We start from the raw sequence: 221,016 nt of genomic DNA, 5'->3' as shown, positions 1-221,016 counted from the left end.
GACCAGTGGCGCGTCTAGCACGACCTTGCTGTCGGCGTCGAGGTCGTACTCGTCGACTAACTCGGTCGCCAGTGAGAGCAGGTCCCCGTGGCTGTAGGTGCCCTCCTCGTCCCGGAGAGCAGGGTCGCCAGCCTCGACTCGTTCGGGTGGCTCGATTGGATTCTCACTCCACATCTCCTGCTCGAAGTGGACAACATCTGCTTCCTCGGGCGGGCCGCCGTAGGCTATCTGTGTACACTGTGGCGTGAGGTCGTAGCGCTCTGTCCAGCCCGCCGGGAGAACGAGAGCCCGAGAGTCGACGGGTTCGGACGCTTCCAGTTCGACCGTTGCACCGACCAGTGTCGCGCCGATGGCCGCGTACACCGAGTCTGCGGCGTCAGCGCGTCGGCTGTCGTCGTCGGGGCCTGCTTCCTTCGGCCCGGAGAGCACCGTCACGGCAGCACCGGGGTGGACGCCGTAGTGGCCGAGTAGGTTGCCCGATTTCCAGACGTTCGGGACGAAATCGTCGTAGGTGTAGGGAGCTGTTCGCGTGGGCGTTTCGATGACAGTGCCGTCAACACCGCGACAGGCAGCGACGAGGTCCTTGAGCGACTCCATTAGAAGGAGTTACGGAGCCTATCAAAAAAGCCCTGCTCTACCTCGATATCCTCGCCGCCGGCCTCTGCAAATGCCTCCAGCGCCTCGCGTTGCTCCTCGTTGAGCGAGTCCGGGGTGACAACCTGCACCTTCACCAACAGGTCGCCGCTGCCACGGCGCTGTGGCCGCGGCATTCCTTTCCCATTGAGTCGGAAGGTTTCGCCGCTCTGGGTCCCTTCTGGCACTTCGAACTCGACGGTGCCGTCGAAGGTTTCCAGTTCGACTGTATCGCCGAAGACGGCCTGCGGGAACGAGATGGCCTTGCGAGTCTGCAGATTTGCGCCCTCGCGGTCGAAGTCAGGGTGGTCCTCGATTTTGATTTCGACGAGCAAGTCACCGTTTCGGCCACTCTCGCCGGGCGCGCCCTCGCCGCGCATTCGGAGTGTCTGGCCAGTTTTGATTCCTGCCGGAATCTCGACCTGTAGCGTCGTCTGGTTGCGGACGATACCGTCGCCCCGGCAGGTCGAACACCGCTCGTCGTAGATTGTGCCCTGGCCTTCGCAGCGCTGGCAGGCGGTCCGCTGTTGCATCCGCCCGAATGCGGTCTCTTGGACACGAGTCTGCTCGCCACTGCCGTTACAGTCCGGGCAGGTCCGAGAGTCGGTCCCCGGCGGGTGGCCGCGGCCATCACACTCTCCGCAGGCTTCTGGCCGTGTGACGGTCAGTTCCTTCTCGGTACCGTGATAGGCCGCTTCGAGGTCGATTGTCAGTTGCGTTTTGAGGTCTTGCCCGCGGCGGTTGCCGCCACCACCACCGGATCCGCCGAAAAACTGGTCGAAGATGTCCTGCATATTGCCGAATGGGCCACCCCCGCCAGCGGCGCCGCCGAAGGGGTCACCGCCGCGGCCGCCCCGACCACCGTCGTCGGTCGCGCCGCGTTTCTCGGCCTCGACGAACTGCTCGTGGCCCATCTGGTCGTACATCTGGCGTTTCTCGTCGTCAGTCAACACCTCCTTTGCCTTCTTTGCCTTCTTGAACTTCTCCTCTGCGTCGGGGTCGTCACTCACGTCCGGGTGATACTCTCGGACGGCCTCGCGGTACGCGCTCTCGATCTCGTCGTCTGAGGCGTCTCGTGAAACGCCAAGGATATCATAGAAATCTTCCGTCATCAGTTATCCGCGTCTATGATACTGCGACACTAAAGATGACCGGGTCTGGAGACGGACTGCTGGTCGCAGTACTTCCTCGAGTGGTCAGTCTGTACTCGTAGCATATCTCTCCTTTGCCCCTGTTCGGGATGGTCTGAGCCGCGTTAACCCGACGCTTTTTGACCGCTGCGCGTCTCTGTTCAGACATGTCTGGAGAACTCGACGGAACGGATGAGATTGTCTACGAGCCGTCCGCGACGTTTCTGGAATCGAGCAACGTCGCGCAGTTCATGGCTGAACACGATATCGACGACTACGAGGAACTACACCGCCGGTCGACGACTGACATCGAGGGGGTTGAGGCGTCAGGACTGGACTGGTTCTGGGACGAAATTGTCGACACGCTCGGGCTGGAGTTCGACGACCCGTACGACGCCGTCAGAGACGACAGCGGGGCGCGGAGCCCCCTGGATGACGCGAGCGGCGACGCCGCGAGCCGCGGGGGACCACAGTTCACCGACTGGTACGTCGGGGGGAAACTGAATATTGCGCACAACGTCGTCGACCGCCACGCAGCCCCCGAGTCGGAGACTCGTAACAAGGTCGCGACAATCTGGGAGGGCGAAGACGGCGACGTACGGGAGGTGACCTACCACGAACTCCACCGACAGGCCAATCAGGTAGCCAACACGCTCGAAGCCAGGGGCGTCGGCACCGGAGACACCGTGGGCCTGTATATGCCGATGGTCCCCGAAGTCGTCTCGCTGCTCTATGGCTGTTTCAAAGTCGGCGCGATTGCCGTCCCAATCTTCTCCGGATTCGGCGTCGACGCCACAGCCACGCGAATTGCTGACGCGGAGTGTTCTGTTCTGTTTACCGGCGACGGGTTCTACCGCCGCGGCGACGAAATCACACTCAAGGAGCAGGCCGACAAGGCCATCGCGGAGGCAGGCCACGTCGAGGACGTGGTCGTGTTCGACCGTCTCGGCGTCGATATCCCGATGACGGATGGCCGCGACGAGTGGTGGGCCGACACCGTCGGCGAGGCAGACGACAGCTACGAGACGAAATCGCTGGACTCCGATCAGGAGTCGATGTTGCTGTACTCTTCGGGGACAACTGGCAAGCCGAAAGGCATCGTTCACACCCACGCTGGCGGCCTCGTCCAGCCAGCAAAGGAGCTGTACTTCTCGTTCGACCACCAGCCCTCGGACCGATTCTTCTGGGTCTCGGACATCGGCTGGATGATGGGGCCGTGGACGCTCATCGGCAACCACGTCTTTGGCGGAACTATCTTCATGTACGAGGGCGCGCCTGATTACCCCGGGCCAGACAGATACTGGGAGATGATCGACCGCCACGGGCTGAGCGTCTTCGGTATCTCACCGACAGCCATCCGAGCCCTGCGCAAACACGGCGACGAGCATCTGGACGGGCACGACCTCTCGACACTTCGTCTGCTGGGGTCGACCGGCGAACCGTGGGACCCCGAGTCCTGGCAGTGGTTCTACGAGAACGTTGGGAACGGCGACACTCCGATTATGAACATCTCCGGCGGCACCGAAATCTTCGGCTGTTTCCTCCAGCCGTCCCCGACGCACTCCCTGAAGCCAGGCACGCTGGGCGGGCCTGCCCTCGGAATGGATGTCGACATTGTCGACGCGACTGGCAAATCCGTCGCCGACGAGCACAAGCAGGGGTACCTCGTCTGTCGCTCCTCTGCACCCTCGATGACGAAGTCGCTGTGGAGCGGCGACGAGCGCTATCTGGAGGAGTACTGGAGTCGCTTCGATGACCTCTGGGACCACGGCGACTGGGCACAGAAAGACGAGGACGGTCTCTGGTTCCTGCACGGCCGCTCGGACGATGTGCTCAACGTCGCCGGCCGGAAGGTTGGCCCCGCAGAGGTCGAGAGCGCACTCATCGACCACGAATCGGTCAACGCGGCCGCAGTTATCGGTGCCGACGACGACACGACTGGCACTGCTGTCGTTGCGTACGTCATCCTCGAAGACGGCTACGACGAGTCTGATGACCTGCGCGCGGAACTGACCAGTCACGTCGGCGCGGAACTGGGGAAACCGTTCCGCCCGTCGGAACTGTTCTTCGTCGACGAGTTCCCCAAGACCCAGAGCGGCAAAATCGTCCGGCGGCTGATTCAGGCAGTCCACGAGGGAGAGGAACTCGGTGACCTCTCCAGCATCGAGAATCCCGACGCGCTCGACGAAATCGAGACAGCGCGCTAGAGCACGCGCTTGCCGAGCGCACTCGCGATGAGTTCACAGGCCAGTTCTGCGGTGCGGTTCGACTCGTCGAGAATGGGGTTCACTTCGACAAGTTCGAGCGAGCACAGCGGTGTCTCCGACCGTGCAACTATCTCCATCGCCGCGTGTGCCTCACGGTAAGACACGCCGCCTCGGATGGGCGTCCCGACACCGGGGGCTTCGCTGGGGTCGAGCATATCCATATCCAGACTGACCGCGAGTTGGTCGGGGCCGTCGGTAATGTATTCAAGCGCCTCCTCGACGACCACCGAGATTCCACGGCGGTCGATATCACTCATCGTATAGGTGTTGATTGGGCTCGACTGCAGCCGCTCGCGCTCGCCTGGGTCGACACTGCGCAAGCCGACCATGGCGATATGTTCTGGCGCGACGTTCGGGGCGTGAGCCCACTCCATATCGCCAAAGACGCCATTGCCGAGAATCGCTGCTATCGGCATTCCGTGAACGTTCCCGCTCGGCGTCGTCGCCGGTGTGTTGATATCAGAGTGGGCGTCGAGCCACAACAGCCCGGTTGGTTCGTCGGCAACACCGTTGACCGTCCCGATTGCGATGGAATGGTCACCGCCAAGCACCAAGGGCAGACTCTCATCAGACCGGGCCGCCTCGACTCGTGTTGCCAGCTCCGAACAGACCGTGCCCGTCGCGTCGAGATACTTCGCGTCCCCGTCGACATCGGACTCAGAACGGCTGTTTTCCGGACGAGGGACGGGCAGGTCACCGCCGTCGACGCAGTCGATTCCCAGCGCCGCAAGTTGGTCTCCGAGTCCGCCGTACCGAATCGCAGACGGCCCCATGTCGACGCCACGGCGGTCGGCCCCCAGGTCCATCGGCACACCGAGCAGTTCGACTGGCCGGTTCATGTCTGCCGAGAGAGTACGTGCTCGTAAAAAGGCTCGGCTGGGCCAGAACAAGCCAGCAAACTATCATTATTGTTACCGTCGGGTTTAAGATGGCAAGTACCGAAACTCGGATTATGTCATCAATCGAACTAACTCCCAGTCAGAAAACAATTCTCCAGGAGTTGATCAATCTCCACAAAGAATCCGACAGCGCGGTCAAAGGGGAGGACATCGCCGACGAATTAACCGCAATCCCGGAACCATCCGCAACCAGATGCAGAGCCTGAAGGCCCTGCAGTTGGTCGAAGGCGTACCGGGGCCGAAAGGTGGCTACAAGCCAACAGGGACGGCATACGACGCCCTCCAGATTCAGGATATGGACCAGGCTGCAGATGTTCCCCTGTATCACAACGGCGAACTCATGACCGGGTCGAATGTCGAACAGATTGACCTGACAAGCGTCCATCACCCCGAGGAGTGTCGCGCGAAGATCAACATGCGCGGGTCGCTGTCCTCGTTCAACGAGGGCGATAAGGTCACTGTCGGGCCGACACCGTTGTCGAAACTCCAGATTATCGGGACGCTCGAAGGAAAAGACGACACTGACAACGCACTTATCCTCACGATTGACGATATGCAGGCACCTGTCGAAGAACCAGAACACTGAGTTCGACCCCTGCTACCGAATCTCGACGATACGGGCACTCTGAGACCCTATCAATCGTGTTTCGTCGTCTCTCTATTGACGGCTCTCTGTTCATGTGAATTACTCACAATGGAGTGTAAATTGCAAACCTTTGTATCGGCGGATTCCTGACGGGAGGATATGACAGAGCAGGTCGTCGTTCTCGGTTCCGGCTATGCCGGTGCCGGAGCAGTTCAAAGTCTCGAATCGTCGATCGCCGGCGACGCAGAGATCACGTGGGTATCGGACGTTGATTATCATCTCATTCTCCACGAGACACACCGCTGTATCAGCAACCCGAGCGTTCAGGAGAAAGTCGCCATCCCTATCGACGAGATCAAATCACCGTCGACGGAGTTCATTCAGGCGACTGTCGAGGGCGTTGATACCGACGAGCGAACTGTCGACCTCGAAGACGGTGACACGCTCGACTATGACTATCTACTGGTCGGACTCGGAACGCGCACCGCATTCTTCGGTATCGAAGGCCTCGAAGAGTATGCGCACACGCTCAAGAGTCTCGACGACGCGCTGGGTATCCACGAAGATGTTGTCGACGCGGCCGACGAAGCAACCCAGACCGACCCGGCACAGATTGTCATCGGTGGTGCAGGCCTGTCCGGTATTCAGACCGCAGGTGAGATTGCTCGACTCCGTGACGAGCGGTCTGCGCCACTCGAAATCCATCTTGTCGAAGGCCTTGACCAGATCTTTCCCGGAAACGATGATAGCATCCAGTCCGCACTGCGTGACCTGCTCGAAGAGCGCAACGTGAACATCCTCACTGGTGACTTCATCGGCGAAGTTGACGAAGATACGGTCTACATCGGCGAAGAGACAGAACTCGATTACGACGTGCTGGTCTGGACGGGCGGCATCACCGGCCGCAACGCCGTCCGCGAGGCCAACGTCGACAAAGACGAGCGCAACTACCGGCTCGAAGCCGGTCAGACGTTCCAGACGACCAACGACCGCGTCTTTGCGATAGGCGACGCGGCGCTCATCGACCAGCCAGGCGAGGACCCGGCCCCGCCGACGGCACAGGCCGCCTGGCAGGCCGCCGAAGTCGCTGGCGAGAACATCGCCCGCGAGATGCGCGGCCAGCCGCTGAAAAACTGGAAATACAAAAACAAAGGCACAGTCGTCTCCGTCGGCGAGGACGCTGTTGCACACGATGTCTTCATCGTTCCGTTTGTGGATACCTTCGGCGGCTTCCCCGCCCGGACGCTGAAGAAGATGATCGCGGCGAACTGGATCAACGACATCACGGGCGTTGGCCGCGCGGCGAACGCCTGGGCAGACATGTAACTCTGGGAGTCACTCCAAGCCGAGTTTCGCGTGCCACTCCGACGCGTCTGATTCTGCAACCTGTTCGTCCATCTCCGCGAGAAGACTGACTGCCCTGCTCGCTGTCTTGGCCGCGCGCTGCTCACCTGTGACCTCGAACTCGCCAGTCGTTCGGTCGGCGTAGACCGTACAGACAGCGCCTGCACGGAGCCCGTAGATATTTGCGAGCGTGAGGATGGCACTCGCTTCCATCTCGAAGTTGAGGACGTTTGCTCGCTTGAGTTCCTCGATCAGCTCTTCACTGCCGCGACCCCGGTAGCCACGGAACCCTTCGCGACTCTGTCCAGCGTAGAAACTGTCCGTGGACGCGGTGAGTCCGACGTGATAGTCGTACCCCAGTTCTTCGGCGGCCGCCGCGAGCGCAGCGACAACCGCGTGGTCCGCAACTGCCGGGTAGTCCTTGCGGATGTACTCGTCGCTGGTGCCCTCCTGTCGGACCGCGCCGGAGGTGATGACCAGGTCGCCAACGTCTGTTTCTGGTTGGATTGCGCCACAGGAGCCAACCCGAATCAGCGTGTCAGCTCCAACACGCGCAAGTTCCTCGACGGCGATGGCCGCTCCCGGTGAGCCGATTCCTGTCGACGTGACCGATATCGGTGCGCCGTCAGTCGTTCCGGTTGCGGTGCGGTACTCGCGGTGGTCGGCAACGACTTCGCCGTTGTCCCAGCAGTCGACGATAGTTTCGATTCGGCCCGGGTCGCCCGGCAGGAGGACGCTGTCGGCAACGTCTTCGTCTGTCACTTCGAGGTGGTACTGTTCGTCTTCTTTCGGGTCCTCTGACCCGGCGCTGTCGGTCATTGCTGTCCCTCCTTTGCGGCGTCGAGATGTGCTTTCGTAATCGTTTCCGGGAGCAACTCTCCCAGTGTGTATCGCTCCGTCCCGTCGGCACTCCCACAGAGGATGACGAAGTCTTCGCCACAGAACTCGGCGAGTGTCTGGCGACACATCCCACAGGGTGTGACGCCATCCGCAGCGGCCGAGACAACGGCGAGTCGCTCGAACGCTCGGACGCCGTCGCTGACAGCCGACCCGAGTGCTGCCTCCTCGGCGTGGAGGCTATTGGAATAGTTCGCGTTCTCGACATTACAGCCAGTATAGACAGTTCCGTCGGCGGCTTGCAGTGCGGCACCGACAGGGTACGAGGAGTACGGGACGTAGGCCTGCTCGTGGGCCGTCTCGGCCGCCGCAAGTAACTCTGCTTCGCTTGGTGGCATATCTGTGCTGTTGGCCACCCGCCTCAAATAGCCACCGTCGTTTCGGGGTCTGAAACGCGACTGGCATCTTATCAGCCAGCCAATCGAACTGTGGAATATGGTTCACGATACTGACCGCGGCTGTCCGAAATGTGGTCACGATGAAACTGATGTCGGCGAGATCTCGACGACCGGTGGCGGACTCTCCAAGATGTTCGACATTCAGACGAACTCGTTCAAAGTAGTCTCCTGCCGCAACTGTGGCTACTCCGAACTGTACCGGGACACGACCAGCGGGACCAGCGACATCGTCGACGTCTTCCTCGGCTGATGGCGCTGCTTGTCACTAATCTCACGTTCCTGCTGGTCGTGGTACTCGCCATCGTCGCTCCGCTGGTGCTGTACGTCCTCGTCCGGAACGAAGGCCAAGAGGAGACGATGAGCCGGGAAGAGGCCGAACGCGCCGCGCGCCGAGATACCGACGACCGACGCTGACGGTCAGAAGACGATGTACAGCTGCAGGTAGACGAGAAACCCAAGCGCAAAGGAGATGAGCCATAGTCCGGCAGCGATTCGCCCGGCCGTGGGGTGACGAGTTTCTGGCAGTCGTGCGACGGGTACCGTACTTGCCAGCAACAGCGCGTAGTAGACGAAGGGGATGCAGAGCATCGCGAGCAGGATGTGCACGGCCAGCATCGGGAGATAGACGTACTGGTAGAGCAGGTCGGGGCCGGGGTACGTTGTCGGCCCTTCCAGCGAGATGCGGTAGAGATACAGCAGCAAGAAGACCGCAAAAATTCCCGTACTTGCGAGCATCGCTCGGCGGTGCGTCTGAATGTTGCGCCGACGAATGGCGACGACACCGTAACTAATCGTTCCGATAGCCGTGAGACTCAACAGTGCGTTGATGTGTGGAATTGCCTCGAGAGCCCCCTCGGCGCGGGGAAGCAGCCCCTCCGGAACGACACCGAAGACAGCGCCAAACACCAGCGCAAGCGAGACAATTGTGAGTACGCCGGTCAGCGCCGGCACGTGCTCGCGGACCTGCTGTTGCATATCTCCCCCTTCGCCTCGGGCGGCCTATACGTTGCCTTTCTCGGTCACTCCGCTTGTGTGTGCCCGAGGATGTGGGCCACTGTCGGCAGAATAAGCTCCTCCATCCCGAAGGCGGCTCCTGTCTTGCTCCCCGGCAAACAAAAGATAGCGACGCCATCGGTCGAGCCGGCGAAGGCCCGAGAGAGCAGCGCACGCGGTCCGATGTCCTCGTAGGAAAGATAACGGAACAGTTCGCCGAATCCGGGAATTGTCTGGTCGAACAGCGGCCGCACTGCCTCGACTGTCACGTCTTCGGGCGAGAGTCCAGTGCCGCCAGTCAATACGATTGCGTCGACAGCAGGACGCTCGACGAGTGCTTCGACGGTCGCCGCGATGGCTTCGGTTTCGTCGCCGACGAGTTCACGGACGGCAACTTCGTGGCCGTCGGCTTCGACCAACTCCTGCAGTCGGTCGCCGCCGGGGTCGTTCTCCAGCGTTCTGCTTGTCGAGACAGTGACGACGGCAAAGGAGACTGTCTCGAGTTCGAGATGGCTGTGCTGATGACTCTCCTCACTATGGTCGTGGTCGTGGCCGCCACTATCGTCGTGGCCGTGGTCATGTCCATGGTCGTGGCCGTCGTGGCCGCCACCATCGTCGTGGTCGTGACTATGTCCGTGGTCACCGCTCTCGTTGTGGTCGCTCATACCTCAGCGTTGGCGGCACCGAACAAAAAGCTCGTCCCGTCGACTCAGTCGGTGGGCGGCGATTCGACGAGTTCGAGATACTCCTCGTTGGGTACCCACTCGCCGTCTTCGCGGACCATGTACTCGCCGTAGTACGGAACGCGATTCGAGACGGTCTCGCGGAAGGACTCTCGAATTTCGGCTTTTGACATCTCCCCCATCGGTCGGTGGTCGTCGTGGCGGTTCAGACACCCCTTGAACTTGCCGTCGTGTGTAACACGGACGCGATGGCAGTTCGCACAGAACTCGGCGTTCTCGACCGGGTCGACAATTTCGACCATTCCTTCGCCGGCGGTTTCCGGTAGTTCGCTGAGGTCGGGATCTTCGCTGTCGATGTCGACAGTCACCGGTTCGTCGTCGGCAGTGGTCCCTTGCTCGATGAAGTACCGGGCGCGGCCGTGCATCTCCCGGCGTTCGATTCGGTGGGCCTGGTCGGCCAGCCAGTCGTGCACGCGACCGATGTCGATTGCCCACTCCGGGTGGCCGGAGATTTCGGGCATGTACTCGATTAGCTGCAGGCGCAGACCGTCGTTTCTGGCGACGTGGTCGACCATCTGAGGGACGTATCCGGCCGTTGGCTCGAAGACGACCATATTCAGCTTCACCGGCGCGAGGCCGGCGTCGAGTGCTGCTTCCACCCCCTCGATGACGCGGTCGTACGCGCCACTTTTGGTCAACTCCGCAAAATCATCGGGGTCGAGCGCGTCCTGTGAGACGTTCACCCGGTCTAACCCCGCCTCCACTAACTCCGGTGCGCGTCCCGGGAGGAAGGTGCCGTTGGTCGTCATCGACACCTCCATCTCCTCGGGCGTGCGTCGGATGATCTCTTCGAGGTCATCTCGAAGCATCGGTTCCCCACCCGTGAACTTGACTGCGTCAACACCAAACTCCGCGACGACTTCGAGGATGCGCACCACTTCGTCTGCGGTCATCTCGTCATCCTGCGGGTCCATTGGACCGCGCGTGTCCCCCAAGCCCTCGTTGTGACAGTAGACGCAATCGAAATTACAGCGGTCGGTGAGTGAGATGCGGATCCCCGTCACCTCCCGGCCGTGGTCATCTTCGAGGGGCATACTGTTAATCTGCACCGCGGAGCATATAGATGTGTGGGGCGGTGCCACGGGGACAGAACAACTGATCACCGTCGGCTGCCTGTCACCCGACTACCGCTTTCCGAGCGCCCGCTCGAACGTGCGCTGTGCTCGTTCGTACCCCTCGTTTCTGTCGACAATCGGGTCAGCATACCCTGCCGTGAACTCGTCGCGCTCTCTTTTCGACAGTGTCGGCCAGTCGATGATTTTCTCCGTCGGAACGTCTGCGAGTTCGGGCACGTACTCTCGGATGTAGGTCGCGCCGTCGTCGTACTTGCTGGCCTGCGAGATTGGGTCAAAGATGCGGACGTCGACGCTGTCTGTCCCGGTCGAGGCGATCCACTGCCAACTGCCGTAGTTGTTGGCCGGGTCGTGGTCGAGCAACTGTTTCTGGAAGTACCGTGCGCCAACACGCCAGTCAATCAGCAGGTGTTTGGTCAGGAAAGAGGCAACGACCTGTCGCGGGCGGTTGTGGATGTATCCTTCCTCGTTCAACTGGCGCATTCCTGCGTCGACGAAGGGATACCCCGTCTCGCCGCGCTTCCATGCCTCTACGTCCTCGTTGTCATTTCGCCACTCGATTGGGTTCGGAATCTCCTTGTAATTCTCAGTCAGCAGCCTCGGGTTGTAGTTGAGCAGGTGGTAGTTCTGTTCGCGCCAAGAGAGTTCGTAGCGGAACTTGTCGATGTTCTTGCGTGCCCGACCCGTCGCCGCGTCGTAGCGCTCGCCGGCGTCGGCCCACACCTCTCGAATGCCGATCATCCCAGCCGCGAGATACGGTGAGAGCCGAGAGACGGCACCGACTGGCTGTTCGACCGCCCGACGCATGTCGTCGCGGGTGTCGTTGTAACTCTCGATTCCGGCGGTCAGAAACTGGTCGTAGCGTTCGCGGGCGGACTCGTACCCTGCCGCTGGTAACTCGATGTCGGCCTCGATACTGGGCGGGCCGGTGTCGTCGCTGAACGAAACGAGCGTCTCCTCATCCGGGCGCTCGAAGGGCGTCAGTTTGTGTTCACCTTGCCAGTCGTTGTAGAACTGGCTGTGATTTGGGTAGGAGCGGTCGAGTCGGTCCGGGTCGACGAGCAATAAGTCCTGTACTGACTTCGTGGGGAGGGCCTCGTCGACAGCACGCTCGCGGTTTCGTCGCGCTGGGCGATACCCGCGGTTGTAGTAGACGCGCTCGGCGTCGTAGTCCTCAGAAATCTCGCTGAGAACGTCCGCAGGCTCACCACCGCGGACGAGCAGGTCCGAGCCGAGTCGTCGGTATCGCCGCTTCAGTTCTCGCACTCCCTCCATGAAGAAGGCCCGTTGGCGCTTGCCAATCTGTGCGAGCATGTCCGTATCGACAATGTAGACCGGTAGTGTCGGGCCGTTGTTGGTGGCCAGTGTCAGTCCACGGTTGTCCGGAATTCGAAAGTCGCGTCTGTGCCAGAAGAGGTTCATACAGTAATTTGGCTTACGGGAATTTGAGGCTGGTGGTCCCCACAAAATCGGCTGGCAGTGCGGCTCACCAGGTTGTCAGCGCGGCCCTGCCGTGGTCGACCGTAAGCACGGCAAGGAAGGCTACGACGCCGGTGAGCGCGAATGTTCCCCCGACGTAGAACACAGACGCCATACTCACCTCGACCATCAGCCAGCCTGCAATCAGCGGCGCGGCGACTGACCCTGGCCGCCAGACCAGTTCGCGGATGCCGAAACTCGACGCGACGCCGCCTTCGGAGGTCCCTTCGTCGGCAAACAGCGCCATACTCGCCGGTTCGCGAAACGAGTCGGCGACGCCGAGCAACCCTGAGAACGCAACCAGCGGGAGATACGCTGCTGGCAACTCGCCGAGAATCGGCACCGTGACGCCGGCACCAACCGCCGAGCCAACTGTGGGGGACAGCGGCACCGCCAGCGCGACGAGGCCGTAGGCTCCGCCGCCGGCGAAGACGAACAGCGACCGCCCGTACCGGTCGGAGAGCTGGCCGGTGAACAGTTGTCCGAGCATGTTCGTTGCTTTCTCTGCTGTGACGGTCACTGCGACTGCCGTCGCACCGACTGCCAACCCGCCCGACGCGAGGGCTGTCCCTGCGTAGATTGGAATCCACGTCCGGACCATCGTCACCGCGAAGGCGTACTGCGCTCGGAAGGTCGAAATCGTCACAATCTTTCTGTTGAGCGCGAGGTCGGTGAACGGGAATCCCTTCCGGCGAGTGTCGTCGTCGTCGAGCACGACCAGCACAATCAGCCACGCGAGGACGAACAGTGCGGCGACGAGCATAAACACCAGCCCAAACCCGACAGCGTCGTAGATTGCACCGGCAGAGAGCGACCCCAGAATCGAGGCCGCAAAGGAGGCGGCATTCGCCTTTCCAATCTTGTCTGCTCGCGTCCCCGTAGCGGCAACCTGCCCAACGAGTGAGAGCGACATCAGCCCGCTACCGGTGACAACGACGCCCTGCAGCGCGCGGATTGCAACGAAGGACAGCGACGAGTCCACCAGCGGAAACAGCGCGTAGATGACTACCCCCATTCCGAGGACAACGAGGAGGACGAGTCGCTTGTCGAAGCGGTCACCGGCCCACGCCAGCGGGACAACTGTTGCTGTCTGGGCGAGCGTGAACCCAGTCGTGTACATACCGATGATGAATCCCGCACTGATGGTCAGCCCGAACACTGTTGCCCCCTGAGGGTCGAGCGTGTTGATGTAGGTTGGCAACAGCGTGATGAGCGTGATGAACCCGAACCCTTCGGCAAAGCGGGTGAGATACAGCGCCCAGAACTGTGACCGCTCGTCGGCGTTGCTCACACCGGTAGGGGGCTGAGGCGCACAAAATGGGTTACGATTCTCTCCGTCTAGAGGAAGTCGTCGACGCCAATGCCACCGCTGGATTCGTCGTCCTCGTGCTGTTGTGGGCCGTACAGCAACGCCGGGTTCCGGGTCTGGAGCCACACCTCGCCGTCGCCGCGGAACGTCGTCACGAGTCCTTCACCGCCGAGCAGACTCGATTTGATACTGCCGTCTTTCTCCCGGGAGAGGTCCATCCCTGCCGTCCACGCGACGAGATGGTTCTCGTCCACCGTGAGAGGGTTGTCTGGTGTCACGTCTCGCCGGACCATCGAGCCAAAGGAGGAGAGAAATACCAATCCTTGGCCAGAAAGTCCCAGTACTGTGAGTTCGCCCGACGAGAACAGATTCGAGCGGTTGTTCCACTCGGTCGAGCGCTCGACCAGTGGCTCCCAGGCCATCAGCGAGCCGGATTGGGCGCGGAGTTCGCCGCGGTCGCTCATGTTTATTGCCACCACGTCACCGGGATGCTCCGGGACCAGTGACACTCGTTCGTCATCAGCAGTTGCGTAGTAGGTGTTATCGATGAGCGAGCGCTCGTCGCTGACCATGCGCCCGACTGCTCCGGTAATTCCGCCACCACCGATGTCGGACTCGTTGTCGATGCCGCCGGTCCGGTCCATCATCACACCGGGTTTCGTCTCGATCTGCTCGCCGTCTGCCAGTGTGATTTCGAGCATCGCATAGCTCGGGTCTTTCCGGATTTGGTATTCCATGAGCGATAATTCGCTCGTAATGTAATTTAAATGTTGATATTCACGTTGACTGTAACTTATTTTGGTATCTGATACCCCGGCACGCCACAGATAATCTGCTGCTGTTAGCGCCAACAATTTCGAGTCAGTGGTCGTTTGGGTTCTCTGATATTGTGAACGGGCCTCGGCCGTGCGTCTGCACTCTCACTTCCAACATTGGATTCTGGGTTTCTTTGGAAGCAAAAAGTTCAGCTCTATTGTAATGTCGAGAGAAAAAGGGTAACTCCATTGAACCTCCTACTCGTAGGCGAAGGTACTGATGTCTGTCTTCGCGTCTGGTCGCTGCTCGCGGCGAGGTGCCAGCCGATGAACGCGAACGACCGTGCGATTGCCGGATTCACCATGGCTGGCCACGGGATGGTCCACACCTACGAACTCGCAATCCCGATTTTGATGACTGTCTGGCTGGTCGAGTTTTCGACAACAACCGCGACGCTCGGCACCGTCGTCGCCGTGGGTTACGGACTGTTTGGTATCGGTGCACTGCCGGGCGGTCTGCTCGTCGACCGCTTCGGCTCTCGACGACTCATCGTTGCCTGCCTCGTCGGAATGGGGTCGTCGTTTCTGCTGTTGGCAATTGCTCCAAACATCATCGGAATTACGCTCGCATTGGCGCTGTGGGGGCTCTCAGCGAGCGTCTACCATCCTGCCGGGCTCTCGCTCATCAGCAAAGCCGTCGAACAGCGCGGCACGGGCTTTGCCTACCACGGAATGGCCGGCAACACGGGGATTGCGACCGGGCCGTTTCTGACTGCAATTTTGCTGATTGCCGTCGACTGGCGGACTGCCGCTGTGATTCTCGCCATTCCTGCCCTTCTGGTAGCAGTCGCGGGGCTAACTGTCGACTTCGACGAGACAGCAGCCGTTGCGGCGACGGACGGCGGCGACGCGCCAACAGCAGAGATTGACTCGGCCAAAGAGTTTCTGGACGCCTCTCGCGGGCTGTTTACCGTTGGATTTGCCACGGTGTTCGTCCTCGTGTTGTTCAATGGACTGTACTACCGCGGGATGTTGACGTTCCTTCCCGAGATGCTTGGTAACTTTCTCGACCCGCTGGTTGACAGTGCGCCCTCGGAGGGGGTTGGACCGGTTCCCGACGGCCGACTTGCCCGCGAGTTTGACCTCGCGCAGTATCTCTACGCTGGATTGCTCACGGTTGGCATCGCCGGCCAGTTTGTCGGTGGAAAGCTGACCGACCGCGTCGAGGTGGACCGTTGGCTGGCAATCACTCTGGCGCTGCTCGCCGGTATCGCCGTCCTGTTCATCCCGGCGACGGAGACGCTGCCAACGCTTTTGCTCGTGAGCGCTGCGCTGGGATTCGTGCTCTTTGGGATTCAGCCGCTCAGTCAGGCAACTATCGCAAAGTACTCCCCACCCGAACACCGGGGACTCTCCTTCGGGTACACGTATCTCGCGATTTTCGGCATCGGTGCTCTGGGGGCCTCTATCGTCGGGGCAGCACTCACGTACGGCTCTTCAACCACTGTCTTCGTCCTGCTCGCTGGATTCGAGGTAGTTGCCCTCGTGCTTGCACTCTCGCTTCTGTCTCGAAACTAACGCAGCGCTCAGCGGACATCTGCTTGCTCTGGGCTTTCATCAAGCGGAGTTCCCTTCGTGTATGCGCCGTGGAAGACCAGCATATCGACGCCAATTGCTGCAAGCGAGAGACCGCCCAGCGTAAGCACCGCCAACAGCACTGTCTCTCCCCCAAGGAACCCCAGCGGTAGCGAGAGGCCCAGACAGAGATTGCCCAGCCCGCTCCACTGATACCACGCTAAGGGCCCGTTTGGCAGTCGCTCGATTCCTGAGACGAGATCAAATATCCCGGCCAGTCCCAGCGCGGCCAGTTGTATCGCAATCAGTGGTCTGGAGAGAATCCCGCTGCCGAGCGTTGTGACTGACCCCGCGACGATGACCAGCAAGAATCCCCCAACAATTGCGCTGAGTTTCCGCTGTCTTCGGTATCTTGCTGCTGTCTGCCCAGACTCCGAACTAGACGGTTCGCCTGGGGTCGACCTGTCAGCCATACACTATTCTCTGTGGCTACCGGATAAACCGGTGACGATGCGTTTCTGAGCGCGTAACGCTCTTCACCGAAAAGAGGTAGTGGGTCACAACGCAGCAGGGGTGATTTTCCCGGCGACGTACACCAGCGTCGCGACGAGCAAGAGCAGACTTGCGGGGAGCAACCAGACGCCGGCAGTGAGGACGATTCCACTGACCTGAATCCCAACGACCAGCAACCAGACTGGCGCACAGCAGCTTCCCGCGAGCAATCCTGGCACAGAAGCTTAGAGGCCCGTGCTCGCGCTCAGCCCACACGATTTCAGTTGGGTCACTGCGAGATACGACAGCGAGAGGTTCTGCCCGAGCAGCGACGCAATCAGGCTTCCAAGCAACGTATTCCGTGGCGACAGCTCCCAGACAACTTGGAGTTCGGCGAGTGTGCGCCCAAGCACTTTCTCGCTGTAGCCGCGGATGGACGAGCGAGGCACCTGCGACTCCTACACCGCGGTAAGTAGCATCAGCGCTACTAATCCCGCGACGATTGTTGCAAGAATGCTCTCCGTGTACCACGCGACTGCGGCCGCGACGAGTGCGGCGGGAATTTGCATGTTGCCACTCAGCACGATTGCTCCCCCCGGCGCAACCACTGCCGGGACGACCAGCGCCGACAGCACCGCAGCGGGCACCATCTCTAATGCGAGTTTTACTCTCTCCGGAACCTCACCGAACCGCTCGAAGAGGAACAGAAACGACGCCCGCAGAGCGTAGGTTCCCAGACCGGCGAGTAGCACTGCCGCCCAGATGATCGGGTCGGGGGAGGTCACTCACCCACCTCCTCGGGAGTCCCACCCGTGTACGATTCTTCTGTCTTGAGAGCGATTACTGTGCCAGCCCCGACACCCAGTAGCGCACCGACAAGTAGCCCAAGATTGTAGGGTATCCCAACGCCGATGGTCGCGACGCCGCCGCCGACGAGGGCTGCTGCCGCGTGCGCTCGGGTCTGCAACGCCGGCACCAACAGCGCCAGAAACGTCAGTGGGACTGCAAACCGAAGTGGGAGCCACCCCGGGACGCTCGCTCCCACGATGACACCGATAACTGTACAGAACTGCCAAACAATCCACAGCGGCGCAGCGGTGCCAAGGTAATACCACCGCTTGGAGGCGACACCCTCCATGCCCTCTGCATACCGGGTCACCGACAGTGCAAACGCCTGGTCGGTCATGATGTAGGCCATCAGCCCACGCCAGCGACGGCTCTCTCGTGTAAAATGCGGTGCCAGCGAGGCTGAGTACATCACTAACCGCGAGTTGATGATGAGTGCTGTCCCAACGACGACCAACAGCGTCGCGTCCTGCCCGAATAGCTCGATCATCGCGAGCTGTGACGCGCCGGCAAACACCACAACTGAGAGTGCAACCGCCTGCAGCAACGAGAGTCCTGCCCCCACGGCCGCCGCACCGGCAACCAGTCCGAACGGAATCACGCCGAGCATCACTGGCGTTGTTGCCGTTACGCCGGCCATGAAGTCTTCACGACGACTCATTAGTGTCCGTTCGCAGGCTGCCGGGACACTACTTGCGATCCGAGACCACCTTTTTCCCGGTCGGGTTCTCGCCGTGGGCGCGAACCACTCCTCGAAAAACGTGGTCCTGTTGAGCAAAGCGAAACAGTGCTCGAAAGACGAGCACCGCGAGTCTTTCGGTGGTGAAAAAGGCTGCTCGGTCGCTTTCGAGGTCTCACTCCGTTCGACCTCGTACCGCTCCCTCGCAGTGAACCGCGCTCGCTACGCTCGCGCGGATGCTACTCCTTCACGGCTTCTTCGACAATCTCGATTTCCTCTTCCGTCAGTCCGTACAGTTCGTAGACAATCTCGTCTATCAGGTCGTCGGTCCGTTCGATCTTCTCGTCGAGTTCTGCGGCGCGTTCGACGGCCTCGTTGTAGCGGTCGAGGTCCTCGGCAACGTCGTTGGGGTCGGGCAGCGTGATCGCCTCCAATCGGTCAATCAGCGAGTTCGTTTTCGTGGCTGTCTCGCGGAACCCGGCGAAGCCATCTGCTTTGTCGACGGCGACCGGAACGAACGCCTCGATCAGGTCGGCCTCCGTCTCGGTGAGGTCCGTGAATCGCATCGCCGGCAGTGGTCCGGTTTCGGTGTAGCCCCACCGATCTGTCTCGTAGGCGTCCTCGTCGTCGGGCTTGTAACGGGCGGTAGCGTGGATGGTGACGGTGCTCTCGTCTTCGCGTTCGCAAGTGACTGTCCCGACGCGGATGTTGTCGTAGTCCTCTTTGGTTGCCACTACAACAGATTCGCTGACAGACTTCGGAGGCTCATAAGTACCGAGGTTAGCGAGATCTGGGCCATCCGTGTATGGTGTGAGGTAATCGAGGAGTTCGAGATTGATTGATCCCCGTTTTTTTACTAGATCCTCTATCTGCTCAGCCTTTTCAGTCAAATCAGGAGATGTAAATCCTTCAGGCAAAGGAAATTCCTTCGCGTCTTGGATCAGGATTTTCTGGAATGTATCCTTGTGTTCGTCAAGATGGTTCTTCCGATGATAGAAGGTGAGAAGCCTCGAATTCAGGACTGCGACGAGGTTTCTCGCTTTTTGTGGGTCATCATCTTTGGGAAGGAAGACAAAACCAACTTGTGTATGAAAAATAGTATCTTCAGTGTACGCCGCATTGATACCACGAGACCCGTCAGTCGAAACAATCTGTCTTACGACACAACGCGGCTGTTCGAAGAATCGACGCTCTCGTTCTGCACCCAGCCAATCGCCGTATTTAATCCATTCGCCACCTTCCCAGAAGAGACGGTAGCGCTGTATTCCAGTTCCTGACGTAATCTTGTAATAGTCCTCACCTTCCTGTTCAGTAGCGTGGAATACACGGTTCTCTATCTGTTCCTCAGTATGCCCCTCATGTTTATCGTACGGTGTAATCCCTAAACAGGTCTCAAATAAATCGTCAATATGGTGTTCCGCTTCACTCACCCGATCAAGGACTTTTCGCTCCTTTTTTGAGGTGAACAGATCGAAAATAAGAGACTCGTCTTTCCAATACTCTGTGTCGATTGCCTTTATCTCAGCATTCGAGTCTGGGATTCTGCTGATCGGGTCGTCAGGATCGTAAAGCACCGCACGAAGCGAGCGGTTCTGTTCCATCCCCGAATTGACCTTAGTAGCAGTAAGTATGGCTGTCTCCATGGTTACACCCTCAAAAACATCGTCTGGCAGACGAACAATAGAATCAAACCAGTATTTACTGAAAAGATGCCGTCTTAGTTTCTCGTAGGAACTCTGAGTTAAATATGAGTTGGGAGTTACAAAACCAAAGGCACCCTCATCTCGGATTAGATCTGCCGTCCGTTCACAGAACGCTGAGTAGATATTCACCCTATTAAAACTCGTCTCGAAAAGGTCAAACAAGAATTCGGGATTTTCTAGTCCTTTGACATCTACCCAAGGCGGATTCCCTACGACGGCATCGAAACCAGAGAGTTCCTGAGATGTTCCATCCGTTTCGTAGTACACCTCGGGGAATGATAGTTTCCAATGAAAGAAATCCTGATTCTTAGCCATTCTCTGCGCTGTCGCAAACCAGTCCGTATCTGCAACAATTGACCACTCTTCAGGGTATTCTAGTGCTTTCGCCATCCGTTCGTAAGCACCACCCGGAACATCCACTCCAAACCGCTCCGCAGTATGAACGTTCGCCATCGCCAGGAGTCGCTGCCGAAGTTCGTCCTGCTCAATTTCCGCATACTTCCGTTTCATCTCGTGGACATCCTCCACAGTCTCGTTCTCGATGGCGAGAAACTCCGAATAAATGTCCATCAGGCGCTCTATCGTCCCCTCCCGAGTCGCGCCGAACTCCGCCAGCGACGCCTGCTCGTCGTCGTCTTCGCTCGCGTCCGATTCCAGTTCCTCGATATCCTCGATATCCGACCCGACGAGCGAGTTACCCTGCTTGAAGTGGTGATCCAGGAACGCGAGCGGGCGGTCCGCCGCCAGCGTCTCCAGCCACATCGACAGCTTCGCCAGTTCGACGGCCATTCCGTTCAGGTCGACGCCGTAGATGCACTCCTTGGCGATCTCCCGGCGGACGTGCTGCTCGTCGAAGGCCACGCCGAACTCCGTCTCCGCCTCGCGGACCTCGTTCATCACCTGCTCGGAGAGGTAGCCCGTTGCTTTCGTCAGGAAGTGGCCGCTCCCCATCGCGGGGTCGAGAATCCGCAGGTCCGTCACACGCCGGAAGAAGGGGCCAATGTACTCCTGCGTTCCCGGCTCGAATCCTTGGTCGATCAGGTCCTCGCGGATCTCCTCGACCAGCGGGCCGACAGTCTCCTCTACGATGTAGGTCACAACGTAGTCCGGCGTGTAGTACGCACCTGTGGCTTTGCGCTCGCCCTCGTCGTTGACAACGTACAGCCCACCCGCCGGGACACTCTCGACAGCGTCGGCGACACTCACCTCCGTCGCGGGCTTCCAGACCTGTCCGCCGTCCTCCGCGACTGCGGCGTACTGCTCCGGAGCGATGCGGAACTGGTGTTCGAGTAATCCCTCGTAGACACTGCCGAGGTGTCGCGTATCGAGGTCGGCGTAGTCCGCCAGCACGTACCGCCCCTCGTCGTTACGCGTCGTGGACAGTCGATAGATAACCTCCGCGAGATAGCGATTGCTGACTTCCTGCTCGGCGAGAAAATCGTGCTCCTCGTGGTCGAATAGACCGCCGTTGTAGGGCGGGATCCCGAGCGACTCCTCGCCTTCGTCAATCAGGCGGAACAGGTCTTCCAGTCGGCTCCACATCGTCGTCGAGAACTCGCTGTACTCCTCCTCGAAACCTTCGTCAACCTCGCCGATGGTCTCGTGGATCTCAAGCCTGAGCTCGTCGAGGCTGAAATTCTCCTCGTACTCGTCGACTGCCGCCGGACTCTCGGGATGGATCAGTTCACGAGATTCGGCGTAGAGGATGAACATCAGTCGATACAGGAGGACCAGCGACTGTTCTTTCAGTTCGTTCAGTGACCCCTCGTCGTCCGGTTCGATGCCGAGATCGTTCGTCTCGACGAAGCCACGGCCAAGCACCCGCAACGCCGTGAACACGTTATCCTGCAGATCCTCACCGAGTTCCTGCGAGGCGGTTTCGCTTTCCGACCACACTTCGTCGAGGAACGTCGTTCCGCCAGTCTCCCGGAATGCTTCGGGACGGAAAAACACGTAAAAGTATTTGAACTTCTCCAGATCACCGTCTCTGAGAAGTTCTGGCAGGTCGATTTCATAGTAGGTTTGTGTTTCGTAATCGTTCGTTCCGTATAGTCGCCATTTCCGACCGTTAGTTAGAATGCCCCACTGGATATGCTCTGGCGTGTTTTCAAGGTAGTGTTTGATCTGGTGGGAGGCGTTGCGGTACGGTCGCTGTTCACTAAATCGGACAGTAAAATCTGCATCCCACTGTTTCGCCTCGACAATTCCGATGCCACGCTCGAACAGATCTGTCGTATCTTTGCTATCGAAGTAGACCTTGGCGGCTTCCCGGCGTCGCTCCGGGCTCTCGAACAGTAGTTCGTCAACAAATCCATTCCCATCGGGGAGAGTGGTCTCTACCTGACTTCCGAACCCGAGAACATCGAGTACCTCATCGATCCAGTTGTCAATGAGCGGGTCTTCGTCATAACCGCCGACGAGATCTCCTTCGAGTTCGTATAGCGATTGCAGTTTGTCCAGCGCCTCGCGGGCAGCGTCGTCACATTCCCATTCCTCGCGCTCCTGGACGCGTTCGTCCAAATAGTGCCCAGAGAAGAGAGCCGAATTAACGTAGGCCCGTTCGTAGAGGGTAGATTGACTCATTGAAGATACTTTCACACGTGTGCGGAACTCACAAATATATGACGGAGGGTCCGTTATGATTGTCGCACACAATTGACGGTTTATTGTTACAAATATCCGCCGAGCGCTGCGCGAACGGCGAAGCCGTGAGCGCGAAGCGAGGCGGTTCACTCGACGCGAGCAGTGCGAGGGCGAACGGAGTGAGCCCTCGAAAGCGAGCGTCGAGGGAGTTTTTCCGCATGTTTTTACGAGGAGAGGTTCCCGCAGTGAGCGCGAGGTCGAACGAAGTGAGGCCTCGTTAGGCGAGCGGCGGAGCCGCGATCCAACGGCTTGCGAGGAAACCCGACGACGTAAAAAGTGCGACACACCAACTACCCGGATGAGTCGATAGTCAGGGGTACCGTCGTTTCTTTCGTCTCTCCGTAGGCATTCTTGGCAATAATTGTGAGTTCGTACTCACCGCCAACGTATCGATCTGGCGGTCTGATGGTAATCGAACCCTGCGGGGACAGCTGTCTGACGTCCCAGCCGAGTTCGTACTCCCCTGCTGTCGAGACGCGGTCAGTTACAATCTGGTCCGACACACCACTTTCGACGGTCCAATCTGTCCAGAGTTGTCGAATCGTAATCTGGTCCGTGTACTCTGCTGCAATGGACACCTCGGCTTGGTCGTTTACTCGGATGGTGTCTCCGGTTGCAGTTACTGATACGTCGTCACACTTCGCTCTCGTGAAATCCCACCGGCTTTCGTCGTCTCGGACGATAACTGTCCCTCGCATCCCCTGGTCGTGGTGGTTGTAACACGCGTAGCGGTAGACTCCGATCTGGTCCAGTGTCTTCGATTCCGAGTACTCCGCTGTCTTGAGGTCAGGGACGGTGCTAGGGTCATCTCGAACCCGTTCTTGCCGGAGGATATAGTGCTCGTCGGTGCCGACCCACTCCCAGGTGACTGTCGTTCCCGGATCAACGACCACCGCGGGTGGGTCGAGTTCGCGCTCGTCAGTTCCCGCGCCGACATCGATTGTTACTGAATCCTGTCCCTGTTTGTCGACCAGCGTGCCGTCGTAGCCATTTGCTGTCCCGACCCAGTGGTCGAGAGTGGGCGACCCACGTTCGATTCGGTTCCCACAGAATGACTGTTCGTCGAACGAGACTGGGCCGACATCACGAGCTTCGTCGTTTCGCATCCTGAACGGCCCCGCCGCGAAATCGTGGATGTAGTTGCCGTAGATGTCGTTGTTCTGACTCCAGTCCCCGCCGTCGATATCATCAGATGGTGCCCAGGCCCCGAAACTAAGCGGGACTGGCGAGTCACCAATGTCGTTCCACCGAACGGTGCAGTCGTTCCCCTTCAGGTCGATAGCTGCGTTGACGACTGCCTCCGTGTTGTGGCCTGCGTTGCGGGTGGTACAGTATTCGATTGTGATATTCGAACTCCCGAGTTTGACATCAACGAGCTCGTTGTGTCGGTACCCCGCGCTGTTGTCGATGTGGTGAACTCGAATGTTCTGACTCCGGTCGAGTGTCTCGTATTTGTAGTAGGATTCCCCCCGGTGGGTTTCGGGACTCCCGACGTAGACGAGTTCCCGGACGTGTCCGATCTCGTAGTTGTCGACGCGAGGGTCGTACCGCATCCCGGCAGGGCCGATTACCTCGAAGTCGCCAATAGAGGAATCGCGCAAGCGGACACACTTGACCATTGCTTTCGCGCAGTTGCCGATCTGCGATGGTTCGAGGACAACATCGTAGAGGTATTTTGGCCCTTCCCCAGTCTCTGCGTCGTACCGACCCACGGGCGTAATGAACACACACCGACTGACCCAGGCCCCGTAATCCTCGTACTTGCGGTCGGGTTCGAGCAAGCCGTCGATTGTCATCCCGCGCACGTGGATGTGGCTATGTCTAATCCTGAGCACGTCGTTTGACCCTGCTGGCGGGCGGATAACTGCGTCCTCCGGTCCAGTAATCGTGATTGGCGCGCCAGACTCTCCGGCCCGCGTTGTCCACACTTCCTCACGGTATTCCCCAGACGCAAGTTCGATACTGTCTCCCGGGTAGGCCTCGTCAACCGCAGTCTGGATGCTCGCCAACGGGTCGCCCTCACTCCCTGAGTTGCTATCGTCTCCCTCCGGGGCGACGTGCAGAGTGGTCGCATTGCGGTGTGTAATCGTTTGTCTAGGAAAAATTTTCGCCTTAATTATCAACTGCGATTCAAAAGTGATGTTTGAATGATAATATTGCGTGAGACGACCGGATTTGGACCGGATTTGGACCGGATTTGAACCGGCAGACCTCTACAGGATAGCATCCTAAGCGCGGTTCAGGCGAGGGCGGCTAGGAAGCCGGCTTTCGCTCGTTCCTTCTCTCGACAGGTCGCAATTTGGGCTCAAAATTTAGAAAAATACCTGTGGCACAGCGTTAGCCGCTGACCTCCTCTTTTCACCATACTATTTGTGTGTAGGTTTCACAGTTGTTCTCTAATGGACGGAGAAGATATCAACGAGTACGTCCAGCGGTGTCAGCAGCTCATCGAATCGTCACCGCAGATGGACGAGGAAAACACGAAGGTCAAACTCATTCAGCCCTTCCTCGAACTACTCGGATGGGATCTCTACTCTACGGAGGTTGCGCTCGAATATACAATCCCGATGGCATCAGGTAGCACCCACGTCGATTACGCTCTGCTCGTTGGGGACTCTCCCGTGATATTCGTCGAAGCGAAGCCAGTTCGGTCGACACTCACTGAGACCGAGGTCCAGCAGTTGCGGAGTTACATGCGGCAGGAACTCGATGTTGACTGGGGAATTCTGACAAATGGTGAGGCGTTTGAGGTATTAACGAAGAACCACGACCGAAACGGTGGTGAGGAAGTTTCGGTTGTTCAATTTGACCTCGATGACCTCGCTGAGAATCCAGAGGTACTGGAACTGCTCACCAAGGAGTCGATACGCTCGGGGAAGTCGGACGAGGTGGCTGAGCAAGTCGCACAGACAAACCGAGCAATTCGGCATCTACAGCAAAACGAGGACAGCGTCACTGAGTCCGTGACCGAGGCGGTCGAGAACGAGGTAGGGGACCTCACCATAGATCTCGAAGAGCAGTCTCGGGAGTTCGTGCAGAATCTTGTCTCTGTACTCCGTGAGCAGCGGCATTTTGTCAGTGAGGAGCCGCCCGAAGATTCCGGAGAGGAAGACAAGTCAGAACCAGACCAGACTCCCGACAAAATGGAACCACTGAAAAACGAGGTCACGGGTAAAATTTCCCGGAATGAAATTGAGGGTGACCCAGACGCTCGCGTGGCTGTATTCCCCACGAAGGAGTCTGGACTGCCATTCCTCAAGGAGAATGAGGCATGGGGGTTCGTTCGGGTCGGTAGCGACTTCGAGTATGTGGCAATGTACGTCACTGGTGATGTTCAAGAGGTGAAATACTTCGCAAAGGTGAGTGAAGTGGTGGAACCTGATGAAGCGGAATTAATGCGAGAGTCAACTGACTACAAAGACCGAGCTAAGATTGCAGATGGAAAGAAGGTCATCATGTTCGAGCCAGGGTCCCTCTATGAACTCGACGATCCAGTCCCGTACAAGTCGAAATACCCACAAGGACTGAGATACACAACTCTTGGGAAGTTACTAAATGCAAAGACAACCGATGATATGCTCTGAATTGGCCGAGGGAGTCTTCTCCGCCGAGCGTAGCGAGGCGGTTCGCTCGACGCGAACGATGCGAGGGCGAACGGAGTGAGCCCTCGAAAGCGAACGGTGACCATCGGGAACCGTGAGCAGTGAGCGTCGAGAGGTTTTTCCCCAAGTTTTTGCAAGGAGCGGTTCGCTCGAAGAGCGAACCCGACGCAGTAAAAAGTGGTAGTGCGCGGGACCGGATTTGAACCGGATGAAGACGGTTGTGCTCGCTCACTGTGTTCGCTGCGCGCACTGCGACTTCTAGGGTTCAAATCCGCTCGGTGCGATTTTCACTGCTCACTGTTCGGTCGCGTCGCTCCCTCACGTGTTCGCAGGAAAATGCGCGGGACCGGATTTGAACCGGCGGACCCCTACGGGACAGCGTCCTAAGCGCTGCACCTTTGGCCTGGCTCGGTTACCCGCGCGCACTACCTTCTTCCGACCCGTTCCAAATGAACGTGTCGCTTGCCGCCGCTAGCATTTATACAGCTAACCCACCTACCTCACAGCGTGTACCGCGCCAGCGACGAACTCGACAACGCCGAATGGCTGGACACCCTCGAAACCGCAGCCGACCGACTGGAGCTTGGCTCTGACGCTCGCTCACACGCCCGCGATGTCTTTCTCTCGACTGTTCCCGAATCAGAGCGCTCCAAACAGGCCCGTGTGGCCTCCTCGCTGTACGTCGGCGCACTCATCGCTGGCGACCAACGCTCACAGACCGCCGTGGCCGACGCCGTCGGGGTGTCACGACTGGCTGTCCAGCAACACTGGAAAGATCAGCTAGAGGCGACGGGACTCGAGCCGCCGGGCTGGTAGCTACTCCAGGTCAGCACTCACTCGTCCGTCTCGGTCGGGCGTCAAATTGCCGTGTTCGTCGATTTCGCCGTCGACGATGCGCGTCGAAGAGATGATCTCACCGTCTTCGGCGTAGACGTGATCAACGACTTCGAGTTCGAGCGGCTGGTACCCTCGTTCGCGGCGAATCTCGTTGATCCGTTTCCCACCAGTTTTTGTTTCCGGTGAGACGACGAGCACGTCGAACTGTGCTTCTGTTGCAATCCCGGTCGGCTCGGTGAGCTTTCGGATGCTGTACTCGCGGTCGTACTCGGCTGCGAACCGTTCGAGTTCCGCAGCGAGTTCCGCTCGTCGACGCTCGAAGGACTGAATCGGGCGGTCTGCGTGGCGGGTTCGGGGGGCGAGGTCGTCGCTGGTGAGGCCAACAGTCACGCCTCCCAGCTCGAACGCACGGTGAAACAGCGCGCGGTGGCCGTCGTGCACCGGATCAAATGTTCCACCGAGTGCAACGCTCATATCTTCTGTCTGGGTAGCTCGGGGTTTAGTGGCTTCGGATTCGGCTCTACTCGTCGTCTTCGTCCGTGACAGTAATAGTGACTGGCTCGTCAGTCTTCTCGTCGCCGTTGAGATACTTGTCGAGGTTGAACACCGCGTTCATATGCCCCTGCACGTCGTCGATAACGCCGCCGATGAGTTCGCTCGGAGCCATTGCAGAGTACTCATAGGGGTTGTTCCCGGCCCCGTCGCTCTCTCGTTTGCCGCGCTCGACAGTGCCGTCGTCGTTCAGGGCCGCGAGCGCTTCTCGAACCGTGCTCGGGTAGAGTCCCGTTCCGTCGGCAATTTCTTCACTCGTGCTGTCGGGGTGCTGTCGGAGGTAGATATAGATACGAGCGCGTGTCTCGGTTTCGAGAATCCAAGAGAGCAAGTCGACGACACCTTCGTCGAACTGCTCGATTGCTCGGTCGGCTTCAGCTTCGAACTTCTCGCGTACATCACCCGAGGACTCTCCCTCAGTGGCAGGTTCAGCGCTAGAATCGTCATCTGGTGTCTCGTCAGCAGCCATCGTTCGTGGGGAGGAAGGCGACTCCCTGATAAAAATGCTTGGCTCAATTTCCCTTTCAGAGACCTGTCGTTCAGTCGAAATCAGTGAGCGAACGCTGCGTCTCCTCTTCTGTCTCGTCAGTCCCAAAAGCCGACAGTGTCGGTTGGTCGTTCGCACTGAAGGAGAGATTTGAGACGCGAACACCGACCTTCCTGATACGCTCACCCGCGAACTCCTCGAACAACTCTGCCGCAACCTCACGAAGGAGTTGCTCGTCTGCGACCGGGCCGGACAGCGACTGTGCCCGTGTTCGGACGTCGAACGGCGGCAAAACGGCCTTGATTCCGATTGTCTGGTAGAGGACATCGCGGCGCGCAGTCCGCTCGGCTACCGCTGTCGCGAGTTGGTCGACGCGGTCGTATTGTGTCTCCGCGTCCGCAGTGGGTTCGTGGAACGCAGATTCCCGAGAGAAACTCTTCGGTCGGCCTGTCGGCTGGACTTCGCGTTCGTCCTCGCCGCGGGCGTACCGGCGCACACGACGGCCGCGCTCGCCGAACTCTGAGTCCAGTTTCGCGGGGTCAGCCCCAGCGAGGTCGCCGGCGGTTTCGATGCCGAGTTCACTCATTTGGTCGGCTGTTACCGGGCCAACGCCGTGAACGTCCTCGACCGGTAGGCCGGCCAGAAAGGACTGCACGTCCCCTGGTTCGACGACGACCAACCCGTCAGGTTTGTCGTGGTCGCTGGCCACCTTTGCCGCGCTCATTGTCGGCGCGATGCCGAGACTTGCCGTCACACCGACCTCCGACTCGATTCGGTCCTTCAACTGGCGGCCGAACTGCCCGGCATCGTCCCAGTCAATGCGGTCGGTGATGTCGAGATAGGCTTCGTCGATGCTCACGTTCCGGACTGTCGTCGCCTCTTCGTCCAGAATCATCTGGGCGTCCTCGGCGATTGACTCGTAGTACTCCATATCCACTGGCCGGTAGAAGCCTGCTGCGTCAACGTCGCCCCCGTTGCGGGCCACGTCGATCTTTCGCGGAAGTAATTCAAGTGCTTCGGAAATGGCCTGTGCGCTTTCGACGCCGTAGTCGCGCGCCTCGTAACTCGCCGTCGCGACTGCGCCGTTGGTCGTGCCTGGTTCGTAGCCCATTCCGACAACGAGCGGTTCACCCTGCAGTGCCGGTTCGCGCAATCGCTCGCAAGCAGCGTAGAAACAGTCCATATCAGCGTGGCAGATAATTTGCTCGGGGGCAGAGACGCCGGGTAGTCGGCCACGCTCCATACCCCGAGTTACGTGGCTACGGAGTTAAAGTTCCACGAATGTGAAAATACCGTGACACTGCCGGCCGGTCAGTGCCACGGCCCGCTGTTTTACCTGCGGTGCCAATGGCCGTGCCGCTCAGCGGTCGTTCCCGCCGGAAGCCCTACTCACCAGGGCTTCAGTTGTGTGTTAACAGTTGTCAGTCTTAAACCTTTTCACGATTCCCCTCAGATAGTAATCCGGCACAAGGTGGCCCGAACATGATGGGTGACGACGGCGATGTTGACTCGAGTGAGGCCACAACCGACAGGTATGGACACGCACAGTATCGCGGGCGCTGGGGCCGTTTGGTGGGAGCATGACGATCGAGGAGACCGACGTAGACTGCCCAGACTGCGGGACGAACCTCCAAGTCATCTACGTGACTGAGCTCAAACAGTCAATCTCGGGCTGGGCCTGCCCGAACTGCGGCTACGTCGCCTCGAACCGTGACGGCTCCGAAGACTCTGTCGACGTCAGCGAGAAAGAGTATCTCATCCGCGTCGAGAAACCGCTCACGGCGAGTGATACGCGGACGCCGTCGACATCCGTAACAGAGGAGTTCCGTGCGCGGGCATCGGGCAGTTCCTCAGACGAACTCTGGCTGCTAATCGACCCAGACAGCGACGAAGTCGTAGACGCAGTCGTTGGCGACGACGTCCCAGATCGCGGATAATCACGTTTTATACCCCGCCTCTCAAAGAGATACAACGTCTGTGCCAGAGGATTATTACGAGCGTCTCGGCGTCTCACGAGACGCCTCGGATTCGACAATCAAATCGGCCTTCCGCGAGCGGATCAAGGAGACACATCCGGATGTCAGCGACGATGAGGCCGCGTCTGACCAGACGAAACGCCTCATCGAGGCCAAGGATGTGCTTACAGACGAGGAGGAACGAGCGAAGTACGACCGCGTTGGCCACGAGGCCTATGTCAGCCACTCTGGCACTACCACAACTACCGACGAACGCGACGACGCCACGCAGTCTCAGGACAACACGACGACTACAGACGCCAGCGCTACGTCGGAGAACAACTCCGCCAGCGGAACAGGAGGCACCAGCCACCAGTCCGAGAACACGGATAGCAGACGAACCAGCCAGCAGAGAGAGTCGACAGGGGCCAGCGGCCAGGCGGGTCACTCGGCGACCTGGTACGACACGTCACGCCAACAGCGCTCCGGGACAGCCACCGACCGCCACCAGGTGTGGGATACTGACCAGTCCTACGCCGTCGGCGACTCACCGGGGATGTTCTCGCTGCGCGAACTGGTCACCTCACAGCGGGCGATTGTCCTCCTCGGGACGACGTTCGTTATCTACCCCGTCCTCCTGTTCGGGGCGCTGTTTCGGTCGTTTCCGACGGCCGCCAACCTCATCGTTGCGATGTGTATCATCCTCGTCGTTGCTTTCCTCCAGAGCGTCCCGCAGGTTGGAATGGTCGTCTTCGGCGTCTGGCTCGTACTGCTGCCCGTGATTCTGTTCGGGGTGATTGGTGTCCCGGTCCTCAGTATCACCGGCGTCCTCTCGATGGCTGCCGTCGCGTTCCCGTTTGGACTGTCCGTCCTCACGTGGATTGCTATCGGACCGAGTCGCCGTCAGTTTTAGAACTGCGCGCAAATCTCGTCGTGGAGTTGGTCTCGTACTGTATGACTCTGTTCGCTGTCGAACTCGACCGACAGCAATTGTGTGCCGTCGCGGCCAACTGAGTCCTCGAACGCCTCGCAAAATCCCGCTCTGTCTTCTATGCGCTCGAACGAAAAGTCGTACAACTCGCCTGTCGGCTCGAAATCGAGTCCGTGTGGTGTCTTGAACTGCTCGGTGAACGGAGGCTCGAACTGCTCGATTGGGAGTTTGTGGAAAATCCCGCCGCCGTCGTTGTCGACTAACACGATTGTCGCGTCGACACCGCAACGTCGGAGTGCGAGCAGTCCGTTCATATCATGGTAGTACGCCAGGTCTCCGAGCACGAGCACGAGCGGTTCCTCGGCCACACTTCCGGCACCGAGTGCCGACGAGACAATCCCATCGATACCGCTAACCCCCCTGTTGCCCAGCACCGAAATCTCGCCAGTCCGGGGCGCGCCGAATCTGTCGAGGTCACGGACTGGCATGCTGTTCGAGACAAAGCAGGTCGAGGGGTCCGGCAACCGCTCGGCGACGGCGTGCAACACACCTCCCTCGAAAAACTGTGACTCGCAGGCTGCCGTGACACGCTCCCAGTACTGCTTCTCTGTCTGCTCGAAGCGCTCACAGTAACTGGACTCAGCTGGCTGTTCGACCCTCGTAGCGAGGTTCTCGGCGAACGCAGTTGGGTCCGCTGCAATCAGCTCTGTCGCGGTGAACTCTGCCTCGCGAACCTGTCCAGCGGGGTCGACAAGCACCTGCGTCTCGGCGTGGTCTCGGAGATACTTCCGCAGAACTTTCGACGTGGGCGACGCACCGAACCGCAACACGACCTCCGGGCCAGGCCAGTCAACGCCATCGAGATACGAGTCGTAGCCGCCACAGACCGGGGTCTCCGCGACGTGGTCGCCGAAGCGGTGGCCCGACAGTGGGTCGGCCACCACCGGAAACCCAGTTGCCGACGCGAGGTCGGCCAGCGCTGACCGCTCCGGCGTCGGTGCGTTCGCTGGTCCACAGACGATTAGCCCCCGGTCAGCAGCCTCGACGCTTCCTCTCAAGCGCGCCATTGCTGGCTCCGGCGGTTCGAGTTGTCCCCGGCTCTGGCGGAGGAACGGTCCGTCGCGTCCCCCTGCTCCGAGTGGTGCACGCCCCTCGATGTCGGCTGGAACATCACCCTCGACCTCGACTGGTTCGAGCGGTTTGCTGAACGGCACGTCGAGGTGAACCGGTCCGGGCGGCAAGCCTGTCGCTTCACCAACTGCGCGGGCTGCGATGACGCGTAACGAGCGAAGCTTTCTGGCTTCGGGTTCTGGCTCGGGCAGCGTCCGGTAGTACCGAACAGCGTCACCGAACAGTTTCACCTGGTCGGTCGTCTGGTTCGCGCCGCTGTCGTGTAGCTCCGGTGGGCGGTCGGCAGTCAGTGCAATCAGCGGAACCCGGCTTTCACTGGCCTCCATCACCGCAGGGTGGTAGTTTGCTGCCGCGGTGCCGGAAGTACAGAGTAGCGCCGTCGGCTCACCACGCCGCCGGCTTCGACCCAGCGCGAAAAACGCACTCGACCGCTCGTCGAGGTGTGAGTAGACGGTCAATTCAGGATGGCTGTCGGCGGCGACAGTCAGCGGCGTCGAGCGACTCCCCGGCGAGACGCAGGCAGCACCCACGCCCTGCTCGACCAGTTCTTCGATCAGGATCTCGGCCCACAGCGTGTTGCGGTTGGGCGCAGTCATACGAGTTCGTCGAGAATCGGGCGGTACTTGAGCTGGAGTTCGTCCCACTCTTCGTCCGGGTCGCTGTCGGCGACGATGCCCGCGCCAGCAAACAGGGTGGCCTTGCGCTCCCGGGCGAGTGCAGACCGGATCGCCACCGAGAACGTGCCGTTGCCGTCGGCGTCAAACCAGCCAATCGGCGCGGCGTACCACCCCCGGTCGAACACCTCAGTCTCGCGAATTGTCTCCAGTGCTTGCTCTGGGGGGAGACCGCCAACGGCAGGCGTCGGGTGCAGCGCCTCGACCAGTTCGAGCACGTGGTACTCATCGTCCAGCGTTCCCTGAATCGGCGTCTGGAGGTGCTGGACGTTTGCGAGCTTTCGAATTTGTCGCGCGCCGGCCGTAATATCGCTGGTGAATGGCTCGAGTTGGTCGTGAATTGTTTCGACGACAATCTCGTGTTCGTGTGTGTTCTTGTCACTTTCTTGGAGTTGGCTGGCCAGCCACTCGTCTTCCTCTGTCGTCTCGCCGCGACCAATCGAGCCAGCCAGCGCTTCCGTTTTGAACGTTGGTCCCTCGACTGACACCAGTCGTTCGGGCGTTGCGCCGAAGAAACTCCCAGCCCCGACAGGCTCGAACAGGAACTGGAAACAGTCCGGGTACGACTCGGCAAGCCGACCCAGTACGTCTGCGGGGTCGACGGGTCCAGCGAGCGTCGCGGTCAGTGCTTGCGCGAGTACGACTTTGCTGAGCTGGCCGTCCCGAATCCGTGCGGTTGCTTCTTCAATTTCCTGTTGCCAGTCCTCTCGCGGAGGCTCGTAGCTGCGTTCCGTGATTCCGGGCGGGCTCGACGGCTCGACCGTCGGCAAGTCAACTAGTGTCTCTTGGTACTGTCTGAGGCGTGCCTCGGCACGCTGTGTGCTGTCCGGTCCTGTAGCAGCCGTCGTCAGCCAGGTTTCGTCGGCGGTCTCGAGGACTTGGACCGCTGGCAGGACAAATTCCGCGCCGGGATAGCCAGCCCACGGGTTGTCGTCGCCGGGGTCAGTGTGTGTGTCAGTGAATGCGAACCCGCCGTATAGCCGTGGACGTGCAGGTTCGGCGTCTGCGGAGACGTTCGCCAGTAGCGCTGTGGCTTCACGTTGTACGGTGCTGAACCGCTCGGAGCCGTCGGCGGTAATCGTCGCCGCCGCCCCGCCAGCGACGATTCGTTCCGAGCCGTCTGCCCACACGAGCCGCGGGCACTCCAGAGCCGAGACAAGGTCACGGGGTGAAGCTGCGTCGACTCGACAGCTCCGAACTGCGACCGGTCGTCCCGTCTGCGCCGCGTGCTCGTCGCCCGTTGATTCCATCTACTATTCCTAGTGGCTCCCGAGTCTTGAGGCTGACTATTCATTCAACCTGACCGTCACACCAAACGCTAGCCGAAAGGCACTCCCCAACAACGACCACGACAGACGCTACCGTGAATACAGAAAAATTATTCGCATCCTAAAAGGTTGAGTTTGTAAAGCGGTGAAGATTCCCCGCCAGACTTAAATACCCCTCAGTCGAAAGGCTCCACGTTGCGATGCCCAAGGTAGAGATCACTATTCCCGAACATACCGAGATGCAGATCGCCCAGCTCGTGGAACAGGGCGAATTTCTCAACCGCGAGGAGGCGATCGAGGATCTGTTGTCAACGGGACTCAAAGCGTACAAGACGAGCGGCCCGATTGACGACGAGGAGGAACAGCCCGGCGGGTACGAAGACGATGGGATGATGGGTCACGACGACGAGTACGTCTTCTGACTCCGTCTTTCTCCGTGCCTCGCTCGAATAACCACTAGCCAATACTTTCCCACCCTCTATGCTCCCAAACACACTTATGAGAGCCTGAGCGTAGTAAGGGTATGCACAAAGACGAACTGCTCGAACTGCACGAACAGATGGTTCTCATCATGAACTATTTCAAAAATCTCGAGCACGTCGACGACTCCCTCTTTCAGGCCTACGACGAAATCGACGTGACTCCGGATGACGTGCATATGTCCAAAAGTGAGCACAAACACGCAGTGTTCGTCCTCGGCAACGCCCTTGCGAACGCGATGAGCGAAGACGAGTTCTCGGACGCCGGCCGCGTCGGCAAGCGAATGAAAGAACTCGCCGAAGACGCCGAGAGCAAACTGTAACGCTGTCCTCGCTTCGCCGGACATAAATACATCTGCCGCGATATTTCAGTTGAAATGTCATCCTTAGGGCGCAATCGCGGCATGGATGGCCCACCAATCAAAGAGGGGGCTATCTTCGGCTTTGCATCGTTTGTCGTCGGGTACATCGTCACGCTCGTTGTCGTTGCGCTCGGTGAGTCCGACGACATCTCTGAGAATCTTGTCGAAGCCGCTGGATGGCTTTATTACAACGCTCAGTTCGCAAATCTCGAAGTCACAGCAACGGCCGGCGGCGGAAGTCGTACCTCCTCATTCAACTACTTGACCGACAGCACACTGTTTAGCGAGTCTGTCAACGCGGTCAGCGTTCCGGCAGTGGTCTATCACCTGATTCCAATCCTCGTGTTGGTCGGTACTGGCATAGCGGTGGCAAACTACGCGGGTGCACGAGAGTTGAGCGACGGTGCAATCGCTGGAGCCACGCTCGCTGTTGGCACTGTTCTGCCGGCGCTGCTCGGCACGGTCATCTTCTCGGTCGAGAACTCTGGCTTTGGGTTCACCGTGACCCAGAGCCCTGCGCTCGTCCCGGGTGTGTTGCTTGTCGGCCTGCTCTACCCGGCTGTGTTCGGCGCGATTGGCGGCATCATCAGTACCGAACTGTAACTACTCGCCCTCGAATTCCGGCGTCTGCTTGTTGACGAACGCCTGCACACCTGTGGCGAAATCCTCGCTCTCGAAACAGGACCGCAGCCCGTCGGTTTCGGCTTCGATTGCCTCGTCGAACGTCCGGTCTGCACCGTTCTGGAGCAGTCGTTTCGAGTGTTTCAGCGCGACTGTCGGTCCCGTCGCGATACTCTCGATGAGTTCCTGGCTTTGCTCCTCGAACTCTTCGGTCGGGAAGACTCGACTGACTAGTCCGAGTTCCTCGGCGCGGTCAGCGTCGACCAGTTCGCCGGTATACACGAGGTCCATCGCCTTCTTTTGGCCGACGACCCGGGGAAGCATGTAGGACGTACCCGAATCGATAGAGAGCCCAATTCGTCGGAAGCCAAAGCTCATCTCGGCGCGCTCGCTCGCCAGAACCATATCACAGGCTAGCGCAAGCGTCGCTCCGGCACCGAACGCGGAGCCGTCGACTTTTGCCACTGTCGGCACCGAGCATTCGTAGACGTTCTGGACCGACCGCTCGACTGGCAGCGCCGAGTCCTCGATCAACTCTTCCATCCCTCGGTCGGTGGAGAGATTCTCGACCATCGATTTGATGTCGCCGCCCGCACAGAAGTTTCCGTCTGCACCCTGGAGGACGAGACAACGAGCGTCACTGTCTTCGACACGTTCGACTGCTTCGCTGATCTCTGTTGCGACGCCAAGTGTGAGTGCGTTACGCAACTCCGGATTCTGAATCGTAATCGTTGCCGTGTCGCCGACGACTTCGTAGTCAATGTGCTCCATACCTCACACTCGTAAACCACCCGGATAAACGGTACGATGGCAACGCTCGCAGAACCCGGCACCAACTTCAAAGGGGTCACTCCCCTACGAGTACGTATGAGCGTTACTGGGCTCTGTCAGATTTGTACGGACGCCGAGGCTGACGAGAGCTGTCGACTGTGTGGGAAGTTGGTCTGTGAACGGCACTACGAAGAGTCCGTTGCGCAGTGTGTCGAGTGTACGGCTGAACATGGACAGGGGGACGGAAAGACCAGCCAGGAAAACCTGCCTGACGGCGTCGACACCTACCGCTTCTAGCGGTGTTGGTTGAGGGCGTTTCTGAGTTGCTTCGCTGACTGGCCAGCCGCAGCAAAGTAATCGCTGCCGTCGGCGTGGTCCTCACCAGCGAAAATAATTCCTCGTGAGGAGTTTACCAACCCGACACCGTCGACCAGTCCGTGTTCGACCGCAGCAGCCTCGTCGCCGCCCTGTGCGCCCACGCCGGGGACGAGAAATGGGAGGTCTGGAACCTGCTCGCGGATCTCCTCGAGTTCTTCCGGGGCCGTTGCGCCGACGACGAGTCCAACATTGTCGTTGGTGTTCCAGGCGTCAGCAAGCGTGGCGACGCGCTCGTAGACTGTCTCGCCGCTGTCGAGTGTGAGGTCTTGCAGGTCTGCACCACCCGGGTTCGAGGTTCGACAGAGGACGAACACTCCGCAGTCCTCACGATTCAGAAACGGCTGGACGGAGTCGCCGCCGAGATACGGATTGATTGTGATCGCGTCCACGTCATCGAGTACAGACGCGTACTGTCTGGCCGTGTTCCCGATATCGCCACGCTTTGCGTCGAGCAACACCGGGACGTCCTTTCCGTGTGCGTACGCTACCGTCTCGCGGAGTGCGCGCCAGCCGTCGCTGTCCTCGTAAAACGCCGCGTTTGGTTTGTAACAGGCGGCGTACTCGTGAGTCGCGTCGATAATTCGCCGGTTGAACGCCCACCGTGGGAGGTCGGCGTCCGCGACACTGTCGGGCAGTCTCGCTGGGTCGGGGTCCAGTCCGACCGAGACGACACTGTCGATGTCAGAGATCCGCTCGCCCAATCGCTCGAAGAAGGACATACACCGGTCACCGTCCCCCGGCGAAATGAACCTTACCAATCCTGTCTGACTGCCGCCCGGATGACGTCGACAGCACGCTTGACCTCGGCACCGTTGGTTACAGTCAGGACCTGCGGGTCGTCCGTCTGCAACTCCGCAGGGAGTTCTGTCTCTTCGAGGGTTGACTCGAACTCGACGTGGATGTACTCGGGATACAACAGGACAGCAGCAAATACTGACTCGTCGACAGTAATTCGATAGGCGAGCGTCCCGCTGTCGGCTGGCATCGCGTCGCTGTCGGCGTCGGTGACCGCGACGCGGTGGAGTGGTCTGGCTTCGAGACCGGTGAGTTCCGAGGCCAGTAGCTGTGCGATCCGTTTGCCGTCGGTGACAGTGTCTTCGACCATATTAGAGTTCGTTGCGGGCGCGTTCAGTCAGTTCGGGCAGTTCGAGTCCTCGGCGGCGACCGTACAGAATCGCCGCGGCTTCGATGGTGATTGCCAGTTCAGACTGGAGTTTATTGATTTCTGCGACGGCCGTCTGTTTCTCGACGCCGCTGTCGACGACCGCTTGCAGAACTCGCTCGAAGGTCGTCCGCTGGGTGAGAATTTCCTCTGTGGGCTCGAATCCGTCTGGAATCTCGACCTCTCCGGGGTCGAATTCGACGGCGACCTCGTCGTTGCTGCGTTCGAGTAGTCCCTCGCTCGCGCCGACCGTAACGACACGTTTGGCCTGGTCCGGCGAGAACCAGTCCCGGTCCAGTGAGAGTGCGACGACGAACTCGCTTTCAGTCATGCGAGTAACGCCGCGCTGGCGAAACGGGACGGCGACGGCTCGTCGGAGGCTCATCGTCACAACGACTGACCCCTGCGGGGGTAAATCTATCGGGAGGCGCCGATTCGTTCCGAGAGCTTCAAGTGTCGCCTCCGTCAGTAATGAAGTATGTCAAACCAAAGCCGTTCTCTCCGCAAACGAACAGGCGGGCGACGACGCCCGAAACGTGACCGCCGGAAGCACGAACTCGGAAACCAGCCAACCGAAACAACGGTCGGCGACCAGAAACTCAAAGCCGTCGACGCCCGCGGGACGCAGACGAAGATTCGAGCCATCGCGAGCGACACCGCGACGGTCGCAACCGACGACGGGACCGTCGCCGCGGAGATTCTCGACGTTGTCGAGAACCCAGCAGACCCGAACTACGCGCGACGAAACATCATCACCCGTGGTGCGGTCATCGAGACCAGCGAGGGCAACGCGCGTGTGACCTCCCGCCCAGGGCAGGACGGACAGGTCAACGCAGTTTCGCTCGACTAGGGACGCGGCGCTGACTTCTGCAGTGCGCTCTCGGCAATGTTCGTCCCGTAGTCGGCGGTCCGTGACAGCGAGTCGATAACCAGCCCGAGAATCTGGGCGACCTGCGGGTCGTACTCGTGAATTTCTTGGTCGACGTTGCGGACCATCTCGTCGACAGTGCCGATGTGCTGGCGCGCTTCACTCGCGAGTTCGACAGCTCCCTCGGAGTCTCCGGCCAGCAGTGCGTCCATCGCGGTGTCGGGAACCGTCGCGGCCTCCTCGTGGAGTCGTCGTAGCGGTTCGACCGCCGAGTCAGGAATCTCACCGAGTTCGAGCGCGAGTTCGGCAATCTTCGTCGCGTGGTCAGCAATTCGTTCGAGTTGGCGCGCACTGGACTGGTAGTCGAAACAGGTCTCGCGTGCGAAGCCGATTTCGTTCGCTGCTGTCGGGTTTCTGAGGACGGTCCGGAACACTCGCGAGACCATATACCAGAGTCGGTCAACGTCGTCGTCACGCTCCATCACGTCGTGGGCGAGCTGGTCGTCGTCAGTGATCAGCGCCTCGACAGCGTCTTCGAGCATCGTCAGCGCGACCAACCGCATTCGCGTCACCGCGTTCTCGATAGAGAGCTCAGAGGAATCCAGCAGGTCCTGCAGCACCATGTTGTCCGGCATTTCTTCGATCACTTCCAGCCCGACGAGACCCTGCGTCGCGTCGCGGATAGTCCGGCGCTGCTCGGCAGTCATCTGGTCCGTTTCGAGGCTGATCACGTCGAACCCGCTGACGTACATCGTCATTACGGCCCGGGTGAGTTCGTTCTCGTCTGTGAGGTCTGAGATGTCGAGTGTTCCTCTGGTTCGCTCTTCGTCGGTCTGTGGCGTCAACAACAACAGATCCTCTTCGGAGTGGAACTCGACATTCGACCCCGAACTCACGTCGTTGGCTGTTGCCCAGTCTTTCGGTAATGATACTGTGTACGTCGACCCGCCTGTCACCTGAACTTTCCGCGTCTCCATATATATTTCTACAACCTAGACTATATTAATTCCGTGGTCTATATATCAGTCAGCTTCAAAAAGGGAGTTGCTTCAGTCTGCGGAGGCGGGCGTTTCGCTACCTTCGCCGGTGTCGGCGCTGATTTCGGCGCCGTTGGCCTCGACAGCCTCGACGAGTAGTTCGGCCACGTCGACGATTTCGATATCGTCCTCGTAGTCGCCAGTCTTGCGGCCGTCCTCGTACATCGTCATGCACATTGGGCAGGCGACGACGAACTTCTCGACGGCGTCGCCGGCCTCGGTGTCTTCGAGGGCTTCTCGAATGCGCTCTTCACTTGGTTTCTCGTCCTGTTCGTTGTCCAGCCAGAGGCCACCACCACCGCCACCGCAGCAGTACGAATCAGCGCGGTTGCGTGGCATCTCGTGGAGTTCGGCACCTGTCGCGCGGATGAGTTCGCGCGGTGCCTCGTACTCGTCGTTGAACCGGCCGAGGTGACATGGGTCGTGGTAGGTGACCGTGTAATCGAGTTCGGTCCCGTCGAGGTCCAGTGCGCCGTTCTCGACGAGTTCCTCGACAGCCTGCGTCCAGTGCAGGACGTCGATGTCGCCATCTTCGTTCCACTGTTCTTCGTACTCGAAGGGCATCATCGGGTCGTCGGCGAACTCCTCGAAGTCGACCTCTGGGTACTCGTTTTTGAACGTGTTGTAGGAGTGTGGGTCCGTGCAGATCAGCTTCTCGAACTCGCAGTCCTCCCACGTCTCGACGTGGTGGCCCGCGAGTTCGATGAAGAGGAACTCCTCGCCGATTCGGCGGATGTCGTTCCCGTCGTATTTCTCGTCGTCGAAGAGAATCCCGAAGCTCACGCCACTCTCCTTGAGCAGTTTGGCAAGCGAGCGAGCAACTTTCTTGTTCCGTTCGTCGTAACTCGGGAAGTCCCCGACGTACCATAGGTATTCGACTTCCTCTTCGCGGGCGTCGGTGACATCGAAGTCGAGTTCTTCGGTCCAGTTGCCGCGGTTGCGCTGGTTGTTGCCGAACGTGTTGCCGTTCTGCATCACGTCCTGGAAGACGTCCTGAATGTTGGTGTCGACGTCGCCTTGGTCGACGAGCTGGCGGTTCATCTTCGTGAAGCTCTTGAGGTGCTCGATTTCGACCGGACAGGCGTCCATGCAGGCCATACAGGCCATACAGGACTCCATCGTCTCCGCGTTGATCACCGATTCCCCACCGTCAGCGATGATATCCACCTCTTCGCCGCCGTCAGCGAGGTTCTCGCGGTACTCTTTCAGATCGAGAATGACGTTCTTCGGGTCGAGCGGTCGCCCCGAGCCGCCCGCAGGACAGACCGACGAACAGCGGCCACACTTCGTACAGGCGTCCTGGTCGAGTCGGTCCTTCCAGGAGAAGTCGTCCATCGATTCGGCGTTGGTCGCGTCCAGATCAGACGGGATGTTCGGGAGTCGCTTGCCAGCCTTCTCGTCGCGTGCGACGACGTTTGCGAACGAGGAGAACATGTGCATCCCCTTCGCGTAGGGCACCCAGGCGATGAAAAACAGCGAGAGCAGCGCGTGACTCCACCAGAGTCCCCAGTGGAGTTGTGCCGCGACGGTCTCGGTCTGGCCCTCCGAGACGCCGACTAGGCTGAATATACCGTCGAAACTGAGCGCAATGGCCCAGCCGACGAAGCTCACGATCTCGAAGGAGGGGTAGTCGTTGACGAGAATCCGAATCCCTTCGAGCAGGAATCCACCGATGCCGAGCGCGAACAGAATCCAGACGAAGAGATGGTCTTCGAGCGAGGAGTGGCGGCTGAACAGCCGGTCGTTTCGAATCCAGTAGCGGCGGTACAGCGCCATTCCAATGCCGACCACGAACAACAGTCCCATCGCGTCGACTGCGAACTGGTAGGAGACGTAAAACGTCCCTTTCCAGAAGGAGGCGCCGAGCGCTTTCTTGAAGAAGTACAGGTCAAGCGCGAGGATAGATGTCGCGATAAACAGTGTTAGAAAGCCCCAGATGATGAACGAGTGCATAACACCGGCGTAGATGTCACGGTCGAACTGCTTTTTATTCGAGAAGGCGATGCTCGTCGCCTCGCGAATTCGACCAGAGAGGTCATCTAACCTGTCGAACTCGTCGTCAGGACCGTCAGTATATCCCTGCAATCGACGGTAGAGGCCAAAGGCGAGCACTCCAACTGCGATTGCTGCCAGGAAATAGAAGAGGTATACTTCCACACTTGTGCTGAGTGGCTCGTAAACCTCTCTCGTAGGGGCTCCGGTTTCCAATGGCAATCTCATACCTTGTGGATTGTGTACGTAGATAAAAATCCTTGCGTTGTTCGGTAGCCGTCAGCCCAATAAGACCAGCAGTAGCTACTGTATCCAGTACGTTTTCGCGTTGGTGAACTCCTTGATGCCGTGGTGGGATAGCTCTGCACCGTACCCGGAGTCTTTGACGCCACCGAACGGCAGTCGGGGGTCAGATTTCGACATCTCGTTGACGAAGGCCGCCCCGGAATCGATCTGTTCTGCAACAGTTTTCCCGCGCTCGCGGTCCTCAGTCCACACTGACGCGCTCAGTCCGTAGTCAGTGTCGTTGGCGAGGGCAACTGCTTCGGACGCATCCTCAATCTCGACCACTGTCGCGACCGGTCCGAACAGTTCCTCAGACCGGGCTGGACAGGATTCAGGAACGTCGGTTAGCACTGTCGGTGGGTAGTAAAAGCCCTCGCTGTCGAGTGGTTGGCCGCCACAAACGAGTGTCGCACCGGCCTCGACACTGGCCTGGACCTGCTCGTGGAGACCCTGTTGCAGGTCTTCCCGAGCCTGTGGCCCGACGTCGGTCTCTGGGTCAGTCGGGTCACCGACGGTCAGTCCCGACAGTTGCTCGACAAACCGGTCGAGAAACTCGTCGTAGACGTCTGTGTGAACGAACAGCCGCTTCGCTGCGATGCAGGATTGCCCACTGTTCTGGGTTCGAGCGGTGACAGCCGTCTCGACTGCAGCGTCGAGGTTGGCGTCGTCGAGTACGACAAATGGGTCGCTGCCGCCGAGTTCGAGCACTGTCTTTTTGATGTGGTGGCCGGCTGTCTCGGCGACTGCCCGCCCCGCACGAGTGCTGCCAGTCAGTGTCACAGCACGGATTCGGTCGTCGGCGATGATGTCCTCGACACGCTCAGCCTCCACTTGCAGTGAGTGGAAAGTGCCCGCTGGGTAGCCAGCCTCGATAAAGAGTTCTTCGAGGGCGTCGGCACAGCCAAACACCGTCGGCGAGTGTTTCAACACCGCAGTGTTGCCGGCGGTCAGCGTAGGAACAGCAAACCGAAGGACCTGCCAGAAGGGGTAGTTCCAGGGCATGACGGCGAGCACTGGCCCGAGTGGCTCGTAAGCGACGTAGGTCTCGGCGTCTGGTTCTGTTCCGATCCGTTCATTCTGGAGGTACTCGGCCGCGCGCTCGGCGTAATGGTCACACAGCCAGGCGCACTTTTCGACCTCTCCGACACCCTGGTCGACAGGCTTGCCCATCTCCTCGGCCATCAGATTCGCGTACTTGTCCGTACGCGCACGCAGAATCTCACCAAGCTCTGCTGCCAGTTCCTGCCTGGCTTCGATTGGTTGGTCCTGCCAGGACTCGAAGGTCGCAGTAGCGTCCGCAAGAGCGTCCTCAACCTCTGTGCTGTCGTCTGGTTCGTAGGTAGCGATACGCGAGCCGGTTGCTGGGTCTGTCGTTTCAAATGTCATTCTGCGAACTTTCTCCGTGGTGTTCGTAGGTCACGCCTGCACCTCCGTCAGCGCGTCGTAGAGGGCGTCTTCAACCCCTGACGAGGCGTTGAATGCGCCGAGTGCCATTCCGTTTGCAATTCCTTTTGCCTGCGACATAATATCTGGCACCACGTCGAAGTGCTTCCGGTGAACATCCCGCCGGTCCGTCCGTAGCCACTCTGGACCGCATCGACGAGCATAACTGGGTTTTTCAGGGCGGGGTACCTCCCTACCGATGGTGGCGATGACGAGACGTTACCCCCGCTCAGCCCCTTGTGATGAGAGCTTTTCCCGAGCCACCAACTCTCACAACTAAAACGGCGCGTCAGCAGACTCTTCAGCGTCCATTTCGTCGCCTTCGGTTGCTCCCTCCCAGCCCGTGATCCCACAGCTCAGGCTCTCGACTGTTCCATTGAATCCCTCGAAGGAGGTAATCAGGCGAGCAGCCTTGACACTCGCCTGTCCGTGGGGGCAAACTGTTACAACGTGGTCAGCGTCTCGGAGTGTCTCTACTCGTTGTGGTAACTCTGCGAGTGGAATATTAACGCTGCTGGGGATGTGTGAGCGCTCGAACTGTCGTGCGTTCCGGATGTCGACAATCAGCGGCTTCTCGTCGCTGTCGAGTGCAGTCTGCAGCTCTGGGCCAGAGATTTCGCCGTCCATGACCCTCTATCGGGCAGTCCAAAATATACGCCTGACGATTGTTGAAACCCACTCAGAGCAGACCGTCGGCCTGTGCGAGCAGGATGCCCTCGATGGTCGCGTCGTTTGCTGGGGCCTCCCGTGCTCGGGCCAGCGCCTCGTCGATTGGAACCGTTGTCGTCGAGAGAAACTCGTTCGAGTCGTGGTTGACTTCGACCGGTTCCAGTCCTTCGGCGAAGACGATGCCACGACGGTGTCTGAGCACACCTGTTGCACACCAGAAATCCTCGACCAGCGAGATACCCGAGGGGTCGAAGCCAGTCTCCTCCCGCAGTTCGCGTGCCCCTGCAGTCGTGAACGACTCGCCGTCCTCGACGATACCGGCGGGTAGTTCGAGACAGTGCTCGCCAATTGCTGGCCGATACTGTTCGACCATGACCAGTTCGTCGCCACTCTTGGCGACGATGACAACGGCCGGGTCCAGCGCGGCCCAGTAGTACTGCTTGGTCGTGCCGTCTGGCTGTTCGACGAGGTCGTAGCCCCCGTCGTACCAGCCCGTCTCGTACTCGGTGTTCGATTCGATAACGGGCCAGTCGTGGTCTTCGTACGGTCCAGTCATTGTTTCACTATCTCCCGGTAAAGCTGTCCGAACGCCTGTCGTCGCAGGGTCTGGACGGCCGCCTCGGGTTCGTTCTGAAAGGTCGCAGCGACAGCGCCGTCGGCGGCCGGTGCGCCGTGCCACGCAACGTTCTCGACGTTGTCACTCCCGACTTTGGTCACGTCGTAGCCTGTCTCCTCACGCCACTGCTCGAACTCCTCGCGTGTGCCGACGCTGACTGCCAATTGTGACGCAAAGAGAGCGTCCTGTGCGGTTTCGAAAACATCGTCGGTCACACGTTCGTCGTACTCGTCGCCGTCAAACGCCATCGCCTTCGTGACTGCCCGAACTACCTCAGACGCTGTCGATTCGAGCGCGGCGTACTCGGCCTGAGCGTCTGCGGCCGTCTCGGGTCTGAGTGTTCCCTCGGTGTCCATACGCTGGTTTCGACCGGCCGCCACTATTCGGTTTCGGGTTCGTCAGTCTCGTCGTTCCCCTCCTCGCCCCCCGCGTTCTGGTGACGCTGTTGGGTCAGCTCCATTGCCTCTTCCAGTACGTCTGCCGTCTCCTCGTCCTCGTCCGGCATATCGGTCTCGAACGGAATCGAATCCGCGCCGCTACGCTGGTGGTCGTGGTCCTGACTGTGCTCGTGGTCGGTCGTCGTATCCTCGAACACCTGCGGATAGTCGGCTTCAGTTGCGTCTTCAATTAGCTCCGCGGCAAGTTCTTCCTCGCTCAGTTCCTGCCAGCCGGGAACAGACTCCTCAAGGAACTCTTCGTGGTCGCCTCCACGGGTCAAGGCGGTGATTGCGAGATGATTGGCGAGATGTACCCCGTCGGCCTGTGGGTCCGAGCAGACCGGACAGCTATATCCCATACAACTGGATTCGGTCCCACGCGTGAAAGGTTGTGTGACTTCAGGGACCGACCGCAACCGGTGCTTCCTCCAGCGCGTCAGCCAACGCGTCTCGCTTGAGGAAGACGAACCCGACCGCAACGAGTCCAAATCCGACGAACGTGAGCAGGCTAATCGTCTCTTCGAGGACGAACACGCCGACCAGCGTCGCGACAATCGGGACCAGATAGGTCACCAGTGAGACTTCAAATGCACCGTGAATCTCGATGATGGAGAAGTAGATGTAGAAGGCGATGGCAGTCGAGAAGACGCCGAGATAGAGGACGGCAGCGATGGCAGTTGGCACAACCGCCTGTGCGCCGGGGAGCTCTCCGATGCCTAGACTGGCGACGTGGAGGACAACGGCACCCAGCAACATCGACCAGCCAGTCAGCGGGACGCGGTCGATATCCGGCTGTGCTCGCTGCACAATCACGCCACCGAGTGCGACGCTGACTACCTGTCCAACGATGAGAAGTCGTCCGAGTGTTTCGTCACCAAGCAGATTCGACGGGTCGGGCTGAACAACCAGCGAGATACCAACGAACCCGATAGCGACGCCAACGGCACCCGGCACTGAGAGTCGCTCACCGAGCAACAGCAGCGCCCAGAGCGCGGTGGCAATCGGAACCAGCGCCTGCAGGATGGCAGCGACACCGCTTGGGACTGTCTGCTGGCCGATGAACAGGAAGCCGTTGCCGGCGACGAGAAAGAGTCCACCGCCGACGATTGCGATGTAGTTGTTACGACCGGTCGGTCGCCAGCTATCGGTCTGCAGGACAGCGTACCCCAACAACAGCACTGCCGCGACGTCGTACCGCAACGCCGCGAACAGCAGCGGCGGGATGTGTTCGAGCCCAACGGTGATGACCGGGAACGACAGCCCCCAGAAGAGGGCAAGCGTAAAGAACAGTGCTGGGTCCCGGACTCGTGACACACTCCTGTATCTGGCCGTTTAGCTGAAGTTCCTGACGGTTCACCCCTGTCACCGGAACTCGACGCTGAGACAAGTCACCGGGTCGGGGTCGCAAAACACGTACCGCCGGGGCTGTCTCTCGACGGCAAACGTGACGAGTTCGATAACGACTCGGCGACCATCGGACAGCGTCCCCCGGCAGACTGGGCCACGACTCGTCACGCTGAGATACGGTGGCGCTGGGAGTGGCGCTCCCTGCACCGTCTCGCCTACTGCCTCGGCGGCGGTGGTGAGCATCGCGAGCAGTGGCTCCAGTAACTCGTGGCTCTGTAGCTGTTCAGTGACGACTCGACGGAGGAAGTGCGGCTCGGTGAACGGGCCGTGAGCGTTCGCGATAGCACGCGCTGCGTCAACTACCGCCTCGATTGTCTGTTGGTGGTCGGCCAACAGGGTCGCACGAGCTGAGGGCACACCCCAATACCAGTGCGACTGGTAGGAGAGTGCTTCGGACGCGACCGCGGATTCATTACGCTGGGCCGCAAGCATCGGGCTGTGAAACTCGCACTCGCACAGTTCGAGATTGAGGGTGCAAAGCCCACCAAGAATCGGGCTCGTGCTCAGGAGCTGATTCGCGAGGCTGCCGACCGCGACTGTGACCTCGTTACGCTCCCGGAGATATTCAACGTGGGCTACTTCGCGTTCGATAGTTACTCACGGAAAGCCGAACCACTCGACGGCGAGACTATCACAGAATTACAGGAGCTTGCCGCTGACCGAGAAATCGCCATCTGCGCGGGCTCGTTCGTCGAGGACCTCGCGGCCTCTGCAGAGCGTGGATTCGAGACACCTGACTCGGCGGGCTATGCTAACACGTCAGTCTACATCGACGATTCGGGGACACGCCGCGGAGTCTATCGAAAACGCCATCTCTTTGGCTACGAGTCTGCCGAGCAGGACCTGCTCACGGCCGGAGAGTCGGTTACAACGGTCGATGACCTCGGTTTCACCATCGGCATGACGACCTGTTACGACCTGCGGTTTCCAGAACTGTACCGAACGCTGGTCGATTCCGGTGCGACGCTGGTGCTCGTCCCGAGTGCGTGGCCGTATCCTCGCGTCGAACACTGGCAGTTGCTCCCGCGAACGCGTGCGGTCGAGAACCTGCTGTACGTTGGTGCCGTCAACGGCATTGGGGAGTTCGAGGACGCAACGCTGCTCGGCCGGTCGGCGGTGTACGACCCGTGGGGGACGCCGGTGGCGAGTGCCGGCGAACACGAGCAGCTGGTCGTCGCCGATATCGAACCATCGGAAGTCGACCGACGTCGGGCAGAGTTTCCGGCGCTCGCAGACCGGTCTTCCCGCTAACAGTCCGGAACGTGGCGGGAGATTTATGTGCATTCACTCATAACGTGCGGTTGCCGGTACAGACGCTTTTCACGTCAGGACCGGTACCAGGGCTCTCTCGGCCTCGCACCACTCTCGGCCGCCGCGGGACGGATCGTGGCTGTCCGGACAGCCGCGTTCTCTCTCCATCTCCATCCGCCACCGCCACTTTGACGGAATTCCTAAATCGTTCCCCGAGCAAGGAGTAATATGGAGTACGACTACACTGGCGACGCCGCCGCTGCACTCGTCGATTCCTACGAGACCGACGGCGACGAGTTCCCGACACGGAACTGCCCCGACTTCCCGCAACGGCGCCACCAGTGCGAGGAGGTCGACCTCCTCAAGCGCCTGTTCTTCCCGCGGTGCTGGAACGCGAAGGACCTGCTCGGCGACGAGGCCGCCGTAGAGGAGCGTCTCGACGAACTTGGCCAGCTATTCTACCGGGGGCTCTGTCCGTACGTCAACTACCCCAGCCAGATGATTACCGCGGTCATCGACGAACTCCCGGCGGTCCGCGAACGGTTGATTGAAGATATCGAAGCTGCCTACAAAGGAGATCCGGCGGCGAAAAGTTACGTCGAGGTTGTCAGAGCGTATCCCGGATTTCACGCGATTATGGTCCAGCGTGTTGCGCACGAACTCTACGAGCACGGCGGCGATGTCTACGCACGCGAACTCACCGAGGCCGCCAAGACTGAGAGCGGAATCGACATCCATCCCGGCGCAGAAATCGGCCGCCACTTCTTCATCGACCACGGAACTGGTGTCGTTATCGGCGAGACAGTGACCATCGGCGACTGGGTTCGCATCTATCAAGACGTGACGCTCGGAGCCCTGCACTTCGAGCAGGAAGAAGACGACGAGCACACACTCAAAAAGGGCTACAAACGTCATCCCGACATCGGGAGCAACGTGGTTATCGGGGCCGGCAGCAAGGTCCTCGGCGCTATCTCGATCGGCGACCACGTGAGTATCGGGGCGAACTCCTGGGTGACTGAGGATATCGACAGCCACACGAAGGTCTACGTCTCCGAACATCCCAAACAGGAACGAAAGGAAATCGAGTCGCCGCCGAACTAGGGCGTAATCACGGCGCGACCGTCGATTTCGCCGTGTTCGAGTTTTTCTGCAACTTCGTTGATTTCGTCCAGTCCGTATCGAGTTGTGTGTAGGTCCACGTAGCCGTCGTCGACAAGTGCGACCAACTCCTGTAACTCCGCGTGGCGACCAACGATGTTACCCACGAAAGAAAATTCACCGTCGACCAGCGCTTGCGCGGGTTCGTGGACGTGCCCTCCGTAGCCGATGATGTGGTGGTCGCCGCCAGCGGCGGTGATGTCCGGCGCCAGCGCAGTCGTCTCGTCGGCACCGACAAAGTCGAGCACTTGTGCCGCGCCGCGGTCGTCCGTGATGGCTGCAATCTCGGCGGGCACGTCCTCGTTCGCTGGGTCAAGGGTGTAACTGGCGCCGAGGTCACTCGCCAGATTGCGGGCCGACTCCTTGAGGTCGAGGGCGACAATCTGGGCCGCGCTCATCGCGTCGAGACACTGCAGACCAATGTGTCCGAGGCCACCAACGCCGATGACGACAGCGGTGTCGCCGGGATTGAGGTCGTCGACGGCCTTCTTCGCGGCGTGGTAGGCCGTAATTCCGGCGTCGGCGTGCGGTGCAATTTCGGCTGGGTCAGTGCCGTCTGGCAGCGGAATCACCGCGCGCTCGCTGGTTAGCAGTTGGTCAGCAAAGCCGCCGTCAGTTGTCAATCCGTTGAACGCGGCGTTCTCGCAGTACATCGTCTCCCCCTGTCTGCAGGGCCGGCAGGTGCCACAGGTCTGCACCGGGTGACAGATTACCTGGTCGCCCTCCTCGACCAGACTCAGCTCTTCCCCAGTCTCGACGACGGTTCCGGCGTTCTCGTGACCGAGTGTCATCGGCAAGGTTTGTGGAACGTAGTCGGTCCATTGGCCCTCAATGACGTGGTTGTCGGTCTGGCACCAGCCTGCTCCGTCGATGTCGATGACAACGCCGTCGCTGGCAGTGGCTTGCGGCGCATCTATCTCGTCGATTGACAGCGCGTTCGACATCTCCGTCGTGTACTCGTGTAAGCGTGCTGCGCGCATGGGCTGATGGTCGGCTGGCAGTCTCATAAAATTACGCTCCACTCATCCTGCCCGTGCGCTGCCGACCCTGAGCAGATGCGCCACGGCGACAGCAGCGGCTGGCGTGGCAGCGACCACGACGAGGACTGGCTGCCCGGCTACCGCTGCGGTACCGGCTGCTGCTGTCCCGCAGACAGTAAGGAGTCCGTAGGACAACTGTCCCCCAGCCCCGAAAACCATCGCCCAGACGAACGCACAGATGGCGACCAGAATAACTGCTCCGCTCCCGACAGCGATGACAGCCGACAGGAGTTGCGAGGCTGCGGTGACTGAGACCCACTCCATCGCGTAGCCGAGCACCCCCACGTATCCAGCCACAACCAGTGCTGGCGCGACAGTCAGTCCGAACCGGGTGCCAGTACCGAGAATAGGGCCGGGGTCGGTCGGGGTGGGCGCTGCGTGCCCGTCACTCCGGAGCACGTCGATTCGGCGGTCAATCGATGGATGAGTAGCGTAGAGCACGCGGAGTCGTGTTTCGACAGCGTTCACCGGGTCGAGTGCCCCCTGACCTGTTGGCCCAGCGTGCGTGTCCAGCGCTTTGAGTGCGCCGACCATCGGTTCCGGGTCCCCCAACAACGCTGCGGCCGTCCGGTCCGCGACGAACTCGCGGTACCGCGAGAGCGCGTTTCGCGGCAACAACACGACCAGTCCCGCCGCGCCGACACAGACCTGCCCAACGAGCCTGTTGATACGAGCGCGTCGTCCGGCCTGCTTTCGGGATTCGGTGCTCCGAGTAAGTGTTCCTACGAGTGCGATAATCACGAAGGCAACCAGATTTACGAATACTGCGACCATGGCCGCGAGTCGGCGGACGAACCACTCCACGTAAGCCGAGGCCACGGTCACCAGCGAGTCGCAGTAGTAGAGATGTGAGAGTTCGTAGCCGACGATGGCGTCGAGTTCTGCCTCGCTGAGTCGCTCGTAGAGCCCGGAGTTGAAGACGATGGCCCCGCTCCAGCGCGTGCCGATGGCGCGGGCGTTTGGCTCATCCGCGTCGACGAGGTACAGCTCCGGTGGTGCAATTCCGAGTTTCTCGCTCATTGACTCGACAGTCTCGTGCAGGCGCGGGTCGCTGTCGGGGGTGATCTGGTGGGTATTACGGCGGACGCTGGCAAGCTGGTAGCTCGTCGTCGCGAGACTGGCTGCCACCGCGGCTGCGATAGCGACGCCGAGATAGAGCGGAAGCGAGACGACGCCCACCAGTGGGTATAGCGCGACAACGACGGCAAGATAACAAGCGAGAATTGCACCCCCGGTCAGGGCCATCAGCACTGCGAGCTCCCAGTGACCGGCCGGCCGCACGCGCTCCTGAGAGCGAGCCATACTCCGTCTATGATTGCCGTGTACAAAAGTCCGACCGCCGCTCTCAGGCCTGTTCGGCCCACTCCTGGGTCGCGTCCGTGACGTCGCCACGAATCACGTCGACGAACTGCTCAGGATGTTCGACGTGGGGCAGCAGTTGGGCTTGGTCGAACACGACCAGTCCTGCGTCGACGTGTTCGGCGAGTTCCCGACCCTCCTCGAGTGGCGTTACACTCGCGTTGCGGCCCCAGATGAACGTTATCGGAATGTCGACGTTCGAGAGGTGTTCTTCGAGCGAGCCTTCGGGATTGAGGAAGCCACTGACGAACGACGCGGGTGCGAACCGGGCACCGGGCTGGTGGCTGGTGAGCCACTCGTAGTCGATGATTTCGTCGGTGATGTTCTCCGGGTCGTAGTAGCCGTGGTCGGCGTTGAAGTACCGTAGCGACGGTTTGCTGACGATGAGGTTGTATAGCCCCGTTCCGAGCACTGGCGAGCGCAGGAGTGCGCGCAGCCAGACCTTCCGACTTCCCATCGAGGTGTCAGTTGGACAGACGCAGACCAGCCGCGAGACGGAGACGTTCTGGACGGCAGCGGCCGCATACGAGTTCGTCAACGAGGAGGCAACCACGATTGGATTGTCAGTCAGGTCCTCGATGATGTCCTCCACGAACGCTTCGTACAGCGACGCCGAGTACAGAAGCGGCGGCCGGTCAGAGTGGCCGTAGCCCGGCAGGTCCGGGACGATGACGTGGTACTCCTCGGCCAGGTCGTCGACGACAGTGTGGTATTCGTGGCTCGACGCTGCTGCGTTGGTCCCGTGCAACAAGAGCAGGTCATCGTTGGTCGGGTCACCGAGTTCGGTGTAACTAATCCCGAATCCGCGCCAGCGATAGGTCCCCTGGTCGCCGTCGAGATAGGGCTCGAACTCCTCTGCACCCGACGACAGCCACCTGTTCGCCAGTGCAGTCGCACCAACAGCACTCGCCGCGCCGAGCAAAACGTTTCGGAGTTTCATACTCCGATGTTACCGCGGCGCGATTATATAAGTAGTCATCTCCGCAACCGACTCGGCTACGCCGCCGCGAGGTCCTCGACGCGCTGGGCCAGTTCGACCGTCGTCGTCGCGAGTCGCTCAAGTTCGGCCGGTTCGAGCCGGGTGAACGGTATCTCACACTCGACTTTGCTACCGGTGACCGTGAACGTCCCCACGGTGTCGACATCCATCAGCGTCGCCTGTATCTCAGGCGAGAGAAGCTGTTTGACATTATCGGCAGAGCCGCGGACGACAAACGCCTCGTCGAGGGCGTCGTTGCCGGTCTGAACTCTCTTCTCCGTCCCGCCCGACCCAACGTATTTGAGTTGCACGGTAAAGGAGGCACCGACCCCCTCGACAGGAGTTCGAATCGTCATGTGTGTCTGTGAGACGATATTGGGAATTTGCGTGTGGACCGTCACTGACCGGCCCTCTTTGATGGTTTCGAGGTCAGCAAGCGTCGTTCCCGTATTCGGTTGAAACGACGATTCTGCGACCATCCGGTTCCAGTTCCGCCGGTCCGAAAGTGCGATTAATACCAGCCCAGCAATCCAGCCGCCACTCAGGAGCAGAAACACGTCGGCACGCAGCAGTCCACCCACCACTGGCTGGAGGAGCTGTGTCGCGGCACCGACAGCCAGTGCCAGAATCGTCCAGATTGCCTGCAGAAACTGCGTCCCAGTCACCCGACGCCAGTCGTCCATCATTGAGACGGAAGACGCACTCCCTCAAAATACCCGGGGTTGTGACCGGTCACTCTTCGAGCCGTCGCTGGAGTGTCGCCAATAGATTCATCGCCTCCAGTGGCGTCATCGTCGCGATGTCTGCCGTCCTGACTGCCTCGAACGGGTCGTCGTGGTCGCTGGAAGCAGAGGCTTGGTCTCGCTCATTCTGAGGCTGTCCGCCGTCACCGCTTGTCCTCGGACTGCTCGCAGCATCGTCGGCCAGGACCTCACGAGCACGCTCAACAACAGCAGAGTCAATTCCAGCTGTCGACGCGACTTCGACGCCGTAGGACGCGTCGGCGGTCCCGCGTGTCAGGTCGTGCTCGAAGTTCACTCCGTCGTCAGTCTGGGCGGTCCGGAAGTAGCGGTTGGTCGCGTGGTCGAGGCTGGCCGCCACCGCGGTCAGGTCGTGGTGGTGGGTGGCAAAGAGCGTGAGTGCGCCGACCTCGTCGTGGAGATACTCCGTGACCGCCTGCGCGATAGCGAAGCCGTCTACGGTGCTCGTTCCCCGGCCAACCTCGTCGAGAAGTACCAGCGACCGCTCGGTGGCGTGGTCCAGAATATCCGCGAGTTCGGTCATCTCGACCATGAACGTCGACCGACCACCAGCGATGTCGTCGCTTGCGCCGACGCGAGTGAAGATTCGGTCGACGAGTTCGATTCTGGCTTGCTCCGCGGGGACGAAACTGCCAGCCTGCGCGAGCACGACTATCAGCGCGACCTGTCGCATGTACGTCGACTTGCCGCTCATATTCGGCCCCGTGATGACCGCGACACGCTCGTCACCGCCAAGTGCAGTGTCGTTAGGCACGAACGACGGCTGGGTCTGCTCGACAACCGGATGGCGGCCTGCCTCGATGTGGATGCCCTCCACGGACGAGTCGTCTGGCCCGGCAACGACAGGCTTGCTGTAGCCGTACTCGGCGGCGACAGTAGCGAACGAGACGAGCACGTCAAGTTCAGCGATAGCAGCCGCGAGGTCCTGCAGCGCGGCCGACGCCTCACTCACTTGCCCGCGGACGTCACAGAACAGTTCGTACTCCAACTCGTCAGCCCGGCTTTCAGCGCGGAGAATCTCGTCTTCACGCTCTTTGAGTTCTGGCGTGTAGTACCGCTCGGCGTTTTTCAACGTCTGGCGGCGCTCGTAATCGTCCGGGACGCGGTCCAAATTCGCGTCAGTTACCTCGATGTAGTAGCCGTGCACCGAGTTGTGCCCAACTTTCAGCGAGTCGATGCCCGTCCGCTCGCGCTCGCTGGCTTCGAGGTCGTCAATCCACGCCTTGCCAGAGCGTTCCGTCTCACGCAACTGCGCCAGTTCGTCGTCAAAGGAGGGTTTGAGGATACCACCTTCAGTGATTTCGCGGTCCGGGTCTTCCTGAATCGCCTCTTCGATCAGTGTCCGAACATCCTCGAGGGGGTCGAGTCGCTCACGAATCGAGCGCAGTGCCTCGGCGTCGGGCGACCCCAGCGTCTCCCGGAGCTCTGGAATGACTGCAAGCGTCGACTGCAGTGAGCGCAAGTCCCGGGCATTGGCCCGGCCGCGACCAATACGAGAGACCAGCCGCTCGATGTCGTAGACATCGCGCAGGTGGTCGTACAGTTGCTCGCGGGTACGAACCGAGTTACGGAGTTCCTCGACAGCGTCGTGGCGGGCCGCCATCTCGTCGGGGTCGATCAGCGGCCGGCGGAGCCACTCCTCCAGTTCGCGCCGACCCAGCGCCGAGGCTGTCTCGTCCAGCACACCTGCAAGCGTCGCCCCGCTGTGGCCGTGGACTGTCCGCCGCTCGAACAGTTCGAGACTCTCCAGGGCAACCGCGTCCAGCAGCATGTACTCTCGCGGGTCGTAGCGAGTTAGGTGGTTCAGGTAATCGAGGCGGTTCTCGGTCCCACCGCGGGCGTACTCGGCGTAGGAAAGCACCGCCCCACAGGCCGTAATCTCAGCCTCGGCAGCGAGCAATCGCTCCGGGTGACCGAAATACTCCTCGACCGTTTTGCTGGCCTTCTCGGGGTCGAAAGCCCCGCTATCGAACGAACTCACCGTGTACGCAGAAACGAGTTCGTCCGGCACGCCCGGCCCAGCGATAATCTCGGCGGGGCCGAACCGCCCCAGTTCGTCGGCAATTGTTCCGGGGTCGGGCGCGCTCGTGGCGTAGAAATCACCGGTCGAAATATCGAGTACTGCACAGCCAATCCGGTCGCCGGCGGCGACGGCCGCGAGGTAGTTATTCCGGTCGCCGTCCAGTAGTTCTGCTTCTGTGAGCGTTCCCGGCGTGACGATTCGCGTCACGGCGCGGTCGACGACACCGCTCGTCGCCTCTGGTTCTTCCACCTGGTCCGCGACGGCGATTCGGTGGCCAGTGTCGAGCAACTGGTCGATGTAGGATTCGGCGTTGTCAATTGGGATGCCTGCCATCGCGTACTCGCCGGTGGAGTCCTCGCGCTGTGTGAGCGTAATCTCACAGGTTCGAGAGACGAACTCGGCAGCCTCACAGAACGCCTCGTAAAAATCGCCAACCTGGAAGAGCACCAGCGCCTCGTCGTACTGTTCGCAGAGTTCGAGGTACTGGGCCATCATCGGCGTCAACTCCTCCCGCCGCTTGACCATCTTCGCTGGCGGGCCGGCCGCCTGCTTCATAGCTATGTGGCGGTGGTCGGGGGACTAATACCTTTCATCTCTTGGGCAGCGGTTCTCGACCGACAATGGGCGTGCCGGAGCTTCAATAGCCCCAGCGAATGCCCGCCATCGTGGCGACAATCGCAATCATCAGTACGAGTTCGACCAGGCTCAACATCCCGTACTTTTTGTTCAGCGCGGCGAGTCGCTCGTGGTCAGTGTCTGCGGCGACGATTTCGTCGAACATCTCGACTGTGAACGAGTGTAGCGGGCCAAATCCCAGCACGAGTAAGGCACCAGCGAGCACCAGTGCCGCCCACAGCGAGGGACTGGGCGACGCCAGCAGCCCCATCATCTCCGCGAGCCCGAGGCCTGACCCCACCACACCCAGAGAGACGGGTTCCATGAGCAGGCTCATCTTCGGAATAAATCCTTCAGCGAACTCGGCGTTGGCCTGTTCGGAGAGTCCTCCCATGACTGGCCCGAGGACCACCGCCCCGAGGACGCTCGTTCCAAACCAGAACGCCCCGAGAAAGAGATGGACGGTGAACATGACTCGAAAGTCACCAGTGAGATACGCAAGCACTGGTGCCACCAACGGAACGAGGATGGCCCCCACTGCAAACGGCCTGCTTGCTGCGTCTGCCATCATACTGTACCGCTCGCGTCGGCTTGCCGGACGCTCGCCGTCAACTAGTGACATCTACCATCACCAACCATGGGCGGAAAATCTGGGCTCGTACAGAAAAAAGCTGTGAGCACCGCAACACATGCCGGTAGAGTGAGAAATTATACGAGACCGAACTGCACGCGCCGACGGCTCAGAGCAGTTTCTGTTCCCAGTCGCTCGCGGCCATCGACTCACCAGTGACCCCGTCTGGGCCCTGTGCAAGCAACGCCACAGCAGCGTCGTCCATCACGTCTGGCTGGAGAATGCCCTCACGCTCGTCCTCGGGCAGTTGGTCCCAGAAGCCAGTATTGACGCGCCCGCCCGGGTCGAGGCCGTTGACGTTGATGCCGTACTCTTCGAGTTCCATCGACTGCGTCCGGAGCATACCTTCGAGCGCCCACTTCGTCCCGACGTAGGGGCCGAAATTCGGGGCCGCCCGGCGACCGAATCCCGAGGAGATATTGATAATGTTGCCCTCGCCGCCGTCGATTAGTTCGGGAACGACGTGTTTCGAGAACAGGAACACGCCCGTCACGTTGACATCCACAATCTTGCGGAAGTCCTCGGTGTCGACTTCGTGTAATGGCTGCCCCTCGCCGTACATACTCAACAGCCCAATACCAGCGTTGTTGACGAGGCCCGTAATCCCGCCGTATTCCTCGACCGTCGCCTCGACGACGGCTTCGACGTCGGCTTCGTCGGTCACGTCCGCTGGCACGACCAGCGTCTCCCCCTCCGCTTCCTCGGCGACGCGTTCGAGGTCGGCTTCCCCGCGGGCGGTCAACACGACGTTTGCGCCCTCTCGTGCGAATCGTTTTGCCATCGACTCCCCCAGCCCGGCACTCGCGCCGGTGACGATTACCGTTTCTCCGTCCAGTATTGCCATACCCCCCTTTTGCTCCCCGGTGGTTTGTATGCAGGGGGCATCTGACAATTCGGAGTGAGTATCCAGTGCGGATTCCAGCCTAACCAAATTTTATTAGTTTGGCAATTGACAGCCAAACCAGAGAATGGATTGTATCGAGGATTTTTTCTGGAAACACATGTTCGGCGACTGGGAATCAGTGACCAGACCACTCTGGATCTATGGGCATCTCTGTATCCTGCTCGCGACTGCACTCGTCGGGTTTACATTTGCACACGGCGCATACATGCTGACGCTGCTGTTACTCCCCTTCCCAGCCATCTATCTGTACAAGCGATATGAGAAAGCTCGGACGTACAAAGTACACCCGGAGACACCGATTGAACCGGGCGAACAGTACAACCCCGACGAGTAGCGGGAGACCGAACCGCGCCGTTTTTGCGAACTGACATCCTATATGGGAGTAACAGTGGCTATCACCGACAAAATCTATCTCAAAAACCACCAGCAAATCGTCTCCCAGATGGAGACATCGTTCCCGAAAGGGGCGTTCAACGGCGCGACGATGGATATTCTCTATCAGGGGTCAGGACTGGCCGAACTCGACGACGCGACCCGTGACCGGATTATGGACTTCGCCGAGGACTTTCTGGACTGCGACTGTGAGGCAAACCCTCACTGTGGCTGCCCGGAACGGAAATTCACCAAGTATCTCCTCGAACTCCGCGAACAGGGCCTTGGCCCGGACGCTATCGTCGACATCATGGGCGACGACTACATGCTGTATGCCTACCCAGGCGACGTACTCTCCTTCCTGGACCAATCCATCCGAACACTCGAAGCCGCCGAGACGCTGGCCGATGTCGACGGCCAAACTGAGGCTGGCGAGGAAATCCGTGCCGTCCGTGAAAATCTTGTCCGATAGCGCCCGTAGTTTTATTTTGTCGCCGACGGTGGTTCGGGTATGTCATCCATTACTGACGGCGACATCGAGCGACTGCGCGGCGCGTTCGACCGGCATATCGACGTTGGACTGCACCACGGCGCACAGCTAGCTGTCTACGTCGACGGCGAACTCGTTGTCGACTTTTCCGGCGGCACAAACGCCCCCGACGGCGAGCCGACAACGAGTGACCAGCGCCACGTCATCTTCTCCTGTACCAAACCATACGTTGGGGTTGCCGTTCACCAGCTCGTCGAAGAGGGACAGCTAGCCTACGACGACCGACTCGTCGACTACTGGCCGGAGTTTGCTGAGGAGGGGACACAGAAGGCAGAAATCACTGTCGAGCAGGTCCTTTCACATACGGCTGGTATCCCCTTCGGTGACCTCGACGGTCAGCCCGAGAAGTGGACAGACTGGGACGCTGTCGTCGCGGCGATGGAAGACATCGAGCCGGTGTTCCCGCCGGGCGAACAGCCCGCGTACCACACAACCAACTACGGCTGGCTGACCGGCGAACTGATCAACCGCGTCACTGGTGGCCCTGTTCGAGAAGTCGTCGCAGAGCGTGTCTTCGAACCGCTGGGACTGGACAACACGTCGATTGGGATTGGCGAAGATGGCGACCCCGACGAGGTAGCAACACTCGCTGGCTTCGAGGAGTTCGACCGATGTCGTGACCCGGGCGAAGGGCTTGGTGTCCCGGCGTCGGACTCGGCAGCGCAGTTCAACGACCCCGCACTCCAGCGCGCGGTTATCCCCGCGGCCAACGGCGTCAGCACGGCCCGTGACATGGCCCGCTTCTATGCCTGTCTCGCCAACGGCGGCACACTCGACGGCGTAGACCTGCTCAGTGAGGAGACAGTCGAATACGCCGCCGAAGTCCACGCCGAGACGGAGTCCGACGGGACGCTCAGCCGACCCGCCCGGTACGGGCTGGGTGTCTGGGTAGGTGGCCTCCCAAACGATATGTTCGGCACTGTGAGCACCGATTCGGCCTTTGGCCACGCAGGCCTCGGGAGTAATTTCGGCTGGGCAGACCCAGAGCTGAACGTTGGCTTTGCCTACGTCACCAACGGTATTCGTGAAGAATCGTACGAACAGGCAGCCAGAATGAATGCCATGGCCGACGCTGTCCGGTTAGTTGTAGAGTAAATACGTCGCCGTCAGGCGACGGAGAAATACCGAATTAGAGTCGAACGACGTTGGTCGCGCGTGGACCCTTCGGTGCGTCCTCGATTTCGAATTCGATCTCTGTACCTTCACTTAGATCCTCGCCGCCAACGTCCTCCATGTGGAAGAAAACGTCTTCGTCGGAATCGTCCGTATCAATAAATCCGTAACCGCCTGTGTCGTGGAAGAAATCCACCTTACCGTTTACCATTGCAAGTAGACAAACGTTGGATGTATTAATAAAGGTTATGAAAGGATGACTAACTTGAGTTCGGAATAGAATACGAACATCAATTGAAAGCACCGTTATAACTTTGTTTGTACAGTCGTTGTGGGCTGAAGGTTGGTAATTCAGCTATCGATGTTTCGTTGTGCTGTTGGTTGAGCAGTTTCCCCAATTCCGTGTGAACAGATACCGCGGGAGGAACTGTTAAGATGTTTTAGACCAACATACTGTTGATAATGTACTGTGTGTACATGTCGGCAGAGCATCTGGAAGAGGAGCCGGCCGAAGAACTGTACGGGAAGTTCATCGACGAGAACTACCAGTGGCGGCCCAGTGCCACCGAGGAAGCCGATACCGACCACGGTCCGGACTTTCTCAACGACGACTCGGAGGCAGACGTTGACCTGATGACCGGCGAAGGCAGCGACCGGTAACCGCCCGCAGTTTTCGATTACCGTGAGTCTTCACCGGTCTAGTGAGTACTGGTAACTGCGAGCGTCTCCTTCTGAAAAGAACCGCTCCCTTAGTCGTCAGCGTGCGTGACGGCGTCGACTCGCATCTCGATATACCGGTGTGACCACGTCTCAAAGTGAGCCCTCAGCGCGCCGATAATCCCCGTTCGCTCCATCTCTCGCGGCGATGCTGTCCTCTCAGATGGACTATCCTTGAGACTCAGTTCAGTTTGTATGTTAACAGCTACCATCATAAGACTTCGTGGCTGAAGCCGTGACACCACGTCGTGAGTCGAACCCAAAAACACAATCGGCTTCGTTGCCTTGACAGCCTCATGGAGACGTGGCGCTTTCTCGTGTCGATGGCAGTTTTGCTCGTCGTCTATGGTATCGTTGTGACAGCACTCGGTGAGCCACCAGGTCCGCTCCAGTTCGCGCTTGCGGCGGTGTTCGCCGTGATTGGGTTGTACGTTAGCGATACACTCGTCCAGTGGAGAGTCGGACAGGAGGAGTGATTACTGGAAGGTGCGGCTGACTCCACCCTCGTCAGGCCCAGTCGTGTCGCGGGTGCTGAACTGCTGTTCCAGTTGCTCGTAGCGCTCGCGGGTAGACTCGTCGACGCTCGCCACGACCTCCGTGAGCGCGTGCTCTAAGTGGTCGTTGGTGATGCGGACGTTGCCAACCGAATCGTCGACGTCCTCGGGGTCGACGCTGCCGATGAACTCTCGCGTCGCAGCCATCGAGGCTTCCCGGGTCAGTGCTTCGAGGTCCGCGCCGACGTAGCCGTCGGTTCTACGCGCCAGATTGTCGAGGTCGACATCATCTGCGAGCGGTTTGTCGCGGGTGTGGACTTCGAGGATTTTGCGGCGACCCCCTTCGTCGGGCACCGGCACGTGGATGTGGCGGTCCAGTCGACCCGGGCGCACGAGTGCGGGGTCGATGAGGTCTGGTCGGTTCGTCGTGGCAATCACGACGACATCTTCCAGTTCTTCGAGTCCGTCGAGTTCGGTCAGCAGCTGGGAGACGACGCGCTCGCCAACTCCTGAATCGCCGCTGTTCTGTCCGCGCTTGCCGGCGATGGAGTCGATTTCGTCGAAAAACACCACCGTCGGGGCGTTCGAGCGAGCCTTCTCGAAGACCTCTCGGACACCCTTCTCGGACTCGCCGACGTACTTGTTGAGCAGCTCCGGCCCCTTGATCGAGATGAAGTTACTCTGTGATTCGTTGGCGATTGCCTTGGCGAGTAGCGTCTTCCCCGTCCCCGGCGGGCCGTACATCAGGACACCCTTGGCGGCCTGCATGTCCATCTGTTCGAAGACCTCTGGGTACTCCAGGGGCCACTGGATGGCCTCACGGAGCCGTTCCTTGGTTTCTTCGAGCCCACCGACGTCCTCCCAGGTGATGTCCGGGACTTCGACGAAGACCTCTCGCAGGGCGGAGGGTTCGACACCCTTCATCGCCTGCTTGAAGTCTGTCTCGGTGACCTGGAGCTTCTCTAAGGTTTCGGCGTCGATCTCGTCCTCTTCGAGGTCGAGCTCCGGCCGAATCCGTCGGAGCGCGTTCATCGCCGCTTCCTTGCTGAGTTGGGCGATGTCTGCGCCGACGAAGCCGTGGGTACTCTCGGCGTACTGGTCGAGGTCGATACCGTCGACCAGCGGCATTCCGCGGGTGTGGACCTGCAGAATCTCCTTGCGGCCTTCCTTGTCCGGGACGCCCACTTCGATTTCGCGGTCGAAGCGGCCGCCACGGCGGAGTGCTGGGTCGATTGCGTCGACACGGTTGGTCGCACCGATGACGATGACCTGTCCGCGTTCTTCGAGACCGTCCATCAGGCTGAGCAGTTGGGCAACAACACGTCGCTCAACGTCGCCGGAGGTCTCACCACGTTTGGGCGCGATGGAGTCGATTTCGTCGATGAAGATGACTGCTGGGGAGTTCTCCGAGGCTTCCTCGAAGACCTCACGCAGCTGCTCCTCAGATTCGCCGTAGTACTTCGACATAATCTCCGGGCCGGAGATATCGGTGAAGTAGGCGTCAATCTCGTTTGCGACGGCACGGGCCATCAGCGTCTTCCCGGTGCCCGGCGGGCCGTGCAGGAGTACGCCCTTCGGCGGCTCGATGCCTAGCTGCTGGAACAGCTCCGGGTGACGCATTGGGAGTTCGATCATCTCCCGGACCTGTTCGAGTTCGTCGTCAAGGCCGCCGATGTCTTCGTAGGTAACATCTGGCGTCTCGCGCTCTCCGCTGCTCTCGTCGGTCAGCTGTTCGGCGGGCTGTTCGCTGATTTCGACTTCCGTCGAATCAGTGATGACAACAGTGCCGGATGGCTCGGTGTCTGCGATTTTCAGCGGAATCTGCTGGCCCGACATCGATGAGAGTGGACCCAGTCCGAACGAAACGGGGACCGTCTGGCCCTGCGTGACTGCTTGCCCGCTGAGATTCTGTCGGATCATCGGCCCGACGTTGCCCCGAACGCGGAGGTTCTGGGGCAGTGCGACCGTCACTGCGGTCGCTGGCTGGACATCTGCCTTCTCGACGGTGACAGTGTCGTCGATGCCAGTGCCCGTTTCTTTCCGCAGGCGACCGTCAATTCGGACGATGCCGTTGGCTTCGTCCTCCGGGTAGCCTGGCCAGACACGAGCGACTGTCCGTCCCGTCTCACCTTTGATGATGATGTAGTCGCCGTTTTCGAGTTCCATTTCGGCCATTGCCTGGCGGTCGATCGCTGCGAGCCCCCGGCCCGCGTCTTTCTGCTTGAGTGGTTTGACTGTTAGTTTCATTAGTTGAAATCCTCATTCACATTGATAGTTAGGACGCCGTTTTTCATAAACGCTTGCGCGGAGCCATCGACTTCGATGTCGTGGGTCTCACCGTCGATGACGACGATGACAGTGTCGCCGACGACATCGACAGACAGGTCCGCAGCCGAACCGAAGTCCGCAACGAGCTCGTAGTGGTCGCCGTAGTCACGGCGCACCGCCTCGATTCCTCGCTGTGCCAGCTGTTCTTGCAATCTCATACTAACTACAAGTAATCGTTCTGGGTATATAAATCTATCGCATATATGGTCGCGTTATATAAAATAAGGCTGTTTGTGGTTGAATTGCAGTTCAGCGAGAGCGTATAAAAATCTATCTCGAAGTGTCAAGCCAATCCTCTATCGTGTCTACTGGGGTCCGGCGAACCGTTCATCCGGACCACTCTTTCGAACCAGCATTATTATAACTGGCCCAAGCCAGATATAGAGGTGTGACCGCCGGGACGGACAAGCCCAAGGTGTTGATCGTTGACGACGAGGAGCGCGTCGCTACCACCTACGACCTTCGTCTCGGAACCGAATACGACACAGAAGTCGCCCTAAGCGGCGAACAGGCCATCCAGGCCGTCGACGAGGACACTGATGTCGTGTTGCTCGACCGCCGAATGCCGGGGATGACCGGCGACGATGTCCTCGAAAAGATTCGCAAGCGTGGACTAGATTGCCGTGTTGTGATGTTAACGGCCGTCGACCCGGATTTCGACATTGCGGAAATGGATATCGACGATTACGTCGTCAAACCGGTCGACAAGGATGAAATCCAGACCGTGGTTGAGCGTGCGCTGACCGTCTCCGAGTACAACGAGCAGATGCAACAGCTCAGTTCGCTGAAACTCAAGCGCAACGTCCTCGAAGTCGAACTCTCGAACAACGAACTCCACGATAGCGAGCAGTATCAGCAGCTGTCGACCCAGATCGAAGAACTCGAATCCGAACTCGAACAGATGGAAAACACGCTCGACATCGACCAGGTCGAACTCTTTCTGTAACCCCCGGTAGTAAGTAGGTCTCTGCCGTAGAGGCGCTATGGACGAGACTGACCCACACCAGCGATTTCTCACCCACGCCCGCGAGGAACACGACTTCGAGGTTGACCCGCAGCGATTTCCAGACGGCACGGAGACGGCGGGCGACGCCGCGAGGGCGCTTGGCTGTGACGAGGCACAGATTGCCAGTTCGATAGTTCTGGTTGCCGACGAACTCCTCGTCGTTATTACGTCGGGTGCGAACACTGTGGATACGCGCACCCTGGCGACGCTCCGGGGTGTCCATACGGCCCGGATGGCTGACCCAGACGAAGTCCACGAGACGCTTGGCTACGAGGTTGGTGGCGTCCCACCCTTTGGTCACGACACGACTGTCCCGGTTTATTTCGACGCGGACCTGAGGGCGTTCGATACCGTCTGGGCGGCCGCTGGCTCCCCAGAGACCGTCTTTCCAATCAGTCCAGACCAACTGATCGAGTACACGGACGCGATAGTCGCCGACCTCGCGGAGTGAGGACCGACGATTTCTGTTGATTCTACGCAACTCATGTAGCGGGCTTTTTACCCCAGTCGGCCAAACTGAGTGTCATGACGACGCTCATCTACGGCGCATACGGCTACACTGGCGAACTGGTCGCCGAGGAAGCCCTCGACCGCGGGCAAGACGTTATTCTCGCTGGCCGCAACGGAACGAAAACACGTGGGCTGGCGACGATGCTCGGTGCCAGGGCCCGCGTCTTCGACGCCGACGAAGCCAGCGAGGCCCTCGACGACGTGGATAGTCTCCTCAACTGTGCTGGCCCGTTCGTCGACACCTACGAACCGCTCGTCGATGCGTGTCTCGACACTGGCACGCACTATCTCGACATCACCGGCGAGTTCTCCGTCTTCGAGGAGTTGGCCGAGCGCGACCGCGAGGCCGAGAAGGCAGGCGTCTGTCTCCTGCCGGGGGTTGGCTTCGATGTCGTCCCGACAGATTGTCTGGCGGGTCACCTCCACGACCGACTCCCGGACGCGAACGAACTCCGACTCGGGTTCGACGCTCTGAGTGCGGTCTCCGGCGGCACAGTCGCTTCGGCTATCGAACACGCCAGTGGTGGTGGAAAAGTTCGGCGCAATGGCCGCATCGAGAGCGTGCCCGTCGCGGCGAATACGCGGACGATTGACTTCGGCCGCGGCTCACGACACGCCGTTACCGTCCCGTGGGGTGACGTATCGACGGCCTACTACACGACTGGCATCGAGAACATCGAAGTGTACACCCCGATGCCCGAGCGCGTCGGGCAAGCGCTGCGGCTGGCCGCTCCGATGACTGGCCTGCTTGGCGTTGGGCCAGTCAAGGCTGGTCTGCAGGCGCTTGCTCGCCAGACGTTCGACGGGCCAACAGCACAGCAGCGCGAGACAGACCGCGCCTATCTCTGGGGCGAAGCCAGTACCGGCGACGAGAGAGTGGTTTCGCGGCTGGAAACACCCGAGCCGTACACCCTTACCGTCGATGCCGCAACGACTGCCATCGAGCGCTTCGAGGCGAACGAGGGTCCGACAGGTTACCACACGCCAGCGGCCGCATTCGACCCCGATTTCGTTCTCGAACTGGACGCAGTCGAGGGGTTTTTTGATGACTGAACTGAACCTGTCGAACGTCCGGGTCGAAAGTACTAACCGAAGTGGGACGTACCGTTGGGTATGAGCAACGAGCCGCGGGAGTATTACACCGCTGAACGGTGGCAAAACTGGATCGGGCGGTTGCGTGAAGAAGAGATCGACCCTGAAGACGAAGATTCTGCACGCCTGCTGTTGAATCTTCAGGACGACACTGCGATTGCTGTCGCCAAGATTATCACTGACTACGACGACGACGTGCTCGACGAGGAGACGGCAATCTCTGAACTCGAAGAGATCCAGCAGGTCGTTCTCTCGGAAGTCGAGTTCGACGACGAAGAGAAGGCAATGCTGATCGACGGCGTCCAGACATCGCTGATGTGTGTGTTCCACGCTGCACAGGAGTTCGTCGTTGGCGGCCCAGCCGAGGATGGCTCCATCGAGGAGTATATCGAGGCCGCTGCCGACGCCGAACAGCAGGACGAACTCGACGCTGCCCTTGGCTACTGTGTCCAGGCCGGCACGCTGGTCATCGACGGCCAGGAACTGGATATCGGAATGGCAGACGAACTAGAATTCGGGCTGGTCGCGGAGTGGGTCAACGGCATTGACAGTCTCCAGACCGCGATGCGAGACCCCGAAGTCGTCGAAGAAGAAGAGGAGTAACTCCCAGCGGCCGACGTCGCTTTTTCTGACCGCGGGGTTTCCGCGGGACCCCCGTAAAACAAAACCCCACCGCTGTGTAGGGGCAGTATGGCCGCGATTGCGCTCGAAGGTCTGACGAAGCGGTATGGGGACGTCCGTGCCAACGATTGCCTTACGCTCGATGTACAACAGGGAGAAATATTCGGCTACCTCGGCCCGAACGGCGCGGGGAAAACAACCACGATCCGGCTGCTTTTGGGGTTCATTACGCCGACCGCGGGCCAGGCTCGCGTACTCGGGACCGACGTCACCGACCGCCGGGGGCTCGTCTCGGCGAAACACAACATCGGGTATCTCCCGGACGAGCCCGAATTCGACAGTCGAGATACTGGCCGAGAGGTACTCAATTTGCACGAGCGCGTCAAGGGCGGCCAGCGTCGGGGGGAGCTGTTAGAGCTATTCGAGCCACCGCTTGACCGAGAAATTCGGGAGTATTCTCGTGGTAACGTTCGCAAACTCGGGCTCGTGACGACGTTCATGCACGACCCGGACCTGGTCATTCTCGATGAGCCAACCAGTGGGCTCGACCCACTGCTCCAGCAGCGGTTCGGACGGTTCCTCCGGGCCGAACGGGACCGCGGCGTGACCGTCTTTTTCTCGTCGCACATCCTCAGCGAAGTCCGGCGACTCTGTGACCGTGTCGGCATCATCCGGGAGGGACAACTCGTAGAAGTCAGTCCGGTCGAAACGCTGCTGGACCGGACCGGGAAAGTCATCCGTCTCGAGAGCGCTGACCCGATTCCTGCCGACGTGTTTCGCCTCGATGGCGTCTCCGACCTGACGGTCTCGACAGATCCCGCGGACCTCGATTCACTCGACACAGTCCGGGAGTGTACGTTCACCTTCACGGGGAATATCTCCGCGCTGCTCGGGCGACTCAGCGAGTACGAACTGGTCGACCTCACAATTGAAGAAGCACCACTTGAAGACGTGTTTCTCAAGTTCTACGGAGATGATAGCGATGCTTGAGTTCGTCCAGTACGAGTCCCGGAAACGGTTACTCGGCAGTGCCGTACTGGCGGCCGGGATGAGCGTGCTGGCGGCGATGATTATCTGGGTCTATCCCTCCTTCAGGGAGAGCTTCCAAGATGACGAACTTCTCGCTGCGTATCCCGACCAGCTGATTCAGCTATTCGACATCGAAACGATGAGTTCACTCGAGGGCTTTCTTGCCTTCGAGCTGTATGCCTTTGGCTGGGTTATCCTGCTCGGGCTGTATTTTGCCTACAGCGGGGCTGACCTGGTCGCTGGCGATATCGAGCACGGTCGGCTGGATACGGTGCTCGCGATGCCAATCTCTCGGTCCCAACTGCTTGCAGAGCGGTTCACCGCGCTGCTCGTCCCAGCCGTTGTCGTCAACACGCTCGTTCCTGCCGTTGTGTTCGTCGGCGCACAGCTTGTCAGTGACTCTGTTGGGGTTGCTGATTTGGTGGCTGTTCACCTGTTCTCGATTCCGTACCTGCTAGCCTGTGCCGGAATTGGGGCCTGCTGTTCAGTGATAGCGAGTCGTGCGAGTATCGCACAGCGCGTTGCACTCGGCGTGACGTTTTTCCTGTTTTTGCTCGAATCACTCGTCGAAGGCACAGAGTACGAGTCGCTGGGCGCTATCGCGCCGATGCGGTACTACTCGCCGAACGATATTCTCCTGGAGAGTAGCTACGACCTGGCAGGAGTGGGCGTTCTCGTGGTCGGGACCACCCTCTTGTTGATTGTGAGTCAGCGTCTCTTCGTCCAGCGTGACCTGTAAGATTGACCCCGAGGGTTTTGCCCATCGCGCTCTACATCTGATACGAGTAGATAGGTCCTGTGAGTCCACGAGGACTCCCTACCGATGACCTCAGTTCACTACACATGACTGGACATTCGCACAATCAATTCACAGAACGGTCGTCGTTTCCCGACGCCCGCCAACGTCTCCGCGAGCAGGTCTCCGCACACGACCGCGTCGAGACAGTACCGCTGGGCGACGCCGTTGGCCGCGCAGTCGGGGAACGACTCACAGCACAGCGCAACGTCCCACACTACCCGCGGGCGGCGATGGACGGCTACGCGGTCCGTGCCGAGGATACCTTCGGCGCCAGCGACCGCTCGCCCCAGATTCTCCGGGCCACCGAGGGGGAGCTCAGTCCCCGAGAAGCAAGCCCGGTCCATACCGGTAGTAAACTCCCAGCGGGAGCAGACGCTGTCGTGATGATCGAAGAAGTCGAAGAGGTCGGCGACGAGGTTGAAGTGCTGGACGGCGTTGGAAAAGGAGAGAATGTCGGGCCAATCGGGGAAGATGTCGAGGCGGGCGACCACCTCTACGAACCCGGCCACCGACTGCGACCCTCTGATGTGGGCTTGCTCAAGTCTGTTGGGACCGATTCGGTCGCTGTCTTCGAGCGCCCGCAGGTGGCAGTCATTCCGACGGGCGAAGAACTCGTCCAGTCCGACCCGGAACCCGGCGAAATAATCGAAACGAACGGGCTGACTGTCTCAGAACTGGCAGCGTCGTGGGGAGCCGAGACGACCTATCACGACATCGTACCCGACGATATGGAGAAACTGAAAACAGCCATCACCACCCACACGGACCACGACCTCATCGCCACGACTGGTGGTTCCTCTGTCGGCAAGCGAGACCTCTTGCCAGCAGTCGTCTCGGAACTGGGCGAGATTCACGTCCACGGCGTCGGACTCAAGCCCGGCCACCCGTTCGCTTTCGGCACAGTCGAGGAGACGCCAGTGCTCATGCTGCCGGGCTATCCGGTTTCCTGTCTCGTCAACGCCGTCCAGTTCCTTCGGCCAGCGATCAAACGCGCCGGCAGGATGGCTGTCGAGCAGCCACCGACTGTCGAAGCCGAACTTGCGGAGAAGGTGTACAGCGAACCCGGAATCCGAACGTTCGCGCGCGTCCAAGTCGAAGAGGATGAAGCGGGTCGGACCGCGACGACAGTTCGGGCAAGTGGTGCGGGAGTCCTCTCCAGTGTCGCGCTCTCGGACGGATGGGTCGTCGTACCTGAAGAGCGCGAAGGTCTCGCCGCGGGTGAAACTGTTGCAGTCGAGTACTGGGAGTGGTCACCATGAGAAAAGAATTCCGTGACCTGGCAGAACCCGACGCTGTCGCCGACCTCATCAGTGACCTCGATATTGGCGGCGCAACTAAGGAAGTCCCGCTCACCGAGGCCCGTGGACGAGTCCTCGCCGACCGCGTCGACGCGGACCTCGACGTGCCGGGATTCGACCGCTCGAACGTCGACGGGTACGCAGTCCGTGCGGAGGATACCTTCGGTGCGAGCGAAGGCGACCCGGTCGAACTCGAACAGGTCGGCCGCGTCGACGCCGGTGAACGACCGGATGTGACTGTCGAATCCGGGACAGTCGTTGAAATAGCGACCGGCGGCGTCGTCCCGCCGGGGGCCGACGCTGTCGTGATGGTTGAGCGTACGTCTCGCGAGAACAACACCGTCACTGTTCGGACATCCGTTGCACCCGGAGACAGTATCATGGTCGCGGGCGCAGACGTGGCCGCAGGCCAGCGTACCCTGGGCCCCGACACCGAACTGACTGCTCGCGAAATTGGGCTGCTCTCAGCGCTTGGCCTCGATTCGGTCCCGGTCCGCGCACAACCCACCGTCGGCATCCTCTCGACTGGCGACGAACTCGTCGCGCCGGGGGAGAGCCTCGACAGCGACGCCGGCCAGATTTACGACGTAAACAGCCACACCATTGCCGCCAGCGTTGCGGAGGCGGGCGGCGACCCCGAGGTGTATCCAATCGTCGGCGACGATTTCGAGGCGATGAAACGCGTCCTGACTGAAGCAGCGACTGACTCTGACCTCGTGCTCACCTCTGGGTCGACCAGCGCGGGCGCGGCCGACCACATCTACCAGTTGATCGACGACCACGGTGAACTGCTGCGCCACGGCGTCGCAGTCAAGCCGGGGAAACCGATGCTCGTGGGTCGCTTCGAGGAAACGCCGTATATCGGCTTGCCGGGTTTCCCTGTCTCCGCGCTGACCATCTTCCGTCACTTCGTCGCACCCAAGATTCGCAACGCTGCGGGCAAGCCACCCCGCAAGCGCGAGCAGATTACTGCCGAGATGGCAGTGACCGAACGCTACAAGGAGGGCCGGACGCGGCTGATGCCGGTCGGACTCGTCGAGGATGGTGACGGGAATCTGCTCGTCTACCCTGTTGACAAGGGCAGCGGCGCGACGACGAGTCTCGTCGACGCCGACGGCACCGTCGAACTCGCGCCCGAAACCGAACAACTCGATACCGGAGATGAAGTCTCGGTGACGCTGTTCTCGGCGGACGTTCGCCCGCCGGGACTGCTCGGTATCGGCGAGGACGACCCGCTGCTCTCGCGTCTCCTCGACGAGATTGACACCCCGCGCTATCTCCCGCTGGGAAGCCGCGAGGGACTGCGCAGACTTCGGAATGGTATCCCGGATGTCGCCGTCGCCGCCGGTCCAACAGAACGCGAGGTCGAGGCAGTCGAACTCGGTGGCTGGTCCCGGGAGTGGGGACTGCTCGTCCCTGCCGGCAACCCCGATGACATCACCGGAATTGCTGACCTGGTCGACAGTGATCTGCGGCTGGTCAACCGTGGCCGGCAGTCTGGCCTGCGGGCCTCACTCGACGCCGCAATCGAGGAACTGGCCGAGCAGCGTGGAACAGACCAGTCAACACTGACCGACGCCATCAACGGCTACACGCTGACAGCGCAGGCGTACGAAAGCCCGCCACGGCGTGTTCTCGCGGGCAAGGCCGACGCTGGCCTCGGACTGCGCGCGACAGCCGACCGTCTCGGTATGGCGTTTGTCACGCTAGGCACTCAATCTGTCCGAGTGCTCGCCGCACCGGACCGGACCGAGAAACCGGGAGTCGCCGCACTCGAAGCACTGTTGAACGAGGACGACCACGTTGCGGATCTCGCTGGTGTGACGCTGTCGGAGTGACGGGAGTGTTTTATGCACGTTCAACCCCTTTGGATGGGTATGAACGTCGAACTGCGATTTTTCGCCAACTTCAGGGAGGCGGTGGGGCAGAAAGAACTCGACTGGGAGACAGACGAGGACGCAACGGTGGGGACCGTCCTGCACGCTGTGGAGGCAGAGTACCCCGAGGTAGACATCTTCAACGAAGCGGGTGAGATTCGCGAGTTTCTGAGCATCATGAAAAACGGCCGCGAAGTCGACTATATCGAGGGCACTGAGACACCGCTGTCGGCCGGCGACACGATTAGCGTCTTCCCGCCAGTTGCTGGCGGATAGCCGTTCAACAGCAGTAGATGAACGGGTAGATGAGTGTCACGCGGTCCTCGTTATCGAGTGTTGTGTCGAGACCGTCGATGTGTTCGTTGAAGATTCCGTTGACAAGAACTCGGGCGAACCGACGACTCTGCTCGCCCTCGGGATTTTTCGCGTAGTTTTCCCCGGGCAGTTCGCCAAACTCGGGTGCCCAGCCTTCCGTCATCGCTTCTTCTTCCGTTTCCGCGATGAGCATCTCCTTCACGTCGTGGTCCTCGAAGAAGGCCGCGAGAAACTCCCGCAGTGTCTCTCCTTCGAAGGTATATTCTAATCGACCGACTCCGATATGCGTTCGCACGTGGCCGGTACAGCGAACCGTCACTGTCGTCTCCGCGGACGGGTCCCCCTCAGCCTGTATTTCAGCTTTTGTCTGCATACCTGTAACTTGGCTGCCAGCCTCCGAGAGTGTTTACCCGAACAGGTTCGGTTGGCCCGACGCGTACAGCTTTATTGGTGGGCCAGCCCAATGGTGGGTGTGGACGAAATCGAACTGTACATACCGGAAGGGATAATCGAGTCGCTCCCGCCGGATGGCGAGGACACGAAGCAGGACATGGGCCGTGCAATTCAGGGCTGGGAGCGCGAACTCAACGCAGCGCTCACCGTCGAGGACGACGACGAGGCAGTCAGTGCTGCCCTCAACCACATCCAGCACTTCGAGACGCGCTGGGAGGAGTACGACGAGTATGTCGTCGAACTCCGCGCCTGGGGGCAGTCACCGATTTACGCGATGGCGTGGCGGGACCTCCACGCGTCGGTCGTCCAGCAAATCTACGAGCACGACGACTTGGCCGAGCGCATCGACCGCGAACGCCACGCTCGCATCTTCCAGGATGGCATCCGACCGGGTGGTGGATCCTGATGGGGCGGGGTGAGCCACATCGATGACTGTCGAGCGAAGTCGCTCGTACCGCGGCATCTCCGTCCGCGCTGCGCTTGGCTACCTCGAAAACGTCGGCGGCGAACAGGTCGACGACCAGCGTGTCGAAGGAGAAGACTGGAGCGCAACGCTGTCCTCGGAGAAAGTCGAGGTTGGTCCCTCGATACGGTTAACCGAGGTTACAGTCGAGTTCGAGGGCGAAAGCGCAGCGACGCTCGACCCGGTCATCGAGAAGTTCTCACAGAAAGCAATCCGCGCCGGTGGGTGAGGATGTCCGGGGAGCCGAGCCATCCAATCGAGAGTCAAGTGGTCCTCTTGGCCGGCGCAAAGGCGAGCGTGTCGCTCGCTCGACTCTCAGACCTACTGGCTGAAGTCCAGACAGCGCTGGCCGAGCGCACTGACGAGTACGAACAGCGCTTCGAGCAAATTGACGCCACCGGGGACGGCGTGTTCGTACTCGCGGACGATGGCTACTGGCACGAACTCGGCGACGAAATTGGCTTGACCAGACGAGAAACCGACGCCGTTGCCCGGACACACGCGGCGCAGTTCGAGCGTGACGGCCGACGGATGAACAGAAAAGAGGAATTCGAGACGACGCTCGAAATTCGGGACGTGCTGGCCGTCAGTCCCGAGGAATGAGAGAAAAATCGCTCCCGAACTGGTTACCTTCAGCATCGACCGCTGGCTTGGACTGGCGGTATTAGCTTTACTGAGTCAGCTCTCTTGCTCTCCGACCGGTTCGACCGTCTCGATAACCTTCTCTGAGAAGTCAATCTCGGAGAGGTCGCCGTTGTGCAGGCGGTCTATCCACTCCGCCTCGACGTGCCAGGTGCCGAGTTTGTTGCCGTCGAAATCCATCACGTCGGCCTCGATTCGCGCGCCAGCCCAGTCGTCGTCGTGCAGGTCACGGAAGACGTTGATGACCCGGCCGACTTCGCGGTGTGGAATCATGCCCTGGTTGTCGACGTTGACAGACTCGTAGGTGAGACTGTAGCCTTCGTCCTCTTCGGTCACCTCGTCGACGTAGACGCCGTGGCTGGTCAGACGGGACTCTACCCGGAACTCGAAGTCGTGTTCGTTGCTCATAAAAATTGAAGCCCTGAAGGCGATCAGTCGTCTGCGGGAGCCTGCGAGTCGTCACCGCTGGTGACGCCCGTACCTGGCCCGACTTCAATACCGAGTTCGTCGAGTCTGTCGTCCGGCACGACACCGTCGACCCAGCCACGAACCTCGTAGTACTCTTCTTTCATCTCGTCGAGTTCGGCGAGTTCGCCCTCGCTCCCGCCCTGTGCCGGAATAGCCTCTTCGTGGCCCTCGATGAAGCGGTTTGGCAGGGTGTCATCTTCGCCGTCGAACCCGGCGAGGTTGTTGTAGTACCGTTCGAGGGTGTAGATGCGTCGGCCTGCTTGAATCAGTTCTTCTTCGCTGACGTCGAGACCGGTCATGCCGTTGTACTGCAGGACGTACTCCTCGATGCCCTCTGCGAAAGCGTTGAACTTGCAGATGTCGAACGAATCCGAGATGGCGTGCAGGTCCTGGAAGGTGGCACAAAGCTCACCTTTGCCGACGTGTTCGGCCGGGTCGACCTGCTCCGGAATGCCCAGCAGTTCTGCCGCGGGCGTGTACCCACGGAGGTGACAGGCGCCACGGTTCGAGGTGGCGTAGCCGATTGCCATCCCCTTCATCGCTCGTGGGTCGTATGCGGCCATCGTCTGGCCCTTGACTGCCAGCGAGTTCGACTGTGCGTCGAACTCTTCTTCGAGGTGTTTTGGACCGTTTGCGAGGTGGTCAGCGAGTTCGTCCTCGCGGTGAGCGATGCGTTCGAGCATCTCGATCATCTCCTGGGAATCGCCCCAGTCGATGCCATCGCCGAGGTCGTCGAACTTGCCCTCCTCAGTCATCTCCATGGCCATTGCCATGGTGTTACCGGCGTCGATGGTGTCGACACCGAGGTTGTTACACTTATCGACCATCAGCACGGAGTCGTCGAGGTCGGTGTGTCCGGAGTTCGGGCCGAGTGCCCACGCGGATTCGTACTCGAAGGACTCCATGCGGACGTTCATCTCGTCGCCCTTGTGCATCGCCTGCACTTCGACCTCCTTCTTACAGGCGACCGGGCAGGAGTGACAGGTCGGCTCGTCGACGAGGATGTTCTCTCGGACGTACTCGCCGGAGACACCCTCGGCGTCGATGTCGCCACCTTCGGACTCACGCATCGACCGCGTCGAAGTGTACTTCCCGTTTTTGGTCGGCAGGCCGTCCATCTCCTCGGTGACGTTCATCAGAACGTTGGTCCCGTACATCGAGAGGCCACCCTCGTTCGGTGCGGTGACCTCGGACTCCTGGATGAGCTGCATCGCCTGTTTGTGACCTTCGCGGAAGGTCTCCTGGTCGGCCGGCTTCTGCATCTTCGTTGACGATTTGACGACGACTGCTTTGAGGTTCTTGTTGCCCATCACACAACCAGTTCCCCCGCGGCCGGAGGCCCGGTCGTCCTCGTTGACGATACAGGCGTACCTGACCTCGTTTTCGCCGCCCGGCCCGATAGCCATCATCGAGAGGTTCTTTCCGTACTGTCCCTCGATTTCGTCTTCGATTGTGTCGCGGGTGTCGTGGACGCCCTTGCCCCACAGGTGCGAGGCGTCTCGGAGTTCGACCTCACCGTCTTCGATGTAGGCGTAGACTGGGTCGTCAGCCTGCCCCTCGAACAGGAGTCCGTCGAAGCCAGCCCACTTGAGTCGCGCTCCGCTCCATCCCCCGTGGTGGGAGTCAGTGACCTGCCCCGCGATTGGGGACTTCGTACAGATTGCGATTCGACCGCTCATCGTGACCTGCGTCCCCGTCAGCGGACCGTTCATAAAGGCAAGGAGGTTGTCCGGCCCCAGCGGATCAACATCCGGCCCCTGGTCGAAAACGTACTTTACACCGAGTCCGCGCGCACCGATGTACTTCTTCGCGTCCTCGTCGTCGATTCCCTCGTAGGCGACCTCTCCCTCACTGAGGTCGATTCTTGCCACGTTGTCGTGGTATCCACCAAGATCAGTCATGAATCTCTATTACAAATAGTGGACCACGATCCACTTAATGATTCGGGCGATTTATCATATTTCACAGGCCAAATAGCGGTATTTTATTCTGTCGGCTGGGATAACCCATCTCAGAGATGCTCTGGGTCGCGTTTTAAATACTCTCGGAGGAGCACTGTCGCGTACGACCCACGTGGGAGCGAGAAGCTGAGTTCGAGCGGGTCTTGCTGACAGTCCAGCTCAGATCGAACAAGGATTGCTCGCCGGGTTCCTGTCGAACTCAGATCGTCCGGAAGCTCGAAATCTTCCGGCGCGAGGTCAACATCTTCGAGCACCGCTCGCTCGATATCACCCTGTTCACCGCCGGCGAGTTCGGTTTCCGTCCCAACTAACGGTGCCGTCACGAACGCTCGCCCGCGCTTGCAGTGTCGACGGACAGAATCGACTCGGTCGGCAGTCACACGCTGTTTTCGGTCTGTGTCTGGGAGTTCCAGTCCGTCTGGCCCGCCGTTGTCGACAAAGCAGACCACGTCGCCCTCGATTGGCTGGTCAAACGGCAAGCCGCGGTCCAGTCGTTCGGACAGCATCTGGTTGAACAGATACGACTGCGCTGCGTTGACGAACAACTGCGAGAGATTGTCGGGCAACTCTCCCAGCGCGGCCCTGAAATCCTCGTCGGACGCTGGCTCGTCGCCGCCGTTGGTTCGCCGGTCGAGTTCGTGAACCATCGAGCGCTCGTAGCCGAGATACGTCGGCAGTCGGTCGAGTGCTTCGGTCCAGTCGCGAGTCTCGTCGACAAATTCTCTGGCCTCCTGTGTCTCCGCTGGTTCCCGCTCGGAGGGATTACCTACGTAGGTCATAACTGCGCGCTCCCACTGGCCGCGGACCATCGCGAGTCCAATCTCGTGACTGACGGGCCGCTGACTGCCGAACCGTTGCTGGCCGAAGTAGTTGGGGACACCGGCAGTCCCGCCGCCGAACTCCCGCAACTGCTCGGTTATTTTTGGTGCAGTCTCTGGGTTGTCTGGGTTCCGGACGCGAATCTCGAAGGCGTTGCCGGCGAGGTCACCGAAGAGAATCGACCGGCCGGTTCGACCGACGACCTCGAACTCCGCACCAGAAATCTCGGGGAGTGATTCAGGCTCAACGCCGTCGACGGAGAAGAGTTGGGTTGTCACGGCGTGTTTGTCCTTCGTCCCGGCCCAGGAAACGCGGTGACGTGAAATTCCGAGTCGATTTGATAGCTCTCGTGCGAAATCGTTGGTATCCCACCGCCGGAGGGTGACTCGAATTAGCAGATGTTCGTAGGTGTCTGCCGACGCGTCGACTGGTTCGGCGTCAAAATCTTCGAGTTCGCGCACACGGAAATCATCGGGCTCGACACGGAGTTCGCCGCCGGTGCCGTCGCTATCGGTGACGTAGTGGTCGATGCCGACCGCCTGTTCGAGTGGGTGTGCGCGCCGCATTGCTCACGGGGAGGGTGGCCGGCAAGAAATGGCTGTCGACCTTACAGCAGGTCGGTGGCTGCGTCGTATTCCTGCATTTCGACGCCGTCCTCGGTCACCGTCGCAGTGACGAGTCCGTTCCCGGAGCCAGTGTCGCGCTCGGTGGCTGCCTGTACTGCGCGGGCGGTGAGCACTTCTGCTTCCTCGATGGAGAGTTCAGGGTCGTACTCACCTTCGAGCGCACCGTGTGCGAGCTGCATTCCGCTGCCGGTGACGGTGTAGTCGTCTTTCATGACACCGCCGGCCGGGTCGATGCTGTAGACGTGGCTGCCATCCTCGTCGACGCCACCCAGAATTGGGTTGATGGCGAGGAACGGCCCGCCGCGGGCGAAGTTCCCTGCAAGCGTCGCGAGTGCGTGAATCGACATCGGCTCACCGCGCCGGCTGTCGTAGAGATTCGATTCCGAGCGCAGCGTTCGGATGAACGACTGCGCGCCGCCGACCGAGCCGACGAGCGTCAGCGCGGCGGTTGGGTGAATCTGCTCCACCTTGGTCACGTTCTTGTTCGAGACGAATCGGCCGCCGAGGCTCGCTCGTCGGTCCGTTCCGATGACGACGCCGTCCGCTGTACTGACACCGACCGTGGTGGTACCAGTCTTGGCGACTGCGTCGCTGTCCTGTTCGCTTAGTTCATCGAACGATCCGAGTTCCGGTTCGTATGGGTTCTGTGGGAGTTCGTCATTCATCGTCTTCACCTCCGAGGTCAGCCTCGGCTGCATAGTCGGCCACTTCCTCGCTGGAGAGTGACCGCAGTTGTTCAGATTCCGTGTCGACTGTCGCGATGTCGACGCTGCCAGCTTCGAGTTCGTCGGTGCCGACTGCCAGCGACTCCAGCGCGAGCGTCACGCCGCCGTCGAGGTCCATCTCTGGGCTGTACTCTTCTTCGAGGTGGGCCTGGATATCTTCGCGGCCGCCCCCGATGGCGACTGCCTGCCACTCGTAGGGTGTCCCGGATGGGTCAGCCTCGAATAGTCGCGGTTCGCCGTCCTCGATACCACCGAGGAGCAGCGCCACACCGAACGGGCGTGCGCCGCCTGTCTGGGTGTACTGCTGGATGTGGTCAGTGACCTCTTTGCTCAGCGCCTCGATGCCGATTTGCTCGTCGTAGCGCAGGCGCTCGACCTGTGCGTTCCGTCGAGCGAAGTCGACGAGCTGGCGGGCGTCTGCGACGTGGCCTGCACTGGCGATGCCAACGTGTTCATCGGCTTCGTGGATTTTCTCGATGCTCTCCTCTTCGATGAGTGGGGAGCGCGTCTGTCGGTCTGCCGCGAGCACGACGCCGTCCGGCGTTCGAATGCCGACGCTCGCGCTGCCGCGCTTGACTGCTTCTCGTGCGTACTCGACCTGATAGAGCCGGCCGTCCGGCGAGAAGATCGTTATTCCCCTGTCGTAAGCTTGCTGTTGTTGATTTCCTTGCATTGGAGATTCACACTGGTTGTGTTTACCTAACGTTAGCCCCGCGCGTATATAAATCAGTGGCTTGCGGCAGTGTATGCAAGCCGTGCTGACTACACAGCAGTTCTCCGCCGAGTGACGGCGTCTCGAAGGGCAACGTATCCGCTATCTCTTTATTACCGGGTCAGAAGTAAAGCCCTTCTGGCACCGGAAAATACCACTTCTCGCCCGGAGCTGCCGGTGAGCCGGTCAGGTAATTGTTTGCTGGTTGATAGGGTAGCCCGTGTTAGACTCGCAGACGGGGTCCATCTCAGATGTCGTCGTCAGGGTCATGGACCGAAGCCATTCGTTCCGCTTCAGCGGCGTACTGCTCTCGCAGTTGCTCATCCTCGACGTCTCCGAGGTTGTTTGGTTCGACCGAGACTGCCGCGGTCGTTCCGCGCGTGTCGGTGAAGGAGGTGAGTGCGCGTTCTTTCCGGAAGTACTGTCTGCCGTCAGGCGTCGCGTAGGTCAGTATAATGAGATTCTGTTCGTCGTCGGAGTATGTCCGTTCTACGAGCCAGACACGAACTGAGGTGTTGTCGTCTGTCATATGTGGGTTACGACCGGGGAGTGACACATAGCTACCGGTTGCCGAACAGGGATAGTTTTTCATTCAGGGGGTACCCAGATCCGGCAATGTCGTCATCGCTGTCACCGTCGGACGCCCTCTCTCCTGAGGGAATTTACAGTCTCTATCTCGGTGGGCTGGCGCTCGAAGACGACCAGCGCCGACGCGACGCCTGTTATGCAATTTTGCTACTTGGCCGGCTTGGACTGCGACCGGCCGAGGTTACACACCTGCACGAGGACTGGATTGACTGGGAGCGCGGCGAGGTACAGGTCCCGGCCCGAGACCCCTGTGCCTGTCGGCACTGCTGGGCCGACGCGCGCACGCTCAAGACAGACACTGGCACTGACCGGTCCGTTTCGGAGATTGTCCTGGAGACGTGTTGGTCGCCGCCAGATGGTCCCGAGGGGGCGCGGAGTATCCCGTTCGGCTGGTCGCGCCGACTTACGGCCGCCATCCACGGCGTGCTCGGCGAGCGTCCGTATCTCGACACTGACACTGCTGGACTCGAGAACTTGCTCACGGCCGCAGCGAACAACGCCTGGGAACTCGAAACCGACGAGATTTCGGCCGAAAGCCTGCGTGCGAGCGCTGGTGAGTTTCTCGCCACGGCAGGGTTCGGACCGCGGCGACTTTCGGATCTGCTGGCAATCGACGAGACGGGTGCCGGCGGGTTTGCGAGAGTTGGCGGCGGCGAACTCCGAGAGTATCTCTACCGCGCGCTCGACCCGCAGGGTGCACCGGATATCTGTGGCGAGGATTCGCCGTATCGACTCGTCTGCGACCCGACTCCCTTCGAGCGTGAGCCGTTCGACCCGCGGGAGTACGACGCCCGCTGGCGGGGCGAGCGTGCCGAACAGACCGAGCGGCGCGGTCGAAACCCGCGGCCAATCGAGGCACCCTCGGACAGCAATTTCGACCCAGCGGAGATGGGCGTTCGTGAACCGTCGGCTGACAGCGGTTCCCAACTCGTCAGCGACTCGCTGTCGGACTGGGTGCGCCGCCGGGAGTCCCAGCGCAGCCAGTACGCCGAGACCGGCGAGTCAGCAGTCAGCGCCAGCACTGATGCCGGCACTGCAGCCTACCGTAATCAGATCACCTCGCCAGTGCAGGTCTCAATTTCGACGCGTTTCGCGGCACAGGGAATCGAAAACGGGCGACCCACCGGCGGGTCTATCGTCCTCGGCCAGCGTGAGGTTGTCCTCGTTTCCCGCGACGAAACTGGGGTCGCGGGCACACTTCGGATTCCCTTCGACGCTATTGTCGATATCGCACCGGGGTACGTCCCCGGCCCACTTGAAGGGGTCCTTGACCAGACCGTGGGCGTCGCCTATCACGACGAGCGCGACGAGCGAAAGATTGCGGTCTGTGAACTGCCCCGCGAAATTGGCTGGGACGTCCAGCAGACGCTCTTTGCGTCGCTGTTGGACGGTGTCGAAACTGTCACAGCAAATCTCTCCGAAGGAATTGACGACGTCAGTGACATTGAACCGGAGATGCGGATCCTCTCGACTACGTCGCGGACGCTCAAACTCGAGCAGCCGGACACGGACGCGCTGCCGGTTCGAGTTCGACTCTCGACAATTGTCGGGATCGAACAGAAACCGATGGAAACAGAGGTCGGCTACGAGATGGGTCTGACCATCCACTACCTCCGGGTCAACGCCAACGTCGTAACGATAGAGTTGCGACCGACCGACGAGGTCGAAAAGCAACTACTCGGGCGATACCTGACAGAATATCACGAACGACAGGTGGAGAAGGCCCGCAACGCCTCGCTATCGAACGAACAGCGCGAGGTCCTCGATGCGCTGCACGACGCTGGTGACGGCCGTGACCTCGTCGCGATTGTCGACATGAACACCGCCCGCGTCTCGAAGGTCGTTGCCTCGCTGAAAGACCTCGGTCTGGTCCGGGACAGCCGAACTGGGGTTGCCCTGACCGGGACGGGCTATCTCGTCACCAGTGGCGGCTCCCTGTTATACGACGCCTCCGGTTAGTACAGCGACAGCTCGCCCGTAATGGCGTCCACTGCCCGTTCAGTTGCTGGCCCGACCGCCACAGTTGTCGCCGTTCCTGGCTCGAGTTGCGTGTGGCCAGCGTCCCGCACGAGCGCGTGCGGCAGTCCTTCGACGTCTGCGCTCTCGTTGATCTCGAACAGTTCGCGCTCGTTGTTTGCCTGCAGGACGATTTTCTTCTGGCCGGAGCCTTTCCACTCTCGCTGTGCCCGGGCGTCGGCCTCCTCGTAGGCCTGCAGGGAGGCGTGGGCGACCTGTGCAGCGAGTTTCCCCTCGCCCATTCCGAGGTCTGCGCGTGCGACGATTGCCTGTTTCATGCCCGCCCGTCGGTCAGCCGGCTACAAAAACCCCTGCGTGTTGGCGCACATATCGGGAGCTTTTATTTCCTCGTGGTCCGCGTACTCAGTATGATACTCTCCGACGGTGATATTCTGAAGCGACTCGAAACCGGGGACCTGGTTATCGAACCACTGGACGACCCCGATATTCAGATTCAACCCGCCAGTGTCGACCTCCGTCTGGGTCGCACCTTTCTCGAATTCCAGCGCACCAACATCCCCTGCATTCACCCAAACTCAGAGCAGGAAGTCGACGATTACGTCGAGGAGACGGTCATCGACGAGGGCGACGAGTTCGTCCTTCACCCGGGCGATTTCGTTCTCGGAACGACAAAGGAGCGTGTCGAGATTCCGCCGGACCTAATTGCCCACGTCGAAGGCCGGTCATCACTGGGCCGTCTTGCGGTTGTGGTGCACGCCTCGTTGCCGTACGACGAGGAGGTGTTCCTGTGGACGCCCGAGGGCGGGTTCGGGTTCTACGAAATCGGTGATATTGTCGAAAACGAACGACCTGCGCGGGCGGTCTCGTTCGACCCACAGACACTCGAAGTCGGGACGCACAGAGTCACCGACCACATCACCAATCCAACTAAACAGATCTACCGCGTGCAGTTGCAGTCTGGCAAGCAAGTTCATGTGACCAAAGACCACAATCTCTTCACCCTCGATGAAGAGGGCGGTGTGACGCGAATTCCGAGCGAAGAGGCTGAGGGCCAACACGTCATGGTTCCGAGCCAACTGCCGGACTCACCGAGCCAGGTAACCCAGCTTGATCTGCTCGACCACCTCGACTCCGAGGAGACGACCGTCTATGCGAGTGACGGGCTCGGAGCCGTCGACTGGCAGCAGGTTCCCGACGGCTCGGAGAACTTTTACGAGGCGACCGATAGCGCGCCGCTGTCAGCGCTCTCTCGTCCCGATACGCCGGACGGAGTCGATGTTGCGTTCAAACAGAGCGATACTAAACTCCCACGAGAGCTCGAACTTACCCCCGAGTTCGGGTGGGTGCTCGGTTTCTACATCGCCGAAGGCTCGGCCCGCCGGAAGCAGATTCAGGTCGCAAATACCGAACAAGAGTATCTGGACCGGTTTGCGGAGTTCTTCGAGGAATACGATACCGGACTGTCGTGGTACGACGCCGGCCGAATTACGAGACTCACAGTCTGTTCGGCACTCTGGTCGAAGCTGTTCCGAGAACTCGCCGGGTCCGGTAGTGAGAAGACAATTCCCGAGGGCGCGTTCAACTGGCCGGAACCAGTTCTGGAAGCGTTACTCGACGGACTACTCGACGGTGACGGTTGCCGACGGGAGACGAGAGACACGCTGTACACGGCCAATCCCGACCTGGCTAACAGGGCCGCATATCTCGGCTCGCGGCTCGGACTGCTGACCTCGGTGTACAGCCGCGAGCGCGAAACCTACATTCCGATGAGCGATGTCGAGTGGTCTGGCGAGATGTGGGCCGTCGACTTCAGTAACGACGCTCACAAGCGTGGTCAGTACGTCCCGGTTCCGAGCGCACTGCTTCGCGCGTACCGCAACGAAGCCGGGCTACGGATGAAAGACGCGGCGGAACTCGTCGGGTGTTCCTCGAAATCCAGCGTCTCGAACATCGAAAACGAGGAGTATGACACGGTCAAGCGCGACACGCTGCGGCGGTTCGAGGCCGCGTACCGCGATGCCGGCGTCAACACGGATCGGTTGACTCAAATCCTCGATGGGGGAATCCACTTCGAGGAGGTGGTCGCAGTCGAAGAGACAGACCGAGTTGAGTCGACCTACGACCTAGAGGTCCAGCCCAACGGTCGGACAATCGAGAATTTTCTCGGCGGGCGCGGCGGCATCTTCCTCTCGAACACTGCCGGCCTCTGTGACCCCGGTTACAAGGGCCAGATTACGCTCGAACTCTCGAATCTCGGGGCCGCTCCGGTTGCACTCGACCCTGATATGCGTATCTCTCAGCTGACGTTTACAGAACTCAAGAATCCAGCAGAGCGACCCTACGGGAGCGAGCGCGGGTCGAAATACCAGAATCAGGAGGGGCCACAGGCCTCTCGTATCGGCGGCGACCGTGAGTTCGGTGGGGAGCAATAATGAAATTCATCGAAGAACTCGTCGTGGAGGAGTTTCTGCCCACCTTTCGGTCACTCCTGGCCGAGTCACTCCGCGAGCGGGGGTTCACGCAAAACGAGGTGGCCGACCAACTCGGCATCAGCCAGAGCGCCGTCTCGAAGTACGTCCACGGAGATGTCGCACGCAACGAGTTGATTATGGGAACCGAGCGCGTCCAGCAACTCGTCGACGAACTGGCCGATGGGCTTGCTTCCGGGGAGATGACGACCGCAGAGGCTCTCATCGAAGTCGAAGTCTGCATCCGCGAACTGGAACGCGGCGGCGTCCTCGCAGACCTGCACGCCGAATCCGTCCCCGAAATTGAGGCCTACGACGGCGCGTTTGCGATTCACGACCCAGATAGTCGGCTCCGGGCCGCCAACCGCGCCCGCGCCTCGGTCCGGCGTGGTCTCCGAATTCTGCAGAACTCACCCGAATTCGGGCGGCTGATTCCAGCCGTCGGCTCGAATCTCGCCGAGTCGTTGCCTGACGCTGAATCCATCGACGACGTGGCTGCCGTCCCGGGGCGAGTGCTCGCTATCCGTGGAAAGGTGACGGTCCCCGGTGAACCGGAGTTTGGCGTCAGCCAACACGTCGCAACCGTCCTGTTGGCCGCCCAGGCCGCCGGGAGTGACGCTCGGGCGGCCCTGAACATCAGCTACGATGAAGAGATTCTCGACCGCCTCGTTGCGGCCGGGCACACAGCCGTCGAGTTCGACGCCGAGGCCGACATCGAGGACGCAATTTCGGACGCGCTGAGCGAGGAGCCAGCAGCGACGATACTCTACCAGACCGGCGGCTACGGTATCGAGCCAATTCTCTACCTGTTCGGTCCCGACGCGCCGTCAGTTGCGACGACGCTCCGTGATATCGATGAGTGATGTCGACGCGACACAGCAGTTCTACACCCGCTGGGCAAAGGCCTACGACCGCCTTGCCACTGCACCCGGTATCCGCTCCTGGCGCGAACGACTTGTCGAGACACTCTCGCTGTCGCCCGGTGACACCGTCGTCGAAATGGGCTGTGGGACTGGTGCAAACTTCCCACACCTGCGCCGCGCAGTCGGACCGGCCGGCGAGGTGGTTGGAATTGACCTTGTGCCGGCGATGCTCGGCGGTGCCCAACAGCGGGTCGCACAGGCAGGCTGGGAGAACGTCCACGTCTGCCGTGCCGACGCGACGCAGCCTCCACTCGAAGAAGCTGACGCTGTCGTCTCGACGTTCGTCGTTGGGATGCTCCAGAACTCCAGCGCCGCCGTCGAAACGTGGCTCGATTTACTCCCGCCAGGCGGTCGACTCGCGATTATGACTGCGGGCCGCAGCAATCGCCGCGCTGCGGTGGGGCTAAATGCACTCTTTCGGCTGTTCGTTCGATTCTCGAGTCCGGGCGGAAGACTCAACCGCGAGTCGCCTGCAGACGCACTCGACGCTCGCTGGCGAGAGGCTCGCGACCGACTGGCGACTGAGACGGCTGACTTCGAACAGGAGCGGATGGGATTCGGCTTCATTCGGAGCGCCTGTGGTCGCGTGCCAGAGTGATTTTGCGATTTCGATAGGAGAACAGTACGCCAGCCGCTAATTCAGAAACGTGTTTCGCGGCGGGGTAATACAGTACAGCGGACCAGCCTCATTCGAGGACGAGCGCCCTGCCGTCGAGTTTATCTCAGGGAGTAAGTCAGTAATCGCCGAGCACGCCGAGACGCCGGGCACGACGTGTTGCTGCCTCGAAGACCAGATATCCGCCGATTAGATACCCCACAGCGACGACCACGAGCAGCCCTAAATCGAGTGGGTCAAACTGCCACAGGCGGACGCCATCAACCATTGCCCGCTGGAGCATCGCGCTGCCGTGTGCCAGCGGAAGCACCCGTGTCCACGGCAGGTCGAAGACTGGCGCGGAGATGAGCACGACGAACCCGAACTGCAGGAGGTTGAGCCAGCTGCCGATGCGCTTGTACAGCACCGTGACTCCGCCGGCCGCAAAGCCGAGTCCCAGCACCGAGGTAATCGACAGCAGGGCAATCGGAATCACAGTGAGTGGGTCGAGTCGGAGACTGCGCCCGGTCAGCACGAGCATGATTGCCAGCACCACTGCGGAGGTGAGAAACGTCCGGACGAGTTTCGCGACGCCTTTCAGCAGCGCAACTGGCGCAAAGCCAAACGGCGTCGTGATGTGCCGTTCGAGTGTCCCCCACTGGACTTCACTCCCGATGTCGTTCGAGACAGCAGAGTACGCACCCACAGAGAGTGTCCAGAGGAAGTACCCGACAATAATTCCGTCCAGGGAATCAGTCAAAGCCTGTCCGGCGAGCAGTTGGCCGCCGTAGAATAGCATCCCAAAGAAGATGACTGAGATGACGATTCCGCCGATTGCGTTGGCGGGATACCGAACGAAGATCAGATACTCGCGGTAGAGCACCGCCCGAGCGAGATGGTAGTACGTTGCCGGTCGTGGCTCACCGTCCACCGTCTCCTCGGCCGTTGGCTGTTGGTTGCTCATCGTGATTCCTCCGGAGGCTCGGCCCGTAACCCGCCTTCGTCGCCCGTGAGTTTGACGAACACATCCTCCAGTGTCGGTTCAACTGTGTCGATACTGGTGATGTGTACGCCGGCGTCTCGGAGCAGATCCATCAGGTCGTAGAGGGAATAACCGCTGGCTGTCACTTCGATTTGTTGTCCCTCCGCAGTCTGGTTGACGGCTTCAACGCCAAATTCGTCATCGAGGAGTTGGATCGTCCGTTCGTCAACGTCTGGACTCTCGATTCGCACGAGGTTACGGTCGGCCCGGCTCAGCAATCGCTCGACGGTGTCATCGGCGACAACCCGGCCCTCGGACATCACAATAACGCGGTCACAGACATCCTCGACGACGGTCATGTTGTGGCTGCTGACGAAGATTGTCAGCCCCTCCTCGCGGGCGAGTCGCTTGAGTTCTACCCGCAGTGTTCGCGAACTCTCGATATCTAGCCCAAGCGTCGGCTCGTCGAGAAAGACCAACTCCGCGCCCCCGGCGAGCACGCTTGCGAGCGAGACTTTCTGTTTCATTCCTCGTGAAAGCTTCCGGACCGGTGTATCGGCGTACTCCGCCAGGCCGAGGCGGTCGAGCAGTCGGTCGTGCTGAGCCGTGACTGAGTTGGGGTCAACGCCACTTATGGTCGCGAAGTACCGCAGATTTTCGCGGACGGTCAGTCGCCAGTAGTCGTTGCGCGCGCCTTCGAGCATTGCGTCGACGTTGGCGTAGGCCGCCCGCCGGCCGCCGGTCACGTCCGAGCCAAAGACCTGTACCGACCCCTCGTCGGGAAGCACCATCCCCAGCACTGATTTGATGAGTGTGGTCTTGCCAGCCCCGTTCGGGCCGAGCAGGCCGACGACAGAGCCGCGTTCAACGCTAAAACTTACGTCATCGACCGCGAGGACGCCATCTTTGCCGCCGAAGCGTTTGATTACGCTGTCGACGACCAGCGCGGGGTCACCCGTCGATTCAGGGTCCGTGACGACCTCTTCACGCTGGTTCGCAGGGGCGTCTGCTGTTGGTTCGGTCTCGGAAGAATCCACAGACCGATTCGCCGTCGACGGCTGTTCCATTACACAATCATAGGGCCTGGAGCCGAATAAACTGCCCGCGGCTAATCCGCGAGATAGTCGCGAATTGTCCGGCCCTGGGAGTACGTAATCGTAATCGACCCGTAGAGAACCGACGGCGTCGACAGTGGTTCGACCGGGGCGTACTTGCTGAACCCGGAGTTCTCGGGGAAGTCGAACTCGATGTCCGATACCGAGGCAGTGGCCAGTTCACAGATGAACGGAATCGGAATTTCGACCAGTTCGCTAATCTGGGCCTGCCCGCCGCTGGGGTCGGGAACCTGACGGTGGGCGTAGTAGTTGAGATGGCCCGACAGCGTGTCGATCTGTTCGTCGTCGACCGACGCTTCTGTCGTAATTACCGCTTCGTCGTCGACGGTCAGTGTCGAGACGAGTTCGTCATCCTCTCGGTCCCACGAGCAGACTCCGGGCATGCAGGGGATTCCGAGGGTCTCTCGGACGAACGATGACATGGTCGGTGAGTCGTTCCAGTAGCCCACCCAGAATCGGCCAGGGATCGTCATTTCCCCGCCGGCCTCGCTGAGTACTCGGCTGTCGTGGTCGGCAACCTCGATACAGAGATAGGTCAGTGAGTACGGGTCGAGGTGGCTCGTCTGGGTCGAATCTTCGACCCGGTACATGTTCATCTGGACGAGGTTGTTCGGGTGTGGCTCGAGCCCCGGTGGTAACATCGCTTCGAGTACCTCCGGGTCGGCCTCGTAGCCGACGACGAGTGCCTGAGCGTCTCGAACGAGCTGTGGCGCCGGAATCGACTCCCCGTGGGGCATCCCGGTGTATCGTGTCTGTGTCGGTGGTTCAGACATCATGGTCACCTGTTTGCTTCGACGCCAAAATCGTTCGGCTCGAACACTTCTGGCAGTGGCTCAGAGCGCTCTCCGCGGATATCTGCGAGCACCGGCTTCAGGTACTCGGGGAACAGCGCTGGTCGCTCGGCCATCGGGAAGTGGCCCGTTGCCTTCATTCCGTGGGCCGTTGCGCCCTCACCGATAGCGTCTGCGGCTCGGCGGGCTGCGTCGGGGTTCGTGAGGTAGTCGTACTCCCCGTTCATCAGGTACATCCGCGTCTTCGTCGCGTCGATGTTGTCGGCGTCCTCGCGGTAGTCGTGTTCGACGGAGTAGTAGTAGAGGTCACCTTTCAGCACGCCGTTGGCACCTTGTTCGTAGTTGTACAGCGTTTCACGACGCGCCCACTCAGGGCTATGTGGTGCCATGAGTCCCCACGTTGCGTACGAGTTCACGTCGTTGGCGTTGATATGCGGATGGTCCAGCCAGCCGATATAGAATCCCGGCGTGAACAGGCCGGCTTCGAGGCCGATCAGCGCCCGGAACCGGTCGGGATACCAGTCTGCGAGTTCGAGCGTTATCGTCCCGCCCATACTCGACCCAATGTAGACTGGGTCGTCCAGTTCGAGCGCGTCGGCAATCGAGACAATCGTGTCGGTAAATCGCTCTGCCGTGAGGTCGTACTGGTCGTTCCACCACGTCTCACCGGCTGGCGGAACCGACTTCCCGTGCCGCGGGAGGTCGTAGGCGATGACCCGGAAGTTGTCAGTAATCTCCTCGTCGTTGAGGACGTGCCGCCACTGCTGGTTGTTACAGCCCGCGGTGTGCTGACAGAGCAGTGGAATTCCATCCTCCGGACCGGCAGCCTCGTAGTAGATTCGGTGGTCGACACCGTCGAGGTCGACAGCCACATACCCACCCTCAGCAGCGTCTGCGGGTTCGGACGGTCGGGTCGTTCCGTCAGTCCGTGGTGTACCGCCGTTGTCGGCCGTTCGCATCAGGTCCAGCGCTCGCTGGACCGACCGGAAGTTCTGGAAGATCTTCTTGTGGTCGCCGATCAGGTCGAAATAGCCGGGTTCCTGTTTGACTGCAGTCCGGTAGAAGGAGGCGAACAGTTCGTTGTGGTGGGCAGGCGGCACCTCCTCGAGAAACTTGTCCCACGCGCTCTGTGGCCCGACAACGCCGAAGGCCCACGAATCGTCCAGTCCCGGTGTTCGGATATCGACCAGTTCGCCGTTGTGCATCTCGAGGAGATGGTGGTCCTCGCCAACGCCGATCAGGAAACTCTCATCGAAGTCGTCCCGGCCGTGCATCGTCATCTCGGTGTCATCGTTGACGACTCTCTGATACTCACTCCACCACTCCTCACTCGGAAATGTTGTGTCTGTCATATTGTATTGTCCCCCAATTGAGACACGGTACCGTACCGTATGATTGGGTCAACGGGCACTGATATAAAGCCACCGCCACGATTGCCAAATACATACTTCTAAGCCACTAATACGCCATATTTCGGGTTACGTTCTACAACAGTTGCAGCCACTTTCACTCCAGTTTTTGTCCGAAAACAGTCGCAACTGTTGCAAACCAACTGGACTGTGCTGAACGGTATTCCGAATTTATGGACCCGTATGGTAAGATTTGCTCGTGATGAGACCTGAACTGGCTTAGTTCGTCTCTTCGCGTGGCATTGCCTCGACGGCAGTAATCCGTTTCGCGTCGACATCGGTAACCTCGAATCTGTATTCTCCTTCTTCGATGGTATCACCGACTTTGGGTGCCCGGTTGAGTCTGTCGAGAATCACACCTGCGATGGTATCGAAGCCCTCCGCGTCGAGGCTGAGACCGAGCTGGTCGTTGACCATCGACAGTGGGACACCGCCGTCAATATCGTAGCCACCGTCTTCGTGGTGCTCAATCGCTGGTTCGTCGTCTGCGGCGTCGAACTCGTCACGAAGGTCCCCAACGACGGCTTCGACTGCGTCTTCGACGGTTGCGATGCCCTCCAGTGCGCCCCACTCGTCGATAACCGCGGCCATCTGCTGTTGGTCGCTGCGGAACTGCAAGAGCAGATCGTTGATTGGCATCGTCTCTGGCACGACCATAATCTCGCGGGCCATCTCACCAGCCGTGGCCTCCATTCCCGTTTCGCTGGCTTCCATCACGTCTTTCACATCGATGAAGCCGACCACCTGGTCGTCGTTTCCGGCCTCGACAACTGGATACCGGGTGTGTTTCTCTTCTCTGACGAGTCCCCGAATCGACTCGATATCCGCGTCGGCCGAAATCGACACCACGTCTGGTCGGGGAACCATCACTTCGCGAACGTTCATATCGTCGAGTTCGAAGACTGCCTCGATCATCTCGACCTCGGCCGTCTCGATCTCGCCTTCAGACCCGGACCGCGAGAGAATACGGCGAATTTCCCGCTCGTCGAGCGTCTCGTCGGTCTCAGAAGCCGGCGGGATACCCAGCATTCGCGTAAAGGCGTTCGCCGTCCCGTTGAACACGACCAGGCCCGGATAGAAGACGTAGTAAAATGCCGTCATCGGTGGCGCAACGAACAGTGAGAGACGCTCAGCTTCCGCGATGGCAATCGTCTTCGGAGCGAGTTCCCCGAAGACGACGTGCAAGAAGGTGATGACGCTGAACCCGACAGCGAAGGAAATCAAGTGAATCAGTTGCTCTGGAACGAATCCCGCGAGCGCTGGTTCGAGCAATGCCGCAACTGCGGGCTCACCGACCCAGCCGAGCCCCAGTGAGGCAATTGTGATACCCAGTTGGGTGACGGCCAGATAGTCGTCGAGGTTTGTCATCACGTACTGAAGTCTCTCTGAGCCTGCCCGACCGTCAGCGGCGAGTTGCTCGACCGAGGTCGAGCGAACGCGGACGAACGCGAACTCAGAGGCGACAAAGAAACCGTTCAGGATGACGAGAAACAGCGCGAGCAGAAGCTGTCCGGCCGACAGAGCGAGATTTACCATACTACCCTCCGTGCGCTACTTTGTGTTATTGGGGACCATCTCATACCCTCGCTTTTGCTCGTAGCCTCAAATGGTTGACCCATCACGTGCTTTCGGTGGCCGAGCGACGGAAGTACTCTGCATCAGGACAGGCTTGACTGAATCTGCCAGAAGACATATTGCCGGCCAACTGGTATATGGTTGAAATTATGCGGCACTCGACTGGATACGGCGGATCGGGGGTTGGCGACTGCACCGAACTGGAGGCATCTAATGGCTGAGGACTCGGCTCCAACTGTCAACAGGCGACGAGTGTTGCAGGGGGTCGCTGGCGGCACCGTCGGTGCGATGGCTGGCTGTTCGTTTTTCGAGCGCGACCAAGACGCCACCACTAGCGAAGTTGACCCGGAGCGGTCGGCGTCGCTGGCCGAGCAGTTCGCGCCCATATTGTACTTCGACGAAGACGAGCAGTGGTTCCCGACAGACCCTCGCCAGTGGGAGAGCGAACAGGACGGCGAGACGATTGTCTCGGGGTTTGATGCCTTCGAGGGCTACGTGAACGCGGGTGGCGCCGAGGACCCACCAGCAGCGAGCGTGTTCTACCACGCCCTCGAATACGACAACTCGCCGCTTGCGGTGGTCCAGTACTGGCTGTATTCTGCGTTCGACCAGTTCGCGACGAACTTTCACTGGCACGACTGGGAACTGCTTCAAGTGTTCGTCGACACCGATTCCGGAGAGCCACAACTGTTCGTCGCGAGCGCACACTCGCGGTCAGCACCGAACAACGAACACCTCGACCCGGACCCTGACCGCCGACCCCGGCTCCTCTCGGAACTGGGTTCACACTCCAGCGGACTCTCGGTCAACAACGACCCCACGCGGTTCCAGCGACTCCCACTGGACGACAGCGGCGCAGATATCACGAACAGCGTCATCGACGGCATCGAAGATATCGCTGCCATTCCGCTGGCGTACGGGCTCCCCCGCGACGAGGGGCTGACACTGCCCTATCTCATTCCGGAACTCGACGGCGCTCCAGTGTACGATCATTCCAAGCTTCCCTCTGTCGAGCGGTCGGACATGATTACTGGCTCACTCACAATAGACTCGTTTCGAGGGCTCCGGTCGCCGCCGTCGGACCTCCCATCACGGGAGACCGGCCTGCAGTTCGACCACGAGGGCCGCGACAACTCCGACGCCGACGTGGGATACACACTGGAGCCAACGAGCGAAGTCGAACACATCACAGATTTCACTGGCGAACAGCTGAGTTTCCCGTTTTATGTTCCCGAATTCGGCGAGGATCTCGTCTCTGGCCACATCACGACAACGGGCGTTCCCTGGAACGACCCGCGCTATGAAAATCCAGCGAACGATATCACCGAGGCCAACCACAGACAGACGCTGGCAGACCGATACGATGCTATCGGCGACCCCTCGCAAGCGAATCAGGTGCTCGCGTCAGTCACAAGTATGGTCAGTTCCGACGACGCACCGGAAGGAGACGGCTTAACTGACGTCTCATCCCCGCTGGAACTGTTTACGCTTTTCCAGAGCGAGCCCAGAGCGGTTCCAACTTTTCAGGGAATTGCCGCTGTACAGGGCGTGCCCGAAGGCGAACACACCTTCACCGTCAATGGCGCCGGTGTTGCCCCCCACAGCGAAACCGTCACCGTAACCGAGGACGACGCGCCGGACCTGGCTGGCGTCGAGGGCAGGGTTCCAGTCGTCGCCAACGAGAATGCGACGAAACTCGAAGTCGACCCCAGAGAGTCTGAGAGTCCAATCAACAACTTTGCTGTCGAAGACGATTTTGCTGGTCGAATTTACGACGCTCCGCTGGAGGGCCCCGACGCCGTCTACGTTCACGAGGGCGGCGCGTTCACCGCCGAAGTGCGAGACACAGACGACGAAGTCGGTGCTGTGCGGGTCAATCCCGACCCGTCAGAATCGCCCCGGATCGAAAAGCCTGAAACAGGCAAAGAATCACTGGCAACCTACCTCGCCGACGTTGCTGAGGAAACCCGAGTGCAGGTGGCGCAGTTCGCTGAGGAAGATAGCGATGGTGACAACAGCCCTGGAAATAGCGGCGGTGGCGGAACAGGCGGCCCAGTTCAGGGGCTGACACAGGTGCTGCAAGCTATCGAAGACGCTGCTCGACGGGCGGCAAAACGGGCCCGTGAGAATGACAGGGCCAACACCGACCAGCAACTCGACGCGGTTATCACTCGCCTCGCACGGGCTGAACAACGACTCGAAGAGGCCCGCGGTGCCCTGCCCGACGAGATAGCAAACGCCGCGGACAACCGGCTCGAACAGCTCACTCGCCGCTCCGAACAGGCGCGAAACTCGGAGAAACTGTAATCGCTGGCTGGCCTCAGGGAAACAGGCTTTCGGGTAGATATGCCGACACCGTCCAGTTCGGTGCATTCACGACCTGATTGATTTTGAGGTCGACCGCAACCGAGCAGAGCAGGTACGCCTCGGTTCGCGTCAGCCCACGATTTGCTGCGAGGTGGTCGATCATCTGTGTTACTGCGCGCTTGGCGGCCGCCTGCAGGTCCGACGCGACGCCTGTTGTTCCGTACATCGGTTCGTCTGTGCCAGTAGCGGTGAACGGTCCGGATGTCTCGAACTCTGGCTGATTGATCTCCATATCTGACCGAACCGACAACCGAGCGGTGACGAACATCGGCGCTTCGATTGCGGTAACACAGACCTCGCCATCACCCTGTGCGCCGTGACAGTCGCCGACGCTGAACAGCGCACCCGCAACTTCGACCGGGAGATACAGCGTCGAGCCAGCGGTGAGGTGTTTGATGTCGAGATTTCCGCCGACGCGCCGCGGCGGGGTACTGCTGTGTTCACCGTCTGCCGCTGGCGCGACGCCGGCGATTCCGGGGAATGGGTCCAGTGGCACCTCGATTCCGTTCACGAACTTGCCAACACCGTCGTCGAGATCCCAGATGTGTAGTCCTGGCTCCTCGAACTCTTCAGGGACCAGTCCTTTCTCGGACTCTTCGGGATAGAAGTAGGTGACGCCGAACCCTTTGTGCGCGAACTCAAGGAACTCGATTTCGAGCACGTCGCCGGGTGCAGCACCTTCGACGTGGACCGGGCCGGTGAGCGGGTGGCCGGAAAACGACATCGACTGCAGGTCGGCAACTGTCGAATCTGCGTCGAACTGTCCGTTTGCGGCGTCACGGCACTCGAACTCGACAACAGCGCCAGATTCGACCGAACAGACTGGGTCGAGGCTGTTGTCCCAGACGCCGTGATGGACGTTGTCGTCGCTGTCGTCGAGACGATAATCGACGGTGTGTGTTTCTGTCACGGCGGATAATCGGTCTCAGGGACCTAAGAACTACTGGCGTGTTCCTGCCAACTGACGCCAGCGTCGCTGGTCAGCCTTTCAATCCATCAGCGGAAGGGCAACGCCGAAGACCCAGGGTGAGAGAAATCCAATGACCAGACCAATTCCTTCCGAGTAGGTAAACAGTCGATTCTCCCAGGCTGGGAGTGTCCCAACCAGCGCGTGGCCGATAATCTCACCGGCGGCCCCCAGCGCAATCAGCGTCACACCAATCAAAAACCCCATCTTGGCCCAGTAGCCGTGGTCCAGTTGTTTTCCGTGTCCCATGGCCGAGGGCAACCTATCGAGTTACCTAATCTTTTTCATTCGCCGCCACCCTCGCGCTCAGCAGACGCCCATCCGGGGATACTGCCGACGACCACAGGACGGACAGTTCGCTTCGTAGTTTCTCTCGTGCTCGAACGGTGACCCACAGCCCTGACAGACCAGTAGCGAACTCATATTTGGTGGGTAAGGCGCGAGTCTCCTGAACGTTGTGGCGTCAGTGGATGGTGACGCTGTCCTCGTCGACAGAAATGTCGAGAAGACTCTTGACCTCGTGGTCGGAATCCTCGAGTGCGTTTTCACCGACTTTTCGGAACACGACGACGATGTCTGCGATCTCTGCGCCAATCTCGTCCAGTGCGTCGCAGATTGCCGCCATCGTTCCGCCGGTAGAGATAAGATCGTCGAGAATGAGTAGCCGGTCTCCCTCGTCGATATCGTTCAGGTACATCTCTGACTCGGAGTAGCCGGTCGACTTGTGGAGTGCGAACTCATCTTCGAGTCCGTACGGTCGCTTGCGGACAACGACGAGAGGCAGGTCTGTCTGTAGCGATACTGCTGTTGCGATATGAATGCCCATCGCTTCGGGAGCGACAATCTTGTCGACGTCGAGGTCAGCCGTCCTGATAATGCCGACGACCACCTCTCGAAGCAGTTCGGGGTCGAGCATCGGAACGCCGTTGCTGATCGGATGCACGAGATAGGAGTAGCCATCCTTGTCGATAATCGGCGCTTCATCCAGCGACGCTTTGAGCTTATCCATATCGCTCGTTATGGGACCCGCCGCAAAAGTGATTCGTCATCTGGTCCGTTCCATCATCGTGGACCAGTAATTCAAATCGTCGGTTGTCGATATATCTGTTTCATATTTGTCCGTCAGACTAACTTTTAATAACCAAACGACAAATGTCAAAACATGCCACATTCAACTCGACGTGAGTTTCTCACGGTCAGTGGTACAGTCCTGGGTGGTATCGCAGTGGGTACGACAGTTACCGCCGCGACACGAACCGACCGGTTCATTGTTTCAACCAAAGGTCGGGCGGACCTGAGTGGCCTTGATGTCGTCCACGAGATGCAGGGGGTAGACTACGCGGTGGTAGAGGGGGCCGAGAAAGATGTTCGGCGGGCAGTAAAGGACTATGCTCCAGACATCGAAATCGAGTTTGACCTTCCGGCCGCCCAACCTCAGGCCGCGGAGACACAGCCAAGCCCGACTAATGAGCCGCTGTATCCACTCCAGTGGGACAAGCAGGTACTGGATGTGCCCTCTGCTCACGAGGTTACACAGGGAGAGGGAACTCGAATTGCGGTAATCGACACTGGAATTCCAGAAAGTCACCCGGATTTCCAAGAAACATTGAATGCAGATCTGTCCCGTGACTTCACCGGCACTGGAACTCACGAGCCATTAGGATTGCAATATCACGGAACCCACGTGGGTGGCATTGCTTCGGCTGAAGATAATGAGCAAGGCATCGTCGGAGTCGCCCCAGAGTCGGAGGTAGTTGACCTCAGAGTATTTGAGAAACTCAATTCAGGCGCGTCCTTTGCCGATATCCTCGCTGCCATCGTGTACAGCGTCAACATCGGTTGTGACGTTGCGAACCTCTCGCTTGGAGCCTATCCGATTCCACGACAAGGTCAAGGAGAGTTCTACGGGAAGGTTCTCAACAGCACGATGACCTTCGCGAACAAGGAGGGGACTCTCTTGGTTATCGCCGCAGGCAACGATGGTGCTAACCTCCAGCAGGATAAGAATCTGATTAGCCTTCCGAACGAAGGTGCACAGGCTGTATCTGTTGCTTCTACGACCTCAATTGGCTATCTTTCCGGCGACGTACAGAACCCCGGATTCGCGCCCGCAAGTTACACCAACTATGGAACAAATGCGGTCACAGTTGCCGCACCGGGCGGTGACACTCCCCAAGCAGGTGGAGTTCCAGATTTAGTTTATAGTGCCATTCCGCAGACAACGGCTGACTTCTTCTTCGGAGAGGGGGAACCACCTTATGCCTACCTCGCAGGTACTTCCATGGCAGCTCCGCAGGTCGCTGGTGCTGCGGCCTTAGTGAAAAGCGCAAATCCGAATTACAACGCGAATCAGGTTGAGGCGGCTTTGAAAAAAGCAGCCGAGGTCCCCGAGGGGTACGACAAAGCCTTCTACGGCAGTGGCTTCCTTAATATTGTAGACGCGCTGTAAGCCCGCATTTAGCACCACTGTTCATAAGCGCGGGTTAGCAAATTCTTATTAACGTAGCTAATTTTCGAGTCCAGACGTTTCTTCGAGGGTCGCATACCAGGTACTCTCGGCCAAATCGTTTGTCTCCTCACTGTGGCTGTCAACCCGGCGAAACGTTCGCTCCGAACTACTCACGTACCCCGTTTCTGTGCCGATACTCACGAAGGGGTCGCCGGTAAACGACGAGTCTGCGGCCGCTTACAGGTAGTCGTTGGCTGCTCGTAATGCGAGCGGCAGTCGTCTCGGAGACGGGGACGTTCTCCGTTACCGAGCGCGAGCGGCCCTCGCCCGGTGACAGCGAGGTACTACTCGAAGTCGAGTTCACTGTCGATGCAGGCTCGGACCCATTGACGCTTCGCGTCGACGAGGATTTCTCTATTATTGACCAGTCTGTATGACAAACTGCCGCGTTGAAATCCCCGGAATCACTACTTATTTTGACTGTCGACGCAACCCCGGAGTATGGAACGGATTGCGGCCGCCGATTTTCACGAGTTGACACAGGTTGCGTCGCCACGACTCTCACCGGACGGACAACAGGTCGCCTACGTTCGGCAGCGTCCAGATGGCGACGAGGAGTACGAAGCGACGGTTCACATTGTCGACGCGAACGGGGGAGAGTCAAAGCGGTTCACGCTCGCCGAGGGGGTCGACGCTACGCCTCGCTGGAGCCCCAGTGGCGACCGTCTCGCCTTCACTTCGACGCGTGGGGCAGATGATGACCGCCCACAACTGTGGATACTACCAACTGACGGCGGTGAGGCACGACAGGCAACTGATGTCGTCGGCGGTGTCGGGTCACTTGCGTGGTCACCCGATGGCGAGCAAATTGCGTTCACACAGCAGGTTACCGACGAGGACCGTGAGGAGGACCGGGATCTCGAACTGCCCGAGGAGTACGAACCAGAAACGCCAGACCCGCGTGTTGTCGACCGCACAGTCTACCGGACAGCCGAGCAGTACACCGACGGCAAACGGAGCCAGCTGTATCTTCTCGACCCGGACGGCGACGAGATCGAGCGTGTGACGACTGCTGACCGCGACCACGTAAGTCCAGCGTGGGCGGACAGTCAGACGCTGTACTACGGCTGTGACGGCGACGTGCCAGACCCGGACGATTCGCTTTCGGCGGAAATCAGGCGGTACGACCGCAGTTCCGGAGAGAGCGAGGTTGTGCACGAAACCTCGGCCTTCCAGCCACAACTGACCGCCAGCGAGGCCGGCGTGGCGTTCAGTTACACCGACCCCGAGGAGGGAACGATGGCACAGACTGAGGTGCACCTGTTCGATGGTGAGGGGGTCCACGTCATGACAGCGGGACTGGACCGCTCGCTTGGTCTTGACCCGGCCATTTTGCTGGCTGATGAGACGCTATATCTCGGCACACCGGACGAGGGCGCAACAGCACTGTGGCAAATCGATGTCCCCGAAGCATCTGCGGCCGGTGACGAACCACGACCAGTCGAAACCGAACCAGAACAGCTCGTCCGCGACGAGTGGAGCGCCATCTCTGGGTATCACGTCCGAGAGAACCGTATTGCCTTCGTCCAGAGCAGTTGGGACCATCCCGGCGACCTCTTCGCTGCTGACCTCGACGGCGGAGAGCGCCGCCAACTCACTGAAGCGAACGCCGAGTATCTCACTGACCGCGCTGTTCAGGAGCCTGAGGAGATTCGCTATCCGGTCGGCGACGCTGGCGAACGGGCATCTGAGCACGAGTGCCAGGGGTGGCTGCTGACGCCGCCGGAGTTCGACCCTGACGAGGAGTATCCACTGGTCGTCGAGGTACACGGCGGGCCACACGCGATGTGGACCACCAGCGGGACGATGTGGCACGAGTTCCAGACGCTTGCGGCCAACGGCTACGTCGTCTTCTGGTCGAACCCTCGCGGGTCGACGGGCTACGGCGAGGAGTACATGCAGGCAATCGAGCGCGACTGGGGCGCGGTAACCACGAGTGATGTCCTCGCTGGCGTCGAGGAAGTTACTGACCGCTCCTACGTCGACGAGGACCAGCAGTTCGTCACTGGTGGAAGTTTCGGCGGCTACATGACCTCCTGGTTGGTGGGCAACACGGACCGCTTTACTGCTGCCGTCTCACAGCGCGGCGTCTACGACCTGACTGGCTTCTACGGGTCGACCGACTGGGCGTACAAACTCGTTGAAGACGAGTTCGACACCACGCCGTGGGAAGCGCCTGAATTCCTCACTGAGCACTCGCCGACGGGTCACGCCCACAAGGTTGCGACGCCGACGCTGCTGATCCACAGCGACGACGATTACCGGACGCCGGTCTGTACCGCAGAGTTATTCCACCGGATTCTCCGGAAACACGGCGTCGACACACGGCTGGTCAGGTACCCTGACGAGGGCCACGAACTCTCCCGAAGCGGTCAACCGGGTCATATCGTCGACCGTATCGAACGGATTGCCCGCTGGTTCGACGGCTACGCCGACACCGACACGCCGCCAGCAGTTGAGCGCGACCCACAGGCTGGGCTGACCGCAGACGAGAGCGAAACAGAAGAAACCGAACAATAGCTACTGCGCGTCGGCCAGTGTCGCTTTTCGTCGCATCTCTAACTGGTTGATAGTGACGTCGGCGAACCGCCGGAGTTGCTCGCGCTATTTCTCACCTGTCGGTGTGTCTGGACTGGCGGAGTTGTGAGTCTCGCGGGCCTTGGTGACATCAACGTGGTATGACTCGAGGATGTCACGGCCGAGCAGCAGTTGGTAGTTCATGTGAGAGCGGTCCTGAATGTTCGCCTCGACGGTGTGGACGCGACCGTCGACCGCGACCGCAATATCGACGATTGGTCGGGCATTCGACTGCTTGCTCGTTCCCGAACGGACAGTCACGGTGTCTTTGATTGAGCCCGTGCCGAGTTTCGACGCCAGTTCATATCACAGATGCGAACTATCATTAGTGTACCCAGTGGAAGATAGCATATGACAACTGACCAGCGAACGTTCCGACGACTCCGCCAGTTCAACGCCGTGATGGCAGTGTTGCATTTCGTGCAAGGCGCGCTGATGATCTACCTGAGTACGTCACTCCAGTGGACAATAACTGTCACGAGGCTCGACTTTCAGGCTGGCTCCCAGCGGCTCGCCCCCATTCTCGAACCGTGGACGACAATCCAGCTATCCTACCTCGTCGCCGGGTTTTTGCTCATCTCGGCACTGGCCCACCTACTCATCGCGACGGTGCTGTACGACTCGTATGTCGCGTATCTCGAGCGCGGAATGAACCCCTACCGCTGGTACGAGTACGCGGTCAGTGCCTCGTTGATGATCGTCGTCATTGCCATGCTCGCAGGCGTTTGGGACCTCGGCGCGCTCGTGGCGCTGTTCTCGTTGATCGCTATTATGAACCTGATGGGACTGATGATGGAACTGCACAACCAGACCACGGAGACGACGGACTGGACGGCCTATATCATCGGGACTTTCGCTGGCCTCATTCCCTGGGTTGTCATCGGCATCACCATCGTCAACACGGTACTCGGTAGCGAGGGCGGCGGCCCGCCGGATTTCGTGCTGGCAATCTACGTCAGCCTCTTCCTGTTTTTCAACCTGTTCGCGATCAATATGATCCTCCAGTATCGCGAGACGTGGAAGTGGGAGGAGTATCTCTTCGGGGAGACGACGTACATCGTCCTCAGCCTGGTCGCAAAATCACTGCTGGCGTGGCAGGTGTTTTTCGGCACCCTCAACGCCCCTGTCTGAGCCGACTACTGGACGGTCACTGTTCGGGTCACTGACGACGTTTTTCCAGCAGTGTTGATGATGGTGACCGTTGTATAGCTGCAGCGGCATATCGAGTGCGACCGTCGTGATGGTCAGTCGTCGCCCGTTCCGGCACTGACGTCAATACTGTCTGCTTCGATGCTCCCCATATCTGGCGGCGCGTCTCCGCCGCGAGCAGATTGGACCTTGCCCAGCGCGACGGCACAGACGTAGATGGCCACGGCGAAGAGGACGATAACCCCGCCTGCAGTGACACCGCCGTAGTAGGAGGCTGCGATGCCGAGCAACACTGCAAGTTCCGCGAGGACGACCGAGACCAGCAACGATTCGGAGAAGCTCCGTGAAATCTGGGTCGCGCCCGCCACCGGAACGACCAGCATCGCCGCGACGAGGATGACACCCATTATTTGCATCGCACCGACGACGACCATCGCCGTCAGCATCACCGTCACGCGGTTATACCAGTTGACGGAGAGGCCCGAAACCTCGGCTGCCGTCTCGTCGAAGGTGACGTACAGCAGTTGGTTGCGTGTCAGGGTTATCGTCACGACGATGACGCCGAACAACACCAGCAGAATTGCCGCGCTCTGTGGCGACACCGTCGCGAGATTGCCGAAGAGGAACTGGTTGACGCCGACGGCCAACCCGCCCGCGTTGAGGCTGATGAGTGTCGTCCCCAGTGCGAACCCAGTCGACAGGACAATCGCCATCGAGACGTCGTTGTAGGCGTCCGTGACTTCGGAGATGAGTTCGATAAACAGCGCGGCAATCATCGCCACGACGACTGCGGTGAGATACGGCGACACCCCCAGGTCGAGGACGGCGTTCAGGAACAGTCCGACTGCGACGCCGGCGAATCCAGTGTGTGCCAGCGCGTCTCCGATGAGCGCGAGCTGACGATGGACGAGGAAGGTTCCGATGAGCGGGGCCATTACGCCGATACAGAGCCCGACGAGGAGCGCCCGGTGCATGAATCGGTAGTCCGGATTCAGCATCTCTAGCCCTGTGAAGTAGTACACCCAGTCCATCAGCCAGTACCACTGCTCCAGCACCCACAGGAGAATCCCGAAAAGGAACTCGCCGATTCCCCCCAACCCGACCTGCAGTGGCAGCGCGAGCGACGGGTCCAGGGCAGCGAACCAACTCGTAGCGAGCGTGGCCGCCACGCCTGCGCTCATTCTCCCACCCCCGTGAGAAACCGCGCCTCGGTCCCGAACGCCCGGGCCAGCGCGTCACTTTCGACGAACTCCTCGGTCGGCCCGTCGAAGTACACTTCCCGGTTCAGGCAGACGACCCGGTCGGCGTGTTCGACGACTGCTCCGAGGTCGTGTTCGATGAGGATGACGGTGATACCCTCGCGGTTGAGCGCCGCAAGCAACTCGTAGAAGGCGTCGACAGACTCGGCGTCGACGCCGACGGTCGGCTCGTCCAGCACGAGTAGGTCGGCCTCGCTTGCAAGCGCCCGCGCGATGAACGCCCGCTGGCGCTGGCCACCGGAGAGTTGTGTGACGCGGCGGTCCGCGAACGCACTCATTCCGACAGTTGCGAGCGCGTCGTCGACGATGTCCCAATCCGTTGCCGAGAGACGGCCAAAGGCCGCGTTGACGGCGTCGCTGACGGTCCCAACTGGGTCCTCGCGCACGCTGTCCGCGTCTTTTTCGGCGACGAAGCGTCCGAGTCCGACGTGAGAGAAGCGGCCCATCTTCACCACTTCGCGGACGGTGATTGGCATCTCTTTGGCCGCACTCGCGTGCTGGGCGACGTAGCCGACCCGCTCGCCGTCGTCGAAGCGAGTGGCCCGCTCGCCGAACAGGCGGGCTGTTCCTCCCACTGGCTTCAACAGCCCCAGCATGAGCTTCATCAGCGTCGACTTTCCCGAGCCGTTCGGCCCGACGATGGCGACGTATTCCCCGGGGTCGACGCTCAGTGACACGTCCTCTACCACCGGCGTTGACGTGTATCCGAATGTCGCTCCTGATAGCTCGACAATCGGCTGGGTCGTGCTCTCATCCGGCGCTGTCTCGGTGGCTCCGCGTTCGGCTGTCCCGGCCGCGTTCGCGGATTTCGTACTATCTGTCGTCATACTGCCTCGAAGTTCCGCCACTCGTCGAGCCATTCCGGCGAGGGGGCGGCCTCCTCGGGTGTCTCGTTGCCGAGGACAATCTCGAACGTGGGCATGTTGATGTTGTATGCGATTTCCTCGTACCCCCAGTTCTCTGCGACCCACTCCTTGCGGACGCCAGCGTACGGTGTCACCGGGAAGTACGCATCAACGGCCGTCTCGCGGACGAGTTGCTGGGCCGGGCGCTGTGACTCGAAGACACCGTTTGCGATGTAGCGGATGTCGTTGTCGCGGATGACTTCCGCCGCCTCGCGGATATCGCCGGGCTTGACGGTCCCGCTCGCGGCGAGACTCGTCACCAGCGGTCGCATCCGAACGCCGTAGCGCACGCCGATATACTGGAAGGCGTTGTGCGCGGCCAGCTGGACGATATCGCGCTCCGAGCGGTCGAAGATGTCCTGGTAGTCGGCGTCGATCTGGTCGAGGACCTCGGATTTGTACGTCCCGGCGTTCTCACGGAAGGTGTCGGCGTGCTCCGGCAGAATATCGGCGAATCCGGCAGCGATGTTGTCGACGGAGTCTTTCGCACGCTGGGGGTCAAGCCAGAAGTGTGGGTCTTTCCCGCGTTGGGCACCGACCCCTTCCTCGTCGGGGTCCAGCGACGCGGCGAGGTCAACGAGGTCGATGCCCTTCCGGGCATTGATCAGTGCCGTATCCACGTCGTCGCCTTTGATTGTCTCTATGGCGCGGTCAGCCCAGGGCTGGAAGTCCTTCCCGACGTGGACGAACGCGTCCGCCTCGATAATTCGCCGGGTGATACTGGCGTTTGGTTCCCAGCCGTGACCGTGCAATCCCGTCGGGACGAGGTTCTCAACCGTCAGCGGTGTCCCCTCGGCAATCTGTCGTCCGAAATCAAAGAAGCTGAAAAACGAAGCAACAGCGACCGGCCCGCCACCGCTATCCTCCGCTCGTGACGGTGCGCTCGGGAGGGCCGTACAGCCAGCCAACCCGACGAAAGTTCCAACACCGCCGGCACGGAGCACGTCGCGTCGCGTCACTGCTCTGCAACCGTCCATTTTGCGGGTCATAAGTAACACCCAACACTATGAATTAGACTCATCTAATCTTTAGTTTGTCAAAGACATACTTTAGAGTTGTCCTTGTAGAAATAGTGGTGTTCGGACCCTGAACAGGCTCTGGCCACCGTGGATACTGCGGAGAAGCCGCCTCAGCACTCGACCCTCAAGACATCGAAATGCCGCGGCGTCGAAGCGCAGGTGTGATGTTGATCCGTTCGACGGGTCGGTCCGAACGGTGCCAGACGAAGGCCGCGCGAGCAAACAGGTCCATACATTCGAGCCGAATCCCCCGAGGGTTTCCGTCGGTCAAGTCGTGAATGAGGCGAATCGCGTCGGCGGTAAAGAGCGGTGGATTCTCTCCTTCGTAGGGCTCGTCTCGCATGTATGCGAACGAACGGGAGATGTATTCAGCAACGTCGACCGGCGAAAACGGCTCGATTCCTTCGTAGTACCGCAGACGTGAATCGAGCGTATCCCGAAACTTCGCGAGCCGCCGTTTCCCCTCGGGAGTTCCGGTCAGAAAGAGTCGCACTCCCAGGTCGGCAGCCGTCTGCATCGGCGAGAGCAGTTCAGCGGGGAAATCCTCGATTTCGTCGACGATTAGCAGGATGGTCACGTCGTCAGCGGCCGCAGCGCGGACGACCTCGCCGACAGCCTCGCGTGTTTCGGCGGTCGCCCATGGAATCCCGTCACGAACTTGCGAGTAGTTGGCGGGGTCAATTTCGTATCCTGCCTGTTTTGCGCCCATGATGATAGTCCCGTAGAGGGCTCGCTCTGTCGTCGCGTTCGGGTTCTCGATCATCGTCACGACGAAATCGTCACGGCTGCCCAGGTCACGGGTGGCAATCTCCCGAAGCGCCGTCTTCCCCGTCCCGTAGGGGCTGATGAGGCCGATGTGCTGGCGTTGTAACAGCCAGCTGGTCAACTGGTTGAGCATCTCGTCGTCGTGGCGGACGTACAGTTGCTCCGGCATCCCGTCGGTTCCCGATTCCTCGGTAAACGGCAGGTCTGAGACATCCTCGACGTCCCCGCCGAGTTCGCGGGCAAAGCCACACAGAAGCTTCGCCACGTCACTCATACGACTGCTGAATACCCCGTCTTCGTCTCCCGGATCAACGAGTTGGCTGGCAATGTCCAGCCGAGAGTCGTACTCGCCGGTACTCCCGTCGCTGTCCTCACTCCGGCGACTCTCTCCAGCCATTATGCTGGTCTCAGGCGCTTGTCGGTTATGTACTTTATTGACGAACGAAAATTTATGAGCCCCGCTCCGCGGCAAAAGAAGTCAGGACACCCCCACTATTGCTCATTTTGATCGGTCAGCCCCAGAAATCAAGCACGTTATCCACCGCTCTGTCGACGAAGCTTTCCTGATATCGCACCAGGAGTTGCATGGTGAGGTCCTCGTCAGCGACAGTATAGTACGTGGTCCGGCCATCCTCTACCTCGGAGACAATTCCGTTCTCGACGAGGCGTGAGACGTGCCAAGACACCGTCGCCGGTGACACACCGAGTTCCTCGGCGATCGCTCCGTTCCGGGCCGTGGACTCCTCTACTAAAAATAGCAGAATGTGGCGTGTCGTCTCGTACCGAAGTGAGGAGAGGATTGCACGCTCCTCCTCGGCAAGTTCCTCGGCGACGAACAGTCGGCGTTTGCCCTGGTGATCTTCGCTGGTAAGCACGTCGTAGTCTTCGAGGGTGGATAGGTGATGCTGGACGAGGCCCGTCTCCATGTCGAGGTCGCGCTTGAGTTGGCTGAAGTGGGCTCCCGGATTTGCCTGCACGTACTCGAAGATCTCCTTGCGTGTCTCCAACTCAAGAACATCTTCCTCGCTGTCGTGCGAGTTGCGTCTACCCATCGTGTGTGCCCTCAGTTCCGTTCATATCCGGCTCGGCGTGTTTGAAGCGTCATGATGGCTGCCGCTCGAAGCGCCACACTACCGTCGCCAACAACAGGAGTGAAATCCCGAGTGCGAACAGACTCGTGAGCAACTCGAAGTGGGGGATACCTTCTTCGAGAAAGTCGTCACCGACTTCCAACAGGAGGTCGGTTGCAAGTAAAGCAGCGAGCAGCGCGAGTATTAGGACGCGACTCACCCGGGTGCGGTAGTAGGCAACCGCGGTGATGAGAAATACCACCATCGTAATCAAGAGTGTGAGAGTCCGGATGAGTGTCTCCGGCTCGAACAGTTCAATTTCCGTCATCGGATTTCAGAGTATGTTGAATAGGGCTAAATGGTTGGTGGGTCGATAGGGCGTGTTGATTGAGCAGGGGGTGAATTGGCTCTTACTCGCCAGTTTCCTCGTCTTCAGTCTGGGTCTCCAGCACCGTCCCGTCGTTCGCGTGGACGGTAACTTCGGTTTCCGAGCCGTCCGCCGTCACGAACTCAACCTCGTAGACGGGTGTGCCATCCTCGCTTTCGAGTTCGACTTCCTCAACGTTGCCGTCAGCCTCGGCAGTTGCGATATCAATCGCTTGCTCCTCAGAGAGTGAGACGTCGCCGGGCGCAACGGACTCCTCGTCTTCTTCCATCTCATTCTCTTCGTTCTCTTCCATCTCCTCGTTCTCGTTTTCTGACTCTGTTTCGAGGACTGTGCCGTCGTTCGCGTGAACGGCGACTTCGGTTTCGGCACCATCTGCTGTCACGAGTTCGACCTCGTAGACTGGTGTGCCACCCTCGCTTTCGAGTTCGACTTCTTCAACGTCTCCGTCGGCCTCAGCGGCTGCAATACTAATTGCTTCCTCCTGAGAGAGTGAGACTTCACTTTCTGCAATCGAGTCATCGTCATCGTCGCCATCGAGTGGTGACGACCCCGAGCCCTGCGCGAGTGCAAAGCCACTGCCGGCAATGACGAACAGGGTGAGTGCGATGACGCCGATTGCTCCAAACGTCGTTCGGCGATTCAGATTCATTTATTTCGTGCCTCCACAGACAGATAGGTGCCTAGTAGTAAAGTGTCGTTTGGTATACGAGTGTAACAGTGGTACGCGCCTCTAACAGTTGAGTATGGCAGATTTTCCGCGCCGGTTACTATAATATTCCAAATAGTTAGCTCAGACACGGAGCAAGCCGCAGCCAATCCAGTTTGAGCAAGGTCACGGGTGGCGACTCGACAACGGAGGTGACGAGTGGTGGCCGATGACTGGTACGAGACGGTCTACGAGAACAATCACGAGGTGGTGAACGAGTTCATCAAGCAGAAGCAGACGACGGGTCGCAGTCCTCGAACCCTCAACTCCTACAGCCGCGTCTTGAAGCGGTACTACCACGAGCACTTTTCTGACCTGACGCCAGAGGAGACGGAGGTGCGGCACATCGAGGAGTACCTGTGTATCCTGGACGACCGAGGAGTCAGTCAGAACCCGAAACGGCGGTATCTCGAATCGCTGTCGGCGTTGTTCAGCTACGCGATGAAGCGACCACGATTCGAGAACATCACGGGCAATCCAGCCGGTGTCGTCTTGGAAGAGATACCGAAGCAGATCCGGCAACGGCCCGATTGTGCGACGTGGAAGAACGCGAAGAAGCTCGTAAAGGCGATTCCGAACCCACGGAACAAGGCAGTCGCCGTCTTGCTGGCAAAGACCGGGTGTCGGTTGGAGGAGGCGCTGGAGATCGAGATGGGTGACCTGATGCTGGACGACGGTCTTGTTCGGTTGCGTGAGCGGAAGGGCAGGAAGCAGACGGTCGTGCCGATTGACCGTGAGACGGTACAGACAATCAAGCGGTTCAAATTGATTCGTCGGGATACTGATCTGGAGTCCCTGTTCGTGAGTATCCGTGACGATCGGTTGACGAAGACGGTGATTCAGCGGGCTGTCCGAGAGGCGGCGGTTAGCGAGGGTGTCATGGAGGAGGGTGAGGATCGGTTCCACAAGAAGTTCACGCCGCACACCTTCCGAACAGTGTTCACGACCTTGATGCGGAATCAGGGGATGAAACAGCACGTTCTCCAGTACATCCGTGGGGATGTGGAGAGTGAGACGATGGATATCTACACGCGGGTCGACAGGAACAAAGCACGGGAGGAGTATCTGGACTGCATCAAGCCACTGGGCTTGTAGCTACGCGTATTCGGACGGAAATCTCAGGGCGAGAGGTGTCGGTCGTAGACGTTCCGGCGGTGACCGACGACTTCGACCATCAGATGGTCGTCTTCCCGATCCCACGTGATGATGGCGCGGTAGTCACCGGTCCGGCGTTTGTAGTAGGGGTAGCCGGTCAGTTTCTCCAGGCGGTGGGAGGTCCAGTCTTTCGCCTCGTCGAGTTTCGAGACGAGTCGTGCCCGCGCCTCCGTGTCGAGGCCTTCGAGCAGATCGAGTGCTTTTGGCGTCCACGCTACCTCAGTCATCGATGCCGAGGCGTTCTTTCACGTCTGCCTGGGACACCGTTTCGCCGTCGTCGCGGAGCGCGTCGCGGATGAACTCGGACTTGTTCGCGTATCCCCGTTGTTCCCACACCTCGTCGATCTCGGCGAGAAGTGCCTGCGGAACCCGAACGTTGATTTTCTCCATCTCGCCGTCCGCCCCGGCGTCGCTGTCGGTGCTCATATGCTGTGATACGACTGTATCACAAAAGAAAATTCCCTCTCCAGGCGTGCTGTCGCTCGGCGATGGCAGCCATCCCCTGCGTTTAACTGACTGCTCTCGTGTATATCCGCCAATGGAACGCCGTGATTTCATCAAGGGTCTTGGAGTCGCTGGAGCCTCAGGTCTCGCCGGCTGCTCCGCCATTACGGGTGGAGATGATAATGGTGAAGACGATCAGGTCGGCCACCGAATAACAGATGAAGGAGGCGGAGACTACGTGATGATGCGTGTAGACTTCGTGGACCAGGCCGGAACACTCGGGCAGGTAGACCACATGAGTAACGACGGAGAAGCCGATAACCTGGTCAACAACTACTCTGAAGAACAGTGGCAGGAGATGGACGACAACGACCTCGACGTTGCCGAAAGAATACTCGAAAACAACGATTCCAGCGTCGAACAGATCAGGCCATGGGTAGAAGACGCACTTGATAGAGAGCTGGAAGGATACCCAGACATCGAAAGCGCGGACGCCCCGCCCGGACCGAATGAACCAGACGAGAGAGCGATCATGTACGGCATCGGGATGGGAATAGGAGAAGAATCAGCTATAAGCAGTTCATTCGACTCAGCACACGTATTGAAACCTCTAGCCGAACACTTTGCAGAAGAGTATCTAGATAATGAGGTATTCGAGGCATGGACTACAGGCGCAACTGAACCAGTTACTGAAGGGAGGTTCGTTCACCTTCCTGTAACCATGGCTTATGAGAGTGAAGGCGGACTACGACGAGATTACGTTGAACCAGCAGTGCCAGATACTCCGGGACTTGGCAATGACGCTCAAGCTATAAGAAGTCCTGAAGAATCCGTCTACTCAGATCCCGATGAGATGGAGATGGTCACGGGTCACGAATACAAAAAAGCACTCGAGATGGCTCAGAACGGCAAGATTGAGCAGGAAGGAAGAGCTCACCCTACAAGAGCAATAAGCACAGCTGTTTTAGCAGATCTCTGGAGTATGGTAGATTCTGCAGAGAACGATTTGAATTTTGAATCTCCGCCACCAAACGGTTTGGTAACACACGTTTCACAGGAGTTCGGGAGATCCGTTGAGGACGCGTTCTACGATCTCGACGAGGAGAAGCTCCAGTACATGGAGAACATCGGGAGAGGGATGCAACTGTTCTACGAGGAGCACACTGGAAGAACCAACCTCGCTGTCGGAGGAACCCTTGAGGAGCCGGAGTTCTACCAGTTCCCGGATGGTATGAAGGAAACGCTCTGGAACTTCGAGTACGACAGCCTTTCAGAACTGGAGGGATAGCAACAAAATACCGGTTTATAGACGCTAGAAGTTCCGCTTCTGGATTCTCAGCTCCAATTACGGGACCATAGAGGTCGGCCTCGGCACTCGAACCCGGACGACTTACCAGTACCACAATATTATGTGCCGAAAAGCGTTATACAAAAGCCGATATTCGGTATCATTATTATCTGATATAGCGTCTATCAATATGGTGTTTTCGATGTCAGAAAGACCGATAGCCCCACGAAGAGCCTGCGATGAAGCGAAAGATCTCCCTGAAGAGACGACCAGCGTGGAAATCTACTGTGATCGACAGCACAAGGGCGAATGGATGACAGAGGCGGAGGAACGCGAATGCAGTCTCAGTGAGTATCTGTATGATCTCATTCAAGAAGGACGGTGGTATCGCCATCGCGGGAACGAACCACTTGAAATCGAGCTATAGGTGTCCTCTACACCGAGAAATCCGGTGTTGGTCACAGATGGCCGTACCCCTTCCGTTCGAGTTCTGCTTCCAGTTCCACGTGCATGGCTTCGACAGTCTGCTCATCGAAGTGTTGACCAGTTGCTGCACCGGACATCTCTGCTATTTCTGCATGCCAATCACGGGCGGCATCTGCGAGCGCAGTCAATAGTTCTTCCTCGGATGTTCCGGTCCCGTCGACTTCTTCGACCACATCCCAACCAGGCTTGAAATTTTCGAGAACGTATCCGACATCCTCGTACTGTATCATAAACCGTTCTGATACTGTGCCAAATCCGGTTTCGAGACTGAGCAAGGGAATGACGTGTTCTATCCCGTCTCTTTTTTCGAGTGCCCGGAGGTCTTTTGTTGGCACTGCCGTCTCGGGTAACTCAGTATCGAGTGGTTCGGGCAACCATTCTTGGTTTTGACCAGGTGGATCGTACTGTTCGAGACCTTCGCCCTTCTCTTTCACGACTTCAGGTTCTTTGTCGTCTAGTTCTTCACTGCTGATCTCTTTCAGAATAGCATAGAACTGCCATTCGTCGCCGTAGTCGTACAGATAACAGATCCGATCGTATTGTTCTAACCCAACCTGACGAGTCATCTCACCAATAGTTGTTTCGCCCGCATTTTCGACTCGCTCACCGAACGATATTGGATCAACACCGACTGATCCATCGAACTCCTGTGGACTTTGATACTTGATTTTGCTGTCCCAGTAGTCTTCGTCAGTGCCGAAAAACCAGAGATGTTCGTCGTCGAGAGAGAATGCCTGATTGATCGTTGACTGGAACTCTGTAACAGTTCGATCCGATCCGACGAGGATATCCCGCCATACTGCGGTGGGATCGGGTTCGAATTTGACGCGGAAACGATAAGCGGTCATACGTGATGAGTTTCACCAGGATGCCTGTGATTCTTTCTTTTCACCGGTCGAGCCAGTAGTGCCAATCTTCGATGGCCTGTTCGGTATCACTGCTTGCGTCGATTGGTTTTAGTTGATCCAATGGCACGCCGAATTCCCGATTCATCAGCTCGACAGTGACGAGCTGCTGACGGAGGGACGGTTCCCCCGGTGGCTTTCCGATCACACGAACCGTTTCGCCTTCATCCAGTGGAGAGACTCCCTTCTCTTTGATACAGCGGGCTTCGAAGGGGAAGTCAATCGTTTCTTCGAGGTAGATGTGCCATCCCATCGCCTGCTCTTCGGGCGTGTACGCATCAACGATGATTTCCATTTTGATCCGTTCCTCTCGTTCTTCGTCATGCTCTCTTGCTGTCATGGTTCCCCTCCAGTCGGTGTATGAAACGCCTGTCCTGATTTGAACTCAGTCAACTCATCGATGCGACTTTCGAGTTCCTCTATCTCCTGTCGGAGTTCTTCTGCCTCTTCGCCTTCGGTGGCTGCCAGTTGATCTTTGAGCCCTTGGAGTCGAGTTTCTTTGCGCTCTTCGTCGACGTCTGCTTTCCTTACGTACTCGCTTTCCTCGATCTCGTAGACATCCCGTTCGGAGAGTTCAGTCACGTCCAGCGCATCGTCCACCTTGTCCCGATCCACGCTCGTCACGCGTTCCGGTTCGATACCAGCCTCTTCGAGTGTGCCCAGTACTTCCTCCTCGTCTTTGAGCGAGCGATTTCGTCGGGCCGTTCGCTGGACGGAGCCGAATGGACCGCTCACCGGACGGTCGTGATGAAGTCGGTTGAGCAGTACATCTGCGACATCTTTCCGGAGGTCGTTAGCATTCCGCTGGACGTCCGAGAGGAGCGTATAGAGGTCGATCAACGTCTCTGTTTCCAACTCCGGTAGTTCGGTTACGTCGTTCCGTTCGAGCGCGTCGATAAGCAGCAGCGCATCAGAATACACCTCGAGTCCTTCGGGTTCGATTCGCTCTTCGTCGCTCTCCTCAGCTGGCGTCTCGAGGAGTTGGCTCGTTGTCGCTCCCTCTGTCTCGACGATGATACCGGAATCCTCGTCGATCTCGAAGCGAGGATGTAGGCTCAAGACTGCGGGATAGGGGTCAGCATCAGGGGGAAGTCGGTCGAGTTGGAAGCGTCCCTGGCTATCCTTAATACGCTGATGGAGCGTCTCGAACTGATCGCGCTGGAGTGGCCGGTTCTCCCCTGACTCGTCGAACTGAATGATGACGCGGTGTTCCTGAACGTCGGTAATCCGAAAGCGCTTGTGTGAGAGTGGTGTGATGAGTGTTGCACCGTCAGGGAGTTCTTCGAGTTCATCGAGGAGAGTATGCCAGCTGACGTTGAACGGCATACGATCACTTCTGTCGGGAATGGTCTAAACGTTACTCCGAAGAGAATTGCGTGGTTGGTTCTGCTCGTTCCTTCATGAACCCATATGGTGTGAGCGGAGGGTCGAGCACTCTCGCTACTCGAGTATGAGGCCCTTTCCAAACGAGACACTTTAATAAGGTCTTCCTGAGCATCTGTCACACAGAAATGGACGAAGCGGAGGTGAAAGACTACGTTGAGCATGCTCGGTCGATTATCGACGATGCTCCGCAGATGGACGAAGCAAATACGAAAGCAGCTGTCCTGCGTGACTTCTTGGATCTTCTCGGTTGGGAAATCCCGACGAATACTCAGCTTGAATACTCCGTTAAGGTCGGTACACGGTCGTACAAGGTAGACTATGCACTTCTTCTCGAGGGTGCTCCAGGTGCATTCTTCGAAGCAAAGGGCGTGGATACGGCTCTGAGCAGCGACCATCGTGAGCAGCTTGCCACCTACATGAAAAACGAGAACGTGAATTGGGGTATCCTCTCGAACGGAAATGAGTATCAGTTTCTCCGTCGAGAGGTGGTTGACACGAATGTGAGCGTGGAAGTTCTCACCGAAGCCAACCTCCGGCAGTTGCCCGAGCAGCTTACAAGCCTCAGAGCTTTCACCAAAGCCGCAATAGAAGCGGGTGATTCAGAAAAGATAGCCAACCGTATTGAGGAACTGAAAACGGCTCGGACGACCCTGGAAGAAGGCAAGGATAATCTCTCGGCTGACATCGCTTCTGTCTTGACTCAAAATGTCTCTGAGACGCTCTCGACACTGGCGGAGCCAAAGGCTAAGGAGATGATTGATGAGCTCATTCGAGAAATTGAGGAGGAGATTGATACAGACGGGAGCCCGTCACCGATTGAACCCGCGGATCAAGAGTCAATTGACCAGGATGTAGGGGGCGATTCGGAGGGTCAGGGGTATATCGTCAGGCTACAGAACGAGGGGAAAACACTCGAGACGTTTAGCAAGGATGTTCAGAGTGACGCGATGGCTGAGGCTGTAAGCTACTTGATTGAGAACTACGATCTCATCCCTGAGATCGAACCGTTACCATACATTCCCGGCAGGGAGAAGGCTATCATAAACGATGAGCCCTCCTCCCCGCACGACGAGGAGGCGATGAGGGATTATCGTGAATTGAGTGGAGGCTATTACCTCGATACGCACATGAGCGCAAAAAACAAGAAGAGCCATTTACGTCGATTGGCTGAGAAGTCCGGGCTTGAGGTAGGTTCACAGGAGATTGGTGATCTGGGTCGTCTTCGGCTTTGGTGTGAGGAGTCTGTTTCTTAAGCCTTCAGTATATTACCCGTCAAATCGTCTTCCAATTCCATCTGGTGGTACCAGTAAATCGGTGGCCTCGGCACTCATAGGGTTCGTCATTGAAGCGCGGGGAACGGGAATCCCGTCCAGCCCCGCGCTCTCGGAGTGGTGAGCTTCGTCATCGGCCAGCGGGTCGTACTCGCCGAACTCAGAAGAGCGTTCCGTCCCACTCAGAACAGCGAGGTCACGACATCGGCAAGCGAATTCACGACTGTCTCCCAGACCGAAAAGCCAGTCGTCACTGCGAGCAGCGTGTCCGCCGCGAAGAACGCGAACAGCGCGGCACCGAACATGTGTGCCTTCCGCAGGTCGAACTTGTGCGAGAACGTGTGGAAGAAGTAGGCGTTGGCCAGGCTAACTGGGATGATAACGAGCATTTCGCCGAGCCAGATACCAGGATGTGCGCCGTAGCGTGCGGCCAGCGTAATCGTAATGAGTTGGGTCTTGTCGCCGAACTCGCCAGCGGCCATCATCACGAAAATCGGCAGGAACCCACCGAGAACGTCCGGCACCTCTCGGCCAAACAGCGTCACATCGAGGTCGTGACCGGCCGCGACGCTTCCGCCGTCGGTTGTAACTGGTTCCTCGCCAGGGGCGGGCATCGACCGCCACAACAACACCGCAAAGACGGCGAACAAGACAACGGTAATCAGGTCGAGATACACTCCCGGAATCACGCTCTGCAGGGCGTTACCGAACAAAATTTCGAGTGCCGTCCACCCGGCGAAGGCCGCGCCTGCGGCGGAGACGACGAGCAGTGGGTGATACCGTGTCGACAGACTCGCGATAATAAACTGCACCTTCTCGCCCGGCAGAACTGCCAGTTGGGCCCCCGCGGCGACGACAACCACCGTCAGCAGATCAGCCATGCACGCTCACTCCGATAACGACACTCACTACGTATGTTTAGACCTATCTAATTTGTAAATCCTTCGTTGGCAAAGAATCAATTATGATGGTCCCACTGGCTCGCCTCGTCGCGATGTCGGCCGACAGGCCCTGAAAAAATTCGATACCCCTGCTGGTCAACGCGCACGCTGTGAACTCAGTGCAACCCCCGACGCGCTCACAGAGCCATCGCTGGAGCGGGGTACGGCCGCGGGTCGACACCGAGGCGCTAGACGCCGTCGATAGTTTCGCGGTATGCGCTCAGTTCGTCACGGGCGTCAGACATCGTCGCAGCGACGTCGTCGGAGACGTCAGCCTTGACCTCGTTGATCGCGGCCTGAATGCGTGCAATTCGGCCGTGGTCGGCTTCAGTCTCGCTCTCAGCGAGGTTCGCAAGCTGTTTGGCCAGCTCTGAGAGGCGCTCGCCGGCCGCTGTATTGTCTGTGGCTGCGGCTGCTGATTCGAGATGATCGCTCGCAGTTGCGAGTTCTTCTCGTGTCATACGTGACACTGCGATACGACTATGAAAATAAATTGCGGTGCGCGGGCCGGCCTGAGGAGTGTCCACAAGCGGTTGTCCCGGGTTGCAAAACCACCGGCACCCGGGGACTTAACAGCCTACCGCCGTTAATAAACGATAATGACTGACGGAGGTGACGGTGCCCGTGGTACAGAGGTCGAGGGGGCCGGAGAACCCGACAACGACTCGCTCGCCTCGTCCCGGGCTGACGGCTCGGTCGCCGAGAACGGACAACAGCCCTCCGCGGCGAGTGGCCACCAGGGTGAATCCGACTCGGCCGACGAGCGTACGACTGCGACCGATTCCATGCTGGCCGAACCAACTCGGTCACGACTGGTGAAAGCCCAGGCCCGCACCGCAAAACTCGAGCGTGGACCAATAACTGAGTATACGACAGACCGGCGCTCACTGGCCGGCGTGGTCCGCGTCCAGTGGGGTATCCGGACGACGATTTTTGCAATTATCGTGGGACTGATTCTGGCGGCTATCCTGCAGGCCTTCTCGGCACCGCCGGTGTTCGGGCTGGCGGCGATTGGGCTGTTGCTTGGGGTTGGACTCGTGTGGGTTGTTCTGGCCTATCGTGTCTGGGTCTACCAGATTCGTGACGACTCACTCTATCTCGAACGCGGTGTCATCACCCACGTCCGGACGATTGTCCCCTACGTTAGAATCCAGCACGTGGACACGAGTAGAAGCGCGCTCGAACGAGCGCTGGGGCTCTCGACACTTGTCGTCTACACCGCCGGCTCCCGCGGTGCCGACGTGTCCGTTCCCGGATTGAAACCCCAGGAGGCACGCGACCTCCAGCAACGGCTCAAAGAACTGGCAATCGAGGCTGACGGCGACGACGCGTTATGAAACTCGACTACCGCTCGGTCCCGTACCGGATACTGCAAAATGCGACCCGTATCGGCGGGTTTCTGGTCATCGGGCTGTTCACCGGGAGCAGCACAAGCGCCGCCTCGTTACTCGGATTCCTTCTGATTGGGCTCGTCCTCGTCGGCCTCTGGGAAGCCGCTGAGGTCCGCGTTTACGAGTATCGCCTCGACGCCGATACGTTCGATATCTCCTCGGGTGTGGTCTCACGCCGCGAGCGAGAGATTCCGTTCGACCGCATCCAGAACGTCGATATCGCACAGAACGTCCTCCAGCGAGCGCTCGGCATCGCGGAAGTCCGTCTGGAAACCGCAGGCGGTGGCGGCGAGTCAGAGGCCCGCCTGCAGTACGTGAGCCGTCAGGAAGCAACCCGCCTACAGGAACTCATCAGCAAGCGCAAACGTGGCGATGTCAGCGAGCGTGACCCCGGTGCTAACAACGATATCCTCTTCGAGTTGGACCGGCGCGAACTCGGTATTCTTGGGCTCACCTCGGCCAATGCTCGGCTGTTTGGACTCGTCTTCGGACTGTTCGTTATTGTCTCTCCGGTTGCTGCCGAACAAATCTCACCGCGGCTGAGCATTCTCCTGTTCTTGGGTCCTGCGGTTGCCGTTGCCGGACTGGTATTGCTGTGGCTCGCCTCCGGCGTGCAGGCAGTGCTGCGGTACTACGGCTTTCGACTGTATCGCCACGACGAGGAACTCAGGTACAAGCGCGGGCTACTCCAGCAGTACGACGGGACGATTCCACTCTCGAAAATTCAGACGCTGATGGTGCGGGAGAACCTCCTCGCCAGAGCTGTGGGCTACGGCAGCCTCTCGATTGAAACCGCTGGCTACGCGCCCGGGCAGGACGAAAACGTCGAGTCGGCCGTCCCGATTGCGAAACTCGGCCGTGTCTTCGAGCTGGCCCGAACCATCGAAGATATCGGCGAACCGGAGTTCACCCGCCCCCCGAAACGGGCCCGCCTGCGCTACGTTGCTCGGTATACCATCGTCGTCGGGTTGTTGACCGCTGTTGCCGGCGGCATCCACCTCTGGACCGACGCCGTTCCGTTCTGGTTCGCCGTTGCCGGGGTGTGGGTGCTCGTGCCCCCTGCTGCACACCTCAAGTGGAAGAATATCGGCTACTCGGTCGGCGAGAAGTACATCATCAGTCGCGTCGGATTCTGGACTCGCCGGACAACTATCGTCCCGTACTACCGCATCCAGACCGTGTCGAGTTCGCAGTCAGTCTTCCAGCGCCGTCGTGACCTTGCGACGCTGACCGTCGATACAGCGACCTCCGGCGGGTTCTGGGGTGGTGACGCAATCGTTCCCGACATCGATAGCGAGCTAACCGACCAACTGCGCGAGCAGAGCCACGACAGCTTCCAGCGCTCGATCGTCGAGCGCAAGTCACGACGCACTCGCTCCGCCAGCGCCACCAGGGACGCGGACAAAAGCGACTCCGAGCAACCAGTCGCTCCTGAGTGACCACACGTTCGAGACTGCACCGTTCGAGAAGCGTCGACCTCACTCCAGTTGGTCGACCAGTTCGTCCGCAACACCGGTGTAACCAGCCGGTGTCAGTGCTTGCAGGTCCGAGCGAACCGATTCCGGGACATCGAGGTCTGCGAACAGCTGCTTGAAATCATCGAGCGTTACGTGCTCGCCACGGGTGAGTTCCTTGACCTGCTCGTAGGCGTCGGTGTGGCCCTCCCGACGGAGGATGGTCTGAACAGCCTCGCCGATAATCTCCGGCGTGGCCTCCAGGTCCTCGCGCATGACCTGCTCGTTCGGGACAACCTTCCCCAGTCCGTTGCCGAGTTTCTCGTAGCCAATCAGACAGTGGGCAAATGCTGCGCCAATGTTGCGCTTCACCGTCGAGTCAGAGAGGTCACGCTGGAGTCGAGACGTAGTCACGTAGTCGCACAGGAAATTCAGGTCAGAGTTCGCTTTCGAGAGGTTCCCTTCGCTGTTCTCGAAGTCGATTGGGTTCACCTTGTGTGGCATGGTCGAGGAGCCAGTCTCGCCCTCGACGGCCTCCTGTCCGAGGTACCGGTCCGAGATGTACAGCCACGCATCGAGGTCCAGATCCAGCAGCACGTTGTTTGCCCCCTGTAGTGCGTCGAAGACTGCCGCAAGGTCGTCACAGGGGTTGACCTGTGTGGTGAGCGGTTCGTGTTCGAAGCCGAGTTCGGCGACGAACTCGCGACCGAAGGCGGGCCAGTCGACCTCTGGATAGGCTGCATGGTGGGCGGCGTAGGTACCGCTGGCACCTGCGAGTTTGCCCGACAGGTCTTCCCGAGCGGCTTCGAGACGGCCGATTGCTCGACCCAGCCGCGAAGCGTAGACTGCCATCTCCTTGCCGAAGGTGGTCGGCGTTGCTGGCTGGCCGTGGGTCCGTGCGAGCATCGGCACGTCACGGTACTGCTGAGCCAGTTCGACAAGTTCGTCGCGGCGCTCGTGGAGTGCTGGCAGCAATACGTTCTCGATTGCGCCGTCGACGAGCAGGCGATGAGCGAGGTTATTCACATCCTCACTCGTCAGCCCGAAGTGAATCCACTGGTCAGCGTCCATATTGCTGGGCATCCGGAGGCGAATGAAGTATTCCACGGCCTTGACATCGTGATTCGTCGCGCTGTACTCGCCGTAGCCTTCTGTTTCGAGTTGCTTGATCACTGCCGCGTCCGACCCGTCGAACGATTCGTACAGGTCGCGGAGTGACTCGCGGTTGTCCGCAGAAATCGAGAGGGGCACCGCCGATAGGTCGGCGAGTGCGATCAGATACTCCACTTCCACCTGGACGCGCCCAGCCATCAGCGCCTGTTCGCTGGCGTAGGGCGTCAGGGGTTCGGTGTACCGCGCGTATCGTCCGTCGAGCGGTGAGACTGCCGTCAGTGGCCCGCGATTCATATCTGTTGGTGGGTCCCGGCTCGGAAAAGGCCTGCCGGTCTGTCTCGCACCCGGGAGACTTAATCGCCTGGGCGGCCATCTCCCTGTATGGGTACGCTGACACTGATCGGAACCAGACTCGCGACCGAGGGCGAGGAGTTCGTCTATCAGGGCGAGGCTGACGCGTGCGAGGGCTGTCCGTATCGCGATCAGTGTCTCAACCTCGACGTTGGCCGACGGTACGAGGTTACGTCACTCCGCGAGAACGCAAACACGCTGGACTGCGCTGTCCACGATACTGGCGTCACGGCTGTCGAAGTGGAACCAGTCGGGATGAAAGCCAACGTTCCGAGTGCAAACGCCTATTCTGGGAGTATGTCTGCGCTCGGCGGAGAATGTCCGCATACTAGCTGTCCGAGCCACGAGTACTGCGTTCCGCTCGGCGGCGACCAAGACAAGGAATATCGTATCGCGTCTGTCGAGGGTGAGCCACCACACGAGTACTGCAAACTCGACCGCGACCTCACGCTCGTCGAACTCGAATCTCCCGACTAGTCCGCGTGGGGGTAACTGCCGTGTTGCTGAGAGTGGAAGCAGTCACTTGCCGTTCGAATATCGTTACTCGGCCAGCTTGTCGAACTCCTCGACAGTGCCAAGCAGCTGTGCGGTGTAGCCGAAGACAGCCTCGTAGCCATAGGGCGACATGAGTACGGGATAGAAGGGTTCGTCGGCGCTTACCTCGCGGTCGTCGGCAGCGGCGAAGGGCTCACCTGCGGCAACGAGCTCGAAGTTCGACGCGTAGACGCTGTAACTGCTCGCTTTGTCTTTCGGAATCTGGCGGTCCAGTCGGAACAGCGGCGCAGGCTCCCTCCTCGCGCGGTCGACTGGTGAGAGCGCACCGGTTGCGCCGAGAAACTCACGAACCAAGCGGCTCGCGTTCTCTGTCGCCTGTTCGGAGCCCTGATAGCCACACTCGACTTCGATTGTTGTCGGGACTGCGTCGAAGAGCCGACCGTCGGAGTGACTCCCGACATCGACGACGGCGTCAACTGAGAGACCTTTCAACACCGGTGTCACGCGGTCGTCTGGTTCGTGGATGAGTGCGAAGGTTCCGTCGTACGACTGCGTCGAGTGCATCGAGAAGGTGAGACAGTCGTCGAGTTGCTCGGTGAGTCTGGCGGCGAGTCTGGACTCGTGGGTCGGCCCGTCTGGGTCACCGGGGAAGGCCCGGTTGAGGTCCTCTTCGAGATAGCGCCTGTCCGCCTCGATTGCTTCTTCGTTGACGATGATGAACTGGACGGCGCGTTCGAACTCTGGTGGGTCCGCGAGAATCCGCTCGATTGCGTTGACACCACAGGGTTCGTCGCCGTGGATGCCACCGACCACTGCCAGTTCTGGCTCCGTTCCACCGAGACACTCGACCCGCATTCACTCGGTGCTATGGCGTGCAGGGTTATGAACCCTAAAAATTTCTGCCGAGAATCAGCCCTCGTACTCCCGAAGCGTCTCCGCCGCAACCTGTGAGAGTGCGGATTCGTTCGTCGCTTCCAGCACCACCGGCGGGGCGACACCAGCCTCCTTGGCTTCGACCCACCGGCCAACGCAGAGACACCAGCGGTCGCCCGGGTCCAGTCCGGGAAAGTCGAACTCAGGGCGTGGCGTTATCAGGTCGTTGCCCTGCGCTTTGCTGTATTCGAGAAACTCCTCGGTGACGACCGCACAGAGCTCGTGACAGCCCCGGTCCTGTGGGTGCTCGTGGCAGTAGCCATCCCGGAGGTAGCCGGTCTGGGGGTCGCTGCTGCAGGGAAGCAGTTCCGTCCCGTAGACGTTCTGTTGGTCGGAATCACTCATGGCATCCATTCAGGTCCGGAGAAACAAGTGTCCCCGGTCACATCCCGCCCTCGTCGTCCTCTTCGTAGGCCTCCTCGTACCGTTCGAGCGCCATCTCGTAGCTCTCGGTGGCCAGTTCGATGCTCTCCCGCATGTCGGGGATCGGCGTCTCAGTCGCGTCGACGCGGATGTCGTTGTACGCCGGTGTTACTGGCTCGTCTTCAGTCTTGGCGACGCGTATAGCTGCGCTCTGGACGTGCAGTTCTTCGCGTTTGTCCCCACCCTCCTCCTGTCCGGCGGCGAGACAGTCGAGCAGACGCTTTGCCAGCGGACGGCCCTCGTCACGAGTCGCTTCGTATTCCTCGGCGACAGAACTGATGACTGCTTCGCCAGTCAGCAGATTTCCGGCGACAGTGAAATTCTCACCGACGTGGTCGCCGTACCAGTCTTTACACTCGTCGCCAGAGAAAGCGAACTCGCCGTCGTGGCCGACGCCGTGGAGTTGGCGCTGCGGTTTGCCGTCGTCGGCCGACAGCAGCGCGTCGAGAGCGTCCTCGACGTGTAACCCGTCGGCCAAGTACTCGATTCCCTTCTCGCCAAGTTCGACGTTCACGAAACTCTGTGTGGCCACAGCGCCGTGTTCGTTGACGAACGGACAGAGGTTGCCGACTCCGGCCAGCCGAGTTGTGACGGCAACGCCAAACCTCGTCTGCTCCTCTCCAGATTCATCCTCGTATTCCTCACGGACACAGATGCTGAATGTCACAGCTACGCTCTGGGTCGCCAGCGCAAAAAATCCGCCTCCGCCTGTCGGCGTACTAACTCGTCTCAGGAGTCGAGCATCGCCACGCCATCCTCTACAGAAAGGTCACCACGCTCGATTGCTTCGAGTACCGGTCGCACGTCTGAAGACGAGTCGCCGTCGTCATCCTCCTCGGCCACCTCGTCGAGCGTCACCTTCTCCGAGTGGCCAGTTAGTTCGTCGAAATCGACCCCGTCGGCGAGTGCTGTTTCTTTCTTCACACGATAATTTCCGCCGTCGGTCTGGTAGAGGTCGTCAGGGTGGAAGAAATACCAGTCCTCGCGGTCGAACCTGACAGCAATGCGGGGCTTTGCGCCGAAGTTCCGCGAGAAATACACCAGTGCGTACACCTCTTCACCGGTGAGATAGATGGGGTCGCCGGCGGAGGATTTGGCTTCGATAGAGTAGAACACCTCACTGTTGCCGGCGAGTACGTCCGGGAGTTCACGCTCGGTGGCGCTTCCGCTGGCGGGCGCGCGCATCACCGCAAATCCAGCCTCGTCGAGTTTGTTGACGAGTTCGCGCTCCCGGCGGTCCCCTTTGGCGTTAGACATTGAATCGGTATCGGCGGGCGACGGTCTTAAATTCGGTCCTCGCCGTCTCCGGATTCGCCGCTCAGGCGACCACCGAGGTAGCCCACACCGGCAAGCCCCGCAATGGCCGCCGGAAGTCCGAATCCAGGGCCGCCTGCGTCTGAATTACTCTCGTTGCTGTCGGTGGTCGGCTCCTCCCCGTCGCGGACCGTCGCGTTCCCTTCTGGCGGCTCACCGTCGGCCAGTCCCGGGAAGATGTACAGTCCTTCTCGAACGTCAGGTGGGTTTTCGGTGAGAATATCCGACACGTTTGCGCTCGTCGCCACGAACGTCTCCCCAGCGCCGTGGGCCGTCCAGAAACTCGTCTCTTCCGATTTTTGCCACCACGCAATCTCCTGTGGGTCTGTCGGGTCACTCACGTTGTACACCTTTACGCCGCCGTAGTACCACGACGTGTACAGCACGTCTCCGGCGAAATCGAAGTTGTGCGCCGTGGTGAACGGCCCCCTGCGGGTCTGGTCCGGTCCCTCGGGTGCGTCGATTCGTGCCAGGTGTTGTGGGTCCGACGGCGTCGACACGTCGTAGAGGTCGATTCCGCCCGGGCCGCCGGCCCTGCTGCCATTGGTTTCGACCGCCCACGCTTCCTGGCCAACGCCGAGTAGGTCGCCAGCCTCGTTGACCATCGTGTAGTGTGCGTTCCCTGGCGGTTTCACCGACTGGACGAACGCCTCGTTGTCGGACCACGCTGTCAGGTTGTCCAGGCTGTATTCGGTGATACTGGCGAGCGCCGTCGGTGCGGTTGGGTCACGGACGTCGACAATCCACGTTCCGGCGTCCCAACAGGGGATATACGCAATTCCGTCGTGAACAGTCACGTCGTGGAGGCTCCGCGAGGGTGGTGACACGTCGGCATACCCTGAATCGTACGATTCCAGTGACCAGCGGCCAACTTCTTGTGGCTGGTCGCCAGTCACGTCGAACAGCACCAGCGGGTTCGAGGGCGCGGCACTGCCCGTCAGATAGGCGATGCCGTCGTCGAGATACACATTGTGGATGAAGTAGCCGCCTGACAGTGGCGTGTCCAGTGATTTGAATGTCAGTTGTGTCGGCGACGTCGGGTCGGCCACGTCGAAGAGTGCAAACCCGTGGGCGAGTTGGGGGTCGTAACTTCCCGGACCGGCGACCAAGAGTCGGTCTTCAGAAACCCACAGGTCCAGCACTTTCCGGAACGTCTCAGGCGTGCCAGTCTCGATATCTCGTCGCTCGGCCACGACAGTTGGTGTGGTTGGCTCGGAGATGTCGACAACGACAAATCCCGCATCCACAGCCACGTAGGCAAACTCGCCCTGCACAACCGCGTCTCTGGCCTCTGGTATCTCGACAGACCCAACGGGGCCGAAATCCGTGTCACCTTCAGACTGACTCGCGCCCGCGACGCCCAGTGTCAGGCTGGCGAGTGTCCCCGTGCTGGCACCCAGAAACGCCCGTCGATGCATACCGAGGGCGAGGGGCGTCCCAGCAAATAAATTGGCGGTCAGCGTTTCTCGGACAGCACCAACTGCCAGAGACGAAAGCCTTTATGACTGAGTTATCAATACTCTCGCATATGATAGCGTTTGGACGGTCTGAGACGAAACGGTTGCTGGCGGTGTTTGCCATTGTTCTGTTGGTTGTAACCGCTGGCTGTGCCGGCCTCGCGCCTGACGACACAGGTGACAGTACCCCTGACACGGACGGCCCCGACAACGACGATACGAACCAGACTGACTCAGACACTGACGATTCTGACGACGGAACCGACAATGAATCTACTGCAGGTGAGTCCGAGACAAATCTTGGGACGTTCGGTGACCTCGACCCGGCCGAGACAGACAAAACGGCCGAGCAGTTACTCGCCGAGAGCGCCGACCAGCTCGCTGCGGTCGACAGCTACCGACTGGACCAACAGGTCGTGAACATCCAGCGACAGAACAACCAGAGCCAGACGGTTCGACTCAACCAGACCGCACGGGTCGACCGGACACAGCGACGTGTCGCCGCGCAGGGAACGACAACTACAGAGCTTGGTTCGACCTCAGTCCAGCGGTACCTCCTGAACGGGTCGCTGTACGAATCGAGCGAACGAATTGCCCAGCAACTCGGCAGCGAGTGGGTGCAGACCAATGTCAGCAGTCAGTTCGACCAGATTTTCAGGCAGTTCGACTCTGCTCAACAGGCCGAGTCGCTGTTTAGAAACGCCTCCGCGACAATTGAAGGTCAGACCACTATCGACGGTCAGCGGGTGTATGCGGTCAACGCGACGGTCAATCTCACGACTGTGGCCAACACTCGACCGAACATTGTCGGTGCAGACGAGTTCCAACTCAACGTCTGGGTCTCGGCGGAGAGTTCGCTCCCACTTCAGTTGGCCGAAGACTCCATCCTGCGACTCTCGACCAGCCGAGTCGAACTCACCCAGGAGACAGATAGCGTCCTCCGCTTCCGGTTCGAGGATGTCGATATCTCACTGCCGTCGGAGGCAGAGGGTGCCCCTCTGACGAGTGAACTCACAGCTCAATAGGAGATGACTGCTACGACACGTCGACACGCCCTGGTGTTGATTGTGCTCGCAGTTGCTGTCGCCGTCAGCGGCTGTCAGGCTCCAGGCGCAAACACTGGTCCGACGACCCCAGAAACACCTGTAAACGACACGGAGACACCAGACGCTGGCGACGGCCCGTTCCCTCTTTCTGACCCAGTCAATATCACTGTCGACGGTGCCCCAGTCGAGCCTGACCCGGGGCTAATTCACGACCGGCTGCAGGTCCTGCTGGAGACAGACACACCTGCACCGGAGCGGATTCAGTCCTACAATAACACCACAGGATTCGCCAACTCAGCACCGGGTGGCCTCCAACTACCATCTCGGTTCTTCCGGGTTGTCGGCTTCGAGACGGGCCCCGTCGAAAATACGTTTATCGACCGTGTCGGCAACGGCTACACACTGGGACTTGGCAGCGTCGCCGTGTACGTCAGTCCGAACGCGACGCGCAACGAGGCCGAGATGCTGCTGGCTCACGAGCTCACACATTACATCCAGTTCCAGAACGAACGCCAGCAAGCGCTCGCTGCTGAGCTCGATATCCAGACCGTCGACGGCAGCTACGTACTCCGGAGTCTGCTCGAAGGACCCGCAGTGGTCGCGACCGACAACTATCTCCGGGAGTTCAGTGAGAATGGGACGCTGAACAGTCCGTACTACGACCGCGAACAAAAGCGATACCCACCGGGGCACATCGGTCGCTGGAGCAACAGTCGGTACCAGATTGGCACCGACTACGTCACGAGCCAAATTGGCTCGCTGTCGGATATTGGTGAGATTTACGAGGACCCGCCAACCCGGAGTCGGGAGTTACTGGACCCTGACGCCGGACAGCGACCAGCGCTCGCCACCGTACTCGAACACGACCGCGAGCAAATCTCCTCGAACCGGCTGGGTGCCGCGTTCACGAGATTCGGTCTCGAAAGTCACGTCGACCCGAGCCGTGCCGAGGCTGTCGCCGAGGGGTTCGGCACGGACACGCTGTACCAGTACAGCTCCGGCCAGGACACATACGGCAACTATGTGTGGGTGACGCGGTGGGAGAGTGAGGCTGACGCCGAGCGCTTCAACGCGACGATTACCGACTATTTCGACGCGCGCGGCAACCAGACGACCGAAGGCTGGCGACTCTCAGAACTCGGTCTGACGGTCGAAGTTCGGTCTGCGGGGGCTGATACTCGCGCGCTGGTTGTTGGCTCAGCGTCCTTCGTCGACGAAACCGTCATCAGCGGGAGACAGGGTGCCGTGACTATCGAATCAGACGAGGGGTAACTCACTCCTCGTCTGGGAAGATCTTTCCTGGATTGAGAATTCCATTCGGGTCGAGTGCGTCCTTGATCGAGCGCATCGCCGCAACCGTTTGTTCGCCGTGTTCGCTGATCAGGAATTTTCGTTTCCCCTGGCCGATGCCGTGCTCACCTGTCGCGGTGCCACCGACCTCGATGGCACGGTCGACGACTTCGGCGTACAGTTTCTCGCCGCGGGCTAACTGGTCTTCGTCGTCGGTGTCGACGAGCACCGTATAATGAATGTTCCCGTCGCCCGCGTGACCGAAGCAGGGTGTCATGAGGTCGTACTTCTCGCCGAGTTCTTTGATCTCTTTGACCAGCGCGCCGTATTTGCTAATCGGGACGGTGATGTCACCGGGATGGAGTGGCTGGCGGTCGGGGTCCCACGAACGAACGGCAAAGGCCAGGTCCTTCCGGGCCTGCCAGAGGTCGCCCATCCGCTCTTCGTCTGCCATCTCGAACTCGATGCAGTCGTGCGTTTCGAGGATCGACCGGCAGAAGTCGATTTCTTCGTCAATTCCGTGGTTGGCGTGGAATTCGAGAAACACCATCGGCGAGTCTGGCATGTCTGCGCCGGTGTAGGCGTTGGACATCATCGCCGACTCCTGGTCGATCAACTCGATTTTCGCCACGTCGACGCCGGACTGAATCACGTCGGTCACGGCCGCCGAGGCGCTGTCGAGGTCCGGGAACAGCGCCCGCCCGCCCTTGATCTGCTCTGGGCGACCCGCGAGTTCGAGCGTCGCCCGCGTGACGACGCCAAGCGTTCCCTCGCTGCCGATCATGAGGTCTCTGAGGTTGTACCCCGAGGAGGTTTTGACGGCTTTCGAGCCTGCTTTGATAACTGACCCATCGGCGAGGACAACTTCGAGTTCGAGCACCCAGTCGGCGACTTCGCCGTACTTGACGGTCTGCATTCCGCTGGCGGAGTTTGCGATCATTCCGCCGATAGTCGAGATATCTCCCGAGGAGGGCAGCGGCGGGAAAAAGAGGCCGTGTTCTCCCGCAGCCTCCTCGATTGCCGGCCCCATCACGCCCGGTTGCAGGTCGATCTGGAAATCTTCCGGGCGGATATCGAGTACATCGTTCATTCGCGTGAGGTCCATACTGATTCCGCCTTCAGCGGGGACAGCGTTCCCCTCCAGTCCCGTGCCTGCGGCATACGGTGTGACCGGAATCCCGCGGTCGTTGGCCGCGGAAAGGACCGTCGCGACCTCTTCTGTGGTTTTCGGATAGACAACGGCGTCTGGGAGCGTGCCGGTGGCAGTGCCCCAGTCAGTCGAGTGTTCCTCGAGTGCGTCCTCGCCGGTTGTCACCTGCCCATCCCCCAGTGAGTCGGTCAGAAACGTCGTATCCAGTGCCATGGCTCAGTGTTTGCGAGCCAGTCTAAAAAGGTACCTCCCGTTGTGTTGGTCATCTCGCCGAGTAGGAAGATTCTTCCCCCTTGGTGCACCATCAACTGATATGGACGAATACACGGTTACCGGTAGCTGGGAAGCCCGGGATGGATGGCAGAGTTTCGAGAAATCTCTCGAAGCAGAGAACGAGGACGTCGCGGCCGAACACATCTACGCGAACTTCGGGTCGAAACACGGTCTGAAGCGCACACAGGTCGAAATCGACGAGGTGGCAGCATGAGCCTCGGTGGTGGCGGTGGCGGTGGCGGCGGCCAGATGCAGCAGCTCCAACAGCAGATCGAACAGCTCGAAGAGACCAAGGAGGCCATCGAGGCCGAAATCGAGAGTCTCCAGGAGGAGAAACGAGAAATCGACGAGGCCATCGACGCCGTCGACCAGCTCGAAAGTGGCTCGACAGTGCAGGTCCCAATCGGTGGCGGTGCCTACGTCCGCGCAGAAGTGCAGGATATGGACGAAATCATCGTCGATCTCGGTGCCGACTACTCCGCCGAGCGAGACAAAGAAGGGGCAGAGAGCTCCCTCGAAGCGAAAAAGGACAAACTCGACGAGCAGATCGAAGAGTTCCGCGACGAGATTGCCGAGGTCGAATCCGAGACCCAGGAACTCGAAAGCCAGGCCGAGCAGATGCAGGCCCAGCAGATGCAGCAGCTCCAGCAACAGCAACAGCAGCAAGACGAGTAAGGCGCGATGTTCGACGGACTCAAAGACAAGCTCAAAGGCTTCACCGAAGACGTTGAAGACGACGCCGATATCGAGGACGTCGAAGCCGACCAGACAGACACTGCGGATTCTGCAGCGGCCGACACGGAGGCAGAAGCCTCGGCTGACGCCGCCGAAGACGAGGCTGTCGAGGCTGACCATGAGTCGGCAGGTGCCACTGAGACAGCGGCTGAAGCGAGCGACGCCGACACGACGCAGATGGCAGACGACAAGTTAGCCGATGAATCCGACGACAGTGGCGGCCTCGGCCTGACGGGCAAGGCGAAAGCAATTGCGACAGGCAAGACGCTCATCGAACAGGAGGAACTCCAGCCACATCTCGACGAACTGGAGGTTGCGTTGCTCGACAGCAACGTTGCACTCGATGTCGTTATCGAGATCCTCAACGGCGTCGAAGAGAATCTCACTGGTGAGGCCCGCGGCCGACTACAGAGCACCGGCAGTCTCGTCGAAGACGCGCTTCGTGAGGCGCTGTACGACGTTATCAACGTCGGCCAGTTCGACTTCGACCAACGCATCGCAGACGCCGACAAACCGTTTGTGATGGTCTTTACCGGCGTCAACGGCGTTGGCAAGACAACGTCGATTGCCAAGCTCTCGCGCTATCTCGAACAGCGGGGCTTCTCGACGGTGCTGGCAAACGGCGACACCTACCGTGCCGGCGCGAACGAGCAACTGCAGGAACACGCCGACGCACTGGGTCGAAAACTCATCACCCACGAACAGGGCTCAGACCCGGCAGCGGTCATCTACGACGCTGTCGAGTACGCCCAGGCGAATGACGTCGATGTGGTGCTGGGTGATACGGCCGGTCGACTCCACACCAGCGACGACCTGATGGACCAACTCGAGAAGATCGACCGGGTGATCGAGCCCGATATGACTGTCTTCGTCGACGAAGCGGTGGCCGGGCAGGACGCAGTCAACCGCGCCGACGAGTTCGACAAGGCAGCGACAATCGACGCCTCGATTCTGACCAAGGCCGACGCCGACCAAGACGGCGGCGCGGCAATTTCCGTGGCCCACGTCACTGGCAAGCCAATTCTCTTCCTCGGTACCGGACAGGATTACGACGACCTCGACCGCTTCGAGCCCAGGCGGATCGTCAACGAACTGCTCGGTCCCGAGTAATCGGCTGTTTTTTGCCGCCGGCCGTCGACTGGACAAATATGACAGTATTAGTCGCCTACGACGGGTCCGATCCCGCACAGGCTGCAGTCGAGTACGCTATCGAAGAACACGCCGACAAGGAGATAGTGTTACTTCGAGTCGTCGAGATTGCAAGTGGGATGACCGACGCCGGTCTCAATCTGATTCAGGAGCGCTTCCGCGAGAAACCCGAAAAACTTCGAAAAGAGGCCAGAAAAAAGGTTGCAGAGGATATTGCTGACCTCTTCGAGGATGCGGGCTTGGAGTACGAGACAGCGGTCGTCTTCGGCGAACCAGCCAACGAAATCGTGGAGTACGCTGAAACGAACGCTATCGACCAAATTGTCATTGGGAATCACGGGCGTGCTGGTGTCTCTCGAGTTTTGCTCGGGAGCGTCGGCGAAAAAGTGGTCCGGCGCGCACCGATGCCGGTGACGGTCGTTCGGTAATTACTCGGTGTCGGGAAGGACAGTCACACTCGCAACGCTGTCGTCAGCATCAACTTCCATGATGGTGACTCCCTTCGTGTTGCGGCCAACCGTCGAGATCTCCGCAACCGGACAGCGCATAATCTGGCCATCGTCGCTCATCACGACGATGTGGTCAGACTCCTCGACGGCCTTGACCGTCGCAACAGGACCGTTCCGTTCGTCCGTCTTGATATCGATGAGCCCCTTGCCGTAGCGTGACTGTGCGCGGTACTCCGTGAGCGGGGTGCGCTTGCCGTAGCCCTGTCGGGTGACCGTCAACAGCGCGCGCTCGTCGTCGTCGGTTGTGGCGACCATCCCCGCCACGCGGTCGTCGCCTTCGAGGTCGATACCCCGGACACCGCGAGCGGTGCGGCCCATCTCGCGGGCTTCAGTCTCGTCGAAGCGGATGGTCATTCCGTGCTCTGTGCCGATAACGAGGTCACCAGTTCCGTCGGTCACCTCGACATCGATCAGTTCGTCGTCCTCACCAATGTCGGCGGCGATGATTCCCGTCGAGAGGATATTGTCGAACTCCGCCCCGTGGGTTCGCTTGACGTAGCCCTGCCGGGTCACCATGGTGAGACACTCGTCGTCGTCAAACTCGTCGGTGTCGACAACAGCGGTGATTTCCTCGCCGTCGTCGAGGTCGATGATGTTGACCGCGGACTTCCCGCGGGCCGTCCGGCCCATCTCGGGAATCTCGTAGGTCTTGAGTCGGTAGACCTGTCCCTGGTTGGTGAAACAGAGCAGGTAATCGTGGGTGTTGGCCCGGAAGACCTTCGAGACGCGGTCGCCCTCCTTGGGGTCGGCGCCGATAATCCCCTTGCCACCGCGGCGCTGTGGGTCGAAGTTCTCGGCGGGCATCCGCTTGATGTAATCCTGCTCGGTGACGACAACCAGACAATCTTCTTCGGGAATCAGGTCCTCGTGAGTGACCTGCCCTTCGTCTTCGAGAATCTTGGTCCGCCGGTCGTCGTCGTACTGCTCTTTGATTTCGCTGAGTTCGTCTTTGATAACGCCGAGCAGTTTCTCCTCGGACTCAAGCACAGATTCGAGATACTCGATCTGTGCTTGCACGTCCTCGTACTCCTCCTCAATCTCGCCAGCTTCCATCGACGTGAGCGAGCCAATCTGCATTCGCAGGATGTGCTCGGCCTGCTCTGCCGAAAAGTCGAACTCAGACTGCACGTCCTCGTACTCGACACCCTCCAGTTCCTCGAGGTCGAGGTTGCCTTCGAGCGCCTGCTGTGCCTGCTCGCGGTCTTCGGATTCGGTGATGAGATTGACGATCGCTTCGGCGTTGTCGACAGCCTTCAGTCGGCCTTCGAGGATGTGTGCCCGGTCCTCTGCCTCTGCAAGGTCGTGTTCGGAACGGCGACGGACAACCTCTTTGCGGTGGTCGAGGTAGTGCCGAAGCGTCTCCTTCAGCGAGAGGACCTGTGGTTGGCCGTCAACAAGTGCGAGGTTGATGACGCCGAAGGTCGATTCGAGGTGGTGTTCGAGGAGTTGGTTCTCGACCACATCTGCGTTTGCGCCCCGCTTGAGGTCGATGACGATGCGAACACCGTCGCGGTCGGACTCGTCGCGGAGGTCCGAGACGCCCTCGATGATGCCCTCGTTCACGTCGTCAGCAATCCGCTTGACGATGCGGGCTTTGTTCTCTTGGAAGGGCAGTTCCGAGATGACAATCTGGTCTGACCCGGAGTCATTGCGCTGAATCTCGTACTCGGCGCGCATTCTGATTCGGCCGCGACCGGTCTGGTAGGCCGAGTAAATCGGGTCTCTGCCGACGATATTACCGCCCGTCGGGAAGTCCGGTCCCTTGACGTGGTCCATCAGGTCCTCGACCGTACAGTCGGGATTGTCGATCAGGTGGACTGTCGCGTCAACAATCTCGCCGAGGTTATGTGGCGGGATGTTCGTCGACATCCCCACGGCGATACCCGAAGAGCCATTGAGCAGCAGGTTCGGGACTTTCGCGGGCAGGACTTCAGGTTCGGTCAGGCGGTCGTCGTAGTTCGATTGGAAGTCGACCGTGTCCTTGTCGAGGTCTTCAAGCATCTCCTCGGCGATGGGAGCCATCCGTGCCTCTGTGTACCGCATCGCTGCGGCCGGGTCACCGTCCATCGAGCCGAAGTTGCCCTGTCCGTCGACGAGTGGATACCGCAACGAGAAGTCCTGTGCCATCCGGACGAGCGTGTCGTAGATTGCGGAGTCACCGTGTGGGTGGTAGTCACCCATCGTCTCGCCAACGATAGAGGAAGACTTGCGGTGGCTGGAGCCAGAGGTGACGCCGAGTTCGTTCATCGCGTAGAGAATCCGGCGGTGGACGGGTTTGAGACCGTCACGCACGTCCGGCAGGGCCCGACCCGCGATGACGCTCATCGCGTAGTCGATGTAGCTCTGCTCCATCTCGTCCTCGATGCGAACGTGCTCGACGTTCGCTGCCGGTGCCTCGACGCTGTCGGCGTTCTCTGGTAAGTCTGAGCTCATATATCGACCCACTCCGCTTCAGGCGCGTGTTCCTTGATGAACTCCTTTCGCGGTTCGACGGCGTCACCCATCAGCACCGAGAACATCTTGTCTGCTGCCGCGGCGTCCTCGACGGTAATCTGTTTGAGATACCGCTTCTCGGGGTTCATCGTCGTCTCCCACAACTGGTCGGGATTCATCTCGCCAAGTCCCTTGAATCGCTGGACCTGGTCGGGCGAGCCGTTACATTTCTCCTCGATAATCTCGTCGCGCTGCTGGTCGGTCATCGCGTCGTAGGTCTCCCCGCGGTAGCGAATCCGGTACAGCGGCGGTTGCGTCGCGTAGACGTGGCCGCGCTCCAGTAGTGGCTTCATGTGCCGGTAAAACAGCGTGAGCAGCAGCGTTCGAATGTGCGCGCCGTCGACGTCTGCGTCGACCATGAAGAAGATTTTCTCGTAGCGCAGTTCGTCGATGTCGAACTCGTCGCCGATACCTGTGCCGAGCGCCGTAATCAGATTCCGAATCTCGTCGTTTTCGAGAATCCGGTCGAGGCGGTGTTTCTCGACGTTGAGAATCTTCCCTTTGATGGGAAGAACGGCCTGAAACTCGGGGTTGCGACCCTGCTTGGCGCTGCCGCCTGCGGAGTCACCCTCTGTGACGAACAGCTCTGCCTCGCTCGGGTTGCGTGTCTGACAGTCTGAGAGTTTGCCGGGCAGTGCTGTCGAATCCAGTGCGCTCTTTCGGCGCGTGAGTTCTTCGGCCTTCTTGGCGGCCTTGCGGGCTTTAGCGGCCTCGACAGCCTTCGAAACGATGGTCTCTGCTGTGTCGGGATTCTCCTCGAAATAGGTTCCGAGGTGCTCGTGAACTGCTGATTCGACGATTCCTCGAACTTCGCTGTTTCCGAGTTTCGTCTTTGTCTGGCCCTCGAACTGTGGGTCTGGGTGTTTGATTGAGAGCACAGCCGTGAGTCCCTCCCGAATATCCTCGCCTTTCAGCGTGTCATCGAGGTCTTTGAGGAGACCGTTGTCCTTTGCGTAATCGTTCACGACGCGGGTCAGCGCTGTCTTGAACCCGGTCAAGTGCGTGCCACCCTCGCGAGTGTTGATGTTGTTCGCGAAGGCGTGCAGCGAGCCCTGCAGTTCGTCAGTCGCCTGCAGTGCGACTTCGACTGAGACAACGCCGTCGGCGTCTCCCTGGTCGCCGATTGGTTCGTCTTCGTCGAAGTAGATGACGTCCTGATGGAGTGCCGTCTTCGTCTCGTTCAGGAACTCGACGAACTCCTTGATGCCGCCCTCGTATTTGAACGTCTGCGTGCGGTCTTCGCGCTCGTCGATGAGTCTGATTTTGACCCCAGAGTTGAGGAAGGCGAGTTCGCGCAGGCGTGACTCGAGTGTCGAGAAGACGAAATCAGTCGTCTCGAAAATCTCGTCGTCGGGCCAGAACTGGATTTTCGTGCCAGTGTCTTCGTCGGCCTTGAGGTCCCGAACGCGTTCGAGGTCCCCCTCCGGTTCGCCGTGGTCGAATCGCTGTTCCCAGACTGCACCGTCGCGTTTGACGGTGACTTCGAGCCACTTCGAGAGTGCATTCACGACAGAGACACCGACGCCGTGGAGCCCTCCGGACACCTGGTAGGATTTGTTGTCGAACTTCCCCCCAGCGTGCAGGACGGTCATGATGACCTCGACTGCCGCTCGGCCGTGTTCCTCGTGTGTGTCGACCGGAATCCCCCGTCCGTCGTCCTCGACGGATATCGAGTTGTCCTCGTGGATGGTCACGTCGATGCTGTCACAGTGGCCTGCCAGTGCCTCGTCGATTGAGTTGTCGACAACTTCGTAGACGAGATGGTGGAGTCCACGAGTGTCTGTCGACCCGATGTACATCGCCGGGCGTTTCTGGACGGCCTGGAGCCCTTCGAGTACCTGTATCTGTCCTGCTCCGTACTCACTATCCTCAGACATGAAATCGTAGCTAACTGTAGTACCTCACTCGACTTAAAGTCCACGCACGCGCGAGCGCACGAGCGAGCCCTGAACCCCACATTTGAGGCGACTGGGGCCAGAATGAACTGGTATGCGAATGCCCGAACAGACGATTGGGTCGACGTACACAGAATCAGTCTCCTGGGAGTTGCTGAACAGGCTCGTCGACTGTGCGCCCCGGATGGCCGGCCACGAGGGCGAACAGGCCGCTATCGAGACAATGGCTGAGCAGTTCCGTGACCTCGGTCTCGAAGACGTGACTGTCGAGGAGTTCGAGGTCCCGACGTGGTACCGCGGCCGCTCGGAACTCCGAATCCCGAGCACTGGCCGTACGTACACGGGGTCACACGAGCTCATCGGTCTGCCGTTGACGCCGCCGGGAGAGGTTGCAGGGCCAGTCGTCGACGTCGGTTACGGCACACCCGAAGAGTACGACAAGAACGACGTCGAGGGTGCACTGGTTGTCGCCTCGGGTGGCACGCCAGACTCCTACGACCGCTGGCTCCACCGCCGCGAAAAGTACGAGATGGCCGCCGACCGCGGCGCTGTTGGCTTCCTCTTCCGCAGTCGGAGGGACGGCTGTCTTCCACCGACAGGCGGCATCGGCGGCGACTCGCCGCCCGGCGAGATTCCCGGTGTTGGAATCTCCCGTGAACTCGCCGACAAACTCACCCGTCGCTCGATCGACGAGGCGGAGCTGACCGTCGAGTGCGAAACCGAGCGCAGTCCCTCCGCCAACGTCTCTGCCCGACTGGGTCCAGACACCGACGACGAACTACTGCTCACGGCCCATCACGACGCCCACGACATCGCCGAGGGAGCCAACGACAATGGCTGTGGCTGTGCGCTGGTCGTGGAAGTTGCGCGCATCCTGAAGACTGTCGAAGACGACCTCGAGACCGCGGTCAGGGCCACCACCTTCGGCGCAGAGGAAATCGGACTGCTGGGCTCGACACACGCCGCCGAGCAGTTGGACCACGACGATATTAAGGCAGTGTTCAACCTCGACGGCATCGGGACGACCCGTGACCTCGCTGTCGATACTCACGGATTCGAGGCGATTGCCGAGGCCGCCGAGAGAGTCGACGAGCGTGGGTCCACGCCCATCGATGTCAACGAGAAGGTCAACACCCACAGCGACCACTGGCCGTTCGCTCGCGAGGGCGTCCCGGCGGCCATGGCCTACTCTGTCGGCGGGTCGGACCGACGAGGCTGGGGGCACACCCACGCTGACACGCTCGACAAACTCGACGCCCGTGACCTGCGGTCCATTGCGCTTCCGCTGGCCGAGATGGTCCTCGAACTCGCTGACGAGGACTGCTCGCCCGAGCACGTCTCCAGCGAGACGGTTCTGGAGCGCGCTCGCGAGGAAGGCTACGACGTGTAGGAGACGAACAGCCCGTCTTCGAGTGTCGGCACCGTCTCCGAGGAGTCGAAGGCCGCGAGCGCGTCGACTTCGTGACCGTAGCCAATTTCTCTCAGCCACTCCGCCGTCGAGGACTCTCGTAGTCGCTTTTGGAGGTGCGATTCATCTATCGACTCGCCGTGGTATCGAGCCGTAATCAACTCTGCGCCCACCGTGTCCTCTGTCACAACCTCGCCCTGTCGACCCGCAGCAACGACCAGCGAGTCACGGTTCCGCTCGCGAAGCACCTCGGCGACGGCACCGGCATTGACGGTGCTGCCGACGAGCAACCCCTCAGCATGGCCAATTCGTTCCATTGCACGCGTGCCATTGGATGTGCGAATCCCGACCGGTCGTCCTTCGATATCGGCGTCGGCGATGACCGAGGGCAGCGGCGAGAGGTCGAAGCCCTCGATTGGCCCGCCGCCGTCCTCGCCGACCAGCAGGGCGTCGTCGGTCTCACGCTTGAACTCCAGCGCGGCTTCGACACTACCGAAGGGCTTGACGTAGGACGCACCCTCCTCCAGCAGGCGAACGATACTCGTCGAAGAGATAATCACGTCGACGACGACGAACTCGCCGGTCGGTACCGGCTCTGGGATATCCTCTAATCGGTCCACTCGGTTGCAGGTCACTCCCTGTGAACTGTCTGTCATCGGCTCAGATCGGGCGTTCCCCGTCGATAATTTCCAGTGCGTGCTTGGCCAGTTGCGGGACGCCGTCTTCCATCATCGCGTAGAACGTACTGTCGCTGTTGCCCATGAGATACCGAGCGTAGAACATCTCGCCGAGTGCGGCCATCTTGTAGACGGCGAGCACGCGATAGAATTTGAGGTTCTCTACCTCGACGCCGGTTTGCTGCTCGTACCGGTCGACCAACGCTTCACGTGAGTGGTAGTCGTCGCCCGTGAGGAATGTGGGTGCCATGGTTTGCATCAGCGGCGAGCGGTCGCCCTCGACCGGGTCGAGCCAGAAAAAGAGGAACCAGCCAAGGTCGGTGAGCGGGTCGCCGAGTGTGCTCATCTCCCAGTCGAGAACACCAGCGAGTTCGGGGTCGGCGTCGGGACCGAAAATGACGTTGTCCAGTTTGTAGTCGCCGTGGACGAGCGTGTGGGCGGGTTCGTCTGGGACATTGTCGGCCAGCCAGTCGCCAATTTCTGCAATCTCGGGAACCTCGCGAGACGCAGTTGTCTCCTCGAAGGCCCACTCGAACTGGCCCTGCCAGCGTTCGACCTGTCGTTCGGTGAAACCATCTGGGTTGCCAAAGTCGCCGAGGCCAAGGGACTCGTACTCGACGGAGTGAATCGACGCGAGCGTGTCGATCATCTCTGTCCCGATTCCAGCACGCGCCTCGGGATTCTCGAAGCGGTCTGGCTCGGAGTACCGGAGCACGTCGCCGTCGAGTCGTTCCATGACGTAGAACGGTACGCCGATTATCTCGCTGTCTTCCGTCGCTGCCACCGTCTTCGGGACTGGAACGTCGGTGTCCTGCAATGCGTCGGCGACTTCGTACTCCCGAAGCACATCGTGGGCGGTGTCGGCCGTCTCGCCGATTGGCGGGCGGCGGATGACCAGTTCCGTGTCACCCCAGGTGACGAACAGCGTCTCGTTCGAGAAGCCCTGGTCGTGGCGCTGTACGTCGAAGTCCTCGGTCTCTCCGAGATGCTCGGCCAGAAACGAGCGGAGATTCTCGTGGTTGACGAGGTCTGATTCAGTTGCCATTACTCGCCGTATTCCAGTGAGCTGTAAATACTTTGCTAAGCACAGAAGGGGTTTCATGTTATTGCTGGAAAGGAAGCGGCCATTTGTTCTGGTTGCTGGAAACCTCGCTGTCGAGGTTTCAGTTTCACCCCGCTTGCGTACAATCTTTAAGCGTTGGCTGGGTAGGGAGAGGCGATGACATCATATCAGTCTCAGCTCGGCGACGATGGAGGCGTTGCCGAGGAGCTGGCCGAGAGCCAGCGTTCTATCTCCATCGCCGAGTTCTTCGAGAAGAACAAGCATATGCTCGGGTTCGATTCGGGGGCCCGGGGGCTTGTTACTGCGGTCAAGGAAGGGGTCGACAACTCGCTCGACGCCTGTGAGGAAGCCGGTATTCTGCCGGATATTTACGTCGAAATCGAGGAAAACCGCGACTACTACACGCTCGTTATCGAGGACAACGGCCCGGGAATTACCAAAGAACAGGTGCCGAAAGTCTTCGGGAAACTGCTCTACGGCTCACGATTTCACAAACGCGAGCAGTCGCTAACGCCCGACCAGGAGCTGCTGGTCCGACGTGACGGCGAGGTCGATACTGTTCCCATCGGTGTGTTGTGTGACGCCTATCTGCCCGAAGACGGCGAGGCCGGTCGCCGCGTGCCGGCGGGCATCGAGGTGCCGTCGTTCGACCGCGAGACCCACGAGATGACCTGGCAACCGGTCACCCACGCAATTCGGCACGAAACCGACGAACAGACCTACGAAATACTGACGGAGAGGGGCCGGACGGTCGAAGTCACGGGCAACCACAGCCTGTTCTCGGTCAGCGCCGACGGCGAGACGACAGAAGTAGCGGCGGGGGCTCTCGAACCCGGCGACACCGTTCTCGCGCCGCGCTCGCTCCCGACGCCCGAGGATTCGCTCTCGGAGGTGAATCTGCTCGAACACCTCCGCCCGTCTCAGTTCGAGGACCGGCGAGCCTACGTGTACGGATTCGAGTCCTCTGACCTCGAACGAATTCGTGACGGCGAGAACGTACGCAAGAAGCCTTCGCCGGAGAGCGACCGAAAGCGGACGTACTACCGGTACAACGGGGTCGATATCCTCAAAGACAGCCTCGAAACGAACTACCTAAAAGACGGGTATCTGCCGGTCGAGACCGTTCTCGAACTCGGCTGGGAGTCTCTCGCCGCGACGCGGGACTGTACGTTTCGAACGTACCAGGTCGGCGGAGAGGCGACTGAACTCCCGGTCACGGTACCAGTTTCTACGGATTTCATGCGGTTACTCGGCTACTACGTCGCCGAAGGACACGCCGGACCGCGACAGGTCGGCCTGACGTTCGGCTCACACGAGCAGGAGTTGATCGAACACACGGAACAGACGTTCGCGGCGCTGGGAACGGAGTCGACGACGGTCCAGCGCGAGCGAAACTCGACCCGGGTCAAAGCCTTCGATTCGCCGCTGGCGCTGTTTCTGGAGAGCGTCTGTGGCGACGCCGCCGAAACAAAACAAATACCCGAGTTCGTCTTCCGGGTTTCTCTGGAGCACCAGCGCGAGTTCATTACGGCACTGTACCAAGGGGACGGCTCCGACAGCCATCCGAGCAACGAACTCTCTCACACGACGGTGAGCGAGCGGCTCGCGCGCCAGCTCTCGGTACTCTGGAATATGCAGGGGGTGCTCGCCAGCACCGAACAGACTGAGTCGACTAACGGCTACGGCGACGGAACGACTACACAGTACCGGACGAAAGTTTACGGCGGTGACGTCGAAACCCTCGACGAATTCGAGCGCTCGCTGGACGCTGGCGAACAGCGATACAAGCGAGTGCCGACATCGTTGCTCGAAGAACTCGCGGTCGGAGAGGTTTCGCACGAAACCGTCCCGGATTCAATACCCGGATTGCTGATGGGGGTCGGAGTCGGCTCGTCACTCGAACACGCCGAGGTGTACCAGTCGCTCATCGAAGAGGCGCTCGACGGAAACTGCGTCGAGAAACCGCGGTACGTTCACAATCTCGAAGAGATAGGACTGTTGGACGAGAAACATCGCCCCACAGAGACGCTCAGAGACGTCTGGGAGCACATCAAGCGTCTGCAGGGTATTACGGAGACGGACGTGTGTCTCCTGCCAGTAAAAGAGGTCCGCAAGACGGAGCCGCCGGAGTACGTCTACGACATCTCTGTTCCGGGAGCGACCGGCCGCGACGAGAACTTCGTCGTCGTGAACGACGGGGCGCTGTCTGTCAAAAACAGCCGCGGACAGCAGGGAATCGGTATCTCCGCAGCAGTGCTGTACTCGCAGTTGACATCGGGCAAGCCAGCGCGAATCACCTCACGGACGGAGGGGGGTGAGCAGGCACAGTATTTCGAGTTGATTGTCGACACTGAGACAAACGAACCGGAGATTAGCGCCGAGGAGCCAACCTCGTGGGACCGTCCACACGGCACGCGTATCGAACTGGAGATGGAGGCGAACATGCGTGCTCGACAGCAACTCCACGACTACATCAAACATACTGCGGTCGTCAACCCACACGCCCGACTGGAGTTGCGCGAGCCGAAAGCAGAGTTCAAATTCGAGCGTGCGACGGACCAACTCCCGGCGGAGACGGAAGAAATTCGCCCACACCCACACGGCGTCGAACTCGGGACGCTGATCAAGATGGCCGAGTCGACCGATTCGTACTCGCTGTCAGGGTTTATGCAGGGAGAGTTTACCCGGGTCGGCCAGAAGACCGCCGATTCGGTTATCGAAGCGTTCAACGACCGACATTACGGCCGTGAGCTACGCTGGCGGCCACCAGAAGCCCACGAAGACGCCGATATCGAAGCGGCAATCACCGACGCAGTCGCCAACAAGGGAACTGAGGTCACTGCCGACTTTGCCGAGCGCGTACTCGACGCGATTCAGGACCACGAGCGACTCGCCCATCACGAACTGACCACCATCATCGAGGAGACTGCCGACGACATCCAGACCGAGCACGGCACGACCTTCGGCGCGACGGTCCGTGAGAAGGCCAGAGACGCCGCGTGGTCGGCGATAACCGACGAGCGGGAGTCAGACATCTACGCGCTCATCGACGACGTGACGACGAAGCGAAAGGACGATGCAGTGATACAGGCGATGGCCGAGCGACTCGCGGCCAAGTTCGAGACCGGTGACCGACACCGCTTCGTCGAGAACGAAGTGCGCCGTTTCGTCGACCGGGCGGCGGAGATGACCGAGGACCGCGACGACGCAACGTTCGGCGACACCGCCCGAGAGAACATCACCGAGGCACTGTGGGAGACGGCCTCGAAGGTTCCGGACGACCCGCCACAGATCACTGAGATCGCGTCCGACCGCGACGCAGCCTCTGAACTGCTGACGGCGATGCGAGAGACAGACATCATCTCGCCGCCGACAGACTGTCTGGCACCGATTACGGACGAACTGGTCGAGGCTGGCCTCCGCAAGGAGTACGACGCGGATTTCTACGCGGCTTCGACCCGAGACGCCGCAGTCCACGGCGGCGACCCATTCATCGTCGAAGCGGGAATTGCCTACGGCGGCGAACTCGAAGACGGCGGCAAGGCGGACGTGATGCGCTTTGCCAATCGTGTCCCGCTGGTCTACCAGCGCGGCGCGTGTGCGACAACTGACGTGCTGAAAGATATCGGCTGGCGGAACTACGGACTCGACCAACCCGGCGGCAGCGGTCTTCCGAACGGACCCGCAGTGATTATGGTCCACATCGCGTCGACAAACGTTCCGTTCACGAGTGAGTCCAAAGACGCCGTTGCGAACGTTCCGGAGATCGAACACGAAATCGAACTGGCAGTCCGCGAGGCGGCTCGCGAACTCAAGAGCTTCCTCAACAAGCGTCGCTCGATGCAACAGCGCCGACAAAAGCAGGACAAACTCGCGACTATCCTCCCGGAGATGGCCGAGAAACTCACCAGCGTCACGGAGAACGAGGAGCTCGAAATCGACGGCACACTCGCCCGCATCATGAACGACGTGCTCGTCGAGCGAGAGGAGTCTGACGGGGCCATGGAAGTGACTGTTGAGAACAACTCAGACACACAGGCTGAGTTGGAGATTACCGAAATCGTCAGCGCCGAACCAGAGACCAACGGCGACGCGCAGGTCATCGAGATGGACGGCGAGTGGTTCATTAAGTGGAATCCAACCGTCGACAGCGGCGACGAGCAGACCTTGCGCTACGAGGTTGCAGACAGCGCCGAGGCGAATCTCTCGGTTGACGGCATCGAAGACGAGAAACTGACTATCGACGCCTAACAATGAGCACAGAAGACACACCCAACCCACGCGAGCAACTGATGGCGCTGGCCGAACAGTTCTACGAGCAGTTCGACGAGGGCAACGTCCCCCAGATGCAGGTCCCAACCCGAACGAAGACCAACATCGAATACGACGAGGACGAAGAGGTCTGGGTCTACGGCGACCGCACCTCGACGCGGACGGCAAAGACCGTCAGCGGGGCTGAAAAACTGCTCAAAGCCTCCTACACAATCGACTTTCTGGTCAACCAGATCGAACAGGACCGCTCTTCGACGCTGCGAGAACTGTATTACCTCTCGGAGTCGTGGGACCTGGACGAAGCCCAGTTCGGCAGTCAGGACGAATCCAACTCCCTTATCGAAGACCTCGAAATCGTTTCTGGCGCGACGCGGGAAGATTTCCGCATGCGCCCGGAGGAATCCGGCGCGACGATTATGGGGCCGCTGAAGTTGCGCGAACAGACTCGCCGCGGTGAGCGAGAAATCCACTGCCAGAAAGACGTCGGTGAGGGTGGCTACCAGATTCCAAACAACCCCGACACCATCGATTTCCTCGACCACGACGCCGATTTCGTTCTGTGTGTGGAGACCGGTGGTATGCGTGACCGACTCGTCGAGAACGGCTTCGACGAGGATTACAACTCGGTTATTGTGCACCTGAAGGGCCAGCCCGCACGGGCGACTCGTCGGATTACGAAACGGCTGCACGACGAACTCGGCCTCCCGGTGGTCGTCTTCACTGACGGTGACCCCTGGAGTTACCGTATCTACGGCTCTGTTGCGTACGGCTCGATCAAAAGCGCACATCTGTCGGAGTATCTCGCGACCCCAGAGGCAGATTTCGTCGGCATCCGACCGCAGGATATCGTCGAATACGACCTGCCCACCGACCCACTCAGCGATTCTGATATCAACGCCTTAGAGTCCGAACTCGACGACCCGCGGTTCCAGACCGAGTTCTGGGAGGAGCAGATCGAACTCCAACTCGACATCGAGAAGAAATCCGAACAGCAGTCACTGGCCTCTCGTGGTCTCGACTTCGTGACCGATACGTATCTGCCAGAACGGCTCGACGAGATGGGCGTGCTCTAGTCTGCTGGAGAGTCTCGCGGTGACTCTGTTGACATGTCGATGTAATCTGTTTCTGGAAAGAGTCGCCCTGTCTCGTAGCGAATCCCAACGAGGAGAATCACGCCCGCGGTCAGCGGCAACAACGCACAGGCCGCGTAGATTGGCGTAAATCCGACGGCTTCGATGAGTGGCAGCGACACCAGTGGCCCCAGTCCGCCGCCGATGTCTCCGAGGACATTGTTCGTCCCGGAGGCTCGACCCATCTGGTCGGCGGGAGTGAGGTCTGCAAGCAGCGCGACCAGTGGGCCGCTGGTTCCGCCCTGTCCGCTGCCGATCAACACGCAAGCGAGCATCAGGGTTGGAACCGAATTCGCAATAGCGAGAATCAAAAAGCCAACTGAGGTCACGCCAATGAAAAACAACAGAATCGGGACGCGAGATTTGCGACGGTCGCTCAGATATCCACCGCCGAGCATGAACACCGCTGCGCCGAGGACGGTAATCGCCATGAACATCCCCGAACTCCCCTGTGCGTCGAACCCGAGGACGGCGAGATTGCGCCGGTTGAGAAAGAGCACGAGCGTCGAGAACAGCGCGCCGATGTAGCCAAAGAGAATTGTGAAATTCACGAGTCCAACGGTGAGCGTCGTCGGACTGCTGTCGATTTCCCACGGCTTCACCGAACTATTTGCCTCGCCCTCGACGTGGGTTTCGGGAACGAACAGATAGGCCAGCAGCGCGGCCAGGAGTGCGAACATTGTCGCCACAGAGAAGGCCACAACGTCGCCAGGGAGATTCCAAATCACCCTATCAGCAACGTCGCTGACGACGCCACCCACGACGAGTCCAGTGGGGAATCCGAAGATGGTTCCGCCGCGAATCAGTCCCATACTTGTCCCACGGGAGCCGCTCTTGCTCACGTCTGCGGCGATAGTGTAGGCCGTTGCGAACACGAGCGCGCTGCCGAGGCCCCAGAGGATTCGCGTCAGCAGAAACCACGGTTCGGGGACAGCCGAGAAGTACGCGACGATGTAGCCAGAGGTACCGACGGCCTGGATGAACAGGCCAGCGATGAAGGGTGTACGCGTCCCGACGCGGTCGACGATACTCCCGGCCGGCGCGTTTGCAACCAGCCGAGCAAACCGGTTCGCACTGAGAATCAGTCCAACGAACAATGGTGAGATGCCGAGTACGGAACCGAGATTCGGAAGGATCGGGAAGATGACGCCACCACCGAACCCGACGAAGAAGGTGCTCGCGATAACCGAGCCGATAATGACGTACTGCTCGTGAGTGATGCCACCCTCTTCTTCGCTCATTCACTACCATCCCACAAACGTGGGAGTTTCGGCCACACTGACGCCGGACCAGCCGAAAAATACGAGTGACTGCGCATATTGACTGAATGGTCAGTCAGCAGTTTACCGTTTCCGATTCGAGGTGATTGTTCGCTCTCACCGGCAGGGTATCGTGACTGGCGTATCCTGCCTGATAGTCGCTCAGAAGCCGTAACTTTCGGCCAGCACGTCCTCTGCGGTGTCGCCGACGACGTGTGTCTCGCCACCGACGACATCAATCGTCACCTGTGCCGGGGCGAACAGCCCCCGGTCGAGTTCGCTGTAATCGTGGTCGACTGACTCGGAGATGTCGGCGAACGGTTCGCCGTAGTCGCTGCGAGCAGACGAGGCAACCTCGTCGAATCGGTCGAACGGTTCGTCGACAACGAGGTGGACCTCGCCGCCGTACATCACGGCGTCGTTCGTGTAGGCCATCGCTGTGGATTCGTCACCTGCGACGGGCGCGACTGGCGCGGTCCCTGACGCTGAGAGTACGTCGAGGGGGTCGTAGCCGAGTTCAGTCAGGCGGTAGACAGCGAGTTCGGTTGCGCGGGCTGCCCCGACGACACTGCCGGTGATGCTTGCCGCGGCGTAGGTGGGCAAGAAGACACCACTTTCGGGGACGCCGGCGCGGTCAGCAACCTGCCGGGCAACAGCCTCGTCTGGAAGCTGGTCAGACTCGACGACCAATACAGCAAAGTCGAACTCCTCGGCGTATCCCACTCTGTCGAAGATGTCTTCTTCAGCGACGAGCGCGCGGGCGGGGCCACTCCCCAGTCCCTCGAAGTCGTCGGTCACGAGTTCCCACCCTCCCTTTCCGGCACAGAGCAGCGACAGCGCTGGCTGGTCGGTCGATAGCTCAACGTGTGTTCGGGGTGTCCCCGCGACTCGGCCAGTGTGGGTCTGAACAGTTGCCATCCCGGCAGTTTGAATCTCTGCAAGCAGCAACCCAGCTTCGATAGCACCCGGCGTCTGCACTCCGAAATCGAGCACCGCGGCGTCACCAGTTAGCTGGTGTACGTCGATAGTCAATTCGTCGGCAAACTCGATGGCCTCGTCGACCAACTCGGTGGCCATCCGATTGAGACTCTCCATGGAGCTAATGCGCGCCCGCCGGTAGAAAAGGATAGGGTTCTCACTGCTGGACCAGCGTGACGTGATGGCCGTCCGGGTCCTCCAGCCGATAGCCCGAGTCCACCGCTTCCACCGCAACGACGTCGTCCTGTACGCTCTCGATTATTTCGTCGGCCTGCCCCGTTGCGATACCAACGTCGACGTGGACGCCGCCGCGGGCGTCTGCGAGTCCGAGATGTGGCTCCCAGAGTTCGATATCGAACGACCCGGCGGTCATGCGCACGCGCTTGCGCTGGTCACCTTCATCGACCGTCTCGAAACCCAGCTGTTCGTACAGTTTTTGTGCGCGGTCCAGGTCCGCCACCTCGAACACCACCTCGAATATCCCGTCGACTCCGGGGCCTGCGACATCGGACTGACCGAGTTCTACACAGTTCGTCTCCGTGTCGTAGAAGTACAGCGACTTCGCGTCGCCGAATGTGTGCTCGACCAGCTCGAATCGTTCGTCGAGGCGCTCGTACCACGTGTCGTACTCGTCGTGGGGAATCGACATCGCGAAATGTGTATGCAACCCGCCACGTGGCACGGCCTCTGGCCGCCTGAGGAGCAGGTCAGTCTCTCCGGCCGCGAGCGCAACCTCGTGGTCGCCCGTCCGGCGGACGTCGAGGTCGAGAAACGCCTCGTAGAAGGACTGTGCTCGGTCCAGGTACTTGACTTCGAGTGCCAGCCAGCGGAGTTCATCGAGCATACCAGAGCGTACTACCGCACAGCAAATGACTGTTGGGACAGCGAGGTTCCCTCAGCCACGCTGGCGGTGAACCTTTAATACGCTCTGGAGAGCACCGGAATTCAGGGGGATGTCACGTTCTAACTCGTCACAGGGGGGCGAAGAGAGTATCGGGCTGCTGGACGCGGTGGTCATAGAAGTTGGACTCATCATTGGTGGGGCACTGTTCGCGCTCGTCGGTGTCGGTGTCTCTGTCGCCGGCGCTGGTGTGCTCGTCTCGTTTGGAATTGCAATCACGATTGCGACGCTTGGTCTCGTTCCGACGGCGATGCTGGGGGCTGCCTTTCCAACGACGTGTGGCCACTACCAGTACCCGAAACGGTTCGTCGGAAACTGGCTTGCGTTCGCTGCCGCGTGGGGACTGGGAGTCAGCATGTTCACAGGCGGGTTACCGCTCTATGCGCTGACGGCAGGGCAGTATCTGGACCCACTGCTTCCAGTCTCGCCAGAAATTAGTGGATTCGGCGTCCTCACGGTCTTTTTCGTACTGAATCTCTTTGGAATCCGTCCCGCTGCTCGCGCGCAACTGCTGATGTTTGTCGGGTTGCTCGTCGCCCTCGGTTCGTTCATTCTGTTCGGGATTCCCGCCGTCGAACCAGTCAACCTGACACCACTCTTCGCGGGCAACTCTCTGGGCATTCTGGCTGGGGCTGGCCTGCTCTATTTCACCTGTCTCGGTGCCAATTTCGTGATCGACCTCGGGGGCGACCTCCGCGACGCGACTGTGACGATTCCGCGGTCGTTCATGATTGCCATCCCACTCGTGTTCGTCCTCTACATCTCAGTTACAGCCGTCTCCGTCGGCACGATTGGGGTCGAGGCGATGGCCGGGCAAACGCTTGCCACACCCGCAGAACAGTTTCTCTCCCCCGCGTTTCAGACAGTGTTCGTCGTGTTTGGGGCGCTGTTTGCAATCGCGACGAGTCTGAATGCGGCGTTTATTCTGGTCCCGCGGTACGCGCAGGCACTGGCTAGCGATGGCATCTTTCCGGCGGCGTTCGCTGCCACGAACGACCGGTACGGGACTGCACACTGGGCACTGCTCGGAACCTACCTGCTCAGTGCTGGTGCTGTCTTTGCACCACTGCCGTTCGAGGACATGGGCGCGCTCCTCGGTCTGGGCGGTGCGTTCATCGTCACAATCGTGATGCTGGCTGCAATCGTTGTCATAAGGACTCAGCCGGATGATTTCAATCCAGACGTTGTTCCCGTTCCAACCCAGCTAATTCTCGTGATGGCGGTGCTTGCCGTGCCACTCAATCTCCTGTTGATCGTCTTGCTCGCTAGTCAGACGGTGACCCTGTTCGTTGGCTGGCTTCTCGCGCTGGCTGTGGGACTGCTGTACTATGCACTCCGAATGAATTATGCCGATTCACCCGGCATTGCCGTGGAGAAGGAACTATGAAAATCGACTCAACTGGTGTCGTCGGAGCGGGACTCATGGGGCGTGACATCGCTGGGCTTCTGGCAAATGCGGGATATGCGGTCACGCTCGTCGATGTCGACCAGACCGCGCTGCAGGACGCCAGCGCGTTCCACGAGTCCGAACTTGTCGCAGAACTCGAACGCTCGAATCTCGACGTTGCGGACGAGCCAGCAGCACGCATCAACTACAGCACCGAGTTGCAGAGCCTGTCTGGTGCTGACTTCGTCGTGGAGGCAGTTCCGGAGAACCTCGAACTCAAGCGTGGGCTGATGGGGGACCTCGAAGATGTACTGCGCGCTGAGGCGGTTATCGGAACGAACACGTCTTCGCTCACGCCGGGCGACATTGCCGCATCACTCGAACACCCCGAACGTGTCGTCCTGTTTCACTTTGCAAATCCTGCCCTGCATCGCGACATCGTCGAACTCTCGGGCGACCAAGCGACGGCCCGTGCACTCGACGCCGCGACTGCCGTTGCAGAAACCATCGGCCGAACGCCGATTAGACTCCAGACCGAGTACAGGGCAAATGGTCTCTCGCGTCTCTCGGCGAGTATCAAGTGTGCGGCTAGCTGGGAACTCCTCCGTGCGGAGCCTGCGGCGGTCGACAGCGGGGCGCGAAACGCCGGCTTCGACACTGGTCCCTTCGAGTTAATCGACCAGATCGGACTCGATGTCCATCTCGATACGGTCGATAATCTCAGCGTCTACGGCGAGCGATACCAGCCACCGACAGCGACCCGCGAGCGAATGGAACAGATGGTCGAAGACGGCCATCTCGGAAAGAAAACGAGTAGAGGCTTTTTCGAGTGGGATAACGGAGAGTGTCGCCGTCCAAAGCCCGACGACCCACACGACGTGACGCCAATTCTCGCCGCACTCGCCAACGAGGCACACCGGTTGGTTGCTGATGGAGTGGCCGACGCAGACACTGTCAACGAGATTCTCAAGCGTGGCGGCGATAGTGAGACTGGCCCGTTCGATATCGAGGAGATGTTTGGGGCAGCGTATCTTCGTGAGGTACTCGAGCAGCGATACGACGACACTGGCGGTGAAATCTACAATCCGATTTTCTGAGCGCATCCGGCTAATTTTCGACGATAATTGGCGGGAGCGTGAACGGGTCGACCTGGACATCGAGCAGCGTTGGCTGGTCGCTCGCAACTGCCGCTTCGAGTTCATCGACGAACCGGTCTGGCTCGTCGATTCGTGTGGCTTCACAGCCAAACCCGCGGGCAACCTGAGCGTAATCGACACCCTCGGCAAAATCAGTCGAGAGCTCGAAGGCGTCAGTGGCCTGTTGGCTGGCTTTCGAGGAGCCGAGCCCATCGTTGTTCAGTACAACGACTGTCAGTGGTAACTCCTCACGGGCTGCCGTTTCGAGGTCAGCAATATGATATCCAACACCTCCGTCGCCAGTGAGCGCAACGACAGTCTCGTCGGGCCGTGCTACTTGGACCCCCAGCGCCTGCGGGAGACAGGCGTTGATGCCGTCACTGCCACGTGCCTGAATGTATCCCAGTCCAGCCCGGTCAACTTCGTAGAAGGCAGCCGAAAAGAAGCCAGCAAAACTCGTTGCACTGACCAGCACTCCGTCTTCGGGAATTACCCGGTTCAGCTCCCCAATAATGCGCTGTGTCTTTACCGGACTGTCGTCGCTGGTCAGTGCGTCGTGATGACCTTCTCGCCAGGATTCGCGCTCGGCTGCGAGCCTCTCGATACGCTCTTTTCGTTCTGTAAAGGCTGCTGGGTCGACCTCACTGTTGAGACTGTTCAGTGTCTCCCGAATGTCAGCCTGCACCGCGACCGTCGGGTCGTAATTTTTCCCAAGCCAGGCTGGGTCGAGGTCGACGTGGACAATGTCCGTCTCGTCGGAGATCAGCGTCCAGCCGACAGTCGTGAGGTCGCTGAATCGGGTGCCAAGACCGACCACGAGGTCTGCGGCTTCGAGCGCGTCGTTTGCTGGCTCACAGAAGCCCCACCGGCCAACAGTGCCGACTGCGTACGGCTCGGTCTCGGGGACTGCTCCTTTCCCGTTTACCGACGTGACGACAGGCGTCTGTGTCTGTTCAGCGAACGCAGCCAATTCCTCGCTCGCGTCGGCACGGACCACGCCCTCGCCGGCGAGGATGACCGGTTTCGCTGCCGATTCAACCAACTCGAGAATTTCTCGAACGCGTTCGCTTTCAGGTGCCGGCCGGGTGCCTGGATAGGCCGTGTCGGTGTTCGCGAGACGGACGTCACACTCCTCGTCGAGAACGTCTCCAGGGAGGTTCACGTGTGCAGGCCCGGGCACACCGCTGGTCATCTGCCGAATTGCCGACTGGACCATCTCGACAGCGCGTGGACCGGACTCGGCGTCGTAGCTCACGTCGGTGTGTGGGTCCAATATGGCCTCGTTGTCACCGTCCTGAATAACCTCGCGCCCTCGGATTGGCCGGTCGTTCCCGCCGGTCAGCGCCAACACTGGGCTCGAAGCGCCGTCGGCCTCACAGAGGCCCGCTCCGATGTACGCCGCGCCGGGGCCGCCGACACCGTCGACGATGGCGACCTGTCTGCTGGCCCGAGCGTAGCCATCGCCCATCAGCGCAGCACTCGCCTCGCTCCGGGCTAACACGTGGCGGATAGACGAGTCTGCGAGACTCGAATAGTACGGGTCCATCTGCTCACAGGGAAACCCAAAGACTGTTTCAACACCACTCGACTCGAAGTACTCTACGATGCGCTCTGTCGTGTCTGTCATGTGAAACCGCTCATACCCCCAATACCACCGAAGTCTGTGACCGGGTCGTAGAAAAGTGTATCCCCGGATTCTCCAGAGGGTGGCCAACCAGCCGGTTATTGATTAGTCGAGATGACCTCGATAACCGCCCGGTCGTCCAGCACCGTCTCCGCGCCGACCTGTCGTTCGCTCCGACAGTCGATACCGTGCAGGAATCCCTCGCCGATGTCAGTGTGGAGGTGATAGGCGAACTCCTCAGCCGTCGCGTCGCTCGGAAGCAAAAAGCAGTCTCGGAACGGACCGTTCGTCCACTCTCCTGACGCCGTTCCGGGGAAGACAGCCTTCAGTTCCAGCACGTCGAAGACGGCGGCTTCGAGCGCTTGCTGGACGCCCGTGCCGTCGAACTCGCCGGCAAACTCCCGAATTTGTTCGAGGCCGGTCTTCTTCTCTCGCGGGAGGTCCCCGGTGATCTCGAAGTCGCTGTCACCAGGCACGTACTCCAGTACGTCCTGTTCGGCACCGTTTTTCAGCGCCTTTTCGGCGTGGGCCGAGACGGGAACGAACGTGAGGTGGTCGTAGGCTGGGTCCTCCGTAATCTCGTTCCAGTTGTCCTGTGCTTCGGGCAGGTCCATCTTGTTCGCCGCGATGACCATCGGCTTTGTTCGCTTGCGAATCTCACGGGCGAGCGTTTCCTGCGCTTCGTCGTCCCACTCCGACGGCTCGACTGTGAGCCCAATCGAGAGAATCGTCTGTTTGATCGCTGCTGGACTGATACCAAATGCCGACAGTTGCTCGCCGAGAATCTCCTCGGGGTCTGGGTCGGAGAGTTGCTTGTCCTCGTAGCGCTGGATACCCTTCTGGAGAATGTCGAGATACCACGCGTCCAGTTCGTCTTCGAGAAACTCGATATCCTCGCGTGGGTCGTGACCCTCCGTTGCCTCTCCCTCAGCGTCGGTCTGGCCGGAGAAATCCACGACGTGAATCAGTGCGTCGGTTTCGTTGAGGTCGGTCAGGAACTGGTTGCCAAGTCCACGGCCCTCGTGTGCGCCGGGGACCAGCCCCGCGATGTCGACGAGTTTGATCGGGACGAAGCGAGTACCGTCTTCGCACTTGCCGACAGAGGGCTGGCAGGTCCGGCCGAACTCCGGGGCTGCACACTCGGTGCGAACGTAGGCTTCGCCGAGACTCGGGTCGATTGTCGTGAAGGGATAGGCTCCCTCGGGCACGTCGTTCATCGTCGCCGCATTGAAAAATGTCGACTTCCCAACAGAGGGCTTGCCGACGAGGCCGATTCGGTAACTCATTGCCTGAATGAGTCGTCGGACAGATAAAAGCCGACGTATCTGGCTCCGGTGTGGGAGAGAACCGTTCTCACGCCGTTACGCGCACCCTGATCGGCTCCGACGCTCTATCTGAGTCTTTTGAGATATTCACCGGATATTCGTACGTGTTCGGGGAAACGTCAGTGGGGACGCGGATTGGCGTCTCGTACGTCACGGTCGCTCGCGGCGGTGACCAGTACCAGTTTGGAGGCATGCTGTCTTCGGCGCTAGTCGGTGTCGGCGTGAGATGGTCATCGTTGATCGCGACCCCTGGTCGGGTCGCTCGCTTGTCCTCTACTGCCACGGCGAATACATTGATTGTCATCGATTCCACGTTCCTCGCCGTGACAGTGGCCATCGTCTCCTCGCCCGGAGCTAGTTCGACCGTCGGTGCATCGACCGATGGTGGTCCATCTGCTCGGTCGGCCGTGAGTCTGCGAAGACAGCCAGCAGACGCCCCCAACGTTGCGCCGGCAACAGAGAGCAGGTGGCGCCTCCTCATACGTCACATTTCAATCTAAATTTACATACCAGTTTCGATAAAACAAATTGTCGTCGAACAGTGGTGTCAGCACGAGACTTGGAAACCAGTGGTTCACTGCCACATCCGACAGGCCACGGACGATTCGCCCAGGTAGTGCACAGACGCTTAATTGTGGCTCGTGTATAATCAAGTATGGCTACTGACAACGGAGAAGAGCCAAGTCTCGACGCCCTGACCGAATGGAGTGACGGATTCAGTTGGATTGCGTATCCAGACGAGAAGCCACATCGGGCCAGCCACGCACTCTCGACCGAGAATGGCGTCTGGGTTGTCGACCCGGTCGACGCCGACGAACTGGATAACCGACTGGCCTCGCTCGGGACAGTGACGGGCGTCGTCGTCCTCCAAGACCGCCACACGCGTGACTCGGCCGCTGTCGCCAGCCGTCACGACGTTTCGGTGTACATGCCCGAGTGGATGACGTTGGGACGGAAAAAACGCGACGGTGACGCCGAATTACTCACCGACGAGCTTCCGGGTACGAGTTACGAACTGCACAAACTCACCGACACCGACGACTGGGAAGAGGCGATTCTGTACAGCGAACCGATGGATACGCTGGTCGTCCCCGAGGCGGTCGGAACTTCTTCGGGCTTTACGCCCGACGGGCAACCACTCGGCGTCCACCCGGTTCTCGAAACGCCACCGAGTCAACTCAGCGAGTGGAGTGCCGACCGAATCCTGGTCGGCCACGGCGAGAGCATTCACGAAGAGGGAGCAGACCACCTCTCCGCAGCGTTGACCGCCGAGTAAGACGCGGCCATCTGTCCCATCAGTTCACGCGAGACGTGTTTGTCGAAACTCTGTCGAAGCAACGAGCCTGCGGCTCACCACCGAGAAAACGCAGAAAAATCGTCGATTATTCGATGTGGCCTTCGCGTCGAAGTTGGTCGGCGGCCTGGCTGTCGTATCGCCACTCGATGTCGCCTTTCTCGTCTTGCCAGTCCCAGGGTTCGACCAGCACGACATCGCCTTTTTCGATCCAGACGCGATATTTCATGCGTCCTGGGATACGTCCCATTCGTCGTTCACCGTCTTCGCACTGCAGGCTGACGTGATTGCCACCGTCGTGGCTCTCTACGACAGCAAACAGTTCATTGTCGTTGGGCATCCGGAGATTCTTGTGCCCATTGTCTTCTGTCACATCTGTGCTAGGCCCCCTGTGTATGTAAATCCCCGCGAGACTGGTGGTAGCGGGTCACATGATAAAGACAAGACGACGCTGGTGTAACTCAGTTCGGTCCCTCTGGGTCGGTATCGGTATCAATCCGCGTCGCCGGGCCGTCTTCGTATCGTGTATTCCCCTCGCCGATGCCCACCTGTAGTTGACCGCTGGTATCGTCGAACACCATGTGTGAGTGCGGGTAGGCAAACTCGACGTTCTCTTCGTCCTGCAACGTATCCCAGATGTTGGTCTGGACCTTCGAGCGGACTGTCTGGAGGCGGTACGGCTCCGTTGCCCAGTAGCGCAGTCGGAGCAACACCCCGTGGTCGCCGAACTCGCTGATGAGACAGTCCGGGCCCGCCGGGTAGCGCGCGCCGCCGACGCGGATTCGTGGCCCGCCCGAGATAACGTCGTCCACATGCCGCGCGCTCGCTTCGATTTTGTTCCGTGCCGTCTTCACATCGCTTTCGTAGGTGATCAAGACATCAAGGCCAAGTCGGACGCGCGTGTCCTCGGCGGAGTAGTTGATAACGTCCCGTGAGCGCATCTCGCCGTTTGGAACGACCAGAAATGTATTATCCAGTGTGAATACCTTGGTGTATCGAAGTGTGATATCGTCGACGAAGCCCCGTGTCCCCTGCCCTTGGTCCGGGAGTTCGATCATATCCCCGATTTCGTACGGTTGGTCGGCCAGCAGAAAGACACCGCTGATGACACTGCCGACAATCGGTGCGAGAATGACACCGACCACGGCTGAGAATACTGTCACCGACAGCGCGATATTGCCCAAATCGAGGCCGTTGATGCGCAACAGTGTCAAGAGCCCGAAGGCATAGACGCCAAGCCGAATCGCTGCAAGCGAGACGCGGGTGAGACTCGGCCGACTGACAAACTGTGCGATGCGACGGCTAAAGATGCGAACAAGTACTCGTGCACTCGCCCACGTCAGTACGACAACAAGCAGGGAGGCACCAAGCTCTACTGCAGCGTTTGGAACCTGAGCCGGGAGCCACTCAGGGCGGCTGATTGGACTGGCCCCGCTGAAAACACTCAACACCAGTCGCGGCACTGCCATGGAGGTTCAGAGACTCCCACAGAAAAAAAGGGTTATGACCCGCCTTACTCCTCAGGAAGGATGTACAGCGTGCCATTGCCACGGAATACTTCTACGGTGTCACGGTCTGTCTCTAGCTCCGGCGGGCGAGCAACCGACTTCGTCTCGTAGGTTTCTGGGTCGAGAACCTGAACCGCATGCTCATCCTCGACAGCGACCAGTGTCGTCTCCTGAGCGTCCTCACGCCAGCCCAGTCGCGTCCCTTCGGGTGCGGTTCCGTCCTCGAAGGGCGTCTGGTAGGGTTCGTGAGTCTTCAGCCGCGTGCCTCGCATCGTCTCTCGGGCGCTTTCGACCAGTACCGGCCCCTCTCCGTCACCCGGGTCGACAATTTCACCCGGGTGATACGGCGGCAGGCGAACGGCGAAGGTTACGCGGTACAGCTCGTTGCCGTCGTCGTCTTCGGTGACGAGCGTTTCGTGGTCGGTGAACTCTCCACCCAGTTCCTCCGTCACCTGGCGCGCGATTTGCTCGCCTAACCGCGTCGTCGACAGGCGAATATCCAGTCCCCCCTGGACCTCGTTGATTTCGGTCACGAACGCCTCCCGGTCCCCCTTGTCTTCGAGTTCGTCGACGAGGTTGTGTGCAATCTCTTTGGTTCGGTCTTTCTCGTCTTCGGTCGGCTCTCTGTCGACCCCGCGCAACTGGACAACGCCAGCGTAGGAGCCACCAGCAATCCTGCCACAGCGCTTGCAAGTTGCGCGGCCAATTTTGACCGGCACAGTCAGTTCCTCAGTCAGTGGTGTCTCGCGCAGGACACCCGAAAACTGGACGTGCATCTTGATTGTCGTCGGGTCGACCTGTTCAGGCGCGACTTGCCAGGAGATACTGCTCGCGTCGACGTGGATAGAGAGCGCGTCAGTTATTTCGTCAATTGCGATATCGGTGTAATCGTCGGCCCCGATGTCGACCCATCGGTTGCCGCGGTCGACAGCGCCACACTGCGCACAGACAGTAATCTCGATTCGGTCGGGTGCGTCAACGAGGTCGTACTGTTTCAGATAACAATCGTCACATAGTCGTCCGTCGGCTTGGTCCGGAAGCTCCGTCTCCCGGACGATCTCCGAACCACACCGCGGACAGAAGGCTCCGGACCGGCTCATATCACTGATAGACCGCTCGCGCTTGTAAACACCACGTTACCAGTCCAGCGTTTCGTCCGTATCGAGCACCGCACCGCCGTCGAGTGCCTCCGCCAGCGCGTCCTCGATGGAGTCGAGTCTGTCGAGCATCTCGTCACGCTGTGACTCGGCGACTGCCGCCGGGTCGGGGTGGCTCTCGCTGTCTCGAATTTCGCGCTCGCGCTCCTCGTCGAAAAACTCCCCCACGCCGAGGGCTTCGACGCGCGCTCGGTGCTCTGCGAGTTCCTCCTGTCGCTGTTCGAGGGCGGCGTGCTCGCGGGAGCTAACCGTCTCGATAGGGTCGACCCCGTCGGGCTCGTACACGTCGACCAGTTGGTTGAATTTCTTGATGTGTTTGTTACTCCGCGTGGGCATATACGCCTCTCTCGGTCCGGACTTGTTTCAACTTTTGGCCCACCCACTCGATGGGTGGATTCATTACGCTCTCTGTCGAACGCTCGGACATGGGACTGTTTCGTGCAGTGCGACAGTTACTCGGCGTCAGCGCCGAGACGGCGGCGACTCGTGACGCTGACCCAGACGACCTCTTCGAGATGAGCACGGCAACGCTGACGATGGAGGCCAACCTGGGGTTCGTTCCGGCCGGGAAAGCGGGTCTCTGTATCGCTGATGTCGAATCGACGGAGTTCCGTGACGCAGTCGAGGAGGTGCGGGAGATTCTTACTGTCGGCGAATCCGGCACCCTGGCAGAGTTTCGAGAGGACAGCTATGGCTACCAGTGGATTGTGCTCGAAGCTGAGGAATTCGAGGACCTCGTAACCGGTGTTCACTACGCCTCGAAAACGCTCATCGACAGAGAATTCGGCTCGCGCTTGCAGGCAGCCGTTTTTGCGTTCGAGGCGACTGACCGCGCTGGCCCTGAGACGGAGTCATACGTCTACTGGGTCTACTCCTTCCGGCGTGGGACGTTCTACCCCTTCGTTCCAAGTGGTGAGCAATCACGCGACCAGTCGACTGAACTGAAACTCTCGGGCGTCCTGGAAAGCGAGATGACTGTCGAGGAAAACCGAGAGTACTGGTACCCACTGTGGCCTGACAGGCCCGGCGGCCATCCCTGGGCGTGAGCACGCGCCGGCCCCAGAGTACATTATCACTGCTGATTTTGAGCGATTACGTTTATATATGGGTCTAGAATAGGATAGCGCAATGGCAGGATTGGATCGTATTCGAGGAGGTTTTAGAAAGGTGTACGACCGAATTCGCGGTCGATACGCCCTAAAAATTGGCGTTGCAATTCTGATAGTGACCGTTCTGTTGGTCGGTGTCGGCTACTTCACGTTCACGTCGGTGCAGGCTGATATCGAGGCAAACGCCGAGCAACGACTCGCAGATTCCGCCGAGCGAGAAGCCGCGGGCATCGACCTGTTCATCAAGCAACGCCGTGGCGACGCTCGCCGACTCTCTTCTGTTCAGAATCTCTCGACGTGGAGCGAAGACCGTAGACAGCGCGAACTCGATACCGAACTGATACGGCTTCCCGAAACTGTCGAGGCGATTCACTACGTGGACCTCGAAAACACAGAAGTGATTACCAGCACCGACCCAGACTGGGACGGGAAAGATTTCGAGCGCGGGGAGTACCCGTGGGCGGTTGACCCAGTCGCGCTAACGCCCAGCGACGCACTTCCCTTCCAACCCTACGAGGCTGATGGGGACAAAGAAATTGGCTTCACATCGCTCGCCCTGAGCGACCAATCGAAGGCAATCGTGGTAGTTGTCAATCTGCAGGAACGCAGTCAACTGCTCGAATCTCCAATCGAGGGTGGGAGCATCCAGGTCGTAACTCACGAAGACGGCACTGTCGTGCTTTCACAGAACCTCGGCGAGATTACCCAAAAACACTTCCTCGCCGACGATCTCGAATTCATCACCGTTGCGAACACGGAGACCCGAATCGACCGCGTTACGACCGACACTGAGCAAGACAACGAGACTGAGATGATCGTCGCCTCTGCCCCAGTCGAGGGTGCACGCTGGTCGGTCATCGCCACCGGCCCAACAGATACTATCTTTGCGACCGCCCAGAGCGTCTCCCGTGACCTGTTGTTGCTCATTGCTATTGCTGTCGTCGGATTGGTTGCTGTCGGCGCAGCGATTACCCGCGACATCAACAACTCACTCGACCGGATGACAACCTACGCGACGGAGATCGAAGACGGCAATCTGGATATCGATATCGAACGGTCCCGAACCGACGAATTTGGGGGTCTTGCAGCGGCATTTGTCCGGATTCGGGATACACTCGGCGAGCAACTCACTGAAGTCGAAGAGCAGGCGGCCGAGGCTGAATCCGCTCGTGAGGAAGCTGAACAGGCACAACTCCAGGCCCAGCAAGCCAAAGAGGAAGCCGAGGCGCTCAGCAGTCATCTCGAAACCAAAGCCCAAGAGTATCAGAAAGGGATTCGTGCGGCCGCCGACGGTGACCTCACTCGGCGACTCGATACCGACAGCGAGAGTGAAGCGATGGCCGAAATCGGAGCTTCGGTCAACGACATGCTCAGCGATATCGAAACGCTCGTTCTCCAGATTCAGTCACTTGCGACCGAGGTCGATGACAAGAGTACGGAAGTGACTGATTCGACCGGCGAAATTCGTCGCTCCAGTACGGAGGTCGCAGACAGTATCGAAGAAATTTCTGCGGGCGCAGACACCCAAAGCGAGAAACTCACCCGCGCGGCTGAAGAGATGAACAGCCTCTCTGCGACCGTCGAGGAGATTGCGTCCTCCTCTCGGGAGGTGGCTGAACGCTCGATGGAAGCCGCAGAGGAAGGCGAGCAGAGCATGGAGACCGCCACCGAAACCATCGCCAAGATGGAACAGATCGAAGACAAAGCTGTCGAGACGGCAACGGAGATGGAGGGGCTCCAGTCCGAAGTGCACCGCATTGGTGAGATCGTCGAGTTGATCGACGAAATCGCAGAGCAGACGAACATGCTTGCGCTCAACGCCTCCATCGAGGCCGCCCGCGCGGGCGAGGCGGGCGAAGGATTCGCTGTCGTTGCTGACGAAATCAAAAGTCTCGCTGAAGAGACTGCCGAGGCGACGCAGGAAGTTGAGGAGGTTGTCAGTTCAGTCGAAGGCTCGACGGAATCTGTTGCAGAGGATATGTTCGACATGCGTGACGAGATTGAGGAGGGTCGTGACGCGGTCGACGACACCGTCGGCACGCTCGAATCGATTGCTGAGAAGATCGACGCCGCCAACTCGGGGATTCAGTCGATCAACGACGCGACCGACGAGCAGGCGCAGTCGACCCAGAGCGTTGTCGAGATGGTCGAAGAGGCGAGCGAGGTCAGCGACCGCACGGCGACAGAATCGCAGAATGTCTCCGCCGCTGCTGAAGAACAGACCAGCGCCATCGAGCAGATATCCGCCAGCGCCGACTCACTCTCACAACGTGCCGAACGGCTCGGCGAACTTGCAGCACAGTTCGAGACTGACGCTGATGCCGAGACGGAGCCCGAAACAGCAGAAGCAGCCGACGACTGACTCGTCAATTTTTGCCGGGCCGTTTCTAAAAAATTGCTCTGTTCAAATCCTTAATAACTGATAGGATCGGGATGCGAGATACAGAGCGTGAGTTCAGCATAGCGCCGTGCTTTCTTTCACCACCTCGACACTGAACTAACTGCTCACTAAACTTGCATATTGACCACTGTGATTTCTTCCAATTCAGCGAGGTACTCGGATACCCATTTGAGATACATCGCGCGTATCGGTCAGCGTCCTTGTAAAAATAGTTAGATCAGTCCGATTATTACACACAAAATACTTACTATAATAGGTGGAATGAAGTTTTCATGACAGAACTCATCACCCGCCGTCGTCTCATTGCTGGGAGTGCTGGGGCATTGGTTCCACTTGCTGGTTGCTCATCAATATTAGACTCTGATGTCACTATTGTCGTAACTATTCTTAATGCTACAAACGAGCCACAAGACACGTATGTGGAATTCAATCACCCTGATGACGACGATTTTCACCGGTCGAGAGTCAAAACGGTGGCAGCAGGGATGGCATATAGAACGGAATTCTCCGTCCCACCTGGGACGTACGAAATGGAGTTAGTCATTGATGATGTTACCCCAAGACCCGAAAAGACAGTGGAATGGGAGGTTACCGAGAATGAAGATGAGTGTGAGCGAGCCAGAAACTGGGTTATATCACCTGCTGAGACAGGACTCGATCTGAAAGTTGTTAAAAGCAACTGCGAAGATTCAGGTTCATAACAGCTATACTTCATATATAGCACAAATCCAAGAACATTATTTTCTTCCGAAACTCACCAGACGACCTCATATGCCCGGGATATAGTCACTTTGTGAAATCGCCGAATCCTTGCTTGGAGCAGTCAGTGGTTTGTCTGTACTGAGCACTCGTATTACTCTCAATCAGACCATTTGCTCGTGCAAATACGCGCTCTGTATTCAGCAAGATGCTGAAAAAATAGCACTGATTAAACATTTTAACAGAGCATAAAAAACCGCTCCGTAACTGTAATCCGAACTTACCCGCCGAACTCTTCGGTCAGTGCCGGCACCACGTCGAAGAGGTCGTCCACAATACGCGACCACCTTTTTCTCGCTCGGGTCACTCGCTACGCTCGGAACCACTCGCGAAAAACGTGGTCCTGTTGAGCAAAGCGAGACAGGGCTCGAAAGACGAGCACCGCGAGTCTTTCGGTGGTGAAAAACGGTCGGCTGGACTCGAAGTTACCCGCCGAACTCTTCGGTCAGTGCCGGCACCACGTCGAAGAGGTCGTCCACGATTCCGTAGTCTGCGATATCGTAAATCGGCGCGCTTGGGTCGTTGTTGATGGCGATAATCGTGTCTGCGCCCTTCATTCCAGCAACGTGCTGGACTGCGCCGGAGATACCGATTGCGATGTAGATGTCAGGCGTGACCTTCTTGCCGGACTGGCCAACCTGTCGCTCCTGGCCGAGCCAGCCGTTGTCGACAATCGGTCGGGAGGCGGAGACGGTTGCGCCGAGTGCGTCGGCCAGATCGTGGACGAGTGGGAGGTTGTCCTCCTCCTCGATACCACGACCGATGGAGACGAGCACGTCAGCCTCGCTGATGTCGACGTCACCGGAACCGACTTCCTCGTAGCCGTTGACGGTCGTGTTGAGTGCGTCCTCGTCGATGTCGGCGTCGAAGGCTTCGACGGCGGCGTCGCCGGTGCCCTCTGCAGCGGGCCACTCACCAGGTCTGACGGAGACGAAGGCCTTCTCGGAGTCAACTTCGATGGTTCCCTCGGTCTTGCCGGAGTACAGCTCTCGGACGACTGAGAGACCGTCGCCGGTCTCGAATGCGATGGCGTCAGTAACCAGCGGCATGTCGAGTCGCTCGGCCACGGCCGGGAAGAAGTCCATTCCATTGACCGTGTTACCTGCAACGACGTACTGGGCGTCGATTTCATTGGCAATCTGTTCGACTGCCTGCGTGTAGACGCCGTGGTTGAACTCCTCACCGTGGTCGACGGTGTGGACTGCGTCGACGCCCTCGCGGTTGAGGTCCTCGCCGTATTCGTCGACATCGCCGCTGATGATGGTGGCGTGGAGGTTGCCACCGGTCGAGTCAGCGAGTTCACGGCCTGCAGTCAGTAGTTCGTAGCTCACGTCACGGAGTTCGCCGCGGCGGTGTTCCGCGACAACGAGAACGTCACTCATGCTCCCACCCCGCGCTCGCGGAGGAATTCAGCAAGTTGCCCGGCTGTGTCCTCGGCACTGCCCTCGAACAGCTCGGTGTTGCTCTCGCTTTCGGGCTCGACGAGTTCTGTGAGTTCGATTGCCGACTCTTCGAGTTCGACGCCGACGTCCTCGGGCGACATTACGTCGAGCGGCTTGCTCTGGGCCTGTCGGATTCCGCGCAGGCTGGCGTAGCGGGGCTCGTTGATCCCCGTCTGGATCGTCAGCACAGCTGGCAGGTCAACGTCGGTGAGTTCCTCGACACCACCCTCGAGTTCGCGGTGGATGGCCGCGACACCGCTGTCACGGTCAATGTCGAGCTGGTTGACGACTGCGGCCCACTCGTAGCCGATCTGTTCGGCCAGGGCAACGCCGGTCGCACCAATCGACACGTCGCCAGACTGAACGCCCGAGAGGACCAGGTCTGGGTCTTCTTCTTCGACAACGCCAGCGAGCAGTCGAGCCTTCTGGGACGGGTCGAGGACAGTCTGGCCCTCGAATGAGTCGTCCCAGACACGGATTGCGCGGTCGGCACCCTTCGCGAGTGCGGTCCGAATCGTCTCTTCGACGCGCTCGGCGCCGAAAGTTACTGTGACGACCTCGATGTCGTCGTGCTCTTCGCTGAGCTGAACGGCCTCTTCGATAGCGTAGTCGTCCCACTCGTTGAGGTCGTAGGTGAGGTACTGATCGGCGATCGATGTGCCACTAATCTCGAACTCGTCGTCCGCGTCAGCAACCTCCGTCACTGTTACGAGTATCTTCATACAGTGTACACATTTTCCCACGCGAGGTAAACATTTTCGATACGGCTGAAAACCCACAAGCAGTTTGTTTTTATCTTGGTAATAATTCTGCGCCAGCTCGCTTACACAAAACAGTGTTTTGTCGTAATTGCCGGCAGTTGCAAACACACTGTCGCGACCCGGATCTCGTCACTCCTCGGAGTTGGTCACGTCTTCGTCAGGGAACGAGATCAGATTTTCACGGCCAATCCGGAGCTTGTCGATTCTGCCTTCCTCGTCCATCGCAGACAACAGTTGTGAGACTTTGGCGTTCGACCAGTCCGTCTCCTTGACAATATCTGCCTGTTTCATCCGCCCGCCGTTCTGGGAGAGGAGTCGTTCCACGCGCTCCTCGTCGCTCAATAACTCCGTGTCGATCTGGTCATCCTCCGCGTCGTCGTCTGGTCCAGCAGTAGTAGCTCCGTCGTCGGGTCGTTCCTGTTCTGGTGTTTCGTCTGCTGCTCCGGACGTTCCTGCCGACAGCGCTCCGGCCACGTCCAACTCATCCGGGATATCGAGTGTGACTTGTTCGCTTTGACTCAGGAGCACCGCAACTGCGATACCGAGAGCTGCAATTGGGAGGATAATCCACGGAAACGCTCCAGATTGCTCGCCTGGCTGGTCGTCGTTCCCGTCGTCGGGCTGGACGGCACCGGGACCAACGAATGTCGCCTGCAGCGTTTCGTCGGTAAATCGCTCTGGCCCGGTCCATCGGAGTTCGCCGTTCTGAGTATTGACGCTGGCGTCTCGCACCCCGTAATTCTCGGGCACACGCAGCGTCAATATCTCTGACTCGTCAAGTTCTGGGAACCAGAGTGTGCCAGACTCGGTAACCAGCACAGCACGGTCAATCTGGAGTTTGTTCTCCTCGCTTCGCATGAAATTTTCCCAGGTAAATTCGACAGTAAACCTGCCTTTTCCTGACTCGATCTCAGACTCCGTGGCAGTCTCTCGTCTGGGACCAGTGAGAACCATCTCTCGGTCAGTCTGCCCGTTTACGCCCGCCAGTCCAGTCTCGAACGCTGAGTACCCGAGCGGCGGTAACTCACCGTTCTTAAAATCTTCTGCGGTCGAGCGGTAAGCCTCGACTTCTTCTGCTGTGTCGAGCGAGACAGTGGTCGTAATATTCCACCTCGCATCGCCATCAGTCTCTAAATTTGCAATAAACTGCACGTCTGGACTCTCGCCGAAGGGGTCCTGTTTGTCCGTCTGGTCGGCAGTGTCGGGTGACGGTGTGCCCCCGACAACAGGGACTAGTCCACAGACCACCACGCCGACGATGAGGAGGGCAGCCGCAGCGACACGCGACGGCGGAGACATACCCCGGATGTCGTCCCCTGTCGGGAAAACGCTTTCTATGAAACGTCATGGCCCTCGATAAACGGTCTCGGCACTGCTCGTGCCGTCTTAGTAGCTGTACGGCTCGGAACAATTCTGACATCAGAGGGGCCACTCGCTGCCTGTGGAGCCACTGGGTTTTTATACGCTAGCGGAGAACTGTCTTTTGAGATGAATACGGCTCGTCGCGCTGTGGTTGCCCTCCTTGCCGGTTGCCTGTTGCTCACAGTTGGGGCCCCCGTCGGAAGCCTCTCTCTTCAACAGACAGCGGATACCGGTCAGCTGACGATTTCGGAACGCGAAAACGGGACGAACTACCTCTCGCCGTTCGGGACTGGTACCGATGGGTACGACCGGATCGGTGCCGATGTCTCGAGTGCAGCGAGCATCGCGGCCCAGGAAATTCACAGTACGCACGACACGCGGACATACGCCCAACAGTTGGAAGCGGCCAACGCGACAGAACGGCCGGTCGTTGCAGAGGGTCAACTCGACCGTGTCGAGACTCGCTTCGAGCGCCTCGCGGAGCAACAAGAGCAACTATACGAATCCTACGCTGCTGGCGAGATCTCTGAGCGCACGCTGCTCCGAAAACTCGTCACCTTCCGCATTATCGCAAACACACAGGTCCAGAATTACGAGCGGGCCGCCAGCAACACCGATATTGGAATTCGACGGATTTCGCAGCTCGAAACGCTGTCCGCAGGACTCACACCGGAACAGCCCGTTCTCGACCGGGTGGAGCAGACACTGACAACCTCGGAGCCACGAGTCATCTACCTCGCGGCAGCGGGCGACGGACTGACGCTTGCAACTGTCGCCGAGGATGAGTACGTGCGACAGGCGACTGTCCTCGGCGAACGAGACTTCGAGGGGCAGGACCAGTTCAAACTCGACCAGAACATCAGTATCGACGACGACCAGTGGGCGACTCCACAGGGGTACAGCGAGGCCCAGAACCGTCTGGGTGAACTGTATCCCTGGTCTTATGACCTGACGGAGGTGCGCGCGGATGTTGAGCAGTTGAGCCGGACGTACAAGTTCGATGTCGCGACGCCAGAGGGTGAACTGACCACCTACTTCGACGGGGCAACACGGAACGTCTTCCACGAGAACCAGGTTGGATTGCCCTCCCAGCGGTACGTTGAGGAGACTGTCTCGAACAGCACAGGAACACTGAATATCACGCTGTCACTCACCCACGACACCGGACCACTCCGTCTCCAACTCGATAATGACGGCCGCCCTGTGGTCGACGCTGTCGTCAGAATCGATGGTGAGGTTGTCGGCCAGACCGACAACCGAGGGCAATTGTGGGTAATTCAGCCTCGCGACAGCTTCGAGCTCACGGCGACCACGCTCAGTGGCGAGACTGTCTCTATTTCGGTCCCGTAGGTTGAAGTACTGAACCGTAGCCAACCCACCCTATGGGTCGGGCTGTCAGTTCTGTGGTCGGCGTTATCCTGCTCATTTCCCTCGTTGTGGTGGGTGCGGGAACAATGAGCCTCGCGCTCGCGACGGAACCCCCCGACCCGGCCCCGGTCTCGTCGTTCGAACTTGCCGTCGACGCCGATACTGACGAACTTAGCATTACACACCGCGGTGGTGAGTCTATCGACCTGACCGAGGCGACCATCCGGATTACAATCGACGGGAAGCGCGTTACACATCAGCCGCCAGTTCCGTTCTTTGCCGCACGTGGCTTCGAGAGTGGCCCCGGCGGCCCGTTCAACTCGGCAAGCGACAACACCTGGCGGCCTGGCGAAACCGGGACGCTCGAACTCGCCTCGACGAACTCGCCAGCGCTGACGCCAGACTCGATTGTGACTGTTCGTATCATCACTGATGGCACAGAAATCGCGAGACTCAGTACTTCCGGTTAGAGGTCGTACAGGTCGCTGTACTTGTCTGTGGCGTAGTCGAGGAACGGTTGGGCCGACAGCGCCTCACCAGTGGCTCCCTCGATCAGTTCTGGCGTGGTGTACCGGCAGCCGTGCTGGTGGACTTCCGATTCCAGCCAGTCGGCTATCGGGTCGAATTCGCCGTCCTCGATGGTGGCGTCGAGGTCGTCGAACTCTTCGCGCACCGTCTCGTCGATCTGTGCGGCCAGCAGTGACCCAAGCGAATACGTCGGGAAGTAGCCGAAGTTTCCGTAGGTCCAGTGGATATCCTGCAGACAGCCGTTGGCGTCAGAATCTGGCACGACTCCGAGGTATTCTTCCATCTTCTCGTTCCAGACCTGCGGCACTTCGCTCACTTCGAGGTCCCCGCGAATCAGGTCGCGCTCGATCTCGAAGCGCAGCACAATGTGCATGTGGTAGGTGAGTTCGTCAGCCTGGACGCGAATGAGGTTGTCCTCGTACACCTCGTTTGCGGCCTCGTAGAACTCCTGGGGTGACGCCTCGACGCCGAGATGCTCCTCGACAGTTGCACCGAACTGTCGCCAGAACGGCAGCGTCCGACCGATGTGGTTCTCCCAGAACCGCGACTGTGATTCGTGGACAGTCATGTCACGACTGTCACCCAACGGAGTGCCGTACTCGTCGTCTGGCAGGCCAAGCGTGTACCGTGCGTGGCCGAACTCATGGATGGTCGACCCGAGCGCGTCCATCGGGTCATCTGGTGTGAATCGTGTCGTCACGCGCGCGTCGAACTGCGTGCCGGTAGAGAACGGGTGTGGTGCGGTGTCGAGACGGCCACGACTCCAGTTGTAACCCAACTCATCGAGTGCTTCCCGGACGAGTTCTTCCTGTGCGGACTCGTCGTATTCGCCGTCGAAGGGGTCGGCAAGTTCGACATCGCTGTTGCTAACCTGTTCGATGAGTGCCGGAAGTTCGGATTTGAGTTCGCCGAGAATCTTCTCGATGGTCTCGATATCCAGATACGGCTCGTAGTCCTCAACAAGCACCTCGTAGGGGTCTCGGTCCGGGTCGATCTCGGCGGCGTACTCCCGCCGAAGTTCGACCAGCTCTGACAGTTCGTCCTCGAATTTCGAGAAGTCTGAGTCTGCCTTTGCCTCCTCCCAGACTGGCATCGCGTTCGACGCGGTTTCAGAGAGCTGTTCGACGAGCTCCTCCGGAACCCTCGTTGCGCGCTCGTGGTCTCGTTTTACTTCGCGGACGACGGCCTGCTGTCTGTCGGAGACGGCACCGTCGAGTTCGTCGAGATACGCAGCAAGGTCATCGTCGGTGAGTAACTCGTGTTGGAGTGTCGAGAGCGCTGACGTCTGTTTCGAGCGTGCTGGTGTCCCCTCGTCAGGCATCATAACCTGCTGGTCCCAACTCAACACGCCGGCGGCGTCACTGACATGACTGTACTTTCGGACGTGGTTCAGAAACGACTCGTAGGTGTCGGAATCTGCAGTCTCTTTGCTCGCCATACTCGGGCTTTGGCCCACTGGCCCATCAACGCATCGCCGTGTGGCTGTTCAGCCTGTCGACAGGGCTAGTCGCGGTCATCACCGATAGCTTCGGCAGTTGACTGGTAAATCTCTCGGCAGCGGTCGAGCACTGCCAGCGAGACGCTTTCGGTGGCGGTGTGTGCTTCCCCGGGCTCGGCCGGCCCACAGACCACGCAACTCGTGCCGGCGTCGGCCAACCATCCAGCGTCGGTTGCGTGGGGTTTGCTCACCTGCTGTGGCTGGGCCGTCTGTGCTCGCTCGGCAGCCGCTGTAACGAGCGCTGCAAACTCGCGGTCATCACAGGCCATCGGCGGCAGATCCTGTTCGATGGTGACTGACATACCGTCGCGGTTGCGCACGTCGGACAGGTCGATACGGTCGCCGGGGATGGTCCGCTCGTCGACAGTAATCGTACACGAGTCCGGAATCACGTTCCACGCGGTGCCGCCCTCGATTTCGGTCACGGCGAGCGACCCCGACATGGAGTTACCGAACACCGACGTTTCCGGAACGGGCACCCCTTTGAGCAGTTCGACGGCCTCCGTGGCTCGGTAAATCGCGTTCGTCCCCGCGTCAGGTTCGCTAGCATGCGCACGTTTGCCTGCGGCGTCGACCGTTACCGCACGTCTGCCTTTGTGAGCAATTGCGACATCCGTCACACCTTCGTCGGAGTAGCCAGTCGAGCCCTCGCCGATGATTGCCCGTTCGGGTGCGAACCCGTCGGCAATCGCACCGCGTGCCCCTCGGCCGCCAGTTTCTTCGCCCACGAAGGAGGCAAAGACCAGTTCACAGTTTTCGAGTTCGGCGTCACGAAAGGCACACATCGCAGCCGCGACAGCACCTTTCATATCCGCACCGCCGCGGCCGTACAGCCGTCCGTCACGGACTGCAGTCTGGTACTCGCCGTTGTCAATCTGCTCGGCGGCAGGTGGGACCACATCGTGGTGGCCGACGAGCGCGAACTGTGGGCCAGACCCGCGGCGTGCGATGACGTTTCCGTGTTGGTCCCTGGTGACAGCACCAGCAGTTCGTTCCCGAAGCCAGCGCTCGATGTAGTCTCCAGCAGCAGTTTCGTCGTCGTGGCTCGGAATATCAACGAGTGTGCGAGCCAGTTCGCGGGTATCCATGCTGGTTCTCACTCACCGCGCAGTGTAAAGCTCACTGGTCGTTCTACACTGGTGTCTTGGAGATCCTTCGTCGGGGAAAACAGTGATACGTCAACACCACCAAAGTGGAGCAGATGGACGGTGAACTGTTCGGGCAGATGGTCGACGCTGTCGGCGTCGGGGTCGGGGCCTACGACGAGACTGGCCATTACAACTATGTCAACCAGGCATACGCCGATATGCTCGACACAGACCGCCAGAGCCTGCTCGACACACCAATCTGGGAGATAAACACCGCTGTCGACCCCGAGAAATTCGACGCCTACTGGAGCTCGTTTGGGGCGGGTGAAACACGGACAGCAGAAGCCATTCACACGTTTGGCGACACTGCTGTCGATGTCAGAACGGTCACGACTCGTGTTCAGACACAGGAGCGTCCGTTCAACGTTGGGACGATTCAGGATATCTCAATCCAGAAACGTCGCGAGCGCCAGCTCAATCAGCTCCATACCGTCACCGACGAACTGGTCGAAGCCACCTCTATCGACGAAATTGCTCGCGTCATCTCCCAGACTGCCGAGGAGACGCTTGGGTTCAATCGAACTGTCGTCCGTATCGCCACTGACGACGGCCAACTGGAACCGATACTGGTCTCCGACGACGCTGTCGACGACGTCGGCACCTGCTGGGCGTACGACCTCGACGAGGACACCGAAGGGGTCCGTGCTTTCACGCAGGACAAGACAGTTATCGTCGAAGATATCGAGACACTGGACGATGGCCACAGCCGAGGCAATATTGCCTCAGTCATGTATCTCCCAATCGGTTCGTATGGACTGATTAGTATAGCCAAACGAGGGCCGGCAGCATTCGGCGAGACCGATATCGACCTCGCATCGATCCTTGCCTCGAACGCTGAAACGGCGTTTCGCCGACTCGAAAACGAACGAACCCTTCGCCGCAAAAATGAGCGCCTCGAAGCCTTCGTTGATGTCATTACCCACGATATCCCGAACCATCTGACCGTTGCAAAATCGCGCGTCGACCTCGCGACAGAACACGGTGACCTCTCACATCTTGACCAGGTGACTGCGGCCCACGACCGAATCGAGTCAGTCATTTCAGACACGCATACGCTGTTCGCACACGGTGAACAGGTCGAGTCGAAAAACTGGGTTCGACTCGCAGATATCGTCAACGGCTGTTGGCGGAACTGCCGCGGGCAGCAGTCAGACGCGACGCTAGAAATCGCGAATCCGGGCTATCTCAAAGCCGATGAAAATAGCTTCAAACAACTGCTCGAAAATCTGTTCTGGAACGCGCTCGAACACGCCGGCCCTGCCCCAGCTATCAGAGTCGGACTGACTCGAAATGGATTCTACGTCGAAGACGATGGGCCAGGGATACCAGACTCCCAGCAACAGGACGTTCGCTCGCCTGGAGTGACGAATGCCGGCGGTGAAGGCCATTCTGGATTCGGGTTAGCGATTGTCGAGGAGATTGCCCGCGCTCACGGCTGGGAACTGACAATTACTGACAGTGAACTCACCGGTGATGACAGCACTCCCGGAGCACGATTCGAGTTCAGCGGCGTCACGGTCCGAACCAACAGCGCGGACGGCGACTCGTAATGACGTGTCTTTTTAAGCGAAGACGCCGTAGCCCGCACCAAGATGTTCAAGGCGATAGTGCGAGCGGAACGGCTGCAGTCGACGCTTGACTCCGTAGGCGTGCTGGTGGACGAGTGTAAGATCCACCTTGACGATGGCGGGATAGAAATTCGCGCGGTTGACCCCGCAAACGTCGGGATGGTTGACCTCTCCCTCGACGCCTCCGCATTCGAGTCGTACGAGGCCGACGGCGGACTGATCGGCGTCAACCTCGTTCGACTGCAGGATATTGCCGGGATGGCAGACAGCGGCCAACTCGTGGAACTCGAACTCGACGAGGAGACTCGAAAGCTACACATCTCGATTGATGGACTGGAATACACGCTCGCACTGATCGACCCCGAATCGATCCGCGAAGAACCGGACCTGCCGGATCTGGACCTCTCGTCAACAATCGTTATCGAGGGTCGGGATATCGACCGCGCCGTGACGGCCGCCGATATGGTCAGCGACCACATCGAACTCGGCGTTGACGAGACTGATGAGGTGTTCTACGTCGAAGCAGAAGGTGACACCGACGACGTGCACCTCGAACTGGACGGCGAAGACCTGATCGACCTCGTCGCTGGCGAGGCGTCCTCACTGTTCTCGCTGGATTACCTGCAGGACATGAACAAGGCGATTCCAAAAGACACCGAAGTGACGATGGAACTCGGCGAGGAGTTCCCTGTCAAACTGCACTTCGACATCGCCGAAGGCGAGGGCGAAGTCACCTACATGCTCGCACCGCGGATTCAGAGCAACTGACTCGCTCTGTCGCGCGTCTGTCTGACGTATTCTTTTGTATTCGCCGTCAAAATCAACACATATGACGAGCCTCGACGAGGCCTACGGCGGGGAATCGCCCGTTTCGCGACCGCGACAGGCAGTCGCTGGCGGGGTGCTGGTCGGCCTCGGCGTCCTCGCAATCGTCGCCGCGATGGCTGCTGTCTGGACCGGCACCGGAACGGCCGCGAAACAGACCGCCGGGATTGCCGCTGGCGTCGGCATCCCACTGATGTTACTCGGCATTGTCGTTGCGCTGCCAGCGAGTCGCCGGACACGCGCTGGTGTCAGTATCGGGACAGCACTGTCAGCAGGTGGTATCTGGCTCTTTCAGTACGCCTACCCGACTCGGTGGACCCAGACTGTGGACCCCCTCGCTTTCGAGACGCTGCTTCTCTACGGCCTTGGCTGTGCGATTGCTGTCTGGTTCGTGTTTACTGCAATCGCGAGCACTCGCCTGCGAAACAACCCACAAGGAACTGTCTCGCTGGAAGTCGTCATGCAGGGCGAGACGAGAACTGTCGAGGTGAGCAACCGAGAGTACCAGCAGATTGTCAGCGACGGCGGTGACCCCACCGAGTATATCGACGACCTCGAAGACTGACTCACTCAGTTATCAACGACTTTGATTTCGGTGAACGTTCTAAAGTCGCCGATGACGTACGGGTCGCCGTCGAATGGGCCAACCTCGATAATGACTTCGCCCCAGCCGTCGGCTGGCGCTTCCAGTGGCTGGTACGGCACCCACAGCTCGGGGAGAAAGCCACCGGTGTGGTGGACCAGCGAGACGCGCTCGTCGTCGCCGCTGAACGCCGACGCTTTCGGGACGACTTGGTTCATTTCCTCGTCGGTGAACTCTCGCGTCTCGCCGTTGAGTTGGAACGTGAACTCTCTGAAATCGGAGAGTGAGAGCTCTCTGAACTCGCCAAGTGAGACATCTACGCCGTCCGTACTCAGCCCACGCTCTTCGAGCGCCGTTGCCATCTCCTCGACTGTCCGGGCATTACCGCCCTCGAACTGCGTCATCGCGAGTTGTTCCGCTGCACTTTCGAGGTTCCCGTTAGCAGCCGCTTTGTAGTACGTTTCGACAACACCTGCTGCAGCGGATTGGTTTTCTCCGCCGTTGGGTCCAGAACTGTCATCCTGGCTTGTCGAACAGCCAGCCAGTGCCGTAATTCCCGTCGTTGCCAGCGCTCCGAGTACTGTCCGTCTGCGTGTCACGGGCGGTCATTCCGGGGGAACCCACAAAAGACTGGTCCTGCGGTTGCCGTCAAGTGTACACTCCTACCGGACGCGCCGTCGGCACGTCCGGCCTTTTTCGCCCACGTTTTTCAAGGAGAGGTGGTGAGCGGAGCGAACCACCCGACGCTGAAAAAGGTGGTCGGAAAAGCACTTTATCCCGCCCGTCGAATAGCCGAACATGATTGACGAGACAGCGGGCGAAATCGCGGATATGCAGACACACAGTTCGTCTGTGGTTGCGGTCAAGGCAGCGCGGGCACTCAAAGACCTGACTGAGCGTGAGTTTCCGACAGTCGACGAGTACCATCGAGCGCTGGAACGCAACAGCAACGCGTTGCGTCGAGCCAATCCCTCACACGCCTCGTTACATACCACCCAGCGACAGATTGTCGAACACGTTACTGAACTCGATTCCGACAGTGTCGAGGCGGCACAGGGGGAAACGTTGACCATTATCGACGAGGTCATCGAACGGGTCGAGACAGGCAAACGCAAGGCTGCCGAGTTGGCCGCCGACCAGTTATCAGACGGCGAAACGCTGCTCACTCACGATTACTCGACGACAGTGTTGTCGGCGCTGACCCGCGCTGTCGAGGATGGAAAAGAGTTCACGGTTTACGTAACTGAGGCCAGACCGCGGTACATTGGACGGAAGATGGCCCGTCGACTCGCGCAGTTCGAGTCGGTCGAAACGACACTTATCATCGACGGTGCCTCTGGACACGTCATGCGGGATGTCGACAGGGTCCTGCTCGGGATGACCTGCGTTGTGAACGAGACACTGTACAACCGGGTCGGGACGTATCCGATTGCAGCGACGGCTGCTGACAGCGGTGTCCCTGTCGATATTATCGGCTCCTCGGCAAAACTCGTCGAAGGCGGCTTCTCTTTCCAGAACGAACACCGCGTCGCGAGTGAGGTGATGCGCGAACCAGCCGAGGGCTTCGAGGTGGGCAATCCAGCCTACGACGCAACCCCGACGAGACTGGTGAACAACATCATTACCGACGAAGGAATCCAGAATCAACCGAGCGAGTGACGGACAGGGCCGTCCGAATCTAGGCGAGAGGGACTCTCGCCGTAGTGAGTGCGGTGTGCGTGGCTGTCGTCGTGTACGGTCGATAGCGATGCATTGGTCTGGTATCACCTGTGAGAACTGCCCAGAAAAACTATTCATGGATGAGGAGTAATCGATAACAATGAGTGGCGATGTCGAGGTTCTCCATGTCGATGATGACCCACAGTTTGTCGAGCTCACACAGACCTGTCTCGAACAGGAGGTCGATTGGTTCAGCGTAACGACGGCGACGAGCGTCGATGACGGACACGCTCTGCTTGCAGACCACGAGTTTGATTGTGTGGTCTCTGATTACGACATGCCCGCGTCGACCGGAATCGAGTTTCTGACACAGGTTCGCGAGGAGTACCCAGACTTGCCGTTCATTCTGTACACCGGCAAGGGAAGCGAGGCTGTCGCCAGCGAGGCGATCACCGCTGGCGTCACCGATTACCTGCAAAAACAGTCCGGGACGAGCCAGTATACGATTCTGGCGAACCGAATCAAAAACGCAGTTGCACAGCGCCACGCTGAGCAAGAAGTCGAACAGACACGCCAGCGACTCACCGAAGTCACCCAGAACGTTACAGACTGTATCTGGCTGTTCGACCGTGACTGGGAAGAAATTCTGTTCATTTCCGGCTACGAAAAAGTGTACGGCCGCCCCGTCGCGGAACTCAAAGACAACCCGCGGGATTTTCTCACCGTGATCAAAGAGGATGACAGGCCACTGGTCACGGAGAAGATGAGCGAACTCTCTGCTGGCCAGACGATCGATGTGGAGTACAGGATTAAAGGATCAGACGAACCGACCTGGGTATGGGTAAAAGGCTCGCCGATTACGAACGACGACGGCGAAGTGGTTCGGGTGGCTGGGTTCAGCCGCGACGTTACTGAGCGGAAGGCCCAGGAGCGCGAATTCGAGCGCCTCTCCGAGCGATATCAGGCCTACGTCGAAAATACACAGGATATTATCACAGTCCTCACTGAAGACGGTGAGATAGCGTACCAGAGCCCTGCGGTCGAGGATGTCCTCGGATACGATATCGACCAACTGCGCGGAGAGAACGTCTTCGGCTACGTTCACCCAGATGACCAGACCGAAACTGCCGAAGAGTTTCATAAACTCGTTGCTGACCCCGACACGGAGTCGACCAAAGTCGAATTTCGGTTCGAGCACAGCGATGGGTCGTGGGTGTGGCTGGAAGCGCTCGGCAACGAGCATACCGGCGGCGAGATGGACGGCTACCTCGTCAACTCTCGGGATATCACCGACCGCAAGGAGTACGAAAAACGCCTCCAGACCCAGAACGAACAGCTAGACGAGTTCGCTGGCGTCGTTAGCCACGACCTGCGGAATCCGCTGAACACGGCGGCAGCCAGACTCGAACTGGCACAGGACGAACTCGAAACGCCACATCACGAACCAATCGGCCGGGCTCTCGACCGAATGGAACGCATTATCGACGACGTACTCTGGCTCGCTCGCAGTGGTCGGGAAATCGGTGATACCGAGCCTGTCGATTTCAGGGACGCCGCCGAATCGGCCTGGGAACTCGTCAGCGACCGCGACAAGGACGAACTTACATTCACCGGGCCGGCCCCACCAGAGGGCCGCATTATCGCCGACAACGACCGACTCAACCATCTTTTCGAGAACCTCTTTGCCAACGCTGTGGAGCATGGTGGACCCGAAGTCACCGTGTACGTCGAACTCACTGACAGTGGGTTCGCCATTGCCGACGATGGCCCGGGAATTCCAGAAGAGGATCGAACGGACATTTTTGAGGCTGGCTTCTCGACAATAGCTGATGGCTCAGGATTTGGCCTGCGAATCGTCGAACAGGTCGCACAGGCCCACGACTGGGAGATCGAGGTTGTGGAGAGTGAGGCTAGCGGCGCGCGGTTCGAGGTAACCGGCGTCGAAGTGCTCGACCCGTCCAGTTAGCGTGCCATCGTCAGTGGGTCCCAGAAAGGAAGCCGTGGATGCGGAATCTGAATACCGAGCGACATCAGCCCGTGTGCGAACAGGATGTAGCCGAGGATGACGAATAGGACGCCGAGCACCCGATGCATCCGGCGGCGGTGGGTCGCGCCAACGCTGTCGATGATCGTCCCGTAGGCAAACACAGTCGGAATTGTGCCGACGCCAAGCGCGAATAGTGCGACTCCGCCTGCGATTGGTGAGCCTGTCGAGAACGCGTAGAGATAGGCTGGATAGAGGATAGGGCAGGGAAGCAACCCGTGAACTGCACCGAGGCCCACGATTCCGGGGCCGTTTGCGAGGCGGTCGACCGCTCCGGTGAGCTTCTGGGTAATGCGCTGTGTGCCGGGTAGTGACACTCCCGAAGTCACCCGGCCGTGGACGTAAATCACGCCCGTCCCGATAACGAAGGCACCGATTACGACGCCGAAGACGCCGCGAACAAGGTCTGCCGTCGCAGTGAGTTCTCCAGCACCGAGAAAGACGACGCCACCGAGCAGACCAACAATCGCGCCGATTGCGGTGTAACTCAACGTTCGACCGATATTGAACAGCGCGTGCTGGCGCACTTCGTACAGCGTGAGGTGTGCGTGTCGCTGTCCTCTGGCGGGTGCCGTCTGCTGACCGCCGTCTGTGCGCGTTGGGTCCATCTGCTGGGCATAGATAGTCACGAGCGGCCCACACATTCCGATACAGTGGGCGCCGGCCAGTAGCCCGATCAACAGAAAGAGCACCACGTCGGTCCCGAACAGGGCAACCATTAGCTCCACCCCGGGTAGTCGACGGTCATACGTCACCGTAGCAGGCCTGGACAAATATCAGCGTTGGTGCGGCCGTCGAACGTAAGCGGCGGCAGGGAAACGGGTTTGTCGGTGGACGCGCTTGTACCCAGTAATGACTGACCTCGGCGACTTCAGCAGCGACCTCAGCGATGACGACCAGAGCCGAGCAGCGGCGGAATCCAACGCCGCCGATACTGCTGACCAATCGGCTGGCGAGAGCCAATCTGACGACGAGTTCGAGACGTACGACGCCTCGCCAGCGGGAACTGACCGCGGAATTGGGGTGCTCTCTGCGTCGACAGGACTCAGGATCAGCGAAGAAGACGACGAAACCGACCTTCGTGCGTACGTGACCGCAGGGAATCGGTCCGACGTCCGTATCGGGTCGTATCTGCTGGCTCCGTATCCAGACGGCGAGCGTCTGTTCTGTCGGATCGAAGCGCTGGAATACAGCCAGGAGTACCGGGCCGACGACGCTACCGAGATTCATGCTCGCCGTGCGATGCGAAGCGAAGGCATCGACGAAGAGGATTTCAAACTGATGGCTTCACTGAAGCCGGTCGCCGTTCTCTACGAAGAGGGCGGTGAATTGAAACGCCGGATGACCGACCGCGTGCCCAAACCCGAGACGGTTATCGAACAGGCCGCGGAGAAGACTGACATCAAGACGGGGCTGAAGATGCCCGAAGACGGTGTCTTCCTCGGCCATCTCGCTGTCGGTGGCCAGAAAGTCAAGACTGCGGCCACGCCGCCGACAATCGACTATCGACTCAAAGACTCCTACGACACCGGCGACCCGCTGGTGTTCAGACACACTCTGGTCGCTGGCGGGACAGGGTCCGGGAAGACCCACGGAGCGAAAAACATCATCCGACAGTATCTCGACGAAGACCGGTCCTATCCCGTCGAGAGCGGGAGCGACCGCGAGGTTCGGCCTGCGGTCGTCCAGTTCGACCCGCAGGACGAGTACGCACAGATGCACGACGACGGCGAGTACGACGAGGTGGTGGCCCGAGAACTCGACGGTGAGGGCATCGCACACGGCGGGCACGACGATACCGTCGCGTTCATTCCAGCGGTCGGCGGCGCGACTTACTCGGCGGATCACCACCGTGCCGAGCAGGTTGAATTCACAATTCCGTTTTCGATGGTCCACGACAATCCGTGGCTGATCGCCGGCAGTGGTCTGAACGAAAACCAGTACAATGCGCTTGTGAATGTGCTTCTGGACCGATTCAGAGACCGCCACGGCGCTGACGGGACCTACGACCAGTTCATCCGGTTTCTCGACGACCCGGCGTTGCGAGAAGAACTCGACGAGAGCGGGAAAGTCCACGAAGCTACCTTCGACGCCGTTTCACGACGGGCGCGCGGGTTCGGCGATGTCTTCGACGGTGACGCGCGACCGATTACTGACATGATCCACGAGTTCGTTCGACCGGGTCGGCTGAGCGTCGTCCCGACGTACCACATCGCCAACAGCCGAGCGACCGAGACAGTCGTGCTCGCACTGTCGTCGCTGCTGGTCGACCAGAAACTGTCGAACGACCCCGAGTACGACCGCATCAAGGAGACGCCGCTCATCGTCGGGATGGACGAGGCCCACAACTTCCTGACTGACGCCGACACAGTCCAGGCACAGCGCGTCATCGGGAAGTTCACCGACGCCGCCAAGCAGGGCCGCAAGGAGCGACTCGGACTGTTTCTCATCACGCAAGACCCACAGGATATCGCCGACCCAGTATTTAAACAGATCAACACCACGATGGTGCTGAACCTCGGCGACGAAGACGCTATCAGCGCAGTCAACATCCCCGCACATCTCGAATCGAAGGTTCCGTACATGGAGAAAGGCCAGATGGTCGTCTACTCACCAGACAACTCCGAACCGGTCGAGTTGATTGGCCTGGACCACTGTGTGACCCGACATGGTCGCGACTGAGCAGGCGGAGATTCAAATACGAAGCGCGGGCCACACCACCTATGATCGCAATCGCGGGCGGGAAAGGCGGTAGTGGGAAAACGACGACTGCAGTTGGACTCGCGTGGGTGCTGGCCCGCCGTGGCAGCGACCCAATCGTTGTCGACTGTGACACTGATATGCCGGACATTCACCATCTGCTCGATGGGCTTCAGCCCGGTGGAATCGACCGCCTCGCTGCGGGACAACTACTGGAAAGGGCCTGTGCAGAATCGCCGACGGCCCCCGGCGTCCGGTGTCTCACTGCCGGTGACCGCTCGAACGTCGCAGACGCACTCATTCGGCTGACAGACTGGCACGACACTGTCATCCTCGACTGTCCGCCCGGTGCAGGGCCTGACGCCGTTCGGCCACTGCGTCACGCCCAGAGAGTGCTTCTCGTCTCGACGGACCAACCGTCGGCAGTGACGGATACAGTTCGGACCGCCCGCACCGCACGCGAACTCGGAACCCGTGTGTTCGGCGCCATTCTCCGTGAGACTCCCTCGGCGTCTGTAACGGAATGGCCAGACGAGTCACCGCTTCTGGCGCGGGTTGAGTCTGTCGAAGCGCCGCTGGAGGACCCACAGGTTCGGGCAGAGTGGTCGACGCTGGCTGCGTCAGGTCTGATGGTACCTGCAAGATAAACGGAGGCTCCGTTCGACGCTAACTACACGCCTGCACGGAGTATTGGGGAACGGTCGTTCAAAAATACTGTCTGTTTTACTAATAAACGAGTCGGAATCTTTAACGGCTGGTAACGAATAGAACACATACTGATGACCGACCGGTTGCGGACAGGAATTGATGTCCTCGACAGGAAACTCGATGGCGGGATTCCGGCAGGGAGTATGGTTGCCCTGTCAGCGTCGCCAGCGAGTCAGGCGGAGCTGTTCCTGTACGAACTCACCGCAACCCGCGGCACGCTCTGGCTGTCACTGAACCGGACGGCCGAGGCTGTCACCGACAGTATCGAAAACACGCCGACTGAAACCGGCGACCCGACGATTCGACACATCTCTGGGGAGGCACCGCTCGACAACGCAAGCAAACTGATTAGCGCGCTACCCGAAACCTCGAATCTCATTGTCGACCCGCTGGATGTCCTCGAATCGCAGGAGCCGCCCTCGCGATTCCGCTCGTTCATGAACGACCTCCAGAATCACATCTTCAACACCAACAGTCTCGCAATTATGCACTGTCTCGAAGGACGAGATGTGCCGCCGCTGCGAGATACGACCGAGCATTTCGCTGACGTTGTCTTCCATCTCGAGACGAACATCAGCGGCGACGAAGTCGAAAACCGGATGTCGATTCCGAAGTTCCGCGGCGGGCGAGCCCCCTCGGATACAATCAAACTCGATCTTGTGGAAGAGGTTTCCATCGACACCAGCCGAGATATTGCGTAACCACAACACCTTATTTTCAGCCGACTGAAGCGGTGAGTATGAAACGCGTCAGATTCCGCGACCCATCGGGGAGCGTACGGACCGGCCAGTGGCTCGACGAGGACGGAAACACGGCAGACACAGCAACGGCTGGGGCGGGGGGCCTCGTTGCCTTCGGCGGTGAAACCTACGACCCAGAATCAGTCGAGATTCTCCCGCCGGTCGAGCCCTCGAAGATTGTCTGCATCGGACGGAACTACGCCGACCACGCCGACGAGATGGGCTCAGACGTGCCTGACCGCCCGCTGCTGTTCCTGAAGCCACCAAACACGGTGACGAGCCACGGGAGTACCGTGTCGCTGCCCGCTGGCAAGGACCGAATCGATTACGAAGCAGAATTGGGTGTCGTCATCGGACAGCAGTGTCGCAATGTCGAACCCGAGGACGCGATGGCTGTCGTGTCGGGATACACCTGTGTTGTCGACCTCTCGAACAGAGACGACCAGCGCCAAGAGCAGAACTGGGTGCGCGGGAAGGCGTTCGACAACGCTGCTCCGATGGGCCCGGTTGTTGCCGATACGCAGCACGTTCCCGAAGACGCGAGTGTCGAACTATGGGTCAACGGTGAGCAACGCCAGTCGTCCTCGCGGGACCATCTCATCTTCCCGATTCCGGAGTTGATCGCCGAAATTACCGAGCATCTCACCCTCGAACCGGGTGACGTGATTGCGACAGGTACACCCGAGGGTGTTGGTCCGCTCGCAGATGGGGACACGGTGACCGTCGAGATCGAGGGTGTCGGACGGCTCGAACACAGCGTTTCGGTTCCGTAACTGCAGTTCGGCTTAGCTAAAAAAGTTAACGTCGCCGGTCAGGCTGGCTCGAAGATAACGAGGCGTTCGTCCGTGGTTTCGGTACGGTCGACACCAATCGTAACTTCTTGACCAGCCTCAACGTCGCCGGGTTCCATCCCCCGGATCTGTCCCGTGACACTCACCGGTCCGAAGTCGACGACAGCGACGACGAACGGCGCGTCGTCGGCAAAATCCGGCGCTGCGACGTGTGTCTGTGTGTACGTCTCAATCTCGCCGGTCTCCGGAAGTGGTGCTTCCGTGAGTTCCTGCGAGCCAGTTGCCGGGTCGATTCGTTTTGGCGGCAGCGAGCCATCGCCCTCTGGCCCTTCGAGGTAGTACGGCTCACCTGCTTCGATGGCGTCGAGGAAGTCGTCGTATCCCTCATTGCGTGCGTCGCTCATGCGTCCACCTCCTCGAGAATGTGGACGACACAGCTTGCGACCGTGCCACCCGCGTTGTGTGTCAGTCCAACCTCCGCGTCGGACACAGCCTCACTGTTGACGTGGTCCCCGCGCAGGAGTTTGGTTAGTTCCGAAATCTGTGCACAGCCTGTTGCACCGACTGGGTGACCTTTGGCCTTTAGCCCGCCGGAGAGATTCACCGGCAGGTTGCCGTCGATGGTCGTCTCACCCTCGCGCGCTGCAGTAATCGCCTCTCCGGGCTCGTAGAAGCCGAGGGATTCCAGCGCGAGCGCTTCGGCGATGGTGAAACAGTCGTGGACCTCGGCGACGTCGATGTCGTCTGGTCCAACTCCGGCGTCTTCGTAGGCAGTCTCACCAGCCTCGACTGCCGCAGGTGTCCGTGGAATCGAGACGCGGTCCTGCAGAGCCAGCGAGTCTGAGCCCTGTCCGACGCCGGTAATCTTCACGTCTGTCTCGATGCCCTGGTCCTGCACAAACTCCTCGCTCATCAGCACGGCGGCGGCAGCGCCGTCGCTCATCGGCGAGCAGTCGTACAGCCCAAAGGGCGCACTCACTGTCGGCGCTTCGAGCACATCTTCGACCTCGATAGCTCGGTTGAACTGCGCGAGGTCGTTCTCGACAGCGTTGGCGTGGTTCTTGACAGCGATGTGAGCGAGGTCCTCGCGCGTGCCGCCGAACTCGTCGAAGTAGCTGTTTGCCATCAACGAGTACGCACCGGGGAACGTGACCCCGGCGTTGACTTCATACAGCGCGTCGGCGGCCGCCGAGAGTGCTCTGGTTCCGTCCGGTGTCGAGAGATTTTTCATCCGCTCGGCGCCACCCACGAGGACGACATCTGCCGCGCCGCTGCGGACGTGGTTGACGCCATAGCGGACCGCAACCCCGCTTGAGGCACAGGCCGATTCGATCCGTGTGGCGGGGGCCGAAATACCTGCGGCGTCGGCCATCAGCGGCCCCTGGTGGCCCTGTGTCTCGGCAAATTCACCCATGAAATTACCGTAAAACAGCTCTTCGATGGCGTCCGGGGATACCCCAGAGTCGTCGAAGGCTTCGCCGGCCGCCTGCGCGAACATATCGCGCGCTGTTCGTTCGGGTGAAGAGCCGAACTTCGTCATTCCGACGCCCGCTACGTGGACGTCTGTCACCACTCCATCCCTCCGTTGACTCCGAGTATCTGCCCGGTCATGTAGCTTGACTCGTGACTCGCTAGGAAGCGAACGATGCCCGTAATATCTTCGACCTCTGCGAACCGGTCGAGCGGGATGCGTTCGAGAATCTGTTCGCGCACGCGGTCCGGAACGTCAGCGAGCATATCAGTCTCGACGAATCCCGGCGCGACACAGTTGGCCGTCGACCCGTCACGAGCCATCTCCAGTGCAATCGTTCGGGTGAAGCCGAACAGCCCGCTTTTCGTCGTCGCGTAGTTTGCCTGTCCGTAGTTTCCCTGCTGACCGACAACGCTCGAGATGTTGATCAGGCGGCCCTCGTTCGCCGCTCTGAGGTCTTCGTAACAGGCTTTTGTACAGTTGAACACGCCCCCGAGATTGACATCCATAACCTTCTCCCACTGCTCTTTGGACATCTCGTCGAAGGTCGTATCCTGCGTGATACCGGCGTTGTTGACCAGCACGTCAACATTGCCAAACTCGTCGCTGGTTGCTTCGTACATCGCCTGCACTTCATCGAAGTCCGAAACATCTGCCTGTGCAACAACCGCCCGTCCCGGCCCTTCTTCGATAACGTCGCGTGCTGCGTAGGCTGCGTCTTCGGATGACCGGTAGTTGATGACGACGTTCGCGCCGTGTTCACCCAGTTCTTCGGCGATGCCGCGGCCAATTCCGCGCGATCCGCCAGTTACCAGGCAAGTTCTATTTTCGAGTAGCATTCTTTCCCCTACGTATCGCTTCAACTGGCAACAACATAAAAGTAGTTTATTTTACTATTTATGCTGAACATTGATTATACTGCTCAATGCCGCTCAAGATATCAGGCTTTCCCGGAGAAAAACAGTAACTGGCCCGTCAGAGGAGACACAACCGGAGTCTGTGAAGTGGCGGGCTCCACTGGATGAGAGTGGCACAGAAGCAGAGGGCGTTAATCGAGATCGTCCGCGTAGGCGTAATCTGCCGGCGTCGCTTCGTTGATTGTTCCATCTAGCTCAATCTGCCACCCGGCTAACACAGCAGGGTCATCGAGCGCGTTCGTCAGCGTCGTCCGCACGTCGAGAATATCGACACCGTAGAAATCTGCGGGCGGCGCGCGGAGATACTGTAGCGCCGTCTCGAAGAGGCTCCGCATTCCGTCGTCATTTTCAAAGCCGAAGTGTTTGTATGCGCCCGCTGCGACCTGCACCATTCCGCGGGCGAAGGCACTCTCGACAGTGCCGCGGCCGTAGTTGTACCACTCGTCTTCGAAACAGTCGTGCGACTCGTGGTACGCCCCGTCGTTGAACAGCGCAATGCCGTGGACAGTCGCTCGTCGGAGAGTTGCATGTTCCCACCGGTCTTCCTCGGCCAGCCACCCCGGTACCGCCTCTGGCGGGCTATCGACTCCCTCGGCGTTGGTGTGGTCGTCCATCGATACTCCGTAGGAGGGTGAGACACTTATTTGTGAGTTCAGTCCAACGACGGTAGGTAGTGACTATACTGGACGAGCTCTCGGGGTTCGAGTTCGAGGACGTGATGGAAGATGTGTTCCGCAATCTCGGCTACGAGAACGTCCGGCAGGCGAGTCGTACGGCCGACGAAGGCCGCGACATCATTATGGAGGAGACTGTCGACGGACAGCGCCGAACAGTCATCGTCGAGTGCAAGCACACCGATACAGTCGGTCGGCCAGTCGTCCAGAAACTCCACTCGGCAGTCGCAACCTACGACGGAGCGGGACCGAAACGCGGGATGGTCGCGACGACCGGGCGGTTCACCGGCCCTGCAACCGAGTACACAGAGAATCTGGCCGAAAGCGGCGACCCCTACCCAATCGAGTTGCTCGACGGCACCGACCTCCGAGAACTGGCCGACGAAGTTGGCCTCGACCTCTACAATGGCCGGATCGAAATTCTCTGTGACGAGACGCTCCGACCGTACGACCCAACTCGCGGGCCCGCGGGTGCAGTCGAGGACGCGTTTCGTGACGTTGAGAATATCGAGGCCGCGGACCTTCCGGACCCGGAACTGTGGGTGCAGTTCCAGCCAACGGTTACAGTAGACGCTACCGTGAACGCAACCTTCGAGACCAGCGTCGGTGTCATCCACCAGATTCGCGACCGCGACCAACTTGTCGTCGACGCCGCACGCGACGGCGCGTCGACACCACCACCGCCACTCGCTCGTCTGGTTTCGAGCAACCTCGACCAGCGTATCGAGTTAGATGAAGCGGACTTGTGCGACGTGTTTACCGAAACCGACGTTGGACGGTTCGGCCAGACCGAAACCGAGTACAAAGAGTATGCAGTTGACCACCTCCGGCGGAAACACACGACGACGGTGACCTACACCGGCGATAACAACGTCACCTACAACAAGGAGTGCGAGCCGAACCAGTCAGATATCTCGGTTCAGTCGATAACCGCGAGTTACGTCCCGCGAATCCGAGCGAGCGTGGAGTTCGATTCCTCCACCTACCAGTACGAGTACTACGCCGCCGGGCCATCACGGTGGACAGTCGACGATGGAGTACACCGCTGTCAACAGTGTGGCGAGACAGACAGCGGGCCATTCACCTACTGTCAGAACTGCCAGAGCATCAACTGTCCCGACCATATCGAGACCGAACGGCTGGTTGGCGAGCCAGTGTGTACTGGCTGTGCCGTCACTGAGCGGTTCTTCTACAGCCAGAAATACTTCTACGACGAGACGAACCGCGAGCAGTTCCGCGCAGAGTACGAGGCGATGCCGTTCTACGAGAAAGCGCTCGAGAACGAGCCGTTACTCGCTGGCATTGTTGTCTCGGTAGTTGTTGCCGTGCTGTTCGCGCTGACGAGCGCTGGCCTCGTTTAGGACAGCGATTCGACGGCTTCGATGAGGTCAGTCAGCGCCTGGCGGGCGAACTGGTCTTTGTTCTCCAGGCGGTCACCTTTGAACTCGTACCGATTCGCCGCGACGGACTCCTCGCCGTCCTCGAAACAGGCGGTTCCGATGAACACCGTTCCGACCGGCTTCTCGGGCGTGCCGCCACTGGGGCCGGCAATACCTGTCGTCGAAACACCCCACTTTGTGCCCGCGTTCTCGCGAACGCCGCGAGCCATCTGGCGGGCGATTTCGGCCGACACCGCGCCCGTCTTTTCGAGGGTGTCGATTTCCACGTTCAGCAGGTCCAGTTTCGCGTCGTTGGAGTATGTCACGATAGAGCGCTCGAAGAAGCGACTCGCGCCGGGGACGTTGGTGAACTTCGAGCCGACCAGCCCGCCGGTACTCGATTCTGCGACCGCCACCATCGCGCTGTCCTCGGCCAGCGCGGTTCCTGCTCGCCGGGCGAGGTCGGCGTCATCCTCTGTCATGACCTACTATTCGGGAGGCACCGAAATGAAACCGACGGTCTTACTCGGTCCGGCAGTCTCAAGACCCCGGCCACCCACCCGCCAGACATGGACGTGACGATTTCACAGTCGACGGTCGAGGGCGCGGCCCAAGCCCCGCCGTCGAAAAGTTACACGCACCGCGCGATTCTGGCGGCGGGCTATGCCGACAATACGACAGTTTCCGACCCGTTGCTAAGCGCCGACACGCGCGCAACGATGCGCGCGGTCGAGGCCTTCGGCGGCACTGTCGAATACGACGAAGACGCCAATCAACTCGATATCGAGGGGTTCAGTGGAAATCCCGAGACACCCGACGACGTGATTGACTGCGCGAACAGCGGGACGACAATGCGGCTCACGACCGCCGCGGCAGGACTTGCCGAGGACCTGACTGTGCTGACGGGCGACGAGTCACTACGGTCCCGTCCACAGGGTGCACTCTTGCGCGCACTCGACCAGTTGGGCGGCCGCGCGGAGAGCACACGCGCGAACGGGCAGGCGCCGCTGGTTATCGGTGGTCCAGTTACCGGCGGCAGTGCGGCCATTCCCGGCGATGTCTCCTCGCAGTTCATTACGGCCCTGCTGATGGCGGGGGCTGTCACCGACGCCGGAATCGATCTGACACTGCAGACTGAACTCAAATCCGCGCCGTACGTCGATATCACCATCGAAGTGCTGGAGGCATTCGGCGTCAGCGCGCGGCAGACTGCCAATGGCTTTGCTGTCGGCGGCTATCAGGAGTACGACGCTGGCGACGGCTACAACGTGCCGGGCGATTTCTCCTCGATTTCCTACCTGATCGCGGCGGGCGCACTCGCCGGCGGCGAGGTGACAGTCAGTGGGGCCTATCCCAGCGCACAGGGCGACCAGGCCATCGTCGATATTGTCCGCGATATGGGCGGCGATGTGTCGTGGGACGAATCGGCCGGAGAACTCACCGTCACTGGCAGTGAACTCACCGGAACAGCGGTCGATGTTGGGGATACGCCCGACCTCCTGCCGACCATCGCGGTGCTCGGTGCCGCTGCCGACGGCGAGACACACATCACCAACTGCGAGCACGTCCGCTACAAGGAAACGGACCGCGTGAGCGCAATGGCCGAGGCACTCACGAAGATGGGTGCAACCGTCGAGGAGACACAGGAGACGCTCACGATCGATGGCTCGGAGACAGAACTGTCGGGTGCAACCGTCGACGGGCGAGCAGACCACCGGATTATCATGTCGCTCGCCGTCGCGGGCTTGATTGCGGATGGCGAGACGACGATTACTGGTGCAGAACACGTCGACGTGTCCTTCCCCGACTTCTTCGAGACGATGGCCGACCTCGGTGCGGTCGTCTCGCGGTAATCACCACCGGACGTAGAGTTTCCTGAACACGTAGACACCGGCGAGTAACCAGACCGGCACCCACTGAAACTGCGGAATTCCGTCGGCGAGCGCACTGCAGATGATACTGAGGCCAACCAGACTCGGGTAACCCTGCCGAAACAGCCTCGACGGCGCGGGGTTGGTCAGAAGTACAAACCGGACAGCCTGCAGGAAGAACACCACGCCAACAAGCCCGACATACGTGCCGAGTTGGGTACTGTCGAACCGACAGCACAGCAGCAGACAACTGAGCCCGAGTATTGTCAGGACGACTGCAAGTGGTTCGTCAGTTGACAGCCGATCCCGGTACTCGACCCAATCGACGACACCGATTACGACTGGCAAGGCTACCAGCGCAGCGACCGCTTCCAAGGCAAGCGCGGCGATGACGCCGAACAGAAACGCGCCGTACAGAATATCGGCCCCCCTCGGTTCCGGCGTCTCCATCGTCTCCACTATACTGCGGGACCCAACTATAGCCACCGGTCTCCCTGCCGGCAAGAGCGACCCTCGCCAAAGTGACTATGTGACCGGCGGCCGAACGTATTCGTATGTCAGCCGAATTTGACTTCAGCGGCGATGTGGTACTGGTCACGGGTGTCGGCGGCGCGCTCGGGAGCGCGATTGCTGAGGCCTACCTCGAAGCGGGCGCGACTGTCTGCGGCGCTGACCTCGTCGAGCCAGACAGCGACGACTTCTTGCTCGACGACCCGGACCGAATCGACTTCTATCAGGGCGACTTCACCGACGAGTCAACCGTCCAATCGACTATCGAGGAGATTGTTGACAGCCACGGTGGCCTCGATTATCTCGCAAACATCGCCGGGACGTGGCGCGGCGGCAACCCGATTCACGAAACAGACGCTGATACGTTCGATTTCCTCTTCAACGTGAATCTCAAGACGATGTTTCTGGCGTCGAAACACGCACTCCCGCACTTGCAGGACAGCGAGGGGGCAATCGTCAGCGTCTCGGCCCGGTCCTCGCTGGAGGGCGGGGAGGGCGACGGAATCTACCGCGCAACGAAGGCCGGCGTTCGCATCCTGACCGAGACGATTGCCGAAGAAAATCTCGGAACTGTCCGGGCAAATGCTGTCATGCCGAGCGTTATCGACACGCCGATGAACCGCGACATGATGTCCGGGAGTGACTTCTCGAAATGGGTCGACCCGAAAGATATCGCTGCTGTCTTTCTGTTTCTCTGCAGTGACGCTGGCTCCGTCACCAGCGGCGCGGCGGTGCCAGTCTACGGCGAGGCCTGAAGGGACCGCCCCGTGACTGCCGCTCCGCTCACAGCCACAGCAGTTGTGCGTGACGGGTGCCGTCGATATCGAGGACGTTTTCCTCCTCGACGAAGCCGTGTTCCAGCGCTAGTCCAACGGCATCCTCACCGACGATATTCGCGACGGAACACTTTGCGAGGCTGCCGATAATTGCCTGTTCGTCTGCCGGTTCGCCCTTGTAAAACTCCTCGTTGACAGTGAGTGAAAGCTCTCCATTCTCGAAGGTTTCACCAAGCAGGTCAGCGTCACAGACCGAGACGAGTCGGCCCTTCCCAGTGTCACGCTCGGTCAGTAGTAACTCGCCCATCGTCACTCCTTCAGCTGCTCGCCGATGACCTCCTCTTCGTTGTCGGCGCGCATCTCCTCCGCTTCTTTGGCCACTTCTTCGGCACGTTCGTCTTCGCCCATCTTCTCTAGAGCGATTGCTTTCTCTTCGAGCAGGTCGGCACTGCGGTAGCCGAGTCGAATCGCATTGTCGAAGGCGTTGAGTGCGTCCTCGGCGAGGCCACGCTCGTTGAGGAAAAAGCCGCGATTGTACCAGGCCTGGCCAAATCGTGGGTCGATCTCGACAGCCCGCTCGGCGTGTTCGAGTGCTTCTTCGGTTCGACCGAACTCCCACAGCGCGTACGCGAGGTTCGTCTCTGCTGTCGCCGCGTGCTCGGAGTCCTCGTCCATCTTGATTGCTTCTCTGTATGCGCCGATGGCGGCGTCGTACTCTTCCAGTTCGGCGTGGGCAACGCCCTTGTTGACCCACGCTTCCTGCTCGACAATTTCCTCGTCGGCGTAGCGAGCGGCACGCTCGAAGGTTTCTGTTGCTCGCTCGTGGCGGTTGATTCGGATATAATCGAGTCCGACGTCGATCAGTTCTGCTGGGTCAACCTTGTCTTTCGCGAGGTTGCTGTCATCCAGCAGGTCAGCAACGCCATGAGAGTCGACAGGGTCGACTTCGTCGGCGTCAACGGTGAGTTCCGGGGGATCGATATCGAATCCCTCGTAGGGCTCATCGAATCCCTGCCCTTCGGAGAATTCGTGGTCCTCTCGCTCGTTGGTCATACCAGATATTCGCGTCGGGGAGCATTAAGACCTGCGTCCCCTACTTCTGGTATGCGATTGTTTGTCAGCGCCGACCTCGACGGACTCGCCGACCCCATCGCCGACCTCCAGTCAGCGTTCGAAGGTGCCAGTGGACTCCGGTTCACCGACCCGACACAGACACACATCACGCTCAAATTCCTCGGCGAGACCGACCAAGAACGGCTGGACGAACTGACCGACGCTATCGAAAATGCGGTTGCGGACGCTGACACTGGCCCGTTCGAGGCAGAGATTGGTGGCCTCGGTGTCTTTCCACACCTCGACTACATCAGTGTCGTCTGGGTCGGCGTCCGCGAGGGCAGCGCGAAACTCGCTGCGCTCCACGAGGCTATCGAAGCGCAGACGACAACACTGGGGTTCGACCCCGAGGACCACGAGTTCACACCGCACGCGACGCTGGCGCGCATGGACCACGCCGGGGGGAAGGACCTCGTCCAGGATGTCGTCGAGAACCGCGACCCAGATCTCGGTACGGTCGCGTTCGAGGAGATCAGGCTCACAGAGAGCACGCTCACGGAGGATGGGCCAGAGTACTCGACTGTCGAGTGCTTTCCACTGTGACGGCGCGACGGTGGTCCTGTGGCCACGAGAGTTAACAGGGAGTGTGCCAATGCCTGGATGTGCAACAACTCCTCGCTGGCGTGGCTGCTGGCTCGTTTCTGGTCGGAGCAGTCATTTTCTACAAGATTGGGAAGTACCGCGGCCGCTCGGTCAGCACGGCCGAACTCGAACGCGAACAGTCTCGTGACGCACACGACGACGCGGTGGAGCGCGAACCGCCGGTCGATATCGGCGACACCGTTACTGTCGGAGTCACGGAATTTCGCTCACATCACTCCGGTGACCGACAGGCCGTCTGCAAAAAGGAAGGATTCGTCATTTTTGTCGATGAGTTCTCACAGGGGACGGAAGTTGGCGACAGTCTCGACGTGACTATCACCTCGTTCGGTTCGAACCGAACCTCCGCAGAGGCGGTCCCAGCGTAGCGTTACTGCTGGTGCTCAGAGAGTAGCTTCGGGAAAAGTTGCGTGGGTGCTGATCCCTGAAGGGATATGCACCCGCACTTTTGTTCGCCCGTCGTACAGTGCATCTCGCACCGGACGAGCAAACGACCAGTGCGTGGGACCGGATTTGAACCGGCGGACCCCTACGGGACAGCGCCCTCAACGCTGCGCCGTTGGCCTGGCTTGGCTACCCACGCACGCCTTGTGCATTCCACCGTTTTCCCGGGGAAGTAAAAGGACTTTCCTTTCCGCCCCGTCGGGGCAACGATTGTATGCCCGGGGACTGTACCGCGTCGTATGCATCCGACACGGGAGCAGGTACTCGCCGCCATCGCTGACGGGCCCGTTGGTGGGCCTGCCATGGCCGCTCGGCTCGATATCTCGCGAGCGGCGGTCTGGAATCACGTCGAAGCCCTCCGCAAAAACGGCTTCGAGATCGAGAGCGCGGCGGACGGCTACACCCTCGCCGGCATCCCCGACTACGGCGGACCAGCACTCGAATACGGGCTCGACGCACCCTTCGAAGTCGAATATCACGATGAGATAGCGAGTACGAACGAGCGCGCGCGGGAAGTAGCCGCCGAGGGACACTCGGATACCGTCGTCGTTGCTGACAAACAGACCGGCGGGCGAGGCCGACTCGACCGCAAGTGGGCCTCGCCGAGTGGGGGAATCTGGCTGTCGGTGCTAGTACGACCAAATGTTCCGCCGGCACAGGCACCAGTCTACACGCTTATTGCTGCCGTCGCGACGGCGCGGGCAGTCAGAGCCTCTGGCGTCGAGGCGACGATCAAATGGCCCAACGACATCCGTGTCGACGGGAAGAAACTCGCCGGTATTCTGACCGAGATGGAAGGCGAGGCCGACCGAATCTCGTGGCTTGTCGTCGGTATTGGCCTCAACGCGAACCTCGATGTCGAGCAACTGCCGGGCGACCAGCCAGCAACCACACTGCGGGCCGAAACTGGTGATGTCGACCGCCGGACTGTGGTCCAGCGTCTGCTCACAGAGTTCTGGACGCTGGCGCAGTCTCCCCCCGAGACCACGCTCGACGCATGGCGAGAATTAACCGACACGATTGGACAGCGCGTCCGCGTCGACACCCCGACAGGAGAGGTCGTCGGTGAGGCGGTCGATATCACTCCGCCCGGCGCGCTCCTCGTCGAGACTGACGATGGAACACGTGAGATAACTGCAGGCGACTGCGAACATCTCCGGCCCGCGTGAACTATTCGAGGTGCCCGCTGACTCTGATAGTCATGACTGGGATGTCTGCGGACCGAACAACGCGGCCGGCAACGCTGCCCAGCAACAGTCGGTCAACTCCCGAGCGACCGTGTGTCCCCATGACGATGAGGTCACAGTTGGTGTCCTCGGCGTAAGCGATTATTTCCTTCGAGGGTGAGCCATCGACAACAGCAGCTTTCGTCGGAATCTCGCCGATCTGCTCACGGGCCGCTTCGATGGCCTGTTCACCCTGCTGGTGCAAGGCGCTGTTGACACCTTCCCACGACGATTCCAACGGCAGGTCTGATAGCGCGGCGGTATTGGCGACGTACAACACGTGCACCGTTGCGTCGTGGATATCCGCCAACTTTCGGGCGTGCTCGATGACAGGGCCCATCCCCTCGGAACCGTCTGAAGGCAGTAGGATATTTTCGTACATCGTCTGGACCTTCGCCCGCCGCTGCCTTAACGCTAGTTGACAGTTCAGCTAGTGGATGTGACAACTTGCTTGACATCATCGACGCCGGCCCGGCGAACTGCCGCCCGTCGAGGATCCTGCGCACCGGTGAGATTGTCCGAGTCACCGTCGAGGACGAGCAGATTGCTCGGTCGCCCCGGTTCGACAACGCCGCAGTCCAGCCCAGCAATCTCTGCTCCGTTGACCGTCGCCATCTGAAGCACTTCGACAGTCGAAACATCGAACAGTTTAGCCGTGAATTCCATTTCCCGGAACATCGACGGACTGTTCAAGAAGACATTGTCTGTACCGAGGGCAACAGTCGTTCGGTCGAGCAACTCTCGCAGGGGCGGAAGACCAACGTCGGTGACTGCGTTCGAGCGCGGACAGACGACAACAGGAACCTGGCTGTCTGCCAGACGTTCGAGATGGAGGGGCTCAGGGTGAACCATATGGACCAGAAAGTCAGGCTGGAGGTCCAGCGCGGAGTTGATATCGCTGCTGTCGACTTCGCCGGCGTGGATACCGAACAATTTGTCGGCCTCGGCCGTCTCTGACCGCTCGACGCTGAAGTCCCCGTCGTTGGCACCGCTTGCGCCGAAGCCGTCGGCTGCCTGCATCGCCTCGATTGTCTCTCGACCCAGTAGTACCGATTGGATATCCGTGCCGTCCAGTGCCGACTCGATAGCTCGGACTCCCTCGAGGCCGCCTTCGCGGAATTCGACAAACGCTGCGGTGCCGGCTGACTGCATGAACCCAAGTGTCCGTTCCATCGCAGCGACGAGTTCCTCGCGACTGGCCTCGTCCAGCAATCGATGTTTCAATCCATCTGGTGGCGCGACGAGTTCTTCGAGCGACAGCCCCTCACCTGCTTCCTTGGCTATCGAATCACCAATATGAGTGTGTGCATTGACAAATGCCGGCAAGATGATATCCTCGGTGTGGGTGGCACGCTGTTCAATATCGTGTATCTCGCCATCTTCGACGATGACGCGGCCCTCGACAGGCTCGAACTCTCGGCCCCGGAGGATTGTCCCTTCGAGAATCATACGCGTCATTCGAGTGCTGGCCGTTTTAACGCAGCGGCTCCCCCGGGTTACTTCTACGTGCCCGCGCACAGTCAGGCTATGTCATCCATGCCGGAGCTAAATCATCGAACGATAGCGACCAATGGAATCAATCTCCACGTCGTCACCGCTGGCCCGACAACCGGTGACCCAGTCGTCTGTCTGCACGGCTTCCCCGAGTTCTGGTACGGCTGGCGCCACCAGATACCGGCGCTTGTCGACGAGGGCTACCGCGTGATTGTGCCAGACCAGCGTGGGTACAACCTTAGCGACAAACCTGAAGGGCTCGACGCGTACCGCTTGACCGAACTCGCTGCCGACGCGGTGGGACTCCTCGAAACGCTGGGCTACGATGAAGCGCGCTTTCTCACACACGACTGGGGGGCGGCCGTTGGCTGGCAGGTCCTGCTCGAATACCCGGAGTACGTCACGAAGGCGGTGACGATGAATATCCCGCATCCTGCGGTGTTCGACGAATATCTCTTCGGTGATGTTCGCCAGACCATTAACAGCACCTACATGTTTATGTTTCAGGTCCCGGGTCTCTCTGAGTGGGCACTGACGGCGGGCAACTGTCGCGGCCTCAAACTCTTTCTCGATATGACGAACAGTCCCGACGCATTCACCGCGGAAGATATCGAGTTGTACCGCGAAGCGTGGCAACAGCCCGGCGCTGCGACGGGGATGTTGAACTGGTATCGCTCGTTACTGCGCCGCGACCCCGGTGGTGTGCCCTCGATGACCGTCGAGCCAGAAACGCTGGTCATCTGGGGGACACAGGACACGCTCCTGCGGGCGAGCATGGCTGAAGATAGTCTCGAGTTCTGTCCGAACGGTCGCCTCGAACTCGTTACGGATGGGACACACTGGCTTCACCACGAGTGTGTGCCGGAGGTTAACGGGCTCGTGACCGACTTTTTCGAGTGAGGACAGTCAGGAGCCGTCGTGAACCTGTGCGTCATCCCAGGACAGGTCGTCATCAGCGTCGTCGGTTGCTCCGTCATCGACTTCGGCGTCTTCCCACGCAACCTCTTCGTCCACTGTCTCGTCATCACCCGCCCCGCCGGCTGAATCTGACTCTCCGCCGGCGTCGACCGCTGTGTCATCCCACGAAAGTTCCTCGTCGTCGCCCGCTCCAAGGGTGTACTCCTCGATGTGACCGTCGAGGTCACCGGCCCCATCTGCGAGTCGGTCCATCTGCACCGACACCTCCTGCAACATAGTGGTCTGGACAGTGGTCGCCTGCGCAACGTCATCGACTTCTTCGACCGTCTGCTCGCTGAGTTCCCGAACGTCTTCGACCATCGTCAACACTTCTTCGGTGCTCTGGGTCTGCTCGTCAGTAGCCGTGTTAATCGCCTGCACACCGTCATTAGCTTCTTCGACGAGGTCTGCCGTTTCTTCCAGTGCCGTCATTGCCTCTTCGATAGTTCCAGTGCCGGCGTCGATTTGCTCGCCCATCGCTTGGACCTCCTCGACGGTCGCCGTGGTCTCCTGCTGAACCTCTTCGATCGTATCAGTGATATCCTCGGTCGCCTGGCCTGCCTCCTCGGCGAGATTTTTGACTTCATCTGCGACGACAGCAAATCCCTCGCCCGCTTCGCCGGCACGGGCGGCCTCTATCGAGGCATTCAGCGCGAGCATGTTCGTCTGGTCGGCAATATCGTCGATCAGGCTGACGATGTCGCTAATCTCTGCGATGCGCTCTTCGAGACGAGACACCTGCTCGATTGTCGTCTGCGCTCGTGATTCGATGGTCTCCATCTCCTCCAGCGCTTCACCAGCGGCGTCACGACCGGTCCGTCCGTATTCTGCGGCGGTTTCTGACGTGTTCGCTACCTCGGTTGCCGAGGAGGCAATCTCCTCGATTGTGGCCGAAAGTTGGCTCATCTCGCCGGAAATCTCGTCGAGAAGGTCGTACTGGTTACCGGCATTATCCCTGATCTCCTCGATTGACTCGTCGACATCTTCGCTCTCCTCTTTGACCTCTCTGGTCGCGGCCCCCATCCGTTCGGTCTGGTCGGCAACTTCTCCGGAGAAGTCCTCTAACTCCTCTACGGTGGCGCCGAACGAGACGAGCATCTCGTTGAACGCTTCGGCGGCCATCGTGGCAGTCTCACTCTCACGGTCAGTGTCCAGTCGTGGCGTGAGGTCACCCGCAGCCACTGTCTCCATTGCCTCGGTTACCTCCGTCAGTGTCGCTTCGATGTCCTCGTCGGCCCCGACAACCGAATCGGGCCCCGATAGCCCCTCACCGGATTGTTTTGTTCCGCCGTCGGCGCGGAGTCGACCGTACTGTGCTCCCCTTTGGTCTCCTTCGTGGGATTCCATCTTCTGGATAGCCCCAGCAGATGGCTCTTCACCCCGGTTCGATTTTTCGGCTGACCCGGTAGAGCGTTCTTCTCTCCCGAAGAACGGAATCCAGTGAGTGACAGCTCCCTTGTTAGGCATTATCAAGCCGAATGGTGTGGCGATACTAATAGCTGCGGGAGCGATTATCGGCTTTTGAATTGCGGGTGAGCTGACCGACAGGGCCACAAAATCACCCGCTGGTCTTCGTTCGTAACCCGTTCATCAAGACGCTCGGCTTTCTGCTCGGTAGAGAGACTAAGACGGACGATTTTTGATGGTTAATCTTTCGAGATTAGCAGACGCGACTGACTGCATTCAGTATATCGTTATATGATTTACGAGCTGAATTTCAGACAGCACTCGAACGGTCGAATTGTCACGCCCAGACCACAATATGGTCGTACTGCCGATATTCGAGGTGAGAGATGAACGGCGTTCGCGCGCTGGAGAACCCGGCCGAGATTCAGAGCAGTGAATAAATCTGTTTCTGGTAGACTGTTCTGATACGGTCGCCCCAGTCGTGGGTGTACGTATCGATGACGTCAGTAGCAACGTCGCCTCGGAGGTACTTCACGACGCCACGGTCCCCCGTCCTATCTCGGAGATGTGTCGTGAAGAAGTGTCGAAAGTAGTGCGGCGTTACGTTTTCCTCGGGCCCACCGTGGTCTCGATACCACCCGAACTCTCGGGCATGACGCTCGACGATGTGGTGAACCATGTCCGGCGTCAGCCGCTGCCCCCACTGTTCTGCTGTCGAGACGAACAGCGGGTCTGCCTCTGAAACAGGGTCGGGGCGGACCTGAAGCCAGGTATGCAGAACCGTCTCAAGTTCCTCGTCAATCGGTATCGTTGTTGCACGCTTGCGCTTGTTCGAGGCAGCCCGGCGCTCGCCGTTGTACAGCGACCCCGCAGTTGGCGTATCGTCGACATAGACCGAGTTTGGCCGCCCATCAATCCGTGGTCGAATCTCACTGTCCTGGCCTGCTAGCGAGAGGTCCCGGATGTCGAGATTGCAGAGCTCGCCGGCTCGCATACCCGTTTTCAGTAGTGTGAGAATTGTAGCGCGGTGCAGCGGATGTTCGACGCTTGCAACGAATTCCCGCATTTCTCCCACGGAGATGTCTCGTCGTGCTGGGTCGGTATTGATCCGTTCGTCCATCTCTTCGACGACAATCGACATCGGATTCTCGGTGAATTCGTCGACCCGAATCATGTAGTCGTAGAAGCGGTTCAGGTACGACGCGTACGTTGCCACAGTGCTTTCTTCGAGTTCGCCCCGCAACTGGTGAATATAGGCCATGCAGTCCCGATGGTTCGCCTCGTCGACAGCCAGTCCGCGTGAGTCGAGATACTCAGAGAACTCCGTTAACACGCGCTCGTAGGCCATCTGTGTCCGTTCAGACTTCCCCTGGTAACCAATGTCTTCGATAAAATACTCGACGTGGGACTGCTCTGTGGAGCTCTGGTTCAGCTTGCTCATGCGTCTTCCACCAGTACGTATCCATCCTCACGACCGCTGTACCTGATCTGGTTCGAGCCCTGTAGCTCTTGCAGTGTGTCGTCTAACCGACTCTCGATATCGTCAGTGAGTGCTGAGAGCATCTCTTCCCACGCTAACGCCTCATCCTCGTCCAGCAGCGCCAGTACTTCATCGCCTAGCGATTCATCCTCACTCGAATCTGTCTCTGTCGCAGTGGCGTTCGCCAGCTCAGGGTCATCGCCGATCTGTCGGCGGCCAGCCTGTACCATTGTCCGAACGAACTCGCTGCGAGACATATCGAGTCGGTCAGCGTGGTCGTCCCAGAGTTCTCGTTGGTACGTTGGCACGTACGTCTGGACGACCGCCCGTGATGTGTCCTGGTCTGATTCAGCGCCCATACTGGCCGTCTCACACGCCTCCCACATTAATCTGATGTCACACACCCATCTAAAAGCCCTTATTTGTGTATCTAATACCCTATACTGGCGTAGTCTGTGGTCAACTACAATAATTGAATGCAGCTACACATCTAAAATATCGGGCTCGACTCACCACAGTCGACTTCACTAGACTGAGAAAATTTGAGCTCCGATTTGGTGTCGAATACTCTTGATTGTACTGTCGTGCCCTCTTGGCTGTGAATCCGTGTGTTTGGTCTGGATGACGCCACAGGATGCAGGTATTAAATGGGGATGTATATCCGGGGTTTCTGCCCTGACTAGTACATCAATTGACAGTAGAACGCGCGAAAACACAACAGGTGAAGTGAGTGGCCCGTCCAGAGGGCGAATCGAGTACATCTTTTGCGTAGTCTGATTTTGAGTGCTGGAAGAGATCGATGTCTGGAACGGATTCCACGATGGAGGGTGGTACTTGTTTCGTCTACGCCGCTGCGTCGAGTGACAGAAACTTATCGTTGGTTAGTCCCGGCGGCAGACAAATCAGCCCAACAGGAAGAGAGCCAGCATTGAGAGATGACGCCAGTTCAATCGAACACGATAAAGACGACGTGTGCGACAGCCATCCTCGCCTCTGGACTGCTTCTCGGGGCCAATGTCTGTCAATTCCCATTCGGCCTAGTTACCGAGAACCACGCTACATTCTCCACAGTCCGTTACATCCCTGCTATATCGAGAGAAAGGGCATCCACGGGAGTCACGGAGAACCCGGGTACCAGAATATCAGCCGACCTGCTCGTAACCACTCGCCCACTAAGCACGTATTATAGGCCGATACGGTGCGAGCTACCGAAAGTGCACTCAGAGACACATCCGTACCCTTTCGAGTCTAATGGGAGGACTGTACCTTTACTCACTCGTGCTACTCACGGATTGGTTCGTGAACTCTCTATTCTGCCTACCTCACTCAGCACCTCGTCCGGCATTCTAAGCAGCCAATACCAGGACTAAACGTACCTGACCGCGCAATCAGTTAGCGGTTGAGAGAATCTGTGACCACTCCCTCAACTTGTCTCAACATCGCGTAAACGGCTAGGAAGAATGCGGGGGCGACGATAGGCAATCCAATTGCGCCCCACATGGAACCAATCACAGCGACGAAATGGAGTACCATCAACTGGAGAAACAAGTACGCAGACCGTAGAGAAACACCAGTGATCTCGAATTTCTCGTCGACCAGACCCATACGTCGGGGTTACTACATCGTGGCATATGTTTCTGAATTACGTGTTGTCCTCGTAGTTCCCACTCACAGGGGGGTTGAAACCAAAACAGATCTCAAGGCCGAATTTCAACACAGGGGCCGGTTCTGAAGTGACGAGAGCCAAGTTTTCGATGTGTGTGAACCATGGATCGGTTCACCATTCTGACCGCGCAGAATATATTAGCCTGAGGCATAATCACTTCATTCTTATTGCCATTTTCTCACACAGAATTCGTGGCTCTGCCACAGATAAAGTATATAACGATATATCAACTTCGGCAAGTTCAGTTGCGAATGCCCCGCTAAGCGTTCACGGATTCATCCAGCTTTGACGCTTCACCCCTGGATTCTGACCCCGATCTACTACTGAGACCTATCAGAAAATGCGACTACCAGCGAGGAACTGAGAAATTACCCGAAAAATAGCAGTGCTGCCTACTGATGAGTCTCCTGAAACGCAATACTCGGGATCGAGATGATAGCTCAAATTATGCAAATCGTGTTCAGACATATCGTGTTCAGACATATTGTGTTCAGCCGTCGGAATATTTATGAAATCGGAGAGCGGATACCCGTGCATGCCACCCTCGTTCGTCAACCGTTCGGAAGAGCTGTCGCGGATTCAGCGGGCTTACGAGAGCGAGTCCGCTGAGTTCATCGTCGTCCTGGGACGCCGGCGAATTGGAAAGTCGGCGCTTGTCCGCGAATCAATCCCCGACGAGAATACCGTCTACTACCAGGCCACACGGGATACTGCCGCGGTTCAGATCTCTGACTTCATCCAGGAAGCTCAAGGGGCGTATCCAGGAATTGAGCGGATTCGGGAGGACTGGGAATCACTGCTCGGGTATCTCGGCGATCAGAACGCCACGGTCATCATCGATGAGTGGCCGTTCCTCGTTGAGGCAGATAGTAGCGTTCCCACGAACTTCCAGCGCGTGTGGGACACGGAACTCGAAGAGACGGAGATGACGCTTGTCTTAGTCGGGTCGGCAATCAGCATCATGACGAACAAAATCACGGAGCAGGATGCCCCGCTGTACAACCGAGACACGGTTCGATTGGATCTCGCACCGCTCTCGCTCGGTGATGCAGCCCCGTACTACCCTGCCACGACGGACGACCCGATTGGGGTTCTCGAAAGTTGGAGTATCTTTGGCGGGACACCATTCTATCTCCAGCTCATTTCGCCGGACGAGTCGCTTGCGACGAACGTAAACCGGCATATTATCAGCCAGCACGGCCGCCTGCACGGTGAGCCGGAGACCATTCTTCAGACTGAGAGTGTGCGGAAACCGGAGCGATACATGAGTATTCTCCGGGCGCTCGCTGATGGAAACCGCGAAACGGGCGAGATCGCCGACTACGCTGGGTTCGATGACTCGCGTGGGGTGTGGCGGTACGCTGAGCGACTGAAACAACTCCGGGTGATCGAAGAAGACCAACCGGTTACAGAGGAGACGTCGAGCCCGAAACGATATCGGATTCAGGAACCGTTGTTCCGGTTCTGGTTCCGGTTCCTCTACGGGAAGAACCCGCAGCACATCACTGCTGACGATCCGTTCACGGAGCAGATTCGCCCGGACTTTCCGGCCTACGTTGGCCGCGTCTTCGAGGGAGTGTGCCGTGACGCGCTCCCGGTGCTGTTCCCGGAGGCGTCGTTCAGTCGGATTGGTGGGTGGTGGGACTCGGAGGGGGAACTGGATGTCGTTGGGCTCGATCACGCTGGGCGCATCATCGGTGGTGAGTCAAAGTTCACCGCGAGTCCGATGCATCCGGGACACCTGGACGATGTCGAAACCAGAATGGAACGTATTGAGTGGACAGCACCGAACGAGTCGGAAGCAGCCCGACAGTACTGTCTGTTTAGTCGGTCTGGATTCACCGATGCACTGGAAGAAACCGCGCAGACCCGAGACGACGTGCATCTGTTTTCGGTAGCGGACGTTGTGACTGCTCTCACAGACTTATAACAGGTTATTTCTCCGAGAGCTACTGCGAACGTATCCCGTGAACGTTTCGTGTCGTTCGCAACTCGACCGGCAAGCCACGCGAGAATTATTGTCGATGCTCACAGACGAGAACTACCGTACACCTACCCCCGACTGTTATATGCTTCTCTCGCCTGGCAACCCTGGTATTTCCTCAGAACTGTTTCATTTCGGGACCCGTGAACCAGAAGCCACGGCTATCATGCGCTCGGAGTTCGAGCGAATCAACGACGACGTGGACCGGCCAGTCGTGCTCGAAATTGGGAGAATTTGAGTCGATTTGCCGGCGTTCGGCGGCAATTCTCTGCACAGCTCCAGCAGCAGCCCTCAGTGATCGTTCAGATACAGTAGTATCGTATTAGTCACAACTATCGTGGCAACTAGGAGGCGACCACTACTCAGGAAAGCGTCGGTAGGGAGAGCGTTTCGAGGAGGTGTCGAGCGGGGAGCAGCGTGTTCGGTGGAAGTTCATCGACGGTCACCCATCGAGCGTCCAGAATACTGGCGGACAGATTTGGGACGGCTGGAGCGGTTAGGCGGCAGTGGAAGAGTTGCCACTTGGAGACGGCCCGGCCGGCGCTCACATGTGCGTACCACAGTGTTCTGAGCTGTGACCGGATCTGAGCCGAACACTGCAGTTCTTCTCGGAGTTCCCGTACCAGCGCCGTTGGGGGTGTCTCATCGGGGCGAACACCGCCACCGGGCAGCGTCCAGAACCACTGTCCATCGCCGTGGCGTTCGTTGACGATCAGTATCCGTTCATCTGTCGTCAGAAGGGCTTTTGCACTGACACGGTAGCGGGAGTTCTGGGTGTGTTGGTGAGTGGCCTCGCTCGATATACCGTCGCTATTGCGTAGTGGGGTACTTAGCTAGTGAGCTAGTAACCGTCTTCTGCCCGCCAGAACTTCCTGACTGCGAGAACAGAGCCAACCGCGTGGCTTTTGTTCACACCGCGACTACGACCCAGTAATGTCGTGGGGAATCTTGGATCTGCTGGGCTCGGCGGCCACGTTCGTCTTCGCAGCGCCACTCGCACTCGCCGGGATCGAACTGCTGGTCCGTGGGAATCTGGTGATTGGCGCCAGTCTTCTGAGCGTGGCGGTGGCGATGGTGCTCGTCGACCAGTTCGTCACGACGCCTGGCGACCTCCCGACGATGGTAGCCAGCAAACTCGCTGGTTCGGTTGCCCGCCCACCCGACGATGAGTAGTTTCTACGGTTGTTCGTCAGGTGTCTCTCCCTTCGACAAGCGGTTAATAGTCATCGCTGGCAGGGAACGATGAGCAGTTGACGCCGGTCTGGGTGCAAATGTGAGTGGTTAGCAGGCTACGCGCACGGAGATGTTACTACCCCGCAATAGCACTGCAGTGTGTCACCAATCAACGTGTATCCGTCAGGGGGAGGGAATAACTGTTACCGTGTATCGCACAGATTTGATACTCGAACTGGCCCAGCAACTACGAACAACAACGACCCACCAACCGGCTCGAATAACTCTCAGACAATGTCGACGCTACTGTCTGAAACTGAACGGACTGCAGTCCGGAGCCTGCTGTACGACGCCGGGAAGGCCCCACGAGTGAATCAGAGTGGGGGATACCATCTTCACCGTCATTTCTCACCCTGCTCGACGCTACGTCCTCACGTACCTGCTCCGTGCAGAAGGATACGTGACCATGGGAGAGATCGTCGACTACGTCATCACTTCCACCGATTCCAGCACAGACCCGCAGGAACTTCGTCGTGAGGTGACGGTTTTACATCATCCAAAGCTACGCCGACCCGACCGCGACGGAACTCAGCGTCATGGTGCTGTACGCTTTCACCGCGGTCTATCTCCTGCTCGGAATTGGACTGATCGTTGTCTGCCGTGACAGCGTGAGCCAACTCGTCGGCCGCACGTATCGGGCAGGGCTGTCGGCTCTCGGCGGCGACACGACACGATCGGACCACGCGGACTGAGTGATGTTGGTCTCAATCGACGTAAGTTACAACGAATCGAGCACCTCCTGTTCCGCCGCACGGTCTGGTCCCGGGTCTCGCTCTGTTTCGCCATCCCACGGGACCGTCCGCTCGATCGACTCCGCGGGGGTGACCGGCGCCCAGCCGATTGCTTTCAGCTTCTCTGTCGAGAGGATGTGGACGTTCGGATTGTACAGCGGGAAATCGGTCGGTGCAAGCTCTGCCTCCGCGAGTTCACGGCCGTTTGCCCAGACGAACTCTGGGTCGGCCCCCACTGCGTCTGCAGTCTGTTCGAGCAATTCCCGGAGCGTGAGCACACGGTGGTCACCGGCATTGTAGGCCTCACCTGGGACACCGTGTTCGCCCACCTGCCGAATCGCTCGGACAGTGTTGTAGACTGAGACGAGATGGTGGATGTTGGTGCCGTCGCCGGGGGCGAGCACGCGGTCGGACGATTTGATACGGTCGACCCAGTACTTGTACCGGCCAGTGTAATCGTACGGACCGTAAACGATAGTGGGTCGCACGCTCATCGCGTTAACCCCCTCCTCGGCTGCCTCGAAGACGATTCGGTCACCCTCGGCTTTACGGGCGCCGTAGGTCTCGTGGCTATCGTCAACGGCCTGCTCCTCGCTGCAGGGCCGGAGCGCCGTTTCGTCTTCGCGCTTGGGAATCGTATCTGGCTCGTAGGCCGCGCCGCTGGAGATGTAGACGTACGCTTCCACGTCATCGAACACGTCGACGGCCATATCGACTTCACCAGGGTAGTAGGCCACGCAGTCGACGACCAAGTCGGGCGCAACCGCTTCGTTGGCTTCCTTCAGCGCGGCACCACTGGTCCGGTCGCCGGTGTACTGTGAGACGTCGTCGTGGTCAGCAAACGGGTTCTCGCGTGTCCCGCGGTTGAACAGCGTTACGTCGTAGCCGGAATCGAGCAGTTCCTCTGTGAGGTGACGGCCGATAAATCGCGTTCCGCCGATAATGAGTGCCGTGTCCATACCCACGATTCACGCGGCCGGGTTGAAAACGCCGCGGTCCCGGCAGAACCTCAGTCTGCGTTCGAGCGCATCGTCGCCGACAGGTCACCCGCTTCGAGCGTTGCGGATTCGGGTAGTTCGTTGCGCACATCGTCGCGCTCGCGGTCCTCGATGATTTCCGCGTAGGCGTCGGGCATGACGCGCGTGAAGTGTTCGAGTTCGTCGTCCCAGTTGGCGAGCAGTTCGTCGGCGCGCTCTGAGTCCGTGTAGGCAGCGTGATTTTCGACCAGTCGGGTCAGCATCTCACGGTCCTTTTCTTCGAGCGTTCCCGACAGCGAGACCATTCCGGTGTTCGCACGCTCGGCGAAGGAGCCGTCGGGGTCGTAGACGTAGGCGACGCCGCCAGACATCCCGGCCGCGAAGTTCTTGCCCGTCTCGCCCAGCACGGCAATCGCACCGCCGGTCATGTACTCACAGCCGTGGTCACCGACTGATTCGACGACGCCTTTGACGCCGGAGTTTCGGACGGCGAAGCGCTCGCCTGCGGCACCGTTGACGTAGCACTCCCCCTGCGTTGCGCCGTACAGCGCGACGTTGCCGGTGATAATGTTCTCGCTGGCGTCGTAGGTTGCCTCCTCAGGTGGCCGGACGACCAGTTTCCCGCCCGACAGTCCCTTGCCGAGGTAGTCGTTGGCGGAGCCGACCAGTTCCATCGTGACACCGTCCTGCGTGAACGCGCCGAAACTCTGGCCTGCGGTGCCGTCGAACCGTACCGTGAGCGTGTCTTCAGGCAGGCCCTCGACACCGTGGTGTGAAGAGATTTCGTTCGACAGCGTCGCGCCGACGGCGCGGTTGACGTTCTCGATTTCCTTCGTGAGCGTCGTCGGCTCACCGTGTTCGATCGCGTCACTCGCCTCGTCGATGAGTTCCCAGTCGAGTTGTTCGTCCACATCGTGGTCTTGCTTCTGGGTCTTGTAGCGGTCGACTCCCTCCGGACGCTCGGGTTCGACCAGCAGCGAGGAGAGGTCGAGTTTCTTCGCTTTCTCCTCGGTAACGTCGTCGCGCTGCTGGAGCATGTCGACGCGACCAATCATCTCTTCGATGGAACTGAATCCGAGTTCAGCCATAATCTCGCGCAGTTCCTGCGCGATGAAGGTCATGTAGTTGATGACATGCTGTGGTTGGCCGGGGAAGCGCTCGCGCAGCTTCTCGTTCTGGGTTGCGATACCGACCGGACAGGTGTTCTCGTGACACTGCCGGGCCATCACACAGCCAGAGGTGACCATCGACGCTGTCCCGAAGGTGTAGCCTTCGGCACCGAGCAGCGCGGCAATTGCAACGTCGCGACCGGTCTTCATTCCGCCATCAGTCGTCACGCGAATCCTGTCTCGCAGACCAGTCTGGCAGAGTAGCTGGTTGGCCTCGGCGACGCCGAGTTCCCACGGAACACCGGCGTTTTTGATGCTCGTTTTCGGCGAGGCTCCGGTCCCGCCGGAGTCACCGGAGATGTGCACGACGTCGGCGTTTGCCTTCGCCACACCAGCCGCGATGATGCCAACGCCAGCCTCTGCGACGAGTTTGACGTTGATGTCTGCGTCGGGGTTCGAGGCCTTCAGGTCGTGAATGAGCTGCTTGAGGTCCTCGATAGAGTAGATATCGTGCAGCGGCGGTGGCGAGATGAGCCCCACGCCTGGCGTTGCGTACCGGACGTGTGCGATCATCTCGTTGACCTTCTTGCCGGGCAGGTGGCCACCCTCGCCGGGTTTGGAGCCCTGTGCCATCTTGATCTGCAGTTCGTCGGCCGCGGTGAGATACGTCGAGGTAACACCGAACCGGCCGGACGCGACCTGCTTGGTGTGTGATTCCTTCTCTGTTCCGAACCGTTCGGGTGGTTCGCCACCTTCGCCGGTGTTGGATTTGCCGCCGATTCGGTTCATCGCGATGGCGTTGTTCTCGTGCATTTCGGGCGACAGCGAGCCGAGTGACATCGCTGCCGTCTCGAAGCGTTCGACGATGGAGTCGACAGGTTGGACCTCCTCGATGTCGATCGATTCGCGGTCTTCGTCGGCGAATTCCAGCAGCCCACGCAGTGTGGCGAGTTGCTCCTGCTGGTTGTTGACCAGTTCAGCGAACTCTTGGTAGGTCTCGTAGTCGCCCTGTCGGACAGCCTGTTGAATCGTGCTGACTGTCTCCGGGTTCCACTGGTGGTAGATGCCACCAGTACGGTTCTCGTACTCGCCGACGCGTTCTATGTCCCCGTCGTTCCAGGCGACTTTGTGACGGTCGAGCAGGTCGGATTCTATCTCGTCGAGTCCAATTCCTTCGGTGCGGTTCTCCGTCCCCTCGAAGTACTCGTCGACGAGCTCTGAGGAGAGGCCGACAGCCTCGAAAATCTGGGCTCCCTGGTAGCTTTCGACCGTCGAAATCCCCATTTTCGCCATCGTCTTGAGCAGTCCGTCCTCGACGGCGTTGATGTAGGCGTCGATGGCTTTGTTCGGGTCTGCGCCGTCAGGGCCAGCAACGAGGTCGGTGATCGTCTGGTAGGAAAGGTACGGGTTGACTGCACCTGCGCCGTAGCCAATCAGCGTCGCGAAGTGATGGACTGCGCGCGGACTGCCTGATTCGAGCACGAGTCCGATATGGTTGCGCTGGCCGTTGCGAACGAGGTGGTGGTGGACGCCGCCCACGGCGAGCAGTGACGGAATCGGCACGCTGTCGGGGTCTGTCGTCCGGTCAGAGAGGACGACGATGTCGTTGTCTTCAGCGGCTTCGGAGGCCGCTTCGCGGACGTTCTCGACGGCAGTTTCGAGGTCAGTCTCTTCGTCGTCGTAGGTGATATCGACGACGGCAGTCGACATGCCGTTCTTACTGACGTTCTTGATGCCGTCCATCTCCTGGTCGGTGAGGACTGGCGAGTCGAGGACGAGTTGGCGGGCGTGTTCCGGCGTCTCGTCGAGCAGGTTGCGCTGGTTGCCCAGTCGCGTTTCCAGACTCGTTACCAGTTCCTCACGAATGTAATCCAGCGGCGGGTTCGAGACCTGTGCGAACAGCTGTTTAAAATACGTAAAGAGCGGCCGGTTGAACTGTGAGAGCACCGACAGTGGCGTGTCGTCACCCATCGAGCCAATCGGGTCTTTCCCCTTCTCGGCCATCGGTTCGAGCAGGTGGTCGATTTCGTCGTAGGTGTAGCCGTGAGTCGCCTGATGCGCACGAAGTTCATCGACTGAGTGCTGTGGCGTGTTGTCGTCGTCGGGTGAGATGTCCTCGATTTCGACCTGTTCCTGTTCGACCCACTCACCGTACTTGTCGTCGACGAGGCCCTCGAAGACTTCCTCGTCGGGGACAATTCGGCCCTTCTCCGGGTCGGCGAGGAAACACTGGCCGGGCGAGAGTCGGCCGCGCTCGCGGATTTCACTCTCGTCGTAGTTGAGCGCGCCAACCTCCGAGGACATGACGAGTGTGTTGTCCTTCAGTACGTCGTAGCGGCAGGGCCGGAGTCCGTTGCGGTCCAGCACTGCACCGACGCGTTCGCCATCAGTGGCTGCAACCAGCGCTGGGCCGTCCCACGGTTCGACCAGCGAGGCGTGATAGTCGTAAAACTCGCGACGCTGGCCCGAAACGTTGTTCTGGTCACCGCGCCACGCTTCCGGAATGAGCGTTCGGAGCGCGTGTGGGAGCGAGCGTCCGGACTCCATCAGGAGTTCGAGCGCGTTGTCGACGCTTGCGGTATCAGACTGGTTCGGGTCGTCGATAATCGGCTTTATTTTCTCGATATCGTCACCGAATGCCTCGTCCTGAATGTCCGTCTCACGGGCGCGCATCCAGTTTATGTTGCCCTGAATCGTGTTGAACTCGCCGTTGTGGATGATGTTGCGGTACGGGTGGGCGAGGTGCCACGCGCCGAGTGTATTCGTCGAGAAACGGGCGTGGATCATCGCAAACGTCGAGCGCATCCGGTCGTCGGAGAGGTCGGGGAAGTAGTCCTCCACCTGCTCGGCCTTGAGCAGTCCCTTGTAGACGACTGTTTTGCGGTCCATCGAGACAATGTAGAAGCGGTCGCTGCCGTCTGGGGCTTCGTCTTCGATAGTGGTTTCGACGACGCTTCGGCCGACGTATAGCTGGCGGCCGAATTCATCCTCGCTCACGTCGTCCTGAGAGGTAACGAAAATCTGCTCGATTTCGGGTTCGGAGTCCAGTGCGGTCTGTCCCAGTCCGTCGTTGTTTGTCGGAACCGTTCGCCAGGCGAGGACGTCGAGTCCTTCCTCCTCCAGTAGCTCTTCGACGCGGGTTTTCAGTGCTGCGCGGGCTTCGTCTTCTTGTGGGAGAAAGAGCGAGCCAACGGCATACTCACCGGGGTCCGGGAGGTCCACGTCCAAACTGTCAGCAAAAAACTCGTGTGGAATCTGCAGGAGAATACCAGCACCGTCACCAGTTTCTTTTTCGGCACCAGTCGTCCCGCGATGTTCCATACATTCGACAAGTTCGAGTCCGTCGCGTACGACCTCGTGGCTCGTCCCGCCATCGAGGTCCATCACGACGCCAACCCCGCAGTTCGACCGTGCGTCTGCGGGGTCTGCGAGACCGTCCTGACCAGTCTCCATGCGTCGGTCTGTCATATCACAAGTACACAAGTGCCCCAGCCATATCAGGCTATTCCTGAAATAGGCTTGCTGTCCTATACCGAAATAAGGTGGTATAATGCCACTAATATGTCCTCGCTCAGGCAACTGAAGGGACGAGTTCACCGAGCACTCGTGCTTCGATTTTACGGAGGTGCTCACCGACCGTAACTGGCGCAATGTTGAGTTCGTTTGCCAGTTCCTCGTGGGTCGTCTCCCGGGGAACACTGTAATAGCCGGCCTCGACTGCAGTCCTGAGGATATCCTGCTGGCGCGGGGTCAACTGAGAGTACAGCGTTCTCGCTCTGGGCTGGTACTCGCCCGTGGCGAGCAGTTCCGTCTCGACTTGCTCCGGAAGACTGCCAACGGCGTCGGTAATCGTCGGTTGGTCACCGATGACCCGGACGGTAATACCGCCTGCTGAGAGACACTCGATCGGTGTATCGATGACGAGGCTGTGCTCCTGTGGCAACCGAAACACCGACAGCATCGTCTCCGGAGGGTCGATGTGGATGTGAGTATGCAGGGTCTGCTGGCTGTCGGCACCGTTCGAGTGACCCCGGGCAGTATCAGCGCTGGATTCAGGTGAGAGAGTGTAGGCCAGCACATCCTGGTCCGACGAAAGCACCGCCTCGACCTGTGATTGTCTGCCCTGAAGTTCGTACAGTACCACGACAGTGCCGTCGTCGAGTTGGTTGACGTGATGGATGGCAGTTCGCTGGACAGCACCGCTGTCGACCAGTTTTCGGTCTGCTGGGTGAAATCCCTCGGGGCCGGGATAAAGGCTGACCTCCGCGTAGCGCATAGCATCTCGATTGTGGGCCAACACATTAAATATCCCTGTCAGGAGTCTCACACCGGGCTCTTAAATGAACAGTCAATACGCGGCAGTATACCGAGGTGGCTGAAGCGTGTCAATACAGGTGATGTCCACAGACGACCGTTTGGGGATGCAACTTGACGACGACGCACTGTCACAGGAGTACTTCACGAACGCGGTGTACCGTCACTGGGACCCGGGGGCAATTGAGGGGCTGGATACTGACCACGACCGGTTGGTCGAGTGGAATCCCGAAGAGCCAGCGTTCGAGGCACTGCGCCGGACCGTCGCTCGGTTCGGCGCGGGAGAGGAATCAGTTACGGAGGACCTGATGCCACTGGCACAGGTCACCGAGGATATCAACGACCAGATGTTCCTCTCCAGCCAGATTTACGAGGAGGCCAAACACACCAAATTTTTCGACCGCTACTGGCGGGAGGTAATCGACCCTGCGGCCGAGGAACTCGGGTTCGAGCGGACCGCACCGACTGCCGAGCAGTATTTCAACGCCCAGTACAACGAACTCTTCGAGCGCACTGAGGCGGCGATGAGCCGACTACTGACCGAGGATACGCCGAGAAATCGTGTCGAGGCGTACTGTCACTACCACCTGGCGATCGAGTCGGTACTCGCACAGACTGGCTACTACGGCATCCAGTCCTCGTTTTCCGACAGCGGCAGTGACGAGGTAACTGACGAGCAGTTCGCCGAACTGCCGGGCCTGGTCAATGGTATCACCAAAATCAGAAGCGACGAGGGCCGCCATGTCGGGTTCGGGATGTCGAAGGTGCGGGAGTACGTCCAGGAGGGGACGGTCGACGAGGCAATCGTTCAGGATACCCTGCAAGAACTGCTCCCCTTCGTCGCGGGGACGGTGACTGACCTCGGCGAAAATATGAATCCGGACCCACTCGTTGAGTATGCTTCTGACAAACTTTCCCGGCGTATCGAGATCATCGCCGACGCGGACGCAGACGTCCCACCAGTCGACGAGCTTGTCGACATCGACGGGGCCGTGGCTGCGTCGGACTAGAGGCCAGCGAGATTCTGTCGGAGTTTGATCGTTGCGGTCATCAGCGCAGTCGCGGTCATAATGAGAAAGACCAGCTGGACGTGAAGAACGATTGTCCGGTCAGTGCCCAGTGGGATCGCGAGTGCGACGATACTCACGAGCGCACCGAAGGTCAGCACCGGAAGCAGGTGTCTGACCAGCGAATCGAGCATGGTCCCCTGCAGTCGCGTACTCGAGGTCTGTCGCTGGAAGTAAAAGACACCGTAGGCGAGAAATCCGATTCCAGTGAGTGCCTGTACGAGTGCGGTGATAGTGGATTCTCCGGTGATGAGCGTCAGAGCACTGTACAGCACAATTCCACCGATGAATCCCAGTCGTACTGCTTGGTCAATCTGTGTGATATTCGAGGTAACGCCGCCGGCCGCAGTAACCGAAATCTGGCGCAGTGAGAGCACGAGAAAGAAAATCATCGCGAGCCAGATCCCATTTTTTGGGGTGATGCGAATCGACGTGACGATTTCGAGTACCCAGACTAGCGCGTAGATGGCCCCGAGCGCGCCGATAAACTGCAGGTAGCCCCAGATCTGTTGCTGGGATTCGATTCGGGACTGGCGCATGTTCCGGTTCGCATAGTACGAGAATCGCAGTCCGAGTGCCGCGAGTAACGACACGCCGAGGAAGGTAATAAATGTCAACGTGGAGTCGTCTTCGACGAGAAAGACGCCAAACTCAACGAGGAGGACGCCCGCTCCAACACTGTTCATGCTCTGAGCTCCATGGTATCACTCGATGACTGCAACGGTGCGACCGAGTTACCGCACCATTCTCTGTGGAGGTGCTTTTATGTTTGGGGCCTGCCCCGCTGGACGTGTCACCGCACGGGTAGCCATCCCGGCCCACAAACGCTTACAGTGCTTGGGTTGCTCAGAGGGTGTATGAACGTTGCAGTGCTCGGGACGGGGGCGACAGGACGGGATATCGCCGTCCGGTGTGCACAGGCAGGTTCCGCCGTTAGTTTACAGGCCGACGACGCAACCGCGGCGATGGACCGCGTCGACGACATCGAAGGGGTATTGATCAACGCAGTCGAGTCCGGGCGCATTACCGAGAGTCGGAAAGACGAAGCACTCTCACAGCTCGAAGCGACGACAGACCTCAGTAGTGCCACTGCTGGAGCTGAGGTTGTCTTCGACACAGCGACAACTGAGGCCGAGGCGCTTCAGGAGCGATTCGCAGTGGTTGAATCGGCCGTCGAGCAAGAGACGCTGATCGTCACCACACAGCCCGGTGTCTCGGTGACCGCCGCCGCGGCCGGACTCCGCCATCCCGACCGGGCGCTCGGCATGCACTTCGTCGACGCCCCCGAGGCTGCAGTGGTCGAGCTGATTGTTCCCGATGGCGCTGACGAGGAGGCTGTCGAACGCGCAGAGTCGTTCGTCTCAGACCTCGGTGCAACGCCGATTCGCGTCCGAGACACACCAGGGCTTGTCTCCGCGAGAGTTCGGTTGGCTATCGAAGCCGAAGCGATGCGGACTGTCGAAGACGACGCTGCAAGTGTCGACGGCGTCGATACCATTCTCAAAGAAGGTTACAAGTATCCCGAAGGACCACTCGCCAGGGCGGACCGGGTGGGACTCGACAAGCGACTTGAAACGCTGTCGACGCTCACCGAGGCGCTCGGGCCGCGATTCGAGCCGCCAGCAATTCTCGAACGACTCGTCGAAGAGGGCAAAACAGGGGCAAGCACGGGTGAAGGATTCTATCACTGGGAGCGAAACGAACCGGTCGAACCCGCCGTCGAGACTGAGCGACTACCGACGGGCCAGCCGAGTGATCCGACGACCCGCTGAGCGGTCAACGGACTTGGTAAGGGTTAAAACCGGGGCTGCGGTATAGCTCTACATGAGCAAGAGTCAATCAGACCAGTCACAGAAGTGCGTCTCCTGTGGCATCCGCATCGCGGGCACCAACGCCGCGACGTTCGCGTGTCCAGAGTGTGACCACGAGATTCACCGCTGTGCAACGTGTCGCAAACAGAGCAACCTCTATCAGTGTCCTGACTGTGGATTCACGGGGCCATAACAATGGGAAAAGTAGCAGCCGCAATCAAGGTCATGCCGCAGTCCCCAGAGATCGATCTGGACGTACTGCAGGAGCGACTCGAGCAGAACCTCCCGGAGGGCGCGAAAATCAACGGCTTCGACCGTGACGAAGTCGCATTCGGTCTGACGGCGCTCATCCCGACGGTTATTGTCCCCGACGAATCCGGTGGGACGGAAGCTGTCGAAGAAGCCTTCCAGGGCGTCGAAGGAGTAGAGAGCGTCTCCGTCGAAGACGTCGGTCGCCTATAACGAGCGGTTCTGCGGTCCGGGCGGTGCGCGGCGCTTGTGCGCACTTGCCTCGTGTATTGTTCTGACGTTTTCTACGACAGCCTCGCGTACACCGAGTTCACGAGCGGTCGCTGTCGTCGAAAGTGGGCCGTCGATGTGTAGCGCCAGAATCGAATCGAGTGTCTCGTACTCAACGCCGAGTTCGGCCTCGTCGGTCTGGTCAGCCCAGAGTTCGGCGGTTGCTGTTTTGCTTGCCAGGTCTTCAGGCACGCCGACGTGGCGGGCAAGCTGGCGGACCTGTCCTTTGTAGAGATTCGCGATAGGATGGCAGTCGACAGCGCCGTCGCCGTACTTTGTGAAGTAGCCAACAGCGGCCTCGCTGCGGTTGCCAGTCCCGAGGACGAGGCCGTTCCGGCGGTTTGCCTCGAAGTATCCAACGACGGCACGGAGTCTGGCGCGGAGATTCCCGACTGCTGTTTGGGTCGTGTCGTCTGGCTGCTCACCGGCGCTGACGTGTGGATTCGCGTCGAGGACAGCCTCCACCAGCGGGTCAATTTCGATGACGTCGTACTCGATATCGAGGAGGTCCTTCGCGACGCGCTCGCCATCGCTGGTGTTCTCTTTGGAATTGATGGTGCTCGGAAGGACGAGGCCGTAGACCGCTCCACTCCCGAGTGCTTCGACGGCGAGGTAGGCCGTGAGCGTACTGTCGATACCGCCTGAGAGTGCGATGACGGCCACGTCTGCACCCGCAGCCTCGTACTGTTCGGTGATGAACGCGGTGATGTGCTCGCGGTGCGTTTCGAGTTCAGCCTCGGAGAGTCTCAAATTCAGTGGCGTGTCTGCGCTGGCAATTTCAGGCATAGTTGTTCCTTGGGAGTCCGTTACAAAAAGTAGGCTGTGTTTGACTGAAGAGAAAAGCATAAGCGAAGCAGTGATATAGATATATTTGCCTCAAAGAGCGACGTGCGCCGGTGGTGAGCAAATCCGTTGGGATTTGCGAGCCTCGGCGCGAACGAGCGAAGCGAGTGAGCGCCGGTGGTGAGACGAACGCAGTTCGTCGAACTACGGGGCACGAGTGAACGACGTGAGCGACGTGCGCCGGTGGTCTAGTGGTAGGACATGAGCTTCCCAAGCTCATAGCCCGGGTTCAATTCCCGGCCGGCGCAGTACCGACACGAACGCCAGTGAGTGTCGTGTACGAGCAGCCGGGAATTGAAGTAGAGCAGTCGCGCGCAGCGAAGTGAGCACGTCTGCGCGTGGTTCAATTCCCGGCCGGCGCATGCGAGACGCGAACGCCAGTGAGCGTCTCGATTCTGCGAACGGGGAACGGAGTGACCCGTGAGCGCTCCCGTTGGTCGTTTGCCGCCCGTTGTCCTGCTCGCTTTGCTCGCAGGACTCCCGACTGACTCCGTCAGTCGACGTTCACCTCACGCTGTTCGGTGAACTCCCGGCCGGCGCATGCGCGACGCGAACAAAGTGAGCGTCTCGAAAAGCGAACGGGGAACGAAGTGACCCGTGAGCACTCCCGTTGGTCGTTCGCCACCTGTTCTTGTTCCTCCATCATCACTCGTTATCGATGCGCGGGTCAAGATACTGGTAGGAAAGGTCCTGAATTACGTTCCCGAATACGCCAACAAAAATCAACACGACTGTACCGCCGAGTAACACCGGCAAGTCCCGAACATTAATCGCTTTGAAGAACACCAGACCGAATCCTTCGATTCCAAACACAATTTCAATCAAGAAGATGCTCAACACAAGCAGGCCGATAACCTCGGTGAACAGCATCGAAAACAGCGGGATAACAGCATTTCTGGCGACGTGGCGTGCGACTACCACCGGGCCGGCGCCTTTCGCCCGAACGAGCGTGACGAAATCCGCCGAGACGTGTTCGAGCGCGTACGCCCGGGAGTAACTGACGTATCCGCCGAGCAGCGTCATCGTCACCAGCAACACGGGGACGATATACTCGAATACAAACGGGGAGTGTCCAATTACTCCCTGCTCTGCAGCGCCGAGCAACAGCCCACCGACCCAGAAACTGGGGAGTGCAAAGAAGAGATAGGCACCAGCACGGCTCAGATTACTAACCCGACTCTCTGGATACAGCGCAGCGTACATTCCGATGGTCGTCCCGATGGCAATTGCCAAGACCACCGCTGGAACGACGTACAGTGCCGTTCTGGCTACCGCGCCAGTGATGAGTGGAAACACTGCGTCTCCTGTCTCGAACGAGTTCCCCCAATTTAGCGTCAGCATATTGCCCATCCAGTCGATGTAAATATCCTCCAGTGGGCGGTCGAGATCACGCGCTGCCAGATACTCCTGTACTGCTCTGTTCGCCTGTTCGTTGGCTTCCTCGACGTTGCCACCGGGGCCTGCTGCAAAGATAATACCGCCAGCAATTCGGTCCGCAACCCAGTTGTTCGTGGCAGTAAACGCCAGAAACACGACTGTCAGAACTGACCACGCAGTGATGAGGCCGGTGACCAGACGCTTGGTGACGATTTTGAGTGCCTTCATCTGTCAGAATTGTTCGTTCAACGGAACCAGAACACTGTTTCCAGACGATTCTGGCTTTTAATACATAAATCTACAGGCCGTGTTACTGACTGTTTGTCTCTGGGCCGGGTTTTATACATACGAGAGATATATCAGACATAACCTGCGCATAGTATCCCAGATGTTTCCGTTGCAAAAAATCAGCAACCGACTGCAATGAGTGAGAGTCAGGACACGCCACAGTTCGAGTCAGTCGACTGGGAGCAAGTCGAGAGATCGAGACAGATCCTGACCCCGGCACGAGCGCTGCTGGCGGCCTGGCTCGTCGTCGTTGCTCTGTTATATCTGTACGACAGCAGAGTTGCACACGTCTACCTCGTCGCAGACTGGAGCGTTGACCGGCTCGAATGGCTGTTTTTGATCGCCGTCGGGATTATTGTGTCCTACATCGGTGTGCCGGCAGCTCAGAACCGCGAGCAGGTTCGACGAGTGGCCCGGGCACTGCGTTCGAGTTGGCTCGCCAAATTCGCGGCTGTCTACCTCGGGATGTTCGTCCTTGTCGGAATACTCGCGCCGTTTGTGCTGCCGGAGGTATTACTGAACCCTGGCTACCACTACAATCCGCCGGCTGGGTTGATTAGTCACGTCCACCGAGGGTGTGCGGGTCCAGAACAGTACCGAGGATTTACGAGCGTCTGCCGGGGGACGTTACGATTCCCGCTCGGTACAGGCAGCCTCGGTAAACGGGTCGAACATCTCGTGATTGCTGGGACTCGGCCAGCGCTGTACGTACTCACAATCGGCGGATTGCTGGTCGTTCCGATTGCGACTATCGTTGGCGTCGCGGCTGGATTGCGCGGCGGGATACTCGACAAACTCCTGTTGACGTACGTCGATTTGCAGCTGTCAATCCCTGCAATTTTGATTTATTTCGTTGCCTTCCTCACTGTCGCTAGTGGGGCGTCGTTGCTGCTGTTTCTGGTCGCATTCGGATTGCTCAGTTGGGGTGGACTCGCAAGGCTCGTCAGGAGTGAAGTCATCCAGCGTCGAGGACAGGGCCACGTCACCGTGGCGCGGAGTCTGGGTGCCTCGGAATCGTACATCGCGAAGCGACACATCGTCCCGAATATCACCAACACACTGCTCCCGGCAATTACACACGTACTGGCGCTGTTGTTGTTCTATGAGGCTGGACTGGCGTTTCTGGGATTTTACGATATCAGTGTCCAGTCGTGGGGCCAGACCATCGGACAATCTATCGACGCATCGATTCCCTCGTCACACATCGCACGACCGGATGTTGCAGGGTTCCAAATCTGGTGGGTGTCGACGTTCCCTGCGCTGGCGCTGACGCTGACGATGCTCTCGCTGAAAGTTGTCGGCGACACGCTACGGGACGCGCTCGACCCTCGGGGTGAACAATGAGTTCGGACTCGTTGCTCACCGTTGAGGGCCTGCGAACACATATCGAAACCGAGGACAGAACAGTTCGCGCCGTCGACGGTGTAAGTTTCGAGGTTGAGCGGGGTGAGACAGTCTGTGTCGTCGGTGAATCTGGCAGTGGTAAAAGCGTCACCTGCGAATCGCTGACTGGAATTGTGCCGAGACCACCGGCCGAAATCGTCGACGGCTCAATCACATTCGATGGCGAGTCACTGGCAGACGCAGACCAGCGCCTGCTCCGAGAAATCAGAGGAAATCGAATCGCACACATCTTTCAAAATCCACAGCAAGCACTCGACCCAGTCTACGCTGTCGGTGACCAAATCATCGAGGCGATTGAACTCCACGGCAACGCCGACAACGCCCGTGAACGAGCCGTCTCGTTGTTGCGAAAAGTGGGCATCCCCGACGCCGAAAACCGTGTTAACGACTATCCACACGAATTTTCTGGTGGAATGGCACAGCGCGTCGCTATCGCCATCGCACTGGCGGCCGACCCCGACCTGCTGATTGCAGACGAACCGACGACGGCCGTCGACGTGACAGTACAGGCCCGGCTCATCGAACTCCTGCGGAGGCTGACCGGCGAGGGGATGTCGCTCCTGCTCGTGACCCACGATTTCAGAGTTGTGGCCTCGATGGCCGACCGCGTGCTGGTGATGTTCGGCGGAACAATCGTCGAGCGAGGCTCCGTCGAATCGGTTTTCGAGACGCCAGCACACCCCTATACGCAGACCTTGTTCGAGAGCTACGATGGTCTCTCTCAGCGGGCCCACCGATACGCCCGTGACCAAATTCCGTCTGACGGCTGCCGGTTCCGTCTGGGCTGTCCGTACGCCGTCGACGGGTGTGAGGGCGGTGAGCAACCACCATTCGAATCCGTCGAAGCGACCACCAGCGAGCATAGCGTGTCCTGTGTACATTACGGCGACGGCAACCCCAACGAGATACTGGACAACGCCGACCGAATCGCCGCGACGATGGGTACTGGTGAATCAGGCTCAAACGGAGCCAACAGAGGGTCCGACGATGAGTGACTCCACTGACCCACTCCTCACGGTGGATGAATTGAAGACCCATTACATTATCCGAGAAGGTTGGCTGCAGCGAGAGGTTGGTCGTGTCCGGGCCGTTGACGGCGTCTCATTCAGTATCGAGACTGGCGAAGCACTCGGCCTTGTCGGCGAGTCAGGCAGCGGCAAGTCCACGGTTGCACGGACGATTTTGCAACTAGAGGAGGCGACTGAGGGCGAAGTCCGATTTGAGGGTTCGCCGGTCTCAGAACTCACCGGTGAGGAGTTACGCTCCTTTCAGCGTCGGGTGCAACTTATTGTCCAGGACCCTAACGAGGCATTCAGCCCCCGGATGACTATCGGCGAGGCTGTCGCCGAGCCGTTACGATTACACGGACTCTCTGACCACGACCGTCGTGAGGCTATCGTCGAGGACTTGCTCGAACGCGTTGGCTTATCGGCGGCGGACACGAGTCGGTATCCCCACGAGTTTTCAGGCGGCGAAAAACAGCGCATTGCGATTGCTCGTTCGCTGGTTACAAACCCAGATGTCATCATTGCCGACGAGCCAACAAGCGCACTTGATAGTCGTGTCCAGTCTGATGTGCTGGCGCTACTCGACCGAATCCGCCGAGAGTACGATGTGGCAGTGTTGCTAATCAGTCACGATATCGACGTTGTTCGCCTGTTCTGTGACCGAGTCGCGGTGATGTATCTCGGCGAAATTGTCGAACGCGGCGCCGTTTCGACGGTGCTTGATGAGCCAGCTCATCCCTACACACGGGTGTTGCTCGAGTCAGTGCCCAGCCTCGATCCGACGGAGAGGACACTCGCACGGCCGCTGACAGAGACAATCCCGGACCCCGCCGACCCACCCGGTGGCTGTCGATTCCACACGCGCTGTCCAGAGCTAATTCCGCCAGACAGTGTCGACCTTCCAACGTCAGTCTGGCGGGCAGTTGCGGAGTTTCGATTCACGTTGCAGGCAGGAGAGTTGCCAGACGAAGTGGCCGAGGCAGAGGCGAAGAGTACTGTTCGCGAGTACTTCTCCATTCCCGACCACATTGGTGACGAGTCGATTGCAAAGGCGGTCGAGACTGCAACTGGCGCAGTCGTGGGCGGAGATGTCGAGACAGCCGTCCAGACGCTCGCAGCCGTGACTGAGACGGTCTGCGAACGAGAGTCACCGGCGGCACGTGTCGACGGTCGGCCGGTCGCCTGTCACCGCTACGATGAAACGGTGGGTGGCAAGCCGCTCACACGTGACGGCCAAAATTAAACTGTACGTGCAGGTCAATCAGTTGGCTCGGATTCGATAACAGCTTCGTAGCTCGCCGCAATCGGGTACTTCCAGCCACGGTCGAAGGATTTCTCAGTAATCCGCAACGGCGGCGGCGTCTGCCAGCGCTTGAACTCCGAGCGAGCGATTCGCGTCAGCGCCTCTTCAACAACCCAGTCGGGATACTCCGCCCGGAGGTCCGAGCCCGGGGCCTGGCCGTGGATATACGAGCGCAGCACCGGGTCCAGTTGGTCGTACGGCGGCAGTTCGTCCGCGTCTGTCTGGTCCTCTTTGAGTTCCGCAGTGGGGGCTTTGTCGATAACACGCTCGGGAATCACAGCCTCCGAGCCGACTGGTGGGTTGTCGTTGTAGTACTCTGCGAGGTCGTAGACGAGCGTTTTGTAACAGTCGCCCAGTGGCGCGAGTGCGCCGACGGTGTCACCGTATAGTGTGCAGTACCCGACCGCGGCCTCGCTTTTGTTGTCAGGCGTCAGAACGAACGCGTCGCGAGCGTTGGCGAGTGTCATCAGGACCACGCCACGAGCGCGGGCCTGAATGTTCTCGGCCGCCAGTCCAGTAACGGTTTCCTCCGTTGCGGATTCGATAGTGGATTCGAGCGTTTCGACAGCGCCACCGACGGGAACGACATCGAACTCGATGCCGAGGTTCTCCGCGACTGCGCGGGCGTCGTCGATACTCTCCGAACTCGTCACGGTACTCGGAAGCGAGACGCCGTAGACGTGGTCGGCACCGAGTGCGTCGACTGCGAGGACCGTCGCAACTGTCGAGTCGATTCCTCCAGACATTCCAACAACGACGTCCGAAAAGCCCGTTTTCGCCATGTAGTCTGCCAACCCGAGCGAGAGGGCATTGTGGGCCTGCGCAGGGCGAGAGTCACGCATTGTCGGTTCGTCTCCGCCGTTCTGGAAGGGGTCGACAGTCACCGTCGACTCCTCGAACGCGGGAAGTCGTTCGATGACCTCTCCCGCCTCGTCGACGACCAGCGAGTTACCGTCGAAAATGAGGTCGTCGTTGCCACCGACCTGGTTGGCAAAGACGACAGGGACGCCGGCGTTCGTGGCGTGGTCACTGAATCGCTCCACCCGGCGACTGGGTTTGTCGAGGCTGAATGGGCTGGCCGACAGCGTTACGATTACGTCAGCACCAACGTCGGCCAGTTCGGCCAGTGGGTCAGTCCCGTGGCGGCGCTTGCCAGTTATCGACGCGTCGTGCCAAGCGTCCTCGCAGATACTCAGCCCAACCGACACGCCGTCGATATCGACCGTGACTGGTTGCTCGCCGGGCTCGAAATACCGGTGTTCGTCGAAGATGTCGTAGGTCGGGAGCAGTCGTTTGGCGTAGCGGGCCTGCTGTTCGCCATCGGCCAGCACCACGGCCCCGTTCTGCAACGGCGGGCCAGTGGGGGAGGGTGAGTCGACGGCAGCGCCGACGACCACCGCCGGTCCATCCGCGGTGGCTGCTGCGAGTTCTTCGAGGGCCGCTTCCTCTGCGGCAAGGACGCCGTTGCGGTGCAGCAGGTCTCGCGGCGGATAGCCAAGCAAGGCGAGTTCCGGCGTTACGACGAGGTCTGCACCCGCCTGTGCGGCCTGCTCGATTTCACTGACAAGTGTCTCGAGGTTGTCGGCCACGTCGCCGACGGTCGGGTCGTGCTGGAGCAGGCCCACGTGAAACGATCGTGGCATTCGAACCGATAGTTGGTGTACTCGTTGAATTATATTACGGTCAACAGTGGACGATTCGACTCGGAACTCGCCAAACTTGTCAGTCTTTCTTTGGGAGCACGCCGTCGTAATAGAGCAGGTGTGCTCCGGCAGCAACCAGTCCAACGCCGAGTGCTCGAACGCGCGTCGACGCGCCGGAATCGGGGGTGAATTCGACGTTCAGGATGGTCTCGTAGCTCCGACTCGCCAGATCGAGCAGGAGAGTCGGCACGACGAGGTGGGCCAGTCCAGTCAGGACGAACAGCGCACCCACCAGTCGTGGGCCAGTCGAATCTGTGTCCGAAGACGATTCCTCGCGCGTCTCGCTTGGCGGTTGCTTCATCAGTTTGGTCAAATGGACAGGGGAGTAACAGTTTATCGACTTCGTTCAGGCGAGCAACTGGTTACCGAGCGTCACGACGGGAACGAGAACGAGCAGATAGCCAGCCGCAGAGAGAGCCCAGTCACGTCCAGTGGTGCGGCGACGGTCGGCAGACAGTCCGGGCGCTCGCGGCAACGGCACGACCACAAAGAAGCCAACCATTAGCACATAGAGCACACCACCGGTCAGGGCGGCGGTGGCCAGCGACGGACCGGCAAAAACGAGTTCGGTCGCGAGCGAGAGCCAGACGAACAGCAACCCCGTGCCGACGCCAGCCAGATAGTGGGCAACAGTGGCGAGTCGGTGGGCCGCGTCGTCGGGATGTGTCTCGGTGAGCACGCCGGCAGCGACAGACGGCGGCGTCGTCCCTTCCGGCAGCCGTGCCATCACGAAGTCCATCGCCAGCGTCGCGAGCACGCCACCGACCAGTCCGATAGGGAATCGGACGACCGGTTGCGGGACGGCGACTGTTTCAGTGACCATACCGCTCGTTACGAGCGCTGTCAGTTGAGTACACTGGTTCCGGAGACAGCGTTATTGTGTTCACACTCGATGTGACACTGTGAGCAGACGGTTCATCTCGACACAGCCAGTCGAAGTCGACGACACCGCACACTTGCTCGAGTTGCTCTACGACGACGGCGACAACGACGAAACGTTGGTCTGTGCTGGCCACGGCGGCGCTGTCGAACCCGGAACCGCGGAACTCGCCGTAGAGGTGGCTACCGCGACCGACGACGCAACCTGCTGGGCTACGTTCGGCCACGAGGGCGAGGGGAGTGCATTCGACCGGTTTCACCCACCATCAACCGCCCTCTCGCCCGAGGAGTACGAACTGCTCGGCCGCATCTCCGACCGTGGGTTTGCACACGTCCTGAGCATCCACGGGCTGGCAGACGACGAGGTCATCGTCGGCGGCGGCACGGACGACCAGACCAAAGAACGGGTTGCTGAGCGACTCGATAGCAGTCTCGACGCTCCGGTTCGTGTGGCAGGTAAGGGACAGTACGCCGGGACACACCCGGACAACTTCGCCAACTGGTTGGCCGCCGCTGGCGGTGGACTCCAGCTCGAACTCGGACCCACAGTGCGCGGGGACCAACGGTCACAGCTGCGAGAAGAACTGTTAGCAGTGCTTGAGAATATGGCGTCGGTTACCCGACGTTGACGGATTCTTCGCGCCCGTCGATTCGCTCGTCGCCGTCCCACTCTGCAGAGTTGTCCATCGGCTCGTAGCCAAGCGCCTTCTTCGCACGTTCAAGGGAGTAGTACTTGCGGTCGTTGTCGGAGATGCCGTAGACAATCTCGAAGCCGTAGTCAGCTTCTATCGCACACGCGTGAATGTGGGCACAGTCCCGTGGCGAGAGCCACATTGCCTGCCCGCGCTCGTAGTCGATTGGCGGGTGGTCTTCGTTGAGGTTGCCGATGCGGATGTTACAGACAGAAATGTCGTGTTCGTCGTGGAAAAAGCGGCCGATCACCTCGCCAGTGGCCTTACTGATGCCGTAGCGGTTACCGGGCCGAGGGAACTCGTCGCCCTCCAGTCTGAAGTCATCGTGTTCCCGGTACAGCTCTGGCGTCCGTTCGTCAGTTTCTGCTGCGCCGACGGCGTGGTTCGAGGAGGCAAAAATCATCTTGTCAACGCCCGCCTCGATGGCACACTCATAGACCGTGTGTGTGCCGTCGATATTGTTCGAGAGGACACTCTCCCACGGTGCTTCCGGGCGGGGGTCCCCAGCGAGGTGGATAACAGCGTTGACGTCTTCCATCGCTGGCCGAACGTCCTCGTGGTCCTCGACCTCACCGGTCCAGTACGGGAACTCTGGTTCGTGGGCTGGCTGGCTGTGATACATCAGCCGCCAATCGTACTTATCGCGCAGCCCATTCAGGACAGTCCGCCCGACGTGGCCGCCTGCTCCAGTGAGTAATACCGGCTCGTCCATTCAGTTCTCACAAACACTGGCAGTAATAAGTAGCATACGGTTCTCCACTGGGACTTGTCTGTTGCCGGGACCGACGCTCGGTTAACGTCTGAGTGCAAGTAGTTGCTATGAGCGAGCGCACTCCCGCAGCGACAGAGAACGCGTGTTTCGAGGCAGGCATCAAGTTTGGCTCACTGTATCACCAGTTCGCCGGCACACCGATCAGCCCTGACAGCGCCGCCTCACTCGCGGCGGCAATGGAGGAAGCAATCGAGAACCAGCCACACTGCGAGACAGTCCGCGTCGACATCGACACCGACAGACTCGCCGAGGAGATCGCGGCAGGGACAGCAGAATACACCGAACTCACTGGTGAGTTCATGACTGTCGAGATGGAAATCAACTATGAGGGCGTC

The 221,016-nt window shown here is 59.6% G+C and carries 224 protein-coding genes, 3 tRNA genes and 2 pseudogenes (2 of these 229 running past the window's edge); 98 read left to right on the top strand and 131 right to left on the bottom strand.

The genetic code is table 11. The annotated features are described in order from the left end of the window. On the bottom strand, window positions 1-597 hold the 5' portion of the coding sequence (locus tag ACMGFM_RS04825; RefSeq protein WP_436901309.1) for a hypothetical protein. Its footprint begins 174 nt before the window's first position; 597 of the gene's 771 nt are visible here — the first part of the coding sequence; its start codon is at window positions 595-597; its stop codon lies beyond the left edge, outside the window. Continuing rightward, on the bottom strand, window positions 597-1,745 hold the full coding sequence (gene dnaJ, locus ACMGFM_RS04820) for a molecular chaperone DnaJ (RefSeq protein WP_436901308.1): 1,149 nt from the start codon (window positions 1,743-1,745) through the stop codon (window positions 597-599). The genes ACMGFM_RS04825 and dnaJ overlap by 1 nt, the downstream gene beginning before the upstream one ends. A gap of 185 nt (window positions 1,746-1,930) precedes the next feature. Here dnaJ and ACMGFM_RS04815 point away from each other — a divergent pair, with 185 nt between their 5' ends. Beyond that, window positions 1,931-3,970, top strand: coding sequence for an AMP-binding protein (locus tag ACMGFM_RS04815; RefSeq protein ID WP_436901307.1), 2,040 nt, complete (start codon window positions 1,931-1,933; stop codon window positions 3,968-3,970). Here ACMGFM_RS04815 and rocF read toward each other — a convergent pair. Beyond that, window positions 3,967-4,869, bottom strand: coding sequence for an arginase (gene rocF, locus ACMGFM_RS04810; RefSeq protein WP_436901306.1), 903 nt, complete (start codon window positions 4,867-4,869; stop codon window positions 3,967-3,969). The genes ACMGFM_RS04815 and rocF overlap by 4 nt on opposite strands. A gap of 113 nt (window positions 4,870-4,982) precedes the next feature. Between rocF and ACMGFM_RS04805 the strand changes: the two are divergent. Beyond that, a pseudogene (locus ACMGFM_RS04805) lies at window positions 4,983-5,515 on the top strand (HTH domain-containing protein). A 159-nt stretch (window positions 5,516-5,674) separates the two neighbouring features. Further along, a complete protein-coding gene (locus ACMGFM_RS04800; RefSeq protein ID WP_436901305.1) occupies window positions 5,675-6,841 on the top strand; it encodes an NAD(P)/FAD-dependent oxidoreductase in 1,167 nt (388 codons plus the stop codon). 9 nt (window positions 6,842-6,850) lie between these two features. Here the strand turns inward: ACMGFM_RS04800 and ACMGFM_RS04795 are convergent, their stop codons facing one another. Continuing rightward, window positions 6,851-7,678 (bottom strand): nucleoside phosphorylase, encoded by an 828-nt coding sequence (locus ACMGFM_RS04795; RefSeq protein ID WP_436901304.1) that lies wholly within the window; start codon window positions 7,676-7,678, stop codon window positions 6,851-6,853. Beyond that, window positions 7,675-8,094 carry a cytidine deaminase gene (gene cdd, locus ACMGFM_RS04790; RefSeq protein ID WP_436901303.1) on the bottom strand — a complete coding sequence of 140 codons (420 nt, stop codon included), beginning with the start codon at window positions 8,092-8,094 and terminating at the stop codon, window positions 7,675-7,677. Before cdd ends, ACMGFM_RS04795 begins: the two co-directional genes overlap by 4 nt. 97 nt (window positions 8,095-8,191) lie before the next feature. Here cdd and ACMGFM_RS04785 point away from each other — a divergent pair, with 97 nt between their 5' ends. Further along, entirely contained in the window at window positions 8,192-8,404 is a 213-nt protein-coding gene (locus ACMGFM_RS04785; RefSeq protein WP_436901302.1) for a zinc ribbon domain-containing protein, read from the top strand. Further along, window positions 8,404-8,568, top strand: a complete 165-nt coding sequence (locus ACMGFM_RS04780; protein ID WP_436901301.1) for a DUF8143 family protein — start codon at window positions 8,404-8,406, stop codon at window positions 8,566-8,568. Before ACMGFM_RS04785 ends, ACMGFM_RS04780 begins: the two co-directional genes overlap by 1 nt. Before the next feature lie 3 nt (window positions 8,569-8,571). Here the strand turns inward: ACMGFM_RS04780 and ACMGFM_RS04775 are convergent, their stop codons facing one another. From ACMGFM_RS04775 to ACMGFM_RS04750, 6 genes are all read right to left on the bottom strand, one after another. Further along, the gene (locus ACMGFM_RS04775; RefSeq protein ID WP_436901300.1) at window positions 8,572-9,129 is read right to left on the bottom strand and encodes a DUF420 domain-containing protein; all 558 of its coding nucleotides are present in this window, start codon (window positions 9,127-9,129) and stop codon (window positions 8,572-8,574) included. A 44-nt stretch (window positions 9,130-9,173) separates the two neighbouring features. Then, a complete protein-coding gene (locus ACMGFM_RS04770) occupies window positions 9,174-9,812 on the bottom strand; it encodes a MogA/MoaB family molybdenum cofactor biosynthesis protein (RefSeq protein ID WP_436901299.1) in 639 nt (212 codons plus the stop codon). A 44-nt stretch (window positions 9,813-9,856) separates the two neighbouring features. After that, window positions 9,857-10,924 carry a GTP 3',8-cyclase MoaA gene (gene moaA / locus ACMGFM_RS04765; RefSeq protein ID WP_436901298.1) on the bottom strand — a complete coding sequence of 356 codons (1,068 nt, stop codon included), beginning with the start codon at window positions 10,922-10,924 and terminating at the stop codon, window positions 9,857-9,859. Between the two features lie 90 nt (window positions 10,925-11,014). After that, complete coding sequence (locus ACMGFM_RS04760; protein ID WP_436901297.1) at window positions 11,015-12,385, bottom strand: cryptochrome/photolyase family protein; 1,371 nt, start codon at window positions 12,383-12,385, stop codon at window positions 11,015-11,017. Window positions 12,386-12,449: 64 nt separating this feature from the next. Next, the gene (locus ACMGFM_RS04755; protein WP_436901296.1) at window positions 12,450-13,733 is read right to left on the bottom strand and encodes an MFS transporter; all 1,284 of its coding nucleotides are present in this window, start codon (window positions 13,731-13,733) and stop codon (window positions 12,450-12,452) included. Window positions 13,734-13,780: 47 nt separating this feature from the next. Beyond that, window positions 13,781-14,488 (bottom strand): TIGR00266 family protein, encoded by a 708-nt coding sequence (locus ACMGFM_RS04750; RefSeq protein ID WP_436901295.1) that lies wholly within the window; start codon window positions 14,486-14,488, stop codon window positions 13,781-13,783. A 345-nt stretch (window positions 14,489-14,833) separates the two neighbouring features. On the opposite strand from ACMGFM_RS04750, the gene ACMGFM_RS04745 reads away from it, so the two are divergent. Then, complete coding sequence (locus tag ACMGFM_RS04745) at window positions 14,834-16,084, top strand: MFS transporter (RefSeq protein ID WP_436901294.1); 1,251 nt, start codon at window positions 14,834-14,836, stop codon at window positions 16,082-16,084. Between the two features lie 8 nt (window positions 16,085-16,092). Here the strand turns inward: ACMGFM_RS04745 and ACMGFM_RS04740 are convergent, their stop codons facing one another. The 7 genes from ACMGFM_RS04740 to ACMGFM_RS04710 form a co-directional block, all read right to left on the bottom strand. Beyond that, the gene (locus ACMGFM_RS04740; RefSeq protein ID WP_436901293.1) at window positions 16,093-16,554 is read right to left on the bottom strand and encodes a DUF7994 family protein; all 462 of its coding nucleotides are present in this window, start codon (window positions 16,552-16,554) and stop codon (window positions 16,093-16,095) included. 84 nt (window positions 16,555-16,638) lie between these two features. After that, window positions 16,639-16,812: a hypothetical protein gene (locus ACMGFM_RS04735; protein ID WP_436901292.1), complete on the bottom strand. Its 174-nt coding sequence runs from the start codon at window positions 16,810-16,812 to the stop codon at window positions 16,639-16,641. A gap of 6 nt (window positions 16,813-16,818) precedes the next feature. Continuing rightward, window positions 16,819-17,022, bottom strand: coding sequence for a hypothetical protein (locus tag ACMGFM_RS04730; protein WP_436901291.1), 204 nt, complete (start codon window positions 17,020-17,022; stop codon window positions 16,819-16,821). A 9-nt stretch (window positions 17,023-17,031) separates the two neighbouring features. Continuing rightward, a complete protein-coding gene (locus ACMGFM_RS04725) occupies window positions 17,032-17,358 on the bottom strand; it encodes an AzlD domain-containing protein (RefSeq protein WP_436901290.1) in 327 nt (108 codons plus the stop codon). Then, window positions 17,355-18,080, bottom strand: coding sequence for an AzlC family ABC transporter permease (locus ACMGFM_RS04720; protein WP_436901289.1), 726 nt, complete (start codon window positions 18,078-18,080; stop codon window positions 17,355-17,357). Before ACMGFM_RS04720 ends, ACMGFM_RS04725 begins: the two co-directional genes overlap by 4 nt. Before the next feature lie 257 nt (window positions 18,081-18,337). Next, a complete protein-coding gene (locus ACMGFM_RS04715; protein WP_436901288.1) occupies window positions 18,338-22,384 on the bottom strand; it encodes an Eco57I restriction-modification methylase domain-containing protein in 4,047 nt (1,348 codons plus the stop codon). 350 nt (window positions 22,385-22,734) lie between these two features. Further along, window positions 22,735-24,453 (bottom strand): plastocyanin/azurin family copper-binding protein, encoded by a 1,719-nt coding sequence (locus ACMGFM_RS04710; RefSeq protein WP_436901287.1) that lies wholly within the window; start codon window positions 24,451-24,453, stop codon window positions 22,735-22,737. A 390-nt stretch (window positions 24,454-24,843) separates the two neighbouring features. Here ACMGFM_RS04710 and ACMGFM_RS04705 point away from each other — a divergent pair, with 390 nt between their 5' ends. Next, a complete protein-coding gene (locus ACMGFM_RS04705) occupies window positions 24,844-26,028 on the top strand; it encodes a DUF8743 domain-containing protein (RefSeq protein WP_436901286.1) in 1,185 nt (394 codons plus the stop codon). A 355-nt stretch (window positions 26,029-26,383) separates the two neighbouring features. Here the strand turns inward: ACMGFM_RS04705 and ACMGFM_RS04700 are convergent. Beyond that, a tRNA-Leu gene (locus ACMGFM_RS04700) sits at window positions 26,384-26,468 on the bottom strand. An 85-nt stretch (window positions 26,469-26,553) separates the two neighbouring features. On the opposite strand from ACMGFM_RS04700, the gene ACMGFM_RS04695 reads away from it, so the two are divergent. Beyond that, on the top strand, window positions 26,554-26,862 hold the full coding sequence (locus ACMGFM_RS04695) for a transcription initiation factor IIB family protein (protein WP_436901285.1): 309 nt from the start codon (window positions 26,554-26,556) through the stop codon (window positions 26,860-26,862). Here the strand turns inward: ACMGFM_RS04695 and ACMGFM_RS04690 are convergent, their stop codons facing one another. The 3 genes from ACMGFM_RS04690 to dinB form a co-directional block, all read right to left on the bottom strand. After that, entirely contained in the window at window positions 26,863-27,357 is a 495-nt protein-coding gene (locus tag ACMGFM_RS04690; RefSeq protein ID WP_436901284.1) for a phosphopantetheine adenylyltransferase, read from the bottom strand. It abuts the gene before it with no gap. Window positions 27,358-27,403: 46 nt separating this feature from the next. Beyond that, on the bottom strand, window positions 27,404-27,904 hold the full coding sequence (locus ACMGFM_RS04685; protein ID WP_436901283.1) for a winged helix-turn-helix transcriptional regulator: 501 nt from the start codon (window positions 27,902-27,904) through the stop codon (window positions 27,404-27,406). A 70-nt stretch (window positions 27,905-27,974) separates the two neighbouring features. Next, entirely contained in the window at window positions 27,975-29,165 is a 1,191-nt protein-coding gene (gene dinB, locus ACMGFM_RS04680) for a DNA polymerase IV (protein ID WP_436901282.1), read from the bottom strand. A gap of 337 nt (window positions 29,166-29,502) precedes the next feature. Here dinB and ACMGFM_RS04675 point away from each other — a divergent pair, with 337 nt between their 5' ends. Further along, window positions 29,503-29,859, top strand: coding sequence for a DUF5795 family protein (locus ACMGFM_RS04675; protein ID WP_436901281.1), 357 nt, complete (start codon window positions 29,503-29,505; stop codon window positions 29,857-29,859). 40 nt (window positions 29,860-29,899) lie between these two features. Further along, complete coding sequence (locus ACMGFM_RS04670) at window positions 29,900-30,790, top strand: DnaJ domain-containing protein (RefSeq protein WP_436901280.1); 891 nt, start codon at window positions 29,900-29,902, stop codon at window positions 30,788-30,790. Here ACMGFM_RS04670 and menD read toward each other — a convergent pair. Both menD and ACMGFM_RS04660 read right to left on the bottom strand, forming a co-directional pair. Beyond that, on the bottom strand, window positions 30,787-32,535 hold the full coding sequence (gene menD, locus ACMGFM_RS04665; RefSeq protein WP_436901279.1) for a 2-succinyl-5-enolpyruvyl-6-hydroxy-3-cyclohexene-1-carboxylic-acid synthase: 1,749 nt from the start codon (window positions 32,533-32,535) through the stop codon (window positions 30,787-30,789). The two genes, ACMGFM_RS04670 and menD, sit on opposite strands and share 4 nt — an antisense overlap. After that, complete coding sequence (locus ACMGFM_RS04660) at window positions 32,532-33,863, bottom strand: isochorismate synthase (RefSeq protein ID WP_436901278.1); 1,332 nt, start codon at window positions 33,861-33,863, stop codon at window positions 32,532-32,534. Before ACMGFM_RS04660 ends, menD begins: the two co-directional genes overlap by 4 nt. 218 nt (window positions 33,864-34,081) lie before the next feature. Here ACMGFM_RS04660 and ACMGFM_RS04655 point away from each other — a divergent pair, with 218 nt between their 5' ends. The 3 genes from ACMGFM_RS04655 to ACMGFM_RS04645 all read left to right on the top strand — a co-directional run bounded on the left by ACMGFM_RS04655 (window position 34,082) and on the right by ACMGFM_RS04645 (window position 35,325). After that, window positions 34,082-34,303 (top strand): DUF7120 family protein, encoded by a 222-nt coding sequence (locus ACMGFM_RS04655; RefSeq protein WP_436901277.1) that lies wholly within the window; start codon window positions 34,082-34,084, stop codon window positions 34,301-34,303. 101 nt (window positions 34,304-34,404) lie between these two features. After that, a complete protein-coding gene (locus ACMGFM_RS04650) occupies window positions 34,405-34,683 on the top strand; it encodes a UPF0058 family protein (protein ID WP_436901276.1) in 279 nt (92 codons plus the stop codon). A 54-nt stretch (window positions 34,684-34,737) separates the two neighbouring features. Continuing rightward, a complete protein-coding gene (locus tag ACMGFM_RS04645; RefSeq protein ID WP_436901275.1) occupies window positions 34,738-35,325 on the top strand; it encodes a DUF7978 family protein in 588 nt (195 codons plus the stop codon). Here the strand turns inward: ACMGFM_RS04645 and ACMGFM_RS04640 are convergent, their stop codons facing one another. Next, window positions 35,326-36,114, bottom strand: coding sequence for an enoyl-CoA hydratase/isomerase family protein (locus tag ACMGFM_RS04640; RefSeq protein ID WP_436901274.1), 789 nt, complete (start codon window positions 36,112-36,114; stop codon window positions 35,326-35,328). A gap of 96 nt (window positions 36,115-36,210) precedes the next feature. Between ACMGFM_RS04640 and ACMGFM_RS04635 the strand changes: the two genes are divergently transcribed. Further along, window positions 36,211-36,411, top strand: a complete 201-nt coding sequence (locus ACMGFM_RS04635) for a hypothetical protein (protein WP_436901273.1) — start codon at window positions 36,211-36,213, stop codon at window positions 36,409-36,411. Here the strand turns inward: ACMGFM_RS04635 and pyrF are convergent. The 3 genes from pyrF to ACMGFM_RS04620 are packed head-to-tail and all read right to left on the bottom strand — an operon-like array spanning window position 36,408 to window position 38,039. Further along, entirely contained in the window at window positions 36,408-37,211 is an 804-nt protein-coding gene (pyrF, locus tag ACMGFM_RS04630; RefSeq protein WP_436901272.1) for an orotidine-5'-phosphate decarboxylase, read from the bottom strand. The genes ACMGFM_RS04635 and pyrF overlap by 4 nt on opposite strands. Window positions 37,212-37,243: 32 nt before the next feature. After that, on the bottom strand, window positions 37,244-37,597 hold the full coding sequence (locus ACMGFM_RS04625) for a DUF7993 family protein (protein WP_436901271.1): 354 nt from the start codon (window positions 37,595-37,597) through the stop codon (window positions 37,244-37,246). Window position 37,598: 1 nt separating this feature from the next. Continuing rightward, a complete protein-coding gene (locus ACMGFM_RS04620; RefSeq protein ID WP_436901270.1) occupies window positions 37,599-38,039 on the bottom strand; it encodes a DUF2240 family protein in 441 nt (146 codons plus the stop codon). A gap of 93 nt (window positions 38,040-38,132) precedes the next feature. Between ACMGFM_RS04620 and ACMGFM_RS04615 the strand changes: the two genes are divergently transcribed. Further along, a complete protein-coding gene (locus ACMGFM_RS04615; protein WP_436901269.1) occupies window positions 38,133-38,504 on the top strand; it encodes a 30S ribosomal protein S8e in 372 nt (123 codons plus the stop codon). On the opposite strand, the gene ACMGFM_RS04610 is transcribed toward ACMGFM_RS04615, so the two are convergent. The 9 genes from ACMGFM_RS04610 to ACMGFM_RS04570 all read right to left on the bottom strand — a co-directional run bounded on the left by ACMGFM_RS04610 (window position 38,501) and on the right by ACMGFM_RS04570 (window position 46,765). Continuing rightward, the gene (locus ACMGFM_RS04610) at window positions 38,501-39,499 is read right to left on the bottom strand and encodes a PhoU domain-containing protein (RefSeq protein ID WP_436901268.1); all 999 of its coding nucleotides are present in this window, start codon (window positions 39,497-39,499) and stop codon (window positions 38,501-38,503) included. The genes ACMGFM_RS04615 and ACMGFM_RS04610 overlap by 4 nt on opposite strands. Window positions 39,500-39,571: 72 nt before the next feature. Then, window positions 39,572-41,779, bottom strand: coding sequence for a heterodisulfide reductase-related iron-sulfur binding cluster (locus ACMGFM_RS04605; protein ID WP_436901267.1), 2,208 nt, complete (start codon window positions 41,777-41,779; stop codon window positions 39,572-39,574). A 75-nt stretch (window positions 41,780-41,854) separates the two neighbouring features. Further along, complete coding sequence (locus ACMGFM_RS04600; protein ID WP_436901266.1) at window positions 41,855-43,222, bottom strand: NAD-dependent succinate-semialdehyde dehydrogenase; 1,368 nt, start codon at window positions 43,220-43,222, stop codon at window positions 41,855-41,857. Window positions 43,223-43,555: 333 nt separating this feature from the next. After that, window positions 43,556-43,906: a rhodanese-like domain-containing protein gene (locus ACMGFM_RS04595; RefSeq protein ID WP_436901265.1), complete on the bottom strand. Its 351-nt coding sequence runs from the start codon at window positions 43,904-43,906 to the stop codon at window positions 43,556-43,558. 52 nt (window positions 43,907-43,958) lie between these two features. Then, window positions 43,959-44,504, bottom strand: coding sequence for an NUDIX hydrolase (locus ACMGFM_RS04590; RefSeq protein ID WP_436901264.1), 546 nt, complete (start codon window positions 44,502-44,504; stop codon window positions 43,959-43,961). Next, complete coding sequence (locus ACMGFM_RS04585; RefSeq protein WP_436901263.1) at window positions 44,501-44,920, bottom strand: DUF5809 family protein; 420 nt, start codon at window positions 44,918-44,920, stop codon at window positions 44,501-44,503. The genes ACMGFM_RS04590 and ACMGFM_RS04585 overlap by 4 nt, the downstream gene beginning before the upstream one ends. Window positions 44,921-44,943: 23 nt before the next feature. Further along, window positions 44,944-45,360 carry a DUF5810 domain-containing protein gene (locus ACMGFM_RS04580; RefSeq protein WP_436901262.1) on the bottom strand — a complete coding sequence of 139 codons (417 nt, stop codon included), beginning with the start codon at window positions 45,358-45,360 and terminating at the stop codon, window positions 44,944-44,946. Window positions 45,361-45,400: 40 nt separating this feature from the next. Then, window positions 45,401-46,315 carry a DMT family transporter gene (locus tag ACMGFM_RS04575; protein ID WP_436901261.1) on the bottom strand — a complete coding sequence of 305 codons (915 nt, stop codon included), beginning with the start codon at window positions 46,313-46,315 and terminating at the stop codon, window positions 45,401-45,403. Window positions 46,316-46,363: 48 nt separating this feature from the next. Next, window positions 46,364-46,765 carry a DUF7988 family protein gene (locus ACMGFM_RS04570; protein ID WP_436901260.1) on the bottom strand — a complete coding sequence of 134 codons (402 nt, stop codon included), beginning with the start codon at window positions 46,763-46,765 and terminating at the stop codon, window positions 46,364-46,366. A gap of 81 nt (window positions 46,766-46,846) precedes the next feature. Between ACMGFM_RS04570 and ACMGFM_RS04565 the strand changes: the two genes are divergently transcribed. Beyond that, the gene (locus tag ACMGFM_RS04565; protein WP_436901259.1) at window positions 46,847-47,659 is read left to right on the top strand and encodes a carbon-nitrogen family hydrolase; all 813 of its coding nucleotides are present in this window, start codon (window positions 46,847-46,849) and stop codon (window positions 47,657-47,659) included. A gap of 228 nt (window positions 47,660-47,887) precedes the next feature. Further along, entirely contained in the window at window positions 47,888-48,760 is an 873-nt protein-coding gene (epsC, locus tag ACMGFM_RS04560) for a serine O-acetyltransferase EpsC (RefSeq protein ID WP_436901258.1), read from the top strand. On the opposite strand, the gene ACMGFM_RS04555 is transcribed toward epsC, so the two are convergent. The 7 genes from ACMGFM_RS04555 to ACMGFM_RS04525 all read right to left on the bottom strand — a co-directional run bounded on the left by ACMGFM_RS04555 (window position 48,757) and on the right by ACMGFM_RS04525 (window position 57,069). After that, window positions 48,757-49,797 carry an NAD(P)-dependent alcohol dehydrogenase gene (locus ACMGFM_RS04555; protein ID WP_436901257.1) on the bottom strand — a complete coding sequence of 347 codons (1,041 nt, stop codon included), beginning with the start codon at window positions 49,795-49,797 and terminating at the stop codon, window positions 48,757-48,759. The genes epsC and ACMGFM_RS04555 overlap by 4 nt on opposite strands. 42 nt (window positions 49,798-49,839) lie before the next feature. Further along, window positions 49,840-51,159: a M48 family metallopeptidase gene (locus ACMGFM_RS04550; RefSeq protein WP_436901256.1), complete on the bottom strand. Its 1,320-nt coding sequence runs from the start codon at window positions 51,157-51,159 to the stop codon at window positions 49,840-49,842. A 43-nt stretch (window positions 51,160-51,202) separates the two neighbouring features. Next, the gene (locus tag ACMGFM_RS04545; protein ID WP_436901255.1) at window positions 51,203-52,156 is read right to left on the bottom strand and encodes an alpha/beta fold hydrolase; all 954 of its coding nucleotides are present in this window, start codon (window positions 52,154-52,156) and stop codon (window positions 51,203-51,205) included. A 56-nt stretch (window positions 52,157-52,212) separates the two neighbouring features. Then, the gene (locus tag ACMGFM_RS04540; RefSeq protein ID WP_436901254.1) at window positions 52,213-52,881 is read right to left on the bottom strand and encodes a hypothetical protein; all 669 of its coding nucleotides are present in this window, start codon (window positions 52,879-52,881) and stop codon (window positions 52,213-52,215) included. Between the two features lie 46 nt (window positions 52,882-52,927). Beyond that, window positions 52,928-55,534, bottom strand: coding sequence for a DNA mismatch repair protein MutS (gene mutS / locus ACMGFM_RS04535; RefSeq protein WP_436901253.1), 2,607 nt, complete (start codon window positions 55,532-55,534; stop codon window positions 52,928-52,930). Window positions 55,535-55,616: 82 nt separating this feature from the next. Further along, window positions 55,617-56,216, bottom strand: a complete 600-nt coding sequence (locus ACMGFM_RS04530; protein ID WP_436901252.1) for a hypothetical protein — start codon at window positions 56,214-56,216, stop codon at window positions 55,617-55,619. Window positions 56,217-56,334: 118 nt separating this feature from the next. Continuing rightward, the gene (locus ACMGFM_RS04525) at window positions 56,335-57,069 is read right to left on the bottom strand and encodes an SDR family oxidoreductase (protein ID WP_436901251.1); all 735 of its coding nucleotides are present in this window, start codon (window positions 57,067-57,069) and stop codon (window positions 56,335-56,337) included. 124 nt (window positions 57,070-57,193) lie between these two features. Between ACMGFM_RS04525 and ACMGFM_RS04520 the strand changes: the two genes are divergently transcribed. Genes ACMGFM_RS04520 through ACMGFM_RS04510 form a run of 3 tightly spaced genes read left to right on the top strand, consistent with a single transcriptional unit; the run spans window position 57,194 to window position 59,146 of the window. Further along, window positions 57,194-57,463, top strand: a complete 270-nt coding sequence (locus ACMGFM_RS04520) for a hypothetical protein (protein ID WP_436901250.1) — start codon at window positions 57,194-57,196, stop codon at window positions 57,461-57,463. 54 nt (window positions 57,464-57,517) lie between these two features. Then, window positions 57,518-57,973, top strand: coding sequence for a DUF5814 domain-containing protein (locus ACMGFM_RS04515; RefSeq protein ID WP_436901249.1), 456 nt, complete (start codon window positions 57,518-57,520; stop codon window positions 57,971-57,973). 39 nt (window positions 57,974-58,012) lie between these two features. Next, window positions 58,013-59,146, top strand: a complete 1,134-nt coding sequence (locus tag ACMGFM_RS04510) for a serine hydrolase domain-containing protein (RefSeq protein ID WP_436901248.1) — start codon at window positions 58,013-58,015, stop codon at window positions 59,144-59,146. Between the two features lie 34 nt (window positions 59,147-59,180). Here ACMGFM_RS04510 and ACMGFM_RS04505 read toward each other — a convergent pair whose 3' ends face one another. After that, the gene (locus tag ACMGFM_RS04505; RefSeq protein WP_159763449.1) at window positions 59,181-59,375 is read right to left on the bottom strand and encodes a cold-shock protein; all 195 of its coding nucleotides are present in this window, start codon (window positions 59,373-59,375) and stop codon (window positions 59,181-59,183) included. Between the two features lie 251 nt (window positions 59,376-59,626). Between ACMGFM_RS04505 and ACMGFM_RS04500 the strand changes: the two genes are divergently transcribed. Together ACMGFM_RS04500 and ACMGFM_RS04495 are read left to right on the top strand one after the other, a co-directional pair. Continuing rightward, on the top strand, window positions 59,627-59,824 hold the full coding sequence (locus tag ACMGFM_RS04500; protein ID WP_436901247.1) for a hypothetical protein: 198 nt from the start codon (window positions 59,627-59,629) through the stop codon (window positions 59,822-59,824). 353 nt (window positions 59,825-60,177) lie between these two features. Next, window positions 60,178-60,357, top strand: a complete 180-nt coding sequence (locus tag ACMGFM_RS04495; protein WP_436901246.1) for a hypothetical protein — start codon at window positions 60,178-60,180, stop codon at window positions 60,355-60,357. Here the strand turns inward: ACMGFM_RS04495 and ACMGFM_RS04490 are convergent, their stop codons facing one another. Continuing rightward, window positions 60,358-62,622, bottom strand: coding sequence for a CDC48 family AAA ATPase (locus ACMGFM_RS04490; RefSeq protein WP_436901245.1), 2,265 nt, complete (start codon window positions 62,620-62,622; stop codon window positions 60,358-60,360). Further along, window positions 62,622-62,861 (bottom strand): DUF7127 family protein, encoded by a 240-nt coding sequence (locus tag ACMGFM_RS04485; RefSeq protein ID WP_436901244.1) that lies wholly within the window; start codon window positions 62,859-62,861, stop codon window positions 62,622-62,624. The genes ACMGFM_RS04490 and ACMGFM_RS04485 overlap by 1 nt, the downstream gene beginning before the upstream one ends. 230 nt (window positions 62,862-63,091) lie before the next feature. Here ACMGFM_RS04485 and ACMGFM_RS04480 point away from each other — a divergent pair, with 230 nt between their 5' ends. From ACMGFM_RS04480 to ACMGFM_RS04440, 9 genes are all read left to right on the top strand, one after another. Continuing rightward, window positions 63,092-63,649 carry a response regulator gene (locus ACMGFM_RS04480; protein ID WP_436901243.1) on the top strand — a complete coding sequence of 186 codons (558 nt, stop codon included), beginning with the start codon at window positions 63,092-63,094 and terminating at the stop codon, window positions 63,647-63,649. A gap of 37 nt (window positions 63,650-63,686) precedes the next feature. After that, complete coding sequence (locus ACMGFM_RS04475; protein ID WP_436901242.1) at window positions 63,687-64,160, top strand: YbaK/EbsC family protein; 474 nt, start codon at window positions 63,687-63,689, stop codon at window positions 64,158-64,160. A gap of 74 nt (window positions 64,161-64,234) precedes the next feature. Continuing rightward, window positions 64,235-65,272 carry a saccharopine dehydrogenase family protein gene (locus tag ACMGFM_RS04470; RefSeq protein ID WP_436901241.1) on the top strand — a complete coding sequence of 346 codons (1,038 nt, stop codon included), beginning with the start codon at window positions 64,235-64,237 and terminating at the stop codon, window positions 65,270-65,272. A gap of 60 nt (window positions 65,273-65,332) precedes the next feature. Beyond that, window positions 65,333-65,914: a DUF2150 family protein gene (locus ACMGFM_RS04465; RefSeq protein ID WP_436901240.1), complete on the top strand. Its 582-nt coding sequence runs from the start codon at window positions 65,333-65,335 to the stop codon at window positions 65,912-65,914. A gap of 87 nt (window positions 65,915-66,001) precedes the next feature. Beyond that, window positions 66,002-66,922 (top strand): ABC transporter ATP-binding protein, encoded by a 921-nt coding sequence (locus ACMGFM_RS04460; RefSeq protein ID WP_436901239.1) that lies wholly within the window; start codon window positions 66,002-66,004, stop codon window positions 66,920-66,922. Next, complete coding sequence (locus ACMGFM_RS04455; RefSeq protein WP_436901238.1) at window positions 66,915-67,700, top strand: ABC transporter permease subunit; 786 nt, start codon at window positions 66,915-66,917, stop codon at window positions 67,698-67,700. The genes ACMGFM_RS04460 and ACMGFM_RS04455 overlap by 8 nt, the downstream gene beginning before the upstream one ends. A 104-nt stretch (window positions 67,701-67,804) precedes the next feature. After that, window positions 67,805-69,019, top strand: a complete 1,215-nt coding sequence (locus ACMGFM_RS04450) for a molybdopterin molybdotransferase MoeA (RefSeq protein WP_436901237.1) — start codon at window positions 67,805-67,807, stop codon at window positions 69,017-69,019. Next, entirely contained in the window at window positions 69,016-70,896 is a 1,881-nt protein-coding gene (locus tag ACMGFM_RS04445) for a molybdopterin biosynthesis protein (RefSeq protein ID WP_436901236.1), read from the top strand. The genes ACMGFM_RS04450 and ACMGFM_RS04445 overlap by 4 nt, the downstream gene beginning before the upstream one ends. 39 nt (window positions 70,897-70,935) lie before the next feature. Next, window positions 70,936-71,211: a ubiquitin-like small modifier protein 1 gene (locus tag ACMGFM_RS04440; RefSeq protein WP_436901235.1), complete on the top strand. Its 276-nt coding sequence runs from the start codon at window positions 70,936-70,938 to the stop codon at window positions 71,209-71,211. Between the two features lie 4 nt (window positions 71,212-71,215). Here the strand turns inward: ACMGFM_RS04440 and ACMGFM_RS04435 are convergent, their stop codons facing one another. Then, entirely contained in the window at window positions 71,216-71,623 is a 408-nt protein-coding gene (locus tag ACMGFM_RS04435; protein WP_436901234.1) for a MoaD/ThiS family protein, read from the bottom strand. 99 nt (window positions 71,624-71,722) lie between these two features. Between ACMGFM_RS04435 and ACMGFM_RS04430 the strand changes: the two genes are divergently transcribed. From ACMGFM_RS04430 to ACMGFM_RS04420, 3 genes are read left to right on the top strand one after another with little or no spacing between them, the layout of a single operon-like run. Continuing rightward, window positions 71,723-72,109, top strand: a complete 387-nt coding sequence (locus ACMGFM_RS04430; protein ID WP_436901233.1) for a DUF7971 family protein — start codon at window positions 71,723-71,725, stop codon at window positions 72,107-72,109. Between the two features lie 22 nt (window positions 72,110-72,131). Then, complete coding sequence (locus ACMGFM_RS04425; RefSeq protein ID WP_436901232.1) at window positions 72,132-72,395, top strand: MoaD-like domain-containing protein; 264 nt, start codon at window positions 72,132-72,134, stop codon at window positions 72,393-72,395. Between the two features lie 2 nt (window positions 72,396-72,397). After that, window positions 72,398-72,769, top strand: a complete 372-nt coding sequence (locus ACMGFM_RS04420; RefSeq protein ID WP_436901231.1) for a DUF8048 family protein — start codon at window positions 72,398-72,400, stop codon at window positions 72,767-72,769. 75 nt (window positions 72,770-72,844) lie between these two features. On the opposite strand, the gene ACMGFM_RS04415 is transcribed toward ACMGFM_RS04420, so the two are convergent. The 6 genes from ACMGFM_RS04415 to ACMGFM_RS04390 form a co-directional block, all read right to left on the bottom strand. After that, window positions 72,845-73,216 carry a DUF8159 domain-containing protein gene (locus tag ACMGFM_RS04415; protein WP_436901230.1) on the bottom strand — a complete coding sequence of 124 codons (372 nt, stop codon included), beginning with the start codon at window positions 73,214-73,216 and terminating at the stop codon, window positions 72,845-72,847. Window positions 73,217-73,239: 23 nt separating this feature from the next. Then, window positions 73,240-75,177 carry an aldehyde ferredoxin oxidoreductase family protein gene (locus tag ACMGFM_RS04410; RefSeq protein WP_436901229.1) on the bottom strand — a complete coding sequence of 646 codons (1,938 nt, stop codon included), beginning with the start codon at window positions 75,175-75,177 and terminating at the stop codon, window positions 73,240-73,242. Between the two features lie 110 nt (window positions 75,178-75,287). Next, window positions 75,288-76,622, bottom strand: a complete 1,335-nt coding sequence (gene truD / locus ACMGFM_RS04405; protein ID WP_436901228.1) for a tRNA pseudouridine(13) synthase TruD — start codon at window positions 76,620-76,622, stop codon at window positions 75,288-75,290. Window positions 76,623-76,663: 41 nt separating this feature from the next. Then, the gene (locus ACMGFM_RS04400) at window positions 76,664-77,347 is read right to left on the bottom strand and encodes an Ntn hydrolase family protein (protein WP_436901227.1); all 684 of its coding nucleotides are present in this window, start codon (window positions 77,345-77,347) and stop codon (window positions 76,664-76,666) included. Next, window positions 77,340-78,080 carry an archaeal proteasome endopeptidase complex subunit alpha gene (gene psmA, locus ACMGFM_RS04395; protein WP_436901226.1) on the bottom strand — a complete coding sequence of 247 codons (741 nt, stop codon included), beginning with the start codon at window positions 78,078-78,080 and terminating at the stop codon, window positions 77,340-77,342. Before psmA ends, ACMGFM_RS04400 begins: the two co-directional genes overlap by 8 nt. A 286-nt stretch (window positions 78,081-78,366) precedes the next feature. Then, window positions 78,367-78,648 carry a DUF7967 family protein gene (locus tag ACMGFM_RS04390; protein WP_436901225.1) on the bottom strand — a complete coding sequence of 94 codons (282 nt, stop codon included), beginning with the start codon at window positions 78,646-78,648 and terminating at the stop codon, window positions 78,367-78,369. A gap of 86 nt (window positions 78,649-78,734) precedes the next feature. On the opposite strand from ACMGFM_RS04390, the gene ACMGFM_RS04385 reads away from it, so the two are divergent. Further along, window positions 78,735-80,666, top strand: a complete 1,932-nt coding sequence (locus ACMGFM_RS04385) for a CheF family chemotaxis protein (RefSeq protein WP_436901224.1) — start codon at window positions 78,735-78,737, stop codon at window positions 80,664-80,666. Here ACMGFM_RS04385 and pth2 read toward each other — a convergent pair. Next, window positions 80,663-81,001, bottom strand: coding sequence for a peptidyl-tRNA hydrolase Pth2 (gene pth2 / locus ACMGFM_RS04380; protein WP_436901223.1), 339 nt, complete (start codon window positions 80,999-81,001; stop codon window positions 80,663-80,665). The two genes, ACMGFM_RS04385 and pth2, sit on opposite strands and share 4 nt — an antisense overlap. Before the next feature lie 90 nt (window positions 81,002-81,091). On the opposite strand from pth2, the pseudogene dcd reads away from it, so the two are divergent. The 4 genes and pseudogenes from dcd to ACMGFM_RS04360 all read left to right on the top strand — a co-directional run. Continuing rightward, a pseudogene (dcd, locus tag ACMGFM_RS04375) lies at window positions 81,092-81,445 on the top strand (dCTP deaminase); the annotation flags it as partial. Further along, window positions 81,431-83,116 (top strand): dCTP deaminase domain-containing protein, encoded by a 1,686-nt coding sequence (locus tag ACMGFM_RS04370; protein WP_436901736.1) that lies wholly within the window; start codon window positions 81,431-81,433, stop codon window positions 83,114-83,116. The pseudogene dcd and the gene ACMGFM_RS04370, both read left to right, overlap by 15 nt. Then, entirely contained in the window at window positions 83,116-84,015 is a 900-nt protein-coding gene (locus ACMGFM_RS04365) for a thiamine-phosphate synthase family protein (protein ID WP_436901222.1), read from the top strand. The genes ACMGFM_RS04370 and ACMGFM_RS04365 overlap by 1 nt, the downstream gene beginning before the upstream one ends. Beyond that, complete coding sequence (locus ACMGFM_RS04360; RefSeq protein WP_436901221.1) at window positions 84,008-84,673, top strand: class I SAM-dependent methyltransferase; 666 nt, start codon at window positions 84,008-84,010, stop codon at window positions 84,671-84,673. The genes ACMGFM_RS04365 and ACMGFM_RS04360 overlap by 8 nt, the downstream gene beginning before the upstream one ends. 136 nt (window positions 84,674-84,809) lie before the next feature. Here ACMGFM_RS04360 and ACMGFM_RS04355 read toward each other — a convergent pair whose 3' ends face one another. The 5 genes from ACMGFM_RS04355 to ACMGFM_RS04335 all read right to left on the bottom strand — a co-directional run bounded on the left by ACMGFM_RS04355 (window position 84,810) and on the right by ACMGFM_RS04335 (window position 90,503). After that, window positions 84,810-85,634, bottom strand: coding sequence for an ABC transporter permease (locus ACMGFM_RS04355; RefSeq protein ID WP_436901220.1), 825 nt, complete (start codon window positions 85,632-85,634; stop codon window positions 84,810-84,812). Further along, window positions 85,631-86,719 carry an ABC transporter ATP-binding protein gene (locus tag ACMGFM_RS04350; protein WP_436901219.1) on the bottom strand — a complete coding sequence of 363 codons (1,089 nt, stop codon included), beginning with the start codon at window positions 86,717-86,719 and terminating at the stop codon, window positions 85,631-85,633. The genes ACMGFM_RS04355 and ACMGFM_RS04350 overlap by 4 nt, the downstream gene beginning before the upstream one ends. Before the next feature lie 41 nt (window positions 86,720-86,760). Next, window positions 86,761-87,540: an acetoacetate decarboxylase family protein gene (locus tag ACMGFM_RS04345; RefSeq protein ID WP_436901218.1), complete on the bottom strand. Its 780-nt coding sequence runs from the start codon at window positions 87,538-87,540 to the stop codon at window positions 86,761-86,763. 5 nt (window positions 87,541-87,545) lie between these two features. Continuing rightward, window positions 87,546-88,910, bottom strand: coding sequence for an alpha/beta fold hydrolase (locus tag ACMGFM_RS04340; RefSeq protein WP_436901217.1), 1,365 nt, complete (start codon window positions 88,908-88,910; stop codon window positions 87,546-87,548). A gap of 276 nt (window positions 88,911-89,186) precedes the next feature. Further along, on the bottom strand, window positions 89,187-90,503 hold the full coding sequence (locus ACMGFM_RS04335; RefSeq protein WP_436901216.1) for a hemolysin family protein: 1,317 nt from the start codon (window positions 90,501-90,503) through the stop codon (window positions 89,187-89,189). Window positions 90,504-90,755: 252 nt separating this feature from the next. Between ACMGFM_RS04335 and ACMGFM_RS04330 the strand changes: the two genes are divergently transcribed. Beyond that, window positions 90,756-92,849 carry a hypothetical protein gene (locus ACMGFM_RS04330; RefSeq protein ID WP_436901215.1) on the top strand — a complete coding sequence of 698 codons (2,094 nt, stop codon included), beginning with the start codon at window positions 90,756-90,758 and terminating at the stop codon, window positions 92,847-92,849. A gap of 13 nt (window positions 92,850-92,862) precedes the next feature. Here the strand turns inward: ACMGFM_RS04330 and ACMGFM_RS04325 are convergent, their stop codons facing one another. The 3 genes from ACMGFM_RS04325 to hpt form a co-directional block, all read right to left on the bottom strand. Further along, on the bottom strand, window positions 92,863-93,819 hold the full coding sequence (locus ACMGFM_RS04325; protein WP_436901214.1) for an acetamidase/formamidase family protein: 957 nt from the start codon (window positions 93,817-93,819) through the stop codon (window positions 92,863-92,865). A 78-nt stretch (window positions 93,820-93,897) separates the two neighbouring features. After that, window positions 93,898-94,125 carry a DUF7860 family protein gene (locus ACMGFM_RS04320; RefSeq protein ID WP_436901213.1) on the bottom strand — a complete coding sequence of 76 codons (228 nt, stop codon included), beginning with the start codon at window positions 94,123-94,125 and terminating at the stop codon, window positions 93,898-93,900. A 214-nt stretch (window positions 94,126-94,339) separates the two neighbouring features. Next, on the bottom strand, window positions 94,340-94,885 hold the full coding sequence (gene hpt, locus ACMGFM_RS04315) for a hypoxanthine/guanine phosphoribosyltransferase (RefSeq protein WP_436901212.1): 546 nt from the start codon (window positions 94,883-94,885) through the stop codon (window positions 94,340-94,342). Window positions 94,886-95,038: 153 nt separating this feature from the next. Here hpt and ACMGFM_RS04310 point away from each other — a divergent pair, with 153 nt between their 5' ends. The 3 genes from ACMGFM_RS04310 (at window position 95,039) to ACMGFM_RS04300 (ending at window position 98,905) form a co-directional block, all read left to right on the top strand. After that, the gene (locus ACMGFM_RS04310) at window positions 95,039-96,325 is read left to right on the top strand and encodes a S8 family serine peptidase (RefSeq protein ID WP_436901211.1); all 1,287 of its coding nucleotides are present in this window, start codon (window positions 95,039-95,041) and stop codon (window positions 96,323-96,325) included. A gap of 263 nt (window positions 96,326-96,588) precedes the next feature. Continuing rightward, window positions 96,589-96,762, top strand: coding sequence for a hypothetical protein (locus tag ACMGFM_RS04305; RefSeq protein ID WP_436901210.1), 174 nt, complete (start codon window positions 96,589-96,591; stop codon window positions 96,760-96,762). 64 nt (window positions 96,763-96,826) lie between these two features. Then, a complete protein-coding gene (locus ACMGFM_RS04300) occupies window positions 96,827-98,905 on the top strand; it encodes a S9 family peptidase (RefSeq protein ID WP_436901209.1) in 2,079 nt (692 codons plus the stop codon). An 84-nt stretch (window positions 98,906-98,989) separates the two neighbouring features. On the opposite strand, the gene ACMGFM_RS04295 is transcribed toward ACMGFM_RS04300, so the two are convergent. Beyond that, complete coding sequence (locus tag ACMGFM_RS04295; RefSeq protein WP_436901208.1) at window positions 98,990-99,223, bottom strand: putative ATP-dependent zinc protease; 234 nt, start codon at window positions 99,221-99,223, stop codon at window positions 98,990-98,992. Window positions 99,224-99,313: 90 nt separating this feature from the next. Between ACMGFM_RS04295 and heR the strand changes: the two genes are divergently transcribed. Then, window positions 99,314-100,093: a heliorhodopsin HeR gene (gene heR, locus ACMGFM_RS04290; RefSeq protein ID WP_436901207.1), complete on the top strand. Its 780-nt coding sequence runs from the start codon at window positions 99,314-99,316 to the stop codon at window positions 100,091-100,093. A gap of 113 nt (window positions 100,094-100,206) precedes the next feature. Here heR and ACMGFM_RS04285 read toward each other — a convergent pair whose 3' ends face one another. The 7 genes from ACMGFM_RS04285 to ACMGFM_RS04255 all read right to left on the bottom strand — a co-directional run bounded on the left by ACMGFM_RS04285 (window position 100,207) and on the right by ACMGFM_RS04255 (window position 106,166). Next, window positions 100,207-101,292 (bottom strand): metal ABC transporter permease, encoded by a 1,086-nt coding sequence (locus tag ACMGFM_RS04285; RefSeq protein WP_436901206.1) that lies wholly within the window; start codon window positions 101,290-101,292, stop codon window positions 100,207-100,209. Continuing rightward, window positions 101,289-102,197 carry a metal ABC transporter ATP-binding protein gene (locus ACMGFM_RS04280; RefSeq protein ID WP_436901205.1) on the bottom strand — a complete coding sequence of 303 codons (909 nt, stop codon included), beginning with the start codon at window positions 102,195-102,197 and terminating at the stop codon, window positions 101,289-101,291. The genes ACMGFM_RS04285 and ACMGFM_RS04280 overlap by 4 nt, the downstream gene beginning before the upstream one ends. Continuing rightward, the gene (locus ACMGFM_RS04275) at window positions 102,194-103,234 is read right to left on the bottom strand and encodes a metal ABC transporter substrate-binding protein (protein ID WP_436901204.1); all 1,041 of its coding nucleotides are present in this window, start codon (window positions 103,232-103,234) and stop codon (window positions 102,194-102,196) included. Before ACMGFM_RS04275 ends, ACMGFM_RS04280 begins: the two co-directional genes overlap by 4 nt. Before the next feature lie 184 nt (window positions 103,235-103,418). After that, window positions 103,419-104,456, bottom strand: coding sequence for an AAA family ATPase (locus ACMGFM_RS04270; protein WP_436901203.1), 1,038 nt, complete (start codon window positions 104,454-104,456; stop codon window positions 103,419-103,421). Window positions 104,457-104,571: 115 nt separating this feature from the next. After that, window positions 104,572-105,111, bottom strand: a complete 540-nt coding sequence (locus ACMGFM_RS04265) for a winged helix-turn-helix transcriptional regulator (protein WP_436901202.1) — start codon at window positions 105,109-105,111, stop codon at window positions 104,572-104,574. A 49-nt stretch (window positions 105,112-105,160) separates the two neighbouring features. Continuing rightward, window positions 105,161-105,457 (bottom strand): hypothetical protein, encoded by a 297-nt coding sequence (locus ACMGFM_RS04260; RefSeq protein WP_436901201.1) that lies wholly within the window; start codon window positions 105,455-105,457, stop codon window positions 105,161-105,163. An 82-nt stretch (window positions 105,458-105,539) separates the two neighbouring features. Beyond that, entirely contained in the window at window positions 105,540-106,166 is a 627-nt protein-coding gene (locus ACMGFM_RS04255; RefSeq protein ID WP_436901200.1) for a PepSY domain-containing protein, read from the bottom strand. A 219-nt stretch (window positions 106,167-106,385) separates the two neighbouring features. Between ACMGFM_RS04255 and ACMGFM_RS04250 the strand changes: the two genes are divergently transcribed. Continuing rightward, window positions 106,386-107,318, top strand: coding sequence for a tyrosine-type recombinase/integrase (locus tag ACMGFM_RS04250; protein WP_436901199.1), 933 nt, complete (start codon window positions 106,386-106,388; stop codon window positions 107,316-107,318). A gap of 23 nt (window positions 107,319-107,341) precedes the next feature. Here the strand turns inward: ACMGFM_RS04250 and ACMGFM_RS04245 are convergent, their stop codons facing one another. Next, window positions 107,342-107,605 carry a type II toxin-antitoxin system RelE family toxin gene (locus ACMGFM_RS04245; protein ID WP_436901198.1) on the bottom strand — a complete coding sequence of 88 codons (264 nt, stop codon included), beginning with the start codon at window positions 107,603-107,605 and terminating at the stop codon, window positions 107,342-107,344. Next, window positions 107,598-107,804, bottom strand: coding sequence for a ribbon-helix-helix domain-containing protein (locus ACMGFM_RS04240; protein ID WP_436901197.1), 207 nt, complete (start codon window positions 107,802-107,804; stop codon window positions 107,598-107,600). Before ACMGFM_RS04240 ends, ACMGFM_RS04245 begins: the two co-directional genes overlap by 8 nt. A 112-nt stretch (window positions 107,805-107,916) precedes the next feature. Between ACMGFM_RS04240 and ACMGFM_RS04235 the strand changes: the two genes are divergently transcribed. Beyond that, on the top strand, window positions 107,917-109,110 hold the full coding sequence (locus ACMGFM_RS04235) for a twin-arginine translocation signal domain-containing protein (protein WP_436901196.1): 1,194 nt from the start codon (window positions 107,917-107,919) through the stop codon (window positions 109,108-109,110). A 458-nt stretch (window positions 109,111-109,568) separates the two neighbouring features. Here ACMGFM_RS04235 and ACMGFM_RS04230 read toward each other — a convergent pair whose 3' ends face one another. Genes ACMGFM_RS04230 through ACMGFM_RS04220 form a run of 3 tightly spaced genes read right to left on the bottom strand, consistent with a single transcriptional unit; the run spans window position 109,569 to window position 111,827 of the window. Further along, complete coding sequence (locus ACMGFM_RS04230) at window positions 109,569-110,444, bottom strand: DUF7964 domain-containing protein (protein ID WP_436901195.1); 876 nt, start codon at window positions 110,442-110,444, stop codon at window positions 109,569-109,571. A gap of 40 nt (window positions 110,445-110,484) precedes the next feature. Next, window positions 110,485-110,841 carry a calcium-binding protein gene (locus ACMGFM_RS04225; protein WP_436901194.1) on the bottom strand — a complete coding sequence of 119 codons (357 nt, stop codon included), beginning with the start codon at window positions 110,839-110,841 and terminating at the stop codon, window positions 110,485-110,487. Then, a complete protein-coding gene (locus tag ACMGFM_RS04220; protein ID WP_436901193.1) occupies window positions 110,838-111,827 on the bottom strand; it encodes a DUF7983 family protein in 990 nt (329 codons plus the stop codon). Before ACMGFM_RS04220 ends, ACMGFM_RS04225 begins: the two co-directional genes overlap by 4 nt. 185 nt (window positions 111,828-112,012) lie before the next feature. On the opposite strand from ACMGFM_RS04220, the gene ACMGFM_RS04215 reads away from it, so the two are divergent. After that, on the top strand, window positions 112,013-113,140 hold the full coding sequence (locus ACMGFM_RS04215; protein WP_436901192.1) for a type I restriction enzyme HsdR N-terminal domain-containing protein: 1,128 nt from the start codon (window positions 112,013-112,015) through the stop codon (window positions 113,138-113,140). A 200-nt stretch (window positions 113,141-113,340) separates the two neighbouring features. On the opposite strand, the gene ACMGFM_RS04210 is transcribed toward ACMGFM_RS04215, so the two are convergent. Together ACMGFM_RS04210 and ACMGFM_RS04205 are read right to left on the bottom strand one after the other, a co-directional pair. Continuing rightward, window positions 113,341-114,039, bottom strand: a complete 699-nt coding sequence (locus ACMGFM_RS04210; RefSeq protein ID WP_436901191.1) for a TMEM165/GDT1 family protein — start codon at window positions 114,037-114,039, stop codon at window positions 113,341-113,343. 248 nt (window positions 114,040-114,287) lie between these two features. Beyond that, the gene (locus ACMGFM_RS04205) at window positions 114,288-114,560 is read right to left on the bottom strand and encodes a DUF7553 family protein (protein WP_436901190.1); all 273 of its coding nucleotides are present in this window, start codon (window positions 114,558-114,560) and stop codon (window positions 114,288-114,290) included. Window positions 114,561-114,698: 138 nt separating this feature from the next. On the opposite strand from ACMGFM_RS04205, the gene ACMGFM_RS04200 reads away from it, so the two are divergent. Both ACMGFM_RS04200 and ACMGFM_RS04195 read left to right on the top strand, forming a co-directional pair. Further along, window positions 114,699-115,436, top strand: a complete 738-nt coding sequence (locus ACMGFM_RS04200) for a PH domain-containing protein (RefSeq protein ID WP_436901189.1) — start codon at window positions 114,699-114,701, stop codon at window positions 115,434-115,436. Then, window positions 115,433-116,929: a PH domain-containing protein gene (locus ACMGFM_RS04195; RefSeq protein WP_436901188.1), complete on the top strand. Its 1,497-nt coding sequence runs from the start codon at window positions 115,433-115,435 to the stop codon at window positions 116,927-116,929. Before ACMGFM_RS04200 ends, ACMGFM_RS04195 begins: the two co-directional genes overlap by 4 nt. Window positions 116,930-116,968: 39 nt before the next feature. Here ACMGFM_RS04195 and purB read toward each other — a convergent pair whose 3' ends face one another. After that, window positions 116,969-118,351 carry an adenylosuccinate lyase gene (gene purB / locus ACMGFM_RS04190; RefSeq protein ID WP_436901187.1) on the bottom strand — a complete coding sequence of 461 codons (1,383 nt, stop codon included), beginning with the start codon at window positions 118,349-118,351 and terminating at the stop codon, window positions 116,969-116,971. A gap of 87 nt (window positions 118,352-118,438) precedes the next feature. Between purB and ACMGFM_RS04185 the strand changes: the two genes are divergently transcribed. After that, complete coding sequence (locus ACMGFM_RS04185) at window positions 118,439-118,885, top strand: UPF0179 family protein (RefSeq protein ID WP_436901186.1); 447 nt, start codon at window positions 118,439-118,441, stop codon at window positions 118,883-118,885. 63 nt (window positions 118,886-118,948) lie between these two features. On the opposite strand, the gene ACMGFM_RS04180 is transcribed toward ACMGFM_RS04185, so the two are convergent. The 5 genes from ACMGFM_RS04180 to ACMGFM_RS04160 all read right to left on the bottom strand — a co-directional run bounded on the left by ACMGFM_RS04180 (window position 118,949) and on the right by ACMGFM_RS04160 (window position 122,991). Continuing rightward, a complete protein-coding gene (locus tag ACMGFM_RS04180; RefSeq protein ID WP_436901185.1) occupies window positions 118,949-119,758 on the bottom strand; it encodes a M14 family metallopeptidase in 810 nt (269 codons plus the stop codon). Between the two features lie 54 nt (window positions 119,759-119,812). Next, complete coding sequence (locus ACMGFM_RS04175; RefSeq protein WP_436901184.1) at window positions 119,813-120,181, bottom strand: DUF2237 family protein; 369 nt, start codon at window positions 120,179-120,181, stop codon at window positions 119,813-119,815. Between the two features lie 37 nt (window positions 120,182-120,218). Continuing rightward, window positions 120,219-120,926 (bottom strand): DUF1028 domain-containing protein, encoded by a 708-nt coding sequence (locus ACMGFM_RS04170; protein WP_436901183.1) that lies wholly within the window; start codon window positions 120,924-120,926, stop codon window positions 120,219-120,221. Between the two features lie 62 nt (window positions 120,927-120,988). Further along, the gene (hjc, locus tag ACMGFM_RS04165; protein WP_436901182.1) at window positions 120,989-121,516 is read right to left on the bottom strand and encodes a Holliday junction resolvase Hjc; all 528 of its coding nucleotides are present in this window, start codon (window positions 121,514-121,516) and stop codon (window positions 120,989-120,991) included. Window positions 121,517-121,542: 26 nt separating this feature from the next. After that, a complete protein-coding gene (locus ACMGFM_RS04160; protein WP_436901181.1) occupies window positions 121,543-122,991 on the bottom strand; it encodes an LVIVD repeat-containing protein in 1,449 nt (482 codons plus the stop codon). Window positions 122,992-123,101: 110 nt separating this feature from the next. Here ACMGFM_RS04160 and ACMGFM_RS04155 point away from each other — a divergent pair, with 110 nt between their 5' ends. Then, entirely contained in the window at window positions 123,102-124,055 is a 954-nt protein-coding gene (locus ACMGFM_RS04155; RefSeq protein WP_436901180.1) for a LolA-like protein, read from the top strand. Between the two features lie 3 nt (window positions 124,056-124,058). Then, the gene (locus ACMGFM_RS04150; protein ID WP_436901179.1) at window positions 124,059-125,348 is read left to right on the top strand and encodes a hypothetical protein; all 1,290 of its coding nucleotides are present in this window, start codon (window positions 124,059-124,061) and stop codon (window positions 125,346-125,348) included. Between the two features lies 1 nt (window position 125,349). Here ACMGFM_RS04150 and ACMGFM_RS04145 read toward each other — a convergent pair whose 3' ends face one another. Continuing rightward, on the bottom strand, window positions 125,350-126,729 hold the full coding sequence (locus ACMGFM_RS04145; RefSeq protein WP_436901178.1) for an FAD-binding oxidoreductase: 1,380 nt from the start codon (window positions 126,727-126,729) through the stop codon (window positions 125,350-125,352). A 100-nt stretch (window positions 126,730-126,829) separates the two neighbouring features. Between ACMGFM_RS04145 and rpl18a the strand changes: the two genes are divergently transcribed. The 4 genes from rpl18a to ACMGFM_RS04125 are packed head-to-tail and all read left to right on the top strand — an operon-like array spanning window position 126,830 to window position 129,101. After that, the gene (rpl18a, locus tag ACMGFM_RS04140) at window positions 126,830-127,003 is read left to right on the top strand and encodes a 50S ribosomal protein L18Ae (RefSeq protein ID WP_436901177.1); all 174 of its coding nucleotides are present in this window, start codon (window positions 126,830-126,832) and stop codon (window positions 127,001-127,003) included. Further along, complete coding sequence (pfdA, locus tag ACMGFM_RS04135) at window positions 127,000-127,464, top strand: prefoldin subunit alpha (protein ID WP_436901176.1); 465 nt, start codon at window positions 127,000-127,002, stop codon at window positions 127,462-127,464. The genes rpl18a and pfdA overlap by 4 nt, the downstream gene beginning before the upstream one ends. A 6-nt stretch (window positions 127,465-127,470) precedes the next feature. Then, the gene (gene ftsY, locus ACMGFM_RS04130) at window positions 127,471-128,634 is read left to right on the top strand and encodes a signal recognition particle-docking protein FtsY (RefSeq protein WP_436901175.1); all 1,164 of its coding nucleotides are present in this window, start codon (window positions 127,471-127,473) and stop codon (window positions 128,632-128,634) included. A 38-nt stretch (window positions 128,635-128,672) separates the two neighbouring features. Then, the gene (locus tag ACMGFM_RS04125; protein ID WP_436901174.1) at window positions 128,673-129,101 is read left to right on the top strand and encodes a universal stress protein; all 429 of its coding nucleotides are present in this window, start codon (window positions 128,673-128,675) and stop codon (window positions 129,099-129,101) included. Here the strand turns inward: ACMGFM_RS04125 and gyrA are convergent, their stop codons facing one another. Together gyrA and gyrB are read right to left on the bottom strand one after the other, a co-directional pair. Then, window positions 129,102-131,615, bottom strand: coding sequence for a DNA gyrase subunit A (gyrA, locus tag ACMGFM_RS04120; RefSeq protein WP_436901173.1), 2,514 nt, complete (start codon window positions 131,613-131,615; stop codon window positions 129,102-129,104). Continuing rightward, window positions 131,612-133,552, bottom strand: a complete 1,941-nt coding sequence (gene gyrB, locus ACMGFM_RS04115) for a DNA topoisomerase (ATP-hydrolyzing) subunit B (RefSeq protein ID WP_436901172.1) — start codon at window positions 133,550-133,552, stop codon at window positions 131,612-131,614. Before gyrB ends, gyrA begins: the two co-directional genes overlap by 4 nt. Before the next feature lie 112 nt (window positions 133,553-133,664). On the opposite strand from gyrB, the gene ACMGFM_RS04110 reads away from it, so the two are divergent. Next, window positions 133,665-134,960: a M28 family peptidase gene (locus ACMGFM_RS04110; RefSeq protein ID WP_436901171.1), complete on the top strand. Its 1,296-nt coding sequence runs from the start codon at window positions 133,665-133,667 to the stop codon at window positions 134,958-134,960. On the opposite strand, the gene ACMGFM_RS04105 is transcribed toward ACMGFM_RS04110, so the two are convergent. Continuing rightward, complete coding sequence (locus ACMGFM_RS04105; protein WP_436901170.1) at window positions 134,948-135,634, bottom strand: 2-phosphosulfolactate phosphatase; 687 nt, start codon at window positions 135,632-135,634, stop codon at window positions 134,948-134,950. The genes ACMGFM_RS04110 and ACMGFM_RS04105 overlap by 13 nt on opposite strands. Before the next feature lie 4 nt (window positions 135,635-135,638). Continuing rightward, on the bottom strand, window positions 135,639-136,700 hold the full coding sequence (locus tag ACMGFM_RS04100; protein ID WP_436901169.1) for a phosphotransferase family protein: 1,062 nt from the start codon (window positions 136,698-136,700) through the stop codon (window positions 135,639-135,641). A 174-nt stretch (window positions 136,701-136,874) separates the two neighbouring features. On the opposite strand from ACMGFM_RS04100, the gene ACMGFM_RS04095 reads away from it, so the two are divergent. Next, window positions 136,875-140,969 (top strand): LAGLIDADG family homing endonuclease, encoded by a 4,095-nt coding sequence (locus ACMGFM_RS04095; RefSeq protein WP_436901168.1) that lies wholly within the window; start codon window positions 136,875-136,877, stop codon window positions 140,967-140,969. Between the two features lie 2 nt (window positions 140,970-140,971). Beyond that, entirely contained in the window at window positions 140,972-142,063 is a 1,092-nt protein-coding gene (locus ACMGFM_RS04090) for a DNA topoisomerase IV subunit A (RefSeq protein WP_436901167.1), read from the top strand. On the opposite strand, the gene ACMGFM_RS04085 is transcribed toward ACMGFM_RS04090, so the two are convergent. From ACMGFM_RS04085 to ACMGFM_RS04075, 3 genes are all read right to left on the bottom strand, one after another. Further along, on the bottom strand, window positions 142,060-143,361 hold the full coding sequence (locus ACMGFM_RS04085; protein WP_436901166.1) for an MFS transporter: 1,302 nt from the start codon (window positions 143,359-143,361) through the stop codon (window positions 142,060-142,062). The genes ACMGFM_RS04090 and ACMGFM_RS04085 overlap by 4 nt on opposite strands. A gap of 180 nt (window positions 143,362-143,541) precedes the next feature. Beyond that, window positions 143,542-144,474 (bottom strand): methenyltetrahydromethanopterin cyclohydrolase, encoded by a 933-nt coding sequence (gene mch, locus ACMGFM_RS04080; protein ID WP_436901165.1) that lies wholly within the window; start codon window positions 144,472-144,474, stop codon window positions 143,542-143,544. A 40-nt stretch (window positions 144,475-144,514) separates the two neighbouring features. Continuing rightward, window positions 144,515-145,201 (bottom strand): VOC family protein, encoded by a 687-nt coding sequence (locus ACMGFM_RS04075; RefSeq protein WP_436901164.1) that lies wholly within the window; start codon window positions 145,199-145,201, stop codon window positions 144,515-144,517. Between the two features lie 109 nt (window positions 145,202-145,310). On the opposite strand from ACMGFM_RS04075, the gene ACMGFM_RS04070 reads away from it, so the two are divergent. Together ACMGFM_RS04070 and ACMGFM_RS04065 are read left to right on the top strand one after the other, a co-directional pair. Then, complete coding sequence (locus ACMGFM_RS04070; RefSeq protein WP_436901163.1) at window positions 145,311-146,645, top strand: APC family permease; 1,335 nt, start codon at window positions 145,311-145,313, stop codon at window positions 146,643-146,645. After that, window positions 146,642-147,742 carry a 3-hydroxyacyl-CoA dehydrogenase gene (locus ACMGFM_RS04065; RefSeq protein WP_436901162.1) on the top strand — a complete coding sequence of 367 codons (1,101 nt, stop codon included), beginning with the start codon at window positions 146,642-146,644 and terminating at the stop codon, window positions 147,740-147,742. The genes ACMGFM_RS04070 and ACMGFM_RS04065 overlap by 4 nt, the downstream gene beginning before the upstream one ends. Before the next feature lie 10 nt (window positions 147,743-147,752). On the opposite strand, the gene ACMGFM_RS04060 is transcribed toward ACMGFM_RS04065, so the two are convergent. The 3 genes from ACMGFM_RS04060 to ACMGFM_RS04050 all read right to left on the bottom strand — a co-directional run bounded on the left by ACMGFM_RS04060 (window position 147,753) and on the right by ACMGFM_RS04050 (window position 151,211). After that, window positions 147,753-149,408 carry a thiamine pyrophosphate-binding protein gene (locus ACMGFM_RS04060; RefSeq protein ID WP_436901161.1) on the bottom strand — a complete coding sequence of 552 codons (1,656 nt, stop codon included), beginning with the start codon at window positions 149,406-149,408 and terminating at the stop codon, window positions 147,753-147,755. 95 nt (window positions 149,409-149,503) lie between these two features. After that, entirely contained in the window at window positions 149,504-150,691 is a 1,188-nt protein-coding gene (locus ACMGFM_RS04055) for a redox-regulated ATPase YchF (protein ID WP_436901160.1), read from the bottom strand. 67 nt (window positions 150,692-150,758) lie between these two features. Continuing rightward, window positions 150,759-151,211: a hypothetical protein gene (locus ACMGFM_RS04050; RefSeq protein WP_436901159.1), complete on the bottom strand. Its 453-nt coding sequence runs from the start codon at window positions 151,209-151,211 to the stop codon at window positions 150,759-150,761. A gap of 174 nt (window positions 151,212-151,385) precedes the next feature. Here ACMGFM_RS04050 and ACMGFM_RS04045 point away from each other — a divergent pair, with 174 nt between their 5' ends. Next, window positions 151,386-152,006: a hypothetical protein gene (locus ACMGFM_RS04045; protein WP_436901158.1), complete on the top strand. Its 621-nt coding sequence runs from the start codon at window positions 151,386-151,388 to the stop codon at window positions 152,004-152,006. A gap of 106 nt (window positions 152,007-152,112) precedes the next feature. Here the strand turns inward: ACMGFM_RS04045 and ACMGFM_RS04040 are convergent, their stop codons facing one another. From ACMGFM_RS04040 to ACMGFM_RS04025, 4 genes are all read right to left on the bottom strand, one after another. Continuing rightward, the gene (locus ACMGFM_RS04040) at window positions 152,113-152,397 is read right to left on the bottom strand and encodes a translation initiation factor eIF-1A (protein ID WP_436901157.1); all 285 of its coding nucleotides are present in this window, start codon (window positions 152,395-152,397) and stop codon (window positions 152,113-152,115) included. An 88-nt stretch (window positions 152,398-152,485) separates the two neighbouring features. Next, window positions 152,486-153,493, bottom strand: coding sequence for a mechanosensitive ion channel family protein (locus tag ACMGFM_RS04035; RefSeq protein ID WP_436901156.1), 1,008 nt, complete (start codon window positions 153,491-153,493; stop codon window positions 152,486-152,488). Window positions 153,494-153,537: 44 nt separating this feature from the next. Then, window positions 153,538-154,632 (bottom strand): 60S ribosomal export protein NMD3, encoded by a 1,095-nt coding sequence (locus tag ACMGFM_RS04030; RefSeq protein ID WP_436901155.1) that lies wholly within the window; start codon window positions 154,630-154,632, stop codon window positions 153,538-153,540. A 36-nt stretch (window positions 154,633-154,668) separates the two neighbouring features. Continuing rightward, window positions 154,669-155,025, bottom strand: a complete 357-nt coding sequence (locus tag ACMGFM_RS04025) for a hypothetical protein (RefSeq protein ID WP_436901154.1) — start codon at window positions 155,023-155,025, stop codon at window positions 154,669-154,671. 89 nt (window positions 155,026-155,114) lie between these two features. Between ACMGFM_RS04025 and pspAB the strand changes: the two genes are divergently transcribed. The 3 genes from pspAB to ACMGFM_RS04010 all read left to right on the top strand — a co-directional run bounded on the left by pspAB (window position 155,115) and on the right by ACMGFM_RS04010 (window position 158,900). Next, the gene (pspAB, locus tag ACMGFM_RS04020; protein WP_436901735.1) at window positions 155,115-155,735 is read left to right on the top strand and encodes a PspA-associated protein PspAB; all 621 of its coding nucleotides are present in this window, start codon (window positions 155,115-155,117) and stop codon (window positions 155,733-155,735) included. A 121-nt stretch (window positions 155,736-155,856) separates the two neighbouring features. Next, window positions 155,857-158,160: a methyl-accepting chemotaxis protein gene (locus ACMGFM_RS04015; protein ID WP_436901153.1), complete on the top strand. Its 2,304-nt coding sequence runs from the start codon at window positions 155,857-155,859 to the stop codon at window positions 158,158-158,160. Between the two features lie 311 nt (window positions 158,161-158,471). After that, window positions 158,472-158,900, top strand: coding sequence for a hypothetical protein (locus tag ACMGFM_RS04010; protein WP_436901152.1), 429 nt, complete (start codon window positions 158,472-158,474; stop codon window positions 158,898-158,900). Between the two features lie 483 nt (window positions 158,901-159,383). Here ACMGFM_RS04010 and ACMGFM_RS04005 read toward each other — a convergent pair whose 3' ends face one another. The 3 genes from ACMGFM_RS04005 to ACMGFM_RS03995 form a co-directional block, all read right to left on the bottom strand. After that, the gene (locus ACMGFM_RS04005; protein ID WP_436901151.1) at window positions 159,384-160,340 is read right to left on the bottom strand and encodes an electron transfer flavoprotein subunit alpha/FixB family protein; all 957 of its coding nucleotides are present in this window, start codon (window positions 160,338-160,340) and stop codon (window positions 159,384-159,386) included. After that, on the bottom strand, window positions 160,337-161,122 hold the full coding sequence (locus tag ACMGFM_RS04000) for an electron transfer flavoprotein subunit beta/FixA family protein (protein WP_436901150.1): 786 nt from the start codon (window positions 161,120-161,122) through the stop codon (window positions 160,337-160,339). The genes ACMGFM_RS04005 and ACMGFM_RS04000 overlap by 4 nt, the downstream gene beginning before the upstream one ends. Before the next feature lie 168 nt (window positions 161,123-161,290). Further along, window positions 161,291-162,460: a helix-turn-helix transcriptional regulator gene (locus tag ACMGFM_RS03995; RefSeq protein WP_436901149.1), complete on the bottom strand. Its 1,170-nt coding sequence runs from the start codon at window positions 162,458-162,460 to the stop codon at window positions 161,291-161,293. A 189-nt stretch (window positions 162,461-162,649) separates the two neighbouring features. On the opposite strand from ACMGFM_RS03995, the gene ACMGFM_RS03990 reads away from it, so the two are divergent. Both ACMGFM_RS03990 and ACMGFM_RS03985 read left to right on the top strand, forming a co-directional pair. After that, on the top strand, window positions 162,650-163,873 hold the full coding sequence (locus ACMGFM_RS03990) for a DUF7094 domain-containing protein (RefSeq protein ID WP_436901148.1): 1,224 nt from the start codon (window positions 162,650-162,652) through the stop codon (window positions 163,871-163,873). A 32-nt stretch (window positions 163,874-163,905) separates the two neighbouring features. Continuing rightward, window positions 163,906-164,361: an archaellin/type IV pilin N-terminal domain-containing protein gene (locus ACMGFM_RS03985; RefSeq protein WP_436901147.1), complete on the top strand. Its 456-nt coding sequence runs from the start codon at window positions 163,906-163,908 to the stop codon at window positions 164,359-164,361. Here ACMGFM_RS03985 and ACMGFM_RS03980 read toward each other — a convergent pair. Further along, a complete protein-coding gene (locus ACMGFM_RS03980; protein WP_436901146.1) occupies window positions 164,358-165,857 on the bottom strand; it encodes a carboxypeptidase M32 in 1,500 nt (499 codons plus the stop codon). The genes ACMGFM_RS03985 and ACMGFM_RS03980 overlap by 4 nt on opposite strands. Before the next feature lie 65 nt (window positions 165,858-165,922). Next, window positions 165,923-167,005, bottom strand: a complete 1,083-nt coding sequence (locus ACMGFM_RS03975) for a M20 family metallopeptidase (protein ID WP_436901145.1) — start codon at window positions 167,003-167,005, stop codon at window positions 165,923-165,925. 113 nt (window positions 167,006-167,118) lie between these two features. Here ACMGFM_RS03975 and ACMGFM_RS03970 point away from each other — a divergent pair, with 113 nt between their 5' ends. The 3 genes from ACMGFM_RS03970 (at window position 167,119) to ACMGFM_RS03960 (ending at window position 170,023) form a co-directional block, all read left to right on the top strand. Continuing rightward, entirely contained in the window at window positions 167,119-168,615 is a 1,497-nt protein-coding gene (locus ACMGFM_RS03970; protein ID WP_436901144.1) for a PAS domain-containing sensor histidine kinase, read from the top strand. A gap of 42 nt (window positions 168,616-168,657) precedes the next feature. Beyond that, entirely contained in the window at window positions 168,658-169,401 is a 744-nt protein-coding gene (locus tag ACMGFM_RS03965; RefSeq protein ID WP_436901143.1) for a DNA polymerase sliding clamp, read from the top strand. A 61-nt stretch (window positions 169,402-169,462) separates the two neighbouring features. Next, window positions 169,463-170,023 (top strand): cell division protein CdpA domain-containing protein, encoded by a 561-nt coding sequence (locus ACMGFM_RS03960; protein WP_436901142.1) that lies wholly within the window; start codon window positions 169,463-169,465, stop codon window positions 170,021-170,023. Window positions 170,024-170,028: 5 nt separating this feature from the next. On the opposite strand, the gene ACMGFM_RS03955 is transcribed toward ACMGFM_RS03960, so the two are convergent. Next, the gene (locus ACMGFM_RS03955; RefSeq protein ID WP_436901141.1) at window positions 170,029-170,640 is read right to left on the bottom strand and encodes a hypothetical protein; all 612 of its coding nucleotides are present in this window, start codon (window positions 170,638-170,640) and stop codon (window positions 170,029-170,031) included. Between the two features lie 199 nt (window positions 170,641-170,839). On the opposite strand from ACMGFM_RS03955, the gene ACMGFM_RS03950 reads away from it, so the two are divergent. Then, window positions 170,840-171,700 carry an eIF2B alpha/beta/delta subunit family protein gene (locus ACMGFM_RS03950; protein ID WP_436901140.1) on the top strand — a complete coding sequence of 287 codons (861 nt, stop codon included), beginning with the start codon at window positions 170,840-170,842 and terminating at the stop codon, window positions 171,698-171,700. Window positions 171,701-171,860: 160 nt separating this feature from the next. Further along, entirely contained in the window at window positions 171,861-173,666 is a 1,806-nt protein-coding gene (locus ACMGFM_RS03945; protein WP_436901139.1) for a PAS domain S-box protein, read from the top strand. On the opposite strand, the gene ACMGFM_RS03940 is transcribed toward ACMGFM_RS03945, so the two are convergent. Beyond that, on the bottom strand, window positions 173,663-174,463 hold the full coding sequence (locus ACMGFM_RS03940) for a sulfite exporter TauE/SafE family protein (RefSeq protein WP_436901138.1): 801 nt from the start codon (window positions 174,461-174,463) through the stop codon (window positions 173,663-173,665). The genes ACMGFM_RS03945 and ACMGFM_RS03940 overlap by 4 nt on opposite strands. A gap of 133 nt (window positions 174,464-174,596) precedes the next feature. On the opposite strand from ACMGFM_RS03940, the gene ACMGFM_RS03935 reads away from it, so the two are divergent. The 4 genes from ACMGFM_RS03935 to ACMGFM_RS03920 all read left to right on the top strand — a co-directional run bounded on the left by ACMGFM_RS03935 (window position 174,597) and on the right by ACMGFM_RS03920 (window position 178,665). Further along, window positions 174,597-176,426 (top strand): ATP-binding protein, encoded by a 1,830-nt coding sequence (locus tag ACMGFM_RS03935; protein WP_436901137.1) that lies wholly within the window; start codon window positions 174,597-174,599, stop codon window positions 176,424-176,426. Between the two features lie 41 nt (window positions 176,427-176,467). Then, window positions 176,468-177,091, top strand: coding sequence for a MinD/ParA family ATP-binding protein (locus tag ACMGFM_RS03930; protein WP_436901136.1), 624 nt, complete (start codon window positions 176,468-176,470; stop codon window positions 177,089-177,091). Window positions 177,092-177,223: 132 nt separating this feature from the next. Beyond that, on the top strand, window positions 177,224-177,853 hold the full coding sequence (locus ACMGFM_RS03925) for an RAD55 family ATPase (RefSeq protein WP_436901135.1): 630 nt from the start codon (window positions 177,224-177,226) through the stop codon (window positions 177,851-177,853). A 38-nt stretch (window positions 177,854-177,891) separates the two neighbouring features. Next, on the top strand, window positions 177,892-178,665 hold the full coding sequence (locus ACMGFM_RS03920; RefSeq protein WP_436901134.1) for a fumarylacetoacetate hydrolase family protein: 774 nt from the start codon (window positions 177,892-177,894) through the stop codon (window positions 178,663-178,665). 38 nt (window positions 178,666-178,703) lie between these two features. Here the strand turns inward: ACMGFM_RS03920 and ACMGFM_RS03915 are convergent, their stop codons facing one another. The 4 genes from ACMGFM_RS03915 to ACMGFM_RS03900 all read right to left on the bottom strand — a co-directional run bounded on the left by ACMGFM_RS03915 (window position 178,704) and on the right by ACMGFM_RS03900 (window position 181,685). Then, the gene (locus tag ACMGFM_RS03915; RefSeq protein ID WP_436901133.1) at window positions 178,704-179,087 is read right to left on the bottom strand and encodes a Zn-ribbon domain-containing OB-fold protein; all 384 of its coding nucleotides are present in this window, start codon (window positions 179,085-179,087) and stop codon (window positions 178,704-178,706) included. Next, window positions 179,084-180,253: a thiolase domain-containing protein gene (locus ACMGFM_RS03910; protein WP_436901132.1), complete on the bottom strand. Its 1,170-nt coding sequence runs from the start codon at window positions 180,251-180,253 to the stop codon at window positions 179,084-179,086. The genes ACMGFM_RS03915 and ACMGFM_RS03910 overlap by 4 nt, the downstream gene beginning before the upstream one ends. Beyond that, window positions 180,250-180,993, bottom strand: a complete 744-nt coding sequence (fabG, locus tag ACMGFM_RS03905; protein ID WP_436901131.1) for a 3-oxoacyl-ACP reductase FabG — start codon at window positions 180,991-180,993, stop codon at window positions 180,250-180,252. The genes ACMGFM_RS03910 and fabG overlap by 4 nt, the downstream gene beginning before the upstream one ends. A gap of 209 nt (window positions 180,994-181,202) precedes the next feature. Continuing rightward, window positions 181,203-181,685 (bottom strand): DUF309 domain-containing protein, encoded by a 483-nt coding sequence (locus tag ACMGFM_RS03900; RefSeq protein WP_436901130.1) that lies wholly within the window; start codon window positions 181,683-181,685, stop codon window positions 181,203-181,205. Between the two features lie 59 nt (window positions 181,686-181,744). On the opposite strand from ACMGFM_RS03900, the gene ACMGFM_RS03895 reads away from it, so the two are divergent. After that, entirely contained in the window at window positions 181,745-183,106 is a 1,362-nt protein-coding gene (locus ACMGFM_RS03895; protein ID WP_436901129.1) for a restriction endonuclease, read from the top strand. Here ACMGFM_RS03895 and ACMGFM_RS03890 read toward each other — a convergent pair. Beyond that, window positions 183,103-183,606 (bottom strand): CinA family protein, encoded by a 504-nt coding sequence (locus ACMGFM_RS03890; RefSeq protein ID WP_436901128.1) that lies wholly within the window; start codon window positions 183,604-183,606, stop codon window positions 183,103-183,105. The genes ACMGFM_RS03895 and ACMGFM_RS03890 overlap by 4 nt on opposite strands. A gap of 87 nt (window positions 183,607-183,693) precedes the next feature. Here ACMGFM_RS03890 and aroA point away from each other — a divergent pair, with 87 nt between their 5' ends. Continuing rightward, window positions 183,694-184,977 (top strand): 3-phosphoshikimate 1-carboxyvinyltransferase, encoded by a 1,284-nt coding sequence (gene aroA / locus ACMGFM_RS03885; protein ID WP_436901127.1) that lies wholly within the window; start codon window positions 183,694-183,696, stop codon window positions 184,975-184,977. On the opposite strand, the gene ACMGFM_RS03880 is transcribed toward aroA, so the two are convergent. After that, on the bottom strand, window positions 184,978-185,445 hold the full coding sequence (locus ACMGFM_RS03880) for a hypothetical protein (protein ID WP_436901126.1): 468 nt from the start codon (window positions 185,443-185,445) through the stop codon (window positions 184,978-184,980). A 104-nt stretch (window positions 185,446-185,549) separates the two neighbouring features. Here ACMGFM_RS03880 and ACMGFM_RS03875 point away from each other — a divergent pair, with 104 nt between their 5' ends. Further along, a complete protein-coding gene (locus tag ACMGFM_RS03875; protein WP_436901125.1) occupies window positions 185,550-186,260 on the top strand; it encodes an SDR family oxidoreductase in 711 nt (236 codons plus the stop codon). Window positions 186,261-186,288: 28 nt separating this feature from the next. Here ACMGFM_RS03875 and ACMGFM_RS03870 read toward each other — a convergent pair whose 3' ends face one another. Both ACMGFM_RS03870 and ACMGFM_RS03865 read right to left on the bottom strand, forming a co-directional pair. Next, window positions 186,289-186,588, bottom strand: a complete 300-nt coding sequence (locus ACMGFM_RS03870; protein ID WP_436901124.1) for a DUF424 domain-containing protein — start codon at window positions 186,586-186,588, stop codon at window positions 186,289-186,291. A gap of 2 nt (window positions 186,589-186,590) precedes the next feature. Then, window positions 186,591-187,334: a tetratricopeptide repeat protein gene (locus ACMGFM_RS03865; RefSeq protein ID WP_436901123.1), complete on the bottom strand. Its 744-nt coding sequence runs from the start codon at window positions 187,332-187,334 to the stop codon at window positions 186,591-186,593. A gap of 51 nt (window positions 187,335-187,385) precedes the next feature. Between ACMGFM_RS03865 and thpR the strand changes: the two genes are divergently transcribed. Together thpR and ACMGFM_RS03855 are read left to right on the top strand one after the other, a co-directional pair. Beyond that, window positions 187,386-187,937, top strand: a complete 552-nt coding sequence (thpR, locus tag ACMGFM_RS03860) for an RNA 2',3'-cyclic phosphodiesterase (RefSeq protein ID WP_436901122.1) — start codon at window positions 187,386-187,388, stop codon at window positions 187,935-187,937. A 59-nt stretch (window positions 187,938-187,996) separates the two neighbouring features. Then, on the top strand, window positions 187,997-188,362 hold the full coding sequence (locus ACMGFM_RS03855) for a TRAM domain-containing protein (RefSeq protein ID WP_436901121.1): 366 nt from the start codon (window positions 187,997-187,999) through the stop codon (window positions 188,360-188,362). A gap of 130 nt (window positions 188,363-188,492) precedes the next feature. Here ACMGFM_RS03855 and ACMGFM_RS03850 read toward each other — a convergent pair. Then, window positions 188,493-188,577 (bottom strand) — tRNA-Leu (locus ACMGFM_RS03850). A 100-nt stretch (window positions 188,578-188,677) separates the two neighbouring features. On the opposite strand from ACMGFM_RS03850, the gene ACMGFM_RS03845 reads away from it, so the two are divergent. Beyond that, window positions 188,678-189,607 carry a biotin--[acetyl-CoA-carboxylase] ligase gene (locus ACMGFM_RS03845; RefSeq protein WP_436901120.1) on the top strand — a complete coding sequence of 310 codons (930 nt, stop codon included), beginning with the start codon at window positions 188,678-188,680 and terminating at the stop codon, window positions 189,605-189,607. A 1-nt stretch (window position 189,608) separates the two neighbouring features. Here ACMGFM_RS03845 and ACMGFM_RS03840 read toward each other — a convergent pair whose 3' ends face one another. Both ACMGFM_RS03840 and ACMGFM_RS03835 read right to left on the bottom strand, forming a co-directional pair. Beyond that, complete coding sequence (locus tag ACMGFM_RS03840) at window positions 189,609-190,046, bottom strand: universal stress protein (protein WP_436901119.1); 438 nt, start codon at window positions 190,044-190,046, stop codon at window positions 189,609-189,611. 44 nt (window positions 190,047-190,090) lie between these two features. Beyond that, window positions 190,091-191,113, bottom strand: coding sequence for an amidohydrolase family protein (locus tag ACMGFM_RS03835; protein ID WP_436901118.1), 1,023 nt, complete (start codon window positions 191,111-191,113; stop codon window positions 190,091-190,093). A gap of 78 nt (window positions 191,114-191,191) precedes the next feature. Between ACMGFM_RS03835 and ACMGFM_RS03830 the strand changes: the two genes are divergently transcribed. Continuing rightward, window positions 191,192-192,058: an alpha/beta fold hydrolase gene (locus ACMGFM_RS03830; RefSeq protein WP_436901117.1), complete on the top strand. Its 867-nt coding sequence runs from the start codon at window positions 191,192-191,194 to the stop codon at window positions 192,056-192,058. Window positions 192,059-192,064: 6 nt separating this feature from the next. On the opposite strand, the gene ACMGFM_RS03825 is transcribed toward ACMGFM_RS03830, so the two are convergent. The 3 genes from ACMGFM_RS03825 to ACMGFM_RS03815 form a co-directional block, all read right to left on the bottom strand. Further along, window positions 192,065-193,582, bottom strand: coding sequence for a methyl-accepting chemotaxis protein (locus tag ACMGFM_RS03825; RefSeq protein WP_436901116.1), 1,518 nt, complete (start codon window positions 193,580-193,582; stop codon window positions 192,065-192,067). A gap of 364 nt (window positions 193,583-193,946) precedes the next feature. Further along, window positions 193,947-194,963 (bottom strand): tyrosine-type recombinase/integrase, encoded by a 1,017-nt coding sequence (locus tag ACMGFM_RS03820; RefSeq protein ID WP_436901115.1) that lies wholly within the window; start codon window positions 194,961-194,963, stop codon window positions 193,947-193,949. Continuing rightward, complete coding sequence (locus ACMGFM_RS03815) at window positions 194,960-195,361, bottom strand: DUF5805 domain-containing protein (protein WP_436901114.1); 402 nt, start codon at window positions 195,359-195,361, stop codon at window positions 194,960-194,962. The genes ACMGFM_RS03820 and ACMGFM_RS03815 overlap by 4 nt, the downstream gene beginning before the upstream one ends. Window positions 195,362-197,203: 1,842 nt before the next feature. On the opposite strand from ACMGFM_RS03815, the gene ACMGFM_RS03810 reads away from it, so the two are divergent. Then, window positions 197,204-198,598 carry an ATP-binding protein gene (locus ACMGFM_RS03810; protein ID WP_436901113.1) on the top strand — a complete coding sequence of 465 codons (1,395 nt, stop codon included), beginning with the start codon at window positions 197,204-197,206 and terminating at the stop codon, window positions 198,596-198,598. A 139-nt stretch (window positions 198,599-198,737) separates the two neighbouring features. Continuing rightward, complete coding sequence (locus ACMGFM_RS03805) at window positions 198,738-198,890, top strand: hypothetical protein (RefSeq protein WP_436901112.1); 153 nt, start codon at window positions 198,738-198,740, stop codon at window positions 198,888-198,890. Between the two features lie 124 nt (window positions 198,891-199,014). On the opposite strand, the gene ACMGFM_RS03800 is transcribed toward ACMGFM_RS03805, so the two are convergent. Continuing rightward, window positions 199,015-199,455, bottom strand: a complete 441-nt coding sequence (locus ACMGFM_RS03800; protein WP_436901734.1) for an NUDIX hydrolase — start codon at window positions 199,453-199,455, stop codon at window positions 199,015-199,017. 130 nt (window positions 199,456-199,585) lie between these two features. Between ACMGFM_RS03800 and ACMGFM_RS03795 the strand changes: the two genes are divergently transcribed. The 3 genes from ACMGFM_RS03795 to ACMGFM_RS03785 all read left to right on the top strand — a co-directional run bounded on the left by ACMGFM_RS03795 (window position 199,586) and on the right by ACMGFM_RS03785 (window position 200,577). Beyond that, on the top strand, window positions 199,586-199,825 hold the full coding sequence (locus tag ACMGFM_RS03795; protein WP_436901111.1) for a DUF7533 family protein: 240 nt from the start codon (window positions 199,586-199,588) through the stop codon (window positions 199,823-199,825). Between the two features lie 379 nt (window positions 199,826-200,204). Then, entirely contained in the window at window positions 200,205-200,489 is a 285-nt protein-coding gene (locus tag ACMGFM_RS03790; protein WP_436901110.1) for a DUF7344 domain-containing protein, read from the top strand. Next, the gene (locus ACMGFM_RS03785) at window positions 200,422-200,577 is read left to right on the top strand and encodes a hypothetical protein (RefSeq protein WP_436901745.1); all 156 of its coding nucleotides are present in this window, start codon (window positions 200,422-200,424) and stop codon (window positions 200,575-200,577) included. The genes ACMGFM_RS03790 and ACMGFM_RS03785 overlap by 68 nt, the downstream gene beginning before the upstream one ends. 26 nt (window positions 200,578-200,603) lie before the next feature. Here the strand turns inward: ACMGFM_RS03785 and ACMGFM_RS03780 are convergent, their stop codons facing one another. The 3 genes from ACMGFM_RS03780 to ACMGFM_RS03770 form a co-directional block, all read right to left on the bottom strand. Then, window positions 200,604-201,575: an NAD-dependent epimerase/dehydratase family protein gene (locus ACMGFM_RS03780; RefSeq protein ID WP_436901109.1), complete on the bottom strand. Its 972-nt coding sequence runs from the start codon at window positions 201,573-201,575 to the stop codon at window positions 200,604-200,606. A gap of 50 nt (window positions 201,576-201,625) precedes the next feature. Continuing rightward, the gene (gene gltB / locus ACMGFM_RS03775; RefSeq protein ID WP_436901108.1) at window positions 201,626-206,170 is read right to left on the bottom strand and encodes a glutamate synthase large subunit; all 4,545 of its coding nucleotides are present in this window, start codon (window positions 206,168-206,170) and stop codon (window positions 201,626-201,628) included. Between the two features lie 103 nt (window positions 206,171-206,273). Continuing rightward, window positions 206,274-206,978, bottom strand: coding sequence for a helix-turn-helix domain-containing protein (locus ACMGFM_RS03770; RefSeq protein WP_436901107.1), 705 nt, complete (start codon window positions 206,976-206,978; stop codon window positions 206,274-206,276). 106 nt (window positions 206,979-207,084) lie between these two features. Between ACMGFM_RS03770 and ACMGFM_RS03765 the strand changes: the two genes are divergently transcribed. Next, the gene (locus ACMGFM_RS03765; protein ID WP_436901106.1) at window positions 207,085-208,026 is read left to right on the top strand and encodes a ferritin family protein; all 942 of its coding nucleotides are present in this window, start codon (window positions 207,085-207,087) and stop codon (window positions 208,024-208,026) included. On the opposite strand, the gene ACMGFM_RS03760 is transcribed toward ACMGFM_RS03765, so the two are convergent. Next, window positions 208,023-208,769 (bottom strand): hypothetical protein, encoded by a 747-nt coding sequence (locus ACMGFM_RS03760; RefSeq protein WP_436901105.1) that lies wholly within the window; start codon window positions 208,767-208,769, stop codon window positions 208,023-208,025. The two genes, ACMGFM_RS03765 and ACMGFM_RS03760, sit on opposite strands and share 4 nt — an antisense overlap. Window positions 208,770-208,940: 171 nt before the next feature. Here ACMGFM_RS03760 and ACMGFM_RS03755 point away from each other — a divergent pair, with 171 nt between their 5' ends. Genes ACMGFM_RS03755 through ACMGFM_RS03745 form a run of 3 tightly spaced genes read left to right on the top strand, consistent with a single transcriptional unit; the run spans window position 208,941 to window position 210,356 of the window. Then, complete coding sequence (locus ACMGFM_RS03755; RefSeq protein WP_436901104.1) at window positions 208,941-209,855, top strand: 3-hydroxyacyl-CoA dehydrogenase family protein; 915 nt, start codon at window positions 208,941-208,943, stop codon at window positions 209,853-209,855. 52 nt (window positions 209,856-209,907) lie between these two features. After that, window positions 209,908-210,087 (top strand): HVO_2753 family zinc finger protein, encoded by a 180-nt coding sequence (locus ACMGFM_RS03750; RefSeq protein ID WP_436901103.1) that lies wholly within the window; start codon window positions 209,908-209,910, stop codon window positions 210,085-210,087. Between the two features lie 2 nt (window positions 210,088-210,089). Next, window positions 210,090-210,356, top strand: coding sequence for an elongation factor 1-beta (locus tag ACMGFM_RS03745; RefSeq protein ID WP_299277745.1), 267 nt, complete (start codon window positions 210,090-210,092; stop codon window positions 210,354-210,356). Here ACMGFM_RS03745 and ACMGFM_RS03740 read toward each other — a convergent pair. After that, complete coding sequence (locus ACMGFM_RS03740) at window positions 210,351-211,199, bottom strand: NAD+ synthase (protein ID WP_436901102.1); 849 nt, start codon at window positions 211,197-211,199, stop codon at window positions 210,351-210,353. The genes ACMGFM_RS03745 and ACMGFM_RS03740 overlap by 6 nt on opposite strands. Before the next feature lie 234 nt (window positions 211,200-211,433). On the opposite strand from ACMGFM_RS03740, the gene ACMGFM_RS03735 reads away from it, so the two are divergent. After that, window positions 211,434-211,504, top strand: a tRNA-Gly gene (locus ACMGFM_RS03735). Between the two features lie 397 nt (window positions 211,505-211,901). Here ACMGFM_RS03735 and ACMGFM_RS03730 read toward each other — a convergent pair. Then, window positions 211,902-212,861: an ABC transporter permease gene (locus ACMGFM_RS03730; protein ID WP_436901101.1), complete on the bottom strand. Its 960-nt coding sequence runs from the start codon at window positions 212,859-212,861 to the stop codon at window positions 211,902-211,904. 195 nt (window positions 212,862-213,056) lie between these two features. On the opposite strand from ACMGFM_RS03730, the gene ACMGFM_RS03725 reads away from it, so the two are divergent. From ACMGFM_RS03725 to ACMGFM_RS03715, 3 genes are read left to right on the top strand one after another with little or no spacing between them, the layout of a single operon-like run. Continuing rightward, window positions 213,057-214,265, top strand: a complete 1,209-nt coding sequence (locus ACMGFM_RS03725; RefSeq protein ID WP_436901100.1) for an ABC transporter permease — start codon at window positions 213,057-213,059, stop codon at window positions 214,263-214,265. Next, window positions 214,262-215,320, top strand: coding sequence for an ABC transporter ATP-binding protein (locus tag ACMGFM_RS03720; protein WP_436901099.1), 1,059 nt, complete (start codon window positions 214,262-214,264; stop codon window positions 215,318-215,320). The genes ACMGFM_RS03725 and ACMGFM_RS03720 overlap by 4 nt, the downstream gene beginning before the upstream one ends. After that, on the top strand, window positions 215,313-216,575 hold the full coding sequence (locus ACMGFM_RS03715) for an oligopeptide/dipeptide ABC transporter ATP-binding protein (RefSeq protein WP_436901098.1): 1,263 nt from the start codon (window positions 215,313-215,315) through the stop codon (window positions 216,573-216,575). The genes ACMGFM_RS03720 and ACMGFM_RS03715 overlap by 8 nt, the downstream gene beginning before the upstream one ends. Window positions 216,576-216,589: 14 nt before the next feature. Here the strand turns inward: ACMGFM_RS03715 and ACMGFM_RS03710 are convergent, their stop codons facing one another. The 3 genes from ACMGFM_RS03710 to ACMGFM_RS03700 all read right to left on the bottom strand — a co-directional run bounded on the left by ACMGFM_RS03710 (window position 216,590) and on the right by ACMGFM_RS03700 (window position 219,161). After that, window positions 216,590-218,278, bottom strand: a complete 1,689-nt coding sequence (locus tag ACMGFM_RS03710; protein ID WP_436901097.1) for an NAD+ synthase — start codon at window positions 218,276-218,278, stop codon at window positions 216,590-216,592. Between the two features lie 79 nt (window positions 218,279-218,357). Next, window positions 218,358-218,639 (bottom strand): hypothetical protein, encoded by a 282-nt coding sequence (locus ACMGFM_RS03705; protein WP_436901096.1) that lies wholly within the window; start codon window positions 218,637-218,639, stop codon window positions 218,358-218,360. Window positions 218,640-218,684: 45 nt separating this feature from the next. Further along, window positions 218,685-219,161: a hypothetical protein gene (locus tag ACMGFM_RS03700; protein WP_436901095.1), complete on the bottom strand. Its 477-nt coding sequence runs from the start codon at window positions 219,159-219,161 to the stop codon at window positions 218,685-218,687. Between the two features lie 79 nt (window positions 219,162-219,240). On the opposite strand from ACMGFM_RS03700, the gene ACMGFM_RS03695 reads away from it, so the two are divergent. After that, window positions 219,241-219,846 (top strand): poly-gamma-glutamate hydrolase family protein, encoded by a 606-nt coding sequence (locus ACMGFM_RS03695; protein ID WP_436901093.1) that lies wholly within the window; start codon window positions 219,241-219,243, stop codon window positions 219,844-219,846. Here the strand turns inward: ACMGFM_RS03695 and azf are convergent. Further along, window positions 219,833-220,621: an NAD-dependent glucose-6-phosphate dehydrogenase Azf gene (azf, locus tag ACMGFM_RS03690; RefSeq protein WP_436901091.1), complete on the bottom strand. Its 789-nt coding sequence runs from the start codon at window positions 220,619-220,621 to the stop codon at window positions 219,833-219,835. The genes ACMGFM_RS03695 and azf overlap by 14 nt on opposite strands. A 107-nt stretch (window positions 220,622-220,728) precedes the next feature. Between azf and ACMGFM_RS03685 the strand changes: the two genes are divergently transcribed. Further along, window positions 220,729-221,016, top strand: the 5' portion of a protein-coding gene (locus ACMGFM_RS03685; RefSeq protein ID WP_436901090.1) for a dihydroneopterin aldolase family protein. 75 nt of this gene lie beyond the right edge of the window; only the first 288 of its 363 coding nucleotides appear in the window; its start codon is at window positions 220,729-220,731; the stop codon falls past the right edge of the window.

The sequence above is a fragment of the Halovenus halobia genome (genome assembly GCF_051414135.1).
GTDB lineage: Archaea > Halobacteriota > Halobacteria > Halobacteriales > Haloarculaceae > Halovenus > Halovenus halobia.
The sequence above is the reverse complement of the archived record's forward strand: the minus strand, read 5'-3'. Positions and strand labels throughout refer to the sequence as shown.

Excerpts from the sequence above, each read along its gene's own strand:
- dnaJ (WP_436901308.1), bottom strand. The coding sequence starts at position 1,745 with ATGACGGAAGATTTCTATGATATCCTTGGCGTTTCACGAGACGCCTCA.
- ACMGFM_RS04815 (WP_436901307.1), top strand. The coding sequence starts at position 1,931 with ATGTCTGGAGAACTCGACGGAACGGATGAGATTGTCTACGAGCCGTCC.
- rocF (WP_436901306.1), bottom strand. The coding sequence starts at position 4,869 with ATGAACCGGCCAGTCGAACTGCTCGGTGTGCCGATGGACCTGGGGGCC.
- ACMGFM_RS04800 (WP_436901305.1), top strand. The coding sequence starts at position 5,675 with ATGACAGAGCAGGTCGTCGTTCTCGGTTCCGGCTATGCCGGTGCCGGA.
- ACMGFM_RS04795 (WP_436901304.1), bottom strand. The coding sequence starts at position 7,678 with ATGACCGACAGCGCCGGGTCAGAGGACCCGAAAGAAGACGAACAGTAC.
- cdd (WP_436901303.1), bottom strand. The coding sequence starts at position 8,094 with ATGCCACCAAGCGAAGCAGAGTTACTTGCGGCGGCCGAGACGGCCCAC.
- ACMGFM_RS04785 (WP_436901302.1), top strand. The coding sequence starts at position 8,192 with ATGGTTCACGATACTGACCGCGGCTGTCCGAAATGTGGTCACGATGAA.
- ACMGFM_RS04780 (WP_436901301.1), top strand. The coding sequence starts at position 8,404 with ATGGCGCTGCTTGTCACTAATCTCACGTTCCTGCTGGTCGTGGTACTC.
- ACMGFM_RS04775 (WP_436901300.1), bottom strand. The coding sequence starts at position 9,129 with ATGCAACAGCAGGTCCGCGAGCACGTGCCGGCGCTGACCGGCGTACTC.
- ACMGFM_RS04770 (WP_436901299.1), bottom strand. The coding sequence starts at position 9,812 with ATGAGCGACCACAACGAGAGCGGTGACCACGGACATAGTCACGACCAC.
- moaA (WP_436901298.1), bottom strand. The coding sequence starts at position 10,924 with ATGCCCCTCGAAGATGACCACGGCCGGGAGGTGACGGGGATCCGCATC.
- ACMGFM_RS04760 (WP_436901297.1), bottom strand. The coding sequence starts at position 12,385 with ATGAACCTCTTCTGGCACAGACGCGACTTTCGAATTCCGGACAACCGT.
- ACMGFM_RS04750 (WP_436901295.1), bottom strand. The coding sequence starts at position 14,488 with ATGGAATACCAAATCCGGAAAGACCCGAGCTATGCGATGCTCGAAATC.
- ACMGFM_RS04745 (WP_436901294.1), top strand. The coding sequence starts at position 14,834 with ATGAACGCGAACGACCGTGCGATTGCCGGATTCACCATGGCTGGCCAC.
- ACMGFM_RS04740 (WP_436901293.1), bottom strand. The coding sequence starts at position 16,554 with ATGGCTGACAGGTCGACCCCAGGCGAACCGTCTAGTTCGGAGTCTGGG.
- ACMGFM_RS04720 (WP_436901289.1), bottom strand. The coding sequence starts at position 18,080 with ATGAGTCGTCGTGAAGACTTCATGGCCGGCGTAACGGCAACAACGCCA.
- ACMGFM_RS04715 (WP_436901288.1), bottom strand. The coding sequence starts at position 22,384 with ATGAGTCAATCTACCCTCTACGAACGGGCCTACGTTAATTCGGCTCTC.
- ACMGFM_RS04705 (WP_436901286.1), top strand. The coding sequence starts at position 24,844 with ATGGACGGAGAAGATATCAACGAGTACGTCCAGCGGTGTCAGCAGCTC.
- ACMGFM_RS04690 (WP_436901284.1), bottom strand. The coding sequence starts at position 27,357 with ATGAGCGTTGCACTCGGTGGAACATTTGATCCGGTGCACGACGGCCAC.
- ACMGFM_RS04685 (WP_436901283.1), bottom strand. The coding sequence starts at position 27,904 with ATGGCTGCTGACGAGACACCAGATGACGATTCTAGCGCTGAACCTGCC.
- dinB (WP_436901282.1), bottom strand. The coding sequence starts at position 29,165 with ATGGAGCGTGGCCGACTACCCGGCGTCTCTGCCCCCGAGCAAATTATC.
- ACMGFM_RS04675 (WP_436901281.1), top strand. The coding sequence starts at position 29,503 with ATGACGATCGAGGAGACCGACGTAGACTGCCCAGACTGCGGGACGAAC.
- menD (WP_436901279.1), bottom strand. The coding sequence starts at position 32,535 with ATGACTGCGCCCAACCGCAACACGCTGTGGGCCGAGATCCTGATCGAA.
- ACMGFM_RS04660 (WP_436901278.1), bottom strand. The coding sequence starts at position 33,863 with ATGGAATCAACGGGCGACGAGCACGCGGCGCAGACGGGACGACCGGTC.
- ACMGFM_RS04655 (WP_436901277.1), top strand. The coding sequence starts at position 34,082 with ATGCCCAAGGTAGAGATCACTATTCCCGAACATACCGAGATGCAGATC.
- ACMGFM_RS04650 (WP_436901276.1), top strand. The coding sequence starts at position 34,405 with ATGCACAAAGACGAACTGCTCGAACTGCACGAACAGATGGTTCTCATC.
- ACMGFM_RS04645 (WP_436901275.1), top strand. The coding sequence starts at position 34,738 with ATGTCATCCTTAGGGCGCAATCGCGGCATGGATGGCCCACCAATCAAA.
- ACMGFM_RS04640 (WP_436901274.1), bottom strand. The coding sequence starts at position 36,114 with ATGGAGCACATTGACTACGAAGTCGTCGGCGACACGGCAACGATTACG.
- ACMGFM_RS04635 (WP_436901273.1), top strand. The coding sequence starts at position 36,211 with ATGAGCGTTACTGGGCTCTGTCAGATTTGTACGGACGCCGAGGCTGAC.
- pyrF (WP_436901272.1), bottom strand. The coding sequence starts at position 37,211 with ATGTCCTTCTTCGAGCGATTGGGCGAGCGGATCTCTGACATCGACAGT.
- ACMGFM_RS04625 (WP_436901271.1), bottom strand. The coding sequence starts at position 37,597 with ATGGTCGAAGACACTGTCACCGACGGCAAACGGATCGCACAGCTACTG.
- ACMGFM_RS04620 (WP_436901270.1), bottom strand. The coding sequence starts at position 38,039 with ATGAGCCTCCGACGAGCCGTCGCCGTCCCGTTTCGCCAGCGCGGCGTT.
- ACMGFM_RS04615 (WP_436901269.1), top strand. The coding sequence starts at position 38,133 with ATGTCAAACCAAAGCCGTTCTCTCCGCAAACGAACAGGCGGGCGACGA.
- ACMGFM_RS04610 (WP_436901268.1), bottom strand. The coding sequence starts at position 39,499 with ATGGAGACGCGGAAAGTTCAGGTGACAGGCGGGTCGACGTACACAGTA.
- ACMGFM_RS04605 (WP_436901267.1), bottom strand. The coding sequence starts at position 41,779 with ATGAGATTGCCATTGGAAACCGGAGCCCCTACGAGAGAGGTTTACGAG.
- ACMGFM_RS04600 (WP_436901266.1), bottom strand. The coding sequence starts at position 43,222 with ATGACATTTGAAACGACAGACCCAGCAACCGGCTCGCGTATCGCTACC.
- ACMGFM_RS04595 (WP_436901265.1), bottom strand. The coding sequence starts at position 43,906 with ATGGACGGCGAAATCTCTGGCCCAGAGCTGCAGACTGCACTCGACAGC.
- ACMGFM_RS04590 (WP_436901264.1), bottom strand. The coding sequence starts at position 44,504 with ATGACTGGACCGTACGAAGACCACGACTGGCCCGTTATCGAATCGAAC.
- ACMGFM_RS04585 (WP_436901263.1), bottom strand. The coding sequence starts at position 44,920 with ATGGACACCGAGGGAACACTCAGACCCGAGACGGCCGCAGACGCTCAG.
- ACMGFM_RS04580 (WP_436901262.1), bottom strand. The coding sequence starts at position 45,360 with ATGGGATATAGCTGTCCGGTCTGCTCGGACCCACAGGCCGACGGGGTA.
- epsC (WP_436901258.1), top strand. The coding sequence starts at position 47,888 with ATGGAGTACGACTACACTGGCGACGCCGCCGCTGCACTCGTCGATTCC.
- ACMGFM_RS04555 (WP_436901257.1), bottom strand. The coding sequence starts at position 49,797 with ATGCGCGCAGCACGCTTACACGAGTACACGACGGAGATGTCGAACGCG.
- ACMGFM_RS04550 (WP_436901256.1), bottom strand. The coding sequence starts at position 51,159 with ATGGCTCGCTCTCAGGAGCGCGTGCGGCCGGCCGGTCACTGGGAGCTC.
- ACMGFM_RS04545 (WP_436901255.1), bottom strand. The coding sequence starts at position 52,156 with ATGAAACTCCGAAACGTTTTGCTCGGCGCGGCGAGTGCTGTTGGTGCG.
- ACMGFM_RS04540 (WP_436901254.1), bottom strand. The coding sequence starts at position 52,881 with ATGATGGACGACTGGCGTCGGGTGACTGGGACGCAGTTTCTGCAGGCA.
- mutS (WP_436901253.1), bottom strand. The coding sequence starts at position 55,534 with ATGAAGCAGGCGGCCGGCCCGCCAGCGAAGATGGTCAAGCGGCGGGAG.
- ACMGFM_RS04530 (WP_436901252.1), bottom strand. The coding sequence starts at position 56,216 with ATGTCACTAGTTGACGGCGAGCGTCCGGCAAGCCGACGCGAGCGGTAC.
- ACMGFM_RS04525 (WP_436901251.1), bottom strand. The coding sequence starts at position 57,069 with ATGGCAATACTGGACGGAGAAACGGTAATCGTCACCGGCGCGAGTGCC.
- ACMGFM_RS04520 (WP_436901250.1), top strand. The coding sequence starts at position 57,194 with ATGGATTGTATCGAGGATTTTTTCTGGAAACACATGTTCGGCGACTGG.
- ACMGFM_RS04510 (WP_436901248.1), top strand. The coding sequence starts at position 58,013 with ATGTCATCCATTACTGACGGCGACATCGAGCGACTGCGCGGCGCGTTC.
- ACMGFM_RS04505 (WP_159763449.1), bottom strand. The coding sequence starts at position 59,375 with ATGGTAAACGGTAAGGTGGATTTCTTCCACGACACAGGCGGTTACGGA.
- ACMGFM_RS04500 (WP_436901247.1), top strand. The coding sequence starts at position 59,627 with ATGTACTGTGTGTACATGTCGGCAGAGCATCTGGAAGAGGAGCCGGCC.
- ACMGFM_RS04495 (WP_436901246.1), top strand. The coding sequence starts at position 60,178 with ATGGAGACGTGGCGCTTTCTCGTGTCGATGGCAGTTTTGCTCGTCGTC.
- ACMGFM_RS04490 (WP_436901245.1), bottom strand. The coding sequence starts at position 62,622 with ATGAAACTAACAGTCAAACCACTCAAGCAGAAAGACGCGGGCCGGGGG.
- ACMGFM_RS04485 (WP_436901244.1), bottom strand. The coding sequence starts at position 62,861 with ATGAGATTGCAAGAACAGCTGGCACAGCGAGGAATCGAGGCGGTGCGC.
- ACMGFM_RS04475 (WP_436901242.1), top strand. The coding sequence starts at position 63,687 with ATGGACGAGACTGACCCACACCAGCGATTTCTCACCCACGCCCGCGAG.
- ACMGFM_RS04470 (WP_436901241.1), top strand. The coding sequence starts at position 64,235 with ATGACGACGCTCATCTACGGCGCATACGGCTACACTGGCGAACTGGTC.
- ACMGFM_RS04465 (WP_436901240.1), top strand. The coding sequence starts at position 65,333 with ATGAGCAACGAGCCGCGGGAGTATTACACCGCTGAACGGTGGCAAAAC.
- ACMGFM_RS04460 (WP_436901239.1), top strand. The coding sequence starts at position 66,002 with ATGGCCGCGATTGCGCTCGAAGGTCTGACGAAGCGGTATGGGGACGTC.
- ACMGFM_RS04455 (WP_436901238.1), top strand. The coding sequence starts at position 66,915 with ATGCTTGAGTTCGTCCAGTACGAGTCCCGGAAACGGTTACTCGGCAGT.
- ACMGFM_RS04450 (WP_436901237.1), top strand. The coding sequence starts at position 67,805 with ATGACTGGACATTCGCACAATCAATTCACAGAACGGTCGTCGTTTCCC.
- ACMGFM_RS04445 (WP_436901236.1), top strand. The coding sequence starts at position 69,016 with ATGAGAAAAGAATTCCGTGACCTGGCAGAACCCGACGCTGTCGCCGAC.
- ACMGFM_RS04440 (WP_436901235.1), top strand. The coding sequence starts at position 70,936 with ATGAACGTCGAACTGCGATTTTTCGCCAACTTCAGGGAGGCGGTGGGG.
- ACMGFM_RS04435 (WP_436901234.1), bottom strand. The coding sequence starts at position 71,623 with ATGCAGACAAAAGCTGAAATACAGGCTGAGGGGGACCCGTCCGCGGAG.
- ACMGFM_RS04425 (WP_436901232.1), top strand. The coding sequence starts at position 72,132 with ATGACTGTCGAGCGAAGTCGCTCGTACCGCGGCATCTCCGTCCGCGCT.
- ACMGFM_RS04420 (WP_436901231.1), top strand. The coding sequence starts at position 72,398 with ATGTCCGGGGAGCCGAGCCATCCAATCGAGAGTCAAGTGGTCCTCTTG.
- ACMGFM_RS04415 (WP_436901230.1), bottom strand. The coding sequence starts at position 73,216 with ATGAGCAACGAACACGACTTCGAGTTCCGGGTAGAGTCCCGTCTGACC.
- ACMGFM_RS04410 (WP_436901229.1), bottom strand. The coding sequence starts at position 75,177 with ATGACTGATCTTGGTGGATACCACGACAACGTGGCAAGAATCGACCTC.
- truD (WP_436901228.1), bottom strand. The coding sequence starts at position 76,622 with ATGCGGCGCGCACACCCACTCGAACAGGCGGTCGGCATCGACCACTAC.
- ACMGFM_RS04400 (WP_436901227.1), bottom strand. The coding sequence starts at position 77,347 with ATGAATGACGAACTCCCACAGAACCCATACGAACCGGAACTCGGATCG.
- psmA (WP_436901226.1), bottom strand. The coding sequence starts at position 78,080 with ATGCAAGGAAATCAACAACAGCAAGCTTACGACAGGGGAATAACGATC.
- ACMGFM_RS04390 (WP_436901225.1), bottom strand. The coding sequence starts at position 78,648 with ATGACAGACGACAACACCTCAGTTCGTGTCTGGCTCGTAGAACGGACA.
- ACMGFM_RS04385 (WP_436901224.1), top strand. The coding sequence starts at position 78,735 with ATGTCGTCATCGCTGTCACCGTCGGACGCCCTCTCTCCTGAGGGAATT.
- pth2 (WP_436901223.1), bottom strand. The coding sequence starts at position 81,001 with ATGAAACAGGCAATCGTCGCACGCGCAGACCTCGGAATGGGCGAGGGG.
- ACMGFM_RS04365 (WP_436901222.1), top strand. The coding sequence starts at position 83,116 with ATGAAATTCATCGAAGAACTCGTCGTGGAGGAGTTTCTGCCCACCTTT.
- ACMGFM_RS04360 (WP_436901221.1), top strand. The coding sequence starts at position 84,008 with ATGAGTGATGTCGACGCGACACAGCAGTTCTACACCCGCTGGGCAAAG.
- ACMGFM_RS04355 (WP_436901220.1), bottom strand. The coding sequence starts at position 85,634 with ATGAGCAACCAACAGCCAACGGCCGAGGAGACGGTGGACGGTGAGCCA.
- ACMGFM_RS04350 (WP_436901219.1), bottom strand. The coding sequence starts at position 86,719 with ATGGAACAGCCGTCGACGGCGAATCGGTCTGTGGATTCTTCCGAGACC.
- ACMGFM_RS04345 (WP_436901218.1), bottom strand. The coding sequence starts at position 87,540 with ATGTCTGAACCACCGACACAGACACGATACACCGGGATGCCCCACGGG.
- ACMGFM_RS04340 (WP_436901217.1), bottom strand. The coding sequence starts at position 88,910 with ATGACAGACACAACATTTCCGAGTGAGGAGTGGTGGAGTGAGTATCAG.
- ACMGFM_RS04335 (WP_436901216.1), bottom strand. The coding sequence starts at position 90,503 with ATGGTAAATCTCGCTCTGTCGGCCGGACAGCTTCTGCTCGCGCTGTTT.
- ACMGFM_RS04330 (WP_436901215.1), top strand. The coding sequence starts at position 90,756 with ATGGCTGAGGACTCGGCTCCAACTGTCAACAGGCGACGAGTGTTGCAG.
- ACMGFM_RS04320 (WP_436901213.1), bottom strand. The coding sequence starts at position 94,125 with ATGGGACACGGAAAACAACTGGACCACGGCTACTGGGCCAAGATGGGG.
- hpt (WP_436901212.1), bottom strand. The coding sequence starts at position 94,885 with ATGGATAAGCTCAAAGCGTCGCTGGATGAAGCGCCGATTATCGACAAG.
- ACMGFM_RS04310 (WP_436901211.1), top strand. The coding sequence starts at position 95,039 with ATGCCACATTCAACTCGACGTGAGTTTCTCACGGTCAGTGGTACAGTC.
- ACMGFM_RS04305 (WP_436901210.1), top strand. The coding sequence starts at position 96,589 with ATGCGAGCGGCAGTCGTCTCGGAGACGGGGACGTTCTCCGTTACCGAG.
- ACMGFM_RS04300 (WP_436901209.1), top strand. The coding sequence starts at position 96,827 with ATGGAACGGATTGCGGCCGCCGATTTTCACGAGTTGACACAGGTTGCG.
- heR (WP_436901207.1), top strand. The coding sequence starts at position 99,314 with ATGACAACTGACCAGCGAACGTTCCGACGACTCCGCCAGTTCAACGCC.
- ACMGFM_RS04285 (WP_436901206.1), bottom strand. The coding sequence starts at position 101,292 with ATGAGCGCAGGCGTGGCGGCCACGCTCGCTACGAGTTGGTTCGCTGCC.
- ACMGFM_RS04280 (WP_436901205.1), bottom strand. The coding sequence starts at position 102,197 with ATGACGACAGATAGTACGAAATCCGCGAACGCGGCCGGGACAGCCGAA.
- ACMGFM_RS04270 (WP_436901203.1), bottom strand. The coding sequence starts at position 104,456 with ATGGCTGGAGAGAGTCGCCGGAGTGAGGACAGCGACGGGAGTACCGGC.
- ACMGFM_RS04265 (WP_436901202.1), bottom strand. The coding sequence starts at position 105,111 with ATGGGTAGACGCAACTCGCACGACAGCGAGGAAGATGTTCTTGAGTTG.
- ACMGFM_RS04260 (WP_436901201.1), bottom strand. The coding sequence starts at position 105,457 with ATGACGGAAATTGAACTGTTCGAGCCGGAGACACTCATCCGGACTCTC.
- ACMGFM_RS04255 (WP_436901200.1), bottom strand. The coding sequence starts at position 106,166 with ATGAATCTGAATCGCCGAACGACGTTTGGAGCAATCGGCGTCATCGCA.
- ACMGFM_RS04245 (WP_436901198.1), bottom strand. The coding sequence starts at position 107,605 with ATGACTGAGGTAGCGTGGACGCCAAAAGCACTCGATCTGCTCGAAGGC.
- ACMGFM_RS04240 (WP_436901197.1), bottom strand. The coding sequence starts at position 107,804 with ATGAGCACCGACAGCGACGCCGGGGCGGACGGCGAGATGGAGAAAATC.
- ACMGFM_RS04235 (WP_436901196.1), top strand. The coding sequence starts at position 107,917 with ATGGAACGCCGTGATTTCATCAAGGGTCTTGGAGTCGCTGGAGCCTCA.
- ACMGFM_RS04230 (WP_436901195.1), bottom strand. The coding sequence starts at position 110,444 with ATGACCGCTTATCGTTTCCGCGTCAAATTCGAACCCGATCCCACCGCA.
- ACMGFM_RS04225 (WP_436901194.1), bottom strand. The coding sequence starts at position 110,841 with ATGACAGCAAGAGAGCATGACGAAGAACGAGAGGAACGGATCAAAATG.
- ACMGFM_RS04220 (WP_436901193.1), bottom strand. The coding sequence starts at position 111,827 with ATGCCGTTCAACGTCAGCTGGCATACTCTCCTCGATGAACTCGAAGAA.
- ACMGFM_RS04215 (WP_436901192.1), top strand. The coding sequence starts at position 112,013 with ATGGACGAAGCGGAGGTGAAAGACTACGTTGAGCATGCTCGGTCGATT.
- ACMGFM_RS04210 (WP_436901191.1), bottom strand. The coding sequence starts at position 114,039 with ATGGCTGATCTGCTGACGGTGGTTGTCGTCGCCGCGGGGGCCCAACTG.
- ACMGFM_RS04205 (WP_436901190.1), bottom strand. The coding sequence starts at position 114,560 with ATGACACGAGAAGAACTCGCAACTGCGAGCGATCATCTCGAATCAGCA.
- ACMGFM_RS04200 (WP_436901189.1), top strand. The coding sequence starts at position 114,699 with ATGACTGACGGAGGTGACGGTGCCCGTGGTACAGAGGTCGAGGGGGCC.
- ACMGFM_RS04195 (WP_436901188.1), top strand. The coding sequence starts at position 115,433 with ATGAAACTCGACTACCGCTCGGTCCCGTACCGGATACTGCAAAATGCG.
- purB (WP_436901187.1), bottom strand. The coding sequence starts at position 118,351 with ATGAATCGCGGGCCACTGACGGCAGTCTCACCGCTCGACGGACGATAC.
- ACMGFM_RS04185 (WP_436901186.1), top strand. The coding sequence starts at position 118,439 with ATGGGTACGCTGACACTGATCGGAACCAGACTCGCGACCGAGGGCGAG.
- ACMGFM_RS04180 (WP_436901185.1), bottom strand. The coding sequence starts at position 119,758 with ATGCGGGTCGAGTGTCTCGGTGGAACGGAGCCAGAACTGGCAGTGGTC.
- ACMGFM_RS04175 (WP_436901184.1), bottom strand. The coding sequence starts at position 120,181 with ATGAGTGATTCCGACCAACAGAACGTCTACGGGACGGAACTGCTTCCC.
- hjc (WP_436901182.1), bottom strand. The coding sequence starts at position 121,516 with ATGTCTAACGCCAAAGGGGACCGCCGGGAGCGCGAACTCGTCAACAAA.
- ACMGFM_RS04160 (WP_436901181.1), bottom strand. The coding sequence starts at position 122,991 with ATGCATCGACGGGCGTTTCTGGGTGCCAGCACGGGGACACTCGCCAGC.
- ACMGFM_RS04155 (WP_436901180.1), top strand. The coding sequence starts at position 123,102 with ATGATAGCGTTTGGACGGTCTGAGACGAAACGGTTGCTGGCGGTGTTT.
- ACMGFM_RS04150 (WP_436901179.1), top strand. The coding sequence starts at position 124,059 with ATGACTGCTACGACACGTCGACACGCCCTGGTGTTGATTGTGCTCGCA.
- ACMGFM_RS04145 (WP_436901178.1), bottom strand. The coding sequence starts at position 126,729 with ATGGCACTGGATACGACGTTTCTGACCGACTCACTGGGGGATGGGCAG.
- rpl18a (WP_436901177.1), top strand. The coding sequence starts at position 126,830 with ATGGACGAATACACGGTTACCGGTAGCTGGGAAGCCCGGGATGGATGG.
- pfdA (WP_436901176.1), top strand. The coding sequence starts at position 127,000 with ATGAGCCTCGGTGGTGGCGGTGGCGGTGGCGGCGGCCAGATGCAGCAG.
- ftsY (WP_436901175.1), top strand. The coding sequence starts at position 127,471 with ATGTTCGACGGACTCAAAGACAAGCTCAAAGGCTTCACCGAAGACGTT.
- ACMGFM_RS04125 (WP_436901174.1), top strand. The coding sequence starts at position 128,673 with ATGACAGTATTAGTCGCCTACGACGGGTCCGATCCCGCACAGGCTGCA.
- gyrA (WP_436901173.1), bottom strand. The coding sequence starts at position 131,615 with ATGAGCTCAGACTTACCAGAGAACGCCGACAGCGTCGAGGCACCGGCA.
- gyrB (WP_436901172.1), bottom strand. The coding sequence starts at position 133,552 with ATGTCTGAGGATAGTGAGTACGGAGCAGGACAGATACAGGTACTCGAA.
- ACMGFM_RS04110 (WP_436901171.1), top strand. The coding sequence starts at position 133,665 with ATGCGAATGCCCGAACAGACGATTGGGTCGACGTACACAGAATCAGTC.
- ACMGFM_RS04105 (WP_436901170.1), bottom strand. The coding sequence starts at position 135,634 with ATGACAGACAGTTCACAGGGAGTGACCTGCAACCGAGTGGACCGATTA.
- ACMGFM_RS04100 (WP_436901169.1), bottom strand. The coding sequence starts at position 136,700 with ATGGCAACTGAATCAGACCTCGTCAACCACGAGAATCTCCGCTCGTTT.
- ACMGFM_RS04095 (WP_436901168.1), top strand. The coding sequence starts at position 136,875 with ATGACATCATATCAGTCTCAGCTCGGCGACGATGGAGGCGTTGCCGAG.
- ACMGFM_RS04090 (WP_436901167.1), top strand. The coding sequence starts at position 140,972 with ATGAGCACAGAAGACACACCCAACCCACGCGAGCAACTGATGGCGCTG.
- ACMGFM_RS04085 (WP_436901166.1), bottom strand. The coding sequence starts at position 143,361 with ATGAGCGAAGAAGAGGGTGGCATCACTCACGAGCAGTACGTCATTATC.
- mch (WP_436901165.1), bottom strand. The coding sequence starts at position 144,474 with ATGGAGAGTCTCAATCGGATGGCCACCGAGTTGGTCGACGAGGCCATC.
- ACMGFM_RS04075 (WP_436901164.1), bottom strand. The coding sequence starts at position 145,201 with ATGCTCGATGAACTCCGCTGGCTGGCACTCGAAGTCAAGTACCTGGAC.
- ACMGFM_RS04070 (WP_436901163.1), top strand. The coding sequence starts at position 145,311 with ATGTCACGTTCTAACTCGTCACAGGGGGGCGAAGAGAGTATCGGGCTG.
- ACMGFM_RS04065 (WP_436901162.1), top strand. The coding sequence starts at position 146,642 with ATGAAAATCGACTCAACTGGTGTCGTCGGAGCGGGACTCATGGGGCGT.
- ACMGFM_RS04060 (WP_436901161.1), bottom strand. The coding sequence starts at position 149,408 with ATGACAGACACGACAGAGCGCATCGTAGAGTACTTCGAGTCGAGTGGT.
- ACMGFM_RS04055 (WP_436901160.1), bottom strand. The coding sequence starts at position 150,691 with ATGAGTTACCGAATCGGCCTCGTCGGCAAGCCCTCTGTTGGGAAGTCG.
- ACMGFM_RS04050 (WP_436901159.1), bottom strand. The coding sequence starts at position 151,211 with ATGAGGAGGCGCCACCTGCTCTCTGTTGCCGGCGCAACGTTGGGGGCG.
- ACMGFM_RS04045 (WP_436901158.1), top strand. The coding sequence starts at position 151,386 with ATGGCTACTGACAACGGAGAAGAGCCAAGTCTCGACGCCCTGACCGAA.
- ACMGFM_RS04035 (WP_436901156.1), bottom strand. The coding sequence starts at position 153,493 with ATGGCAGTGCCGCGACTGGTGTTGAGTGTTTTCAGCGGGGCCAGTCCA.
- ACMGFM_RS04030 (WP_436901155.1), bottom strand. The coding sequence starts at position 154,632 with ATGAGCCGGTCCGGAGCCTTCTGTCCGCGGTGTGGTTCGGAGATCGTC.
- ACMGFM_RS04025 (WP_436901154.1), bottom strand. The coding sequence starts at position 155,025 with ATGCCCACGCGGAGTAACAAACACATCAAGAAATTCAACCAACTGGTC.
- pspAB (WP_436901735.1), top strand. The coding sequence starts at position 155,115 with ATGGGACTGTTTCGTGCAGTGCGACAGTTACTCGGCGTCAGCGCCGAG.
- ACMGFM_RS04010 (WP_436901152.1), top strand. The coding sequence starts at position 158,472 with ATGACAGAACTCATCACCCGCCGTCGTCTCATTGCTGGGAGTGCTGGG.
- ACMGFM_RS04005 (WP_436901151.1), bottom strand. The coding sequence starts at position 160,340 with ATGAGTGACGTTCTCGTTGTCGCGGAACACCGCCGCGGCGAACTCCGT.
- ACMGFM_RS04000 (WP_436901150.1), bottom strand. The coding sequence starts at position 161,122 with ATGAAGATACTCGTAACAGTGACGGAGGTTGCTGACGCGGACGACGAG.
- ACMGFM_RS03995 (WP_436901149.1), bottom strand. The coding sequence starts at position 162,460 with ATGTCTCCGCCGTCGCGTGTCGCTGCGGCTGCCCTCCTCATCGTCGGC.
- ACMGFM_RS03990 (WP_436901148.1), top strand. The coding sequence starts at position 162,650 with ATGAATACGGCTCGTCGCGCTGTGGTTGCCCTCCTTGCCGGTTGCCTG.
- ACMGFM_RS03985 (WP_436901147.1), top strand. The coding sequence starts at position 163,906 with ATGGGTCGGGCTGTCAGTTCTGTGGTCGGCGTTATCCTGCTCATTTCC.
- ACMGFM_RS03980 (WP_436901146.1), bottom strand. The coding sequence starts at position 165,857 with ATGGCGAGCAAAGAGACTGCAGATTCCGACACCTACGAGTCGTTTCTG.
- ACMGFM_RS03975 (WP_436901145.1), bottom strand. The coding sequence starts at position 167,005 with ATGGATACCCGCGAACTGGCTCGCACACTCGTTGATATTCCGAGCCAC.
- ACMGFM_RS03970 (WP_436901144.1), top strand. The coding sequence starts at position 167,119 with ATGGACGGTGAACTGTTCGGGCAGATGGTCGACGCTGTCGGCGTCGGG.
- ACMGFM_RS03965 (WP_436901143.1), top strand. The coding sequence starts at position 168,658 with ATGTTCAAGGCGATAGTGCGAGCGGAACGGCTGCAGTCGACGCTTGAC.
- ACMGFM_RS03960 (WP_436901142.1), top strand. The coding sequence starts at position 169,463 with ATGACGAGCCTCGACGAGGCCTACGGCGGGGAATCGCCCGTTTCGCGA.
- ACMGFM_RS03950 (WP_436901140.1), top strand. The coding sequence starts at position 170,840 with ATGATTGACGAGACAGCGGGCGAAATCGCGGATATGCAGACACACAGT.
- ACMGFM_RS03945 (WP_436901139.1), top strand. The coding sequence starts at position 171,861 with ATGAGTGGCGATGTCGAGGTTCTCCATGTCGATGATGACCCACAGTTT.
- ACMGFM_RS03940 (WP_436901138.1), bottom strand. The coding sequence starts at position 174,463 with ATGGTTGCCCTGTTCGGGACCGACGTGGTGCTCTTTCTGTTGATCGGG.
- ACMGFM_RS03935 (WP_436901137.1), top strand. The coding sequence starts at position 174,597 with ATGACTGACCTCGGCGACTTCAGCAGCGACCTCAGCGATGACGACCAG.
- ACMGFM_RS03930 (WP_436901136.1), top strand. The coding sequence starts at position 176,468 with ATGATCGCAATCGCGGGCGGGAAAGGCGGTAGTGGGAAAACGACGACT.
- ACMGFM_RS03925 (WP_436901135.1), top strand. The coding sequence starts at position 177,224 with ATGACCGACCGGTTGCGGACAGGAATTGATGTCCTCGACAGGAAACTC.
- ACMGFM_RS03920 (WP_436901134.1), top strand. The coding sequence starts at position 177,892 with ATGAAACGCGTCAGATTCCGCGACCCATCGGGGAGCGTACGGACCGGC.
- ACMGFM_RS03915 (WP_436901133.1), bottom strand. The coding sequence starts at position 179,087 with ATGAGCGACGCACGCAATGAGGGATACGACGACTTCCTCGACGCCATC.
- fabG (WP_436901131.1), bottom strand. The coding sequence starts at position 180,993 with ATGCTACTCGAAAATAGAACTTGCCTGGTAACTGGCGGATCGCGCGGA.
- ACMGFM_RS03900 (WP_436901130.1), bottom strand. The coding sequence starts at position 181,685 with ATGGACGACCACACCAACGCCGAGGGAGTCGATAGCCCGCCAGAGGCG.
- ACMGFM_RS03890 (WP_436901128.1), bottom strand. The coding sequence starts at position 183,606 with ATGACAGAGGATGACGCCGACCTCGCCCGGCGAGCAGGAACCGCGCTG.
- aroA (WP_436901127.1), top strand. The coding sequence starts at position 183,694 with ATGGACGTGACGATTTCACAGTCGACGGTCGAGGGCGCGGCCCAAGCC.
- ACMGFM_RS03880 (WP_436901126.1), bottom strand. The coding sequence starts at position 185,445 with ATGGAGACGCCGGAACCGAGGGGGGCCGATATTCTGTACGGCGCGTTT.
- ACMGFM_RS03875 (WP_436901125.1), top strand. The coding sequence starts at position 185,550 with ATGTCAGCCGAATTTGACTTCAGCGGCGATGTGGTACTGGTCACGGGT.
- ACMGFM_RS03870 (WP_436901124.1), bottom strand. The coding sequence starts at position 186,588 with ATGGGCGAGTTACTACTGACCGAGCGTGACACTGGGAAGGGCCGACTC.
- ACMGFM_RS03865 (WP_436901123.1), bottom strand. The coding sequence starts at position 187,334 with ATGACCAACGAGCGAGAGGACCACGAATTCTCCGAAGGGCAGGGATTC.
- thpR (WP_436901122.1), top strand. The coding sequence starts at position 187,386 with ATGCGATTGTTTGTCAGCGCCGACCTCGACGGACTCGCCGACCCCATC.
- ACMGFM_RS03845 (WP_436901120.1), top strand. The coding sequence starts at position 188,678 with ATGCATCCGACACGGGAGCAGGTACTCGCCGCCATCGCTGACGGGCCC.
- ACMGFM_RS03840 (WP_436901119.1), bottom strand. The coding sequence starts at position 190,046 with ATGTACGAAAATATCCTACTGCCTTCAGACGGTTCCGAGGGGATGGGC.
- ACMGFM_RS03835 (WP_436901118.1), bottom strand. The coding sequence starts at position 191,113 with ATGATTCTCGAAGGGACAATCCTCCGGGGCCGAGAGTTCGAGCCTGTC.
- ACMGFM_RS03830 (WP_436901117.1), top strand. The coding sequence starts at position 191,192 with ATGTCATCCATGCCGGAGCTAAATCATCGAACGATAGCGACCAATGGA.
- ACMGFM_RS03825 (WP_436901116.1), bottom strand. The coding sequence starts at position 193,582 with ATGCCTAACAAGGGAGCTGTCACTCACTGGATTCCGTTCTTCGGGAGA.
- ACMGFM_RS03820 (WP_436901115.1), bottom strand. The coding sequence starts at position 194,963 with ATGAGCAAGCTGAACCAGAGCTCCACAGAGCAGTCCCACGTCGAGTAT.
- ACMGFM_RS03815 (WP_436901114.1), bottom strand. The coding sequence starts at position 195,361 with ATGGGCGCTGAATCAGACCAGGACACATCACGGGCGGTCGTCCAGACG.
- ACMGFM_RS03810 (WP_436901113.1), top strand. The coding sequence starts at position 197,204 with ATGCCACCCTCGTTCGTCAACCGTTCGGAAGAGCTGTCGCGGATTCAG.
- ACMGFM_RS03805 (WP_436901112.1), top strand. The coding sequence starts at position 198,738 with ATGCTTCTCTCGCCTGGCAACCCTGGTATTTCCTCAGAACTGTTTCAT.
- ACMGFM_RS03795 (WP_436901111.1), top strand. The coding sequence starts at position 199,586 with ATGTCGTGGGGAATCTTGGATCTGCTGGGCTCGGCGGCCACGTTCGTC.
- ACMGFM_RS03785 (WP_436901745.1), top strand. The coding sequence starts at position 200,422 with ATGGTGCTGTACGCTTTCACCGCGGTCTATCTCCTGCTCGGAATTGGA.
- ACMGFM_RS03780 (WP_436901109.1), bottom strand. The coding sequence starts at position 201,575 with ATGGACACGGCACTCATTATCGGCGGAACGCGATTTATCGGCCGTCAC.
- gltB (WP_436901108.1), bottom strand. The coding sequence starts at position 206,170 with ATGACAGACCGACGCATGGAGACTGGTCAGGACGGTCTCGCAGACCCC.
- ACMGFM_RS03770 (WP_436901107.1), bottom strand. The coding sequence starts at position 206,978 with ATGCGCTACGCGGAGGTCAGCCTTTATCCCGGCCCCGAGGGATTTCAC.
- ACMGFM_RS03760 (WP_436901105.1), bottom strand. The coding sequence starts at position 208,769 with ATGAACAGTGTTGGAGCGGGCGTCCTCCTCGTTGAGTTTGGCGTCTTT.
- ACMGFM_RS03755 (WP_436901104.1), top strand. The coding sequence starts at position 208,941 with ATGAACGTTGCAGTGCTCGGGACGGGGGCGACAGGACGGGATATCGCC.
- ACMGFM_RS03750 (WP_436901103.1), top strand. The coding sequence starts at position 209,908 with ATGAGCAAGAGTCAATCAGACCAGTCACAGAAGTGCGTCTCCTGTGGC.
- ACMGFM_RS03745 (WP_299277745.1), top strand. The coding sequence starts at position 210,090 with ATGGGAAAAGTAGCAGCCGCAATCAAGGTCATGCCGCAGTCCCCAGAG.
- ACMGFM_RS03740 (WP_436901102.1), bottom strand. The coding sequence starts at position 211,199 with ATGCCTGAAATTGCCAGCGCAGACACGCCACTGAATTTGAGACTCTCC.
- ACMGFM_RS03730 (WP_436901101.1), bottom strand. The coding sequence starts at position 212,861 with ATGAAGGCACTCAAAATCGTCACCAAGCGTCTGGTCACCGGCCTCATC.
- ACMGFM_RS03725 (WP_436901100.1), top strand. The coding sequence starts at position 213,057 with ATGAGTGAGAGTCAGGACACGCCACAGTTCGAGTCAGTCGACTGGGAG.
- ACMGFM_RS03720 (WP_436901099.1), top strand. The coding sequence starts at position 214,262 with ATGAGTTCGGACTCGTTGCTCACCGTTGAGGGCCTGCGAACACATATC.
- ACMGFM_RS03715 (WP_436901098.1), top strand. The coding sequence starts at position 215,313 with ATGAGTGACTCCACTGACCCACTCCTCACGGTGGATGAATTGAAGACC.
- ACMGFM_RS03710 (WP_436901097.1), bottom strand. The coding sequence starts at position 218,278 with ATGCCACGATCGTTTCACGTGGGCCTGCTCCAGCACGACCCGACCGTC.
- ACMGFM_RS03705 (WP_436901096.1), bottom strand. The coding sequence starts at position 218,639 with ATGAAGCAACCGCCAAGCGAGACGCGCGAGGAATCGTCTTCGGACACA.
- ACMGFM_RS03700 (WP_436901095.1), bottom strand. The coding sequence starts at position 219,161 with ATGGTCACTGAAACAGTCGCCGTCCCGCAACCGGTCGTCCGATTCCCT.
- azf (WP_436901091.1), bottom strand. The coding sequence starts at position 220,621 with ATGGACGAGCCGGTATTACTCACTGGAGCAGGCGGCCACGTCGGGCGG.